Below are 230,686 nucleotides of genomic sequence, written 5' to 3' on the forward strand. Positions count from 1 at the left end.
GTTATCTTGATGCTTCGCAACGGTAACAACTGGTCCTACATTCTGGACCAAGTTATGAATTTGGGCATCTTGCAAACCGTTGTTTCCGCCATCGGCATTGTTTTGGCGGTTCCGGTGACGAGCTTGCTGACGGCTTTGATTTTGCGTGAAAGAGGGGGTGTTGAGCAATGAACAGCATCTTACTTTTGATTTTAATTCTGCTAGCACTGATGCTCTGGATTGGTGGTAAACAGGGTTGGAAGTCCTTTATTGGGCTGATGATTAACTTTGCCTTGATTTTCATTCTCGTCATTTTGATTAACTGGCAGTTTAACCTCTACCTGGTGACGGCTGTTATCAGTACCATGATTTTGGCAGTCGCGATTTACCTATCATCGGACCGAACGGCAGTCATGAACACGGCCTTTAAGACCTCGCTCATTGTCATGGCCGGTCTCTTTATTCTGTCGCTCATCATCCAGCACTTTGCTCAGCTCGGTGGTTTCACCACGGAAAATTCGGATGAATTGGAAGGGCTGTCCCTTAACATCGGCCTATCCTTTGGAAACTTAGCCCTGGTCGTGATGATTGTTTCGGCCCTAGGGGCTGTCTCGGAGGCAGCTATGGCCGTAACGGCTGACCTTTATGAAGTGATTGAGCGTAACCCGGACTTGCCATTGAGTAATCTAGTTAAACAGCGACAAATTATTTCGAGTCAGATCATTTCGACGGCCATCAATACCTTGTTTTTTGGGATGTTGGGTTCTAATTTGCCCTTGTTAATTTGGTACATGCGGCTGCATTATTCACCCGCGATTTTGATTAATGCTAAGTTGCTGGTGATTGAGCTCGTGACGACTTTGCTGGGAATTCTCGGAATTTTAGGAGCAATTTGGCTGTCTTCACATTTTGTTATTCGTGATTATGAAAGGAAGGGTGCTGCAATTGTCGATGAACCAGACCTTTGATTTAATTGAAGAAATTACTCGTAACGACGGTAGTATTTACTACGAATTAGGGAATATTACCGAAAACAGCCGCGCTGAATACGCGGCCGACCATGGTTTTATTAAAATGGTCCGGATTTTGAAGATGAAGGTGCCACGTTCCAAGCACCTCCTCCGTGTTGAAAAATACATTAACGATCACTACGACCAACTGCCGATTGAGGCTGACCACTGGGACGAATGGAAGAAGCCCGAAGAAATTCAGGCCGAAATGGATGCCATTTTGTTGGATAACCGACTCGGATAAGCGTTGTGACCGTTGTAATTTGGTTAACTTTTCTTTATAATTAATGAGGTTAACTTGGTGGTATAGCCAAGCGGTAAGGCATGGGTCTGCAACACCCTGATCACCGGTTCGATTCCGGTTACCACCTCTAATAAGTCTCCCGGGAGGGAGGCTTTTTTATTTTGGCTAGGACTATGTTAGGATAGACCAATCATACAAAAAAGGAGATTCTTGATGCGCTTTCACGTTGATAACTATGCTTCCCAATCTGAAAAAAATGAAGACCGAATCGAACGACTCCACTGGATTTCGCGCTTTGCTATCATAGCTTCCGTCCTGATGTACTTTTCTTACATCGCTGTTATTCAAGGAAACTTTACCGGTCATCCAAGTAGTCCAATTCCACCGATGATGGCCATGGTTAACGCTTCCCTCTGGACGGCGTATGGCTGGCAAAAAACGCACAAGGATTGGACTTTGATTATTGCCGATTTACCCAGTATTATTTTGGGCTTTGTCGCACTGATTACGATTTACGTTCACTAAAATTAAGTCGCTTTGGCGGCTTTTTATTTGGCAATAATGGTAGAATGAAGCCGTTAAGCAATTGAGGAGAATAACAGGCATGCATGTTGATAATTACACTTCTGAGGAAGAACGCGACGAAAGGCGGATTAAGCTCTTGCATGTCGTCAGTCGGGTGGCCATTTTTGCCTGTGCTCTAATGTATATTTCCTACATTTCAAATATTCGGGACAATTTGGCTGGCCACCCGGTCGATCCCATTCCCGCCATTATGGGCCTGGTGAATGGTGTGCTCTGGACAGCCTATGGCTGGCTAAAGACCCATAAGGACTGGCCCTTAATTATCGCCGACGTGCCCGGTGTCATCTTTTGCGGCTTGACCTTGATTACGATTTACATCCATTAGATTTTGACTTGTGTTATAATTTCTTTCAACTTCAAAGCTTGCCTTTGAAACGAAGGAGATGATTATTTTATGAAGTACCGCGTTGATAATCACGTTGATGAAAATGAACGTCGTGAAGTTAGTCCGGAGCGGATTAAGTTCCTAAAGACGATGAGTAAAGTTGCGACGATTTCCTGTATTTTGATGTACGTCTTTTACGTCTTTCAAATCCGTCAAAACCTTTCGGGTAATCCCGTTTCACCAACGCAACCGGCAATGGCCATGGTCAATGCAACGCTATGGACTATCTATGGTTGGACGAAGACCTACCGTGATTGGCCCATCGTGATTTCAAACGTGCCCGGTGTTTTGTTTGGGCTCGTTACCTTGGTTACCATTTATATTCACTAAGAGGACCGCTAGGGTCTTTTTTTGTTGAAAATGTTAGAATATAAAGTACTTTATGGAAAGGAGATAATTCAGTGACGGCTTTGCATGATTCAATTGAAACTTTGCCGGGCGTGGGCCCTAAGCGCCTGGAAGCCCTCCATGCCTTGGATCTCTTTACCTTAGAAGACCTACTGAATTATTTTCCTTTTCGCTACGAAGATTTGGGTGCTCGCCAACCCAGCACAACCCTGGATGGGGAAAAGGTGACCTTTAAAGGGATTGTTTCCACAGCGCCGGTAGTGCGTCGCTTTGGCAAGCGGTCCCAGACTTACTTTGGCTTGATGATTGACCATGACAATGTTCGGGTTAATTTTTTCAATCAGCCCTGGGTGGCTAAAAATATTGAAGCCGACCAAGAAGTGGCCGTCTATGGTACCTATAATGCCGCTAAAGCCAGCCTAGCAGGGATTAAACTTGTTTCGGCGACTCTAAATGAACTCGACCCCATATACCCTGCATCCAAGCAGATCACGGCCAAGACGATTCGGCATTTAATTGAGTTAGCCTGGGCGAAGTTGCGAGGCCAATTACCAGAGATGGTGCCCGATGACGTTCGAGCGAAGTACCGCTTGCTGGGACAAAATCAGATGGTCGAATGGATGCACTTTCCGCCAGACGGCCCCTCTGCCAAACAAGCGCGCCGTTCGGCAGCCTTTGAGGAGTTCTTCCTCTTTCAGATGCGTTTGCAGCTCTTAAAACAGGCCAACGCCAATTATGCCGGTGAGCCAGTTAAGTATGACAAGGGCCTAGTCAAGGCCTTCATTGATGGCTTACCCTATCAATTAACCGAAGCACAGCAGCGTGTTGTGCATGAAATTTTGCAAGATCAGGCTCTACCCAAGCACATGAACCGGCTTTTACAGGGAGACGTTGGCTCTGGAAAGACCGTTGTGGCAGCCATTGCCATGTATGCGGCCGTGACTGCTGGTTGTCAGGCGGCTTTGATGGCACCTACTGAAATTTTGGCTCAGCAACACGCCATTAATTTGGCGAAGCTCTTTGATGAGGCCGGCCTTGATTTGCGAGTGGAGTTGTTAACTTCTGGATTGAAGGCAGCCCAACGGCGGCAAATCCTTGCTGATTTAGAAGATGGGGACATTGATATTATCATCGGGACCCATGCCCTCTTGCAGCCCGATGTACTTTTCCATCACCTGGGCCTAGCCGTGATTGACGAACAACATCGCTTTGGAGTTAAGCAGCGGGCTCGTTTGCGTGAGGGTGGGGTTAACCCCGATATTTTGGCCATGACGGCCACGCCTATTCCGCGAACTTTGTCGCTAACGGCCTACGGGGAAATGGATGTTTCCATCATCGACCAGTTACCAGCTGGTCGAAAACCCATCCAAACCAAGTGGTACCGCCATCAACAATTTGATCAGGCCTTGGAATTCATGAAGGGGCAGCTGGCCCAAGGAGCACAGGCCTACGTTGTCACGCCTTTGATTGAAGAATCCGAAGCTTTGGATGTTCAGAACGCTCAGGCCATCTGGGAAGAGCTTTCTCAGGAGCTGCCCAATTACCAAATCGGACTTTTACACGGCCGCTTGTCCAAGGAAGAAAAGCAGAACTTGATGGCCGATTTTAAGGCTAACCAGATTCAGGTCTTAGTGGCGACGACGGTTGTGGAAGTTGGGGTGGATGTGCCCAATGCCAGTTTAATGTTAATTTTGGATGCTGACCGTTTTGGCCTGGCCCAATTGCATCAACTGCGGGGTCGTGTCGGCCGTGGGCAGCGGCAGTCCTATACCATCTTGATTGCTGACCCTAAAACGGCCTATGGTAAGGAACGTTTGCTAGCCATGGAGGCAACTAATGACGGCTTCGCGTTAGCCCAAAAAGATTTGGAGCTTCGTGGTGCTGGGGATGTCTTAGGAACGAAACAGTCCGGTTTGCCGGCCTTTATTGTTGCTGATCCAGTGAAGGACTTGACCATGCTGTCGATTGCGCAGCAAGAAGCGATTGCGACTTTGGCCGAACCTGGCTGGGACAGCTTGACCAGTAACAAAGGTCTGGTAGACTATTTATCGAGAACGATGGCGCGATATCGCCATTTCGATTAATTTTGAAAAGAGGAAAATCATGATTAAAATTGCGGTTGATGCAATGGGCGGTGATTACGCACCCGCCGAAATCGTAAAGGGTGTAGAAGAAGCGCGGGACCGTTATCCCGAACTTACTTTCTTGCTTTTTGGAATTGAAGATCAAGTAGTACCTTTGATTCAAAATCAAGAACGAATTAATTTTGTGGCGACGACTGAAGTGATTGCCATGGGGGATGAACCCGTTAAGGCCATGCGTGATAAGCAGGATTCATCAATGGTCCGTGCCGCTCAAGCCGTTAAGGACGGCGAGGCCGACGCTCTCTTCTCCGCTGGAAATACTGGCGCCTTGTTGTCATCAGCTATCTTTATCGTTGGCCGGATTAAGGGCGTTGATCGTCCTGCCTTGGCCACGGCTATTCCTGCAGTTGATGCTAAGAACGGTCATAACCAATTTATTTTCATGGACTTGGGCGCTAATGCCGAAAGCAAGCCAGCCCACTTGTACCAATACGGTATCTTGGGTTCTTTCTATGCGTCCCACATGTTGGGCTATGACAACCCAACGGTTCGTTTGTTGAACAACGGTGCCGAAGAAGATAAGGGTGACGAAGTCCACAAGGAAGCTCACCAATTGATGAAGCAGAGTAGCGACTTTAACTTCCTCGGTAACGTTGAAGCGCGTGAATTACTTGAAGGGACGGCCGATGTTGTCGTAGCCGATGGTTTCTCTGGAAATGCTGCTTTGAAGTCCATGGAAGGAACGGCCTTGGTCATTCTGGGACAATTGAAGAAGGCCATCATGAACGGTGGTTTGCGTGGTAAGTTGGGTGCCCTCATGCTTAAGCCAGCCTTGAAAAAGTTGAAGGGCCAGCTTGATTTCAACAACCAAGGTGGAGCCGTGGTTTTGGGTGTTAACGCACCGGTTGTGAAGACCCACGGATCGGCAAAGGCAACGGCGGTTGCTAACACCATGGGCCAAATTAAGATGATGGTTGAACAGAATTTGGTTCCCGATACGGCGGCCTTCATTGCCGAAAATAAGGATAAGTTAAAGGTTAAAAAATCTGCTAATTAAGGGCTGTCCTTCCTCTGTGAATGTGTTATCATTAGTACCGTTCAAATGGACAGAGGAGAATACCCATGCGATTGTCGAAAGAAGAGATTTACAATCAATTAGTGCCGGAGATTTCAAAGCGTTTTGAAATTCCGCGGGATCAAATCCAACCATCATTAGACTTCGTCAAAGACGTCGAGGTTGATTCAATTGATTTTGTTGAGTTGGTCTTGGAAGTGGAAGATATGTTTAATATCGAAATCCCGGACGACGACGTCGAACAACTCGACACCCTGCAAAAGACGGTTGATTACATCTACGACCATCAGGGTAAGTAAGATAGCACCATGAGCCCTCCGGGGCTTTTTTCTTTTCAGTGAGGAGAAAGCGATGGACAACCAAACATTACAAAAACGGGTGGAAGCCATTTCTCTTGAAAGCTTTGGGCGGCCCTTTCGACACCAAGCCACCTTCAATAGTCGCTTACGTACGACTGGCGGACGCTATCGCTTAGCCGACCATAATTTGGACTTTAATCCCAGAATGGCGGAGCTACCAGAATTTGACCAAATCATTAAACACGAACTCGTGCACTATCATTTACATTTGACCCACCGAGGCTATCAGCACCGCGATGCTGATTTTAAAGCCCTTTTAAAAGCGGTGGGTGGGAGCCGCTATGCACCGCGTCTGGAAGGCAATCGCCGATCCATTAAACGCTGGCGTTATGAATGCAGCTCCGGTCATATCATTGAACGACAGCGCCGTTTTGACACCCGTCGTTATCGCTGTGGCCGTTGTGGTGGCCGCTTAACTTTGTTGAATCCTCAGGAGAATTAATATGTTTACACTTTTGAAGGTTGTGACTTCCATTGTCGTCCTTATCCTGACTGTCCTACTTTTTTGCTTTCTAGCTGTAACAAGCTGGTCCTTGCTGGCAAAAATTGCCTTAGCGGTTATTTGGTTTATTCTGATCAATTTGCTTTTTATTGCCTTAGCTTACTGGCAATTCAAAAGCCGACAAAACGGCGACGAAAAGTAATTTTGTAAGATTTTATGAAAATATTGTAAGCGTTTGCACACCCTTGAAAATTCCCTTATAATTTAAAGCGAGATTAGTTTATTAACTAGGAGATTTGACGCTTTGATTAAAAAGCAGAATGCAACGATATACGATGTCGCCAACAAGGTTGGCGTTTCTTTGGCGACGGTTTCCCGCGTGGTCAACGGCAACACCAATGTCCGGGCTTCGACCAAAGAAAAGGTCTTGGCTGCCATTGATGAATTAGGCTACCAGCCCAACGCCGTCGCAAGGGGACTCGCTTCTAAAAAAACGACCACCATCGGGGTCGTCATGCCGGATGTGACCAATTTATACTACTCGGAATTGACACGAGGAATTGACGACGTGGCCAACATGTATCATTACGATGTTTTGGTTACCAATACGGATGATGATCCCGTCCGAGAAGTCATGGCGATTAATAACCTGGCCACCAAGCAGGTTGACGGCATTATCTTCATGGGCAATGAGCTTGATCAGCGCGTTTTAAAAGCCATTGAAAGTGTTGGTGTGCCAGTTGTTTTGGCCGGTTCAGTCGATCCAGCAGGGCAGCTGCCCTCCGTTAACATTGACTATGTGGCCGCCATGCACCAAATTACCAGTCAGCTTCTGGATAACGGTCACGAACACGTGGCCGTTGTTTTGGGCGACTTCGAACATGCCATCAACCAAGAATACCGTTTTGCCGGCTACAAGCGAGCTTTGGAAGAGCACGGTCACGAAGTTAATCGCGATTATCTCTTTACCAAAGCCCACAATTATCAAACTGCGCTTGATGTTGCACCCGACGTGATGAAGTCCGGTGCAACCGGCATCGTGGTTTATGATGACGAAGTGGCCATTGGTATCTTAAATTACTTGCAGGATCACGGGGCTAAAATCCCTGCTGATTTTGAAATTGTGACTTCAAATGATACCAATTACAGTATTGTTTCCCGACCACAGTTGTCTTCAATCGGCCAACCAAAGTATGATATTGGGGCCGTGGCCATGCGAATGTTGACCAAGCTAATGGACAACATTGCCTTGACGGAACTCGCTGTTACCTTGCCACACACCTTTATTGAACGGCAAACGACTCGTAAGCGACAAGATTGATGCGTTTACCATAGTCGAAGGAGAAAGTCCTATTACTACGCAATATACCCGCAGAGCGCAAATTCACTCTGCTGAACCTAAAAAAGTCCGTCATAATCGCTACATTACTGGCTTAGACGGTCTACGTGCCTTAGCGGTTGTTGGGGTTATTTTATTCCACTTAATGCCTTCTACGGTGCCTGGCGGTTGGCTGGGCGTGCCGCTTTTTTTTGTGCTGTCTGGTTATTTAATTACCGACCTTTTGATTAAAGAATACGATGATACTGGGCACATCCGGGTTGGTTCATTTTGGCTGCGTCGAATTCGACGACTTTATCCCGCGCTTGTTACCATGCTGGTTTTGACCTCCTTAGTCATTATCTTTTGGGCGCCAAGTTTGCTTTATAATTTGCGCTACAATGTCCTGTCAAATCTAGCTTATGTCTATAACTACTGGGCCATGGCTCACGGGCAGTCCTACTTTGATCAGTTTGGCGGTGCTTCACCCTTCACCCATTTGTGGTCGCTATCAATTGAAGGGCAGTTCTACCTATTTTGGCCTTTTATCGTCTTGTTACTTTTAAAAACGCGTTTGCGTCGTGGCTTTGTGACGCTCTTGCTGACGCTGGCCGCTGGGGGTTCAGCGCTCTTGATGGCCCTACTTTACCAGCCTGAAAACATCAACCGGGCCTACTACGGTACGGATACTCGGATGTTTGCCTTGCTTTTGGGCGCTGCCTTAGCCTTTTGCTGGCCTGCCAGCCATTTATCCAATCGATTGAATCTCGAAATGCGGTCCTACCTCAATATTATTGGGTTCATCGCTATTTTGGACACCTTACTTGGTTTCATGGTCATGGGTGGTCAAAAGATTTTCACCTATCAAGTCGGTATGTTCGCCATGACCTTGATTATGACGGTCTTGGTCGCCGTTGTGGCTCATCCGTCTTCCTGGTTCTCCCACGGTTTGAATAAAAAGATTCTAAATTACGTTGGACAGCGTTCTTATAGTATTTATCTCTATCAGCTACCGGTTTTTGTTTTTTACGAGAAGTTCTTGCCACACTACCATTTCACTTGGCTAAATGCCTTGGTTGAAGTGATTCTGGTCTTTGTGCTTTCAGAAATTTCATACCGCTATGTTGAAGCGCTATTCCGTAAGCCGGCTCGCCTAAAAGCAGCTTTGATTAAGCTTTGGGGACAACCCGTTCGCGCCTTTGTTCTTTTGGGCCTTTTGATGATTTTGCTTTTCACCTTGGTCATTAATTTGGCCCGTCCTCAAGCGGGGATGGCAGCCCCTAAGACCCATTTGCAAAAGCAATTGGAGAGTAACGAGGCTAAAATTGCCGCCAACAATAAGAAGGCTAAGTCAAAGCAGTCAGCTGTTCAAGCTAACCAGCCTTTGACGAGCCAGCAGAAAGCCTTGATTGCTTCGTATGGCATTACTGAAGCCCAGTATCGGGCCTTTAGCCAGATGGATATCACGGCCATTGGTGATTCGGTTATGCTGGACGCCGCGCCTTCTTTGCAGGAACTTAATAGCAAGGTTGTCGTCAACGCCCAAGTGGGTCGTCAGGCAACCGACGCCATTAATGATTTGATTAGTCAAATCAACAGCCAGGGCATTTCATCCCGTCTTGTGATTGGCTTGGGTACCAATGGGGATATCAAGGAAAGTGACATCGAGCGCCTGATGGCCGCCTTGCCAAAGAATGAAAAGGTCTACTGGGCTAACAACTATGTGGTAAGTAAGCCTTGGATGACCACCAACAACCAGCTGCTTGAAAAAGAAGCCAAAAAGTACAGCAATTTCTATGTCGTTGACTGGGCTGATCTGGTTGCTGGGCACGGCGATTGGCTGGCTTCCGATGGGGTTCATCCCGGACCAACAGGAAACTTAAATTACACCCGCGCCATTGTCGCAAAAATGACTGAGTAACATCGCAGATGTTGCTTTTTTATTTGAAGTAACTTAGAATGATTATAAATACTAGGAGGGAAATAATGATTAAAGGTATTCGGCAAATGACGCCGTTTTCGATTGTTCTCTTGGCCATTTCTTTTGTAATGTCCATTAGCCAATCGATGATGACGACGGCCTATCCAATTTTGATGCGTTCTTTTTCAGTGAATGCCGCAGCGGTTCAGTGGTTGACGACTGGTTTCATGGTTATGATGACCTTAGTAATGCCGCTGTCACCCTGGCTTTTGGATAATATTAGCCTGCGTAAACTCTTAAATATTATCGTTGGTATTTTCTTAACGGGAACCTTGCTTGCCATGGTAACGCCGAACTTTGGCGGTATCATTGTCGGTCGTTTGCTCGAAGGCTTGGCGGTTGGAATTAACTTCCCGATTTTCCAGTCCGTTATCTTGGAAAACACACCCGATCAAAAGCGTGGGGTGACGATGGGTGTTGTTGGTTTGGTCATGGGTTCTGCCTTGGCCGTCGGACCCATTCTTTCAGGAATTATCTTGCAGTGGGGAACTTGGCGCCTGCTCTTTGCCTTCTTCTTCATTGTGCTTCTCGCTCTGATTTTAATTTTGCAAACCAAGATTGATAACTTGCACACCTTGAATCCTTCGAAGTTTGATTTCTGGTCCGCCATTATGTTGGTTGGTTTTGGTGGCGTTTTGTACGCCATTTCCATCATTCCTTCGGTGGGAAAGACTTGGAACTGGGGTGAATGGATTTTGCTTCTGCTTGTCTCTTTGGCAGTCTTGGCCTTCTTCGTTTACCGGCAGCTTAAGCTGCAAGAACCATTCTTGGATCTCTCTGTCTTTGGTTATCATGGCTACTTGCCCGCCATGCTTTTGACTGGGATTTCCTATTCAGGTTTGATTACCGCTACGGTTTTGATGCCCTTGTTCTACCAGCGAATCTTTGGCTTGGCACCTTTGTGGTCAGGCTTGTTGATGGTACCTGCTGCCGTCTTCCTTTCCCTTTTGAACCCCCGTGCCGGAGCTTTGTTAAATAAGATTGGCTTGAAAAACTTGGTCTACATCGGAACGACGATGATGATCTTGGGTTATATCTTGCTTTCAACATTGGGAACGCACAGCATTTGGATTGGCTTGCTTGCAGCCATGTCATTGGAGGGTGGAAACGCCTTTATCATGATGCCTGCTGTAACGGCGGCCAACAACGTTTTGCCAGACAAATTGGTTCCTCATGGAACGGCTATCATCACGACCATGCGTCAAGTCATTGGCTCGGCAAGTATCGTGGTGGCAACCATCTTGATTACCGACTTCAATAAGACGCTTTCTTACGGTGCTGCCTTGTCATCAACAACGACTTGGTTTATCTTAATTCCTTTGTTAGGACTACTTTTGGCCACTCGAATTAAGGCAAAGAAGTAAGACAGATGTTTTATGTATGTGCCATAGTGTGCTATCATATTTGTTAAAAGAAAGGGGATTCATTATGACTACTGAACGTGATGGATTAAAAGAAAACCGCGAATCATTCGAACAAGCAAAGGCTAAGCAAGCTAGCGAAAAGGCTGCTGAAAAGCACGAACACAAGAATGTTGCGGCTGAACATGCTGAACATAAGGATGCGCGTTACGACAACGAAGCATTCGAAGCTGAAAAGAAAGATTTTGAGGGCTAAGCACTATGGAAAAGAAGCACGAATTTGAAGCAGCAGATGCTCGTGAAGTGGAAGATGCAAAGCGCGAAAGCGAACGCAACGAAAAGCAATCACAATTCGTTGAATCTTCCCATGAAGCTCGCGAAAAGGATGCTGAAAACAAGTAATTAAAAGCCGACTAGATTCTTAGTCGCTTTTTTTATGCGCAAATGGGCATTATTTTATGGCAATTTAATCTCCAATTGCGTAAAATAGACAGGATGAATTCAACAGCTACCAACGAAGAGGCGGCTTCGTCTCAGGAGGAAATCGTGGCAAAAAAACCTTTATTAATCGGTATTACCGGAGGTTCCGGATCGGGTAAGACAACAGTCAGCCGGGCATTGATGACGCGCTTGGCCGATCATAAGACGGTCTTGTTGCAGCAAGATTCTTACTACCGAGACCAATCGGACAAGCCTTGGTCGGAACGTGTGAAAACCAACTATGACCATCCAGATTCTTTGGAAACCGATCTTTTCGTTTCAGACTTGAAGAAGTTGATTCGCTACGAAGCTATTGACGTACCTGTCTATGATTACGAACGTCACACCCGCTCTGCTGAAACGGTTCATGTTGAACCAGCAGATGTTATTATTGTTGATGGGGTTTTGCTCTTTAACGATTCAGAAGTTCGCAAGCTTTTGGATTTGAAGGTTTACGTGGATACCGATGATGATATTCGCTTCATTCGCCGTCTCCAACGTGATACGACGGAACGTGGCCGTACTGTTGATGGCGTGATTGAGCAATACTTAGCTACGGTTAAGCCCATGCACAACCAGTTTGTGGAACCAACCAAGCGCTACGCTGACATCATCGTGCCAGAAGGGGGCGAAAACTTCGTCGCTATCGACATGTTGATGAACCAGGCTTTGGCCATCGTTAATGAAAATACATAAAAAACCGACCCGTTAGGGTCGGCTTTTTTATTGGGTACGCGTTTCTTCGATTACGTTACGAAGGGTATCGACTACGCCTTGCGTCTGCTTAGGCATTTGCGAACCAATCATCGTAAAGAGGGTATCGATGATGGTGATCTGAGCAATCAGCGAAGACATTGACTCACTGCGGAAATTAACTTCTTCAGCTAAGGACAGCAGTACGATGTCGGCTAACTTGGCCAGGGGCGCATCGGCAAAGGAAGTGATGGCGATCAGCGGAACTCCATTTTTCTTTAGTTGCTGGGCAATTAAAAGGGTATCCTCGTTGCGACCCGAATGGGAAATCACGACGGCAGCATCACGGGGCTTCAACTTGACGGCCTGCATGAGCTGAATGTCATAGTCCGGATGGGAAATCACATCCAGCGGGGTACGCAAGAATTTGTGGTAGGCATTAAAGGCAACAATTGAGGAACCACCAATCCCGAAAAAGCCAATTCGCTGAGCACCCATTAAAATCTGGGCAGCTTGGTCAAGTAACTCGGCTGAGCAGTGGTTTAGGGTTGCGTCCAAGGCATTTTTGGCCCCTGAGAAAACTTTGCGGGCAATGGCTTGAGTATTGTCGCTATCGGCAATTTCACCAAAGAGGTCCACTGGGGGATTGGAATTGGCGAAGGAGGCTAGGGCGACGGAGAAGTCACGGTAGGAATCGTAGCCAATTTTTTTGACGAAGCGCGAAATCGAGGCGGTTGACACCTTACTGGCCTCGGCTAGCTCCTGAATGGTGAGTTCACCGGCTTGGCGGGGGTGCTTTAATATGTAGGTGATTAACTTATCTTCGGTTGAATTTGCCCGCTTTTGTTGGTTTTGCAGGGCAGAAATGATGCTATAGGCCATGAGAAACTCGCTTTTATAGAGAATAAAATAACTATACGAGATTAGAAAATAATTTTCAAATAAATAACTTGCACCCTGTAAATTTTTTTCATATAATAATGGTTGTAACGAAGTAAAAATTATAAAAGAGGTAATATTTCCATGAAGTTTGCAATGATTGGCCTTGGAAAGATGGGTCTTAACTTGGTTAAGAACGCCGTTGACAATGGTCACGAAGTAGTAGCTTTCGATTTGAACCCTGAATTCGTAACTGAAGCTGCAGATTACTCTGACAAGGTTGAAGGTGCATCAAGCATCGACGACATGTTGTCAAAGTTGCCTACTCCTAAGGTTGTTTGGGTTATGGTTCCAGCCGGTGCCCCAACTAACTCAACCATCGACACTTTGATCGAAAAGATGTCAGCTGGTGACATGATTATCGATGGTGGTAACTCAAACTACAAGGACAACTTGGAACAAAACAAGCGCACTACTGCTGCTGGAATTAAGTTCTTCGATGCCGGTACTTCTGGTGGAATGAACGGTGCCCGTAACGGTGGTAACTTCATGATCGGTGGCGATGATGTTGAAGCTTGGAAGCACATCGAACCATTGTTTAAGTCAATCGCAGAACCTGATGGTTACCTATACACTGGTCGCCTTGGTTCAGGTCACTACTTGAAGATGGTCCACAACGGTATCGAATACGGTATGATGCAAGCCATCGCCGAAGGTTTCGAAGTTTTGGAAGCCTCACAATTCGACTACGACTACGAAGCTGTTGCTAAGTTGTGGAACCACGGTTCAGTTATCCGTTCATGGTTGATGGAATTGGCCGAAGAACAATTTGCTAAGGATCCTAAGTTGTCAAAGATTTCAGGCGTTATGCACTCATCTGGTGAAGGTAAGTGGACTGTCGAAGAATCACTTGATTTGGAAGTTCCAGCCCCTGTTATCTACCTTTCATTGGCAATGCGTTACCGTTCACTTCAAGAAGATACCTTTACTGGTAAGGTTGTTTCAGCCTTGCGTAACGGTTTCGGTGGCCACGCAATGGACGCTGCTAAGAAGTAAAAGCTTACTTCATTTTGAAAATTGCTCCCGGTCGGGGGCTTTTTCTGTGTTAATGAAATCAATCGCACTTGTATTTCGAAAATGGAGAAAACAAAATGGATTACATGATTGGTGTCGATCTCGGCACTACGTCAACCAAGGCGGTATTGTTCGACGACCAGAACAAGGTTGTCGCTCAAGCTAACTATGGCTACCCCTTGTACCGTGATGAGCCCGACATGGCGGAAGAAGATTTGGATGAAATCTTCACTGCCTTTTCGAACGCTTTAGCAGCGGTTATTCGTAAGGCCAATTTGTCAGCAGGTAACAAGATTGCAGCGGTATCATTTTCATCTGCCATGCATTCTTTGATTGCCTTTGATAAGGATTGGAAACCATTGACCCGAGTGATTACTTGGGCCGATACCCGTGCCGTCGACTTTGCTGATCAGCTTAAGTCTTCTGGTTTGGGACAAGAAATTTATTCAAAAACTGGAACGCCTATTCACCCTATGGCTCCTTTGTCAAAGTTGCTTTGGTTGAAGGCTGAATATCCTGAAATCTTCCAGAATGCGGCCCACTACTTGGGTATCAAGGAATATCTCTTCCACCGTCTTTTCGGTAGCAACAAGATGGATATTTCAATGGCTTCAGGAACTGGTTTGTTTAACATCTTTGAACTGGATTGGGACAAGCAAGCCTTGAAGTTGACTGGCGTTCGCAAGGAACAATTGCCGGAAACGGTTGAACCATACGCCTATGAAAACACCATGGCGCCTGAATTTGCTGCCGTTTTGGGAATTCCAACCGACGTGCCATTCGTTTATGGTGCTGGTGATGGACCTTTGTCAAACCTTGGTGTTGACGCGGTTAAGCCTGGTGTGGCTGCCATCACAATCGGTACTTCTGGTGCCATTCGTGTTGTTTCCGACAAGCCCGTTATTGATCCAAAGGGCCGTACCTTTACTTACGCCTTGGATAAGGATCACTGGGTTGTTGGTGGCCCGGTTAACAACGGTGGGGATGTCTTCCGTTGGGCCCGCGATAACCTCTTTGATGCCGAAAAGTCAACGGCGGCCTTGCTTGGCCGCGATGCCTATGACTTGATGACTGAAATTGCTTCTCGCATTCCAGCCGGGTCAGATGGCTTGATTTTCCATCCCTATCTTGGTGGGGAACGTGCGCCAATCTGGGACGCCAATGCCCGTGGTTCCTTCTTTGGTTTGAACCACAGTCACACGCGTGCCAACATGCTGCGTGCCGTCCTTGAAGGAATTACTTTTAACGTTTACATGGTTTCACTTGCACTTGAAGAAGTTGTTGGAACCTTGAACTCAATTCAAGCAACGGGTGGCTTTGCCCGCTCACCATTGTGGCGTCAAATGTTCGCCGACATTTTCGAGCAACCCGTTACTGTTCCAGAAGCCTTCGAATCTGGTGCCTTGGCTGCCGTTATTGTGGCTCAAAAGGCCTTGGGTAAGATTGATGATTTGTATGAAATCTCAAAGTACATTGGGGATTCAAACACTTACCAACCTGATCCAAAGAATTTCGAAGCATATCGTGAGTTAGCCCCAATCTTTATCCGGCTTTCTCGTCAATTGCAGACTGAATATGACAACATTGCCAACTACCAACGTAAGCATAATCAGTAAAACCGCTACAGGAGGAGAAGTTATCTAACTTCGCACGCACATTATGTCCTTTATCATGTTGTTGCTATCCATCTTGCTCTTGCTGTTGTTAATCACCAAGTTCAAGTTGAATACATTTGTTTCCCTAGTCATTACCGCTTTTGTTTTGGCGATTTTGCTAGGAATGTCACCGGATAAGATTCCAAGCGCCGTCCTCGGAAACGAAGGAATGGGAAATATCTTGGGATCAAATGCCGTCATCTTCATCTTTGGAGGAATGATTGGTCGTTTGGTGGCCGATGCTGGTGGATCTTACCGCATTGCTAAAACTTTGATCGACTGGTTCGGTTTGAAGCGTTTGCAGTGGGCCGTTCTCTTGGCATCATTTATCATTGGTATTTCAATGATTTTCGGGGTTGGAATGGTTTTGTTGATTCCAATCGTCTTTGCGGTTGCCATTGAAGCTGGGGTTCCTTTGCTCTACCTGGGTGTTTCCATGACCGCGGCCTTGTCATCTGCACAAGGTTTCTTGCCACCACAACCAGCGCCAACTGCCGTTGCCTCACAATTAGGTGCCAACGTTGGTATGATGTTGATTTTCGGTTTGTTCGTATCGATTATCACGGCGGTTGTAGCCGGTCCTGTCTTCACGAAGTTGGCCCAAAAGTATGCACCGGGTGCCTTTAAGTTTACCGACCACATTGAAGCGGTTGGTGAAGTGAAGGAATACGACTTGGATGAAGCACCATCATTCTTCTTGTCCGTTTTGACTTCCGTCTTCCCCTTGATCTTCATGATCATTGCGACGGTTTATAAGTTGGTTTTGACTGGTGGAAAAGCGCCAGCTCATCCTGACATGACTTACAAGATTATCGACTTCTTGGCTAACCCTGCGGTGGCCATGACGATTTCTTTGGTCTTTGCTATCTTTGCCATGGGTATTTTCCAGGGCAAGACGATGAAGACGGTCGGTACTTCCCTAAACGAAGGTATGGCCGCCGTTTCAGGTATCCTACTTATCGTTGGTGGTGGAGGAGCTTTGCGTGGTGTTTTGGTTACCTCAGGTTTGTCAAAGCAAATCGCTGACCTATTCTCATCCCACGGATCAATGAGCCCAATCATGATTGTTATCTTTGCCTGGGCCGTTGCTTCCTTGCTCCGTATCGCCGTCGGTTCTGCCACGGTTGCCGGTATTACGGCTGTTGGTGTGGTTAATGGTATTTTGGCCAACAACCCTGGTAATGAAATGCTTTTGGTCTTCGTGGCCTTGGCAATTGGTGCCGGATCATTGATTGCTTCTCACGTTAACGATGCTGGATTCTGGATTTTCAAGGAATTCTTCGACTTGACGGTTAAGCAGACCTTCCAAATTTGGACGGTTCTAGAATGTGTCATCTCAATTACTGGATTAGCCGTAATCCTAGCATTGACAGCAATCTTTGCTTAAATAATAGCCATCCTTTGGGATGGCTATTTGCATTTTCTAGAACTTACTTGTAAAATAGTGACCATCACTTAAGTAATTTGAGTGGTCACTTTTTGTTGAGATAAAATATAACATTCGGAAAGGTTATTATGAAAGAGCATAAAGTCGGCCTAGTTCAACTTGTACTGCTAGGTCTTGGAGCCTTAATCGGTTCAGGATGGCTTTTTGGTTCATGGGAAGCAACGAAGGTTGCTGGACCGGCCGCTATCTTGTCCTGGATTATTGGGGCAGTTGTTATTTGTACAATTGCGTATAACTACGTTGAATTGGGAACGATGTTCCCTGAATCTGGTGGAATGAGTAATTTCGCCAACTATACTCACGGTTCTTTGCTTGGTTTCATCGCCTCATGGGCCAACTGGGTTTCCTTGGTTACTTTGATTCCAATCGAAGCGGTTGCGGCCGTTCAGTACATGTCAACCTGGCCATGGTCATGGGCGAACTGGACCAAGCACTTCTTGAATCACGGAACGATTACCACTCCTGGTTTGATGGTGGTCTTTGGTTTCATCACTGTCTTTACTTTGTTGAACTACTGGTCAGTGACGCTTTTGACGCGCTTTACGACCTTTATTTCCTTCTTCAAGCTGGGTGTGCCCTTTATCACCATCGTCATGTTGACTTTGTCTGGCTTCCATCCTGGAAACTACGGCTCATCATTGCATGAATTTATGCCTTACGGTACTGCGCCAATCTTTGCCGCAACGACTGTTTCAGGTATTATCTTCTCCTTCAACGCCTTCCAGACCATTATTAACATGGGAAGCGAAGTGAAGAACCCTAAGCGTGATATCGCCTTGGGTGTTGCTATTTCAATGGGAATTGCAGCGCTCTTGTACATTGTTATCCAGTCAACTTACATTACTTCCGTAAGTCCATCAATGCTTCATGCAGCTGGTGGTTGGCATGGCATTAATTTCGAATCACCATTTGCCGATTTGGCCATTATGCTGGGGATTCATTGGTTGGCTGTGCTGCTTTATACGGATGCCTTCATTTCACCATTCGGTACTGGCGTTTCCTTTGCTGCCTCAACTGGTCGTGCTCTTGCAGCTATGGCCGGCAGCAAGCACATCCCAGCTTACCTTGGTAAGATTAACAAGAAGTACGGTATTCCTCGTTTGGCCATGGTGACCAACGCCGTACTGTCAATGTTGATGGTTTCTGTCTTCCGTTCATGGGGAACTTTGGCAGCCGTGATCTCAACGGCAACTTTGATTGCTTACTTGACTGGTCCGGTTTCCGTTGCCTCAATGCGTAAGATGGCGCCAAACTTTACCCGTCCATTTAAAACTAAGGCCATGAAGTTCATGGCACCACTTGCCTTTGTTTTGGCTTCACTTGCCACTTACTGGGCAATGTGGCCTACGACGATTGAAGTTATCCTGATTATCGTGCTTGGTTTGCCATTCTACTTCTTCTACGAATGGCGTCTCGGGTGGGATAAGAACCGTGCCAAGAAGCAGGCGACTGGTTCGTTCTGGATGATTTCATACTTGGTTGTCCTTTCCTTGATGTCTTACATCGGTTCAAAGGAATTCAACGGTGTTGGACTCGTTCCTTACCCATTGGACTTCGTGATGATTATCGTTGTTGCCCTTGGTTTCTACTACTGGGGTACTGATAGTCGCGTTTTGACGAAGCACTTCAAGCGTGCTAAGCGCATTAACGACACAGTGGAAGATGATTCTGCTGAAGAGAATTAAAATCATTCTAAAAAGGCCTTGTTAGGCCTTTTTTCTTAGAAATTGATTTGAATAATAATGAGAAAAATGCTAGTATTATTAAATCGAATATTAATAAAGTGCTTTCGGAGGAAAGAATATGTCGATTAAAAAATGGTTCGCTGGCTGGTTTCACCGCGCTTCACCAGCTAGTTTCGAACAGAGTGATTCACATCTAAAGAAGACCCTTGGGGTTAAGGAAATGTTGGCCCTTGGATTGGGAACGATTGTTTCAACGGCCATCTTCACTTTGCCAGGTATCGTTGCCGCTAATCATGCTGGTCCAGCCGTTGTTTTGTGTTTCTTGGTCGCTGCTGTTGTTTCCGGTTTGACCGCCTTTGCTTACGCTGAATTTGCCTCCGTATTGCCATTTGCCGGTTCCGTTTATTCTTGGGCCAGTGTTGTCTTTGGTGAGTTCTGGGGCTGGATTGCTGGTTGGGCCCTCTTAGCAGAATATTTCATCGCCGTGGCCTTTGTGGCTTCAGGTTGGTCAGCTAACTTCAAGCTCTTCCTTTCTTCTTACCACTTGGCTTTGCCAAAGGCCCTGTCAGGATCTTTCGCTGCTGGTAACGGCGGCGTAATTGATCTTTTCTCACTGATTGCAGTGTTGATCGTGGCAGTTTTGCTTTGGGGTGGAACTAGCACGACTGCAAAGGTGGAAAATTTCTTGGTTGTCGGGAAATTGTTGGTTGTTTTGATTTTCATTGGTGTTGGAATGACTGCCATTCACCCAAGTAACTATACGCCCTTTATCCCAGCTCACGTAGCCGGCACTAAGTTTGGTGGCTTCCCTGGTATTATGGCGGGTGCTGCACAAATCTTCATCGCCTACATTGGTTTTGATTCGATTGCGGCTAACTCTGCCGAGGCTAAAAATCCTGAAAAGACAATGCCTCGTGGAATTATTGGTTCACTTGTAATCGCTACTTTGCTCTTCTCAGCGGTTGCCTTGGTTCTTGTTGGTATGTTCCATTATACCAAGTACGCTAACAATGCCGCTCCTGCAGCTTGGGCATTGCTGAACTCCGGACACCCATGGGTATCGAACTTGCTTTCAGTCGTTGCCCTTGCTGGAATGTTTACTGCCATTATCGGAATGATGATGGCTGGTTCACGATTGATTTATGCCTTTGGCCGTGATGGCCTTTTGCCAAACTTCCTTGGTACGGTTAATAAGAAGGGCTTGCCTAACAATGCGCTCCTTGTTTTGACTGTGATTGCGGTTTTGATTGGATCAATCTTCTCCTTCACTCAGCTTGCTGGGCTGATTTCAGCGGGTACCTTGATTGCCTTTACTATGGTTTCACTTGGAATTTATGCGCTTCGTCCTCGTGAAGGAAAAGACTTGCCTTTGCCTGGTTACAAGATGCCCCTCTATCCTGTTTTGCCTCTTTTGGGAGCTGCAGGTGCTGTTTGGGTATTCATGGAGCTGGATTCTGACGCCCAATGGGCAGCCTTAATCTGGTTTATCATTGGTGTGATTGTCTATGCTGCTTATGGTTCATGGAACAGCAAATTGAAATAAACTTTCCTAAAAGCCTTCAACCGAAGGCTTTTTTATTGTATTATTATTAAATAAAAATGATAGAGGTGACTGCTATTTCTAATAATAAAGAAATTTTACAACGCGAGGCGCAGACTTTAGCGCCGGCGAGTCGAATGGAGTATTTCGACATCGCAATTGATCACGGTAAGGGTGCCACCATTACGGATGCGGATGGTAAGACTTACTTGGATTTGTTGTCCTCCGCTTCTGCAACGAACACGGGGCACAGTCACCCTAAGGTCGTTCAAGCCATTACGGAGCAAGCCCAAAAGTTGATTCAGTACACACCGGCCTATTTTGCTAATACGACAACGGCCAAATTGGTCGATCGTTTAACAGAGGTCATACCAGGTGAATTTGACAAGGGTGTTATTTTTGGTAATTCCGGTTCAGATGCCAACGATGCCATGATTAAATTCGCCCGGGCCTATACGGGGCGTTCTTACATCGTTTCCTTCACTGGGGCCTACCATGGTTCAACCTATGGGTCGATTACCGTTTCCGGGGTTTCCTTGAACATGACGCGTAAGATTGGGCCCTTGTTGCCCAACGTGGTTAAGGTCCCTTATCCGGATCATCTACAGCGCAAGGCGGGGGAGAACGATCACGATTTCTCTTTGCGCATGTTCGAACAGTTTAAGTTGCCTTTTGAAACCTATCTGCCTGCTGACGAGACTGCCATGGTCCTCATCGAACCAATTCAAGGGGATGGCGGCATTGTGAAAGCACCGCAGGAATACATGGACTTGGTTTATGATTTCACCCGTAAAAATGGCATCGTCTTTGCCGTTGATGAAGTTAACCAGGGATTGGGCCGAACCGGCAAGTGGTGGTCCATTGATAATTTTGGCATTGAACCGGATTTGATGGCAATTGGAAAGTCGATTGCTTCCGGTTTGCCTTTGTCGGCTGTGGTGGGTCGCAAAGAAATTATGGATGCTTTGCAGGCGCCAGCCAACACCTATACGACGGCGGGAAACCCAGTCACGGCAGCGGCTGCCTTGGCTACCCTCGACGTTATTAAAGAGGAAAAGTTGGTGGAGCGCTCTGCTCATTTGGGTGCCAAGGCCAAGGCTTTCTTCGAAGGCTTGCAGGCCAAGTACGATTTCATCGGCAATGTCCGCATGTACGGCTTTGATGGAGGCATCGACATTGTTGGACCAGACGGAAAAGGCGATGTCGCCATCACCAACCGCTTGATTTATCGAATCTTCGAGTTGGGGGCCATTATGATTTCCTTGCGTGGAAGCACTTTGCGTTTCCAGCCACCTTTGGTCATGACCGATCAAGAGCTTGAGCAAGCCTTTGCGATGATTGAACAGGCCTGTGCGGAAGAAGCAGCCGGTAAGCTCGGTGAACCGAAGAAATCCGGCCATATCGGTTGGTGATTATGCTATAATGACTTTAAAAGTTGGATATGCAAGCTTGAGATTTGCTCTTCAGAAAGGTGCTGTTTGCTGCGAAGTACCGGGCGCTTAACGTTTGTGCTCCCAACCGTCTGTAACGAAAGTTACCGCTACTCAGCGTTATGAGAATTAAGGTAAAGATCAATGATCATTACAAATTGCGGTGGTACCACGGTAGCGCGTCCGCATTTGTGATGGTCTTTTTATTTTGTACCAAGGAGAAAATACGATGAAATCAATGTCATCCGCAGAAATTCGCCAAATGTTCCTCGACTTTTTCGAGTCAAAGGATCACTTGGTGGTGCCCTCAAAAAGTTTGATTCCCGAAGATGATCCCACTTTGTTGTGGATTAACTCAGGGGTTGCCACTTTGAAGAAGTACTTCGATGGTTCGGTTGTGCCACCTAAGCACCGCATTACCAATGCCCAAAAGGCTATTCGTACTAACGATATCGAAAACGTAGGAAAGACGGCCCGTCACCACACTTTGTTTGAAATGATGGGAAACTTCTCAATTGGCGATTACTTCAAGGCCGAAGTTATTCCTTGGGCCTGGGAACTTTTGACCAGTCCCGAATGGTACGGCTTGGACAAGGAAAAGCTCTATGTAACGGTTTATCCAAAGGACCGGGAAACTAAGGAATTGTGGCAAAACAAGACCGATTTGCCCGATGGTCACATCTACGAAGTCGAAGATAACTTCTGGGATATCGGGGAAGGACCTTCCGGTCCCGATTCAGAAATCTTCTATGACCGTGGTGAAGACTTCATGGACATTCCAGCTGATGATCCAGAAATGTATCCTGGTGGCGAAAACGAACGTTACCTTGAAATCTGGAACATTGTTTTCTCACAGTTTAACCACTTGCCTGGTTTGACCGATAACTCACAGTACCCAGAACTCCCTCATAAAAATATTGATACGGGAATGGGCCTCGAACGTGTTGTTTCGGTTTTCCAAAACGGACGAACGAACTTTGACACGGATCTTTTCTTGCCCATCATTGCTGCTACAGAGAAGTTGGCCGATGGCTACCACTACAGTCAGAAGGAAGATACGGAAGAAAACGTCAGCTTTAAGGTCATTGCTGATCATATTCGTGCCGTTTCCTTTGCCATTTCAGATGGTGCTTTGCCTTCCAATGAAGGCCGTGGTTACGTCATTCGCCGCTTGTTGCGCCGCGCGGTTTTGCACGGTCAAAAGCTGGGTATCAAGGGTAACTTCTTGTCATCTTTGGTTCCGGTCGTTGCTGAAATCATGGAATCTTACTATCCAGAGTTGAAGGCCAACACCGCTCGAATCCAAAAGACGGTTGACGCCGAAGAAAAGCGCTTTAACAAGACTTTGAAGGCCGGTTTGGCCATGTTGAACGACGTGATTAAGGCTGCCAAGGATGCTGATGAAAAGCAGATTTCTGGTGCCGATGCCTTCAAGCTTTCCGATACCTATGGTTTCCCACTTGAATTGACGCAAGAACAGGCCGCAGATGCTGGCTTGACCGTTGATACAGAAGGTTACCAGGTTGCCCTTGAAGAGCAGCGTCAGCGCGCTCGTAATGCGCGTGGAACCGATAACGGAATGGGCGTCCAAAATGCTGTCTTGACCGACTTGAAGGTCGATTCTGACTATGTTGGTTGGAATCAAACTGACGTACAGGGCGCCAAAGTCGTGGCAATCATCAGCGAGGACGACGAGGGTATCGATAGCTTGGTTGAAGAAGCTCAAGCTGACGATACGGTACAAGTGGTCTTTGATAAGACGCCATTCTACGCCGAAATGGGTGGTCAAGTTGCCGATCAAGGTGAAATTCGTGATGAAAAGGGTCAATTGCTTGGTAAAGTAACGGATGTCCAAAATGGTCCTAACGGCCAACACATTCACACGGTCCTTGTGACTGAAAACTTCCGCCTTGAAGATGTAGTTGATTTGCAAGTTGATTTGGAACGCCACACGAATGTTTCCCGTAACCACACGGCTACGCACATGTTGGACCAAGCTTTGCGTAACGTCATCGGTGGTGACATCCACCAGGCCGGTTCTCTTGTTGAACCCGATTACCTGCGTTTTGACTTTACGCACGAAGGTCCTGTCTCAAAGGGCGTTTTGAAGCAAGTTGAAACCATGATTAACGGTGAAATTGCTAAGAACTTGCCGGTTACCTGGGAAGAAATGCCGATTGAGCAAGCCAAGGAATTAGGCGCTGTCGCTGTTTTCGACAACAAGTATGGCGATACAGTGCGTGTTGTTTCAATCGGAGACTTTAACCGTGAATTAGACGGTGGAACCCACGTGGCTCGCACCAGTGAACTTGGGGTCTTCAAGATTACCAACGAATCTGGAATTGGAGCTGGTGTTCGCCGTATCGAAGCCTTGACTTCTTTGCCAGCCTTGGCGGCCTTTGAAGATGAAGGGGAAAGCTTGCAAGCTGCCGCTGATTTGCTTAAGGTGCCAAAGCCTTTGGACCTGCCCAAGCGAGTGGAAGAACTCTTGGCAGAAGCTAAGCAACGCCAAGCTGAGTTGGACTCTTTGCAAGCTCAGTTAGCGAACTTGTCTGCCGCAAAGATTTTTGATCAGGTGGAAACCTTGAATGGCCATACTGCTGTGTTGGCTCAAATTAAGGTTGCCAATGCTAACGGTTTGCGCCAAATGGCTGATACTTGGAAGCAAGAAAAGCCTTCCGACTTGCTTGTTTTGGCAGCCGTGATTAACGATAAGGTGAACTTGTTGGTTGCGGCCAATAAGGCAGCCAACGAAGCCGGTATTAAGGCCGGTGACTTGATTAAGACCATTGCCCCAGCAATTGGTGGTGGCGGTGGTGGCCGTCCTGATATGGCCCAAGCCGGTGGTAAGAACCCGGCTGGAATTGATCAAGCCTTGGAAGATGCCAAGAGCTACATCAAGGGAAAATAAGAAGATAATTAGAAGAATTATTCAAAACTTGTTATAATGTTCATTAACAACAAGAATGCGAAAGAAAGGAGCGTGTACGATGAGTGTAGGGGATGAGACAGCGATATTTGATTTTGGTAACCAGTTTCCAAAGGACATTCATGAAACAATGGTGATTGTTTATGATGCCTTGGAAGAAAAGGGTTACAATCCAATCAACCAGATTGTGGGCTACTTAATGTCCGGGGACCCGGCCTATATTCCGCGTTTACATGATGCCCGTAATTTAATTAAGCGTCATGAACGCGACGAGATTATCGAAGAACTCGTGCACAGCTATTTGAAAAAGTAATGCGACTATTAGGCTTAGACGTCGGGAGTAAGACCGTTGGGGTTTCCGTAAGTGATCCCATGGGTTGGACGGCCCAAGGCGTAGAAATTATTCGAATTGATGAAGAGGCCAAGGAGTTTGGTTTAGACCGCTTGGGTGAAATCATCAAAGAAAAGCAAGCTAAGGGTGTTGTCCTCGGTTTGCCAAAGAATATGAATAATACCGAAGGTCCGCGTGTCGATGCTTCTCGTGCCTATGGTAAGATGGTTGAAGAACGTTTTGGTTTGCCAATTGACTTCCAAGACGAGCGTTTGACCACTGTTCAAGCCGAGCGGATGTTGGTGGAAGAAGCCGATGTATCACGCAAGAAGCGTAAAAAAGTAATTGATAAACTTGCTGCGGAATTGATTTTGCAGAATTACTTAGACGCCCACGGTAAGCTCACACAGGGTTTACTGGGCAAATAACTAAATAGTCAAAAAGGAGCCTTATGCGTAAGAAGGATGGTCACACTCACACGATCTACTCCCATCATGGCAGTCAGGAGCAGCTATCTGCTTATCTTGACCGCGCCATTGAACTGGGATTTGATGAGTATGTTGTCACTGAACATGCGCCCTTACCGGCTCCTTTTTTGCTGTCCTTTAATCAGCCGGAAAAGGCCCGTTATGATTCCGCTCTTTATGATCGTGAATTAAAGGACTATCAAAGTTTGGTTGAAGAAGCACAAGCAAAATACGGTCAGCAAATTAAAATCAAGCGCGGTTTCGAGGTCGATTATTTTGCCGACTACGAAGACGAAATCCAAGTCTTTTTGGAAAAGGAAAAGGGCTGGTGGGACGAAATTGTTCTGTCCGTTCACTTTCTCCCGGACAAAAAGGGTGATTTAGCCGCGATTGATTATGATGCGGAGACTTTTGAGCAATACTTTGGGCCTGATTTGGACCAGCCACAGCAGCTTTTTGCTCGTTATTTTCAAGCAATTGAGGACAGTATTCGTTTTGCCGACCGCTTGGGGATTAAAGTTCGAGTTGGGCATTTGACCTTGATTCGAATTTATCAGAAGCGCTTTGATTTGCCGGATTTCTCACCTGAAGTGCAGGCCCAAATTGACCGAATTCTGGCCTTAATCAAGGCAGGCGGTCACGAAATTGACTACAATGCGGCTGGTTTTCGTAAAAAAGATAATGGTGAAAGTTATCCTACGGCGGCAATCGTACAGCGGGCTAAAAGGCTTGGCATCCCACTTGTTTACGGTTCTGATGCCCATCAAGTTGCTGATCTTGGTTTGCATTACGAAGAAATTTCTGAAAATATTATGAAAAACTCTTGACATAAATGAGAGTCTTATTATAATTAAGTCATAAATTAAACATGATTGCTGAAATTGGAAGAGTAAACAAATCCTTCTTGTACAGAAAGTGCCTAAGCTAACGCATTGAGATGGGCGCCAAGAACTTTGTTGAAACACACCAGTGAGCAGGGCAATGCAAATTTGTCCCGGGTAAGCTCCGTTACCATCTTCGCCTGTGCTAGCAGGTGGTTGAGCTTCTTTACGCAAGTGGAGAAGGAATCAAGGTGGGAACACGTGGAAACGTCCTTGTTAACTATTAATTTAGTTAACAAGGGCGTTTTTTTATTTTCAGCAATTTCGGGAGGGAAAATGGGAAAACTATTAGCAGCCAGTTCGCGGGATGAATATGGCAGTGCACTGAGGGAAAAGCAAAGAATCATTTTTAAAATTAGTGACTATTTGAATCAGGCAGGCTTTACGCCAATCAAGACCCCCTTGATTGAACGGCAAAGTACCTTTGAGAGCTATCCAGCCAAAAATATGTTCCAACTTTATGATCAGCAGGGCGACAACTTGGTTTTACGGCCTGACATGACACTGCCGGTTGCGCGCTTCATTGAGAGCCACTGTCGCGAGGAGGTGCCCAAGCAGCTTTACTATATTGATGACGTGGTGCGTAAGACCCCTTACCTGTCCGGCCAGTACAACCAAATTAGCCAAGCCGGAATTGAAATTATCGGTGATGAAAATTTATCGGCTGAGGAAAAGGGCCTCGCAATCATGTTGGCCATTGCCCAAAAATTTGACTTAAATGACCTACAGATTGTTTTGGGCGATGCCAGTTTAATCAAAGCCGTCCTAGCAAATTTTCCAGACTTAACCGCTCGACAACAAGAAGCCATTCAAGCAGCAATTGAGGAAAAAAACATTTCCAAGTTTAAGCGTTTAACCGCTCACTTGCAGGGCTTGCCCACTATTTTGCAAGATTGGCCTTTGGCCTTTGGTAAGACGGCGGATGAAGTTGCTGAAGCTTTAGCAGCTTTTCCAAATTTGAAAGGGATAACCGCTAAGTGGCAAAAGCTAACCGCCTTTGTTCAGACCAACTATCCGGACATTAAGGTCATGGTTGATTTGGCGGTCCAGGCACCACAGCCCTATTACACCGGACCAATCATCCAAGGATTTCTTCCAATTCTTGGGGAAAACCTCTTCAGCGGCGGCCGTTATGACCAACTTCTGAAAAATTATCAGGAAGAATTCTATCCTGCCGTGGGCTTGGGGATGAACCTGGAACGCTTGCTAGTCGCTCGAAAAAAAGTGGCAACGCAGCCTGATCCAGTCGTTGTAGTTTTGGCGAAGGGAAGGGTGGAAGAAGATGTCCGCGGCCTCTTAAAAGCAGCCGGTGTGGATACCAGTCCACTTGAAAATCCGGGCCGGAAGTTAATTTTTGAAAGTTCTGATAAGCGCTTCCACTTCATTTTGGTAAAGCCCAGCGACGTTTTGAAGTACTTGGATCGGGGCATCGGCGATATCGGAGTGGTTGGTTCCGATACGATTGCCGAACAAGAACAAAATCACTACGATGTCTTGGATTTGCAACGTGGCAAAGCTGAATTTGTCCTGGCTGCTCCGGCTGGCTTCCAGCTGGACGGCAACCAACGGCACCGCATTGCAACGAAATATCCTAAGACGGCTAGCCAGTACTTTAACCGCCGGGGACAGGATGTCGAACTGATTAAGTTAGAAGGGTCTGTAGAATTAGGACCTCTAACCGGCTTAGCCGACGCCATCGTTGATATTTCCCAAACTGGCGATACCTTACGGGCCAACAAACTAAAAGTCTACGAGGAACTGGTACCGGTTTCGACCCATCTTCTAGTAAGGCGGGGCGCTTTGTTTCAGCACCAAACTGAATTGACCAAGCTAATCGAGAATTTAATGAAAGAGCTGAAAGAAGGATAGCAGGATGAAGATTATTGAAAACGAAGACCTCAGCAGCATTAAAAAGCGGATTCGCCAAGCAACCGAACAAACTGTTGATCCGGTCATCAAGCAGCGAGTGGACGACATTATTGAACAAGTTCGCCAACGAGGCGATGCGGCCCTCAAGGACTATAGCCAACGCTTTGATGGTATCGAACTGACTGACTTAGCGGTATCAAAAGCAGAAATTGACCAAGCCTATAATCGGTTGGATGAAAAGGTACGAACTGCCTTAGAAAAGGCCGCTCAAAACATCCAATCCTTCCACCAATTGGAAGTCGCACAATCCTTCGAAGATGATAGTGTCCCTGGTGTGATTCGCGGTACCAAGGTTACGCCCTTAGCCCGCGTGGGAATTTACGTTCCCGGTGGGACGGCAGCCTATCCTTCTTCTGTTTTGATGAATGCCATCCCGGCTAAGGTGGCGGGGGTCAAGGAGGTCATCATGGTGACCCCGCCCCAAAAGGAAGGGCTCAACCAAGCCGTTTTGGCAGCCGCTAAAATTGCTGGTATCGACAAGATTTATCAAATTGGCGGTGCCCAAGCCATTGCGGCCTTGGCATACGGAACGGAAAGCATTCCGCAGGTTGACAAGATTACTGGTCCGGGAAACGCCTACGTTGCAGCGGCTAAACAGGCCGTTTACGGCCAAGTGGCCATTGATATGATTGCTGGTCCATCCGAAATTGGTATTCTAGCTGATGATTCCGCAAATCCTAAAAACTTGGCCGCCGACTTGCTTTCACAAGCCGAACACGATGTCCGCGCACGAGCGATTTTGATTACGAATTCTTTGAACTTGGCCCAAGCAGTTTCAGACGAAGTGGAAGCCGAGCTCAAAACTTTGCCTCGTGAGGAAATTGCCCGCCAAGCAATTGAACAGCAGGGCTTTATCTACTTGACGGATTCCATTGACGATATGTTGGCCTTGATGAACGAAGTCGCACCGGAGCACTTGGAGGTGCAGCTGGAAAATCCTAAGCAATATTTGGCTCAAATTCAAAACGCAGGTTCAGTCTTCTTAGGACCAAACACGAGTGAACCGCTGGGTGACTACTATGCAGGTCCTAACCACATTTTGCCAACGGGTGGCACGGCACGCTTTAGTTCTGCCCTAGGTGTTTGGGACTTCCAAAAGCGCATTCAGTACCTATCTTATTCAGAAAATGCTCTGCAACGGGATGCCAGCAATGTTATCGCTTTGGCAGAAACGGAAGGACTAGACGGCCACGCCCGTGCCATTGAAATTCGAGGTGAGCAAAATGACTAAACGACAAGCAAGTATTCAACGCGATACCTTTGAAACGCAAATTGAACTAGCCCTCGATCTAGACGAACAGTCGGGCATTGAAATTGACACTGGGATTGGCTATCTCAACCACATGCTGACCCTCTTCGCCAAGCACGGTCGCTTTGGTTTGAAGGTTAAGGCTAGGGGTGATTTAGATGTTGATGCCCACCACACCACTGAAGATGTGGGCATTGTCCTCGGATCAGCCTTTCGCGAAGCCTTAGGGGACAAAATGGGGGTTGAGCGCTATGGCGCGCAGTACGTGCCGATGGATGAATGTCTCAGTCGCGTGGTGGTTGATTTGTCGGGCCGTTCTTATTTAGTTTTCCAAGCCGACTTTGATGCACCCAAACTAGGTAGCCTGGAAACCGAAGTGGTTGAGGACTTCTGGCAGGGCTTCGCCGACGCCGTCGGGGCTAACATCCACATTAGCAATTTATACGGCCGCAATACCCACCACAAGATTGAAAGTATTTTCAAGGCCGCCGGACGCGCCATGCGTCAGGCCGTCACGGTTAATCCAGAAATTAAAGGGCTTAACTCGACCAAGGGAATGCTTTAAGAAGGAGGCAGCATGGAAGAAGTTACGATTGTTGATTACGGAGCGGGCAACATCGCCAACGTCATGAAGGCCTTGAAAGCTGTCGGCCTTTCGGGCCGCCTGTCGGATCAAGCTGATGAAATTGCCCAGGCTAAGGCCCTCATTATTCCGGGAGTGGGTGCCTTTAACAAGGCGATGCAGGCCTTAAACAGTAAGAATTTGGTCCAACCGATTCGAGACTTTGCGGATAGTGGCCGTCCCGTGCTGGGAATCTGCCTGGGGATGCAACTACTCTTCGATGAATCAAGCGAATTCGGCCATACGCAAGGGTTGGGTTTGGTACCAGGTAAGGTGATTGAATTACCGGCTCAACCAGGTTACCGAGTTCCTCAGATGGGTTGGAATGACAACCAGGTGCAGCAGGAAAATCCCTTAACACAGGACCTCAAGGATGAAGCAACCTACTTTGTCCACTCCTATTACGCCCGGACTCAGCCGGAAAATCTAGCTGCCTCTGTTCAATTTGGCCAAGTGGAAGTGCCCAGCGTGGTGGTCAATAAAAACGTCTTCGGGACCCAATTTCACCCTGAAAAATCCGGTTCCATTGGCCTCCAACTACTCAAGAATTTCAAGAAAATGGTAAATGCTTATGATCCTTCCAGCAATTGATTTAAAAAGTGGTCGCTCCGTCCGCCTCTACCAAGGGGACTACGACAAAGAAATGGTCATTAATCCCGATCCTTTGATTCAGGTTCGAGAAATCGAAGCCGCCGGACTCGACCACCTGCACCTCGTCGATTTGGACGGTGCCAAGGCCGGTCAAGCGGTTAATCTAGAAACCATTCAAAAAATCCGCAAGCAAAGCAAGCTTTTTATTGAATTGGGTGGTGGCATTCGTACCATGGAGCAAATTGATTCCTATCTGTCATTGGGCATTAACCGGGTTATCCTGGGCTCGGTCGCTTTGAAAAATCCAGCTTTAGTCAAGCAAGCGCTTGAAAAGTATGGCCCTGACAAAATCGTTGTGGGCGTCGATGGACGAGACGGCAAAGTTGCCACGGAAGGCTGGTTGACTGGTTCCGAACAAACCTTTGATGAAATCATCGCAGCCATGTCAGCATATGGTGTGCGCAACTTTATCGTGACCGATATTAGCCGCGACGGCACTTTAGCTGGGCCGAACATTGACTTCTTGTTGACCCTGCAGAAGAAATTTCCTACAAGTAAAATCATCGCCAGTGGTGGCATTGCCAGCCTAGCCGATGTTAAAGCACTTCAGGCGGTTGGTTTGGACGACATTATTGTGGGCCGCGCTCTATACGACGGCCAGTTAACCCTCGCCGGTTTGAAGGAGGCAGAAGATGACGCTAAATAAACGAATTATTCCTGCCTTGGACATCAAAAACGGACGGGTCGTCAAAGGCATTCAATTCCAAAATGTGCAAGCGGTTGGGGACCCCGTTGCCATTGCCAAGGAATACCAGGATTTGGGCGCTGACGAGCTGGTTTTACTCGATATTTCTGCCAGCCAAGAAGACCGCAAAACCGCCCAAGAAGTGGTCGACGATGTTTCTAGCCAGGTCTTCATCCCGCTAACCGTGGGCGGGGGAATTAGTTCATTAGCCGACATGAAAAAAATTATCCAGGCCGGGGCCGATAAGATTTTCCTTAATTCCGCTGCGGTGAAACAGGTTGATTTGGTCACGCAAGGCGCCGAAGTGTTCGGTTCCCAAGCCATGGTTGTGGCCATTGATGTTAAGTGGGATGTTGCTGAAAAAAGCTACCGCGTTTACATTAAGGGTGGTCAAGAAGCCACGGATTGGGAAGTCGGTGCTTGGGCCCAGGCCGTCGTCAAGGCCGGAGCAGGGGAGCTACTCGTGACCAGCATGGATGCTGACGGTACCAAGCAGGGCTACGATATTGCACTTTATCAGTACCTCTGCCAACAGGTTGATGTTCCCATCATCGCTTCCGGTGGGGCCGGTAAAATCGAAGATTTCGAAGAATTATTTTTGAAAACGGACGTCGATGGTGCTCTAGCCGCCTCTGTCTTTCACTACAAACAGATTGCCATTGCTGATTTAAAGGCGGCTCTGCAAGCAAAGGGGGTGCCCGTGCGATGCTAAAACCTGATTTTGAAAAAAACGGCCAGGACGGCTTAATTCCTGCAGTTGTCACTGATGTCGACAGCAAGGAAGTCCTGATGCTGGCTTATATGAATGCTGAGAGCTATCAAAAAACTCTGGCTACCGGTGAAACTTGGTTCTGGTCGCGCTCCCGCCAGGAATTTTGGCACAAGGGAGCCACTTCGGGTAACACCCAGCGAGTTGAAAGTATCACGCTTGACTGTGATGCTGACACCCTTTTAATTGCTGTCAAACCCGCCGGACCGGCCTGTCACACTGGCGCAAGAACTTGTTTTTTTAACACTGTTTTGGATAAAACAAAGGAGAAGTAAAATGGCTGAACAATCAATGGAAGAACTATACGAATACGTCTTGAACCGCAAGGAGAATCCAAAAGAGGGGTCTTACACGGACTATCTATTCCAAAAGGGCCTCGATAAGATTTTGAAAAAGGTTGGTGAGGAAAGCACCGAAGTGATCGTTGCGGCCAAAAACAATCAAGAAGAATTGCGCTACGAAACGGCTGATTTGTTCTTTCACTTGATGGTCCTTTTGGTTGAACAGGGTTTGTCCTTTGACGATATTAAGGAAGAACTGGGTTCTCGCGTGGGAACCAAGTCCCGTCTGCACGAACGTAAGGATTGGCGGGGGACGCAAGCATGAAAGCATTTGTGAAAAAATTGAAGGCCTACAAGGCCGAAGTGACCGTCGAGGAAATTAAGAAAAAGTACGGCTTGAGCAAGTTAGTGCGCTTGTCATCGAACGAGTCCGTTTACGGACCTTCACCCAAGGCTATCGAAGCCATTAAAGGAATTGATCTTAGCCAGCTAAACTACTACCCGGACGGTCAAGCAGGTCCTTTGCGCCGGGCTGTGGCGCAACAAGAAGGGGTTGCCGAAGATTCCCTAGTCTTCGGTGATGGTGGCGATGAAATCATTGAACTCTTAACCCGCACGATTCTGACGCCGGGTTCAGAGATGATTGTGCCGGATCCGACCTTTGGCGAATACGTCATTCACGCCGAAATTGAAGGGGCGAAAACGGTTGCCGTGCCCATTAAAGCTGCGACTGGACAAATTGACTTTGCGGGGATGTTAAAGCGGGTTAATAATCAGACGGCCCTGATTTTCCTAGCCAACCCGAACAATCCGACCGGTGTCCAAGAAAAGGTTGCTGACATTGAGGCCTTCTTAAAGGACTTGCCGAATAACGTGATTTTGGTGGTCGATGAAGCTTACTATGAATTTTCTGGAAATGCCCAAGCTTCCTGCGTTTCCCTAGTGGCTAAGTATCCTAACTTGGTGGTGCTGCGAACCGTTTCCAAGGCTTATGGCCTGGCAAACTTGCGGGTCGGTTATGCCATCTTACCTGAAAAACTAGCAGGCATTTTGCAGGCAGTGCGCCTGCCCTATAACCTGTCAAACTTCCAAATTACGGGAGCAGCGGCGGCCATTCAGGACCAGGACTTTTTGGCTCAAGTCGTTAGCAAAGTGGCGAAAGAACGCGAGATTTTCCAAGCCTTCTTAAAGGAAGTCAGCATTAAGTTTTATCCCTCAACCGCCAACTTTATTTGGTTTGAAATGAAAGATTCGGCCCGTTTGGCAGAACGCCTCTTGCAATCGGGTTACCAAGTTAAGAGCAGCTTAGATCCAAACCACATTCGTTTAACTCTAGGTAAGCCGGAAGACAATCAAGCCATTCGCACCATTATTAAGGACTACGTCCAATCGGCACCTGCGGAATAAATTTTTGTTGGTCTTTGACGCTGGCTAAGTTATAATGAGGGTACTAATTTGAGGTGGTAAAAGCATGACAGATAAGAACCCACAAATCGATAAGATTACCTTGGTTGATGAGAGCGGTGACGAAGCCCTTTACGAAGTACTCTTCACTTTCCATTCTGAAGAATACGACAAGGATTACATCTTGCTCGTTCCCGATGGTGTTGAAGAAGATGAACAGGTTGATGTCCAAGCTTACATTTTCCATCCGAACGAAGATGGGGAAGCCAAAGAAGAAGACTTGCTTCCTATTGAAGATGATCGTGAATGGGACATGGTCGAAGAAGTGTTGAACACCTTCCTCGATGACGATTCGAATTTTAATTAAAGTAAAAGTAACTGCTTAGGCGGTGCTTTTTTATTTGTGAAAAACACTTTTCAGATGCTTTATCAAGTGATAAAATAGATTTGTTGAATTGTTTCACAAAACGGAACATTCTGGAACTATCTGGAGGAAAAGTTATGAATACTTTAGTAGGAATCGTGGATCTAGCACGTTTCCAGTTTGCCATGACAACGATTTTCCACTTCTTCTTCGTGCCGATGTCAATCGGTATGGCGGTCGTGGTGTCAGTCATGGAAACGCTATACGTGATCAAGAAAGATCCCATCTATAAGAAGATGACCCAATTCTGGGGCAAGATTTTCTTGCTATCCTTTGCGGTCGGGGTCGTAACCGGTTTGATTCAGGAATTCCAGTTCGGTATGAACTGGTCTGAATACTCTCGTTACGTCGGTGATATCTTCGGGGCACCTTTGGCGGTCGAAGCCTTGGTTGCCTTCTTCGCCGAATCAACCTTTATTGGTTTGTGGTCCTTTACTTGGGATCGCTTCAAGCCATGGTTGCATGCGGTCTTCATTTGGATTGTTGCCTTCTCTTCAATGATTTCATCATTGTGGATTTTGGCTGCGAACTCCTTTATGCAAAACCCAGTTGGTTACGCCATCGACAACAACAAGGGTCGTGCCGTTTTGACCAACTTCGCCGAATTGCTAACGAATAAGCAGTTGTGGATTGAGTTCCCCCACGTTGTTGTGGGAACTTTGGTTACGGCCGGCTTCATCGTTGCCGGTATGTCAGCCTTCAAGCTTTTGAAGCTTAGGAAGGGCGACAGCCAAATTTTGTTCTTCCGTAAGTCAATCAACGTTTCCTTAGTGGTTGCTTTGATTGGTTTGGGTGGTTCATTTATCACTGGTGACCAACACGCCTTTGAATTGCAGAGTATGCAACCAATGAAGTACGCCGCGATGGAAGGGGTCGACGAGACCATCGATTCATCAAAGCGTAAGGATAAGGCTCAGCCTTGGGCAGCTATTTCCGTTACAAATCCTAAGACACACAAGTCAATCGCTAAGGTTGAAGTGCCTTACGTCCTTTCTATCTTGGGTCACCACTCCTTGACTGGTGGTACCACCAAGGGTACAACCGAAATTGAAAAGGAATTCGAAGCCAAGTACGGTAAGCCAAAGGGCGATGTCAAGAACTACTACGTTCCTGAAAACACGCTCTTCTACTCATTCCGTGTCATGGCCGTTGGTGCCGGTTTGCTTGCCTTGGTTGCTGTAGTGGCCTTGTGGTTTAACCGCAAGAAGTCAACTTTGATTTTGTCACAGCGCTGGTTCCTTTGGGTAATGGGGGTTATGACCTTCTTCCCATTCTGTGTCAACACGGCCGGCTGGCTCGTGACTGAATTGGGTCGTTATCCATGGGTTGTTTACGGCTTGATGACCATCGCGGATGCGGTTTCACCAAACGTTTCAGCTGCATCACTTTTGTTCTCAAACATTGTTTACTTCTTGACCTTCTCAGCCCTCGGTGGTGTTATGATTTGGCTTTCACGCCGTACCTTGCACCAGGGTCCTGATTACGAAGAAGAGGAAACCACGACTGATCGTGATCCTTACGATGATTTAACTGAAAGTGAGGCCAAAGCATAATGTCTGAATTACAGTTCTTATGGTTTATCTTAATTGCGGTTTTGTGGGCCGGCTTCCTCTTCTTGGAAGGTTATGACTTCGGAGTTGGAATGCAATTTACAACTTTGGCTCGTGACGAACACGAACGTGAAGCCCTCTACGAAACGATCGGTCCTACTTGGGACGGAAACGAAGTTTGGTTGGTTACGGCTGGTGGTGCTACTTTTGCCGCCTTCCCATACTGGTATGCTTCTTTGTTCTCAGGTTTCTACTTGATTTTATTGGGCGTCTTGCTCGCCTTGATTTACCGTGGTGTTTCTTTCGAATTTCGTGAGTACATGCCATCGCTTGTTTCTCGCTTGCTCTGGGAACGCTTGATTTCAGTAGCTTCCTTCTTCGTGCCATTCTTCTTGGGTGTCCTCTTTACCGCTATGGTATCCGGTACCCCAATGGATGCACAGGGAAACGTTTCCGCTAGCTTCTTTGACTACTTCACGCCATTTACGGTTGTAGGTGGTATTGCAGTGGTTGCGATGTCCTACGTTCACGGTTTGAACTTCACGCGTTTGCGTATTGATGGTGATATGCGTGGCCGTGCGGCAGAACAATTGAAGTTTGCTTATCCAACGCTTTTGGCTGGTGAAGCAATCTTCGCCGTTTTGCTCTTCTTCTATACGGACTTCTTCCAAGACAAGTTGATTGCAACCTTGGCCATCTTGGTCGTGATTGTTTTGACGACGCTCTTGGGTTGGTACCTAACGGTCATTCGTAAGGCTGAAGGTTGGCCATTTATCTTGTCAGGTTTGACGCTGGTCGAAGTGGTTGTCTTGCTCTTTGTTGGACTCTTCCCACGTGTCATGGTTGCCGATAACCCAGCCCACAGCTTGACGATTGCTGGATCATCATCAAGTCCTTATACCTTGAAGGTGATGACCATCATCGCCGGAACCATTTTGCCAATCGTCTTGGCTTACCAGATTTGGTCATTCTGGGTCTTCCGTAAGCGGATTGTTGCTAAAAAAGTGGTAGAATAATATTCATAGAAAAACGTTTGCAATGTAAATTGTGAGCGTTTTTGTACATATAACAGACAAAATGAGGTGCCCATGTTCGATAAGCGTTTATTGGAATTGCCTAAAATCAAGCGAACGATTTTGGCATTATTAGTTTTAATTGTGCTCCAAGCTCTTGCCATTGTCGGGCAGGGTGTCTTTTTAGCGCAAATTATCGTGGCCTTGTGGTCTAAGAAGACCCTGGCATCCGTGATGACTTCAGTGCTGGCCTTCGCAGTTTCATTCTTGCTGCGTCAGCTTCTAGTGGTTTTGAAAAACGAGTTGATGTCTCATTTTGCCGGTAAGGTCGTTGAGGGTTACCGTGTGCGTTTGTTGGCCAAGTACGCTGAAATGGGAGCACCCTTAATTGCCAAGTTTGGGACCGGTCACGCCGTGACTTCTTTGGTTGCCGGCCTGGATAACGTTAAAAATTACTTCCAGCTGCTTTTGATTAAGATGCTCGATTTGTCGGTCATTCCTTGGATTGTTTTGCTGGCCATTTTGTACTTCAAGTGGGAGCAGGGTCTTTTCCTCTTGGTCATTTTCCCTGTGGTGATTATCTTCTTTATTATCCTGGGTTTGGCGGCGCAGAAGAAGGCGGATGCCGAATTTACGAACTTTAAAAACTTGAACAATCGCTTCGTGGACGGCTTGCGCGGTTTGCCAACATTGAAGCAGTTGGGTTTGGCCCGACCTTATGGCCGTGAGATTTATAACATTTCAGAAGATTATCGTAAGACGACCATGCGAACTTTGGTGATTGCCATTACTTCGACCTTCGCCCTCGATTTTTTCACAACTTTGTCGATTGCCGTTGTGGCGGTCTTCTTGGGGCTGGACTTGTTGAACGGTCACATGACCCTTTTGCCAGCCTTGTCGATTTTGATTTTGGCGCCGGAATATTTCCTGCCTCTACGAAACTTCGCCGATGACTACCACGCCACTTTGGACGGTAAGAATGCTTTGACTGAAGTCTTGGAAGTTCTGCATAAGCCTTTGCCTGCTGATCGTGATGCCTTGAAATTGGCTTCTTGGCAGGAAGATGACGAGTTGGCTGTCCAAAATTTGGACTTCGCTTATGATGAGCAGACGACCTTGTCCGATTTGAATTTCAAGGTCAAGGGCTTTGAAAAGGTCGCCATTGTTGGTGAGTCAGGATCAGGGAAAACGACTTTGCTTAATCTTCTGGGTGGTTTCTTGCAACCGGAAGAGGGGACAGCCTTTGCCATCGATGGACAAAGCTTGCCCCACTTGGCCCAAGAGGACTGGCAAAAGCAGTTTTTCTACATGCCGCAGCAACCTTATCTTTTCCACGCCACTTTGCTGGATAACTTGCGTTTTTACACGCCAGCTGCAAGCGAAGCAGAAGTGCAAAAAGCGGTTGAACAAGCTGGCTTAAGCGAGCTTTTGGCTGACTTGCCCGAGGGTCTGCAAACCATTATCGGTGAAGGGGGCCGACAGTTGTCCGGTGGTCAGGCGCAGCGTGTGGCTTTGGCCCGCATGTTCCTGGACCCCAGCCGGCACGTTTTGCTCTTTGATGAACCGACGGCGCACTTGGACGTGCAGACTGAGTTTGATTTGAAGCAGACCATGGCACCGATTTTTAACAAGCATTTGGTCTTCTTTGCCACGCACCGCTTACACTGGTTGAAGCAGATGGACTACGTCCTAGTCATGCGCGATGGCCACTTGGTTGAGCAGGGGCAGCCGGAAGAACTTTTGGCTCAGGCCGATAGTCAGCTCAATCAGTTACGCCATGCCATGCAGTCAGGAGGGGAACAGCTATGAAAAAATTCCGAGAATTAATCAGAACAGATCGCTGGATTTTTCCTTTCTTAAAGGCACAAAAATGGGGTGTGCTCTGGTCAATCGTACTTTCCTTCATGACGATTTTTGCCGCAGCGGCCCTGATGTTTGTTTCCGGCTTTCTGATTTCTCGTGCGGCGCAAAGACCAAGTAATATTTTGTTGATTTATGTACCGATTGTTTTGACCCGTGGCTTTGGAATTGCCCGTCCGGTTTTCCGCTATGTTGAGCGGCTGGTTTCGCACAACTGGGTTTTGCGGATTGTCTCGAAGTCTCGCCGCCGTCTCTACCAAAGTGCTGCTAGTACTGCGGCCTCAATTCGCTCTAAGTTGCAAACGGGAAAGGTTTTGTCCTTGCTGGCTGATGATTTGGACCAGTTGCAAAACTTGTACTTGCGGACGATTTTTCCAGTTGGAGCCGGCATCATGCTTTATTTGGGCTCTTCGCTGGCGTTAGGCTTTTTGAATGTCTACTTTGCTCTCTTCTGGTTCTTCATGCTCGGCATTATTATGGTTGTTTTGCCCTGGCTATCCTTTGCCTTGAATCGCCACCGGGTGATTCAGCAAAAGGCCCTGCAAAACGAACTCTATACCGACGCCACCGACGCCATTATGGGTATGCAGGACTGGGTTTTGTCCGGTCGCCAGAAGGACTTGGTCACGACTCAGGGCCGGGTAATGAAGACCCTGTCACGGGTGAAGTATCAATCGATGCGCTTTGGTTGGTGGCGTGATTTTACGGTCCAGGCCTTGGCTTTGATTGTTTTGCTTGCCTTGCTGGCCTGGTCAGACTGGCAGTATGCTGGGAATTACATGGCCCGTAACTACATTGCCGCCTTCTCACTAGCATTGATTCCCTTGGTCGATACCTTTCTATCCGTCAACCAGGGAGTGGCTGAATCCTCATTTTACGAGGATAGTATCAAGCGCTTGAATGAGTTGCCTGAACCAAGCGAATTGCCAGCTCGTCAGGAGCGCAAGTTGCCGGCAAATTTCGATATTTCTTTCCAAGATGTTTCCTTTGCCTATGACAAAAAAGAAATCATCAGGGATATGGATTTGACCATTCATTCCGGTGAAAAGGTGGCCCTCTTAGGCCGGTCTGGTGCTGGTAAAACCACGATGCTCAAGCTTTTGGCAGGTGATATTAAACCCGATGACGGCACTGTTCGTCTGGGGGATTACAACCCGGCTGATTTTGATGATTTGTCAGCGCTGGTTGCCGTTTTGGATCAGCAAGCCTATCTCTTTGATACCACCATCTTGAACAACGTCCGCATGGGAAATTTGCGTGTTAGTGATCAAGAGGTGGAAGCAGCCATACGTGACGCCGGCTTGGCACCTTTGATTGCTTCTTTGCCGGATGGGGTCCACACTCAGATGCTTGAGGCCGGCCAGCGCTTCTCCGGTGGAGAACGTCAGCGTTTTGCCTTGGCCCGTGTTCTTTTGCAACAGGCACCCATCGTCATTTTGGATGAACCAACGGTTAGTTTGGATCCTAAGACCGAACACGAAGTTTTGGATCAGATTTTCACGGCCTTGGCCGACCGAACGATTATTTGGGTAACCCACCATTTGACGGGGATTGACGAGGTCAACCAAGTTTACTTCCTCGAAAATGGCGAATTTACCATGCAGGGTAGTCCAAAGGACTTGGCCCAGAATTCGGACCACTTCAAGGCCCTGTTGGCCATGGACCAGTTTTAATGGCCACCAAAAAAAGGCGCCCAGGACGGCGCCGCTCGAAGCAGAAAATTAATTATTTGGCTGTCTTTTGCTTAGCCTTTTTGTGCTTATTGGCCTTCATTGTTCCAAGTCAGTTTCAAGAGAAAAACGATGTGGACAAGGAAAAGCGGGCCTTTATCACCCAGCTAGCGCCCTATGCCCGCCAGGCGCAAAGACAGTACCGGGTTTTGGCTTCGATTTCTCTGGCGCAGGCCATTTTGGAATCGGACTGGAACCGGAGCGAACTTTCCAAAAATTACCATAATTTATACGGGATTAAGGCGTCCGGCAATCAGGCCGGGGTCCAGTTGGCCACGGATGAATATGTGGATGGCCAGTGGATTAAGGTGAGTGGCCGTTTTGCCGTTTATGACAGTTGGCAGGACAGCATTGACGCGCATGCCCGCCTTTTGGCGCAAGGGACTTCTTGGAATCCCAGCCAGTATCAGCATGTTCTGGCGGCCAATAACTACCAGGAAGCAGCCACAGCCTTGGTCAAGGACGGTTACGCTACTGATCCGGACTATGCTTCTAAAATTATTTCCCTCATCAAAACTTGGCAACTCGCCCAGTATGATTTGGTCCAGTAAAAAAGCAGACGATTAATCGTCTGCTTTTTGTTTTTCTTTTAAAATCTGGCTGAGTAACTGGTTGGTTCGCTTTTGTTCGGTCTTGATGTGCTGCATTTCATCAAGGTAGTAGTCGTAGCCAAATTTTTCTTGTGGCTTGGAAGCGATTAAACCATTGATGAATTGAATAATGAAAAAGAGGGCGACGGCCATTAGCATTAAGGTAAAGAAGGACTGGCTAAAGGAACTCCAAGGAATTAAGCTGGCATCCAATTTGTGTTCGGGTGCTAGCGCTAGGCGGGTAAAGTCAACTAAGCCATAGAAGAAGGCAATGAACTCTTTAATAAAACTAGAAAAACTAGCACCAATCACAACCCCGATGGCCGTTGAGAGGAAATTTCCGCCCAGTAAAAACTGTCGAAAGGACTTGTAAGTCCCGACGGTTCTTTGGGTAATGCCGCCAATCATCAGGCCGGCTTCGTTTCTTGGACTACGCATGCAAAACCTCCTTAATTCGTACTTAAAATGATAGCAGCTGAGCAGGAAATGGGTCAAATTTTGCCAGTTAAGCAAACTTTTGTTCCCCTCGATTTATGCTAAAATGGGACTAGCAGAATTTACATTTAGGATGGTTTTATGACAGTCGAAACACTAACAGCAGGAATGAATGATAAGCAAGCCAAAGCCGTCCAGATTACCGAAGGGCCGCTCTTGATTATGGCCGGCGCGGGTTCTGGAAAGACCCGCGTTTTGACGCACCGCATTGCCCACTTGATTGAAGATTTGGACGTTGCGCCCTGGCGAATTTTGGCCATTACTTTTACTAATAAGGCCGCCAAGGAAATGCGGGAACGAATTGGTCAGCTGGTCGACCCTGAACTAGCTGGTTCGATTTGGGTCTCAACTTTTCACGCCCTTGCGGTCCGGATTTTGCGCCGGGATGGCGAAGTGGTTGGCCTCAGTCGTAACTTTACGATTTTGGATACTTCTGCTCAGCGTACCCTGATTAAGCGCGTGATTAACGACTTGGACCTGGATACGAATCAGTACGATCCCCGTTCCGTTTTGGGTAAGATTTCAAATGCCAAGAATGAAATTTTGACGCCTAAAGATTTTGCCCAGCAGGCGGCGAATTACTACGATGAAACCATTGCTGAAATTTACAAGAACTATCAGCAAGCTTTGAAGCAGGCGCAGTCCGTCGACTTCGATGACCTCATCATGCTAACGATTGAGCTTTTTAAGGCTGCTCCTGACGTTTTGAAGCGTTATCAGGACCAGTTCCGCTACATCCACGTCGATGAGTACCAGGACACCAACGACGCCCAGTATCAAATCGTCCATATGTTAGCTGATGGTTGGAAAAACCTCGCCGTGGTCGGGGATGCTGACCAGTCAATTTACGGTTGGCGTGGCGCTAACATGAACAACATCCTGAACTTCGAAAAGGATTATCCAAACGCTAAGACGGTTATGTTGGAACAGAACTACCGTTCAACACAAAATATTTTGGATGCCGCTAACGAAGTCATTAACAATAACAACGAACGCGTACCAAAGAAGTTGTGGACGGAACAGGGGAACGGTGACAAGATTACTTATTACCGTGCGCAAACCGAACGCGATGAAGCCAACTTCGTTTTGGCTCAAATTCAAAAGCTGCGTAAGGCCGGTGGTTCCTATTCCGATTTTGCCGTGCTTTACCGTACCAACGCCCAGTCGCGTGGAATGGAAGAAGCGCTGGTTAAGTCCAACATTCCTTATACCATGGTCGGGGGCCACAAGTTCTACGAGCGTAAGGAAATCTTGGATATCATGGCTTACATGAGCCTGATTGCCAACCCCGATGATAACGCTGCCTTCGAACGCATCGTTAACGTGCCCAAGCGCAGTATCGGTGGTACGACGGTCGATCACCTTCATGCCTTTGCTAACCGTCTTGGCGTTTCCTACTTAAAGGCGATTGATTCGATTGAATTAGCGCCGGAAATTCGGACTGCCGCCGCAAGCAAGCTCTTGTCCTTTGCTGAAATGATTCATAATTTGCATCAGCAAGCCCAGTTCCTTTCCGTAACCGAATTAGCTGATTTGGTCATGGATCAATCCGGCTATCGCAAGTCCTTGTCGGGCAAAACCGATCCAGAGTCCCAATCTCGTTTGGAAAACTTGGACGAATTTCTGTCCGTTACCAAGGAATTTGATGATAAATACGATGCTGATGATCCGGATGCTGTCGACCCCTTGACGGACTTCTTGGGCTCTACGGCCTTGATGTCTGATCTTGATAACTTAGAAGATGACGATGGAGCGGTTACACTGATGACCCTTCACGCCGCTAAGGGCTTGGAATTCCCTGTTGTTTTCTTGATTGGCATGGAAGAAGGAATTTTCCCACTTGGTCGTGCAAGCCAAGATGATGATCAATTAGAGGAAGAACGTCGTTTGGCCTACGTCGGAATCACCCGTGCCATGAAGAAGCTCTTCTTGACCAACGCTTATTCCCGTTTGCTTTATGGTCGCACGCAGGCCAACCAGCCTTCGCGTTTTATTGAAGAAATCTCACCCGAACACATCCAAACCGAATATTCAGCTGCTTCGGGCAGTCAGGCTGGCCCCGTTGCCTCTCGCTTGCAGCGAGCGACGGCCACGACTTACAAGGCTTCTGCTGTGGTTAAGAACACTCAAGCCACAACGGGCGCCGAGTCCGTTGCTTGGCAGGCGGGTGATAAGGTTTCTCACAAGAAGTGGGGGATTGGAACGGTTGTTTCGGTATCCGGAAAGGCTGATGACCAGGAAGTTAAAGTTGCCTTCCCTGAAGTAGGAATTAAGCAGCTACTCGCCGCCTTTGCACCGATTACCAAGGTCGAATAAGTAGTTTGAAAGGAGTACCGCATGGCAGATTTGAAGCCAGTTGACCAATTGACAACGAGCGAGGCCCAGCAGGAAACCGCAGCTTTGCAAAAGCGCTTAACTGAGTACGGCGTGGCCTACTATGAAAAGGACGCCCCCCTCGTTGAAGACCATGTCTATGACGAAGAGTACGCCCGTTTGGTAGCACTTGAAGCTCGTTTCCCACAGTTTGTAAATCCGGATTCGCCTACCCAAAACGTTGGTGGTGCCGAAACGAAGTCTGGTTTGCCTAAGGTTACCCACCCAGTACCCATGCTTTCGCTCGGGGACGTTTTTTCTCTGGATGAACTGCAGGAATGGGAAGACCGCACGGTTAAAAGCCTCGGTCAGCAACCCAAGTACAATTTGGAATTAAAAATCGATGGATTGGCGATTGCCTTGCGCTACGAAAACGGCCGCTTAATTCAGGCTTCGACCCGTGGAAACGGTGTGATTGGGGAAGACGTCACGGCGAATGTCAAGACGATTAAGGCCGTGCCACAAGAGTTAAAGGAAAAGGTCAACATCGAAGTTCGTGGTGAGGTTTACATGCCAAAAGAAAGCTTCGTGCAGCTCAATGAAGCCCGCGAAGCCGATGGGCAAGAACCTTTTGCCAACCCTCGTAATGCCGCTGCCGGTTCTTTACGTCAGCTCGACGCCAAGGTTACTCGTGCACGTAAGTTATCAGCCTTTATTTACTACACGGCCGAACCCGAAGTACTGGGAGCGACGAACCAGAGCCAGGTGCTCGAGCGCTTTGCTGATTTAGGTTTGCCGACTGAAACCCATAACCGCGTCATCAATAAAATGGATGAGGTGGGCGACTACATCGACTGGTGTACCGCTCAACGTGATGAATTGCCCTTTGGTATCGATGGAGTCGTCGTTAAGGTTAATAACTTCGATCTTGAATACGATTTGGGGAACACGGTGAAGGTGCCCCGCTGGGCCATCGCTTACAAGTTCCCACCGGAAGAAGCTAACACGGTTGTTCGTGAAATCGAGTGGACGGTAGGCCGGACTGGAGCCGTTACGCCGACAGCCGTCATGGACCCCGTTCTATTAGCAGGGACGACGGTTCAACGGGCCTCCCTCCACAATCCTGATTATTTGGAAGCCAAGGATGTCCGCCTCGGTGACACCGTTACTTTGCACAAGGCCGGGGATATCATTCCCGAAATCGGTCAGGTTGTGCTAAGCAAGCGGCCCGCCGACAGCAAGCCCTACGAAATTCCAACGGTTTGCCCGGTCTGTGGCGCTAAGCTCGTGCACGTCGAAGGGGAAGTGGTCCTACGTTGTATTAATCCACTCTGTCCGGCGCAAATTCAAGAAGGCTTGACCCACTTTGCCTCCCGAAACGCCATGAACATCGATGGCCTGGGTCCCAAGATTGTGGCGCAACTCTTGGCAGCAGGTTTCGTTAAGGATGTGGCTTCCATTTATTCTTTGACTGAGGAACAGTTACTGTCTTTGGATAAGTTTAAGGCGAAGTCCGCGCAGAACCTGCTAAATGCCATTCAGGGCTCTAAGGAAAACTCGATGGAGCGCTTGCTCTTTGGTTTGGGCATTCGCTTAGTGGGGGCCAAAGCCGCTTTGACTATTTCGGAGCACTTCCGTTCAATCGAAAAGCTTTCGGCCGCCAGTCAGGAAGACATTGCCGAAATTAACGGAATTGGGGATGCCATTGCGGATTCCATTACCCTCTATTTCCAAAAAGAACAGTCCCAGCAGCTGCTGGCTGAATTGGCGAAAGCGGGTGTTAATCAGAACTTTATTTCGAGCGGTGTTGAAGTTGACGAAAATTCCTTTTTCTATGGTAAAAAGGTTGTCTTAACTGGTAAACTAGAAGTTAACAGCCGCCCTGAGGTTAGCAAGTGGCTAACCAATCATGGCGCTCAGGTTGTCGGTTCGGTTTCTAGCAAAACGGACTTAGTGATTGCCGGTGAAGATGCTGGTTCTAAGTTAGCTAAGGCTGAAAAGTTGAACGTGCCTGTTTGGAACGAACGCGACTTTATCAATGCTCAACGTGAAGAAGAGTAAGTAAACGAGGAAGATTCATGTTTAAACGAATTGGTATGCGGGGATATATCATTGGTGGTGTGGTGGCCGTTGTCATCCTAATCGCCATGTTTTTCTTTTTCCGCGTCGCCCAAGTGGCGCCAAGCAATCAGAAATCCAAGGGCGTTCAGTTAACTTCGAACTCACCCGGACAGTACCAAACGGTCATTAAGGATGGTCGTTACCTGGTTTCAGCAGCTCGTGGTATTACCGCTACTTCCGAACCGAATACGCTGGATGTTAAGCACTTTGAATCTTCCCTTTTGGACTTGTCTAAGACCCACTTTAAGACGGGCCGTTTCATCTTCCAAGAAGGTCAGTATCTGTCAGCTGACACGGTTTCGGATTTGCTGGCTCGTAAAGGCAAGAACAACATTGGTTTGAACCCCAAGGATAACGGTAAGACGGATTCTTCCCGTGAACCGATTTACGTTCAGACTTTGACGGAACAAGACTTTATGACCAAGGACGGTAGCAACTTGAAGCTCGCCGGTATGGTTGTCGGGGTGGCGATGAACTCCCAGGATGCTTACCAGAAGGAACAATACGGGACGACTTATTATCAGGATATTTCCGATGATGCCCGTATCGCTTATGGTAAGAAGATTGCTCCCGAATTGATTAAGCAAATTCGTGCTCAAAAGGGCGTTGGCAAGAACGTGCCAATCGTCTTGGCCATGTACAAGAACGCTCCTGGTGATTCTTTGGCCCCCGGTAACTTCTATGCTCAGGCAACGAGTCGAAGTGGCAACCACTTGTCTTCTTGGTCATCAATCAACGAAAAGTCGATTGTTTTGCCAAAGGAAGCTAGTTCTTCAAGTTCACTTGGTGATGATGAAAATAACAGCTTCACCAACTTTAAGAACGACGTGGCCAACTTCTTCCCAAACATCGCTGGTGCGACAGCCGTTGCCAACTACAAGAGCAACAAGCTTTCCAGCATGAACGTTACGGTTACCACGCAGTTCTACAGTCAAACGGAAATTAATTCCTTTGCCGAATACGTGGCTAGCTCGGCCTTGAAGTTCCTTCCTACGTCCGTCCCAATTCGCATTGTTATTCAAACTTCAAATGAAATGCAAGCGATCCTGGTTAAGGACAGTGATGCCAAGAGCTTCACGACCACCATTCTTTAAGCCAAATAAAAAACGCCGAAAGGCGTTTTTTTAGTAGAGTAAAATTGTTGCCAAGCAGAGGCAAATGATTGAAAGCAAGGGTTCCCAGCGGATAAAGTTGGGCTTGTTGAATTGCAATAAAAAGGGTGGCAGCGAAAGCAAAATGGCCAAGAAGACATTCAAGTGGAAGCCAAAGGTAAGCAGACTAGCAATCCAGAAGGCTAGGATTGTCACAAGTGAAAGTAGACGCCCTTTAGCATTTGGGATAAAAATCGGCGTGAAGAAGAAAATAAAGCCATACAGCATTGGCCAGGAACGGTTGATGAAAATCTGGGTAATGTAGTTATTGGCTAGAAATGAAATCGAAACGGGCACGGCATAAGCGGCCAGAACTGAAAAGGCTAGCAAGCCCAAGGTGTTTTTCAAATGAAGAATGTCCTGTGGTACTAAGGCCAAGAAGATGGCAAAGAGAATCAGAAGGGCAAAAATTTCGAAACGATTGCGAATTTGGGAGTTAAATGCTACCAGCATCGATAAGAGTAGGAATAGGTAGGAAGCGCTGTGCGTAAAGCGGTTACGAATTAGGAAGGCGATTGATGCCGAGCAGGAAAAAGAGTAGCCGAGAAGGGGCCATATTTGCCACTGCTGCGCCTTAGCCAGCACATCACCGTGGAAGATGGGTTCTTGCCACCAGATGATGTTTAAGGCTAAGGTAATGCCGATAATCGTGATCCAACGCATCTGCTTTCGGCTCAATTGAGCGAGGAAAGGTGGGCGCGGAGATCTTTTGTTGCTTTGGGTTGGCTTCGAATTGCTTGCTTGCATTGCTGTCTTTCTACCTTTTTTACTTTGCTTTTTATCATTTTATCATGTAGAATGATGTAAATGAAATTGAATAGCTATCAAGAGCAGGCGAGTGATACAGCACGATGACCCTGCACCAACCGGCTTTGCACGGTGGTACTTCTGTAAGATAGACAACTTTTAGGCGTAGTCAGCGAGTTGTTGATTGCGCCTTTTTAATAGCTATTTTTTACCATATGGAAATGAGGAAAGTTTGATGAAAAAGTATTTCACGTCAGAATCAGTAGCAAATGGTCACCCCGATAAGGTTGCCGACCAAATCGCCGATGCCATCTTGGATGCCGTTTTGCGCCAAGACCCCAAGGCCCGTGCCGCCATTGAAGTGACGACTTCGACTGGTGATGTTTCGGTCTTTGGTGAATTGAGCACTTCGGCATACGTTAATATCCGCCAAATCGTTATGGATACGGTCCGTGAAATCGGCTATGACCGTCCCGAACTTGGTTTCTCTGCTGATTCAATTAATGTTTCAAATCGGATTGTTGAGCAATCGCCCGATATTGCCCAAGCCGTTGACGAAGCCGAGGATGATCCCGACCAACTGGGAGCCGGTGATCAAGGTATGGTCTTTGGCTATGCCACGAATGAAACGCCGAACATGATTCCTTTGGCCCTCGACCTTTCCCACCAATTGATGCGCCGCATTCGCGATGTCCGTCAAGCTGGTGAAATTGATTACCTCCGTCCCGATGCAAAGGGTGAAGTGACGGTGGAATTAAACGAAAAGAACCAGCCAGTCCGGATTGCTTCAGTGGTTTTGTCAACTCAGCACAATCCTGAAGTCACTTTGGAACAGCTCCGTATGGATATTCGCCACTCAGTGATTGACCCAGTTTTGCCAGCTGACTTGGTTGATGAGGAAACGGTTTACTACATCAATCCATCTGGACGCTTTGTTTTGGGTGGACCGCAGGCCGATTCTGGTTTGACTGGTCGCAAGATTATTGTCGACACCTATGGTGGCGCTGCCCATCATGGTGGAGGAGCCTTCTCTGGAAAGGATGCCACCAAGGTGGACCGCTCGGCGGCTTACTACGCTCGTTATGCTGCTAAAAACATTGTTTCAGCAGGGCTCGCAGACCGGCTTGAATTGCAAGTAGCCTATGCGATTGGCGTTGCCAAGCCCGTTTCTTTGAACTTTGAAACCTTTGGTACTGAAAAGGTTGAACTGGACTTGATCCAGCAGGTTTTGGAAGATTACTTTGACTTTCGTCCCTTGTCAATCATTCATGAATTGAAGTTGCAGCGACCAATTTACCAGCAGACGGCGGCCTATGGTCACTTTGGCCGGACCGATATCGACCTTCCTTGGGAAAAGCTCAATAAGATGGAAATGATTCAAAAGGGTCTTTCCTAAAATAAAAAAACGACCTGTTGGTCGTTTTTTTATTGCCACAAGGGATATTCTTCTTGTTCGATGTGGAAGGAGTAGGCCCCGCGGCCTAGCTTGTATGCATCGATTTCAGCCGGAACAATGTCGCCAATGTGTAGATGGCAGCCCTTTTGGATGGTGAAATCTTGATAACCAAGATCTTCACGGGGATGGAGATGCAGGATGGAAAGAAAGAGTTTGTAAGAACCCAAAGATTCCAGCAAACGAATTTCAATCCCGTTCTGTTTAGGATTATTTTCGGCGCGAATACCAGCTACCTTGGGGAAGGAGCGGTATTGCTTGTTCCAGTGAACCGTAACTGGGAAGGAATCTTCGCGATCCTGATGGAAGAGCGCGAGAAAGGCCTGCTGTAAACGAGAAAGGTGAGGATGCTTAATCTTAGGTTGAACCGTGTGGAAGGGGCGAATGTCACTACCGAAGGCTAAATCTTGGTAGAAGTAGGCCGCACCTTCTTGAGGGATATCACCCTTGATTTTACCAATCCAAGCCATTTGCGCTTCTTGCCTTCCCAAAATGTTGCCGATGGCTTCCAGTAGTTCATCCGTCGCATGCAAATTTGTCGTGTTTTTTAGCACTGGGGCAAAGGGAATTGCAAATTGGCGTTCATGGGAAAGCAAACCATTCAAACCACGGTTCAAAAAAGCAGCTGAACCAATGAAGAGGGCCACGTCTTTTTGCGCATTTGCTTGGTCCGGAAGTGTTCGTGCTAATTTCTTAGCAGAATAGTAGGCGGCCGCTGAATCAGCCAGTAGCTCTAGTTGGTACTCTTGATTATGCTCTTTGAGGGCATCTTCCACTTGCTTAAGCAGGGTGTCCATTACCTTTTTATTAGAAGATTGTTGAAAGTAACAATGAAAATGTGTCATTTTTGGTCATTCTCCAGTAAGAGCCATTATACCAGATATGAGGGGTTATAGAAAAAGCGGAATCTTTTGTAAATAAATCGTTAATTTGTCATCGTTTAGTAACAAAAAAAGCACACCTTCCGGCGTGCTTTTTCAATCTTAAATCATAATTAACATTGGTAAAATCATTGGCTTGCGAGCCGTTTCCTGATTTAGGAACTTAGACAAGTCGTCGATGATGGCCTGACGAATTTCGGATTCCGTTGGATTCTTCGTGTTCATCACGCGGCGAATTGTTTGGAAGATGACGCGACGGCCATCGTTAATCAATTCACCGGATTCACGCATGTAAACGAATCCACGAGAAAGAATATCAGGACCGGACAAAATGTCCTTGTGCTTCAAATCAATCGTTGCCGTGACAATGACCAAACCATCTTGGGATAGCTTTTGGCGATCATGCAAAACCACAGAGCCAATGTCACCAATTCCAGAACCGTCGATGTAAGTATCTTCGGCAGGGAAGTGACCAGCAACACGGGCACTTTCACCATCCAGCGCCAAAACATCACCGTTTTCGAGGATGAAAGTGTGATCCTTTGGCACTTCAAGTTCTTGAGCCAAGCCAGCGTGGACCTTCAACATCCGGTATTCACCGTGGACGGGCATGAAGTACTTAGGCCGCATAAGCGAAATCATAAGCTTTTGTTCTTCTTGACCACCGTGTCCGGAAGTGTGAATGTTGTTAAGCTTACCGTGGATAACGTTGGCGCCACCCTCTTCCAACTTGTTAATCACAGCGTTAACGGACGCTGTATTACCAGGAATTGGAGAAGATGAAAAGATAACGTTATCCTTAGGCTTCAACTTGATTTGCTTGTGAGTGCCTTCGGCGATACGAGCCAAGGCAGCCATTGATTCACCCTGTGAACCAGTCGACAAAATCAAAAGTTCATCATCGGGGATGTTTTTGATTTGTGATTGTTCAACTAGGGAATCTTCTGGAATATTCAAGTAACCAAGTGCACGACCATTGGCCACGGCTGATTCCATTGAACGTCCAAAAACAGCAATCTTACGGCCGTGGGCAATGGCAGCTTCGCTGGCCATCTTGACACGGTTCATGTTTGAGGCGAAAGTGGCGAAGATAATTCGGCCGTGCTTCAAACGATCAAAGATACGGTTAACAGACTTTTCAACCCAAGCTTCTGACTTAGTCCATTCAGGACGTTCGGCGTTGGTGGAATCCGACATCAAAAGTAAGACGCCGTTTTCGCCCAAGCGAGCCATTGACCAAAGGTTAGGGTACTGCTTAGTCGTCGGGGTTAAGTCAAACTTGAAATCACCCGTTTCAATGATGGTACCGACTGGCGTGTGCACGGCGACGGCAAAGACGTCGGGGATTGAGTGAGTAGTTCGAACGAATTCGACGGAAACTTTATCGAAATCAATGACGGAACCGTCAGTAATTTCGTGTAGTTCTGCTCGGTTGAGCATTTGTTTTTCTTCTAGCTTGCTGCGAATCAGGGCCATAGCCAATGGACCTGCGTAAACAGGAACATTCACAGCCTGCAAGAAGTAGGCGATTGCACCGATGTGGTCTTCGTGTCCGTGAGTAATCATCAGTGCTTTCACCCGGTCGATGTTATCAACTAGGTAGGTATAGTCAGGAATAACGTAGTCAATTCCTAACAATTCGTCTTCGGGAAACTTGATACCGGCATCAACCACGATGATTTCATCCTGGTATTCGATGGCATAAGTATTCTTCCCGATTTCGCCCAAACCACCTAGTGCGTAAACACCGACTTCATTAGGCTTAATATCAACAGAATATGTCATATATTAAAAAGTAGTGAGCTTGTAGTTCGGCTCTGATTCTTCGTAAAGAAGAGACTTTTCTGACAATGCTTCAATTTCTTCAACATTGTAGTTGGTGTTCTTTTGGACGATTGCCCGTGCTTGGGGCAAATCCTCTGCTTCGATGTAAAGTACCTGCGTATCCTCACGGATAGGATTGCGATCAGGATCTTCTTGGTAATAGACTTTAAAAACCATAATTTCCTCCAATTGAGTTAGTTATTGTCACGAACGAAAACCTTATTAATTAGTGTAACATATTTCACTCATAGTCGCGGAAATCTTTATGGTAGGAAAAGGCTTGATTTGAGTCCGCTTTTACGATTTATTAAATCGACAAAAAAGAGCTGAAAACATGAATTATTCTTTATTTAAGCTCGATTTCTGTTATACTAAAATATAATTATTTAATATAAAAGAGGAATGTGACTCATGGCAATTGGCATGAATGATTTGAAAACCGGTTTGACGATTGAATATAACAATTCAATCTGGCGTGTCTTGGAATTCCAACACGTTAAGCCTGGTAAGGGAGCTGCCTTCGTGCGCTCAAAGTTGAAGAACTTGCGTACTGGCGCAGTGAACGAAGTGACTTTCCGTCCTGGTGATAAGTTTGAACAGGCTGAGATTACTACTCGCCCAATGTCATACTTGTACGCTGAAAACGGTGGTCGTGTCTTCATGGACACTGAAACCTACGAACAAATCAACATTCCTGACGACAACCTTCAAGATGCATTGAAGTTCATGTTGGAAGGTATGGAAGTAAAGATTACAATGTACGGTGGCGAAGTCCTTGGAGCTGAATTGCCATCGACTGTTCAAATCAAGGTAACTGAAACGCAACCTGGAATTAAGGGCGCAACTGCCACTGGTTCAGGTAAGCCAGCTACTTTGGAAACCGGCGCCGTTATTACGGTTCCCGATTTCGTTAAAGAAGGGGAAACAATCATCGTTAATACCGACGATGGTTCTTATAAGGGACGTGCTTAAGATCTCTTAAGCCCCATGTAAGGGTAGTTTTGTGAGGATTTAATTGTGAAAACAACCAAACATAATACACTTCAACCAAAGAATTTCGTTTTGCCAAATCAAGATGATTTAGCCGGGCTGACTTACATTACGCCAGCCGTTATCGAAGTCATCGCGCAAAAGGCAACGGAAGACGTTGATGGGGTTTACTCCATGCGCGGCAAGCTTTCTGACAGCTTTGCACCCGTCTTCGGGCCATCAGCCCGCGGTCGAGGAGTCGCTTTGAAGCGCGGCGAAGATGGCTTGGAAATCACACTTTACGTTTTCTTGCGTTATGGTGTGACGGTTCCGCAAGTGGCCATGGCCATTCAGCAAGCTGTGATTTCACAGATTGCTTCAATGACCGGAATGATGATTGATCATGTTAATGTTTCCATCTCAGGAATTGTTCCTGAAAAGGACGGACATGCCATTGATCCTAAGCATATGTTTGATAAAGACCTAGAAGGGGCCGATAAGTAATGGAAAAGATGGGCCGTCATGAGCAGCGTCAAGCTGCCTTGCAAATTCTTTTTGCCGTCACGGGTAAGATACCGGACGATTCTCAGTTGGATATGGCCTATGATATGGTTTTGGACGGGCGCGAATACGATAGTTTCTTGCCCCAATTAATCAACGGTGTCATCGCTGCTCGACCTGAGCTCGATAAGTTGATTGACGAGCACCTGGCCAATGGTTGGCAAGTTAAGCGCATTACCCGTGTTGACTTGGTTATCCTTGAATTAGCCCTCTACGAAATTACTTATTTGCCGGAACAACCTTACCGGGTTGCCGTCGATGAGGCAATTGAACTAGCCAAAGAATACGCTGGTTCGGAAGATGCAAAATTCATTAATGGTGTTTTGAAAAACTTTGCACCCAATACCCTTGATTAAACCGCGTTAAGCGGTTTTTTTCATGTCATTTTGCTGTGATACAATAAGAAAGAATTTATAATTTGGAGGCCAAGCATGGCAATTTATGATCCAACGCAAAAGTTGGAACCGTCTTACGACGCCCATACTCATTTGAATGATGATAAGCTTTTTCGCGATGTGCCCGCCTATTTGGGCCGTGCGCATGAATTTGAAGTCCGTGAAATGAACGTCGTTGGCTATGACCGTGTCGGCAATCAACGTGCCCTAGAAATTGCTCAAAACAATGATGGTGTTTATGCGGTTTTGGGTTATCAACCCGAAGATACGGCGGAATTTGACGAAGCAGCCCGGGCCGAATTAGCCGAGCAAGTTAAAGAAGATAAGGTCGTTGGTATTGGGGAAACCGGTTTGGATTACCACTGGGATATCCCTAAGGAACAGCAGACCCAAGCCTTTCTTAAGCATATTGAATTGGCAAAGGAAACGGGCCTGCCACTTGTCATCCATAACCGTGAAGCGTTTGATGATGTTTACGCCATCTTGAAGGACTCTGGTCTTAAGAAGGTAATTATTCACTCCTTCTCTGGAACGCCCGAACAGGCCCGAGCTTGGGTTGAACTGGGTTACTACGTTTCCTTTTCAGGGGTGGTAACCTTCAAAAAAGCCCAAGAAGTTCGCGATGCTGCCCACGTTGTCCCCGTCGATAAGATTTTGGTAGAAACGGATGCGCCTTACTTGGCACCTGTACCGGTGCGTGGAAAAACCAACGAACCAGCTTTCGTTAAATTTGTGATTGATGACTTGGCTAAGACCTTGGATATGCCTGTTCAACATTTGGCAGAAATCACGCGTACGAATGCACGCCGTGTATTTTTAAACCATGACTGAGCAGCGTAAAATTCAAGAATTTTTAGTCGTTGAAGGACGGTCCGACACTGAAAATCTGCAACGTTTCTTTGAAGTTGACACGATTGAAACAGGTGGTAGCGCGCTAAACGAAGCCTGTCTTGAACGAATTCGTTTAGCAGTGGCTGGCCGCGGGGCAATTGTCCTAACGGATCCGGATTTTAATGGCCAGCGTTTGCGTCAAAAAATTGCACAGGCTGTTCCTGGCATTAAGTCGGCTTTTATCAACCAGGATCAAGGACGGGCGGCTCATGATAATCCCCATAAATCGCTTGGGGTCGAGCATGCTAGCCAAGCAGCCTTGCTGGCTGCTTTGGATAAGGTGGTGACACCAAAGGAAGTGGCCCAAAGTGATCTTGACTTGATTTTTATGAATGATTTAGGCCTTGTTGGACGGCCTGATTCAAAGCAACGCCGGCTGCTCCTAGGCGAAAAGCTCCACATTGGCTATGGAAACGGCAAACAGTTTTTAAAGCGGCTCCAAGCCTTTGGTTTTGATCGAGCAGCAGTAGAAGAAGCAATCGAGGAAATAAAATGGTAGATTCAATTGATATTGCCAATCCGGTCCGGACTCAGGCAATTTTGAACCAGTATGGTTTGCATGCCAAAAAGAAATTTGGCCAGAATTTTTTGACGGATAGTCGTATTCTGGATGAAATCGTGGCCGCTGCTGAAGTGGGACCGGACGATGTGGTTATCGAAATTGGCCCTGGCATTGGGGCTTTGACGGAACAGTTAGCCAAGCGGGCCAAGCAGGTTTTAGCCTTTGAAATTGACCCAGAAATGGTGAAAGTTCTCTCGGAAACGCTGGCACCCTACGATAATATCGAAGTCCTCGAAAAAGATATCTTGGAAGTTGATTTAAAAGCCATCCTAGCTGAGAAATTTGGTGCGGGCCAGGCCGTTAAAATTGTTGCGAATTTGCCGTACTACATCACCACGCCGATTCTGACAAAGTTACTTGAAGCCGGCCTGGATTGGGAAAACATCGTGGTCATGATGCAAAAAGAAGTGGCGGAACGTTTGGCCGCGCAACCCGGCAGCAAGCAGTACGGCGTTTTGACCATCATGGTCGACTACTTTGCCAAGGCTGAATTGGCCATTAAGGTACCATCGTCATCTTTTAATCCTTCACCCAAGGTTGATAGTGCCGTCGTCAAGTTGACGCCGACAAAGCCGGAAATTCCAGTGGAAGACCCTAATCAGCTTTTTAAGTTGGTGAAGGGCTGCTTTGCCCATCGCCGTAAGAGCCTATGGAACAACCTGAAACAAATTTGTGTCCGCAATGATGCCGATAAGGAAAAGGTCGAGCAGGTCTTGGCCGAACTGGCTATTAATCCTGGAATTCGTGCCGAGCGCTTGTCACTAAAGGAAATGACGGAACTATATCAAGCTTTGGCAAAAGCCAGTTTGCTTTAATTTTGAATCTTGCCCACTCTTTGACGAAATTTGAAAAAATGTCATATATGTGCTATAATCGAGTTTGTCTTACTCGAAAGGTGGTTTATTATGACAACGTTAGAGGACATTAAGTCGCATTTGGATGCGCATCTCGGGCAAGAAGTTACTGTAATTTCTCAAGCGGGACGTAAGAAAGTGACGGAACGTTCAGGTATCCTGCGCTCAACCTTCCCTTCATTGTTCGTCGTTGAATTGGACGACGGCACTCGTTTTGACCGTGCATCATATAGTTATACTGACGTCTTGACTAATAACGTCGATATTACCTTTGCTGATTAATTCAGTATTTATTAAAAAGCCCGCAAGGGCTTTTTATTATGGTATTTTTAATAGGTAAAAGTATGAGAAAGGCGATAGACATGCCAGTCATTCAAGCAAAGAATCTAGGTCTCCACTATGGAGAGCAGAAGTTATTTGAACACGCTAATTTTGAAATTAATGCCGGTGATTTTTATGCCATTTTAGGCGAAAACGGTACCGGTAAAACCAGTTTAATCCGGGCAATTTTGGGCCAGAATCATCAATATTCTGGTGGACTTCAGGTCGCCAGTGAAAAGGTTGGTTACGTTCCCCAATTTCGTTCGATTTCTCGGGATTATCCTTTGTCCGTGCGCGAATTCGCTGCACTAGGATTTAACCACGGTTGGCGCTGGTGGCTAAAGGGGAGTGAAAAAGCTGCTATCCAACAGGCTCTGGAAGAATTGGATTTGGCCGACTTGGCTAATCATCGTTTGGGCTTATCCTCAGGTGGACAAAAGCAGCGGGCCTTTGTTGCTCAAGCACTCGCCCAGCAACCGGACTTACTAATTTTAGATGAATCAACGGCGAGTTTGGATTTTCAACACAGTGATGAAATGTTACGTCGAGTCAAGGAACTCTCCCTTGCTCGTAAAATGACGGTCCTTTGGATTACTCATGATACGAGTCACTTAAAGGATTACGCCAATCATTATCTCTGGTTGCATAACCAAAAAGTTGAAGCTGGCTTGATTGACGCTTTGCCAGCTCAAGCGGCTAGTCATGCCATTGAAGGGGAGGTTCACCATGTTTGAGTATGCCTTTATGCAAAACGCCTTTTTGGCAGGAACCGTTATTGCCATTGTGGCCGGAATGGTCGGGACCTTCGCGGTGGCACGAAACTATGCCTTCTTGGTGCACTCGCTGAGTGAAATTTCCTTTGCTGGTGCGGCATTGAGTTTTTGGTTAGGTTGGCCGGCAGTGGTCGGGATGTTGTTTTTGACCTTACTGGCATCCCTTTCGATTGGATCACTCGAATCATCTTACACCAAGCAGGATAATGTGACGGCCGCGATATCCGCGCTGGCCATTGGTTTAGGAATCCTTTTCCTTGCTTTGGGTCACACGGCGACTTCTTCGGCAACTGGAATTTTGTTTGGTTCGGTCTTGGGGATTTCACACGGTAACTTGATGACGCTTTTGGCTCTGGCAATTGTCGTGATTGTTATTTTGTTGCTGAACTACCGTTCTTTACGCCAACTATCCTTTGATGAAGCTGGTTTTTCTCCAGTAACTTTAGCGGCCAAGGTCGCCCCTTATCTCTTTCTTGTCATCATTGCTTTGACGGTTAGTGTGTCCTCGCAGTTGGTGGGATCACTTTTGGTTTTTGTCCTCGTGACGCTGCCAGCGGCTAGTGCCAAGTATTTCGTCAACACCGTGCCGAAGCTAATGGGGATGGCGATTGCCTTTGCCCTCTTTGGTACTTGGACCGGATTGTTCCTGGCTTACCTCACAAATTTGCCGACGTCGTTCTTTATCGCTGTGATTGAAGTTCTCATTTATCTTTGGTCACTTTGGCAGTTCCGCAGTTCGAAATAAGCTTTTCTTAAGGAATGTCCGAACGTTCGTTATTTACTGGAAAAATGATACAATAGTAAAGTATTTTTTAAACAGGAGGAATGCTAGAACTTACTAGCATGATAAAACGCATGAAAACACGACGTTCCGACCGTTTGGTCGACATGGCTCGCTTCTTACTCGAGCACCCACGCCAGTTAATTTCCTTGTCTCATTTTGCCGAACGATACGAATCTGCCAAATCTTCGATTTCAGAAGACTTGGCAATTATCAAAAGAACCTTTGCTGACCGTGGCACTGGTCGCTTGGAAACGGTTCCCGGTGCTGCCGGGGGTGCACGTTTTGTGCCAACGATGTCCAAAGAAGAAGCCGCAGAATTTGTGGAAGACATTCGGGCTATGGTTTCCGATGAAACTCGTGTCCTACCAGGTGGCTACGTGTACTTGTCCGACTTGCTTGGTCGCCCTGATATTTTACGCCAGGCCGGTCGTTTGATTACGACACAGTACGTCAATGAAGAAATTGATGCTGTAATGACAGCCGCAACCAAGGGAATTCCTTTGGCTCAAGCCGTTGCCGAACAGCTCAACGTGCCCTTTGTCATTGTTCGTGATGATGCTAAGGTGACTGAAGGACCAATGGTTTCGGTGAACTATTTGACTGGCTCATCAAAGCGCGTTGAAAAAATGGCCTTGTCACGCCGTTCTTTGAAGCCTGGTGCACGGGTTTTGATTGTCGATGACTTTATGAAGGCCGGTGGCACCATTCAAGGAATGCAGACTTTGGTGCGTGAATTTGATGGTGAAGTCGTTGGTACGGCGGTCTTTGCCGAGGGACGTTCCACTGTTCGCCTTTTGGAAAAGTTTACCTCATTACTTCATGTTGAAACGAATTTGTCATCTGGACAGCCTATCGCCGTTCAAGCTGGCAATTATGAAGAAGAAATTTTTAATTAAGGAGCAAGCGCAATGAATGATATTAATGTTGTCGTTTTGGCAGCCGGAAACGGGTCCCGAATGAAGTCAACGCTTCCCAAGGTTTTGCACAATGTAGCCGGGAAAGCGATGATTGATTGGGTTTTAGATGCCGTTTTGCCCCTTAAGCCTGACCGTTTGATTACAGTAACCGGTGTTGGAAGCCAAGCCGTCCGCAACCACGTGGGCGACAAGAGCCGCTTTGTGACCCAAGAAGTCCAGCAGGGAACCGGGCACGCCGTTCAGCAAGCCTACCCTGAATTAAAGGACAGCCAAGGCATTACCTTGATTATGTCAGGGGATACGCCCATGTTTCGTTCTGAAAGCTTGGCGGACTTTGTCGAAGAACATCGTCGTTCTAATAACACGGTGACGGTTTTAACGGCCCACGCTGAAAATCCGACTGGTTACGGTCGAATTGTTCGTGCCGATGATGGGACGATTTTGAAGATTGTTGAAGAAAAAGACGCTTCGGTAACGGAACGTCGCATTCAAGAAATCAACACGGGCGTTTATGTCTTTGATAACCAGTTGCTTTTCGAAGCCCTTTCACGGGTCAACAATGACAACGTGCAGAGTGAATACTACTTGCCTGATACCCTGGATATTTTGCGTACGATGGGCTATCAGATTGGTGCTTACCAAATTCAAGATTTCACGGAATCGCTTGGCGTAAACGACCGGGTTGCCTTGTCAGTCGCTAACAAAATTATGCGCCAGCGCATTAACCGCCAGCACATGTTAAACGGCGTCGAATTCTTGGATCCCGATAACACTTACATCGATGCCCAGGTTCAAATTGGGCAGGATACCTTGATTGAAGGTAACGTAACCTTGCAGGGGGAGACGGTTATTGGTACCGGTAACCACCTAACGGCGGGGACGCGGATTGTTGATTCTCGTTTGGGCAATGACAATGTGATTACTTCATCGCAGATTGAAGAATCTGAGATTGGTAATTTGGTTACGGTAGGGCCTTTTGCTCACCTACGTCCTAAGGCCGTTTTGGCTAACCAGGTTCACGTCGGTAACTTTGTTGAAGTCAAGGGTGCTGAAATCGGGGAAGCTTCCAAAGTCGGCCATTTGACTTATGTTGGCAACGCCACGATTGGTAAGGACGTTAACATCGGTGCGGGAACCATTTTCGTGAACTATGATGGTGTTCACAAATTTCATACCAATGTTGGCGACCGTGCTTTCATCGGTTCCAACAGCAAGATTATTGCGCCCGTTGAAATTGCGGATGAAGCAATTACGGCCGCTGGATCAACCATTACAGATGATATTGAAAAGCATGCCATGGGGATTGCCCGTAGTCGTCAGACCAATAAAGCTGACTTCTGGAAGCGCATGCCCCACAAAAAGGACAACTAATTGTTGTTCTTTTTTATTATGTTTGTGATAAAATACGAAGTATACCAATTAGAAACAAGGAGAAGATTATGTCGAAGAAAGTTCTGTTTTCAGTGATTGCAGCGGTGCTAGTAGTGGCCGCAGGTGCTTGGTACTTTACAAGCCAATCTCACAAAAATGATTCAAGTTCTAAGATGTCTTCCTCCATGTCGATGTCATCTTCCATGAAAATGTCATCCGGAATGAAGATGAAGACAAACGGTACTTTGCCAACTGGTTTGGCACAGGCTCAAGACCCTAAGTACAAGGTGGGTCAAGATATCACCTTGGAAGCGACCCACATGGCTGGCATGAAGGGTGCTAAGGGAACCGTCGCTGCCGTTTACGATGCTAAGCTTTATGAGGTTGACTTTAAGTCAACGGATGGCATGGAAGTTAAGAACCATAAGTGGTTGACCAAGGTTGATTTCAAGGACGGTATGGATCACAAGGCTGGGGACAAGGTTACGATTGAAAGTGACCACATGTCCGGTATGAAGGGTGCTAAGGGTACGGTCGTTAAGGTTGTTGACGGACCTGCCTACGCCGTTAACTTCCAGCCAACCAACGGTGGCAAGGAAGTGACGAACCACCTCTACTTGGCTGAAGACGAAATCGAAGCACGCTAATAGAATTTTGTTTAAAGGAGTTCAATCATGAAGATGTCAAATGATATGAATATGTCAAACGATAAGGACATGAAGATGGGCGGAATGGATATGTCATCCGACAAGAACATGTCTGGAATGGATATGAACATGGGCGGTATGAAAATGAACATTCATGGCACCTTACCTAGTGGTTTGCCAGATGCTCAGAACTCAAAGTATAAGGTTGGCCAGGAAATTATTTCGCAAGCCACCCACATGCCCGGCATGAAGGGCGCTAAGGCCAAGATTGTGGCCGTCTACGATGCTACCCTTTACGCTGTTGATTTTAAGTCAACGGATGGCATGGAAATGAAGGACCACAAGTGGTTGACCCGTGTTGACTTTACTGACGGTAAGGACCACAAGGTCGGAGATGACATTACGATTGCTAGTGCCCACATGTCTGGCATGAAGGGTGCCCAAGGGAAGGTTGTCGAAGTAAAGGCTGGACCAGCCTATGCCATTAACTACCAACCAACCGACGGTAGTGAGGAAGTGACTAACCACCTCTACTTGGCTGAAGACGAAATTCAACCCCGCTAATAAAAGGAGTTACGATGGATTTTGATGTATTATACTTAGGATCAGGACAGGCGACCTGGAACGGCGCCGTACCATTGGCCAAGACCGGTGTGAAAATCGCCGTGGTCGAAGAAAGCCAGTACGGTGGTGTTTGTTCAAACAAGGGCTGCAATGCCAAAATTATTTTGGATAAGCCCATTGAATTGGTCGAAAAGATTAAGGCCTTGCAGGGTCGTGGAATTGATGGCGTTCCCAGTTTGAACTGGAAGGACTTGATGGCCCACAAGCACGAATTGATTGTGCCCCAGGATGAACACGGTCAAAGCCGCTTGACCAATGCTGGTATCACAACGATTTCCGGCCATGCCGAATTCGTGGATGCCCATACGGTTAAGGTGAATGGCAAAAACTACACGGCCGACAAGATTGTCATCGCAACGGGGATGCGTCCACATCGCTTGGACATCCCTGGTAAGGAGCTTTTCCATGACAGCACGGACTTCTTGTCTTTGCCTGACATGCCAAAACACATGACGATTTTGGGTGGTGGCTTTGTCGCCATCGAATTTGCCACAATTGCCAATGCCGTTGGTGCGCAAGTCGACGTGATTACCCGCTCGAACCGCTTGCTTCGCCAATTCCCGGCACAGTACGTCGCTGAAGTTCAGGCTGAATTGAAGGACCGCGGTGTCCGCTTTATTCCGGACATGGAAATCAAGTCCGCTGAAAAGCAGGCAGATGATAGCCTGAAGCTGGTTGGCCCACACGAATTTACCTTGGAAACCGACTATGTTTTGGATGCCACTGGTCGTATTCCAAATCATGATCAGTTAAATCTTGAAGCAGCTGGTGTAAAAGCCAACGCTCGTGGCATTATTGTTAATGATAATCTGCAAACGAATGTGGCTAACATTTATGCTGCTGGGGATGCCCTCGACAAAACAACGCCCAAGTTGACGCCGACGGCTGCATTTGAATCCCGTTACCTTGCCGCCAAGTTTATGGGTAAGAATAAGGGACCAATTAAGTATCCGGTTATTTCTGAAATCGTCTTTACTTCGCCTCGAATTGCCCAAGTAGGGGTTAAGTTGGACGAAGCTTTGGCTGATAACGAACGTTATGAAGTTGAACAGGTTTCCTATGATGGTGACTGGTTCCGTCAGGTTGAAAACGAAAACGGTGCTAAGCTAGCTTTGATTTTTGATAAGCAGGCGGGTAAGCGTTTGGTTGGTGCTGCGGAACTATCACACGAAGCCGATAACACGATTAATGCCATTTTGCCTTACATCCAAATGAAGATGACTCGGGAACAACTTAACGATTTGGTTTATCTCTTCCCATCAATCGAATACACTTTGCAACGTCGTTTGCCTTTGGTTTAATGATTTTGTTTTGAAACAGTATAGCGAGATGCTATACTGTTTTTTAGATTAAAGGAGTCAGCGATGCAAGTATTAGGCGAAAAAATTTTAGCGCAAATTGCGGATGAAAGTTATGACAAGGAAGAAATGAGCTCAGCCGATGGCCAGGCTATCGATTTGAATGCCTTGTTTGACAAGCTTGCCAGCCGTGCGCGAAATCAGGAGCAGTTATTCTCGCTTGCCCTCGAGATTAACGGTGGCATTGCCGAAGGTGGGACGACGCTTTCTTTGGAAAGTAACGCCATTAACCTTCCTTTGCGCTATCAGAACCAACTTAAAAAGCTCTTGTATCCTGACCAAGATTACGAAATTAATCTTTATATGATTGCTGAAAACAATGATGTCAGTCAATCGAAAATGAAGATTGCCAAGGTATCTTCATTGCAGGCTTACTTGGACGATCCTGATTCAATTCAGGCTAAGATTTCAACCTGGTTTGACCAAGAACTGAAACAGATCGTGGAGGCCCAACAGGCTGCTGCGGCTGAAGAAAAAGAAGAAGCAAAATAAAAAAGCCCCCAAAAGGGGGCTTTTTTATTCGGCATCCACTTCGGCAGAGAGGAGAAGGGGGCCATCGCTGCTATGAATGCGGGCTTTGATTTTACTCGTATTGGTGTGGTTGGTAATCGACTCCAATTGGCCCAAGTCGTAAGCCTCGATGATGGCGTTGACGATGACTTTCTTGGAAGTATCACTGGGCAAGGTCAAAAAGAGGCTATCATAATCTTTCGTAACAGCTGGCCCTTTACGGCTCATTGATTTCGTTGAAATAGCGTGAATGTTTAACATGGGCCTTATTATACGGTTTGTTCTGGATAGGGGCAATCTTTACTTGCTTGCTAAAATTTGCTACAATACAGGTATGCGATGAGTCGAAGCACATTATGTGCAAGCATACGGCCTACTGGATTAGATTCCAAGTCTCGGATTTGACGTAGGTGTTTGGTATATTGTGGAATTTATCAATCTCACCATGACTATTAGCCCTTGGGCTAAGGTGACGTGACTTATGTCTAGCATTTTGCTAGTCCGTCCGTCAGAACGATATCTGGCATGCCAAACTAGCAGCTAACTTCGGTTAGCTGTTTTTTATTGTCATTAAACAGAAATATGAAAGTATTCTCATTGTGATATAATGAATTAATCATTTAACAATCTGAGGGGTAATACGATGAATGAATTTCCACAAGCCATGACAATTGCAGGTTCTGACAGTGACGGCAGTGCCGGAATGCAGGCCGACTTGCATACTTTCTTTGTCCAGGGGGTATACGGTACCTCTGTTTTGACAGCCTGTGTCGCTGGAAATTCATACGGGATTCACGATCAGGTTTTGCTGCCAAAGCGCTTTATTGATCAAGAATTCAAGGATTTGGCAGAAGATTTCCAGATTAGGGCCGCTAAAACGGGGATGCTGGCTAATTCCGAAATCATTGAAGCGGTAATCGAAAACTATCAGAAGTATGATTTTGGGCCACTCGTCGTTGATCCAGTAATCATCACCAAGCACGGTGATTTTTTGCTGGACCAGGAAGCCTTTGCGACCATCAAAGAAAAGTTGATTCCACTGGCAACGGTGCTCACCCCCAACTTCTTTGAAGCTGAAAAATTAGCGGACATGAAGATTGAAAGTAGCGCGGACCAAATTCAAGCTGCCAAGATTCTACAGGACATGGGCGCTGACACGGTCATCGTGAAGGGAAAGCATCATGATGACCAGCAGAGCGAAGTTTCTGACTTGGTTCTTTATGCTTCGGGTAAGCAGGAATGGTTGAGCGGCCCTTATTACGCAACGGACCGTAAGAACGGCAGTGGTGATTCCTTGTCGGCCTGTATTACGGCCGAACTAGCCAAGGGTAAGGACCAGGAAGCGGCCATTCATACCGGTTACCACTATGTCCAAGCCGCTATTAAAAACGAATTAGCAGTGGGCCATAAGTTTGGTCCGGTTAACCAATTTGCTAACCTTAACTAAGATAATTTTGGAAATGATTACTTCGTAATGATTTCCTTTTTTATTGGCTAAATCCGGGCGAGAAAGTCAGTTTTTTATAATATAATGAAAGGTAGATTATTATTTCGAGGAGCACTATGCTGGCCAAGGCAAAATACTTATCGGTAGGGGCGTTGAGCGCCTACCTCAAGCGAAAATTTGATGCGGATCCCCACCTGGAAAAGGTTTATTTAACCGGTGAAATTTCCAACCTCGGCAATCGCCGTGGACGGCACTTATACTTTTCCATCAAGGATCCGGACGGAAAGGCTGTGATTAAGGCCGCCATGTTTTCCTATGCCAACCGTTTGAAATTCAACCCAGAAGAAGGGATGAAGATTTTTGCGATTGGCCGCGTACAAATCTACGAGCCATCCGGCACTTATTCCATTATCTTGGAAGAGATGACGCCTGACGGGGTTGGCGAACTGTATTTAGCCTATGAAGAGCTCAAAAAGAAGCTCTACGCAGAAGGACTCTTTTCCCAAGAAAAGCGGGCTTTGCCACTTTTTCCAAAGAAGATTGCCGTGATTACTTCGCCCACCGGTGCCGTGATTGAAGATATTGCCAAAACGGCCCAACGGCGTTTTCCATCCGCCCAAGTCGTCCTTTATCCAGCGGTTGTTCAGGGAGACGGCGCTGTTCCCTCGATTTTAAAGCAGTTAGAACGGGTGGCGGCAGCCGACTATGACGTCTTGATTATTGGTCGTGGTGGTGGTTCCATTGAAGATCTTTGGGCCTTCAACGATGAAAAGTTGGTCCGGGCCGTCGCTGCTATGCCTTTACCCGTGATTTCATCGGTTGGCCACGAAACGGACAATACCTTGACGGACTTGGTGGCAGACCGCCGTGCTGCCACACCGACTGCCGCTGCAGAATTAGCGACGCCGGTTACCCTCCAACAGTTAACCGACCGTTTGGCCGAGATTAATTTGCGTTTGGAAGGGGCCATGCGCCGGATGATTAGGGTAAAAAAAGAGGCCCTGCAGTCCTGGCTAGCTCGCCCTATTATGCGACAACCTGACCGTCTTTATACAGCTTACCAGGAAGAAGTGGACCGACAATATGAACGGATGGTGCGTTCGTTTAAACACCAGGTGGATAATCGACAGCAAGGAATCCGTAACTTAATTCAACGCCAGCAAAGAATCGGCAGTAACCTTTTGCAGCCCTATCAGGAACGCTTTAGTCGTTTGACCGATAAGCTGAATTTGGTGTCACCACTGACGATTTTAAGTCACGGCTATGCCATTGTTGAAAAAGAAGATCGGACCGTGATCCAAAAGAGTAAGGACCTGAAGGCCGGGGATGCCATCGCTTTGAAGTTTGCGGATGGTGAAGCGACGGCCGAAGTTAAAGGAGTAAAGAATGACTGAAAAAGCAAGTTTTGAAGATAAGCTCGGGCAGCTTGAAAAAATCGTAACCCAACTGGAAAGTGGCAACCAACCATTGGAATCCGCCCTGACTGAATTTCAGAAGGGTGTGGGTTTGACCAAGGATTTGCAGGGTATTTTGAAGCAGGCTGAAGATACTTTGGCGAAGGTCATTGACGATGACGGCCAGTTAACTGATTTGGAATTGACCAACAATGACTAAGTTCGAAGAATTTGCACAAGAATGGCGGCCACAGATTGACGCCACGATTCATTCAGAACTTGAACGGGTTATGCCTGCGCAAGAAAATGCCGACCTCAACGAAATGATGGCCTACGGTCTCTTTTCCGGTGGTAAGCGGGTACGTCCTCTGCTGACTTTGGCGGTTTGGGCTTCCTTTGGCCTTGAAATCCAAAAAGAGTGGCTCAAGCTGGCCTCAGCCATTGAGTGGGTTCACGCCTATTCTCTGGTGCATGACGACCTGCCGGCAATGGACAATGATCTGCTTCGCCGCGGCAAGCCCAGTTTGCATGCCAAGTTTGGTTATGCCAATGCGATTTTGACGGGCGATGCCCTTTTGACCGGCGCCTTTGAAGTGATTTCTTCGGTCAAGGCTGTGCCGGCTGAAACGCTGTTAGAAGTGACCCGGGATTTGAGCCAGGCTGCCGGTGCAGCCGGTATGGTGGGTGGTCAATACCATGATATGGAAAACCACGAAGATCTTGATATTGACCAAAGCTGGCTTTTCCAGGCCATTTACGAGCCAAAGACAGCGGCCTTAATTACCTATTCCCTAACGGCTGCTGGTCGTCTGTTGAACATGAATCGGACTGACTTTCAGCTCTTGAAGCAGTGGGGAGAGAACTTTGGTTTGGCCTTCCAGGTTGCCGATGATATCGATGACTACGCCCAGGATGAGGAAGAGAACGTTAAGTCCTTGCCACAACTAGTCGGGATGGATAAGGCCGTTGAAGTTCGGGATGAACTCTTTTCCCGGGTTAAGGAAAGCTTGCAAGCTTTGGCAGAACGCAATCAGGATTTTAATCCGGAATACTTAGCCGGTTTTTTGGCAAAATTGGAGCAGTAAAATGAGTGTTGAAAAAGAACGGGTTGATCAACTTTTGGTCCAGCAGGGACTCTTTACCTCCCGCGAACAGGCTAAGCGAGCCGTTATGGCGGGTCAGATTTTGGGCCTTAACGAAGAACGTTTGGACAAGCCAGGACAAAAAATCCCAGTTACAACCGAATTGCATTTTAAGGGCGAACCTTTGCCTTACGTTTCCCGGGGTGGCTTGAAGTTGGCCAAGGCTATTGAAGCCTACCATCTGGATTTGAAGGGTAAGAATGTGTTGGACATTGGCTCTTCGACCGGTGGTTTTACCGATGTTTCCCTACAAAACGGTGCTAGTCACGTTTATGCCCTGGATGTCGGGACTAATCAGTTGGCCTGGAAGCTGCGGATTGATGACCGCGTGACCGTCATGGAAAATACCAACTTTCGTTACACAAAGCTGGCCGACTTTACGGATGGGCGGCCTTCCTTTGCGACAATTGATGTTTCCTTTATTTCTTTGGCTTTGATTTTGCCACCCTTAGCCGAAATATTAGCTGAGGGAGATCAAGTGGTTTCCTTGATTAAACCGCAGTTTGAAGCTGGCCGAGAAAAGGTTGGTAAGCACGGCTTGATTAAGGATCCGGCAGTTCACCAAGAAGTTCTGGAAAAGACGGTAGCGATGATGCTGGCGGACGGTTTTTCTGTTGAACACCTTACCTTTTCACCGATTAAGGGTGGCCAGGGAAACATTGAATTTCTGGCAGTTTTGAAGCGGGAGCAAGAGCCAAAGTTAGATCCTGCCATTAAAATTGATGGTCTGGTAGCTGCGGCTCACGGCCAGTTGGATCAAAAAGCGGGATCGAATTCGTAATATATAACGGGGATGCCCAGAAAGGCATGTACATGTTAGAAAATCTGATTATTGAAAACTTTGCCATTATTGACCAAGTCGATTTGACCTTTGAAGAAGGCATGTCGGTTTTGACTGGTGAAACGGGTGCTGGAAAGTCGATTATTATCGATGCTTTAGCCATGTTAGCTGGTGCCCGTGCCAATTCCACCATGATTCGTCGTGGTGCTGAAAAGGCGACTTTGCAGGCGGTTTTTTCTTATCAAGCGGATGGAGAATTGGCGCATTTTCTAGCCGAGGAAGACTTGCTGGGTGATGATCATGAAGTCATCATTTACCGTGAATTTAATCAAAAGGGCCGCAACAACATTCGTGTCAACGGTACTTTAGTGAATTTAAAAACCTTGTCTACGCTGGGAACTTATCTAGTTGATATTCAGGGCCAGCACGATACCCAGTTGCTTTTAAATGATCAAAAGCATTTACCCCTTCTGGATTCCTTTGCCGGGCAAGCGCTGACAAAGGTTAAGCAGGCTTATCAAGGGCTCTACCAGGACTTTCGGAAAGTGACGCAGCAGATTAAGTCCTTGGAAAGCAACCAGGCTGAAATTTCCCAGCGCTTGGATCTCTTGAAATTTCAGCAGGAAGAGTTGGCGACGGCGAATTTGCAAGCCGGCGAAGAAGATGAACTCTTAGCCCAACGGAACCGTCTGCAAAACTTTAAGAAAATTTCAGACAGCTTGGAAAGTGCTGACCGAGCTTTGAATGGTGAAGTCGGCGATGGTGTCTTGGACCGTTTGGCAGAAATTCGCCAAAATCTTCAGGAAGCGGCCAGTTACGACGAAGCTTATCAGAATTTGAGTCAGACCATCAGTGATGCCTACTATTCCGCTCAAGAGGCGAGTCGCGACCTAGATGAACGCTTGAGTAGCCTCTCCTTTGATGAACAGGAGTTGATTAAGATTGATGATCGTTTGCAAGAGATTCACCGCTTAGAGCGTAAGTATGGTGCTACAGTTGATGATGTCTTGGCCTTTCAGGCAAAGGTTGAGAAAGATCTTTCCAGCATGGGCGCTGATGATTTGGATTTGACCCAGCTGGAAGCTAAGCGGCAAACCTTGCGAGCTGAAATTGCTAAACAAGCGGACGCTTTGCATGCGGTCCGTGCGAAGGCTGCTGAGGCTCTGGAAAAAGATGTTAATCAGCAGCTGGCAGACTTGCTCATGCCCGAAGCTCGCTTTGAAGTTCGTTTTGAACGGATTGAAGGTTATTTGCCGACTGGTAATGACCGGATTGCTTTTTACGTTCAAACCAACCGTGGGGAGGGCATGGCACCCTTGGTTAAGATTCCTTCTGGTGGGGAAGCCGCTCGTTTGATGCTTGCTCTCAAGACGGTCTTTATCCACCAGCAAGAAGTTGCTACGGTGGTCTTTGATGAAATTGATACTGGGGTTTCTGGCCGTGTGGCCCGAGCGATTGCCTTGAAGATGAAGGCGATTGCCCAAAAGGTTCAGGTTTTGGCCATTACGCACTTGCCCCAGGTTGCGGCTGCCGCTGATCACCACTACTTCATCGAAAAAAGCATTCATGATGACCGGACCGTTACATCGGTTCAAGCCCTGGACGAGGCTGGTCGCCTGGATGCTCTGGCACGGATGCTTTCCGGTAACGAGATTACCGAAGCGGCTCTGGCCAACGCGCGTGAATTACGAAAAAATCAATAATAAAAAAGGTTGGCAAACTGCCAACCTTTTTTTAATGGGTGATGGTGAAGAGATAAAGAATGAAGATTAGTGCCAAAGCATACATGATTGGATGAACCTTCTTGGCCCGTCCTGTAGTAATCATGGTGATGGGGTAGACGATGAATCCCAGAGCAATACCGTCGGAAATCGAGTAAGTTAGTGGCATGCCAATCACAATCAGGAAGGATGGCGCCGCAATGGCCAAGTCCTGCCAATTGATTTTCCGTAAGTTGTTGGCCATCAAGATGCCGACCACTACAAGAGCAGGGGCCGTAACTTGCGAGGTAACCACTGTTAGGAGTGGTGAAAAGAGTAGGGAAATCAGGAAGAAGAAGCCAGTGATGACTGAAGCAAAACCAGTTCTTCCTCCCACAGCGATTCCGGATGAAGATTCAACGAAGGCTGAAGTTGGTGAAGTTCCAATTACCGCACCAACGGTCATACCCACGGCATCGGCCATCAAAGCACTCCCAGCACGGGGCATCTTGTTATCTTTCATGAAGCCGGCTTGTTCAGCTAAGCCAATCAAGGTTCCGGCGGTATCAAAGAAAGTTACAATGAGGAAAGTCAGGATGACCATGATCATTTGGAAAGAATTGATTTGGCCCAATGCAGCGAAGCTCTTACCCATGGTTGGCGCAAGTGATGGTGCATTTGAAATCAAAGTGTGGGGAAGTTGAATTTGCTTCGTTAGAATGCCGACCACGCTGGTCAAAATCATCCCAACAAAGATGGCGGCAGGAACCTTACGCGCCATCAAAACCAAGGTCACGACAATTCCAAAGATAGCCAGCAAGGTGCTAGCGCTTGTGAGGTGGCCCAGGCTAACCATGGTATCCTTGTTGGCAATGATGATACCGGCGTTATGCAAACCGATGAAGGCGATAAAAAGCCCGATTCCCGCAGCAATCGCCAACTTGAGGTCTTGTGGAATACTATCGATGATTTTTTCACGGATTTTAAATAGTGTAATCAGCAAGAAGATGACGGCGGCAACTAAAATACCGGCCATGGCAGTTTGCCAAGGAACCCCCATTCCGACAACGACGGAATAGGCGAAGAAGGCGTTGACACCCAGGCCGGGGGCAATGGCAATCGGGTAGCGGGCCACAATGCCCATAAAGAGGGTGGCAATGGCTGACGTAATGGCAGTCGCCGTGAAGACGGCGCCACTGTCCATACCCGCTGCACTCAACACTGTCGGATTCAAGAACAGAATGTAGGCCATGGCGAAGAAGGTCGTCGTTCCGGCAATGATTTCAGTTCGGTAGGAAGTTTTTTCTTCCTGGAAGTGGAAATACTTGGCAATAAAAGACATGATTTTCTCCCAATAATTCGGTCAAATAACAACAAATCCATTCTAGCAGGAAATTACGACTTTTATGATAAAAAATCAGGAAAAATTGATACAAAATCCGAATATTATTGCTTAAATAAAGTAAATTAAATAAATAAACGAACGATATTAAAATAATGTTCGGATTTAACTACTGGAGCAATCAGTCGAGGAATTTTTGTCAATCACTTTCTTTCTAAGCTATAATAAAGTGACTAATAGAAGGGGACGAAAAGGCATGGATAACGAAACTTGGCAGAGCATTGTAAAGTATACGGAATTGCAAGGGACATCTGGTCAAGAAGACCGGGTGGCTGAAGCTTTTAGAGCGGATTTGACGCCCTTGGTTGACCAAGTTTATCGCAATGGTCTTGGTGGCGTTTTCGGTGTAAAAGAAGGTCATAGTGCGGGTCCGCGCGTGATGTTTGCTGCTCATCTGGATGAAGTTGGTTTCATGGTTTCTGAGATTTTGCCAACTGGTAATTTTAAAGTTGTTACCCTGGGTGGTTGGAATCCGATGACGGTTTCTTCCCAACGCTATACCTTGTTTACGCGAAAAGGTCAGTATCCAGTTGTTTCGGGTGCCGTTTCACCCCATCTTTTGCGCCAGGGCGGTGCCGCTAACCAAGTCAAGATTGCCGATATGATTTTTGATGCGGGCTTTGTTGACCGCGCTGAAGCGCAGGCTTTCGGCGTGCAACCCGGTGATTTTATCGTTCCAGAAACGAAAACCGTTATGACGGCCAACAAGAAGCGCGTTATGTCGAAGTCTTGGGATGACCGCTTTGGGGTGGTAACCGTCTTGGAAGCCTTGACTGCCTTGCAGGGCGTGCAGACACCAAACACCTTGATTATGGGTGCCAACACTCAAGAAGAAGTTGGTTTGCGTGGTGCTCCGGCAGCCGTTAACCAGCTCAAACCGGACATTTTCTTTGCCATTGACACTTCAGCCGCAGATGATAATGCTGTCCTGGAAGGCCATCAAGGCCACTTAAACGAGGGAGCGCTTCTGCGCGTTTACGATCCTACAGTGGTTACGCCACACCGTTTGAAGGACTTTATCCAAACAACGGCGGAGGACAATCACATTCCTTACCAGTTCTTCCTTTCAAAGGGAGGCACGGATGCGGCCGCTGCGCAAAGTCAGTTAGCCGGAGTGCCTTCGGTTGCCGTTGGAATGGCCTCGCGCTATTTGCACACACACGAAACGGTCTGGGCCATCGATGACTTTGAAGCCGCCAAGGAACTTGTTGTTGCGCTTGCTAAGAACCTAGACCAGTCTGTTTACCAAACAATCATGGGTGCCTGATGTTAAAGAAGTTACAGAAATTAGATTATTGGATTGCCGTGCCCTATGCCGCTCTATCTGCTCTGGGAGTCGTCATGGTTTTTTCGGCGAGTCAAAATGCTTACACTAGCCCTGTGGCTTCCTTTTTAAAGCAGTTACTCTTTGTTGTTGTGGGTTGGCTGACGGCCTTTTTCTTCTTTCATATCTCTGTCAAAGCCCTTAAAAATCCACGTAATCTGCAAAAATTCATGTGGATTACAGCCGGCCTACTCCTAATTGCCCGCTTTATGCCGGCCGTTAATGGGGCTCACGGCTGGATTCGCTTGGGTTCCTTTATGACCTTTCAGCCGGTTGAGATGGCCAAGCTGGTTTTAATTTTGTACTTTGCCGATTTACTAACCCGTTACCCCTGGTATTCGGAGCTGCCCTTTAGCCGGCAGATTCGCAATTGGCGTAACCGCTGGACCTTGTTGTTTATTCCCGCCGTCATCCTAGCCCTTTACCTAGCCATGCCCGATTTGGGAAACCTTTTCATCACATTGGTGATTTTGATTGTGCTCTGGATGGCCTCGGGTGTCTCCAGTCGCTGGACCTTCTTCTGGGTGATTTTGGGTGCCTTGGCTTTGATGTTCCTGCCGGAATTAATTCGGATGTTGCACCTCGGTGAATCTTCATCCTATGCCATCCGTCGTTTGACCAACTTTGTTAATCCATGGCAAAACATGGATCAGAGTCGGCAGTTGTTATATTCTTACTATGCCATTGCCCGTGGAGGATTCTTCGGTGCAGGGCTTGGAAACTCGATTATTAAGCCTTTCCTACCCGAATCAAATACCGACTTTATCATGGCCGTAGCGACGGAAGAACTAGGGGCCTTGGTGGTTTCCATGGTGTTGATTTCACTTTTGATTTTGATTGGCCGTTTGCTTTACCTTGGCATCAAAGAAAAGTCTCAGTATTACCGCCTTTTGCTCTTTGGCATTGCCGCTTTGCTCTTGATGCAGGCCTTTGTTAACTTGGGCGGTGTTGTCGGTTTGCTACCGATTACGGGCGTTGTTTTCCCCTTTATTTCCGGTGGAGGGTCCTCCTTCATCGTCTTTTCAGTGGCGATTGGCCTAGCTCTTAATATTTCCGCTAAAAGTCGTAAGCAGGTTGTGATTAACCCTGGCGACACCTTAGCAAGAAAGGATTTGCGATGACTTTTGAAGTGCAGCCCCGTCGGGCCATTTACGTATACATGCGCTCGTTAAAATATCTGGGCCAGCTAAAAAAGCATGGTCAAGTTGGCTATGTTTCCAAGCGCATGAACATTGTGGAACTCTATACGGATGAAGAAAAGGTCGCTGACTTGGCCCACAAGCTGGAACAGTATCGTTTCGTCAAACACGTGAAGCTGTCACCTCGTCCCGATATTGATCCTGATTTGGAAAATAAGCACGATGATGTTTTCTTCGAGGAATACGATAAGCAAGTTGAAAGCGAGAATGAGGAATAAGTTATGCGCGTAATCGCTGGGCAATATGGCGGTCTGCGTTTGGAGGCCGTCAAGGGCGACCAAACTCGGCCAACTACTGATAAAATTAAAGAGGCCATGTTTAGCATGTTGATGCCCTACTTGAAGGGTGGCAGCGTGCTTGATTTATATGCGGGAACGGGCGGTTTGGCCATTGAGGCTGTTTCGCGGGGAATGGACCAGGCCGTTTTAGTTGATCGCCAGTATCAGGCTGTTAAGGTGATTCAAGACAACCTCAACCGAGTCGGGGATTTGGATAAGTTCGACTTGATTAAGGCCAATGCGCAACAGGCCTTGGAACGCTTGGCGCAAGAGGGGCGTAGCTTTGACCTCGTTTTGCTAGATCCGCCCTATGCTAAGGAACGGATTCAAAAAGACTTCGCGCAGATGGCGGAATTAAGCCTACTTAACGATGGCGCGATTTTGCTGGTTGAAAGTGACCAGGCCGCGGATTTGCCAGAGGATTCCGACCAGTTCGCCCTTATCAAGCAAAAGCACTATGGCATCACCGTCGTGACGCTCTATCAGTACCAAAAAGAAGGTAATCGCTCATGAAAAAAGCAGTATTCCCGGGGTCTTTTGACCCCTTAACTAACGGACACATGGACATTATCGCCCGTGCTAGCCAACTTTTCGACCAGGTGATTGTGGCCGTCGGGATTAATACCAATAAAAAGGGACTTTTTAGCGTGGAGCAAAAAGTGGCTTTGGCTAAAGAAGCCGTTTCGGATTTGCCTAATGTTGAAGTTGGTGTCATTGACGGCTTGACCGTTGATTTCATGAAGGAACAGGGAGCCAGGTACATCATCCGCGGTTTGCGAAACTGCAAGGATTTCGAGTACGAACGCGATATTGCCGGGATGAATTCCGTGCTGGCCGATGTTGAAACAGTTTTGCTTTTGGCGAAGCCAGAAAATCAAAATATTTCCTCTTCCATGGTCAAAGAAATTGGCAAGATGGGCGCCGACAACATGGACAAGTTCGTGCCACCGGTTGTCGTTGAAGCACTAAAAAAACAGTTCAATTCTTAAAGCTTCTTAGAAGCTTTTTTTATTTGTCCTCGTACTATCTTTTAGGAGGGCATCATGCGGATTGAATATCAGGATTTACTGGATTTTATAAAGAAGTATAAGTTATATGTCGCGGCGGGCGGGGTAGTCCTCTTACTATTGGGATTTTTTACTTGGCGGACTTTATCGGCTAGCCAAAGTAAAGCAGTGGTGACGGATACGGCCCTTTCATCGAGTTCGGCCAGCTCTTCTTCGGTCAAGTCTTCCAGCAAGAGTCTGGCTGTGGACTTGAAGGGAGCAGTTAATAAGCCCGGCCTTTATCATTGTCAGGAGGGTGAGCGGGTTTCGGATTTGGTTAAACAAGCGGGTGGTTTCACGGTCGAAGTTGACGAACGTGCGGTGAATTTAGCCCAAAAATTGGTTGATGGCCAGGTTATTGTGGTTCCTAAGCAGGGGGAAGCGACGTCGGCTAATACTGGCATTAATGCTTCATCGTCGGTGGAGAAGAAGGTGGTTAACATCAATACGGCCAGTTTGGAAGAACTGCAGGCTTTGGACGGTGTGGGTGCCAAAAAGGCAGAGAAGATTATCGCTTACCGGCAAAGTAAGAACGGTTTTAAAAAGATTGATGACATTAAAGCGGTCGAAGGAATTGGCGATAAGCGTTTTGAAAAGCTAAAGGAACAGATTACGGTATGACCGCCGAACGCTTTACTTTGCTGTGGGGCCTTTTTGCAGCGGCCTGTGCTTCTTATCTGCTGGCGCCCCATTGGATTAGTCTTGCCGCCTTACTGTTGATTAGTTGCTTGATCCTAAAACAGTGTCGGCAGGCCTTAACTTACTTGTTGATTCCACTGTGTCTGCTTTCGGGTCTTTATTTTGACCATGTTCAGTCTGGACTTCGCCTAATTGAAAGGCAGCCTGAAAGAGAGCTGACTTTTGGAGGACAGTTAATGCCGGATCAATTTAAGATTGATGGGCAAGCATTTTCGGCCATCCTTAAGTTAAAAGATGGTCGCAAGGTTCGTTTGTACTGGCGAATCCCAAGCCAGGCGATTCAGAAGCGCTTACTAAAAGAAAGCAGCGTTTTAAAGGTAGAAGGCAGTGGAAAAATCGGGCCGATTGCTGGTCCGACTAATTTTGCTCAGTTTGATGCTAAGGCCTACTACCGCAGTCAGGGTATTGTTCAACAAATTCAGGCGGAACAACTAGATTTTCAAGAAGATTCGGTTCGTTTTGGCCAAATTGAAAAGACTCTGAGGCAGTGGCACGCTGAATTGATTCATGCTGCACAAAAATTACCCAAGCCGCTATCATATTACAGTCAGGCCTTGATTTTGGGTGATAATGCGGAGGAGCTTTATGATGATAACCCCGGAATTCAGGTCTTAGGATTGATTCACCTTTTTTCTGTTTCGGGTTTTCAGGTCAATTTGTTGACTGCTATCGTCTTGGCCTTGACCAAGAGACTAGGTTTTTTGCGTGAAGTCTCATTACTTATTTTGATTTTGCTCTTGCCACTATATTTCCTTTTTTCAGCCAGTCCGCCAATCTTGATGCGGGCAATCATCGCCGGTGAATTGGGCCTGTTTAAAAAATTGAGGCGCAAACGATGGTCACCGGTTACAATTTGGAGCATTGCCTTACTAGTTTCCCTGTTCTACTGTCCTGGTATTTTGCTGACTTTAGGGGGACAGTTGTCCTTCATTTTGACCTTTGCCTTGTTGTTTAGCCGACAGCTTTCATCCTGGCAGCGGAATTTATCGCTGGGGATGATTTCCTTGCCATTAATTGTTAGCCAGCAGTACCAGTGGCATCTTTTACAAACCCTGGCCAACTTTGTTGCTATCCCACTTTTCGAAGGTTGGATTGCCCCTTTAGTCTTACTCGGTTTTATAGGGCAAAAGATTGCTGGCATAGCGGACTGCAGTAATTTCTTGCTTAATATTTTTGCGAGAAGTATCGATTTAACGGCCAATCTGCCTGGTAACTTTGTGATTGGCCGACTTAGTCCCACTGTCTTGCTGATCTTGCTTGCTTTAGCTTTTGTAACCATGTCCAAGAAGAGAATCAGACGACGGATAGCCGGCCTTGTTTTTCTGCTTGTCATCATCGGCAGCTACTACTTTAATCACCATCCCGGAAAGGGCGAGTACACGACCTTTGATATTGGCCAAGGGGATGCGGCCTTGCTGTGCCCTGCGAATCGTAAGGGCATTACCCTAATTGATACGGGTGGCGAAGTCACCTTTCAACAGGCGGCTTGGCAGGTGCGTCATCAGCAAAAATCGCGAGCAGAAACTGTGATTGTACCTTATTTATATAGCCGGGGCATTGATCATCTTGATTTCCTGGTCTTGACCCATCAGGATCAAGACCATCTGGGGAATGCTGGAAAAGTTTTGGGAAAAATCCCTGTAAAATACGTTTTGATTCCAGCTGGGATGAAGAGTCGGCCGGCCTTTAAACAGAAGATTCAACCTTATTTGCGCAAGGCGGAAGTCGTTGAAGTTACTGACAAGGTTAAGTTACGAGATTTTCCGGGGCAAATTTTGCATCCCTTCCAGGCGGGTAAGGGTGAAAGTGAAGATTCGATCGCTATCTCAGCGGCAATTGGACCCCACAAATTATTTACCGCTGGTGACTTGGATCGCTCAGGGGAGCGAGCCATTCTGGCAGCTTACCCTAATCTTCGAGCCGACATCTTAAAAGCTGGCCATCATGGTTCAAAAACCGCGACGGATCCGGAACTTCTTAAACAGTTGAAGGTGCGGGAAGCTTTGATTTCTGCCGGTCGTAATAACCGCTATCATCATCCTCATGAGGAAACCATCGCGAATTTACAAGCAGCTGGCGTGAAGATAATTTCGACGCAAAATCATGGTATGCTAAGATATATTTATTCAGGACGACAGTCCGATTTTGAGGTAAAGATTCTCGATGAAGCTTCGACAGTTAAGTGAACAAATAAAGCAGGATGCCCTAGCGAACTTCTACTTGGTCCAGGGGGAAGAAGCAGCGCTTTTGAACCAAGTACAAGAGGAATTTCAGGGGATCTTGCAAGGTGACGAAGCTGAAATGAACTACAGTCAGTTCAACTTGGCCGAAGATGACTTCGCCGATTTTTGGGCGGACGCCACCGCCTTACCTTTTTTCGCTGAGCACCGAGTCGTTTTGGTACAGAATCCGCTTTTTTTAACTGCCGGACATAAGCTGATTGATACTGAAGAAAAACAGCTGCTAAGCCTTTTAGAACAACCCGTTCCTGGCAATGTTGTGGTCTTCATGGCCCGTGACCTTAAAATTGATCAACGTAAAAAGGTCAGTAAGCAGCTAAAAAAAGTTGCTGAAGAACTAGATTTACCCAGTTTAAATGAGCAGGAAAGTCGGCAATTGATTCAGCAGCGATTGAATGATTTGGACTATCAAATCGATGGGGATGCCTTGACGGAACTTGTTAAACGCACGGCGGCCTCATATTCGATGATGCTTAATCAACTGCCGAAGTTAAGAGCCTATGCTTTGGATAGCCATCGAATTGATTTAGCAGCCGTTCAAGGTTTGGTGCCCCAAACCCTGCATGCTTCGACCTTTGACCTGGCGGATGCCATCATGTCGGGTCGCGAAGAAGTGGCCCTTCATCTATATCGGGAATTGCTCTTTACCGGTGAGGCGCCGCTGCGGATTAATGCCTTGATTTTGGGTCAGTTGCGTTTGCTTTTGCAGGTTGTGGCCACTCCCGGTGCCCCGGCCGCTGTTGCTAACCGTCTCAAGGTTCATCCATACCGCGTTAAGTTGGCGCAAGCCGCTTTAAGAAAGTACAATCCACGTCGCTTACGGAAAGGTTTTCTGGCCTTGGTGGATGTGGAAATTGCTTTGAAGACCTCTCGTTCAGACCCAGATTTCTTGTTTGAACAGTTTATTTTGACCTTTTAAGACCAAAGAAAAAAGCCTCCCATCGGGAGGCTTTTTAACTTATCTTATTGAAATTCGCCATCAGCGATTTTGGCTAGGGTATCACGAGATGGAATGAAGAAGAGCTGTCCGGTCAAGATTGTTGAGAAAGTCAACAAGAAATCAGATTGATCAACCATGTTTTGCAGCATTCCCTTGGTAATGTGCCAGTAGCGGGAATAACCCATGAAGTAAGTTCCAGTGATACCACGGGCGGGGTCAGAATAAGGAACGTTCATCCGGATGATTTTCTTTTCATCGCCATCTTCTTCGTACTGCGAAGCCTTGTTATGGGCGTTCTTGTACTTGTCCTCGTCTTCCAATTCCAAATCGGAGAATTTTTCACGACCAACGGCCTTTTCCTGGGCTTCGGTCTTCATGTGGTTCCAGACGTCCATCTTGTGTTGCCATTTTTGGGCAAAGGCGTATGAACCGTTTTCAAAATCAGGATCTTCGTCACCGATAATGGCATAGGGCGCAGCGTCTTCTTCAGCGGGTGCTTCAGTGCCATCAATAAAGCCGATAATGGCCCGGCCTTCAAAGTAGCGAAAGCCCTTGGTGGAATCCAAAACTTCGGTGTAGTCCTTCAAGAACTTCATGAATTGAGTTTGGCATTCGTAAACCGTCGCTTCGTTGTCGTCACGAATGTGGAAAAAGAGATCGCCACCGGTCGCGGGCATAGAATACTTAGGCCCCTTAACGCCGGTGAAAGTTTCCAATTCTTTTGGCTTGGGTGAATTTGGGAAAAGCAAATCCCAGGCATGGTTGGAAAAGCCGAAGGCGACCTTGAGGCCGGAGGCAGCCGTCAACTGTGAATCGCGAATGCGCAGCGAACGGATAATAGCCTGTGAGCGGTCCGCAAAGGCAATGATGGCTTCCTGTAATTCTTTAGGGTCAATTCCGTCTTTAAACTTTAGCACTGTGAATTGAACGCTGTGGCCGATGTCCTTCCAGACATCTTGAGCTTTACTAGGGTTGAGTGGCATGGATTTTTCTCCTCGAATCAATAATCATTTAAAACTTCAGTTACCAGAATAACTGTTCGAGCGATAAAAAGCTATAGAATAGAATAATTCTAATTTAAAATTAACAATTCTAATCATTTTTCGTACAATAGGGGGTATGAAAAAAATCACACGAATCGCCACTCAAAAGCGAGCAGGGCGCTACAATATTGAACTTGATGGTCGTTTTGCCTTTGGCCTTTCGGAAAGTGTTTTGGTTAAATTTGGACTGGCCAAGGGGCGTGAGCTCGACGATGAGTTGATTGCTCGTATTCAACACGAAGACGACATTGCCCAGGCCCTAAAACTAGCCCTGAACTATTTAGGACCATCGCTGCGGACGGTTCAACAGATACAAAAGCGCTTACTCGATAAGGAGGTTCAGCCAGCAATTGCCGACCAAGTTATCGAACAGCTTAAAGAGCAGGGCTACCTTGATGACGCCTCCTATGCTAAGCACTATCTGGTCAATAAGAAGGTTTTCCAGCCTAAGGGGCCGCTCTTAATCAGCCGTGATTTGAAACAGGCAGGGGTAAGTGACGAGATCATTGAAGCCACCATGCCGGATTATACTTGGGATGAACAAATTGAGATCGCAAGTAAAATTGCCAGTAAGGTCGCTCGTTCTCACCGCCGCGAACCGCAACGTTCCCAGGTGCAGCGCATTAATCAGTCGCTTGTCCAAAAGGGTTTTTCCTTTGATGTTGCCCAGCGGGTTATCGAATTGCTCGAGCCTGAACCAGATCCTGATTTAGCCGGAGAATTTCTGCAAAGGCAGGCTGAAAAGTTGACGAGGCGCTATTCGCGGAAGATGTCCGGATCGTCCTTGCGCTACAAAGTCAAGAGCATGCTCTACCAAAAAGGCTTTGATGGGGATGCCATTGATCGCGTCTTAGATCAGGTACTTGAGCAAGAGTGAGCTAGTTTTTCCTGCTTAAAAATGGTATAATCGAAAAGGAATTTTATTTCGGAAAAGTGGGAAAATAGCATGATTGTTGATAAACCAAATCGCGGTCCACGCGAAGGGGATGTCATCACGATCAAAAGCTATAAGCATGACGGCTCCTTGCATCGCACTTGGCGCGACACCATGGTGTTAAAGACGAGTGAAAATGTATTGATTGGCCTCAATGATCATACTTTAGTGACGGAAGATAACGGTCGCCGCTGGGTAACGCGGGAACCAGCTATTGTATACTTTCACAAGAAGTACTGGTTTAACATTATTGCGATGATTCGTGATAACGGGGTTTCATATTACTGTAATTTGGCCTCTCCTTACGTTTTGGATAAGGAAGCGTTGAAGTACATTGACTATGATTTGGACGTGAAGGTTTTCCCTGATGGGGAGAAGCATTTGCTGGACGCCGACGAATATGCCGCGCACAGTAAGAAATGGCACTATCCTGTCGAAATCGACCGGATTTTAAAAGCCCACGTCAAGATTTTGGTTGACTGGATTAACCAGGGTAAAGGTCCATTTTCACAAGGCTATGTTGATGTCTGGTATTCCCGGTATCAATATTTGATGCAGCAGCGGTTAAACGATCGTCGTTGACAAGAAAGCACGCCCAGGCGTGCTTTTTATTTTCGATAGGATTAAGGAGAAGCGATGTCAGTTGAAATTTTGATGGGGACTGCCCGGGCGGACTTTCGCCAAGAAATGTTAAGCCGGATTGCTGAACAAAGTAAGGCTAATCCGAATTTGACGGTTTTTTACGTTGTGCCCAACCACATTAAATTTGATAGCGAAGTCGAAGTCTTGGAAGCATACCGTCAACTGGCGGGTTTGCCCGCTGACGCCCTTTACGCGCAGAGCCGTCTGCAGGCCTTTTCTCTGAGTCGTCTGGCCTGGTACCTCTTGAAAAATTCACCCCGGCGCCAAGCTCAAATCTTGGATCCGACTGGACTTTTTATGATTTTGAGTCGCATTTTACGTGAAGAGGCGACCCGTCTACCAGTATTCGCTCGCATGCAGGCCAAGCGTGGCTTTGTTCAAAGCCTGCTTGCTCAGTTATTGGAACTGCGAGCCAGTCAAATCACACCAGAAGAACTGCTGCAAAGTCTGGACGAGCAGTTTGACCAAAATAGTCAGCATGCCGCTTTGGAAAACAATTTGAGCCAAAAGTTACGCGACTTGGCCATAGTCGCCGACGCCTTTGATAGGGCGCTGGGCGACCGCTGGATTACTGCTCAGGAATCTTTGCCCTATTTGGCCAGCCAATTGGCCGATATGGAGCTCCAGGACGTCGCTTTTTATTTCGAAGGCTTCAACGGTTTTACTTCCGCCGAATGGTCAGTTTTGACCCAGTTGGTGCAGAAATACCCAGTAACGATTAGCCTATTGGGCGAACAAGATAGCCTCGGCCAAACGGTTGAAGGGGACCTCTTTTACAAACCGATGGAAACGGCGCGGCGCCTGCAGCACCTAACTCAGGGACAAAATCTTGACTTTAAGCTGAGCTCAACTAGTAAAGTTCGTGCAATTAATCCCGACATGGCGGATCTCCTTGCCTCCTGGGAAAAGTTGGGCCAGTACGGTCGCTTACCCGAGGCCGAACCGCTGGAACAGTTGGATTTTTTCTTAGCCGATAATGCGGTGACGGAGTTGCAGGAAGTTGCCCGGCGGATTCACCGAGACTTGGTCGCAGATTCATCTTTGCACCTGCGGGATTGTTTGATTTTGGCCCGCGATTTGGGGCCCTATAAGAATCACATTCCAGTGGTGATGGAGCAGAACCAACTGGCCTACTTTTTGGATGATGACGTTAAAATGGCGAACCATCCCATCGTTGAGCTGGTGACCAATCTCTTAAAACCTAAAGAAAATCTTTTTTACTATCAAAATATTTTAGTTATCGTTAAGTCGGGCTTTTTGCGGCCTCAGAGCGGGGAAGTTGATTGGGCGGATGACCAAGTATTCTTCGATACTTTGGCCTATTTAGATAATTATTTAACCGCTAATCAACCCTCCTACCGCTACTGGCACGATGTCAAACGGCCTTTTGATCTTTTTCAGCTTGATATTGAAGATGATGAAGCGCAGATGGCGACAGTTGCCGGTCAAATTAATCAGCGACTAGAAGGGCTTCGCCACTTCATTGTCCGTGCCTTGGACGATTTTGTGGCCGCTATTGCGGAATCGAAAACGATGCGCCAGGCCGCCGAAAGTTTGATGACCTGGTTGCAAAAGTATCAGCTCGACCAAACGATTCTAAAGGAACGCAATCGCTTGGCTGCGGCCGGTGATTTGACCCGGGCCCAGCAAATTGATGAAGTTTGGCAAATGTTCATTGGTACACTGGATCAATTGGTTTTGGTGGCTGGTGAAGAAGCCTATGACCAACAGCTCTTTTTGGAAACGCTGTTGGCTGGTTTTTCCGGGGCCTCCTTTTCAGGGATTCCCAACCAGCTTGATCAGTTGACGATTTCCGAAGCGGGAATTGTCCAGAGTCAGCACTACCGTAAGCTTTATTTTATCGGGGCGAGTCGGCAAAACTTGCCGGCTAATATCAAAAACAAAGCCATTATCAATGATGCTGAGCGAACGATTCTTCAGCCTGCTTTGGCGCAGGGTGAACAGGCCAAATATTTACAAGACACTGCCCAGCAACAAATGGCCAGTGAAAACCTGCTCTTCTACGGCGCTTTGGCCGCTTCGTCCGAATCGGTTACCTTATCCTACCCGCTTTTGGATAGCAAGGGCCAGGTTAACGAAATGTCGGCTTACCTTCAGCGTTTGGTCGCCCATTACCAGGCACCGGTCGAGAGAATTGCTGGACATCCCGAAGATAGCCAGCAACTGGTCGAAAAATACCTGAGTGCACCGGCAGCCACACTGGCACAGTTGGCCAAGTTGCCAAACGGCAACCGGCAGGGCCAAGCCTTTGAAAGCTTAGCGAATTTGCTGAAAGAAAGCGGCTGGACCAGGGCCTTAAACCGTATTTTGGCCGCCGGCCACTACCGCAATCGTGTTGAAAAGCTCGAAGCAAATTTGGCTGCTCAACTCTTTACTCAACCGCTGAACGTCTCGATTTCCCAGTTGGAAGCCTATTACCGTAATCCCTATGAGTATTTTTTGCGCTACGGCTTACGCTTGCAAGAACGTCTGACCCACGAGCTCAATTCTGCTCAACTAGGGACGCTTTACCATGGCATTATGGAAGCCGTCATTGGTCAATCAATCCAGACTAATACCGACTTGCGCCAATTAGACCAGTCCCAGCTTGAAAAAATGGTGGAGGATGCGCTGGCCTTACAAGCCGCTAGCCCAGAGTTCGCCAATCTCTTGGACAGTGCCCAGGGGCAGGCCACTTTGGCCTATGTTGACAACGTTGCATTGCGCTTACTGGGACAGATGCAGCGTTCCAGTCAGACGAACCAAAGCCAACCGAGCCAGGTTGAAAAAACCTTTGGTTTTCCAAATCAGTCTTTGCCGGCTCTGAAATATCCCTTTAAGCAGAGTTACATTGCCTTACGAGGAAAGTTGGACTGTTTTGATTTCCAGGATCCCAACCATCAGTTTGGTACGATTTTGGATTATAAGTCCAATGGCAAGAAATTTGACTGGGGTCAGGCCTACGATGGTTTGCAGATGCAGCTCTTGACCTACTGGCAGGCGGCCCAAACTAATGCCGGCCAGCTAGGTATTAATCAAGTTGGCGGCGCGCTCTTTGCCAAAATCGCTCCTAGTCCAATCGCCCTCAGCGATTACAAGGGTGATCTAAATGACCTTTTGGCTGGCAAAGTTACGAGCCCGGAATTCAAGTACCATGGCCTACTCTTGGCTGAAAACGACTATCTGGATAACTTGGAACGGGTTGCACCGGGTGAAAACGCCAGTTATTATCCTTTCGCTGTGAAAAAAGATGGCGACCTAACCAGTCGCTCGGAAACTTTGACGCCTGATGAACTCGATTTGTTACTGGCCCGTAACCAGGACAATGTCGAACGGGCTGCCCAAGGCATCACTGCTGGCGACTTTCCAATTCATCCGGTTGAAAGTAGTTTGCAATATTCACCATACCGGGATGTTATGCGTTTTGACCGGGCACTGGGTGATCAATATCAGGGCGTCACGCCCAACCAAAAACAGGTTATTATCGACCGCTTAGCCGAGCAGAAGGGAGGACAAGATGGCTAGAAATTTCACACCTGAACAAGACCGCGCCATTCACGCCAGTGGGCACAACATCCTCGTTGCCGCCTCAGCCGGTTCTGGTAAAACCACGGTGCTAATTGAACGCTTAATCCAAAAGATTTTGGCCGGCGATAGCATCGACCAATTTTTGATTGTGACCTTTACCAACGCCGCGGCAGCAGAAATGAAGGAGCGTTTGGAAAAGGCTTTGCAGGCCCAAATTGCGGACGCGCAACCTGAACAGCGCCAGCACCTATACCAACAACTCAGCCTTTTACCAGTTGCCCAAATTTCAACCATTGATGCCTTCGCGCTGAACTTGATTGAGCAGTACTACTACAAAATCGGTTTGGATCCGGCCTTTCGTTTGCTTTCGGACACGGCTGAACGTGAAATGCTTCGCCAAGACGTTTTAAACGAACTGATGGGGGAGTATTACGCAACCGACCATCCTGATCATGACGCCTTTATGGCGCTCTTGGCTAACTTTGCTGACCCCAATCATGATGATGGCTTGAAGGACAAAATTCTCCGCTTAGCTGATTTTGCTTCGGCCCGACCCAACGGCGAAACCTGGCTTAAAAATCTGGCTGCTGAACAGGTGACTTCCGGTGATTTAACCGGGACGCCCCTGTTTAAAAAGGAAATCTGGCCTGATTTTCGCGCTGAAATTGCTCGGGTTTTGAACGAAATTGACGCGCTTTTACCGGCTGTTGCTGATGTTGAAGAATTACCCAAGGCCGCTGAGGCTTTGGCAGAAATGCAGACTTATCTCTGGGACTTGCAAGCGGCTAGCGACCAATCCTGGGACGAACTGCAGGCGCTTTTCTTAAAGTGGCCCAAGCTCAGCATTGATAGAAATACGAAAAAGATTAAGGAAAATCCGGACCTGGTCCTTTTGCTAGACGAAGTCCGCCGGATTAAGCAGACCTATTTTGATAGCAAGGCCGACTTAAAGAATATGGCGGACCAGTACTTTAGCTTGAACCAGGAACAGTGGGCCTTGGTCAACAAGGCCAGCCAATCCCTAGTCAAAAGCTTGACGGATTTGACCGTTGCTTTCCAAGAAGCATTTACGGCGCGTAAGCGTCAGGACAACTTGCTCGACTTTCCCGATTTGGAAGTCTTGAGCCGGGAAATTCTGGCCGATGAAGAAACGCGTAAAATCATTGTTCAGCAGTTCAAGGAAGTCCTGATTGATGAATATCAGGATATTAACCTTTTGCAAGAAAGCCTCCTCAACGAACTTTCCAACGGGCACAACCTCTACATGGTGGGTGATGTGAAGCAGTCCATCTATGGTTTCCGTCAGGCTGACCCATCGCTTTTCTCTGGTAAATACCACCGTTATGGGCAGGCAGACAACGACGATGAACTAATTGAACTGGCCGATAACTTTCGTTCCCAGGCCAATGTCGCCAAGCTAACCAACTTGATTTTCACCCAGATTATGGATGAAAAGCTAGGCGACGTGGCTTACCAGGATCAAGCCCGCCTAGTTGCTCGAGCCGCCTATCCGGACAGCTTGCCCGCCGTCTTCAAACTCGATTTGCTCGAAAGTAAAAAATCTAGCGCGGAAGATGACGAGGGTATTGATTGGGAAAAGCGTGATGCCCAGTATACCCGCTTAGTTCAACGAATTCGCAAGTTGCGGGCCGAGGGACAAGTTGATGCAGGTGCCGAGGGAATGCGACCCGTGCGCTACAGTGATATCGCCATTTTGACCCGCTCCAAGGGTGGCTACATCGACATGGTTCGTCTCTTCCACGATGCCGACATTCCCGTCCAGGTCGATGGTGTCGGGGATTATTTCCAGACCATGGAAATTTACTTGATGATGGACTTATTGAAAATCATCGATAATCCGCATCAAGACATTCCCTTAGCAGCGGTTTTGCGTTCGCCGATGTTTGGCTATGGCGAAAATGAATTGGCTAAGATTCGCCTTGCCGATAAGGACCAGGATTTTTGGACCGCCTTGCAGGCCTATGCCAAGGGCGATGAAAAGACCCAGGATTTTTTAGCAAACTATGCCAAGTGGGCCGTCCTGGCCCGGCAAAATGACCTCGTTGCTCTGATTCGCGCCATCTATGCTGACACGGCCTGGGTGGATTACACCGCTTCGCTAGCTGGTGGAGCCCAGCGCAGTGCAAACTTGGAAGCCTTGTATCAATACGCGGCCTCCTACCAGGAAAACGTCCATGCTGGTCTTTACCGCTTTATTCGCTACGTCGAAGAGTTGCAAAAGTCCGGCGGTGAAATTGGGGAAGTCAGTCAGGAAAGTGAAGAAGAAGCGGTCCGCATCATGACCATTCACGCCTCCAAGGGACTCGAATTTCCCATTGTTTTCCTGCCTGAATTTGAAAAGAGTTTTAACACTTCGGATACCAGTGGCGCCTTGCTTTTGCAAAAGGATGCCGGGATTGGAATCGATTATTTGGAGCCTAAGAGTCAGGTCCGCTTGCCTTCGCTGGCAAAATTAGTAGTCAAAGCCGCCATTAAAAAGCAGAGCTGGTCGGAAGAAATGCGCTTGCTCTATGTTGCCTTGACCCGTGCCAAACAGCAGCTCTATGTTTTGGCAACGGTGAAGGTCAACGATGACGGTCTGGATAGCCACCTTGAAGAGCTCTGGCGTTCCGCGCGCCAGACGTCTGAACAATTTTTCTCAAGTAATTTACGGCTCAAAGCTCGTTCCTACTTGGATTGGTTGATTATGTCGCTGGCCCGCACCAATAACCAGGAACTAATCGCCTGGTTTGGTGAGGTTGAACAGCCCCGTTTGCTAGGAGCACAGAGCCCCCAGGATGCTGAGGTCGAATTTTTTGACATCGCCGAATCGGATATTCAACCAATTGTTGCCCGGATTAATGCGGATCAAAGCTCCTCGGCAAGTGCCGAACAAGGCAAGACGATTAATTGGCTCGATGTTGAAAAATCTCTGACTTACACCTATCCTAATCAAGTCGCAACTCAGACACCGGCTTACCAGTCGGTTTCGGAAATCAAACGGCTTTTTGAAGATCCCGACCGAGCCCAAATGCCGAGTCTTGAAATCGGCGAAGATGGTCGCATGAAGAGTGAAGAAATTTTGCCGCTTGAAAAAATGGCTCTACCTGAATTTCTCACGGATGGCAGCCACAAGCCATCGCAGTCGGCTGTAGGAACGGCAACCCACTTGATTTTGCAGTTGGTGGACTTTGCCCACTTCTATACCTTGCGTGAATTAGAAGAACTGCGGGATGAATTGGTCGCCCAGGAAAGAATTATTCCTGCGGTGGCGCAGTTGATTAATTTGGATGATATTTTGAATTTCTTGAATTCCGACTTTGGTCAAGAACTGGCTCGTCATCAAAATTCACTGCAACGAGAAGCAACTTTTGCCATGCTCATTCCTGCTAACCAAATTTATGCTAAGCTAGACGACAAGCAACCCGTCTTGATTCACGGAATCATTGACGGCTATTTCCTCGATCCAAGCAAAAAAGAGCTGACGCTCTTTGATTACAAGACGGACTACATTCGCCGTAATCACCTTAGTGAGGACTTAAAGAAGTTGAAGCATCGCTATCAGGGCCAGATTGCCCTCTACAAACAAGCATTGAGCCAGGAATATCCGGACTATCACTTCAAGGCCGTTCGTTTGGTTGCCTTGAGTGTCGGTCAGCTGGTTAACATGGATTAGGAGCCTTACCTTGGAAAAGAAAAACAAGATCGCCCCCGTCACCACCATCCTGGTGATTTTAATTAGTTTGATTTACCTTGCTGAATTTTATATGACGCAAAACCATACGACCGATGGCTTACTCTTAATTGATTTCGGCGCCAAATACGGGCCGCTCGTTATCCAACACGGTGAATATTGGCGCCTAGTGACGGCCATCTTCTTGCACGTTTCCTGGATGCACGTCATCACCAACATGGTGACCCTGTGGTTTATTGGCGCTCTGGCTGAGAGCTACTTTGGGACTTGGCGCTACCTCTTGCTCTTCTTTATTGGTGGCATCGGGGGAAACGTCGCCTCTTGTCTATTTGCCCCCGACGTTGTAGCGGTTGGCTCGTCAACGGCCATTTTTGCCATCTTCGGAGGTCTCTTGGTGTACACGATGGCCTTTTCAAATCAGCAGGGCGTGATGGCCCAAGGGCAGATTCTGGCCGCCTTCGTTATTTTGAACCTGGTGGTTTCCTTCACGTCACAAGATGTTGACTTGTGGGGGCACCTGGGCGGCCTTTTGACCGGAACCTTGTTGGCCATCGTCATCGGTTTCAAGGGAAAACAGGGCCGGATTGACTGGCCCATGCGCATTATTGCCGGTAGCTTGATTCTCTTGGCTCTCCTAATTTCAGTTTGGAAGTTGATGGGGTAAAAAATGAAGAATTTCTATGATGTTTTACAGTACTTAAAAAAGTACCAGGTATACATTCATGTTGGTAAGCGCCTTTGGGACATTGAAATGGCAGCTCTAGAAGTTGATAATCTCCGCAAAGCCGATGTCTTGAGCAAGGATGACTACGAGAATATCAAGCTGATTTTAGCCCGTGAGCACAAGCTTGAAGAACAGCACCCGACGGACTAAAAGAAATCAATTCCTTTTGTGTAAACGCTTGCAAAGAAAGCTCGGAATCTGTTAAAATAGCCGGGTACTAATAAAATCTAGGAGGATGCGGACCGGGGCCACAGGCGCCGACGCTATATAAAACAATGGCAAAAGATAAATTGATTGGTGTTGACCTTGGTGGTACCACCATTAAGTTTGCAATTTTAACTGACCAGGGTGAAGTTCAGCAAAAGTGGTCAATTCAAACCAATGTTTTGGATGGTGGTAAGTACATCGTTCCTGATATTATTGAATCGATTAATCACCACTTGGACCTTTACCAATTGGATCGCGAACGCGTGATTGGAATTGGTATGGGAACTCCCGGAACTGTTAACCGTGAAGCTGGAACGGTTAAGGGTGCCTACAACTTGAATTGGGCTGACGAACAAGACGTGAAGGCGCCTATTCAAGCTGGAACTGGTTTTGACTTGAAGATTGATAACGATGCCAACGTGGCGGCCCTCGGGGAAGCCTGGAAGGGTGCTGGTAACAACGACGATAACGTTTCCTTCATTACTTTGGGAACTGGTGTCGGTGGTGGTTTGGTTACCAACGGTGAGTTGGTCCACGGAATCGCTGGTGCCGGTGGTGAAGTTGGCCACATCATTGTTGAACCAAACGGTTACTTGTGTACTTGTGGTAACCGCGGTTGTTTGGAACAGTACGCTTCGGCAACTGGTGTGGTTCACTTGGCCCAAGACTTCGCCGAACAATATGCTGGTCAATCACGTTTGAACCAGATGATTGATAACGGTGACGAAGTCACTTCAAAGATCGTCTTTGATTTGGCCAAGCAGGGCGACTTCTTGGCAAACGAAACGGTTGACAAGGTTGCTTACTACCTTGGCTACGCCACTGCTGCTATTTCAAACATTTTGAACCCATCCGCCGTTGTTATTGGTGGTGGGGTGGCAGCTGCCGGTGAATTCTTGCGCGAACGCGTTGAGAAGAACTGGTCACCATTTGCCTTCCCAACTGTCCGTTCATCAACGCGCGTTAAGTTGGCCGAATTGGGTAACGACGCCGGTGTTATCGGAGCCGCATCATTGGCCCGTACCACGCCGAACAAGATGGAAATTTAATTTTTAAACAAAAAACAGCCATTTGGCTGTTTTTTTCTGACCTCAAAACGCGGCCCTTGAGATATGGTAAAATAATTACTAATGTTGTTTTCTTTTTGTAAACAGTAGGAGGTAACGGTATGGATTGGGACAAATTCTTTCTCCCATATACCCAGGCAGTGTCCGAATTACAAGTTAAATTATCATACATCAAAGAACAGTATGAAGTTGCTGGCCAAACGTCGCCAGTAGAATCCGTTACGAGTCGAGTCAAGTCACAAGCTTCAATCGAAGAAAAGATTGTGCGCCGTCACTTGCAAGAAGATCGTTTAGCCTTGGATTTGCAAGATATTGCTGGTTTACGCATTATGACCAAGTATATCGAGGATATTTATACGGTGGTGGAGTTACTGCGCAAGCGGACGGACTTCCAGATTTTGGAAGAGCGCGATTACGTCATGAACGCTAAGCCTTCGGGCTACCGCTCTTACCACATCGTGATTGAGTATCCGATTCAGTCTTTGAATGGTGAGCAAAAGATTTTGGCTGAGATTCAGGTTCGTACCATGGCCATGAATTTCTGGGCAACAATCGAGCACGACTTGCGCTACAAGCATGGTGAATTGCCGGCAGAGTTGGCGAGCCAATTAACGGATATTTCAGAACAGGCCTTTTCTTTGGAACAAGAATTAAGTGAAATCAAGGCCGAACAGTAGACGAGGTTGAGACATGAAGGTAGCCATTTACCATAACGAAACCGATTTAACCAAGCAGATTGTTAGCGAGCTGCAGGCGGAATTGAAGAAAAATAATATCCAACAAGATGACGAAAATCCTGAAGTTGTCATTTCGGTTGGTGGTGATGGCACGCTTTTGGGCGCCTTTCACCACTATATTGAATATGATGACGTCCGCTTTGTTGGTCTGCACACGGGCCATCTTGGTTTCTACACGGACTGGTTGCGTAACGAGGTACCTGAGCTGGTGGCCGGTCTATTAAAGGATGATGGTCAGCGCGTTGCTTATCCCCTTCTTAAAATGACCATGGTTAAGTCCAACGGCGATAAGGAAGAATACTTGGCCTTGAACGAAGCCACCATTAAGCAATTTGCTGGCACCTTGGTTGCGGATATTTATCTTGGTGATCGCCTCTTTGAAGGTTTCCGAGGGGATGGGGTTTCCGTAGCGACGCCAACTGGTTCAACGGCCTACAGCAAGGCCAATGGTGGGGCAGTGGTGCATCCAAGCATTCCTTCCATTCAGATGTCTGAAATTGCCTCAATCAATAATCGGGTTTTCCGTACTTTAGGCTCGCCTTTGATTGTGCCGGCTGGTCAAGTCATCACGGTTAAGCCCCGCGAAAACGAGTTCTTGGTAACCTGCGACCAAATGGTTTTGCACGCCAAGGACGTTCAGAAAGTTCATTTCCAAGTGGCGGCTAAGAAGGTTTATTTTGCCTCATACCGCCACGTTGACTTCTGGAAGCGCGTTCAAAACGCCTTTATTAGTGACGAAGACTAAGGTCTTTTTTGTCTTAAAGCGAGTAAAAATACATGCGATTTAATTGGAAATACCAGGGAGCAGAAGACCGAAAGGTTCGCTCCTTTTTACAAAGCCACGGCGTTTCACACCGGATGTTTAGCCAAATTAAGCATAACGGCGGCGCCATTTTGGTTAATGAAAAGCCCGTTTACACTTCTGACTATCTTAAAGATGGCGACGAAGTGGCCATTATCATGCCAGTCGAGCAGGGCAACGACTTGGTTGTGCCGGACTATCATGACTTAAAGATCATCTTTGAAAATCAGGATTGGTTGGCCGTGGATAAGCCCTACGGGGTCACGACCGTACCGGGACATGCCGACCGACTCCACACCCTGGTTAATCAGGTTAAGGGCCACTTGATTGAATCAGGGGCCGAAGACTTGGTTCCCCACGTGGTCACTCGGCTTGACCGGGATACTTCCGGGATTGTCTTGCTAGCAAAACACCGTTTTGCTCACGCCGTTTTAGATCAGCAGTTGCAAGATCACACGGTTGAGAAGTTCTACGTGGCCTATGTTTCTGGGATTTTACCCGAAGATCATGGCGTCATTGATGAACCCATTGGCCGCTTGGACGGCGATTTTATCAAGCGGGTGGTGCGTCCCGACGGGAAGGCTTCCAAGACGGAATACTGGGTTGAACGTCGTTATGACGAAGATCCAGAGCATTTGATGACCCGGGTTCGTGTGCAATTGCACACCGGTCGGACACATCAGATTCGCGTGCACTTCAGCCACATGGGTTACCCGCTGGTCGGGGATGACTTATACGGCGGACCACTTTGGTTTGGTTTGCAGCGACAGGCTTTGCACGCCTACCAAATGAAATTTTACGACCCCTTTGTTGAAGAGGACCGCTTCTTGAAGACCGATCTTCCCGAAGATTTGCAACGACTAAAAGATTTATAATTTCTTTTGATTGAAAGGAATATTGAACCATGGATATGGATACCGAACCGAATTTAGACGAAACTGTGCATTCGCTGACCGACTTGCTTGAGTCCGGTCAGGACGAAGAATTTATGACGGCCTTTTCAAACTTACACGAATTTGAAAAGGGGCAAGCTTATGCTGCTATGCCGGAAGGGCCTCGTGAAGTGGCCTGGCGGGTCATGGATGATGAAACTTTGGCCAGTGTCTTCGATAATTTGGAGCTAGAACCACAACAAGAAGTTGAGTTGTTAGAAGAAATGCCACCACAAAAGGGGGCCAAAATTCTGCAGCTCATGTATGCCGATAACGAAGCCGATTTGCTGCAAGCCATGTCGGCTCGCCAGGTGGCCACTTACTTGAGTTTGATGCCCCGTCAAGAGGCCGCTGAAATGCGTCGTTTGATCAATTATGAGGACCAAACGGCCGGGGCTTTGATGGCCACTGAATATTTGGCCGTCCAAACGGGCCAAACCGTTGACGAAGTCCTCAAACAGGTTAAACAGCAGGCTTCGGATGCCGAATCGATTATTTACGTTTACGTTGTCGATGCCCAGCATCACTTGGTCGGGGTTACTTCGCTACGTGATCTTCTGACACATCCGGATGAAATGAACATTGATGAAATCACCAATACCCGTGTTGTTTCAGTTAAAGCGGGCGATGATCAACATGATGTGGCTCAAATCGTGGCCGACTACAACTTTTTCTCGATTCCGGTGACTGACGATGACAATCGCTTGTTGGGTATCGTGACGGTCGATGATATCGTTGATGTGATTGATGAAGAAGCTGTCGGTGAATATTCCGGTTTGGCTGCCGTTGATGTTAGTCAAACTGATGATAGCCCTTGGCATTCCGCCTTGAAACGAGCACCTTGGTTACTAGGCTTAATGCTGTTAGGTCTCTTGACCGCTGCCGTGATTGGCCTCTTTGAAAAGGATATTTACCGGGCACCCGTCTTGGCCGTCTTCTTGACCCTCATTACTGGTACAGCGGGTAACGCGGGAACACAGTCTTTGGCTTTGGCCATCCGTGGTTTGTCCGATGGCTCTGAGAAAAACCGTTGGCGTGCTTTATTATCCGAACTTTGTGCTTCTTTGATGATTGCGGCCTTGGCCGGGCTTGTGATTGGCCTCATCATGGGTCTTTGGTTTGGCAGCGACATGATGGGACTCGCCCTTGGTTTGGCCATGGCTTTAGCAATCCTAGCCTCGAGCCTTTTGGGTTACTTTATCCCGGTTTGCTTGTCGAAGTTTGGCTTGGATCCCGCTTTTGCTAACGGACCCTTGCTGACCACTTTGTCAGATTTGTCGGCGGTCTTTATCTATTTCTGGTTGGTTCAAGAATTCTTGACCTACTTCATCGGCCGCTAATTATGCACAAAATTTGAACGTTTATGACAGATGACTCGCCGCCTTTTTTTGCATCCTGTAACATGAGGGAATGTTGAGAAGGGAGGAGCAAAATGTCAGGTTCAAATCAATCTTTTACCCAATTACTCTGCCTATTAATGGCGCATGATCTTTATTTCGATTTGGAAGATGTCCTTTCGCTTAGTCCGCAAACTTAAAATTAAGGATGACTATTTGCAAAAAAGCGAGTAGAATAACATGTATCCGTGTCAATCGGAATATATCGATACCTTAGTATCCAGAAAGGAAAGATATGAAAAAAGTTATTACAGGACTCGTAGCTGCTGCATTGATTGGTGTTGGTGGAACTGCTGGTTACACTTACCTTAACTCAAGCTCTGTGCACGATGATCAAACAAGTCACAAGAGCAGCAAGAGCGCTTCATCAAGCTCAGTTGCAAAGTCCCAAGTTTCAACAAATAGTCAAGACAGTAACGAAATTAAGCAACCCACGACTGGTTCAAACTCCCAAGCAAGTGATTCTTATGATCCAAATAAGACCTGGTCTGGTACTGAAATTTCAATGTCAATGATTGACCAAACCCGTACAGCACTTAGTCAAGCTGGTTTGCCTGCCGACAACTACGGTAACGCTGATATTAAGCGTATGATTGCCGAAGCTTCTCAGCAGAACACTTCAGTAGTTGACTATGCCAAAAGCAATTATCATTCATGAGGTATAAGCAATGAAGATTAAAACGATTCTCTTAACTTGTGCGTCAGTCGTAGCCCTTGGTGGGGTTGCTGCTGCGCAAAACACAACCACGGCTTCAGCCGATGGTATTCCAGTTGTTGTAGCTGGAACGCCTGGCTTGCCTAATATGGATGTGGTTGACATTTCATCGTACAACGGTGTTTTGTCAGTTTCTGATTTCCAAAAGATGCGTCAAGCCGGTGTTACTGGTATCGTCATCAAAATCACGGAATACACCACTTACAAGAACCCATATGCAGAACAGCAAATTCAAAACGCTCAAGCAGCCGGTATGAAGGTTGGCGTATACCACTATTCTTGGTATACCACGCCTGCTGAAGCCCGCGCCGAAGCTGATTACTTTGCTAACTATGCCGCTCAACTTGGTTTGCCAGCATCAACTTTGATGGTTGATGATTTGGAAGACGCAACCACTAAGACTGCTAACGTTTCTCAAAACGCGGCTGCCTTTAACGACGAATTGAAGGCCGATGGCTTCTACAACACTGGTTTGTACACGTATACTTCATACGTTAACCAAACTGGTTTGGACATGAGCTACATCGGTAACGACCGTGTTTGGATGGCTCAGTTCCCTTACGAACCAAGTTCATCAAACTTGAAGAACACGCAGTTCGCAATGTGGCAGTGGTCAAGCCGTGCTACTTTCCCTGGCGTTTCCGGTGAATTCGATGTTTCAACGGATTACAACGCTTTGGCTGGTACGCACGCATCTAGCCGTATCAACAGTGATGGAACTTCTAACGCTGTGAATACGACAACAACGGCTAACCCAAATGCTAACGCATCACAGATGGTTAACACTGACCTCTTTAGCCAAATTTTGAACAGTAAGTAATTTTTTTTGAAAGACTAGCGCAAGCTAGTCTTTTTCTTTTGTCATTATTTTGTCATGAAGATTTAAGGGAGCTGATTGGAAAAGAAAGGGAGTGAATATGTTAAAATAATAAGTACTGTGGCTCTTTTCGGTCACATGATCAATTTTTAGGATCTATCATGACAAAGCAAACGCAAACTGATGACTTGATGGTGCGCGCTGAAAGCATTACGAAGAACTTTCAGCTCTATGCCAACCAATCTGAAAAATTAAAATCAACCTTCATGGGGAACCAGTCGGAGACCAATTTTTGGGCACTGCGTGGATTGACTTTCGATGTCAATGTTGGGGATGTGGTCGGCATTGTTGGAACCAACGGTTCTGGAAAGTCGACCCTTTTGAACATCCTTTCTGGCGTGATTCCACAAACTTCGGGTAGTTTGGAATTGAACGGTTCCATTGGTGTTGTGGCGATTAACGAAGGCTTGAACTGGGAATTAACTGGCCGGGAAAACATCCGGATTAAGCAGTTGATGATGGGGAAGAGCAATAAAGAAATCACGGCTGCCATGCCCGATATCATTGAATTTTCCGAATTAGGGGAATTTATTGATCAACCCGTTAAGGATTATTCCAATGGAATGCGTGCCAAGCTTGGTTTCTCCATCGTGACCCACAACAACCCGGACATTCTCATCATCGATGAAGCCTTGTCGGTTGGGGATAGTAACTTTTCTCAAAAGGCCTTGGGTAAGATCAAGGAGTTTATTAAGGAAGGCAAGACCATCTTCTTTGTTTCCCACGACCTTAACCAGGTCCGTGAATTCACCAACAAGGTGATGTGGATCCAGTACGGCGAAATGCGTGACTTCGGTCCGACCAAAAAGGTCGCCGATGAATACGAAAAGTTCGTCCAAGACCTCGATCATATGAGCGAAGAAAAGCGCGATCACTACGTTGAGGACCAAAAGCACTTGCAGCGGATTTTCACCTTGGAACAGTTACAGGACCGCTTAGTTCGCGCTGGCTTGCCCCTTGACCGTGCCCGTGCCATTGTGACTGTCCGCTCGTTTGAAGGTTTCTCGGCCTTTGCGCTTTATACGGCCTTGGCCATCATCCTTGGTTTGATGGCCATCGTGATTTACTTCTACTTGGCAAAGGAGCAGCGACTATGATTACCATTGTCAAATCAATTTTTCAGCTGCTGATGGAACAGTTCCGGCACATGGGCATGGCAGTCCGCTTGGCGATTTACGACACGCGTGCCAACAACGCTCACAAGTATTTGGGAAACCTCTGGGAAATTCTAGATCCACTTTTCCAAGTGCTGACTTATGCCGTTATCTTCGGTGGTGGCTTCCGTGCTTCTGCACCGGTGGACAACATTCCTTATTTCGTATGGATGGCCGTCGGCTTTTCGGCTTGGTACCTGGTTAACCAGGGCTTTTCTGATAGTATTCGTGCCATTCAAACTCAGATTGAATTGGTCCGTAACGTTAAGTTTCCGGTTTCCATTCTGCCAACCATCCGAATTATTCAAGTCTTTCCCGCTGTAATTTCGGTTACAGCTGTCGCGGCCATTAGTATGGCCTTGCAGGGCTTGTTCCATCCTAATTTGTATTGGCTACAAATTTTTTATTACCTACCTGCTGCCTTGATTATGTTACTTTTCTTGGGCATCTTCTCGGCAACGATTAACATTTTGATTCCTGATTATGATTTGGCGATTCGCCAAGTTCTGCGTTTACTCTTCTTTGTTTCTGGGATTTTGTTCCAGCCAGAAAAAGGGGGTAACGTCTTCAGTACTTTGATTTTTTACATTACTCGGATTAATCCCTTCTACTACATTGTCAATGGTTGGCGTGAAACCTTCCTCTACAACAAGTGGTTCTGGGATTCACCTTTGATCATGGCGATGTTTTGGCTTGAAGTGGCCTTGTTTGCCTTGATCGGTACGCATTTGTACTTGAAGTTTAAGGATCAATTAATCGACTTTATTTGATTGTATTTTAGAAAGAGAGAAAAATGGCGAAGACTGTTGCAGCCGCGATTGTAACTTATAACCGCTTGGACTTATTGAAGGAGTGTTTGGCCAACGTATTGAACCAGGGCGAGTACCTAGGTCACGTAATTGTTGTTGATAACTTGTCAAACGACGGAACCAAGGAATACTTGGACTCGTTGGATGACGACCGGCTGGTGATCTACCATTCGCCAAGTAACCTTGGCGGTGCCGGTGGTTTTAACATGGCCGTTAAGCTTTTTGCTGAAAAATTGGATGACGACTATGTTTGGTTGATGGACGATGACACCATGGTTCAGGAAAATGCCTTGAAGTACTTGGTCGAATTCATGGATGAACATCCACAGACTTCTTTTGTGAACTCACAAGTGCGCTGGGGAAGTATTGATGGGAATCCATCCTGGATGAACGTCAATTCACCCCGTGCCTTTACTTGGCCTCGTTTCTTGCAAGAAGACAATCAGGCAATCGAAGTGGTGAATTCCACTTTCGTTTCGGTCATGTTCTCGCGCGACATGGTGGCCATGGTTGGTTTGCCACAAAAGGAATACTTCATTTGGGGCGATGACATTGAGTACACTAACCGGATGGCCAATGCCTATCGTGGCTACATGGTGGTTAAATCCTTGGCGGTTCACAAGTCCAAGGAAAATACTTTGCCAGGTGACATCGTTCGTGAAAGCGATGCTAAGCGTTTGTGGCGTTACCGCTATGAATTCCGAAACCGTGTTTTGACAGCGCGCCGGATCTCCAAGAAGGAACTCTTCTTTGTTCTAGCTAAGATTTACTGTCGTGATCTGGTCAAGCTTATGATCACGCCGCGTGTCGCTTACCGCTTTAAGAAAATCGGCATGGTTGGTTGGGGTGGTATTCGCGGACTCTTCTTCAATCCCAAGATTGAATACGCTGATATCCCACGCAAACCGGTTCGCTCCATCAACAAGCTCATCAAGGAAGCTCAAGCTAAGCAGCCTGGCCAAGCCTTGACCATGGCACAGGAATTAGAAATTATTGAAGACGGTCAGAAGTAATCACTTTTGCCCGTCTTAAGTGAAAGGAGGGCAGTAAATGAGGCAGCCTCGAATCTATCCCATTATCAAACGAAGCATCGATATTGTTGTGGCCTTGCTGGCGCTCATTTGCTTGTCACCGATTTACCTTGTGATTGCGATTTTGATTCAGTTGGAACGCAGTACATCGCGAATCATCTACGCTCAGAAGCGAGTTGGTTTGCACGGTAAAGTTTTCAAGATTTATAAATTTCAAACGATGCTCGATGATGCCGAAACTCGGTTAAAGGCCGACCCGGAGTTGTACGCTCTTTTCGTTGCCAACGGTTACAAGTTGCCGACGAATGAAGATCCTCGGATTACCCGTTTAGGACGGATTTTACGCAAGACTTCCTTGGACGAATTACCTCAGTTCTGGAATGTCTTGAACGGCACAATGTCCTTGATTGGACCACGGCCAGTCGTAAAGGACGAATTAAAGGAGTACGGCGACCAAGTTGACGAATTTCTTTCAGTTACGCCAGGTGTTTTTGGCCTCTGGCAGGCTTCTGGCCGTTCCAATATTCACTATCCGGAGCGAGCGCAGATTGAATTGGAATACGTTAAAAAGCAATCCTTTACCTTTGACTGCTATGTTTTCTTGATGAACATCATCAAGGTCTTTGAACAAGAGGGGGCCTTTTGATGAATAAGATTAAAATCTACGTGGCCAGTCACAAGGACTACGCCATGCCCAATGATCCGCTTTATCAGCCGATTTTGGTTGGTGCGGCCCTTCGTGACGAAGTTCCACAAGGCTTTCAAGCTGATGACCAAGGTGAGAATATCTCGGCCAAAAATCCGAATTACAACGAATTAACGGCTTTATACTGGATTTGGAAAAATGATCAGGATTCAGATGTCATCGGCTTAGACCACTACCGCCGTTATCTAGGGGCTAGGCGGGGCCATTCGCTCAACCAGCGTTTGATGGCACCTGATATCGAACGACTCTTCCAGCAAGCTGACATTATCCTTCCCAAGGCTCGTAACTACTGGATTGAAAAGCAGGGCGACCACTATCTACACGCGCACGCCGCCCAACCCTACCAGGTTTTGGAGCGGGTCTTGCAGGAAGATTTTCCGGATTATTATCCAGCCTTTGCGGAAATGGCAGCCTCAACCAAGGCCCATCTCTTTAACATGTTCATCATGCCGCGCAAGCATTTTGAAGATTACGCGGCTTTCGTCTTCGACGTGCTTTCCGCCGTTGAAAAAGAGGTCGACCTTGAACAGCTCGAAGGTCAGGAAAAGCGAGTTTTCGGTTTTCTAAGCGAACTCTTGATGGACACCTGGTTTAAAACGCGGGACCTAACGGCAGTCGAAGTGCCAGTTGTCTCCTTGGAACGGACCAATTGGCTGGACAAGGGTTATCAGTTTTTGAAGCGTAAGTTTTTACCCAATGCGAAGAAAAAGGTACATTTTTAATATGACGAAGCAATTTAACACAAAAAATTATGATTATTTGATTGTTGGGGCCGGTCCCTTTGGGATGACCTTTGCCTATGAAGCAGCCAAGCGTGGTAAGCGTTCTTTGATCGTTGAAAAGCGTAGCTTCATTGGTGGAAACACGCACACGCACACCGAAGAAGGGATTACGGTCCACGATTTTGGTGCCCATATTTTCCACACGGACAATAAGGAAGTTTGGGACTACGTCCGTCAGTTTGCAGACTTTAACGGTTTCCAAAACCAAGTTATCGCCAACTACGAGGGTACGCTGTACAACTTGCCCTTTAACATGAACACCTTCTACCAGATGTGGGGCACGAAGACCCCTGCAGAGGCGAAGGCCAAGATTGAAGAGCAAAAGGAAGCCGCACTAAAGGATTTGGGCGACCGTCAACCGCGCAACTTGGAAGAACAGGCCATTTCCCTGATTGGAACGGATATCTACCAAAAGTTGATTAAGGGTTACACGGAAAAGCAGTGGGGTCGTAAGGCCACTGAATTGCCAGCCTTTATCATTAAGCGCTTGCCCGTTCGTTTTATCTACGATAACAACTACTTTAACCACCGTTACCAGGGTATTCCTGTCGGTGGTTACACCCAGATCTTTGAAAACATGATTGACCGCTCTAATGGTTTGATTGACGTTTTGACGGATACGGACTTCTTCGACCACAAGGATACCTTCTTGGAAGAGTTCCCTCGCGTACTATACACCGGTATGATTGACCAATTCTTTGACTATAAGTTTGGTGAATTGGAATACCGTTCACTGCGTTTTGAAAGTGAAACCTTGGATACGGACAACTATCAAGGTAACGCCGTCATTAACTATACGGATGCCAAGACGCCTTACACCCGTGTCATGGAATGGCGCCACTTTGATGGCTTGGGTGATAAGGATAAGACCATTATTACCCGCGAGTATCCACAGGACTGGGATCGTAGCAAGGAAGCCTACTACCCCGTTAACAACGAAAAGAACACGGAATTGTACAAGCAATACGTGCAAGAAGCTCGTCAGAATGCACCGGAAGTCATGTTCGGTGGTCGTTTGGGTAAGTACCGCTACTTCGACATGGACCAAGTCTTTAACGACGCCTTTAACACCGTTCGCCAAGAATTCGGTGTGGCCCAGGACTTTAATTTTGCCCACGACAAAGCCTAAGAGGATCGCCTCTTTGGGCGTACATATTCATTTTTGTAAAATATAGTGCTTTGAGAGAGCTAAGCGATGGAGAGAAAAATGAAAAATTTAGCGGTTTTAATCCCAGCCTATAACGAAGAAATGACGATTGCCAAAGTGGTCAAGGATGTGCAGGGTGCGATTGCCGACATCGATGGTGCCGCAGTCTACGTCTACGATAATAATTCGGCTGATAAGACGGCTGCCTTGGCCAAAGAGGCTGGCGCCATTGTTCGCCACGAATACGCCCAGGGGAAGGGCGCCGTTATTCGCCGAATGTTTCGTGAAATCGATGCCCGGGCCTATATTATGCTGGACGCTGATGACACTTATCCAGTTGAAGCGATTCCGGAGATGTATGCTAAGGTGATGGATCGCCAAGCCGACATGGTGGTCGGCGATCGTTTGTCTTCCACTTATTTTGAGCAAAACAAGCGGCCTTTCCACAATGTTGGTAACAGCATGGTGCGGGCCATGATTAACCACCTTTTTAAGACCGATATTCGTGATATTTTGACCGGCTACCGGGCCTTTTCCTATCGTTTCGTCAAGACTTTCCCCGTTCTCTCACGAGGCTTTGAAATCGAAACTGAAATGTCGATTCATGCCACGGAAAAAAATCTCTTGGTCGACACGGTGGTCGTGAATTACCGTGACCGTCCCGATGGATCGGTTTCCAAGCTCAATACCTTTGGGGACGGCCTGAAGGTCGTGAAGACAGTGATTAATTTATACCGGGGTTACCATCCCTTTGCCTTCTACGGTAGTTTCTCGCTCCTAGCCCTTCTGGCAGCGACGATTCTATTTGTTCTGCGCGTGGGGATTCCTTATGCCCAAACCCACTTGGTTGATAACATGCCGAGTCTGGTTGTGGCGATGATTCTCTTTGTTGGCGCATTGATTGCCTTTTTCTCAGGATCGATTTTGAATGCGATTCAGACCAACGACAAGCGTAGCTTTGAGCTGGCCTTGATTCGTGCAGCAGATCGACAAAAGGATTTGGAAAATGCTGAATAATATACGTTCCTTAACGGTCTGGCAAAAGCTGGCAGTCACATTGATTGCCGTTCTGTTGGGCTTTTTTAACAGTTTTGGTCGCGCCTATCACGACATAAATGGCAGTATTTTTACAGCGGGGCAGGGGCGTTATTTCGTCTTCTGGTTCGGCTGGACGGTACTTTTCGCTTTGGCAATGCTGGTTCTTTTGGCTTATTTCAACCAACCAGTAGAGCATTTGGAACATGCGGCCCCAACACGGCTGGAAGAAATTTTGCAGCCCTTGCAGTCTCAGCGTTTTATCGCCAAGTTACTGCTGGTGGTTTGGGGCATTGCGCTTTTGCCATTTTTCCCGGTGATTTCGGGTTGGGATTTTGTTGCCCAGGTCCGCGAAATGACGACGGTCCGCACGACCTTGCCGGTTGAAAATATTTACAATATTTACCCAATTGCCCATTACTTGACCGAGCAAACGACGGGCATGTGGTCGAATCAGCACGGGGCAATTTTGACCGCGCTCTATGGCCTACCCATGAAGTATTCCTGGTTGGCTTTTCACAGCTATTTGCCAGCCTTTATACTGCTTGGCGGTCTTCACTTTGCCTTTGCTATTGCGGTTTATTCTTACAGTTTGGCCTATTTCAACCGCCAAATTTCCCAGTCCTGGATTAAAATTGCCAGTCTGCTCCTGGTTCTTTTGAATCCAGCGATCTTTATTTTTTCAACGATTTCTTTGAGTAAGAATCCACTCTTTTCGTCTTCGTCGGTCCTGGTTTTGACACTGCTTTTCCAGCTCTACCAGCAAAAAGGGCGGGTGGATGCCAAGTGGAAGTACTTGCTCTTTATTGGGGTTTTGATTGGTTGCATCGCCGTTAAATGGGCTTTGCCACTCTATGGTGTCATGGCGCTTGTTCTATTAGTTTTGTACTTTCGCGAAGCGGCTGGGTCGATTCTATTCGCTATGCTCCTTCCCGTTGTGATTTTGAAGGTGACCACCATGGCCTTGATTGGCCAGGGGATTTTGATTGCGGATGATCCTATTGAAGCCAAGGGAATTCAAACTCAGCAAATTGCTCGTTTTGTAAAATATGACCGGCAGGCTTTGACGTCGGTGCAAAGTCAGCAGTTAGATCAACTCTTTGACCTGGATAACTTGGCGCATCTATATGATCCCAATATTACTGATCCAGTGAAGTCATCCGGTTATGCCAAATTTTCCGACCCGACGGCGCTGGGATACCGCTACCAAACGGTTAACAAGAGTGACTGGCAGCCCTTCAATGGGATTTGGCTCTCACTCCTGCAAAAACGGCCGGATATATATCTGGATGCCTTTTTATCAAAACTGACCGGTTACTTTGATTTGCGCAGCATTTCGGCAAATGACATGTTCGCCACGATGGTGCCGGATGTGATTGGCAACGGCTATGGTTCCTTGCAAGCTGGTAGTTCGACCCTATACAACAACCCAGTTCGGGCCCACAGCATCAAGGCCTATAATGCCGTTTTTGATCGTCCAATTATAGGGTTCTTCCTCCATGGCAACTTCTGGATCGTGCTTTTCTTATTGGTCTTGCCCGTCTTTTTGGCAACTTGGCGACGCTTGGCTTTGGCCTTGCCCGTTCTGCTCGAGATAGCGATTGCAGCACTTTCGCCCGTCAATAATTCGGAGCGGTACGCCTTAGGCATTATCGTCATCATGCCCTTTATTCTCCTAATGGCTGCTAAATTACGGCCCAAGGAAGAATAGTCCTGCTTAATGAAAGGTTTTTATGGCTTCAAATCCTAAAAAAAGTTATTTCCGCATGAATTGGGCTAGCTTGCTAGTTGCGGCCTTTTTGGCCTCAGTAACCGTGCTTGCTTCCTTAAATCAGCAGGCTGGTTTTGCCTTTAACTGGCCTAAAAATTGGGCTGGCTTTGCCTTGAGTTTGCTCTACTTTATGATTCTGGCCTTTATTTTTTATCAGTTCATCAAATTACTGGCCTACTTCGTGGAAGGTAGGGGACATGGGGCTCACTTTGCCGCTCAGGCTAGTTTATCGAGCAAGTATCGCTACTTAATTCCAGTTGGTTTAGCCTTAGCCTGGTTACCTTACCTCTTATTGACCTGGCCCGGAGTTCTAACCTGGGATGGTGCGGATCAGTTAAATTCTTTTTTTCAAGTGGCAATGCCCGCACAAAACATCCATTTTTACGGGATTGATTATAACCAGCTTAACCAGCAGTTTTATCTGTCCAATCACCATCCTTATTTGACTTCCTTGATCTTGGGCAATCTTTTTGACTTTGGTAAGTTACTGGCGGGCACCAATGGTGGAACCGCAGCCATTGTTGGCTTTGATTATCTATTGTTGGTGACGACTTTATCACTGCTGGTATGGAAAATTGGTCGTTTTTCTCGCGGAACGGCTTGGATTACCTGGGCTTTCTTTGCCTTTTTTCCGGCATTTCCAATTATGGTAGTTAGCGTCAATAAAACGGCCTTAGCTTTGGCTGCCTTGGCCCTTTTCATCGTTGCCGCCTTGTCTTATTTCCAGCATGCAAAGGGTGTTGTTGGCTTTACTTTCTTCACATTGGCAGCAATTTTCTTGCTACTGGTGCGTAATGATTCCTTGCTGCTTCTGATTTTTTATCTACTGGCCTTACTTTGTCTGCGAATTTCAGGTTGGAAAAAGCAGTTTGCTGGCTTGATCTTAGCCCTGGCCTGCTGGGCCGCCTGGTCGAAGTTACTATTGCCTGCCGCCAGTGTCTTACCCACAGAATCAGTGGAAGTAATGGCTTTGCCTAGTCAGCAAATGGCTCGGGTTTTGAAGGAAAATCCGAGTGGAGTTTCGTATACTGAGCGGCAGGAACTAGCTAAATTCGCCGACACGAAGCTAATGAGGAATAGTTACAATCCGCTTTTTTATGATCCGGTCAAGCACAGTATTTACTATTACCCCAAGAATTTCTGGCAAAAGGGCAAGGATTACCAAAGCAATATGGACCTTGTTAAGGGAAATTACTTCAACCAGCACAAGGCGGACTACCTTAAACTCTGGTGGCAAATCGGACAAAAGAATCTCGGCCTGTATTTTGCTGCGGGCTTCAACGATGCCTACCAGTACTTCACTCCCGTCCATAATCCGGTCCAGTCTGATCTTGCGCTGGTAGGAGGCTTAGTTCCTTACGAAAACACGACCCTCTTCAAGGGTTACTCGGCCCGACACAGCAAGCAGGCACAGGGCTATCAGGATAAACTCAATCGACTTTATCAGCGTACGGGTTGGAACTGGCTCTTTAAATCCGGCCTGTGGGGGCTGCTGATGCTGCTTTTGCTCGGCACTGCCATTCAGGCCCGCGCTAAATTAGCCATTCTTTTGGCCAGCCTTGGTTTAGCAGTTTTGGCCATCGCCACCATTTCACCAGTTAACGGTCTAAACCGCTACATTTATCCGCTCTACCTCCTAATTCCAGTGGTTTGGGCTGCTTTGATTGATAATCGTTTTAAAAACTCGGACGAATAAGCAATATTTAACCGTCGTATAATGTTGAGCGCCTATGCTAACGGTATTGGTTATTGCTACATATAGGATGAAATCGCATGACAGTACAAACGCAAAGCCAAGCTAAAGAACGCAAAGTTGCCGCGGTAGTAGTTACCTACAACCGCCTGGCTTTACTCAAAGAATGTATTGCGCATTTGCAGCAAGAAGATTTACCGCTCAGCCACCTGATTGTGGTGGATAATGCCTCGGATGCTGATACGCAAGATTATTTGGAAAGCCTCGGTGACCAAATCGTCTACTTACGCCTACCCGAAAACATCGGCGGGGCAGGGGGCTTCAATCGTGGGGTTCGTTACTTTATCGAAGAAACTCAGGATGATTTCGTCTGGTTGATGGACGACGACACCATGGTTCAACGAGATAGCCTAACGGAACTAATCAATTTTGCCCAGCAAAAACCGGACTTCGGTTTCTTGGCAAGTGATGTTCGTTGGACGGATGGCCATCGGGCTAAGATGAATGCGCCCGCACCAATGAATCGTTTGCAAAAGGTTCCCGAAGAGGGAGCTCAGCCGGTCCAGCTGCAATCGGCTACCTTTGTGGCCATCCTCTTTCGCCGCACGGTTGTCGAAAAAATCGGCCTGCCCATCACGGACTTCTTTATTTGGGGTGACGACATTGAGTACAGCGAACGCGCCGGTCGGATTGCGCCCGGCTACTTCGTTCCTGCGGCCCGCGTCCTGCACAAAATGAAGGCCAATACTGGTTCTAGCATTTTAAAGGATGGACCCGACCGCATTCAGCGCTACTTTTACGCTTATCGGAACAAGATGTACTATCTAAAAAAGCGCGATTGGTACCGTCGTTACCGAGCGCGCTTACGGATTAGCTTGGAGTACTGGCAACTTTTCTTTTCTAAGGCGGACCACCGCGCTGAAAAGCTGGCCACCATGCGCAAGGCCATTCGTGCCGGCCGTCATTTTCATCCTAAAATCGAGTACGCCAATCATTACAATTCGAAGGACGGAAAATAAAAACAATGCAAATGCTCAAACAAAATTGGGATAAGTACCGCGAAAGTATCCTCTATCTTTTCTTTGGTGGCGCGACTTTTGTCGTTTCCATGCTAACTTATGCGCTCTTTGCGGCTGTTTGGCACTGGGGACCGACTTGGTCCTACCTGGCTTCTTGGTTTTTGGCCGTTCTTTTTGCCTACCTAACCAATCGAATCTGGGTTTTCCAGTCCCAAACCAAGCACTGGCAGGGGATTGTCATCGAAGCGGGTCAGTTTTACGCCGCTCGTATCGTCACGGGCGTCATCGGTTGGTTAATCCTGGCCTTAGGTGTTTATCTATTGCACCAAAACGATATTCTTTGGAACGGCATTCAAAATATCTTCGTCATTATTTCAAACTATGTCCTCTCGAAGCTCTTTATCTTCAAGGAGAAATAAAAGGGGACAACAAAAAAGCACTCGCAAATTGCGAGTGCTTTTTGAATTGAACTTACTTGTTCAAGTACTTAGCCAAACGTGACTTTTGACGTGAAGCCTTGTTCTTCTTGATCAAGCCCTTTGAGTAGGCGTGATCAATAGCTGAAGAAGCTTCCTTGTAAAGGTCGGCCAAGTCGGCTGAACCATTGGCTGCTGCCTTTTCGAAACGCTTAACAGTTGAACGATAAGCGCTACGAAGTGGTTCGTTGCGATCGTGTTGCTTGAGACTCAAGCGTGCACGTTGAATTGAAGATTCAATAATTGGCATATGTCTTTCTCCTTAAATTTGATACGAGGTTATTAAGTTAATCGAAAGATTAACGACGCAAACCTAAGCGCTTGATCAACTCACGGTAACGTTGGATGTCGTCGTTACGTAGGTAACGCAACAAGTTACGACGACGACCAATCTTCTTCATCAAACCACGTTGTGAGTGGAAATCATGCTTGTGAGATGCCATGTGCTTGTTCAATTCGTTGATGTCAGCAGTCAAAACTGCAACTTGAACTTCAACTGAACCAGTATCGCCTTCTTGGCGGGCATATTCCTTAATGATTTCGTTCTTACGTTCTTTTGTAAGGGCCATAATCATATCCACCTTTCTAAAATGTCTCCCTGAGCTGAGTCAGACGACGGTGAGACGTCAAACTAAGACCAGGGACGGTTGTTGTAACAACAAATAAAATTATACTATCTTTTGCCCCAAAAGCCAAGGGGAGTCTAAAAGCAAATTATGGTAAAATTAACGAGTGTAAAAATTTTGAAAGGATAGCAGTTTGAGTGGCTTTTAACCGCTTAAACGAGGTGAATTTAAGATGGCTCAAAAAATTTCCAAAAGCGAAGTTGCTCACGTAGCCAGTCTAGCCAAACTAGAACTAAGTGAGGACGAACTTAACCGTTTCACGGATCAACTCGGACAGATTCTTGATCTCTGTGACACGATGGCCGAGGTGGACACCAATAATGTGGAACCAACCTTCTCAGTCACGCCCAATGTCAACCATTTGCGTGCTGATAAAGCCGAAAACTGGGATCAAAGTAAGGCCTTGTTGGCCAATGCGCCACAAGAAGCTGCTGACCTGATTAAGGTGCCAGCCATCTTGAAGGGAGAAGAGTAAAACATGACATTTAACTATTTCGACCATGATTTGAGCTCTTTGCATGAGCAGTTAAAGGGTGGCCAAATTAGCGCTGAAGAGTTGACCAAGGCTAGCTTGGACAACATCAAGCAAACTGATGGCGACTTGCAAGCCTTTCTCCGCACGACGGATGATCAAGCTTTGCAAGCCGCCAAGTCGATTGACCAAGCCGGTGATTTCAACGATGTGCTTGCCGGAATCCCAATGGGCTTGAAGGACAACATTTCGACGGAAGGCCAGGAAACTACTGGTGCTTCACATATTTTGGAAGGCTTTAAGCCGGTCTATAACGCTACGGTGGTTAAGAAGCTGCAGGATGCCAAGGCCATTTCGCTGGGAAAGCTGAACATGGATGAATTTGCCATGGGTGGTTCAACCGAAACTTCTTACTACAAGAAAACCACGAACGCTTGGGACCACAACAAGGTGCCTGGTGGTTCATCAGGTGGATCAGGGGCAGCGGTTGCTGCCGGACAAGTGCCTTACGCTCTGGGTTCTGATACGGGTGGCTCCATTCGCCAACCGGCAGCCTTTAACGGAATTGTTGGTTTGAAGCCGACCTATGGCCGCGTTTCACGTTTTGGCCTCTTTGCCATGGCCTCTTCTTTGGATCAAATTGGTCCTTTGACCCGTTCCGTTAAGGATAACGCCTTGGTTTTGAACGCCATTGCCGGTTTTGATAAGTGGGATTCAACTTCTGTTGACACGGAAGTACCGGATTACACCAAGAACTTGGGTAAGGGTGTTAAGGGAATGAAGATTGCCGTGCCAAAGGAATACTTTGGTGAAGGAATTGACCCTGAAGTTGCCGCTAAGGTTAGGGCGGGCATCGCCCAGCTGGAAGCCTTGGGTGCCACGGTTGATGAAGTATCCTTGCCCCACACTCGCTACGGAGTGGCAGCTTACTACATCACCATGTCTTCAGAGGCATCTTCAAACTTGCAGCGTTATGACGGAATCCGCTATGGTTTCCGTGCACCTGATGCCAAGAATTTGGAAGAAGTTTATACCAAGAGCCGTTCAGAAGGCTTTGGAAACGAAGTTAAGCGCCGTATCATGTTGGGAACCTTCGCTTTGTCAGCAGGGGCCTACGATGACTTCTTTAAGAAGGCCGCTCAAATTCGAACTTTGATTATTGACGACTTTAACAAGGTCTTTGATCAGTACGACTTGATTGTCGGACCAACTACGCCAACACCTGCCTATGGTTTGGGTGAAGAAATTGGGGATCCTAAGGCCATGTACATGGGCGATGTTTTGACCATCCCCGTTAACTTGGCCGGTTTGCCCGGTTTGTCCATTAACGCTGGCTTCTCTAAGGACGGTATGCCAATCGGTTTGCAGATGATTGGAAAGGCCTTTGACGAAGCAACAATTTACCAAGCTGCACAAGCCTTTGAAGAGGCCAGTGATTTGTTGAAGCAACGTCCCGCAATTGCGGCAGCTTATCAAGGAGGTGACAAGTAATGGGAAACGGAAACTTTGAAACGACCATCGGACTTGAAGTCCACGTTGAAATGCAAACGAATTCCAAGTTGCTTTCACCTTCACCCGTCCACTACGGGGATACGCCAAACGCCAACACGAACGTGATTGACTGGGCTTATCCAGGTGTTTTGCCCGTTGCCAACAAGGGTGCCATCGAATATGGTATGCGCGTGGCCTTGGCCTTGAACGCAGAAATCTCACCTTTGATTCGCTGGGATCGTAAGAACTATTTCTATCCTGATAACCCTAAGGCTTATCAGACGACCATGTTCCACACACCACTGGGCCGCCACGGTTACTTGGACGTTAAGTTGCCAAACGGTGAAACTAAGCGTGTTGGAATCGAAGAATTGCACGTGGAAGAAGATGCCGGTAAGAACACCCACGGGGAAGACGGCTATTCTTACGTCGATTTGAACCGTCAGGGAACCCCTTTGGTCGAAATCGTCTCAAAGCCTGACTTGCATTCACCCGATGAAGCCTATGCTTATTTGGAACAGCTTCGCCAAGTAGTCCTCTTTACCGGGGTATCTGAAGCCAAGATGCAAGAAGGACAGATGCGTGCCGATGTCAACATTTCAATTCGTCCGCACGGGGCCAGCGAATACGGTACTCGTGTCGAAATGAAGAACGTTTCATCCTTCAACTATGTTCGTAACGCCTTGATTTATGAAGAAAAGCGTCAGGCGAACATCTTGCGTTCTGGTGGCACCATCCGCCAGGAAACTCGTCGTTACGACGAACCAAGCAACACCACCATGTTGATGCGTGTTAAGGAAGGGGCGGATGATTACCGTTACTTCCCTGAACCCGATTTGGCACCGATTGCCATTGACCAAAAGTGGATTGACGAAGTGGCTGCTGTTTTGCCTAAGTCAGCCGCACAACGTCAACAGAGCTATGTTGAAGAACTTGGTTTGGAACCATATGATGCCGAAGTTTTGACGCAGACGCTTGCCATGGCCGATTTCTTTGATAAGACCGTTGCAGCAGGCGGTGAAGCCAAGCGTGCCGCTAACTATTTGATTGGTGACGTGAATGCTTACATGAACAAGCACCAGGTTGAATTGCAGGAAACGCAGTTAACGCCAGAACACTTGGCCGGTATGATTAAGTTGATTGAAGATGGCACCATCTCAACCAAGCAAGCCAAGAAGGTCTTTGAAGCTATTATGGACGGTCAAGAACCAGCCGAATTTGCTAAGAAGAACGGTTTGGTTCAGATTTCTGATCCTGAAGTTTTGAAGCCTTGGATTATCGAAGTTTTGGATGCTAACCCACAGTCAATTGAAGACTTTAAGGGTGGTAAGGACCGTGCCGTTGGTTTCTTGATTGGACAACTAATGAAGAAGTCTAAGGGACAAGCCAACCCAACGGTTTTGAACCAACTTTTGATGGCAGAATTAAAGCAACGCTAAGTTGCAGTGGACCCGGAAGGGTTCGCGTACATATTTTTGAAAGGGATGCGTGCAAACGCATTAGGTGATAAAGCACTATGGCAAGGAAAAGAGCTCGTATTATCTATAATCCAAGCTCCGGTCGTGAAGCGGTTAAACGTGAAATGCTCGATATTTTAGCGGTTTATGAGCAGGCGGGTTACGAAACTTCGGCTTTTGCCACGACACCAGAACCACTGAGTGCTGCCCATGAAGCCACTCGTGCGGCCAAGGATGGCTTTGATTTGATTGTCGCTGCGGGAGGTGATGGCACCATTAACGAAGTGGTTAACGGCATTGCTGGTTTACCAAAGCGCCCTATGATGGCTATTATCCCGGCCGGTACGACCAATGATTACGCTCGCGCTTTGAAGGTTCCGCGTGACGAGCCTTTGGAAGCCGCTAAGGTCATCCTAAAAGACGAAACCATCAAGATGGACATCGGGAAGGTTATTCACGGCGATAGTACGAAGTACTTCATGAACATTGCTGCTCTAGGAACCATCTCGGAAGTTACCTATGGCGTCCCTTCAGCGATGAAATCCCTTTACGGCTACTTGGCCTACTTAGTTAAGGGTGCTGAACTCCTAACCCGGGTTAAAAATGTGCAAGCCAAAGTGGTTTATGATGGTGGCGAGTACTCCGGGGACATCTCGATGATTTTCTTGGCCTTAACCAACTCAGTTGGGGGTTTCGAATCCATCGTCCCCGATGCCAAATTAGATGACGGGCAGTTCACCCTTTTGATTGTGAAATCATCAAATATTTTCCAGGTCTTGCAACTGGTAGCGCAAATGCTAAACGGCGGCAAGCACGTGGACAATGAACGTCTAATTTATAAGAAAACCGACCATGTTGAAATCACACCTTTGAGCGATGAACGCCTGAAGGTCAACTTGGATGGTGAATACGGTGGGGATGCACCGATGACCTTTGACAATTTGAAGCAACACATCCGCTTTGTTGCTAATCGTTCCGCCATGACTCCGGGATCAACCGATGAAGCCAAGCGTGAATTTGTTAAGCAGGTCGAAGAATTAGAAGCAAAAGTAGAAGAGCAAAAGGATTAGCATTAATGGCTAAAATTAACCGCCAGCCGGCCAGCAAGGCCCCCATTTCAAAAAACGAAACCATCACGACCACGATTGTGGACCTTTCCTATCAAGGCATGGGTGTTGCTAAGTTGGACCATTTTCCAATCTTTGTGGCCAATGCCTTACCAGGTGAAGAAGTCGAATTGCAGGCGACTAAGGTTTTGAAGAACTACGCCTTTGGCCGGGTGGTCAAGCGTTTAAGCGACTCACCAGACCGTGTTGAAGTGCCCGATAAAGTGGCTTTAGCGGCCGGCATTGCCCCCTTAGCTAACTTGGCTTATCCTGCTCAACTTAAGTTTAAGCAAGAGCAGGTGGAAAACGTTTTCCAGAAGTTGCACCTAGATGTTGCGGTAGCTGAAACCATCGGCATGGAAGATCCAACCCACTACCGTAACAAGGCTCAAGTCCCTGTTCAAATGGTTAAGGGCCACTTGGCGACTGGTTTTTACCGCCGTGGTTCACATACTTTGATTCCAACAGACCATTTTTACATTCAAAATCCGGAAGTTGACCAAGCGGTTGCCGCAACACGGGAGGTCTTGGATGGCTTAGGCCTACAAGCGTACGATGAAAAGACCAAGAAGGGCTTGGTCCGCCACATTATGGCTCGCTACGGTGAACAAAGTGGCGAATTGATGGTGGTTATCGTAACCAACCATGCCAAGCTGCCCGGTAAAGAATTAATCATCGAACGCCTGCGAGCAAAGTTGCCGGCTTTGAAGTCCTTGATTCAAAACATTAACAATGTCCACACCAACGTCATCATGGGTGGCGAAAACGTGACACTTTGGGGCGCCGACAAGATTGAGGATACCTTGCTTGGTAAGACCTACCAAATTGGGCCAAACTCTTTCTATCAGGTTAACCCTAAGACAACGGCGAAGTTATACCAGTTGGCCGCGCAGAAGGCTGATTTGAAGCCCGATGATGTCGTGGTTGATGCCTACTGTGGTATCGGGACAATTGCCTTGTCCGTTGCCGACCAAGTTAAGCAGGTCTACGGAGTTGAAGTGGTCCCCGATGCGATTGCTGACGCGCGTGAAAATGCTCGTTTGAATGGTGTGGACAATGCAAGCTTTATCACAGCCGATGCGCCTGAACAAATGCAAAAGTGGCAGGCTGAAGGATTGAAACCCAGCGTTGTTTTCTTCGATCCACCCCGCAAGGGTTTGACGCCCGAAGTGATTGAAGCAACGGTCGCCATGGAACCGGAGCGAATTGTTTACGTTTCATGTAATCCGGCGACCTTAGCCCGTGATGCCGCTCAGTTAATTGAGACTGGCTATCACTTTGATGGACCGGTTCAGCCGGTTGATCAGTTCCCACAAACCGTCCATGTTGAAGCGGTTGTGGCTTTTAAACGATAAGTTCAATTAGGGAGAGGAGTTGGCATGCCAAAACCTGAAGAAACGCCAATGATGGTGCAATATCACCAAATTAAAGCCCAGTATCCGGATGCATTTTTGTTTTACCGGCTGGGCGATTTTTACGAGCTCTTTGAAGAAGATGCCATCAAGGGTGCTAAATTATTGGAATTGACCCTGACTGCTCGTAATAAGAATTCCAAACATCCCGTGCCCATGGCCGGCATTCCGCACCATGCGGCTCAAAATTATATCGATATTTTGGTCGACCAGGGCTACAAGGTAGCCATTGTGGAACAGATGGAAGATCCTGCTGTGGCCAAGGGAATGGTCAAGCGCGAAGTTATCCAGCTGATTACGCCGGGAACCAAATGGCAAGATGCTCCTGGCGATGGCAAGGAGAACAATTTCTTGGCGGCCTTGACCTACCAGGATAAAAGTTTTGGGCTGGCCTATATTGATCTTTCCACCGGTGAATTGAAGGCTACCCACATGGATAGCGCTGCCGATGCTTTGGATGAATTGCGTTCACTCGAAGTCAAAGAGGTGGTTTTGCCAACTAGTGCAGGCTTGCCCGCCGATTTTCAAGCCCAGTTAGCGGAAACCGGCTGGGTTTTGTCCTATCAAAGCCAACCGGCTGAAGAATCGTTAATTTCTTATCTAACCAACGGTTTGCTATTTGAAAATGAAAAGCAGACGACGGCGCTTTTGCTGGCCTACTTGTTTGACACACAAAAACGTAGTTTGGACCACATTATGCCGGCCCAGAGCTACGAGCGCTTGTCCTTTTTGAAGTTTAACCAGGCGACCCGTGTCAACTTGGACCTGGTGGAAAATGCCCGCACGAAGAAGAAGGCCGATTCGCTGTTAGCCTTGATGGACCGCACCAAGACGGCCATGGGTGGCCGCCTTTTGAAACAGTGGCTTTTACGTCCTTTACGCTCATTGGGTGAAATTCAAAACCGTTTGGACTTAGTCGATGCCTTTTTGAATGAATTCTTTGTCCGGGGTGCCATCCAGGACCAATTAAAGTCCGTTTACGACCTGGAACGCTTGGCCGCTCGTGCTGCCATGGGAACCATGAATGCCAAGGAATTGGTTCAGTTGAAGCGCTCTTTGTCGGCCGTGCCGGCCATGCAAAAGGACTTGCTGGATGGTCCGGAAAAGCTCAAAGCTTTGGGCGAAAAGTTGGATCCATTAAGCGATTTAACGACCTTGATTGACCAAGCGTTAGTTGATGATCCACCGGTTTCTGTCCGTGATGGTGATCTGATTGCCGAAGGCTACAACGACCGTTTGGACGAATACCGTCAGGTTTTGACGGAAAACCAAACCTGGTTAACGACTTTTGAACAGGAAGAGCGCCAAGCAACGGGGATCAGTAATTTAAAGGTCGGCTACAACAAGAATTTCGGCTATTTCATTGAAGTATCGAAGGCCAATATTCCTAAGCTCGATCCCGACCGTTATACTCGCCGGCAAACCTTGACGAATGCCGAACGTTTCGTCACTCCTGAATTAAAGGAGCACGAGCGGCTGATCATTGAGGCCCGTAGCCAGGCCACGAACCTCGAATACGAACTCTTTGTCGAAATTCGTGATCAGGTAAAGAGCCAGATTAAGCGGATTCAGGCCCTAGCGGCGCTTGTAGCGCAATTGGACGTCCTGGCATCCTTAGCTGAAGTCGCAGAAAATCAGAATTTCGTGCGGCCCAATTTTGATGCACAAAGTGCTGCCGTTTCGATTAAGCAGGGACGTCACCCCGTCATTGAATCGATTTTGCCAGCGGGGGAATTTGTTGCCAACGACATTGAAATCGGCCAGGACACGACCATCCAGCTGATTACCGGGCCCAACATGGCTGGAAAATCAACTTACATGCGCGAAATGGCCTTGATTGTCATCTTGGCCCAAATTGGGTCCTTTGTACCGGCTACCGCTGTGACTTTGCCAATTTTTGACCAGGTTTTCACGCGAATTGGGGCGAACGATGATTTGGCGCGTGGTCAGTCAACCTTCATGGTTGAAATGGCCGAGGCCAACCAAGCGCTGCAGGGAGCGACGAGTCACTCCTTGATTCTCTTTGATGAACTGGGTCGTGGAACGGCAACCTATGATGGAATGGCTTTAGCCCAAGCCATCATCGAGTATTTGGAGAAAAATATTCACGCCAAGACGCTCTTTTCGACGCATTATCACGAATTGACGGCCTTAGCGGAGCAATATCCCGATATCGAAAACGTTCACGTCGGTGCCCAGGTCGATGCCGACGGGCAAATTCACTTCCAACACCAAGTCCAAGCAGGTCCCGCCGATCGTTCATACGGAATTCACGTGGCCGCTTTGGCCGGTTTGCCCGAGCCTTTGATTAAAAATGCCAACCACATTTTGCAAGACTTAGAAGCCGGGCGCGACCTGGCCAGTGACAAGCCTTTGCCAGTGGCACCGGAAGCAAGACCAGTTCCTGACCAACTGAGCCAGGAGGTACCGCTCTTTGATTTATCGGCCCCCGATGAAGCTTCAGAGAAGGTCTTGACGGAATTGGACCAGGTGGATATTTCGAACTTAACGCCCCTTGAAGCCCTCAATACCTTAGCCAAGCTACAAAAAATGAGGTCAGACCATGCCCAAGATTCATGAGTTATCGAATTTACTAGCCAACCAAATTGCTGCCGGTGAAGTCATTGAACGCCCCGCCAGCGTGGTCAAGGAGCTGGCTGAAAATGCCATCGATGCCCAGGCGACCCAAGTTCAAATCGTTTTGGAAAATGCTGGTCAGGACCTAATTCGAGTAATCGATAACGGGCAGGGGATTAATCGCGACGATATTCCGCTAGCCTTTGTTCGCCATGCGACTTCTAAAATTCAGAATCGACAGGACCTCTTTAAGGTGATGTCGCTGGGCTTTCGTGGTGAAGCCTTGCCTTCGATTGCCGCGGTGTCCGATACGACTCTAACCAGTCAGGAAAAAGGCAGTGCCAATGGTCGCCAGTATGAAATTAAGGGTGGCGAGGTCGTTGAAGATCAGCCTTCCACCGGCCGAATTGGAACGGTTGTTTCCGTCCGTTCGCTCTTTTACAACACACCGGCTCGGTTAAAATACTTGAAGCGCCCGCAAACCGAAATGGCCAAGGTCACCGATGTGGTTAACCGTTTAGCTCTAGGATATCCTGAGATTTCCTTCCAGCTTGATCAAGATGGCCGAACCGTTTTTAAGACGGCGGGAAACGGCAACTTACAGCAGGTTCTTGCCAATATTTATGGGCGCCAGGCCGCTCAAAAGATGGTTCCGGTTGCCGGTGAAAGCGAACACTTCAAGATTTCAGGTTTCCTTTCCTTACCGGAGCTGACCCGTTCTTCTCGTGATTACTTGACGGTTCTGGTCAATCACCGCTTCGTCAAAAACTTCTCGGTTTCCAATGCCATTGTTCAGGGTTATGGTTCCAAGTTGATGGTGGGGCGTTTTCCGATGGGAGCCTTGAACATTGAATTGGATCCACTTTTGGTTGATGTTAACGTGCACCCGCAAAAGTCCGAGATTCGCTTGAGCTCGGAAGGGGAATTGACGGCCTTAATCGAAAAGGTAGTCCGCGCCCGCTTGGCTCAGGAAAACTTAATTCCTGATGCCTTGGAAAATCTCTACGGGAACCGCACGAAGCCAGCTGAGCCCGAAAGGCCAGCGAAACCGGTTCCGAATCCAGAGCCAAAAGTTGTCGCTCAAGAAGCTTTGGCCAGCCAGCAAATCGTTAAATCCCTTGCCCAGAGTGTGGACCATCCCGATCAAGTTATTCAGATTGAAAAAGAAAGTGACTTGCTAAAGCCGGCCGTTAAGGAATTTCAGAGTCGCTATTTGCACCAGGCCCACAAGCCAATTTTTGGTCAAGAAAGCGACCAACTTCAAGAGCAACAAGCCCCTTACCAAGTGGAAGCGAAAGCCGACCAGCTCGACCTTGATTTTTCGGCAGCTTCGAACGAAAAGAAAGAACGCTTTCCCCATTTGGACTACATTGGCCAGATGCACGGCACCTTTCTCTTTGCCCAAAGTGCTGACCAGCTCTTCTTGATTGACCAGCATGCCGCTCAGGAGCGAATTAACTACGAATACTATCGCCAAAAGTTGGGTGAGGTGAGTGCTGATCAGCAGCAGTTACTCGTGCCAATTCAGCTAACGTATTCAGCCTCGGATATCTTCAAAATTCATGACCATCAGGATGAATTGAAGGCGCTCGGTTTGGACCTCGCTGATTTTGGGCCCAACACTTTAATCTTGCGCCAGTATCCTTCCTGGATTAAGGCCAATAGTGTTGAGGACACGGTCCGCGAGATGATTGACTGGCTCTTAAAGGACGGCAAACTAACGGTCGCCGCCTTTCGTGAAAAGACAGCGATTATGATGTCGTGCAAGCGGGCCATTAAGGCCAACATGCACCTTAGCCGTCCAGAGGCCATCGATCTTTTGAAAAACTTGGCCCAGTGTGAGAATCCCTTTAACTGTCCCCATGGCCGGCCGGTTTTGGTTTCCTTTACCGTAACGGAGATGGAAAAGATGTTTAAGCGCATTCAAGATTCCCACGAATCCTGGCAAAGTTATGATACCCATCCCTTCTAATTGAAAGGTTTTACATGAACAACAATGATATTTTAATCCGGTTGCGCTACGCCCTGAGCCTTTCGGACAACCAAATGCTACGCATTTTTGAATTGGGTGATTTAAAGATTGGTCAAAAAGATTTGGACTTAATTTTGACCAAGCAAGAAGATGATCAAAGCTATGACGATTACTTGTCAACTAAGGCGCTAGAAGCCTTCTTGAACGGTTTTGTGATTTTTAAACGAGGGCATAAGCGTGATAAAGAGGGCAAGATTTTGCTCATGTCCTTTGACATCGCCGATCAAAGCGAAATCAACAATGTCGCCATTAAGAAAATTAAGATTGCCATGGCCTACACCAGTGAAGAAATTCAGGCCCTGATGAAAAAGGCCGGCGCGCCAATTTCAAAGGGGGAACTGTCCGCCATTCTTCGCCGGCCTGGCCATCGAAATTATCGCCCAGCCGGCGACCGTTATCTCCGCAAGCTCTTGCAGGGGATGACCATGCAGTATCGCTCTTAAAAAGCAGTCCCAAGCGGGACTGCTTTTTTGTGCCAAGGATTCTTGTAAAATTTGATATGATAGAAGGGAATGAATTTAAAGGAAGCTAGTCATGCAAGTAAACGGAATTGAAATCTTAGAAAAGCAGCCGATTGCCCCCTATGCCTACACTCAGGCCGGCGGGGAAGCCGATTATTTGGCGATTCCAAAAAACTTGGCTGAATTAAAGGAACTCCTGGCTTGGGCTAAGGACAAGCAACTTGATTTACACGTCTTTGGCCGTCTTTCCAACCTTGTCGTCCGTGACGGGGGGCTGCGCGGCTTGGTTTTGATCTTGTCTGAATTAAAGGAAGTTCAAAAAGTCGATGAGCAAACCATCCGCGCCCAGGCCGGTGCCGATTTGATTTGGGTGGCTAACCAGGCACTTAAATACGAATTAAGCGGTTTGGAATGGGGTGCAGGGATTCCCGGAACCGTTGGCGGAGCCGTCTTTATGAATGCCGGGGCCTATGGTGGCCAAACGGATATGGTGGTTTCGGCTGTCGAGGCCTTGACCAAGGACGGACAGTTGCGCCATTTTGACCGAGATGAACTTGGTTTTGGCTACCGCCAGTCCGTTTTTCAGGAGAATGGAACGGTGATTGTATCGGCCGACTTTACTTTGCAAGCTAGTAATCATCAAGCTATTCAAGAATTAATGGACGAAAACAATTACCGCCGGGCTAGCAAGCAGCCTTTGAACTATCCTTCCAATGGTTCGGTTTTCAAGCGACCTGTCGGGCATTTTGCCGGTAAATTGATTATGGATGCGGACTTGCAGGGGCATCGTGAAGGGGGCGTGGAAGTCTCCCGCAAGCACGCCGGCTTCATGGTGAATATCGATCATGGAACGGGAAACGATTACGAAGACTTGATTCACGACGTCCAGAAGCGTGTAAAGGAGCTTAACGATATTGATTTAGAAACTGAAGTGCGCATCATAGGAGAACGTTAAGTATGGGGATTGTTGAATTAATTATCGTATTGGTGATTGGCGTTTCAATTTCCAATATTATTTCGCACTTTATTCCTGCTATTCCAATTTCACTTTTCCAAATCTTGATTGGTTTGATTCTTGCTTTGGTGGGTGGAATCTACATAAACGTTGACAGTCACTGGTTCATGCTCCTTTTCGTAGCACCCTTGCTGTTTAACGATGCCTGGCGCTTTCCGAAGCGGGAACTTTGGGAATTGCGCGGCCCCATCTTGGGAAACGCCATTCTCCTTGTCCTGGTGACCACTTTGCTAGGTGGTTACTTAATCCACCTCTTTATTCCGCAGCTACCCTTAGGCGTGGCACTGGCTTTGGCGGCCGTGATTTCGCCTACCGATCCGGTTGCCGTTTCAGCGATTGCCAAACGAGTAAAGCTGCCTGAAAACGTGATGCACGTCGTGACTGGCGAAAGTTTAGTTAACGATGCCACGGGTTTGGTTTCCTTTAACACCGCTATTCGTGCAACCGTTGCCGGTTCTTTCTTGGTGGGGGATGCCATTCTGAACTTTGCTTGGATGACCTTTGCCGGCATTCTCGTAGGGGCTGCCTTGGGAGCGGCTATTATTTGGTTGCGTGATTCGATTGCACGTTTTGGCCTCAACGACGTGGTTTTTCACACGGTGGTGACGCTCTTAATTCCCTTTATTATTTACTGGGTTGCTGAAGTTCCACTCCATGCCTCCGGCTTGATTGCCGTGGTGGCCGGTGGAATTGTAGCTAAGTTACTCAATGACCGCCAGGCTGGTTTCCAGCCGCCAGAAGCGCGTATCATGTCTGTGCATACCTGGGAAGTTGCGGTCTATGTGCTAAACGGTTTGATCTTTGTTCTGCTTGGCATTACTTTGCCTTCAGCGCTACACAATATTTTCCGTTCAAATCAAATTTCAAACTGGGCCGCCCTGTACTATGGATTCGTTGTTTGGGCAATTATTTTTGTTATTCGAGTGCTGTGGGCCTATGGCGTTCAGTGGGGCCACCGCTGGCGCCATCGTGGCGGCCAGCCATCATTTCGTACGGCCATTATTTCAGGTTTGACGGGCGTGCGTGGTGCCGTCACCATGGCCGCGGTGCTGACCATTCCATACTATACGAATAAGCACTTAGCCTTTCCGGGGCGTGACCTCGATATTTACTTGGCGGCCATGGTCGTCATCATTTCACTTTTGGTGGCTTCCATCATGCTGCCAATTGTTACGAAAGAAAAGACCCGCCACGATTTTACCCAGCCGGAAATGGATGGGGAAGTCGAGGAAGACAATACTAAAAAGGCTGATTTGTCCGAGCTGCAGGCCCGCATTTGGATTACCCGCGTCGGAATTCAAAAGCTGCGTGATAGCCAGCGCGATGACAACCGCCGAATCGTTTACGAGTTAATTGCCCGTCGTCAAAAAACGATTCGCCAACTAAAGCGCAAACTGCCTAATCAAGATGATCAGCAAGATATGATTTCGGATAAGGAACAGGAGCTGCGTGAGATGGCCTTGCAGGCCGAACGTGATTGCTTGCAGCAATTGCTGGTAAACGAGAAAATTTCACCAACGACTTATACCATTCAAGCCCGCCATCTTGATCAAGTTATGGACAGCCTGGAAAGTCACCAGCGCTACAATAGCCAGAAGGGGATTGCCTACTGGATTCGTAAGTTGCGCTCCATGATTTGGGTCTGGTTATCCGATCAGTCAAGTGATAAGGTAAGTCAGGAAAGTGATTACGCCATGCGGGAAATGTCAAAAGCCGCAATTAAGGCCCTGTCTGAATTTGTCAGTAAGCAAGTTGGCGATACCGTCACTCAGCGTGTTCTGCGCCAGTCGGCCTATAATCTGATTGTGGTATATCGCCAACAGATTGATTTAGCCAAGCACCAAGATTCCTTTGACCAACGGGAGCTTGACGACCGCCAGCGTTTGGAACTGGAATTGAAGGCTTTGAATTCAGAACGTGATATGACCCAGCAACTTTACGATCAAGGGCGAATCAGCCGTCAAACGACGGTTAACCTGCGTCAATTTATTAATTATGCTGAAACTTCGGCCTTAGTAGGTCGAAACGAGGAGTAAAAAATGGATATTTTATCTTACATGACGGGTGCTAACCTGATTCATGCTTTGGATATTGCAATCATTTGGTTCCTAATCTATAAGGTGATTACCTTTGTCGAAGGGACCCGTGCTCTCCAAATCTTGTTTGGAGTTGGTGCCATTATTTTAATTAAGGTGATTGCTTGGTCAATTGGTTTGACCATTGTTTCTTGGCTGATGGATCAGCTGATTACCTGGGCACCAATTGCCTTGGTGGTCATTTTCCAGCAAGAAATCCGCCGTGGTTTGGAAGGCATGGGCCGTCGTTTGACGGTGCGTCGCCGTTATCTTAACGATAACCAGACGGCTGACTTTATTAAGGCCCTCGACATGGCCTTGCAGTACATGTCAAAGCGGCGTATCGGCGCTTTGATTACGATTAACGGTAAGGATTCTCTTTCGGAATACATCAAAACGGGAATTCCTTTGGATGCTGATGTAACCGGGCAGCTTTTGATTAACATCTTCATCCCGAACACGCCTTTGCACGATGGGGCCGTTATCATCGATAACGATCGCATTGCGGTTGCGGCGGCCTATCTGCCGCTGTCAGAAAGTACTCGGATTCCTAAAGAATTGGGAACCCGTCACCGTGCCGCCGTTGGAATTTCTGAAGCAACGGACGCGGTTACGGTAGTCGTTTCTGAGGAAACTGGCGAAATCACCATTACCAAAAATGGTGAAATGCTACGTAATATGACCAAGGAAACCTACACGAATTTCTTTGAAAAGCAGTTTGTCAGTGAAGATGGTCAAAAGCGGACACCTTGGTATCGCAAGCTACAGCGGGGGTCAAAGAAATGAAAAGCAACGACAAGAAAAACTGGATGAATTCGAAGTTCTTAAATCTTGGCCTGTCATTCTTGCTCGCCATTTTGCTGTCGGCTTACGTACTGTCCACCCAGTCAGGTGGGCGTTCTGGCAATAACCAGTTCACCTCGATTTTGCCTGAAAAGAAGGTGAATTTAACGGTGCCATTGCAAGTTCAATATGATGACAGTCAATATGTTGTAGTCGGTGCTCCTGCCAATGTCAACCTATCTGTTCACGGTGCTGCCGCCTTAGTAACGGCGACTCAGAGTCATAATGACATTCAAGCGGTGGCCGATTTGCGCGATCTAGGCGTTGGCCAGCACAATGTTAAGTTGGCCGTTAAGGGGGTTAACGCTGCCTTGACCTCAACCGTGACGCCGCAGTCCATTAATGTCACCATTGTTAAAAAGACGACTGAAAAGCGTAACATTAAAGTGACCTATGACAATAGTAAGTTAGCCAGTGGTTACTCCGTGACGGATACCTCCTTCTCACCAAAGTCGGTTACCATTTCGGGACCAAAGTCGAACGTGGACTCGGTGGCATACGTCGCGGCCGAAGTCGACTTGGATCCGGGTACAAAGTCGGATGTGACTAAGGATGCTAAGTTAGTTGCACTTGACCGTTCTGGTAATCCAGTCCAGGTTGAAATTAGCGCTAAGAGTCTGCAAGTTTCGTTGAAGGTCTCGAGTTCACCGAGTAAAAAAGTCCAATTAACAGCGGATACTGAAAATGGTGATGCCAGTGATTACGATATTTCTTTTAATCCGGGCTCTGTGACCCTTTATGGTTCGTCCGACCAACTGGCTAACTACGATTCCTTGTCGGTCCCAGTTGACTTGAGTCAGGCTAAGTCAAAGACGACGATTGAAGTGGATGTAACCAAGCCTAACGGCGTTGATCGTATCAGCGATAATCAAGTGCAAGTAACGATTTCACCAAAGTAAGATTTTATTTTAAGAGAATAGTGGGGAATTATTTTCATGTCAGATGTGAAACTTAAATATTTTGGGACGGATGGCGTTCGTGGCGTTGCCAACCAAAGCCTGACGCCCGAATTGGCCTTTAAATTGGGTCGTTGCGGCGGGGCTATTTTAACGGCTCACAGTCAGGAAAGCGGCAAGAAGCCCGTGGTTATTCTGGGTCGTGATACTCGTATTTCTGGGGCAATGTTGCAAGAAGCCATTGTTGCCGGTTTGCTTTCAGTCGGAGTGGATGTTTTGACTCTTGGGGTCATTACGACGCCTGCTGTGGCTTACCTGGTTGAAGCTCTGGAAGCCGATGCAGGCATTCAAATTACGGCTTCGCACAATCCGGCACAGGACAACGGCATTAAGTTCTTCGGAAACGATGGTTTCAAGCTTTCTGATGAACTCGAATATGAAATTGAACAGCTTTTGGACGCTAAAGAAGATAATTTGCCTCGTCCTAGTGCCGAAGGTTTGGGTAAGGTTTCAGCTTATCCCGAAGGTGTTCAAAAGTACTTGGCCTTCTTACAAAAGACGATTCCAGCCGAGCTAGGTGGTTTGTCGGTTGCCTTAGACGGTGCCAATGGAGCCACTTCCTTGCTCTTACCACGTCTCTTTGCCGACTTAGACTTGGATTTTGAAACGATGGGTACCGAACCCGACGGCTTGAACATTAACAAAAACGTGGGGTCAACCCATCCCGAAGCTTTGGCCAAGATGGTTGCCGACGGTGATTTCAATGCCGGTTTGGCCTTTGATGGCGATGGCGATCGCTTGATTGCTGTCGATGAAAACGGTCAGATTGTCGATGGTGATAAGATTATGTTCATCACGGCGAAGTTCCTCAACGAGCAGGGCCGCTTGAAGTACAACACCGTAGTTTCAACGGTCATGAGTAACATCGGTTTCTACAAGGCTTTGGAAGCCAACGGCATGAAAAGCGTTAAGACCAAGGTCGGTGACCGCTACGTTATGGAAAAGATGCTCGAAGACGACTTCAACCTGGGTGGTGAACAGTCCGGTCACATTATCTTCCGGGATTGGGCCAAGACTGGCGATGGCCTCTTGACGGCCTTGCAGCTTCTCTTCGTCATGAAGGAAACGGGCAAGCCACTGTCAGAATTAGCCGATGAAGTCGTTTTGTACCCCCAAAAGTTGGTTAACGTGCAGGTTAAGGACAAGCAGTCCATTTTGAAAAACGATGAGGTTTTGTCAAAGATTACCGAAGTTGAAGAAAAGATGGGCGGCGACGGCCGTGTCCTCGTCCGTCCTTCGGGAACGGAAGCTTTGCTACGCGTGATGGCCGAAGCACCAAGCACTGAATTGGTTGATGCTTACGTTGATGAAATCGTCGAAGTCGTTAAGAAACACGCCAATGATTAAGTTAAAAGGACTGGTTAATTCAGTCCTTTTTTGCTGGGCCTAAAGTCCCGGCCGAAGGGATATTTTGGTATAATAGAAGCAGTTTAATTTCGAAAGGAAAAGATCTTGTCACAAGTAAATTTTGAAGAATTTTTACGCGATCGCTTTCAGATTCAATTCAAGAATCAAGACCTCTTAACTGAGGCGCTCACGCAACGTAATTACTTAAATGAACATCCAGAAGAAAAGGGGCGCGACTATCAGCGCCTTGAATTTTTGGGTGATGCGGTGATGCAAGAATCCGTTACGGAATACCTCTTTAAGCGCTATCCTAACTGGCACGAAGGTCAGCTAACTGAAATGCGAATTGCCATGGTGCAGACGCGTTCCTTTGCTCACTTTGCCCGGGTTATCCACTTGGATGGTGCAATCCGTCTTGGAAAGGGCGAAGAAATGAACGGTGCCCGTCAGCGCGACTCTCTTTTGGAAGATATCTGGGAAGCCTTTATTGGGGCTCTCTATCTGGATCAGGGCGCTGATGTTGTCCGTAAGCTTTTGAACGAAACTTTGTTTAAGGCAATCGACGAACACTTCTTTGACCAGTTCATCGACTTTAAGAGTCGTCTGCAAGAACGTTTGCAAGCCAAGGGAACGGTCGACATCGAATATACAACCGATGCTGAAGAGGAGTTGCCCGACCACACACAGCGTTTCACTGCCTCAGTTTCCGTTAATGGAAAGCACATCGGGCAGGGGCAAGGTAAGTCAATTAAGGATGCTGAAAAGGCTGCGGCTCGTGAAGCCATGCAGAACCTTGACGATAAGTAATTTATGAAATTAAAGACACTCGAAATTTCCGGCTTCAAGTCTTTTGCCGACAAAACGATCATTGATTTCATGCCCGGTATGACTGGGATTGTGGGACCCAATGGTTCGGGAAAATCGAATATTATTGAGGCGATTCGCTGGGTAATGGGTGAACAGTCTGCCAAAAATTTGCGTGGTTCAAAAATGAGCGACGTTATTTTTGGTGGAACGAAAAACCGTAAGGCGCTTAACCGGGCGGAAGTGTCAATTACTTTTGACAACAGTGACCATTACGTCAAATCCGATTTCTCTGAAATCCGGATTACCCGCCGCCTATATCGTTCCGGCGAAAGTCTTTACCAAATTAATGGCGCTGACTGCCGTTTGCGTGATATTCATGAACTTTTCATGGATACAGGTTTGGGGCGGGAAGGCTTTTCCATTATTTCCCAGGGCCAGGTGGAAAGCATTTTTTCATCAAAGCCCGAGGAACGACGCGGCATTATCGAAGAAGTTGCTGGCGTCTACAAGTACAAGCAAAACAAGGACAAGGCCGAAAAGGAATTACTGCAAACCAGTGATAACCTCAGCCGCGTTTCGGATATTTTGCACGAAGTGACCAACCGACTTGAACCACTGAGCGAACAGGCCAAGCAAGCCAAGCTCTATTTGGGCAAGCGTGAAAGCTTTGAAAAGCTCGATCAAGAGCGCTTGACCTATATGGTTGCTGACTACCGCCAAAAGCGTCGAGCAGGCCAAGCGACTTTGCAAACTAAGCAAGCCGCTTTACAATCGGCTCAAAACGACTTGGATCAATTACAGGCAGAACTTGGTCAAAAGCGCCAGGAACAAGTTAACTTGCAAAAGGCACGTGAAGACTTGCAGGCCCAGATTTTAAAGAATACCCAGGCTAAGGAAGCCCTACTGGGTGACCAAAAATTAGCCCAGCAGGAATCGGCGACATTGGAACGTGATTACGATGCCTTAAAGCAAGCTGATGAGCAGCAAAAGCATGATTTGGAAGCCAAGCAGGCGGAACTGCAATCCTTGGACCAGCAAATTAAAGCTTGGCAAGAAGAAGCCGACAGCTTAACGGCAAGCATCCGCCAAATCGAAAAAGAACACGGTCAAAGTAAGCTCGAGGCCCTGCAGCGCGAACTGGACGCTGGCCGCGACACTTACATCGAAACGATGCAGGCTTTGGCAACGATACATAACAAGCAGACCTTTCAAGCCAAAAGCAAGAATCAACTAAGCGCTCGAAAAGAGCATCTTCAAAGGCAGTTAAACGAGAGTCAGGCTGACGAAAAGAAGTTGCAAGACAAGCTAGCTGCTTATCAGGAGCAACATCCAACTGGTCCGACTGTCGACAGCCAAAAGCAAGTCGAAAAGGTCCACGATTTAGAAAAACTCTTGGCCGACAAGCAGGCGGCATATCGCGCTGCGGATGATGACTGGCGACAAGCCAACCACCGTTTGGAGCAGCAAAAGAGTCAGTACGAGGCCCTATCATCTTTGGATGACTATGCTGGTTTCTACCAAGGAGTTCGTAATTTGATGGTGCCGCAGGTGCGCCAGCAATTTCCTGGAATTTTGGGCTTGGTAGGGCAGCGTTTACAGGTGCCAGCACAGTACACCAAGGCGATCGAAACGGCTTTGGGCGGCGCTTTGCAGCAGGTAATTGTCGATTCGACCCAGTCAGCCAAGCAGATTGTGTCCTATTTGACTAAGAACCGCCGCGGTCGTGTTACCATTTTGCCGGTCGATACGATTAAGGGCCGTTTTATTAACCACCCAGAGCAGTTACAAAATCAACCCGGCTTAATCGGCATCGCTGCTGATTTGGTCAAGATTCCAAGTCAGATGACGGCCATTAAGCAGCATCTATTAGGGACGACTTTAGTCGCTGAAAATTTGGATGCTGCGACAAAAATCAGTAAAAAGTTGGGCCAGCGCTACCGGATTGTGACCCTCGATGGCCAATTGATTAATGCCGGTGGTTCCATCACCGGTGGGGCTAACCAGCGCCAAGGTTCAACCTTATTGAGCCGTAAGGCCGAAGTCCAAAAGCTCGCTGAACAAATCGAAGCTTTTGAAAAAGAAGTCCAGGCCATCGTTGAAAAACGAGACCAAATCCAGCAGGCAGGGCGCCAAATCCAAAGTGATTTAGAGGCTGCCCAGCAAGCCAAGCGCGAAGAGGAAGCTGCTTCCCAACAAAAGGATTACGAACTGGTTCGCCAGCAGGACGAACTTCGTCAAGCCCAGCGTTTGGTAAAGTCAGTGCAAGTTGAATTGGCTGATATTGCTCAGCAACTCAATGAAATTGAACAAGAAGAGCAGCACAATGCTGATCAGTTGGCTGAAGCACAAGCCAAGCAGGCGCGACAAGAGGCCCATACCAAAAGCCTCCAAGAAGACTTGGCCCAAATTCAGACTGAATTGGCCCAGTTTAACGAGGAAAAGAGTGGTCTGCAAAGTAATTTGGTCGCCACTCAAACGCGTTTGGAAGGGGCCCGGGTACAGCGCAATAGTTTGAGCGAAGCAGTTGCTAATTTGCAGCGCACACTGGAAGCTAACCAAGCTGCTTTTTCCGATTACCAAAAGCGTTTGGAGCAACTGGCTAATCCAACCCTCCTCGGTCAACAAGCCCAAGAACTTAGCACGGCCCTTCAGAACGACCAAGCCCAAGTCGAAGAAATGGCTACAGAGCTCGCACAACTTGGCAGTAGCTTAGAGGATTTCGAGCAAAAGAATCAGAACCAGCAAGGCCGTTTGAACGAAGCGATGCTTGCCCTAAGTCGTTTTGAACAAGAATTTAAGCAGCTTGAAGAGCGTTTGACTAAGTTCGAATCCGAATTGCTAGCCAAGTATGGACAAGAACTTGCTGAAGATCAGGTTATCGATGAAAGCCTTGATTTGGCTCGACTCAAAGAAGAGCTCGATCAATTAAAATCAGCCATGAATCAGCTGGGACCCGTTAACTTGGGTGCCATTGAGGAATATGAAGAGTTACAGAAACGCTATGACTTTCTGTCAAGCCAACGAGCTGATTTGGAAGCCGCGCAACAGACTTTGGAAGAAACCATTGCCGATATGGATCAAGAAGTTCAGACCCGTTTCAAGCAAACTTTCGACCAGGTTGCCGGGCATTTCGAAAAGACCTTTACCAAAATGTTTGGTGGAGGTCAGGCCCGCTTGACCTTGACCGATCCGGAGCACTTGTTAACGACTGGAATCGATATTACGGCCCAGCCACCTGGCAAGAAGTTCCAGCAGATGTCCTTGCTATCCGGTGGGGAAAAGGCCTTGACGGCCATTTCTCTGCTCTTTGCCATTTTGCAGGTTCGCCCAGTACCTTTTGCTGTGCTGGATGAAGCCGAAGCTGCCTTGGATGAAGCCAACGTTGACCGCTTTGCCCATTACTTGAAGAACTTCGAGGGGCAAACGCAATTTATTACCATCACACACCGTAAAGGCACCATGACCCAGGCAAATATTTTGTATGGTGTTACAATGCAAGAAGCCGGTGTCTCAAAGATGGTTGCTGTGAACTTGGACCAAGCAAGTAAAAGTTTAGAAAAATGAGGTAAGTCCGCATGGGATTGTTTGATATTTTTCGAAAAAAAGAAAAGCCAGCCGATTCAACCAGTAGCAGCACGTCTGCTAGTGGATCCACCCTTAGTTCCGAGAGCCTTGCCAATTCAACGCAAAGCAAGAGTGAATCAAGCAGCTTGAAGCCCCAACCTGATGGGAGCTTAACTTTAAAGCGACCATTGACCGAAAAGACGGGCTTGGTTAACGAAAGTGAAGCTGACGTCTGGCAACAAGCCTTACAAAAGTCAGAGGTTGAACCTGAGCAGGATCAGCATTCTGAAAGTCAGAGCCGTAGTCAATCTGAATCAAGCTCACGCCGTCAGTCTGAGACGGTGTTGTCCGAATCCGCATCGACATCAAGTAGCCAGTCTGAATCTGAAAGCCAGAATCAGGCAGACGCTAGTCAAGAAGAGGATAGCGACCAGGCGGCCTACGACCAAGGCTTGGAAAAGAGTCGGTCAGGCTTTGCCGACCGTTTGAACCGCTTCCTAGCCAACTTCCGTACTGTTGACGAAGAATTCTTCGAAAATTTGGAAGATACGCTGATTTCATCAGATGTGGGCTTTGATTTGGCCCTGCGAATTTCCAATGAATTACGCGAAGAAGTTCGTTTGAAGAATGCGAAGAAGCCGTCTGACATTCGTCAGGTTATCATCGAAAAGATGGTTGATCTCTACGAAGCTGACGGTGTGGATGAAGATATTTCCATGCATTGGGCGCCGGAAGGACAGCCCACCGTCTTCCTCTTTGTTGGGGTGAACGGGGTTGGAAAAACAACCACGATTGGAAAGATGGCTGAACGCTACCGCAAGGAGGGCAAGAAGGTCCTTTTGGCTGCGGCCGATACCTTCCGTGCCGGTGCCACCCAGCAGTTGCAGGAGTGGGGCAGTCGTACCCAAGTACCCGTTGTTGCTGGTCCTGAAAAAGCTGATCCAGCATCAGTGGTCTACGAAGCCGTTGAAAAGGCCAAGAATGAAAATTACGACCTTTTGATGGTCGACACGGCTGGTCGTTTGCAAAACAACGTCAACTTGATGCAGGAATTGGCCAAGATGAAGCGCGTTATCCAACGCGTTTTGCCGGAAGCACCCCAAGAAGTGCTCTTGGTTTTGGATGCGACGACTGGTCAAAATGCCTTGCAGCAAGCTAAACTCTTCAAGGATTCCACTGACGTAACGGGGATTGTGTTGACGAAGATGGATGGTACGGCTAAGGGTGGTATCATCTTTGCCATCCGTTCAGCCATGCACTTGCCGGTCAAATGGATTGGCCTCGGTGAAAAGGCCTCCGACTTACGGGTCTTTAAACCAGAAGAGTTCGTTTACGGCCTCTTCAAGGACTTGGTGGACTGATGGACTTAGACCAAAAGAATCGGGTCAACGCCTTGCTCGGCTTTTACGGGCCGCTTTTGACGACTAAACAGCAGGACTATTTGGCCTACTACTGTGCGGACGACTACTCCATCATCGAAATCGCCCAGGAGGAATCTTGTTCTCGCCAAGCCGTTTCGGAGAACATTAAGCGTGGGGTCGAACAGCTGGAACGTTATGAGAACTTGCTACACATTTACCGGGACTTTCTCAAGCGTCAAGAGCTCGAAAAAGAAGTGATTGCCTATTTAGACGAGCATCATCAAGACGACCAAAATTTAAAGAAAATGCTAGAAGGCTTACTCAGCCAAGAAATTGATTAGAAAGGGATGCTAGCTTTGCGCTAGCAAGGATTGTTATGGCTTTTGAAAATCTAACAGAACGACTCTCCAAAGCAATGAAAAACCTGACCGGCCGCGGCCGCATCAGTGACGAAGACCTCCAGGAGACGCTTCGTGAAATTCGTTTAGCTCTTTTGGAAGCCGATGTTAACTATGCCACGGTTAAGAAGTTCGTGGCCAACGTCCGCGAAAAGGCCAAGGGTGCCGATATCATGAACGGCTTGAATGCCGCCCAGCAAATCGTCAAGATTGTTAACGATGAGTTGACCGAGACGATGGGGGAAGAAGCCGTTCCGCTGAACAAGTCGGATAAGATTCCAACGGTTATCATGATGGCTGGTTTGCAGGGTGCTGGTAAAACCACGACGGTTGCCAAGTTAGCCTACAAGCTTAAGCAGGAAGCTAACGCGCGTCCCTTGCTGATTGCTGCCGATGTTTACCGTCCGGCTGCCATCGAACAGTTGGAGATTTTGGGGCGCGACCTCGACATGCCCGTTTTCTCAATGGGAACGGATGTTGATCCACGTGAAATCGTTAAAAAGGGTTTGGCCCAAGCCAAGGAAAACAAGAACGACTACGTCTTTATTGATACGGCTGGTCGTTTGCAAATCGATGCCGACATGATGCAAGAGCTCAAGGACATCGAAAAGATTGCCCAACCAGATGAAATCCTTTTGACGGTCGATGCCATGACTGGACAAAACGCCACGGCGACTGCTGAAGGCTTCGCCGATGCCTTGGATATTACCGGTGTTGTTTTGACGAAGTTAGACGGTGACACCCGTGGTGGTGCGGCCTTGTCAATCCGTGACGTAACCGGAAAGCCAATTAAGTTTGTCGGACAGGGTGAAAAGCCAACCGACTTAGATGTTTTCTATCCTGACCGAATGGCCTCACGTATCTTGGGCATGGGTGACATGCTGACCTTGATCGAAAAGGCCCAAAAGGAAGTCGACGAAGAGCAGCAAGCTAAGCAGCTCCAGAAGATGCGTGAAAACACCTTCGATTTCAACGACTTCGTTGACCAGTTGAAGCAAGTCCAAAAGATGGGACCATTGGAAGACTTGATGAAGATGATTCCGGGGATGGCAAACAACCCCGCTTTGGCAAACGTCAACATCGATGAAAAGCAGTTTAAGCACATGGAAGCCATCGTTTCTTCCATGACGCCGGCTGAACGAGAAGACCCTGAACTCATTAATCCGTCCCGTCGCCGTCGTTTGGCCGCCGGTGCTGGCCGTCCCATCGTCGAAGTTAACCGCATGATTAAGCAATTTGATCAGATGCGTAAGATGATGAACCAAGCAACTAAGGGAAACTTTGGTGGTATGGAACAGATGATGGGTGGTGCCGGTGTTGATATGGGCGCCATGATGGGTGGTGGCATGCCATCTGGTAATTTCGGTTCAAAGATGCAAAACTTTGCCGTTAAGCAAGCAGCCCGTCGCATGAAGAAGTTGAAGAAAAAGCGCGGTCGCCGTTAAGCACTGAATGATTCCTGTTTGAACAAGGGGGAAGGCTATGTCAGTTAAATTAATTGCCACAGATTTGGATGCCACCTTTTTACACGATGACAAGTCCTTTAACGCGCCGCTTTTAGCTCGAGTTCTGCCCAAGCTGAAGGAAAAGGGCATCCATTTTGTGATTGCCACGGGAAACCATCCCGATCGGGTCCAAGATTTTTTCAAGGACTTTGCCGGCCAGTACGCTTTGATTGCTAACAACGGGGCCGAGATTTTTGCTGGTGGTCAATTGCTCGAAGTTCGCGGCATTAACCCGCAATCCTTTGCCAAAATTAATGAAATTGCCCAAACATTTGCCAGTCAAATGCGTCTGGGGCTGATTTTTACAGGTTCTAAAAAAGCTTATCTGCTCGATAATCAGGAGCAGCTTGCCGAATCAATTTTGACCGCCAAGGCCTACTTTAATCAGGTGCAAGTCATTCACAGTTTGGCTGAAATTCAGGAACCAATTTTAAAAATCACGACCAATATTGCCGGTAACTCGGAGCAGTTTATTGACCAAATTCAAGCGGCCTTAGGCGACTTAGTTCATGTAACCACCTCTGGTTATGGTTCCGTTGATATCGTTAACCCCCAGGTCAACAAGGCCGAGGGTTTGGCTCACTTGGGTCAGCACTGGCAAATTGAAGCGAGTGAAATGATGGCTTTTGGCGATGGCTGTAACGATATAGAAATGTTAGACTATGTAGGAAAGCCGTTCATGATGCCAAATAGCGATGAACGCCTCTTCGACCGGGGCTACTCTGCAGCTCTGGCGAATAACAATCGAGACGGGGTTCTCAAAACTATTTGCGACTACCTCGACTTGCATTAAAATCGTAAAAGAAGGATTAATACAATGAAGCTTTTCAAAAAGTGGTGGTTCTGGCTTATAGCAACTGTAGTATTTGCAACGATTGGTGCTGTTTATGTCTATAATGGTTTGCCAGCCAACAGCCCAGTTAAGAACGCTGGCCGTAAAGTCGCCCAGTCACTACCCGTTAAGCAGTACTCGAATAAGCAACGTGATGAGATTAAAGACAAGGTCATGAAAAATGATGCTAAGAAGTTAAATCTCACCAAGCAGGGGTGGGTTGCATTTCCTGATTTTGACATTTTCATGCCAATCTACGACAATGCATACTCCGCTGCGGCCTTGAATGCTGGTGCTAACACCTCGCAAAAGGGCAGCACTCCTGTCCCAACCATGGGCGAAGGAAACTACACCCTTGCCGCCCATAACTGGGACGATGGACAAACTGGTTTCTCAGCCTTACAGCAATACAAGGGCCAGAATTCACCTTACCTTGTCCAGGGGCAAACGGGTGGATCTGACTGGTTGAACGGCAAGAAGATTTACATGGCCAATGCCAAGGGAATCTATACCTACACGCTTAAGACTCAGACCACGGTTGATGAAAATGATGTTGCTCCTTTGGATGTCAATGCCCGTATCAACGGTAAGCCTAAGCTAACGATTATTTCATGTCTCTTCCCCAATATTGACTACCGTATCATTACTAATGCTCAATACACGGATTTTGTCAGTTGGAAGAAGGCACCGGATAAGTTGATTGCCCAGTTCGATTCAAGCAAGCATCGTGATAATACTTTGCCTGAGGGAACGACTGCGAGTGGTAATTCGTCATCCTCATCGTCTTCAAAGAAGAATTAAGTTAAAGGCAGCCTTGTGTTGCCTTTTTCAGTAAAAAAGAAAGATTGCTATGTACGAATACATCAAAGGTTTAATCACGGCTATTACGCCTGCCTATCTTGTTTTGGAAAGCCAAGCTGGTGTGGCCTACCGCCTTTATACTGCTAATCCTTACCGTTTTGATGAAGGGCAAAATGCCCAGGTCTACGTTGAACAAATCGTTCGGGAAAACGAAATGACTTTGTATGGTTTTGCTTCAGCCAATGAAAAAGCGGTCTTTGAAAAATTGCTGGCGGTTTCCGGCATTGGCCCTAAGTCAGCTTTGGCCATTTTAGCGGGGGATGATTTGTCTGGAGTTGTTGCTGCCATTGAAGCCGGCGACGTCAACTTCCTCGTCCAGTTCCCCGGTGTGGGGAAAAAAACGGCCCAGCAGATTGTCTTGGACTTGCAGGGTAAGCTTGATGAACTGAAACTGGAATTGGGGACTGCCTCAGCACAAGCAGTTTCACCTCAGCAACAATCCTTGGCCAACTGGGAAGATGCGGCTGAAGCCTTGTTGGCATTGGGATACAAGAAAAAAGATATCCAAAAAATCGCCAGTCAGTTGGAAGGCAAAGCCGACACGACCGAGGACTATATTTCCCAGGCCCTCAGGCTTTTGGTGCACTAGTTCTGGCTTGCTAGTCGGTCATTTTTTCGGTATGCTTAATTGACGAAACAACAGTTGGAGGATTGTATGGTGATCATTACTGCAGGGATGATTGGGGTTGGTAAAACAACTCTTACGGGACTTATTGCAAAGCACTTTGAAACGCAGGCTTTCTACGAGCCAGTGGGGGACAATCCTGTTTTGCCTCTATATTATTCAGACCCTGAACAGTATGGCTTCCTCCTTCAAATTTTCTTTTTGAACCGCCGCTTTGAAATGATTAAGAAGGCCCTGGCCGACGACAATAACGTCTTGGACCGTTCGATTTATGAAGATGAGCTCTTCACGGAAGAAAACCACAAGGACGGTAACATTTCAGATATGGAAATGGCCGTCTACCACGACCTCATGGCCCACATGATGGGGGAGCTGGAAGAAATGCCGAAGAAGGCCCCGGACCTCTTGGTTTATGCTGAAACGGATTTTGATACCATCTTGCACCGCATCAAAAAGCGCGGTCGTGACTACGAGCAGTTCGATGATAACCAGGAATTGCGCGATTACTACTACAAGATTTGGAAGGCCTACCACGCTTGGTACGAGAACTACGACGTTTCACCTAAGATTAAGGTGGACTTGCAAACTTATGATTTGGAAGAAGAAAAGAATCAAGCGATTGTCTTAAAGCAGATTGAAGATGCTTTGGCTAAGATTCGCTAATAAAAAAACGTCCCAGTGAAGGGACGTTTTTTTATTTTGCTTTTTTACTTTGTTCTTCCAACAAGTCTTTGATTTGCTGAAGGAGGACCACCTGAGGGTCGGGTTTTGCGGCCTTGCGATGGGGCTTGATGAAAAAGTGGTTGATGAATTTCACGAGCAAGAAAACAATGAAGGCGGTAATCAAGAAGTTGATTAAGTCATTCAAGAATTCACCATAAGTGAAGACCAAGTTCTTTGTCACAACCAACTTCAAATTCGTTAGGTTCGACTCGCGGCCGGTGAAGAAACCGACCAAGGGGTTAATCAAGTTGGTCGTGGTTGACTTAACCAAGCCAGTGAAGGCACCACCAATGATGACACCAATGGCCATGTCCATCACGTTACCATGATCAAGGAAGGAACGAAAATCTTTCAATAAGTGCTTCATATTCAGTTAAAACCTTTCTTATTTTTTATTGAGGCGCATTTTTTCAACGTCTTCAAATTTAGGAGTGACATAGAGGGTCTGTTGCCCTTCGAAAATAACGTAACCGGGTTTGGAACCGTTCGGTTTGCGTAACTTGCCGGCTGGTAGGTAATCGACCGGAACGTTAGCAGAATCGCGGGACTTGGAGAAGTAAGCGGCGAGTTCGGCGGCTTCCGTCAGGGTTTCAGGACTCGGATGGTCAGAGTGAATAATGACGTGGGAACCCGGAATCTTTTGCACGTGGAGCCAAATATTGGAGCGGTTGCTCTTTTTGAGGGAGAGCCGTTCGTTTTGTAAGTTGTTCTTACCAACTTCAATGAGGGTACCGTCCGAACTTTCAAAGCGGTCGGGCTGTGAAACCTTGGGCTTGAGCTTGTTCTTCTTTTGCACGCGGAGGTAACCTTCTTGCTGCAGTTCTAGCTTAATGTCGGCCACGTCCTTAGGCGAAGCTACTTCGAGCTGGGCAGCAATTTGATTGAAGTAATCAATTTCAGCCTGCGTTTTCTCGAGCTGTTCGTCGACGAAGTCCTTCGCCGTTCGCAGCTTGCGATACTTGTGGAAGTACTTTTCAGCGTTCTTCAAACCATCCAAACGAGGATCAACCGCAATCTTGATTAGCTTATTATTATCGTAGTAGTTCTCAATCTCAACGGACTGCATTCCCTTATGAACCAAGTGAGGGTAGGTGATGAGCAGGTCACCCTTAACCTTGTACTGGTCGGCGTGGGCACTTTCTTCCAGTGTCTCTTCCAACTTCTTTTTCTTGCTGCGGTTCTTCTTTTGTTCGTTTTTAACCAAACGAATGAGGGAGCCGGCTTGCTGGTTAACGCGTTCCCGTTCTGCCTTACCGACGTAGTAGGCGTCCAGCAGTTCGCCCAGAGTATCAAAATAACGGCGGCTAACTTCGACCGGGCTAGGCCAATCAAAGGGGGCAAAGCTGGTCTTGCCCTTGCTATCAGTTAGCAGAGTTGGCTTCAAGTCGTTGAAACCATTCAGCCAGTTTTTAGCATTGGCCAGTGAATCCCCGTCTGCTTTCAAAGCCAGGGCCAAGGACTGGGCAGCCTGACTGGAGAAGCCTTGATAAGTACTTTGAATGGCACTCGGCCAATCTTCATAAGGCTGATCCAAGCAAATCTTGGCTAGTGGCTTTAAATCCGACTCAAAGGGATTAATTAAGTCCTGAGCTGGTGGCAAGCGGTAAGTTGCTCCTGGAATCAAGGAACGAACACGGTTCTGGTCCGGCGAAACGTGTTTAATCAAATCGAGAATGCGTTGGTCCTTTTGTCGAATCAAGAAGAGGTTGGAATGCCGACCCATCATTTCTAATGTAAGCGAAAGGGTCTGCCGGTCGCCGAGTTCATCATGGGTTTGTACGTAAAGATTGATGATGCGGTCATTATCGACCTGTTCAATCTTATCTAAACGAGCCCCTTCGAGGTTGCGGCGCAAGAACATGGCAAAACCCGGTGCCACCTGTGGATTTTCGTAAGGAATCCGGGTAATTTGGGCGCGGGCATAGGAAGGGTGGGCGCTCAAAAGCAAGGGATAGTTGGTCCCGTTTTGGCGGACGACCAGCACAATTTCGTTAGGATAGGGCTGGTGCACCTTGGTAATGCGGCCACCCGTGACGTATTGATTCAATTCATTGACCATGGCATGGGTGAAAAGTCCATCGAGTGGCATAGCAATTCCTTTCTACAGTACAAAAACGTTTAATTCTTCCTATATATTATAACGGCAATGTTGCCTTAGAACTAGTCCAATAATAAAAAAGCCTAGCATCATACTAGGCTTTTCCAATTTAAAATTCTGCTTGTACTTCAATTTCGACTAGTGCTCCAGCGGGTAGCGCTGCCACTTGGACAGTCGAACGAGCTGGTAAGGTCTTCACCTCGGCGAAAAAATCGGCATAGACCAAATTCACCAGAGCAAAGTCTGCTACGTTGGTCATGAAAATGGTTGTTTTAACGACGTTGTCCGGAGTGAGGCCGGCGGACTTTAGCACGGCCCCAACGTTCTTTAGCGCCTGTTGGGCTTGTTGACCTAGCGTAGGAGCCAGGGACTTCGTTTTGGGATCTAAACCAATCTGACCGGAGCAATAGAGGGTTTGCCCTGATTGGACGGCTTGGCTATATGGTCCTAAGGCTTCGGGGGCGGCATCAGTTTGATAGGCTTTCTTCATGATAATTCCTTTCTTTATTAGACGAGCATTTCGTATAGGGAGTGGTTTTCTTCGAGATTAATGTAGTGGGGGTCAAATTCGGCTAGGTTCTGGAGTAATGGGGCTTTGTTTTCCAAGCAACCTAATTGAACGCCGATTAACACCGGCCCCTTAGCGCGATTCATTTTCTTGGTATATTCGAAACGGTTGATGTCGTCGCCATCCTGCAAAACTTGGTTAACCACATACTTCAAAGCACCGGCGCGTTGGGGGAAGTTGACCAGGAAGTAAAGCTGGTAACCTTCATAAATTAGGGAACGCTCCTTGATTTCCTGCATACGGTCGATATCGTTGTTACCGCCGCTGACGACGCAGACGACCGTCTTGCCCTGTAGCTCATCTTTGAGCCCTTCTAGAGCAGCAACACTGAGTGCCCCAGCGGGTTCAGCAACGATGGCGCATTTACTATACAGCTCCAAGATGCTCGAACAGACTTGGCCCTCGGGCACAGCGACCAACTGGTCGACCGTTTGCTTCGCATTTTGATAGGTGAGCTGACCCACTGTTTTGACAGCCGCGCCATCAACAAATTTATCGACGCTTTCTAAGGTAGTGGGGTGGCTTTCTTTAAAGGCCAAATCCATCGAAGCGGCCCCGGCCGGCTCGACCCCAATTAACTTGGTTTGCGGACTAACACTTTTCGTATAAGCACCGACACCGGAAATCAAGCCACCGCCACCAACGGCAGTTAAGAGGTAATCGACGTCCAAGTCCTCGTCTTTCGCATCGTTAAAAATTTCAACCGCCAGGCTACCTTGACCGGCCATGGTGCGTAAGTCGTCAAATGGTGGGATAAAGGTTAAATGGTGTTCATCACAGTATTCAAACGCCGCGGCTTGAGCAGCATCGAAAGTGTCACCCACGAGTTGAATCTTGGCGTTTTCTTGCCCGAAAAATTTAACCTGGTCAACCTTTTGCTTGGGTGTCGTAGTGGGCATGAAAATGACGGAAGGAATGTTTAATTGATGACTAGTCCAAGCAACGCCCTGGGCGTGGTTACCGGCACTTGCGCAAACCACACCTTTTTGCCGCTGGTCTGCTGGCGTTTCCATAATGGCGTAGTAGGCCCCGCGAATCTTAAAGGAACGAACTTCCTGTAAGTCCTCACGCTTTAAGTAAACCCGGCAATCGTATTTTTGCGACAGGTAGGGGTTGTATTCGAGTGGGGTGTGTTTGACAACTTTTTTAAGGACCTGATAAGCCGCCAAGACTGCTTGGGGGCTCAACAAGCCAGCGGGCTGTGAGTCAGTCATATTAAAATTCCTTCCTATTATATGTACAAAGGGGATAATCCCCTTATGAAAATCTTAGTCGCTGTACTTGTCAGCGGCGTCAACGAATGGCATCATGGCACGTAGTTCAGCACCAACTTCTGACAACTTTGACTGTTCCATCTTTTCGCGTTCTGCGTAAAGCTTCTTGAAGCCATTACGGTAGTCGTCCATGTATTCCTTAGCGAAGGTTCCATCTTGGATTTCCTTCAAGCTTTGTTGCATGGCCTTCTTTGATTCAGCATTGATGACGCGTGGGCCAGTAACGTATGAACCAAATTCAGAAGTGTTGGAACAATCGCGGTACATCTTTGAGAAACCACCTTCGTAGATCAAATCTGCGATTAACTTCATTTCGTGTTGTACTTCGAAGTAGGCCAATTCTGGTGAGTAACCAGCTTCAGTCAAGACTTCAAAACCAGTTTCGATAAGGGCAGTCAAGCCACCCATCAAAACGTTTTGTTCTCCGAAGAGATCTTCGTCAGTTTCTTCCTTAAAGGTGGTCTTCATCAAACCGGCACGTGCGGCACCATTACCCTTGGCAAATTCCTTAGCAGAATCTTCGGCATGACCTGAGAAGTCCTGGTAAGTGGCGTACAATGCGGGAACACCAAAACCTTCCTTGTAAGTACGGCGGCAAAGGTTTCCTGGACCCTTAGGGGCCATCATAACCACGTCAACGTTCTTTGGCGCAACGATTTCCTTGTAATTGATGTTGAAACCGTGGGAGAAGCCCAAAGTGTTGCCTTCTTCCAAATTATCAGCGATTTCTTCTGTATAGATGTCAGGTTGATTTTCATCAGGGGCCAAAACTTGAATCCAGTCTGCCTTCTTTGCTGCTTCGGCAACGGAGTACACTTCAAAGCCATCCTTCTTGGCGGCGTCAAAGGACTTACCGGGACGAACACCGATGATGACATGGTAACCGGAGTCGCGCAAGTTGTTCGCCTGGGCATGACCCTGGGCACCATAGCCGATGAAGGCGATGGTCTTACCATCAAGGTAGTTCGTAGTAACATCTTTTTCATAAAGCATTTCAACAGACATAATATTTCTCCTAGTTGTGTGTAGTCGATCATTTTGATCGGGTGTGTTTGATATGGCTACCTTATTGGTAGTTAATCATGTTCTGGTTGGGTTGGCCTGGTAAGACCATTGGATGAACTTCTTCACTTGCTGGAATTGGAACTTCCACTAAGCAAGTGTCATCCTGATTAAAAATTCTAGTTAGGTCTTCCTGCCAGTTAGCAGGCTTTAGACTTTGACTAGCTAAGCCATAGGCATTGGCTAGTTGGGTAAAATTAGGATTATCATCAAAGACAGTTTGGGAGTGTCGTTCATCGTATAGCGTATCTTGCCACTGATGAACCATTCCTAAGACTGAATTATTCAGTAGAATTATTTTTAGATTTAACTTATACTGTTTGATGATTGCAAGGTCGTGCGATGACATTTGAAAGCCACCATCACCGATAAAGAGGACGACCTCTTTATCAGGATGGGCTAGCTTGGCACCGATTGCCGCTGGCAAGCCAAAGCCCATTGTGCCCAAGCCGCCACTCGTGATGAATTGTCGTGGGTGTTGGTAGGGGTAGAATTGGGCGGCCCACATTTGATGCTGGCCGACATCTGTCACGATAATTGCTTGATTCTTTGTTAAGCGTGCGATTTCTTCAATCACAGCCTGGGGTTTGATTACTTTCTCATCATTGTGGTAGTGGTAAGGAAAGTTTTCATCCCAGGTTTTTATTTGCTTTTGCCAAGTTTGCCAGTCAGGTAAGCTTGGCTTTTTTTCGTTCAATTCTTTTAATACACATTTGGCATCAGCAACCTGGCTTAAGTCCACCGGCACGATTTTGTTTAATTCGTGGGGATCAATGTCGAAGTGAGCTTTCCAGGCTTCGGGTGCAAAGTCCTCGGGACTAGTCACTAAGCGGTCGTCGAAACGAGAACCTAAGTTTAGTAGAAAGTCACATTGGCTTAAGGCCATGTTGGCTGCGTATTTGCCGTGCATACCAGCCATACCGATGAAATAGGGATCATCACTGGGCAAGCTGCCAAGTCCCAAGAGGGAAGAAACGACGGGGATGCGGTATTTTTGAACGAAGGTCTGGACTTGCTGACTGGCATGAGCAGCAATGATGCCACCGCCGACTAACAAGAGGGGCTTTTTGGCCTTTTGTAACTGCATCAGGACTTCATTCAGACTTTCTTTGGTCAATCCTGCACAGGCTTTAGCTGGCTTAGCAGCTTCCGTTCTTCCCTGGGTCTGGGCCGCCAAGATATCCTTGGGGAATTCCAAGACAACTGGACCTGGTCGACCAGCTTGGGCTAATGCGAAGGCATCGCGCATGCTTTGAACCAATTGGTCAATATGTCTTACCCGCAAGCTTGCTTTAGTAACCGGTTTAGTCATAGAAACGATGTCCGTTTCTTGGAAGGCATTCGTGCCAATGGCATCATTAGCAACCTGGCCGCACAAGACAACGAGGGGCACTGAATCAGCTGCCGCATCGGTAATACCGGTAATGGCATTGGTTGCGCCTGGTCCCGAAGTCACCAGAGCGACGCCGACTTGACCACTGCTTTTGGCAAAACCCTCAGCGGCGTGGACGGCACCTTGTTCGTGGCGAACGAGGATGTGCAAGTCGCTTTTATGATACAAAGCATCGTAGATGGGTAAGATTGCACCACCGGGATAGCCAAAGAGGTACTGCACACCTGCTTTTTCAAGCTCTTGGACGATGACGGTTGCACCGTTTTGATCCGTATTTTTTTGTTTTAACTGTTCGGTTGGCTGTGACACATTTATACCTCCTTTACTGGTTATGAGTCATCGAGTCTGGGGCCTCACCTCCTTTAGGCAAAGAAAAAACGTCCATCGAGTGATGGACGTTGGGTACAATCCACCGGTGCTCGGTATTGGGAGCAGGCGGATTACTGTTGAAAGACATCTCAAAATATCTTCGTCATGTAATCAAACGCCCGCAGCGTAATGACCAACAAAATGACCAAGATAATAATGACGGCAGCTGAATTGTTAAGCATTCGGTCTTTCATGATTCTTTCCTCAGATAATTGATTAGCACAAGGACTTGCTTGCGCTTTGATAAATTAGGAATTGGTTAGAACTCCATGTCACAAATCTTATCAAGGCTTTGTGAGGCTGTCAACGATTTATTTTAGAAAAATTCTAAATTAAAAACCATTCTAAATAAACATGTGAAAAATAGAGCTAATGGTTACAAAAGAAAAGCCCGTAATTGGGCTTTTCTTGTTTTTGGTCTATTTGTAAAAGCTAGAAAAATATTCTTTGATTTCTAAATAACTTTTTTCTGAGTTAGTAGATTCCCAGCTGCATCTTGATTTCTGGGGATAGGTTATCGCGGCTCCAAGCCGGCTCCCAGACTAAGTTAACCTTGACTTCGACAATCTCATCGAAGACGACGAGGGCAGCTCGAATTTGTTCGTAAAGGAAGTTTGAAAGGGGACAACCCATAATGGTCAGGGTCATATCGACGGTGCAAAGCTTATCCTCATCAATTTGAATGTTATAGATGAAACCAAGACTGACGACATCAAAACGGAGTTCCGGATCAATAACAGTGCGCAAGGCGTCGAGGTATTTGCTTTCTGGGGGTTGCGGCATAGCAGTTCTCCTTTTGATTTCTTCTTTTGGGATTTGGCTAATCATAGGCGCAAATGGGCTTGCCTGTCAATTATTGAAGAGAAGCCAGCTTGAAAAGAAAATTTAAAAATAATTTTTCTTCCAATAAGGGCCACTGATTTTGGGTATTAATTAGTGCCTATGCTGTTTGACAGGGATAAAGATTAATATATTATGTGATTTATCTTATTTTGTGATTAGAATATTTCCAAATAAGGCCAGTTCAAGGTGATGTTAACCATCACCATTACCGAAACGGAGGAGAGTAATGAGCGATAACACCCTGAATTTTTCTATCGACGGGGAGCACAAGACCCGTAGTGACATGATCAAAAGCGGGGTTGATCAAGCCCCAGCCCGAAGCCTGCTGTATGCAACCGGGCAAGTTAAAAGCGATGAAGATATGAAAAAGCCCTTCATCGCCATCTGTAATTCCTATGTTGAAATCGTTCCCGGCCACGTTCACTTGCGTAAGTTAGCCGAAGTTGCCAAGGAAGCTATTCGTGAAGCCGGTGGTATACCATTTGAATTTAACACCATTGGTGTTGATGATGGAATCGCCATGGGGCACATTGGAATGCGTTATTCCTTGCCTAGTCGTGAAATCATTGCCGATGCTGCCGAAACCATGATTAACGCCCACTGGTTTGACGGCGTGCTCTTCATGCCCAACTGTGACAAAATCACGCCGGGAATGTTGATGGCAGCTGCCCGTACCAATGTTCCTTCGGTCTTTGTTTCAGGAGGGCCGATGGAGGCTGGTGTTAATCCGATGACCGGCGAAACGGCCACCTTGTCAACGATGTTTGAAGCCGTTGGTGCCTACAAAAGTGGAAAAATGAGTCAAAAGGAATTGGTTGATTTTGAACGAGTGGTTTGTCCTTCTTGTGGTTCCTGTGCCGGTATGTTTACCGCTAATTCCATGAACTGTTTGATGGAAGCGATGGGAATGGCCCTTCCTTATAACGGAACTGCCTTAGCCACTTCCGAAGAACGAAAGGAATTGGTTCGCAAGGCGGCTCGTCAGGTTTTGGAAAACGTGAAAAACAACGTCCGTCCGCGCGACATCATGACCAAGGAAGCCTTTGATGACTGCTACGCCTTGGACATGGCTATGGGTGGCTCAACCAACACGGTTTTGCACGGATTGGCCGTTGCCCACGAAGCTGGAATCCCTTATTCTGAAAACGATATCAACCAAATTGCTGAAAAGACGCCTTACTTGGCCAAAATCGCCCCATCATCCATCTACACCATGACGGACGTCCACCGCGCTGGTGGTGTTCCGGCCATCATGAATGAATTGGTTAAGAAGGGCAATATCTTGCACCATGATCGTTTGACGGTCACGGGAAAGACAATCCAGGAAAACGTTGCCGGTGCCGAAATCAAGGACGATAAAATTATCCACCATTTGGATAATCCTTATTCCGAGACCGGTGGTTTGTCCATCCTTTACGGCAACATTGCCCGCAAGGGTTCCGTTATCAAGGTTGGAGGTGTTGACCCCGACATCAAGTCCTTTACGGGAAAAGCAATCTGTTTTGACTCCCATGGGGATGCCGTTGCGGCAATTGATGATGGTACTGTCCAGGCAGGCCACGTCGTGGTTATCCGTTATGAAGGACCGAAGGGTGGCCCTGGAATGCCCGAAATGTTGGCGCCCACATCTAACATCATTGGTCGTGGATTGGGTCGAACAGTCGGTTTGATTACGGACGGTCGTTTCTCCGGTGCAACTCATGGAATCTGTGTTGGGCACATTGCTCCTGAGGCCGCTGCCGGTGGTGAAATTGCCTTGATTCGCGATGGTGATCCCATCACCATCGATTTGGAAAAGCGCACGATGAACGTCGATATTCCGGATGAGGAGCTCGAGGAACGTCGTCAGCACTTCCCAGAATTTGTGCCGAAGGTTAAGACCGGCTACCTAGCTCGTTACCAAGCCCTCGTTTCGACTGCGGATAAGGGCGCAATCTTGAAGACCTATGAAGAAATCATTGGTCAGGAAAAAGGGTGATTACCATGTTAAAATCAATTAGTTCCTGGGTAAGCCGTTGGTTTACCGCTTTAATCATTTTGTGGGCGGCCTTTAATTACTTTGCCCCAGGCTTTTCTTTGTCCTTTGCCAGTAATGTTTCCTATATCTTGAGTTTGATTCTCTTTGGGATGGGTTTGACGCTGTCACCAGCTGACTTTAAGCGGATTTTCAAGCGTCCCATCCCCGTTATTTTAGGTACGGTGGCTCACTACGTCATCATGCCCTTGATTGCCTTTACTTTGTGCCTCGTTTTTCACCTGGAAGGCGACATTGCCGCCGGCGTTATTTTGGTTGGTTCTTGTCCAAGTGGAACGGCTTCCAGCGTTATGGCCTTCTTGGCAAAGGGGGATGTGGCCTTGGATGTTTCCATTGAGGCGCTGTCCACCTTGCTGGCACCGATTATGTTGCCGCTCTTGCTCAAGCTCTATGCTGGCCAGTACGTTGCCGTTTCCAGTTCAACCCTTTTCTGGAAAACGTTGGAAATCGTTGTGGCACCGATTATTCTCGGTGTCATTGTCAACACCTTCTTTAGTAAGCAAATCGAGCCAATTAAGCATGTGATGCCTTTGATCTCTCAAATTGCTATTTTGTCTATCATTGGGGTTGTCTTTGCGGTTAACCGCGCACATCTTTTCTCAGCGGCAACGATGATTATTATTCCAATCGTTATGCTCCACAATCTCTTGGGTTACGCCCTTGGCTATGGCTTTGCCCGCTTAATTAAGTTGGACTTGCCTCAGCAAAAGGCCTTTACCTTCGAAGTCGGCATGCAGGATTCTTCCTTGGGTGCAACTTTGGCCATGAAGTATTTGGTGCCTGTGGCTGCCGTGCCATCAACATTCTTTTCAATTTGGCACAATATTTCGGGATCCATTCTTTCATCTTGGTGGGCCCGTCGCCAATAAGTGCACAAAAAAAGAACTCGCTCTTAAGCGAGTTCTTTTTTAATTGGTTGAATACAATTCGTTTTTCAACATTTCATCTGTATCTTGAGCGTACTTATAAACCTTGGTATTCCCATCAGCGGTATCGATTCGAACAAGGGAAGTTCCGGAATCAACACGCCAAACATAAACCATGGAACCTTCGCCACCAGACTTGGCAATGTACTTTTGTGGATCAGCCTTTAAATCAGTCTGTGAAAGAGTCCCGAAGGTTTCAGCATTTTGCTTGAGAGTCTTTTTGGGATCCTTGTTTACATCAGCCTGAGTAGGGGTCGTCTCTTGGACCTGAGCTTTTTGACCTTGGAAGGCCTTATAACCAAAGACGGCGCCAACGACGAGCAGGATGACGAGCACCACCATCCAAAACCAAGGTTGCTTGTAGAAGGGGTTGGTTAAAGCGCGCATTGACTTAGACTTTTTTTGTTTTTTCGTAGCCATGGGCTAGGTCTCCTCAAAAATCGTATAAATTAAAAATAAAAACCTACCCCCGAATTCGAGAATAGGTTTTGAAATTACTTGTCTTCAGTAACTTTCTTACCGTTGTAGACACCAGAAGGTGACACGCGGTGGGATACGCGATATTCACCGGTTGCCTTGTCCAAAACAATGTTAGGGACGTTCAAACCGATGTGTCCGCGGCGGTTACGCTTGTGAGACTTTGAATTCTTGTTTGATGGGGTAGCCATGTATTGGCACCTCCTTTCGATTCAGATTATCAACTGTTTAAGTTTAACGAAATAAGAAGTCTTTGTCAACTTGAAAAAAGGGAATCGTCAAGCAAAAAGCCTTGACATGATTTTATCAATAAGGGACAAGCTTTGCTAAAATAGTAGATAAACATTTTTCAAGGAGAAAAAGATGGCAGAGTTAGAAGCCCGTCAGCTAAATGTGACTGACATTTTGACGGATATTAATTTTAAACTGACTTCCGGCCAGCACTGGACTTTAACCGGTCCGTCTGGTGGAGGGAAGTCAACCTTTTTGAAAGCCCTGGCGAGCTTGCAGCCTAATACTTCTGGGCAGCTCTTATTGGATGGCAAGGCCGTATCAGATTATCCGATTAACGAATACCGCGAGGCAGTTTCTTATGCGGTCCAGAGTGCATTGTTATTTGGCAAGACTGTGCGCGATAACTTGGACTTGCCCTTTGAATTGCGTCAGCAAAAGGCCGATGAGCAGGTTCAAACGGAGTTCTTGGAAAAGGTTAACCTACCGGCCGACTACTTGGATCGTTCGATTCAAGATTTGTCCGGCGGTCAGCGCCAGCGTGTTGCCGTTTTGCGTAATTTGATTTTTCCGCCAGAGTTTCTTCTATTAGATGAAATTACCACTGGTTTGGATGAAGAGAGCAAGAAGACGGTCTGGTCCTGCGTTTTAAATGAACAAAAGGAGCATAACTTCGGGATTATTTCGATTACCCACGACCCGGACGAAATTAAGGGCGCAAAGCACGTGATTGAGATTCAAGGAGGACGGCTAAATGTTAAATAAGACCGTTGAAGTTTCAAATTGGTCCCTGGTTTTGGCCTTTGTCATGGTGATTATTTCCCTGGTCATCTCTTATAAGGAAAAACTGGGCTTGGAAAAGGATACGATTATTTCCGTTTTCCGGGCGATTGTCCAGCTGATTATCGTGGCCTATGTCTTGCGCTTTATTTTCTCGGTCAACAACATGGTTTTGACCCTGACCATGATGCTAGTCATTCTCTGGAATGCGGCACGGAACGGTCAAAAACGTGCGCCTGGTTTGGATGGGGCCCTTTGGATTACACTGGTGGCCTTGCTGCTTGGTGGGGGTGTAACCTTGCTCTTGCTGGTTTTGACCGGCGTGATTAAGGTTGAACCTTGGCAGCTTGTGCCTGTGACGGGGATGGTCATGAACAACGCCATGATTGCCGTTGGCCTGGTTTACCGCAGTCTGGACCAAATGTATCAAGATCGGCAGGAACAGGTCTTTGAACGACTAGCGCTGGGGGCCAATCCTAAACAGGCTTCTGGCTCAATCGTCAAGGACGCCATTAAATTCGGTATGCAACCCACCATTGATTCAATTAAGACCATGGGTTTGGTTTCCTTGCCAGGCATGATGTCCGGCTTGATCATGGCGGGCGTTGAACCGGTTTTGGCGATTAAGTACCAAATCATGGTCGTCTTCATGCTGCTTTCCTCAACCGGCCTAGCTTCGGTTTACGCCTCCTATGCGGCCTATCGTAAATACTTCAATGCGAACTGGCTCTTGCATTTGCCTGGAAGCAAATAGGTGGTAAAATGGCCTATGTGACGGATTTAATAATTCACTAGGAGTACGCGATGCGTTCGAATACAAAAAACATTTTGGTCATTCATCTTATCGTCCTTTTATTCATATTATTTGTTTACTTTACGCCGACCCACTTTACTTTTTTGATGTGGAATGTTTTCCTGGCGCTTTTGCCTTTGGATTTCGCGCTTTTGGCCGCAAAGTTCCAGAATAAGTTCATGGTTTTGCTCTTTGCCTTGTTCTGGTTGTTGTTCTTCCCGAACACCATGTATATGATTACGGACTTCATCCACCTACAATACATTTCCACGGCTTTGGATGTGCGCTACCAGTACTTTAACTACTCCGTGCTATCCGCCGGTATTTTTATCGGGGTTACCTTGGGAGTCTTGAGTATGGAAATCATGCTGCGCCGTTTCTTCAAGCACGATGGGGATGTCTTGAAGTGGGTTTGCATGTTCGCCTTGTCGATGCTGTCAGCCTTTGGAATTTACCTCGGGCGCTTCTTACGCTTGAATTCCTGGGATGTTTTCACCATGCCTAAGCTCGTCTGGCAAACCGTCCAAGCCTCAATGACTGACCATATGCTAACCTTTGTCACGCTCTTTGCTGGCGTGCAATTTGCAATCTTAGTGATCTATCACTATGGTGGCCGTCTTTTGACCAATTTAACGCTTGACAAATTAGAATAAAATCCGTAGTATATATCTTGTTGAACAAGTAGGAGCGCCCGCTTCTCGCCCAGTGATTGCAAGATATTGCTCGGCAGATACAAGTTGTACGAGGATTCGTACGCCAATGTGGAGTGGGTAGAACTATGTTTTATCCGCTTTTTTCTTTGTTCACAAATGAAATTCGGAGGTATTCGACCATAGCACGTCAACCAAGACAAGTTGATTTAGTCAACGAAAATATTCGTGCATCGCACGTTTTGCTGATTAATAACGGCAAAAAAGAAGAAATGTCAACTCGTGACGCCCAAAAGATTGCTGATGAGCAGGGCCAAGACTTAGTTCTTGTTCAAGCCAATGGTAATCCGCCCGTTGCTAAGATTATGGATTGGGGTAAGGCAAAGTTCGAGGCGCAAAAGCGTCAAAAGGAACAGCGCAAGAACCAAAAAGTTGTTCAGGTTAAAGAAGTTCGTATGTCACCTGTTATTGATTCAGGCGACTTCGAAACGCGTAAGAAGGCTGCCATCAAGTTCCTTGAAAAGGGAAACAAGGTGAAGTTGAACTTGCGTTTCCGTGGCCGAATGATTACGCACCAAGATATTGGTCGTGAAGTTTTGGAACGGATGGCAGAAGAGTTGGACGACATTGCCAAGGTTGAACAACGTGCCAAGATGGATGGTCGCCAAATGTTTTTGGTTTTGGCCCCACGTAAGGCTAAGTAATACTGACAGTAAGCACTATACGATAGGAGATTGGTTAACATGCCCAAGATGAAGACACACCGCGCTTCTGCAAAGCGCTTCAAGAAGACTGCTAATGGTGGCTTTAAGTCAGCCTCAGCTTATACTTCACACCGTTTCCACGGTAAGACTAAGAAGCAACGTCGTCAATTGCGTGGTACCCGTATGATGAACAAGACTACGGTTAAGACCTACGCTAAGTTGCTAAGTACCCTTTAATTAACAGGGTCATCATTAAGATTTGAATTTTCTAGGAGGAAATACCCATGCGAGTTAAGGGTGGTACAGTTTCACGTGCACGTCGTAAGAAGTTTGTTAAGTTAGCCAAGGGTTACCGTGGTCAACGTCGCATCAACTACAAGGTTGCTAAGCAACAGGTATACAAGTCATACCTTTACGCATACCGCGATCGTAAGAACCGCAAGCGTAACTTCCGTAAGTTGTGGATTGCTCGTATTAACGCAGCAGCCCGTATGAACGGTTTGTCATACTCAAAGTTGATGCACGGCTTGACTTTAGCTGGTGTTGAATTGAACCGTAAGATGTTGGCTGATTTGGCTGTTTCTGATTTTGATACTTTCAGCAAGATTGCTGAACAAGCAAAGTCAGCTTTGTCAAAGGACAACGCTATCGTACCTGCACGTAATGCAGCAACTACTGCAAAGACTGTTAAGGTTGATCGTTAATTTAACTTTTAAAGGACTCAGAATGCTGAGTCCTTTTTTGTTGTCTAAAAATAGAGCTGGGCAAAGAGAGCTTTAGTTATGGTAAAATAAAAGTACTTATGTATCGAGACAATCATCTTATTTACGCTAGGATGAATCGAAATTTTATTTTCTATTATTAAAGGACGGTTTATGACTGATTTAAGCATTATTCCCTTCGGGGGCGTTCGTGAAAACGGTAAGAGCATGTATGCTGTTACAGTCCACGACGACATTTTTCTATTGGACGCAGGTTTGAAGTACCCGGCAACTGACCAACTCGGTGTTGACGTAGTTATTCCGGATTTTGAATACCTTGTTAAGAACCAAGACCGCATTGCGGGCGTTTTCCTTTCACATGGTCACGCAGATGCCATCGGGGCGCTACCTTACCTTTTGCAAGAAGTTAATGTGCCTATTTTTGGTTCTGAAATGACGATTGCTTTGGCCAAGTTGATTATTTCAGAAACACCAGAACTAAAAGATTATGACGATTACCACGTCGTAAACGAAAAGACTGAAATTGATTTTGGTGACGTTAAGATTTCATTCTTTAACACCACGCACTCGATTCCAGAATCCTTGGGAATTGTAGTGGGCACTACCTACGGTCAAATCGTTTACACCGGCGATTTCAAGTTCGACCAAACGGCCGAAAGCTACTACCAAACTGATTATCAACGCCTTGTTGAAATCGGGACGAAGCCGGTTTTGGCTTTGCTAGGTGATGCTGCCGGGACCGAAACGACCGGTGTACCAGCCGCAACGGAACGTCAAATCCACGAATATATTCACGATACTTTTGTGGAAAACAAGGGTAAGCGCATCATTGTTGCCGCCGTTGCTTCTAACATTCAACGTATCCAACAAGTAATTGATGCTACGGCAGACACGAAGCGAAAGTTGATTTTGTCCGGTAACGACATTGAAAACATTGTTCGTACGGCCCTGAAGTTGAAGAAGTTGCACTTGCCGCTGCCTAAGGATGAGCTATTTGCCAGCCTTAAGGATATCGATTCATTGCCCGCTGAAGAAACGGTTATTTTGGAAACGGGTAAGATGGGTGAACCTATCAAGCACTTGAACCGAATGGCAGCTGGCGAAGATCGCCATGTCAACATCGGAGAAGGGGACTTGGTCTTCATTACGACGACGCCAGCCTTTGCAATGGAATCTTACGTTGCCCACACGCGCAACATGCTCTTTAAACAGGGGGCAGACGTTAAGCAGATTTCAGCTGACCTACGTTCTAGTGGCCATGCTTCTGCCAACGATTTGCAGTTAATGATTAACTTTGTTAAGCCAAAGTACTTCATGCCTGTTCAAGGTGAGTACCGGGTCATGGTAACTGCTCGCGATGCTGCCGAAGAGGTTAACATTCCAGAAGACCACATCTTGATGGCCAAGAATGGTGACCAGTATCAGTGGCAGGACGGCAAGTTTGAGCTTGAGGGATCCTTTACCGTTGGTGAAACGATGATTGATGGCTCTGGTACCAATGACATTGGAAACGTTGTGCTACGTGACCGCCGGATTTTGTCAGAAGACGGCGTCTTCGTTTCTGTTGTGACAATTGACCGTAAGAAGCGCAAGGTGGTTTCAAAGCCAAAGTTGACTTCTCGTGGTTTTGTTTACGTTAAGGCTAACCGTGATTTGATGAAAGAAGCTTCGCGTATCACGGTCGAAAAGATTGAGGACTATCTTAATAACTCCAAGAGCTTTGACTGGAACGAATTAAAGAATGGCGTGCGCGAAGCATTGTCCCGCTATCTCTTTAACGAAACTCGCCGCCGTCCCATGGTGATGCCGGTGGTTATGGAAGTTAACCAAAACCGCCGCCCTCGTCATGGCAAGAACAATGCCAAGGGTCAAGCAAAGAATAATAATCAAGCTGAAAAGGGCAATAAGCCTCAGCATAAGAAGAATAAGAACCATAAAAATAAGCAAAAGAGCGAAAAGCAAACGGATCAAAAGAAAGAAGCATAAGCTGGGAGGACAAGACTTTGGCAGAGCATTTGAATGATGAACAAAGTCAGTTACTCCAAGAAGCCCAGCAAGCCTTAGACCAAAAGAATTGGCCTCAGGCAGTTGCCTCACTAGAAGAGCTTTACCAGTCCGTTTCCACCTTAGCGATTAATTATCGCTTGGTGACTGCTCTTTTTTTTGACGAACAATATCAGTTGGCGGCTGACTTTCTAGACGATTATCTCAGCGATTATGTCACGGAACCGACATACTTCAAGCTAGCCCTGGAAATCCTGTTGAAGAACCAGCACTTTGTCGAAGCCCAGGAATTGTTGAATTTGGCCCATCCGTCTGAATATGAGGATTACCTTCAAACGATTCGCCAAGCCGAAAAAGAAGCCGCCGAACAAATGGCGGTAACATTTGAAACGGTCGCCCGCCAGTTTTATCATTTGAGCGATTATGATTTAGCCAAGCAAGAAGAACGTTATCTGGCGGCAAGAAATCTGCCGGTCGATACCTTCGTCCAGGGGGCAAAGTATCTCTTGATTGATCCCTTCACATCACCAGTTATGCGGGTTACCTTGATGGAAGACCTTCATAAGTTGGCCTGGTCCCAGACGATTAGCTACCGCTGGCTTGATGATGAAACTTATGAAAATAATTTTGCGCAAAGTCCCATGCCGATTGAAAGTTCAGCATATCAGGGCCTAGACAAAATTTATCAAGATCAAGTTGCCCACCAAGATCCCTTGGCCTGGCAGTATTTACAGGATCAAAATCGTTTGGAAATTTCGCTTTTGTACCCACGGCAAGATGAGCTGCTGACTGATTTGCCTCGCTGGGCAAAACGTAATCAGGACCGTTACTATCAGCGTCCGGTTGTTAAATCCAAGGACGCGCAAGATCAACTGCAAGACCTAGTCTGGCAAAAGATTAATGCCTTTCTACCCGGGATTTGATTTTGAAGAAAAAGTTATTTACAAGCCCAAAAGGACTTAGTATAATAGTCCCTGGCTTAACTGCCAGAAAAATGCATGCAGGGTTGTGTTTATGCGCCCTGCGTTGTAAAATATAAACATACGATTTTTTCAGTTTTTCGCTGGAAAATAAAATTTGGAGGAAACTACATTGGCTAAGGAAACTTACGTTCGCAATAAGCCCCACGTTAACATTGGTACGATCGGCCACGTCGATCACGGAAAGACTACTTTGACTGCCGCTATCTCAAAGGTATTGGCTGAAAAGGATGGTGGTACTGCCACTGATTTCGCTGAAATCGATAACGCTCCTGAAGAAAAGGAACGCGGAATCACGATCAACACTTCTCACATCGAATACGAAACTGACAAGCGTCACTACGCCCACATCGATGCCCCAGGTCACGCGGATTACGTTAAGAACATGATCACTGGTGCCGCTCAAATGGATGGTGCCATCTTGGTTGTTGCCGCAACTGATGGTCCTATGCCACAGACTCGTGAGCACATCTTGCTTGCCCGCCAGGTTGGTGTTGAACATTTGGTTGTCTTCTTGAACAAGACTGACCTTGTTGACGATGAAGAATTGGTTGACTTGGTTGAAATGGAAGTTCGTGAATTGCTTTCAGAATATGGTTTCCCAGGGGACGATATTCCTGTAATCAAGGGTTCAGCTTTGAAGGCTTTGGAAGGTGATCCAGAGCAAGAAAAGGTTATCATGGAATTGATGGATGCTGTTGATGAATACATCCCAACTCCAGCTCGTGAAGATGACAAGCCATTCTTGATGCCTGTTGAAGATGTCTTCACTATCACTGGTCGTGGTACTGTTGCATCTGGTCGTGTTGACCGTGGTGTTTTGACTACTGGTACTGAAGTCGAAATCGTTGGTTTGAAGGATGAAATCCAAAAGACCACTGTTACTGGAATCGAAATGTTCCGTAAGACTTTGGAAGAAGCACAAGCTGGTGATAACATCGGTGCATTGCTTCGTGGTATCGATCGTGACCAGATCGAACGTGGTCAAGTTTTGGCTGCTCCTGGCTCAATCAAGACTCACAAGAAGTTCAAGGCCGAAGTTTATGTCTTGACTAAGGAAGAAGGTGGACGTCACACTCCATTCTTCACTAACTATCGTCCACAGTTCTACTTCCACACGACTGATGTTACTGGTGTCGTAGAATTGCCTGAAGGCGTTGAAATGGTTATGCCTGGTGACCAAGTAACTTTCGAAGTTGAATTGATCGCACCAGTTGCCATTGAAAAGGGATTGAAGTTTACTGTTCGTGAAGGTGGCCACACTGTTGGTGCCGGAACTGTTACTGAAATCGAAGACTAATCTCTTCACTAAGTCCAACCTCGGTTGGGCTTTTTTCTTTGCTCCAAAGCACAATAAAAAAGGCCTGTTCGTTTGAACAGGTCTTTTGTTTACTTGTTTGATTCTTTGCCAAGCGCCGCTTTGCGAGCTGCCTTGTCGGCTTCGCTTTCCTCTTTGGGAAGAGCAATTAAATCATCAAGAGGAGAGTTTGTACGTTCTTCTTTATTAACAATTTTAGCCATGTCATCCTCCTTTAGGATTTACAATAATTTCATTATAACATTAGCAGCGCCCAAGTAAGTAGGTGTGTATGCCGTTGCTGAGATAGTAGGCATGTTGATAGTCTTCTTCGAATAGGGTGTCAAAGAATTGATTAAGCTCAGGTTCTGCTTGGTTACTTTTCATAATCAAGAGACCTTGCTTCTTGAGGTGATTCATAACAATTTGGCAGTCCTGTAAAAGGGGACTGGTTGCATCGTCATTAAAACCACCGTCGCGCGAGTAGTCAATCATGGCTAAAGCTAGTTGATGATGGCCCAACTCTAAAGCAAAGTTTTGATCAATTTGCTTACCAAAGATCTCGACCCGATCATTTAAACCACTTAGCAGTAGGGAAGCAGCAATTTCATTAGCAATGTCAGCATCTGCGTGAAATGATAAAACTTTTCCTTCATCGCCGACACGTGCCGCCAGTAAACGACTGTTACGTCCGCTTTTGGGCGTTAAATCCAGCACATAATCGCCGGCGCTTACATTTTGATCAACCAATTCTTGGCTAAAGGCCTGGCTATTGGGTACCATGACTTCACCTCTTCTTTTTAATCTATCCCTGATTATAGCGAAAAATTTGGCATTTATGTTATAATAAAAGCACTTTTTGACATTAGTAAGTGCGGCGCGGTTACAGAAAATAAGCGGGGCTGCGAGCTTATCGAACAAAGCACTGAACTCGGTCAATGGCTTTACTGGTGAAGGATTTTAGTAGTCGGTACGTGTAACACTGCGTTAAAGGTTTAAAGGCGTAGGCAACTACGTGAACTTAGGTGGTACCGCGAAAATTTCGCCCTATGTCATATTTTACTGTGACATGGGGCTTTTCTTTTTCGCTAAACAAGGAGGATTCAGCGTAATGGGTTACGATCATCATTCGATTGAAAAGAAGTGGCAAGATTTCTGGGCCGAACATAAGACTTTTAAGGCACCGGATCAATCTGATAAGCCAAAGTACTATGTCTTAGACATGTTCCCTTATCCTTCAGGACAAGGTCTTCACGTCGGTCATCCGGAAGGTTATACGGCCACGGATATTGTTAGCCGTTATAAGCGCGCGCAAGGCTTTAACGTCTTGCACCCAATGGGTTGGGATGCCTTTGGTTTGCCCGCCGAACAATACGCCATTAAGACTGGAAATAACCCCGCAACTTTCACTGACAAGAACATTGCGGTCTTTAAGAAGCAAATTCAATCGCTCGGATTCTCATACGATTGGGACCGTGAAATTAAGACCACGGATCCAAAGTATTACAAGTGGACGCAGTGGATTTTTGAAAAGCTCTACGAAAAGGGCTTGGCTTACGAAGATAAAATCATGGTTAACTGGGCCCCTGATTTTCCTGGTGGGGGAATCGTGGTGGCCAACGAAGAAGTTATCGATGGTAAGACGGAACGTGGTGGCTACCCAGTCTACCGCGTGCCAATGCGTCAGTGGGTCTTGAAGATTACGGCCTACGCCGATCGTTTGATTGATGATTTGGACGACTTGGACTGGCCTGAAGCCATCAAGGAACAGCAACGTAATTGGATCGGCCGTTCAATCGGAGCCTCCGTCGTCTTTGATATTGAAAAGCACACGGGTTCTCAGGTTGAAGTATTCTCAACACGTCCCGATACTTTGTTCGGGGCTTCTTACATTGTTTTGGCACCGGAACATGACTTGGTTGCTGAAATTGTGACGCCTGAACAAAAGGAAGCCGTGGAGAAGTACCAAGCATCAATCGCTGCAAAGTCTGATCTTGAGCGAACGGATTTGAACAAGAATAAGACTGGTGTCTTCACTGGAGCTTACGCAACAAACCCAGTTAACGGTAAGCAAATTCCAATTTGGATTGCTGACTATGTTTTGGCCTCATATGGAACTGGTGCCGTTATGGGTGTGCCAGCTCACGATCAACGTGACTGGGACTTTGCCAAGAAATTCGATTTGGACATTACACCTGTTATTGAAGGTGGTAATGTCGAAGAAGAAGCCTATGCCGGTGATGGTCAGCACATTAACTCTGACTTTTTGAACGGTAAGGGCAAGCAAGAAGCCATTGATAGCATTATTGATTGGTTGACAGAGCATAAGGCGGGAGCTAAGAAGGTAAACTACCGCTTGCGTGACTGGATTTTCTCACGTCAGCGTTACTGGGGTGAACCAATTCCAGTTATTCACTGGGAAGATGGTACCCAATCCTTGGTTCCTGAAGAAGAATTACCATTGCGTTTGCCTAAGATGAACCAAGACCAAATGAAGCCATCTGGTACTGGTGAGTCACCATTGGCGAACGCAACGGACTGGTTGGAAGTAACTCGCGAAGATGGCGTTAAGGGCCGTCGCGAAACCAACACTATGCCACAGTGGGCCGGCTCATCATGGTACTTCCTACGCTATGTTGATCCTAAGAATGGTGAAATGTTGGCTGACCCAGAAAAGTTGAAGTACTGGATGAACGTTGACCTTTATGTTGGTGGAGCCGAACACGCCGTTTTGCACTTGCTCTATGCTCGTTTCTGGAACAAGTTCCTTTACGATTTGGGTGTTGTGCCAAACAAGGAACCATTCCACAAGTTGGTTAACCAAGGTATGATTCTTGGTGGCAACCACGAAAAGATGTCCAAGTCGAAGGGAAACGTGGTTAACCCGGATGAAATCGTTAATGATTATGGTGCTGATACGCTTCGTGTTTACGAAATGTTCATGGGTCCTTTGACTCAGAGCAAGCCGTGGTCTGAAGAGGGGGTTTCTGGATCTCGTCGCTGGTTGGACCGTGTTTGGCGCTTGCTGATTGATGACGAAGGTAAGTTGCGTGATCACGTGACCAACTTCAACCCTGGTGACCTTGATAAGAGCTACAACGTCACGGTTAAAAAGGTTACCGAAGACCTCGAAAACTTGCGCTTTAACACCGCAATTTCACAGTTGATGGTTTTCGTAAACGACGCCTACAAGTCCGAAGCATTGCCATTGCCATACATGGAAGGCTTTGTCCAAATGCTCGCGCCATTCGCACCACATTTGGCCGAGGAACTTTGGTCTCGTTTGGGCCATGAAGGCGAATCGATTGCCTACGTCAAGTGGCCAAGTTACGATGAGAGCGCCTTGGTCGACTCTTCCGTTGAAATTATTTTTCAAGTTAACGGTAAGGTTCGTAGCAAGCAAGTCATGAGTAAGGATGCTAGTCAAGAAGAAATGATTGAAGCTGCGAAGGCTGATAAGCGCATCCAGAAGTACATTGATGGGGCCACTATCCGTAAAGTTATTGCAATTCCTGGCAAGTTTGTTAACATTGTTGCCAACTGATTTAATCCCGCTTCGGCGGGAGTACATAGATTTATTTAAGTAAGGAAATCAAAATGTCGCAAGATAAGCAGCCCGGAGCACAGCATGCAAACGATGATATTCAAGTTGATCGCACGGAAGTTGATGGCCAGTATTTAACAGCCGATGAACTGCTGTCAAAGTTGGATTTAAACGTTAGTCCTAGTGAAGGCCAGCAGCACTACAAAAAACGGGCCAGCCGTCGGCCTAGCCGAAAACATGTTGAAACACCTGCGCCCACGACCGTTGACTCCAGTCCGGAACTGTTAGATAAAGCTTTGGACCAAAATCTCGCCACGCCGACGGATGCCGCAACCATTAACCAAAGTGACTCAGACAGTCGTGCTTTGGTACGAGGATCAGCCTGGTTATCTGCTGGAAATATTATTTCGCGTTTGCTGGGTGCCGTCTTTATTCTCCCTTGGCTCTTGATGCTGGGGGAGTATGCCAATAAATCGAACTCACTTTTCTCGCAGGGTTACAACATTTATGGCATTATGCTGGCCATTGCGACCTTTGGTTTTCCATCGGCAATTGCCAAGGTCGTTGGGAAATTGATTGCCCAACATAAAAATGACGACATTCGTTCCTTGACGAAACAGTCTCTCATGGTGGGAGTGGTATTGGGTGTTGTTTTCGCGGCGATTCTATACATTGGTGCGCCGGCTCTTTCGAATCAAAATGATAACGTGGTGCCAGTTTTGCACTCCTTGGCCTGGGCGGTCTTAGTCTTTCCCTTGATGTCCATGCTGCGTGGGATTTTCCAGGGGCATCAACTGATGCACATTTCGGCGATTTCTGACATTGTTGAACAAATTGCGCGCATCATTTATCTTTTGCTAGCCACGCTGGTTGTTTTGAAATTAGACCCAACGAACTGGGTTGGGGCGGTGGTTCAAGCAACCTTTGCCGCCTTCATTGGTGCACTCTTCTCGATGGGAATTTTGGCCTGGGGCTGGATCAAGTACAAAGACCAAATTATGCCACCCGCAACGCCAAGGGGCGAACCCAATAAGGCCATGGAGCTCGTGGTTCATATTTTGAAAGAGTCTTGGCCCTTTGTCATCATTGGCTCAGCAACCAATCTCTTCCTCTTTGTCGATCAGTACAGTTTCTTTAACATCATGCGCCACTTCTTTGATATCTCAAAGGATGATTTGCAGGTTCAATTTGCGCTTTTTTCGGCCAACCCGAACAAACTCGTGATGATCGTGATTTCATTTGCCACGAGTATTGCGGCTTCGGCTTTGCCAATTTTGGCGGGAGCACGAGGGAAGGGCGACATGGAGGCAGTTAACAAGCAGCTAAAACAAGTTCTTTCCTTAACCATGCTGGTCCTTTTGCCGGCTGCACTGGGGATGTTTGCGATTTCAACACCGTTGTACAAGATGTTTTATCCAATCGATTCAACGACCCAGGAAGGAATTTACCTGCTTCAGTTCTCAACGATGCTGACAATTGTCTTTTCGCTCTTTATGCTCTTGGCGATGATTTTGCAGTCCCTGTCGGATACTAAAATCGTACTGAAGTCCTTTACTTACGGCCTCCTGATTAAAATCGTTCTGCAGTTGCCGCTGGTATACACCCTTCAAGGAATGGGGGCTTTGTTGGCCTCTGCCATTGGAATGGGCTACTCCGTTTACTACATGTTGAAGTACTCGGAGGAACACTATCAGGTTGGCCTAACGACGGTTGCTTCTGATGTTGGTGGCGCCTTCTTCGCTTCAGCCATTATGGCCATTGTTGTCTACCTTTTCTTGGCGGTCCTAAACGTCTTGCTACCGGGTAGTGGTAAGGTGGCCAACACCGTCGAAACTATTTTGGCTGTGGGTGTAGGTGGCATTGTTTTGCTACCACTCTATTCTTACTTTGGCCTAGCCGATAAAATCCTGGGATCTTATCTGCAACGCCTACCAAAATTTTTACGACCTGAACACAAATAAGTTCACAAAACCCCGTTCAGTCTGTGTTACCATGGGACTAATGTCCTTGGGACTAGACATTCTTGAAAACGGGGTTTTAACATGGGAAAGAAATCTTCACTACGTAAAATTGGTCTAACCGTGCTATTCTTCTTTGTCAGTGTGACATTGCAAGTAGTTGGACTGAATTTTTTCCTGATTCCAAATGATATTTTCTCAGTCGGGATTAACGGGGTTGCCCAGTTACTTTCGATTTTTGGCGTGCGCTTTTTGCATACAAGCATTGATACCGGTGTATTCATTCTGGTTCTTAACATTCCAATCGGAATTATCGGTTGGCGCTTGATCGGGGGTAAGTTTACGCTTTTGTCCTTCCTGAACTCTGTGGCCGTTTCAGTAGCCTTAATCGTTGTGCCCGTTGGACCTTTTACCACTCAGCCTTTGCTAGCTTCGCTCTTTGGTAGTGTGTTGGTGGGAACTTCAGTTGGACTAGCTCTCCGTTATGGTTTTTCAACGGGTGGCCTGGACATCATTGCCATGGTAGTCCAAAAGCGAACTGGGAAGTCTATCGGGGTCTTCATGAACGCCGTTAACTTTGTCATCGTCTTAATCGCTGGTTCCTTCATCGGCTGGCAAAATGCGCTTTACACCTTGATTGGAATTTACGCCAACGGCCGGGTGGTGGATACAATCTATACTGGTTACCAGAAGGTAACGGCCTTAATTGTTACCACCAAAGGCCAAGAGGTCGTCGATGCCCTACATCGCGACTTTATCCGTGGGATTACGATTTTGCCATCTCAGGGGGCCTATACGAAGCGTGACTCGCAAACTTTGATGATGGTCATTTCCCGTTACGAATTGTTTGAAATGCAAGAAACCGTTCGTCATATCGATCCGAAGGCCTTTATTAACTTTGTTAGCACGGTTTCGGTTGCCGGGGAATTCCTTGATGCTGACCGCCAACTCCAGATGCGTAAATCGATGTCGCCTAAGCCTGCGACAATTGATGCTCAAGTCGAAGCTGAAAAGCAATTGGAAGATCAATTGCAGCAAATTCAAGAGCAACAGGACAACCAATCAAATCAATAATTTTTGATAGAAATTTAGCTTTTTTAAAAAGGGAGCAAGAGGGGTTAAAGTCGCCATTTCGGGCGATTTTCTCAGCTTGCTTTTTCTCATAAAAGGCAGTAAAGTAGTAGTCAATAACTGAAAATATTTGCAGATATATCGCTGGAAAATGGCCAGCAGTTTCTACCACGCACCCAACGTCGTGACTATCCGTGAATGCTGTAAGACTTTTTGACGTACAAGCATTTGTGGATCTGTTTTTTCCTGCAAGTGCTTTTTTGTTTAAAAATGGGCCAAGCGATATCAGTAAAAAAGGAGACATAATGGCAAAGTTTAGCAAGAAGAATAAATTTGTTCCGATGGGTTTGACCTTTGAAGATATGAAGATTGAAGGGCACGATCAGGCCATCGCACTTGATCAAGTTAGCGTTGCCACCCAGTTGACGCCAACTTTGAAGCTTAATATTCCCTTGCTATCAGCAGCCATGGATACTGTTACGGAATCTGATTTCGCGATTGCTTTGGCACAATTTGGTGGTTTAGGCGTTGTGCACAAGAACATGACGATTGCTGATCAGGCAAATGAAATCGCGCGAGTAAAGGAATACCACTTCGATGAAAAGGCCTATCCCAAGGCTGCTATTGATGCCGAAGGTCGTTTACTTGTTGCGGGTGCTGTTGGAGTAACCAATGATACCTTGAAGCGTGTTCAGGCCCTTGCCGACGCCGGTGCCGATGCCATTGTTTTGGATTCAGCTCACGGACATTCAGAAGGGGTTTTGCGAAAGGTATCCGAAGTTCGTCAGGCCTTTCCAAAGCTCAATATTATTGCGGGTAACATCGCAACTGAATCAGGTGCCGCAGCGCTCTACGACGCTGGTGCCGACGTGGTAAAGATTGGAATCGGTCCTGGTTCAATCTGTACCACTCGTGTGGTTGCTGGAATCGGTGTCCCACAACTCTCTGCCATTCGCGATGCTGCTGTGGAAGCGAAGAAGCGCGATAAGAGCATCATTGCTGATGGTGGTGCTAAGACCGCCGAAGACATTTTGAAGGCCTTGGCTATGGGTGGCAACGCCGTTATGCTGGGTTCTATGTTCTCTGGAACTGCTGAAACGCCTGGTGATGTCTTCGAAGAAAATGGTAAGAAGTTTAAGTTCTACCGTGGTATGGGTTCAATCGCGGCGATGGAAAACGGTTCTAAGGACCGTTACTTCCAAGGTGAAGTGAAGGAAGCCAACAAGATGGTGCCGGAAGGAATTGAAGCCCGCGTTGTCTATAAGGGTACCTTGGAAGAAGTTTTGGAACCGGTTATGGAATACTTGACTGGCACGATGGCGGAGCTTGGTGCCAAGAACATTGAAACTTTGATTAGCCAAAATGATTTGCGTTTGAACACAAAGGTGCACGACTACCAAGCATCACTTTAATTTGCAGCTGATATTAGGGAGAAATTATGACGAATCAAGCAAGTAAGCAGGGGCTAGGTTACGATCAAACTTTGTTGGTCCCCGCAGCCTCAAGCGTCCTACCACATACTGTTTCACTTAGCAGTCATTTAGGGACTTTCAAGTTGAAAGAACCATTGGTGGCCAACGCCATGGGTTCTGAATCAAATGATTACGCTATTCCAATGGCGCTAGCCGGTGGTTTGGGTGTTATCGCTGCTGAAAAGGACTTGGATGACCAAGTTGCTGAAATCAAGAAGGTCAAGAACCACGCGGTTAACATCGAAGAAAGTGAAAAAGCACTTCTCGATGACGCTGGTCAATTAAAGGTTGGTACTGAAGTTTGGTTGACCGATGGAGTTGCCGAACGAATGAACACATTGGTTGATGCGGGAGCGGATGCCATCTTCGTTTACCTCAACAAGGCTTTGGACGATGCTGCTGTTAAGCAACTATCCGAATTAAAGCATAAGTTCGAAAAGACGCTCTTGGTTGTCGGTTTGATTGACGACCCCAAGGAAGCTAAGCAACTTTATGAAGCAGGTATTGATACCATTATTGCCGGTCCAAGCCAAAATTCAGCCTGGCCTGCTGACCATCACTATCCATTCTTAACGGTGACGATGGATATTGCGGAAGTTGCTGCTGATTATGATAAGGCGGTCATTGCAGGTGGTGGCATACATTACTCCGGTGATGTCGTGAAGGCCATTGCTGCCGGCGCCGATGCGGTCATGATTTCTGATTACCTTTCTGGTGATGAAAGTCCTAAGGACGCTATTTTCCAGATTGATGGTGGTTTACGTGCCGGGATGGGCTACACTGGGTCTGCTGATATCGCAACCTTGCAAGCACAAGCTCAGTTCGTTCAGATTACGGATAATGGTTTGCGTGAATCGCATCCACACGATGTTCAGATTACGAAGCAAGCTCCTAACTACGTAGAACAAGAAAAGGATTAATGATGACGAAGAACGATTCCCTCGATAAGGTCTTAGTTCTGGACTATGGTAGCCAGTATAATCAATTGATTACTCGTCGCATTCGCGAAATGGGTGTCTTTTCTGAGCTCCGTTCAAACAAGATGACTTTAGACGAAATTAAGGCCTATAACCCCAAGGCCATCATTTTATCTGGTGGACCAAAGTCAGTTTATGATGACGATGCCTTTACCATTGACCCCGAAATTTTCAAAATGGGGATTCCTGTTTTGGGTGTCTGCTACGGGATGCAGTTGATGGCCCAGGACTTGGGCGGTAAGGTTGAAGCTAACCCTGGAAACGGGGAATTTGGCCAAACGGTTATCAAGAAAAGTGGCAATGGCAGCAAGCTTTTGGCCGATACGCCAGACGAGCAAGTTGTCTTGATGTCCCACTCCGATAACGTGACCAAGTTGCCTGAAGGCTTTGAAGTTGCCGCTGGTTCCGAAAAGACACCCATCGCTGTGATCGCCAATGATCAGGCTGGTTTGTACGGGGTGCAGTTCCACTCTGAAACAACTTTGTCAGAACACGGTAAGCAAATCTTGAAGAACTTTGTCATCAATATTGCCGGCGCCAAGGCCAACTGGACCATGGATGGTTTCATTGATGAACAAATCGAAAAGATTCGTCAGGAAGTCGGCGACCGCAAGGTTTTGCTCGGGCTTTCCGGTGGTGTTGACTCTTCTGTGGTCGGCGTTTTGCTGCAAAAAGCAATTGGTAACCAATTGACTTGTATCTTTGTTGATCATGGCTTGCTCCGTAAGGATGAAGCCCAGCAAGTAATGGACATGTTGGGTGGCAAGTTTGGTCTGAACATCATTAAAGTTGACGCCCAGAATCGTTTCCTTTCAAAGTTGGCCGATGTGACTGACCCTGAAAAGAAGCGTAAGATTATCGGAAACGAATTTATTGAAGTTTTCAATGATGAAGCGATTAAGTTGAAGGATGTTGATTTCTTAGCTCAGGGTACTTTGTACACCGATGTGATTGAATCAGGTACCGAAACGGCTCAGACAATCAAGTCCCACCACAACGTGGGTGGTTTGCCTGAAGAAATGCACTTCACTTTGATTGAACCTTTGAACACGCTCTTCAAGGATGAAGTTCGTGAACTAGGTAAGAAGTTGGGCATGCCGCACGAAATGGTTTGGCGTCAACCCTTCCCCGGTCCTGGTTTGGGAATTCGAATCATGGGAGCCATTACGGAAGACAAGCTTGAGATCGTTCGTGAATCGGATTGGATTTTGCGTGATGAAATCGCTAAGGCCGGTCTTGAAGGTGATGTTTGGCAGTACTTCACGGTCTTGACGAACAATAAGTCCGTCGGCGTAATGGGGGACTACCGTACGTATGAGTATACGGTTGCTGTTCGTGCCATTACTTCTGTTGACGGCATGACGGCCGACTTTGCTCGTTTGCCATGGGAAGTCTTGCAAAAGGTTTCCTCACGAATTGTAAACGAAGTGGATCATGTGAACCGCATCGTCTACGACATTACGGCTAAGCCACCTGCAACGGTTGAATGGGAATAATCAAATTACTCAGCTGATGCTGAGTTTTTTTGTTACTTAACCCAGAAAAGCGACTAGTTATGCAGAGGTAGCGGTGAAATTGGCAGATGTATGGTAGAATATTCTTAACACAATTTTTAGAATTACTTGGAGTAACCGATGGTTAATTATCCAAAGGGGGTCCATCATCGCAGCCAAGCAGCGAATACCTTATCTTCTGGAAAGAAGAGTTTAAAAGGCTTAACGTTTGGTCGTCGAGGCATGGGCCTAGAAGGCGAAATTAATCAAGCTAATGAATTTTACTTAGCGAATCATTTAGCTGTTGTCCATAAAAAGCCAACGCCGGTCACCATTGTCGGTGTGGATTATCCTGCACGATCAGCCGCAAAGATTACGGAAGCTTATTTTCAACAGCCTTCCACGACTGATTACAACGGGGTTTACCAGGGACGTTACATTGATTTCGATGCCAAAGAAACCAAAAACAAAACATCCTTTCCCATGAAGAACTTTCATGCCCATCAGGTAAAGCACCTTGCTGATGTTTTATCGCAAGGTGGGATTGGTTTTGTTATCGTGAAGTTTACTGTGTTAGATGAAAGTTACCTTTATCCTGCCTCAAAGCTAATTCGGACATGGCAAGCACACGATGGTCATGGTTCGATAAAGTATCAGGATTTAGTAGCGAACTCATATGCAATACCGGATAGCCTTAGTCCTAGTCTCGACTATTTAAAGGCCTTAGATTTATTATTAGCTGATATCCATTAAGCTAGTAGGAGATATTGATGTCTAATCAAGATAAGATGAGTGAAACTTCTCAAAAGCGTTCAGGACGCGGGAAGAACTCAGGTTTTCATAACTTATTCAAGCAATTGCCTAAGGGCTTTTTCGGCCGTTCTTTGCGCTGGATTGGTCTCTTTGCTTTGGCGCTTTTCTTGTGCCTTTCAGCCATGCTGACTTATTACATCGCCACGGCACCAAAGATTACAGGTTCTAATCTTTCCGCTGAAAACGCCACCCGTATTTACGACAAGAATGGCGATATTATTTGGTCAATGGCGACTCATAACCGTGAGTATGCTAAAGCGGATGATATTCCAGATAGTTTGAAGCAAGCGGTCGTATCAATCGAAGATCGTCGTTTCTACAAGCACCATGGTGTTGACCCAATCCGTATCGGTGGTGCTTTGGTAAGTAACTTAACCGGTTCATCTTTGGGGATGCAGGGTGGTTCGACTCTGACTCAGCAGCTGGTTAAGCTGTCAGTCTTCTCGACTTCATCGGCGGATCAGACTTTGAAGCGTAAGACCCAAGAAATGTGGTTGGCAACCCAGGTTGAAAAGAACTATTCCAAAGATCAAATCTTGGAGTTCTACATCAACAAGGTTTACATGGGCCACGGAATTTACGGGATGAAAACGGCGTCCGAATACTACTTCAATAAGCCTTTGAAGGATTTGACCTTAGCGCAGCAAGCGCTTCTGGCTGGAATCCCACAATCGCCAACGAATTATGATCCATACGCCAAGGACACGGAAAGTGCCACGAACCGTCGTAACCTAGTTTTGCAGGCCATGGTTCGTTACGGGGCCATTAGCCAACAGGATGCCGATGATGCTGAAAAGCAGGCGGTTGATGCCGGTTTGCAAGACATCGATTCGAAGGCTGAAGAAACCAACGAAAAGCGACTCATGGTTGATGGCTACGTTACTTCTGTTTTGTCCCAAGCTAAGAGTATGGGCTATGACACGAGCCGTGGTGGTTTGCAAATTTATACCAACATGGACTATAAGTTGCAAAAGAAGCTATACGATGAGGCCAATAATTCATCGAACGTTTCCTTCCCAAGCAAGGATGTCCAAATTGGTGCTACGATGACAAATCCAAATACTGGTGCTGTCGTTGCCCAATTGGGTGGTCGTAATTTGAAGTCAACTTTTGGTATTAACCGTGCCACGCAGACGATGCGTTCTGGTGGATCTTCCGTTAAGCCACTGGTTGATTACGGTCCGGCAATCGAGTACTTGAATTGGCCTACTTTCCGTACTGTTCAAGATAAGAAGTATAAGTATCCTGGTACTGATATCTCGGTTAACGATTGGGATAAGGACTTCATGGGAAACATCACGATGCGTTCGGCGATCGTTTTGTCTCGAAACATTCCGGCCATTAAGGCATTGGATGCTGTCGGACCTAAGAAGGCCGGTCAGTTCTTGAAGAATCTGGGCATTACGACGACGACTAGTCCAGAAGGCGCTTCAGCCTTGGGTATTCCAATTTCTTCAGAGCAAGAAGCTGCTGCCTTTGGTGCTTTGTCAAACGGTGGAACTTACTATGAACCTAACTACGTCAATAAGATTGTGACGGGTGATGGAACGTCTCACTACAACAAGAACAATGGTAAGCGTGCCATGAAGGAGAGCACTGCCTTCATGTTGACTGACATGCTTAAGGGTGTTGTTGGTTATGCTGGAACGGCTGCCGATGCTGCTATCGATGGTATTCATCAGGCTGGTAAATCTGGTTTGGTTGCCTACGATGAGCGTGCTGGTATGCCCGATCAAGCCATTTCTGATGCTTGGTTTACCGGTTATACCCGTTCTTATGTTTTGTCCGTTTGGACTGGTTATGATCAGCCTAACCAACCGAACCACTATATTTCATGGGAAGACCAGGACTTGCCAGCTAAGTATTACAAGCAGGTGATGTCTTATGCCATGAAGTACCGCAAGAACAGCGACTGGGAAAAGCCAGATTCTGTTTCATCAACCACTCGCAATAAGATTATTGAATACAAGGTCAAAGATGCGGATTGGAGCAATGGTGGTTTGCCAAGCGTTTACTCGATTCCTGGTTCTGGTGAACAAGAAGGTGGCAGTGATGTTTCGGCTTATTCAAACGATTCATCCTCAACTTCATCGGAAGTGACGACTTCATCAAGTCGTCGCGATGAAGAGCAATCTTCATCATCTTCTTCATCCGTTGATGGGGCTGGAAATGCTGGTGGCGGAAACGGCAACGGTAACAACGGCAATAATAACAACAACAATAGTAATTCAGGTATTAACAACGGCAATAATAGTAACGGCCATAGTAACCTGAATCCAAAGACGGTTAATGATTTGTTTAACTAATTTGGAAGGATCGAAAAATCTTGTTATCTTTGATGACAGGATTTTTTTACTAGTGGGGGATTTATGTCACGATTGTGGTTAACGGGTTACCGTTCTTATGAAATGGGAATCTTTAAGGATAATGATCCTAAATTGACTGTCATTAAATACGCGCTGAAATTATCCATCACTCAGGCGATTGAAGAGGGAGTGGACTGGGTTTTAACCGGTGGTCAACTCGGAACCGAACAATGGGCCATTGAAGTGGTGAATGAATTAAAGGAAGACTATGATCAACTGCGGCTGGGAGTGATTTTGCCCTTCCAAAAATTTGGGAGCCAATGGAAAGAGGACAAGCAAATAAAGCTTGCTTCCCTAATTGCCAGTGCTGATTTTCATGACCAAATTTATCACCAAGAGTATCAAGGCCCCTACCAATTGAGGGCCTACCAAGACTTTATGCTGGAACACTCCGACCGAGCCTTCCTGCTTTACGATCCGGATTTCCCCGGTAAAGTCGATTATGATTACCAAAAAATTTTGAAGTGGCAAGAAGAACGGCCTTACCCCTTAACAAACCTCACCATGGACGACTTGCAAGAGATTGCGACGGACTATGAGGAGAATCAAAAATTATAAGTTGCCTTTATTTCTTTCAACTGTTAAGATAAATCTAGTTAACTTTAAGGAGTTTTGATCTTGGTTCAAGTAAAGTACACACAAAAAGATATTTATGAACGCGTTTTTAAGCAAAAGCGTATGGGTGTCGGATACGACCCTCAGGATGTTGATGATTTTTTGGATGGTGTTATTAGTGATTACGGCGTTTTCAACGACCGTATCGAACAACTCCAGAAGGAAGTTGCTAAGTTGCAGTCAGCTTTGAAGGCAGCTCAGGATGAACTAGCAGCTGGTGGCGAAGGCCAACAGCACGCCACTCAGATTCCTGTTACGCCTGCTCGCGAAACAGCAAAGCCTAGCCATGATGGTCCGGTTTCAGTTGTTGATGATTCAGAAACTGCGCCTGCAGCATCTGCTGAGAGCAACAACGTGACGAACTTGGATTTGATCAAGCGCGTTGCCAACCTTGAACGTGCCGTTTTCGGTCACGAACGTGGTTAATTCAATTTAATTAATATTTGTAGGTGCTGAGTAATTGCGCATAATATTTCTTATGTGAGGAAGGTCCATGCTCACACATCCTGCGATGGATGTAGTGTTTGTGCTGGGATAAAAAATAAACCCAGGAACGGTGTTTCGGCATCGTTACGGCGGCTGAAAGTGCTAAGGCTCTGCTATGCATGAATAGGTCTGAAAGTGCCATAGAAACGTATGTGCTGGTGAAAGCCAGTACCTGAGACGAGGTAAACCCCACAAGTGGGCAACCCAAACTTTGGTAGGGGCGGCTGACCTAGTGAATTTGAAACGATGGTCGGTATGGTTCGCTTAGCGAACTTAGATAGATGATTACTGAAGGTGTAGACTCCTGATTTACACTGGAACAAAACATGGCCTACAGGCACCTACAACAGGAATCCGCGCAAGCGGATTTTTTTATTGGGTAAGTATAACCTAATGACAGGGCCTAAAAATCACGTTATAATGAGATGTTAACTTTAATTAAGGAATTCAGCATGCAGAAAATATCGAAGTTTAATAAATCCGTGGTTTTGCTCTTAACGAGTCTTTTGATTTTCCCGCTCTTAATGGGACTTTCGACAAGCGTGTCGGCGGCTGATAAGACAGATCCGGTTTTGTCCCGCATCCAAAAGAAGGGCAAGCTAGTGGTGGGCTTATCTGCCGACTATGCTCCTTATGAATTCCACGCCAAGGTTGATGGCAAAGACAAGATTGTTGGTTTCGATGTTTCATTGGCCCAGGCAATTGCGGATAAGTTGGGCGTTAAGTTAGAAGTTCAAGACATGGGCTTTGATGCCTTACTGGGTGCTTTGAAGACCGGCAAGGTCGATATGATTGCCTCTGGTATGACGGCCAATGCTGAACGAGAAAAAGAAGTTGATTTCTCCAAGGTCTACATGCGTTCACCCCAAGTCATGCTGATTCTAAAAAAGAACCAGGATAAGTACGGCAAGTCACTTTCTGACTATTCTGGCAAGAAAATCGGGGCCCAGACGCAGACTATTCAGGAAGATGTGGCCAAGACGATTCCGAATACGGACGTGGTCGCCCTACAAAAGTATCCGAACTTGATTTCGCAACTTAGCCAGGGTGTTATTGCTGGTGTTGTCGCCGAAAAGACAATTGCAGATGCCTACGCTGAACAAAATAAGAATTTCAAGGTCGTTGAACCGGCCTACACGACCGATGCAACGGGTGCTTCAGCCGTGGCTCTCCCCAAAAATGCGCCCGCCTTTAAGGCTGAAATTAACCAGGTGATTACTAAAGTTACCAGTAACGGTGATTTCGACTCTTGGAAAAAGCAGGCTAACAAGACGATGTTTGCGGACCAGAACCAGAACTTCTGGCAAAAGTATGGCCACTACTTTATTGCCGGTACAGGCATTACCTTGGCACTAGCCGTCATTGGAGTTGCCATCGGAGTCAGCCTCGGAACGATTCTGGCGCTGATGAAGTTGTCATCGACCTGGGTCATCAAGGCTTTGGGTAACATCTATGTTGAATATGTTCGTGGAACGCCTTTGTTGGTGCAAGCATTCATGGTCTTCTTTGGAACCCAAGCACTTGGTTTGAGCTTCTCGGCCTTCGCTTCCGGAGCCCTAGCCATGGGCTTGAATTCGGCGGCCTATGTGGCGGAAATTATTCGTTCAGGGATTGATTCGGTCGATAAAGGTCAGATGGAAGCCGCGCGTTCTCTTGGCTTTACCCGGGCTAAGTCCATGCGCCTGGTTATCTTGCCTCAGGCTGTTCGCACAATTCTACCGGCTCTTGGAAACGAATTTGTTTCGGTTATCAAGGAAGGGTCCGTTGTCTCAGTCATCGGTGTCGGTGAGTTGATGTACGAAACCGGTGTCGTACAAGGTGCATCCTTTGAACCATTTATGCCCTTGGTCATCACCTCATTAATTTACTTTGTTTTGACTTTCTCAATTTCACGTTTCTTGGGCTTTGTCGAACATCGCTCAGCACGCTAAAATGCAAAATAAAAAAGCCCTCGTTAGAGGGCTTTTTCTTATGCTTAATTTTCAAAGGCAACACGAACGCCTTCAGGCAATTCAAAATCCTTTTGCACCAAAGTTAGTTCGCCGCTGTCGGCATCACGCGAATAAACGGAAACGTTGTTGGTCTTTTGGTTTGCAACCACCAAGAACTTTTCGTTTGGATCCAAATTCATGTCGCGAGGGAAGGAACCTTCGGTTGAAATAATTTGCTTCAATTCGATTTCAGCGCCCATGTTTGAGGTTTCGAAAACGGAAACTGAATCATGACCACGGTTGGAAGTATAAATGAAACGACCATCCTTAGTAATTCGAATAGCGGCAGCACCGTTATGTTCTTCCCAGTCAGCAGGGATGGTAGAAGCAGTCATAACGTGTTCAAATGATCCGCTTTCGCCGTCATACTTCAAAACAGAAAGTAGACTCGATAATTCACCAAGTAGGTAAGCATATTCGCCATTTGGTGAAAAACGGATGTGACGAGGGCCAAAGCCAGCATCAGCTTGGTAGCGGCTAACTTCAGTCAACTTACCGGCATCGCTAATATCAAAAGTGATGGCTTGATCAGCACCCAAATCAACGGCGACAAGGCGCTTATCCGGCGTTAAGTTACAGTAGTGAATGTGGGCTGAATCCTGTTCTGGACGGGGTCCAGAACCATGGTTTTCCCAACGGTCAGTTAGTTCAAGGTTGCCGTCTGAGGAAATCTTGTAAACTTCAACCGTTCCACGGTGATAGTAACCGGCAAAGACCATTTGACGCTCTTCGTCGATACCAATGTAGGCTGGGGCAGTTCCTTCAGAGAGGGCTGCACCGATTTCGACCATGGGGCGCTTGCTGTTGTCGAGGGTAACGACACCAGCTTGACCGTGACGATTTTCCACGGCGTAGACCTTGTTAGCCTTTGAAATGGCTAAGTAAGTAGGGTTGGTGAGGGGATAAACGAGCTCGAGATTTTCAAGCTTGCCTTGATCGGCATCTAACTCAGCTTCGTAGATTCCCTTTGAACTTTGCTTTGTGTAGGTACCAAAAAGTAATTTATGAATAGTCATAATTGATTTTAGAACTCCTTTTACAAATGTAATGACACCCCATTATACCATAGAGGCCAAGCAGCCCAGATAGTCGACATATGTTAAAATGGATTCACATTCTATTCGTAACTTTCGGAGGAAAGAATTTTGAAAAAAACAAATGATAGCTGGTATGCACGCTGGTTCTCTGGTTCTAACAGTATCAAAACTTTGGTAACGATTCTTTTGGTGCTTTTAATTATCTTTTTGTTCTGGCAAGTTCGTTTCATTTTTGGCCCGGTTAATGCTTTATTTGGCGCTGTGGGGGCACCAATTATCGTGGCAGGAGTTTTTTACTACCTCTTGAGTCCGGTAGTCGCCTGGCTTGAAAAGCACACAAAATTAAAGCGTAATTTGGCAGCGGGCTTGGTGCTAGCCATGCTTTTGGTCATTGTGGTTGCCGTGGCTTTGGTCCTCGTCAACTTGATTCGCACGCAAGTCACTTCCATGATTCACAACTGGCCAACCTACTGGTCACGAACGCAGTCCTTTATCAATAATTCTTTTTCAGCGAAGGACTACGACAATATTCGCCAGTTGCTTAGTTCAACGAACGATTCTTTGAACCAATCCGTTTTGGAGTGGGGGAAGAAGAATATTTCAACCGGTGTATCTGGCATTTCTAGCCTTGCCTCAACCGTGACTGGCTTGGGTGTGACTTTGATTTCATCCTTCTTTATGCTGTATTACATGCTTTTGGATGGTCACAAGTTACCTAACTTTATTGCGGATAAAATGCCAACTCAGTCACAAAAGTCGACTCGCCAACTCCTTAGCGATATGAGTCAGCAAATCGCTAAGTACATTCGCGGTCAATTGGGTGTTGCTTTAGCCGTTGTGATTATGTTCTCGATTGGCTATACCATCATTGGCTTGCCTTACGGCATTTTGCTCGCTATTTTGGCGGGGGTCTTGAATTTGATTCCTTATATCGGGTCGATTTTGGCTCAAGTACCGGTCTTTGCGGTTGCGCTTTTGACTGGTGGTCCTAAGCTTTTGGTGCTGGTTATCATTGTGCTCTGTGTCGAACAGCCGCTGGAAGGCCACGTCATTACGCCTAAGATTCTGGGGGATGCCTTGTCCATCCACCCTGTGACGGTCATTGTCGTTTTGCTGTCTGCCGGACACATTTTCGGTGTTGCTGGCATTATTTTGGCGGTACCGGGTTATGCGGTTCTCAAGGTTTTGGTCACGCGCCTTTATCAGTGGTGGCGCCAGAACTCGGACTTGTTTGAAAAAGAAGAGAAAGTTGCACAAAAAAATGACTAATCACATCGTATTGTTTGAACCCGTTATGCCAGCTAATACTGGAAATATTGCGCGTACTACGGCTGGTACGGACGCTGTTTTACATTTGATTGAACCACTTGGTTTTCAAATTGATGACAAACACGTTAAGCGGGCCGGTCTCGATTACTGGGAGCACGTTAACTTGGTCATGCATAAATCCTTGCCAGATTTTTTGGCAACGTTAGGAGACAAGGATCATCTTTACTTGGTTTCCAAATTCGCTAACCAAGACTATTCGCAACCGGACTACCAGGCCGAAGGGGACCACTATTTCCTTTTTGGTAAGGAAACCACCGGATTGCCGGAAGTCTTCATGCGCCAAAATCCTGAAAAAGCCATTCGGATTCCGCAAGATGACAGCCATATTCGTTCCTTAAACCTTTCCAACACCGTCGCAATTGTTCTTTTTGAAGCGTTGCGTCAGCAGAATTTTGCTGGTTTGGAAAGAATCCACACTTACGAGCAGGATAAGCTAAAATAATGATTGACAGGCCTCTTAGCCCTTGATAGAATATTATTTGTTGTTTGAGTCACAGACCGAGCAACATTCGACCAATGGCCCGTTGGTCAAGTGGCTAAGACGCTGCCCTTTCACGGCGGAATCGAGAGTTCGATTCTCTCACGGGCTACTAATTAAGCGACAACGTTAGTTGTGGCTTTTTTTGTTGCAAAGATTATCGATTGAACACCTTTATGCTAAGATTAAATAAGTATTTCAGGTGATAAAAGGGGATAAAACCATGGCAGGACGGCCAAGAAAAAAGCCGGCGCCTAAGCGGCGTTCGGCTAAGCATAATAATACAAGTTCGAGTCTCACCTTGCTGGCACTCATTGTTGCCGGTATTTTTGCGGTTTTCAAGCTCGGCATCGTTGGCATTTATCTTGCTGATATCGTGCGTTTCTTCATTGGCGATTTGTATCAAGTGATTTTGATTCCGTTGATTTTGTACGGCACCTTTTACTTGATTATGCGCAAAAAGTTGAATCTTCCGACTCATGTTAAAGTCGGTCTTGGCTTGATTCTTTTTGCAGCCTTCTTAACCTCGTCACTCTTTTTCTTTACACAAAATAATTTTCAAGAACCGGGTTACAGTAACCAGGTTATTCGTATTATTAAACAGGACTTTGTCAATCAAGCCGCAAGTACCACGGTGGGTGGTGGAATCATTGGGGCGCTGCTCTATCAGGCGGGGAACACCTTGCTTTCCAACATTGGCGTGGTCATTATCATTATCTTGACTTCCGTTTCAGGCGTTATTGCCCTTTTCCGCATTCCTGCTCGCGATATTGCTAAGCAGGGCGTTGTTAAGGCACAAAACGACTTGACCCAGTTCCGCGAAGAACAAAAAGTACGGCGTGAAGAACGTGCCCGGGCCAAAAAGTCGGTGATGGACTACGGTGACGATCCGATGGGCCTCCATACTGAAGAAAAGAAGGAACCAGATGTTTCGGATTCGCCATTAACCAATGAAGCGGATCAACCCGTTCCTATGGAAGTTAGCCAACCGGCTGAACCCATTGAACCAGAAATTAAGTGGAACCAACCAGAACCAGCTGCGCCGGTTGCTAAGGCAGCCGCCACACCAGTTAAGGATAAGTCTTCTGACTTTGAATTTCAGGATAGTAAGGGAGAGGACAATCAAGATGATTATCAACTTCCTAGCACCGACTTGCTGACTAAGACAAAGCCGACCGACCAGCGCGCCGAATATAAGAGTTTGTCTGCTAAGTCTCGTTTGGTACATGATACTTTGGCTTCCTTTGGTGTCGAGGCCGAAGTGACCTCTGTTTCCTTGGGACCAACCGTTACTCAGTATGAGTTAAAGCCAGGGCAGGGGGTTAAAGTTAACCGGATTGCCAACTTGGCGGATGATTTGGCTTTGGCCTTAGCGGCTAAGTCGATTCGTATTGAAGCGCCAATTCCTGGAAAACCTTTTGTCGGTATTGAAGTGCCTAACGACACGCAAGCTGTTGTTGGTTTCCGTGACATGATGGAGCAGGCGCCTAAGGATCATGACCATCTTTTGAAGGTTCCCCTTGGTCGTGATGTTACTGGTAATATTGTCATGGCGGATTTGGCTAGCATGCCCCACCTTTTGATTGCTGGATCGACTGGATCTGGTAAGTCAGTTGGTTTGAACGGAATTATTATTTCGCTTTTGTTGAAGGCTAAGCCCAACGAAGTTAAATTGATGATGGTTGACCCAAAGGTGGTCGAGCTTTCAATCTATAATGGAATTCCACATCTGCTCTCACCAGTTGTTTCCGACCCTCGTAAGGCCGCTAAGTCCTTGCAAAAGTTGGTTGATGAAATGGAAGACCGCTATAAGCTCCTAGCACAGTTTGGTAAGCGAAACATCAACGAATATAATCAGGCAGTGGATGAACAAAATGCCCATGCCAAAGAAACTGGGCAGCCGATTATGCACAAAATGCCTTACATTGTGGCCATCGTGGATGAATTTGCTGACTTGATGAGCACGGTTGGTAGTGAAATCGAGGTTTCGATTGCCCGTTTGGGAGCGAAGGCACGTGCTGCTGGAATTCATATGATTTTGGCCACGCAGCGTCCTGACGTGAAGGTTATCAATGGAACGATTAAGAGTAACATTCCTGGTCGGATTGCCTTCCGTACGGCATCTGGAATCGATTCTCGAACAATTTTGGACACCAATGGTGCTGAAAAATTGCTCGGCCGGGGTGATATGATTTTTGCGCCACCGGGAAAGCCGATGCAGCGTTTACAGGGGGCCTTTATTTCAAATCAGGACGTTACAAACGTGGTGAACTTCGTCAAGAACGAGCAGGAGGCTGAATACTCCGATAGTATGACGGTTACCGACGCGGATATCCAAGAAGACGAAAGTGGGGCTTCGAACGGTCAAAGCGATGATGAACTTTTTGATGAAGCTTTAGCTTTCGTCGTAGGGGAACAAAAAGCCTCCACTTCCTTGCTCCAGCGTCGCTTCCGCATTGGTTATAACCGTGCTGCCCGTTTGATTGATGACCTAGAAGCAGCCGGTTATATTGGCCCAGCCGACGGAGCGCGTCCACGTCATGTTAATTTAACGACGCTTAATCACGACGAGTAAAAATTACAGTATGTTACTAAATTGTTGCAAAAATGTGACAAATGACTCTTTTTAAGATAGAATAAATGTATAAACATTTTGTAAAAGGAGGAGTGAAGCTATGTGGCGTAATATCATGAATTGGTATAATGATGGCGCAGGCTTGGCCTAAGACATCGTTTTACCCTTACGAATGTTTAGGAAGATTAACCGGATTATTCTGGTTAATCTTTTTTTATAGCAAAATAAAAAACCGTCATGACGGTCTCTTTTTATTGCTTAAAAATGGGTTGCACTTGGGCAGCAAAATCGCCATCCGGATCGTTAACGAAGGGAAGGTAGGCTTGCCAGTATTGGTCCGATAAAATGACCGGTTCGGCAATTTCGTCAGGGATATAGTGGCGTGGAACGCCGCCCTTCGAATCTCGAGGACCATCATAGTCTTTGATAAAGTCCTGCAGCTTTTTTTCGATGACGAGGGCTTGGGGGCCAAACCAGTTATAGGGCTCTCGGTGGATAGCGCTACTATCAACTTCAAACACTTGACCATTCGCTTCGTCGTTATTAAGGGCAAAGGGATGGACCAAGGAAACCAGGGTACTTCCAGCTTCACTTATATAGGCAATTGCCATGGCCATTTGGCTGGGCAGGTGTTTACCCTGGTTCTTGTCGGCGACCAGTAGGTAGGTACCGTCGGCCAGACCAGTGATGTTTGGATTTTTTCCTAGCAATAAAGTAAGAATTTTTTCGGGTGCGATTTTAACAGCTTGCATAGTTAGTCCTGGATTGTAATGAATTTAAATTGGTCAAAGTCGAAGAGACCTTGATCGGTGATTTTAAGGCTGGGGATGACCGGTAGCGCCATGAAGGAAAGCGTTAAGAAAGGATCAAAGTCAATCTTAGAAACCTGTTTGAAGGCTTTCAACAAGTGTTGGTGCTGCTCAATAACTTCTTCGTAGGGCGCTTCGGCCATTAAACCAGCGACAGCGAGCGGCAAAGCCGAAACCTGACCATCCTTAACAAAAACTTGACCACCGCCGAGTTTGCGGATGGTTTCAACGGCAAGGTACATATCGTGGTCATTTTGCCCAGCCACGACAATGTTATGCGAGTCATGGGCGACACTGGACGCGATGGCACCTTTTTGGATATTCAAACCCTTGATGATGCCTAAACCATGGCCCAAATCTCGGTAACGTTCGATTACGGCGATTTTAGCATAGTTGTCGTTGGGCTGAAAGCGGCCCTCCACAACTGGAACTTTTTCAATGCGATGTTCCGTCGTGATGTGATGGGGCATAACTTCGATGATATGAGCAGGTTTGTCAGCATCTAAGGGTAAGTCTAAATCTTTTTGTTCAAAAGTGAAGTTCATTTGGCCATCATCAAAGGGCAGGGAGCGGTAGCTCTGTCCTTCAATAAATTCACCGGCAACCATTACCTGGTTGATTTTAACGGACTCTGGTTCGTCTAAAATGACGAGGTCGGCTGCATAACCTTCTGCAATAGCCCCGACATTTTTAAGGCCGTGGGCCTGGGCACCATTATAGGAAGCAAGCGTATAGGCCATGGCTGGCTGCATACCATTTTGGATGGCCAGCTTGATGTTGTAATCAATTGAACCTTCCCGTTCGATGTCATCAGCGGTTTTGTCGTCGGTCGCAAAGGCGAAGTGGCTCGAATTGCTTGCTGTGATAGCGGGTAGAAGGTTAACTTCATCGCGTTCCACGGTTCCCTCGCGCACAAAGACCGTCATGCCCATGCTGATTCGATCAAGAGCTTCTTGCTTTGTGGTGGCTTCGTGGTCGGTGTCGATGCCGTATTGACGGTAAATGGCCAAGTCCTCACGGCTTAAACCCGCGCCGTGCCCATCTGCGTGTTTGCCAGCAGTCTGAACATCTTTAATTTTTTGAATGAGGTCAGCATCACCCTTGGCAACAGCTGGAAAATCCATGACCTCTGCTAGGCCCATTACCTGGTCGTTCTTATAGTATTCTTTCAAATCGGGTGCCTTTAAGACGGCTCCCGCATGTTCAAAGGGCGTCGCTGGTACCGAAGAGGGCAACATGTAGTAAATATTTAAAGGGGTTAACTTAGCAGCTTCCAGCATGTAGTTAATCCCTTTTTTGCCATCGACCGAAGCAATTTCGTGTGGATCAGCAAAAACCGAAGTGACGCCCTTTGTTAAACTAAGCCGGCCAAATTCACTGGGCGTTAGTAGGGAACTCTCGATGTGCAGGTGGGCGTCAATGAAGCCGGGGACGACCGTCTTGCCTTGTAAGTCAATCGATTGTTCAGCCTCGAATTCTTTTTGTGGACCAACGTATGAAATCTTACCGTTTTTAACGTAGAAATCTTTCTTTTCAAACTCCTGAGTGAAAACGTTCAGAATCTGACCGTTTCGAAAGTGAATCGCTTGCATAATGGCCCCTTTTTGGATTTTTTTTAGTTTATCATATCCAGTATTTCTGGGGAGGGATTTCGTCGGTTTAGATGACGTCTGGATGTCTATACCAATTCACTTTTTACTGGTTGACCCTTGCTAGTAAATCCTTTAGAATTGCTATGTTAAACAAGTTAAGTTGGCAGACCAATTTAACCAGAAAGTGAGAAAGATTAACTATGTGTGGAATTGTCGGTGTAACTGGCGTCAATAATGTATTGCCATACCTATTAAAAGGTCTTGAAAAGTTAGAATATCGTGGTTACGACTCTGCTGGTGTATATGTATCCAGCGACAAGGGTGGGGACTATCTTGTAAAGGAAAAGGGTCGTGTTTCTGCCTTGGAAGCAAAGGCAAAGAAGGAAACATTGATTGGAACTGCTGGAATCGCTCATACACGTTGGGCAACCCACGGGAACGTTTCAGTGGCTAATGCCCACCCTCAGATGTCCGCCGATGGCCGTTTTTACTTGGTCCACAACGGGGTCATTGAAAACTACCTCGAATTGAAGAAGCAGTATCTTGAAGGGGTTCATTTTGAATCTGAAACGGATACTGAAGTTGCCGTTCAATTGGTTGCTAAGTTTGCTAAGGATGATAACCTTTCGGGTATCGATGCCTTCCGTAAGATGATTTCACTTTTGGATGGGAACTCAGCCTATGGCTTCTTGATGATGGATCGTCGTGAACCTGACGTTTTGTTGACGGCTAAGAAGAAGAGTCCGCTCTTGATTGGTGTTTCTGATCATGGTAATGCCGTGACGTCTGATGCTGCCGCCATGCTTGATTTGACCCAAGACTTCATTGAGTTGGTCGATGGGGATGTTGCTTTGGTTAAGCCGCATGAAGTCGAAATCTTTGACGAAAGTGGTCAAAAGGTTGAACGTAAGCCATTCCATCTCGACATTGATCCTGCCGATACGGATAAAGGAACTTACCCATACTACATGCTCAAGGAAGTCGACGAACAGGCAGTTGTTGCCCGCAATCTTTCGGCGCATTACTTTGATGAAGAGGGGAATGTCCAAGGCATTGGTTGTGGCATTACTGATTCCATTAAAGAAGCTGACCGTCTCTACATTGTAGCGGCTGGAACCTCCTACCATGCTGGTTTGGTTGGTAAGCGCTACTTCGAACAGTGGGCCGGTATTCCAACCGAAGTCCACATTGCTTCTGAATTTGCCTACGACCAGCCGATGTTGAGTAAGAAGCCTTTCTTTATCTTCTTGTCTCAGTCTGGTGAAACGGCTGATTCTCGTGAAGTATTGGATAACATCAAGCGCCAAGGCTTCCCAGCATTGACCATTGCCAACGTGATGAACTCAACTTTGACTCGTGAAGCTGATTTTGCTTTGCCAGTCCTAGCTGGTCCTGAAATTGCGGTTGCCTCAACCAAGGCCTATACTGCTCAAATTATCGTTCAGGCCATTTTGGCTTATGCCCTTGGCGACGTTGATTTGGACTTGAAGGCTGAATTAGCTAAGGTTGCTGTTGAAATTTCTGCTATTACGGATGACAAGGATTGCTTCAAGAAGATTGCTGATGAAGACTTGAAGGGCCAAAAGTCAGCCTTCTATATCGGTCGTGGTTTGGATGCTGCAGTTGCCCTCGAAGCTGCTTTGAAGCTCAAGGAAATTTCTTACATTCAAACCGAAGGTTTCGCTGCCGGAGAATTGAAGCATGGTACCATTTCCTTGATTGAAGATGGTACACCGGTCTTTGCTTTGTTGACTCAAGCTAAGACGGCTGGATTGCTTCGCGGTGAAGTTGCTCAGGTTGCTGCTCGCGGTGCCAACACGATTGTTATTTCCTCAAAGTCCTTGGCAAAGGAAGGCGATGCATACGTATTGCCTGAAGTTAACGAACTTTTGATGCCATTGCTTGCCGTAATTCCAGCACAGTTAATTGCTTATTACGCAACCTTGGCCCGAGGTTTGGATGTTGATCGTCCTCGTAATCTTGCCAAGAGTGTTACTGTTCAATAAAGACTAGTCTAATGCAGATCCGAAAGGGTCTGCTTTTTTTGTATCAAGGGTTAGCATCTGGTAAAATGGCAGGGTATGGACTTATAAAAATTGGAGGAACGTGTCTTGTCGTTCTTTAGAAAGAAAAGAGAGCAAAGCACACTTGCCTCACTTAAAATACCAAAGCATTTGGCCATCATTATGGATGGCAACGGCCGCTGGGCACAAAAGCAAATGATGCCCCGTGTCGCGGGTCATAAGCGGGGGATGAACACCGTCAAAGAGGTTACGAAGTTGGCGAGTGACGCTGGCGTTCAAGTCTTGTCACTCTATGCCTTCTCGACTGAAAACTGGCGTCGACCGGCTGATGAAGTTTCATTTTTGATGAAGTTGCCCGTTACTTTCTTTGATAATTTTGTGCCGGACTTAATGGCCAATAATGTTCGCGTGACAACAATGGGCGATATTGAAAGTTTGCCGGCTAACACAGTTGAGGCTGTCCACAAGGCTGTCGAAGAGACCGCTGCTAACACCGGCATGATACTGAACTTTGCTTTGAATTACGGTGGTCAGGCCGAGATTATTTCTGCTGCTCAAGCTTTGGCTGCTCAAGTTGCTGACGGAACACTTTCACCGCAAGAAATCGATAAAAGCAACTTTGAGGCGAACTTAGCAACAGGCTTTTTGGGTGAATTGGCCCAACCGGATTTAATGATTCGAACTTCCGGTGAAGAACGCCTCAGTAATTTTTTGACCTATCAGTCCGCCTATAGTGAATTATATTTTACCGATGTATTGTGGCCAGATTTCGGGGCTGCCGATTTTCAGGCCGCTCTTGAAGCTTATACCAAACGAGACCGCCGTTTTGGTGGTTTAAATCCAAAAGAAAAGTGAGTTAAGTGATGAAAACTCGTATTATTACTGCAGTGATTGCTTTAGCAATCTTTATTCCTTTGCTAATCATTGGAAAAGTACCTTTGTTGATTTTGACGATTTTCCTTGGAATCGTTGCCATGGCTGAAATCTTGAAGATGACTCATAGTTTTTTGATTTCTTTTGAGGCCATTATTTCCTTTGTTGGAGTCTTGGCAATTATCGTGCCGAATGGCTACTGGACTCATTTGCCATTAACCATGTCCGCTCAAACGGTCATGTACACGATTGCCTTCTTGCTTTTGCTCCGAACGGTCTTTAGTCGTAATCACTTCAATTATGACGATGCCGGCGTGCTTTTCCTTTCGATGGTTTATATCGGCACTGGTTTCCACTACTTCTTCCAAGCTGATACGAAGGGCTTGGCAGCTGTTTTGTTTGGAATGGTTATTGTTTGGATTACTGATTCGGGTGCCTATTTATTTGGTCGGAAGTTTGGAAAGAACAAGTTGGCCCCCAATATTAGCCCGAACAAGACTTGGGAAGGTTCAATCGGCGGTTCCTTGACAGCAGTTGTCGTTGTTCCAACGGTCTATGCTTTGAACGGCTGGTTAGCTTATTCCTTCTGGGAAATGGTTTGCTTCGCCTTAGTTCTTTCAATTGCCGGACAAATCGGTGACTTGATTGAATCGGCTTTGAAGCGTTACTTCAAGGTTAAGGATTCGGGTAACATTTTGCCGGGTCACGGTGGTATCTTGGATCGTTTTGATTCAACGCTAGTCGTGATGCCTTTGATGTCGATTTTGGGAATGCTCTTCTAATATTCTCTCTGGGAGTTTGACAATGTTTACAACAATTTTTATTTACATCTTTATGTTTGGTTTACTTGTCGAATTCCACGAATTGGGGCATTACCGTTCGGCTAAGCGCAATGGCGTTTTGGTGCGAGAGTTTTCGATTGGTTATGGACCAAAGCTTTTGTCTTGGTACAAGCACGGTACAGCCTACGCGGTGCGCCTGCTTCCAATTGGAGGCTTTGTTCGTTTAGCGAGTGCAAACGATGAATCGCCTATCCAAGCGGGTCAAATCTTGCGCCTTGTTTTGAATGACAAGGGTGAGGTAACTGTTCTGGATACTCGTGTGGATCAGCTAGGGGAGGGACTCGCCTTTCAAGTTGATCAATATGACTTAACCGATGATTTGAAAATCTCAGGTTATCGCTTGGCTGATAATCAGTATTTGACTTTACACGTTCTTCACAGTGCATACGTCATTCAAAAGGATGGGCAACGCTTTCAGATTGCTCCCCGCGATACTTGGCGCCAATCAGTTGGTTTTTGGCGCCGTTTTCGAATTAACATTGCGGGTCCTATGATGAACCTGCTCTTTGCCTTGTTGGCTTTTACTGTGCTTAGTTTGACAAATCCAAATGGAATATCTTCCAACAGGCCAATTATATCCAGTGTTGACAATGGGCAACCGGCGCAAAAGGCCGGCTTAAAAGTTGGTGATACTATTAAATCAATTGACGGTGATAAAGTATCTTCAACTAACGAAGTGACAGCAGCCTTGAACAAGCACAGTTATGGCTCGACAACGATTGTGGTTGAACGTAACAAAAAAAATTATTCGTTTACCCTGCTTCCTACCACTGAAAAAGTCGGCAATATCAATAAGCGACAGATTGGAGCCAATGTGGGTTTCAAAACAAATTTTAGTGACCGTTTAACTGGTGGTATTCGAATTACTGTTCATAATACAGTCGCAAGTATTGTAGTTGTGTACGAACTCCTGACACATTGGACATTTGGTTTAAACCAAGTCGGTGGGACAATTTCAATTGCGAATGCGACTTCAGATGTCGCTACAAACTTGTCAGTCTTTAAGCTTGCTCAAATATTTGGCAACATCTCTATAACCATTGCTATTCTCAGTTTAGTCCCACTTCCACCTCTGGATGGTGGTAAAATACTACTTGACTTGTGGTCCAAAATTTTTCGTCGTTCATTGCCACAGGTCACTGAAAATATCATTAATATTCTTGGTGCGGGCGTGATTTTGACCGTCCTAATTGCCGTCACCACAAATGATTTGTTAAGATAACAAGTAGTAATAAAACAATTTTTCAAATATAGTATTTAAACGTTAAAAAGGGGATTTTATGAAACAGTCACAGTTATTTATGCCGACTTTAAGGGAGCTGCCCTCTGATGCCGAGGTTAAGAGTCACCAGTTACTCTTAAAGGCTGGTTACATTCGCCCAATGGCTGCCGGTATGTTCGCCTATTTGCCCTTGGCACAACGTGTGTTGAACAAGATTGAAGGCATCATTCGCGAAGAAATGTTGGCGGTTAATGCCAACGAGATGTCAGTGCCAGAAATTTTGCCCGCAGAATTGTGGAAGCGTTCTGGTCGTTACGAAGCTTACGGCCCAGAACTCTACAAGTTCCAAAATCGTCAAAAGCGTGATTTCATCTTGGGCCCAACTCACGAAGAAACTTTTACGGAATTGATGGGTAGCGAAATCAAGTCTTACAAGAAGCTGCCACTTTTGGTTTACCAAATCCAAACGAAGTTCCGTGATGAAAACCGTCCTCGTTTTGGCCTGTTGCGTACCCGTGAATTCATTATGAAAGATGCCTATTCTTTCAGTGCGGATCAAGAAGGTTTGGACAAGGCTTTCCGGAACATGGAAGCAGCCTACGTCAAGATTTTTGCCCGGATTGGTTTGGACTACCGGATTATCGTTGGAGACGCCGGTGCTATGGGCGGTTCCGATTCGAAGGAATTCTCTGCGCCAGCCGCAGCTGGAGAAGACACCATTGTCTACTCTGATGCGACGGACTACGCCGCTAACCTTGAAATGGCTAAGGATTTCTACGAAAGCAAGCCATTTGAAGGTGAAGAAGAACCACTTGAGAAGTTTGCCACTCCGAATGAAAAAACGATTGATGAATTGGCTGAAAAGCTTGACGTCCCCGCAAGCTCATTAGCAAAGACCGTTGTGGCTACTAACGAAGCCGGTCAACTGGTTGCCATCGTGACAACGGGTGACTTTGAAGTCAACTTAGTTAAGGTTCAAAACTTTTTGAACATCGGTGATTTGGAGCTTGCCGATGAGGGAGCTGTTAAGGCTGCCTTGGGCGCTGGTTTTGGTTCACTTGGACCCGTTGGTTTGCCGGATGATGTTACGCTTTTGGTTGATCAGCGTGCTGCTGACCTCGGTAACTTTGTTGCCGGTGCTAACGAAGATGGCCAACACTACCGCAACATCAACTGGAAGCGTGATGTTGACTTGCAAGATGACCAAGTTGGTGACTTCCGCTTGGCCCGGGAAGGGGACTTGGCTGTTGATGGTAAGGGTAAGTTGAACTTCACCCGCGGAATTGAAATTGCCCACATCTTCAAATTGGGAACTCGTTATTCAAAGGTACTTGGTGCCACCGTTTTGGATCAAAACGGTCGCAGTGTCGACATGGTGATGGGTTCTTATGGAATCGGTATTTCCCGTTTGCTTTCTGCTATTGCGGAACAAAAGGGAGACGATGAAGGACTTGTCTGGCCTGCCGCTGTGGCGCCCTTTGACGTTCACATCGTGCCAATTAACTTGAAGGATGCCGACCAGGCTAAGATGACGGACACATTGGAAGCCAGCTTGAAGTCCCAAGGTTTGGATGTTTTGGTTGACGATCGTAAGGAACGTGCCGGTGTCAAGTTTGCTGATGCTGATTTGATTGGAATTCCGGTTCGAATCACGGTTGGTAAGAAGGCAGCCGAAGGGGTTGTTGAAGTTAAGGTTCGTGCCAACCACACCAACTTTGAAATGCGCGTAAGTGAAATTGAAGACTCAATCTCCGTTTTGCTGCGTGGTGAAGAAAATTAATGAATTAAGTTTAAAAAAGCCGATTTTATCGGTTTTTTTACTGGATAAGGGAGCAAAATGACACTCAGTTCAAAAGAACAACTCGAACAGTTACTCAAACACGTCAAATTGGCGGATGAGATGTTGCCTTATTTTCAGGAAGGGCAACTGCTCAAAGTTGCCGTTGATCCACAGGTTAAATCCTGGCATTTTTATTTAAATCTGAAGAGCATTTTACCCCTCGATGTTTACCTGCACTTTCGTAAAAATTTGACCGCTGCCTTTACCAATATCGCTAAAATCGAACTGTCGATTCAAGCGGCCGATAATGCTGGCAACGATGAGCTTTTAAATCAATACTGGCCCCTGGCAGTGAAACTTTCATCGCTAAGCCATGGCTTTGGCCAGCAACTGGTGGGTGGTAGCAGTTTAAAGCAAGCCGAAAATCGGACCATTCTGATTGCCACGGCAGCGCAGGCCCTTTACGATGGCGTCAGTGACAGTGTCTTAACCGAATTCACCGACCTTTTCCAAGCATTTGGTTTTAACGCCTTTATTTTTAAGGTTGCTTTGGATGAAACTTTCATGGCCGAAGTGGCAGAAAACGTGGCCCAGCACCAGGCTCAAGTCCAGGAAAGTATTCAAAAAGCCATTGCTGCCAACGAAAGTACAGCAAGTAAAAAATTAGCCGGCGGTAAAGAACTGCGCTTAGGCCGTAAGATTGCCAAAGACGCTGAAATCACACGATTGGAAGACGTTAATAACGAAGAAAATCGGATTGTGATTGAGGGTTATATTTTTGCGCACGAAATTCGTGAACTTCGCTCAGGTCGTCAGCTTTTGACCGTGAAGGTTACGGATTATTCCTCATCGATTTCCGCCAAGAAATTCTCGAATAACGAGGGCGATGAAGCTGTTTTTGAGAACATTGAAGACGGCATGTGGGTTCGCATGTCTGGAAATGTTCAAGAAGATCAATATGCCCGTGAATTGGCGATGAACATTTATGACTTGCAGGTCATTGATCATGAGAATCGTAAAGAAGAATACGAGGGCGAAAAGCAGCGTATTGAACTACAGGCCCACACCAACATGTCGGCGATGGATGCTGTCACCGATTTTGATGCCTTAGCAAAATTAGCTTCTCAATGGGGCCAAACTGCCTTAGCGGTCGCGGATAATGGCAATGTTCAGGGATATCCTGCTGCTATCGCTGCTGGTCAAAAGCACCACCTGAAAATGTTGTACGGGATGGAAGCCAATTTCGTTGAAGATGGAGAGCCGATTGCCTTTAATCTTGCCGATGTGAATTTGCTGGATAAAGATGTGACTTACGTCGCCTTCGATTTGGAAACCACGGGACTGTCCGCTGTTTCAGACCGTATTATCGAACTTTCGGCCGTTAAAATGGAAATGGGTAATGTGGTTGATAAATTCGAGGAACTTATCAATCCAGGTTTCCCATTGTCAGAATTTACGACCAATTTGACTTCAATTACCGATGCCATGGTGGCCAATGCCAAACCGGAAAAGCAGGTTATTAATGAATTTAGGGAGTGGTCCAAGGGGACCGTACTGATTGGGCATAACGTTACTTTCGATGCGGATTTCTTAAACGCAACCTATGACCGTTACGGTGAAGGACCAATTGAAAATCCTATCATCGATACCTTGCCCTTCACTCGCTGGCTCTATCCGGACTTTAAGTCCTATCGTTTGGGAACGCTGGCAAAGCGCTTTAACATCAATTTGGAGCATGCTCACCGCGCCATTTTCGATTCGGAAACAACCGGCCATATTGGCTGGAAGTTGATTAAAGAGGCTTCGGAACGCTATGGAACTGATTTGCATTCCCAGCTCAATGACCATATGACGGACGGAAAGGCCTGGCGTCACGGCCGTCCTACCCATGCAACAATTTTGGTTAAGAACCAGGTTGGCTTGAAAAACCTGTACAAGTTGGTTTCTCGTTCGAACATCGATTTCTTTGCCAAGGTACCGCGTTTACCACGTTCCATCATGAACCAGTACCGTGAAGGGCTGATCGTTGGCTCTGGCGATACGAGCGGTGAAGTGATTATTACCTTGATTGAAAAGGGAAAGGCAGCTGCCAAGAAGAAGGCAGCCTATTACGATTACCTTGAAATTCAACCACTCGACAACTACGCGCCTATGTTGGAATCCGCTTTGATCGCGGATAAAGCGAAATTAAAGTCGATTTTGAAGGAGATGGTCGAGATTGGCCAGGAGCTTGATATTCCTGTTGCCGTGACCGGTGATGTTAAGTTCACTAATCCGGAAGATAAGATTTACCGCGATATTTTGATTGGTTCTCAGCCGGGAAATCCTTTGAACCGCAATGTTTTGCCCAATGTTTATTTCAAAACGACGCAGGAACTCTTGGACCAGTTCGAATTTTTGGGCGAAGATTTGGCCAAGCAAGTTGTCATCGACAATACGCATTTGATTGCCGACCAACTCGAAGAATTGGTGCCCTTGAAGAGCGGTTCCTTTCCGCCTTCCATTGAGGGTGCCGAGGAGCAATTGCGTGATAAAACCATTTCTGCCGCTAAAAAGGCTTACGGCGATCCTTTGCCGGAGCTTATCCAAGAACGGATTGATAAGGAATTAAATTCCATCATCGGAAACGGTTTCGCGCCGCACTACATGATTTCACAAAAACTAGTGGCCAAGTCCAATAAGGACGGTTATCTGGTTGGTTCCCGAGGTTCGGTCGGTTCTTCATTTGTGGCCACAATGTCGGGAATTACTGAAGTGAATCCTTTGCCACCGCACTATCGTTCGGCGCATGGGGACTACTTTGAATTGGCCGATCCAAAGAAATATGGTTCTGGTTATGATTTGCCAGATAAAGAAGATCCTAACCATCCCGGCGAAATGCTCATCGGTGATGGCCACAACATTCCCTTTGAAACCTTCATGGGCTTCACTGGAAACAAAGTTCCCGATATCGATTTGAACTTCTCGGGGGATTACCAAGCGGTTGCCCACGATTATATGAAGGTCTTGTTCGGGGTTGATAAGGTTTACCGTGCCGGAACGATTGCCACAGTCGCTGAAAAGACGGCCTTTGGCTACGTAAAGGCTTTTGAACGTGACCACGAAGAACATTTCCGTAACGCGGAAGTCGAGCGTTTAGCGCAGGGGGTGACCGGCGTCAAAAGAACGACTGGTCAGCACCCGGGTGGTATCTTGATTGTGCCGCACGAATATGAAATCTATGACTTTACGCCAATCCAGTATCCAGCCGATGATCAAACCTCACTTTGGCAAACGACCCACATGGATTACCATTCCATTCACGATAACCTTTTGAAGATGGATATCCTGGGGCATGATGACCCTACTATGGTTCGTACCTTGAAGGATATGTCGGGGATTGATCCACAGACCATTCCGGCCAATGATCCGGGCGTCATGTCACTTTTCACCTCAACGGAAGCCTTGGGAGTCACACCGGAGCAAATCTATTCTGATACGGGAACCCTGGGCTTGCCCGAATTCGGAACGGGCTTTGTCCGAAACATGTTGGAAGACACGCAGCCCCACACTTATTCGGAATTGCTTCAGATTTCTGGACTTTCCCACGGAACTGACGTTTGGCTGGGTAATGCTCACGACTTGATTGAAGATGGTACCGCCACGATTTCAGAAGTGATTGGAACCCGTGATAAAATCATGACCGATTTGATTGGCTGGGGCCTGCCGGACGCTGATGCCTTTAACATCATGGAAAAGGTCCGAAAAGGAAAGGGCATCACTGACGAATACCAGGCTTTGATGCGCGAACACAATGTGCCGGAATGGTACATCGAATCTTGTTTGAAGATTAAGTACATGTTCCCTCGTGCCCACGCGGCTGCCTATGTTTTGATGGCGTTACGAATTGCTTACTTTAAGGTCTACTTCCCAACGGTTTATTACGCCACTTACTTCTCGGTGCGTGCCGATAACTTTGATATCGTCGCCATGAGCCGTGGAAAAGAAGCTACGAAGGCTGCTATGCGCAAGATTCGCGACCTGGGTAATGATGCCACGGTCGGCGATAAGAACCTGCTTACAGTTTTGGAGCTGGCCAACGAAGCTTTGGAGCGTGGCATCGTCTTTGCCATGGTTGATTTGCAGAAGTCGGAAGCAACGGAGTGGGTAATTGAAGATCAAACTTTGATTCCGCCATTTTCAACGATTCCAGGGCTTGGTGATAACGTTGCCAAGCAAATTGTTGCGGCCCGGGCTGAAAAGGACTTTATCTCCAAGGAAGACTTGAAAAAGCGTGGAAAGGTGTCTCAGACCATCATCGATTTCTTGTCTTTGCATTCGGTTTTGGATGGTCTGCCAGACGAAAATCAGCTATCTCTTTTTGACTTTTAATTGAACAAATACGAAGGAGTCTGGCCCTGGGCCAGTTAACATGGAAAATTTCTTTAAATTAAAACAAAACAAAACGACGGTTCGCCGCGAAGTGATTGGTGGCCTAACGACCTTTGTTTCAATGGCTTACATTTTCTTCTTGAACCCCCAAATTTTGGGACAAGCCGGTGTACCGACGGGGGCTGTTTTCTTAGCTGCCATCATCGTGGCGGTCTTTGGCACGCTTTTGATGGGCTTGTACGCCAACGTGCCCTTTGCACTTGCACCTGGAATCGGGATGCAGGCCTACTTCACTTACACGATTGTCTTTGGTTTTGGCTTTTCCTGGCAGGAAGCGCTAGCCGTCGTCTTCCTGGTGGGCTTGGTTGATATCGTCATTACCATGACCCACGGCCGTCAAGCCATTGTTCGTGGCATTCCGGCAGAACTTAAGGCCGCTATTGGTGGTGGAATCGGGCTTTTCGTGACCTATATTGGCTTGAAAAATGCAGGTTTTATCAACTATTTAGTCGATGCCAAAAATGTTTTGAGCGTTAATGATTCTGCCTATCATGGCTCCTTTCCTAGCAAAGTTTCATCAATCTTGGCTGGTGGTGGCGTGACACCGGAACTGGCTAAGTTCAATTCTGCTTCAGTTTTGCTAGCTTTAATCGGCTTGGTTATCTTGGTTGTTTTGATGATGCGCAAGGTTCCCGCAGCGTTTTTGATTACGCTGATCTTGACTACCCTGATTGGAATTCCGATGGGCGTTACGGCAACACATCTCAGTCCCGCAACCTCATTGTCAGCATCCTTCACTTCCTTGCAAGACGTCTTTGGTCAAGCTTGGGGAGCAAAGGGGATGGGGTCGCTCTTTTCCAATTGGCACCATGCCTCCTTGGCTTTGATTACCATCTTTGCCATGGGCTTGACCGGCCTATTTGACGCCATCGGTACCTTGATTGGTATCGGAAATCAAACTGGTATTTTCTCAAAGGAAGATCAACAGGCCTTTGAGCACGACCATGGTTTCAATTCAAAAATGGACCGTGCGCTGGTCGTCGACACCTTCACGACCACTTTGGCCGGAGTTGCTGGAACATCCAATACAACGACCTTTATCGAATCAGCGACTGGAGTAGGGGCAGGTGCCCGCACTGGCCTGGCCAATGTGGTGACGGCAATTGGTTTTGCTGCCATGGTTGTTTTGGCGCCTTTGGTGTCAGTTGTGCCAACTGCTGCAACGGCACCTTTGTTGATCTTGGTTGGGATTTCAATGATGGGTGAATTTAAAAAGATTGCCTGGGACAAACTGGAAGTGGCTTTGCCGGCCTTCTTTACCTCGGTCTTCATGGCCTTTGCCTATTCCATTTCTTACGGGATTGCCGCCGGATTCATCTTCTATATCATCGTTAAATACGCGCTAGGTAAGTTCAAAGACGTTTCGCCGGTTTTGCTGATTGTATCAGCCTTTTTCCTGGCAAACTTCGTCATTTTAGCCTTCATGTAAAAAAGCCTTGGTTCCTTGTGAACCGGGCTTTTTTTATGGGTAAGGGCAGTTAAAATAAGTGAATTTTGGTATACTTAAACTATGAAAACAGGAACAGTAAAAATTTGGCAAAAAGAGCGTGGTTACGGTTATATCACGCCAGACAACGGTGGCGAGGATGTATACGTCCACTTCAACGGCATTGCGGGTTCAGGCTTTAAGTCTTTGACGCCTGGGGAAAAGGTGCAGTACGTCCTTGTACAAGGACCTCAAGCAATGCAGGCTGCACAAGTCGCACCCCTCGAGGAAAAGTAATGGCAGATCGCGAAGAGCTTGTTTCAAGCAAAGAAGTCTACCGCGGCCCAATTTTTTCCGTCGAACAGGAAGAAGTTCGTTTAGCGGATGGTTCCCTCGCACAGCGTGATATTGTGCGTCACGTTCCAGCAGTTGCGATTTTGCCTTTGCTAGATAATGATCACATTATTTTGGAACGGCAATGGCGTGAACCCATCCATGATTTTATTCTCGAAATTCCAGCCGGGAAGCTCGATGAACGTGACTCGGCCGAACCTTTGCACGCTGCCAAGCGCGAATTGAATGAAGAACTGCGCATGACCGCATCCCACTGGGCTTTGGCCTTGACCTTCTATGAAACAGTTGGCTTTTCAGATGCCAAGATGCTGCTCTATGTGGCTTCAGGCCTTAAAAAAGTGCCAGCTGATAAAGAGTTGAGTCGCGATTACGGTGAAAGTTTGGATTTGATAACCGTTTCCTTTGGTGAAATGCAGGCATGGTTGCAGTCCGGCCGTTTACAGGATCAAAAAACCATTACCGCCTTCTTATATTGGGCGTCAATGAGGCAAAGCAATGGCAAAGATTAATTTTTTTCAACGCAGTAAAGATCGAATTGAACGTCAGGAACGCATCAAGCAGCGTCAACGGGTTGAGCGTGATTATGCCAAAAGCCACCCGGAAAAGGTGACGGTTATTCAACCGGAAACCCGATCTGAACGTCGTTTGACTCACAAGGGGCGTTTTGAATTGGGCTCAGATGGACAGCTAACCGAAAAAGGAAAGACTGATCGTCTGGCCTATCGGTACAATGTCGCCATCGTGACGATGATTATCGCGATTGTTATCATCTATCTATTCTTCTTTTTCGTGAACTAAGAAAGGTAAAACCATGCGAGTTGGGATTATTACCCCCATGGCTGAAGAAAAGGGAACGCTCGCTGCGGCCCTGACGAATAGCCAAACAGAAAAAATTGCTGATATTGAAGTCATTACGGGTTCATATAACGAGCATCAAGTCTTTTTGCTGGAATCCGGTATTGGCAAGGTAGCGGCGGCCACGGCCACAACCGTTTTGATTCAAAAGTACCAACCAGACCTCGTGATTAACACGGGCTCGGCGGGAGCTTTGGATGCTGGTTTGGCAATTGGGGACATCGTCATCGGTAGTCAACTGGCCTATAGCGACGTTGATGTTCAGGTTTTTGGCTACGATTACGGTCAGTTACCTAGTCAGCCAACCTACTTTGAGGCTGATCCGCGCTTGGTCAAAATTTTTTCAGACTTAACTAAAGGTTCGGCGGGCTTGATTGTCTCCGGCGACCAGTTCGTCCAGCAGGACGGCAAGGCAAAGATTCGCGAGCACTTCCCACAGGCTCTTCTAGCCGAAATGGAAGGGGCGGCAGTGGCCCAGGTTGCTCACCGTTTTGCCACACCATTTATTGTTTTACGCGGGGTTTCTGACCTTGCGAATGGGCAGTCTGATCAGGACTTTGATGACTTCGTTGTTGAAGCCGGTCGGGTATCTGCACATCTACTCTTGAACTTTTTAGATCATAATCAGAGCTTTTAAGAAAGGAAAATCATGATTGCAATTTATAACCAAGTTGGCCTTGGTGATGTATTGATGTTGGTTTTGGGACCTAATCCTGAACGCGAAGACATTCAAAAGAAAGGCGATGTTGTCCGCATTGCCGACCGTGAAAGTGGCGAACTATCCGGTTTTAACCTCTTTAACGTCGAAGATAAGCTGGGCCTAGCTGATGAAAGGGGTCAAGTGAACTTGTCAGCTGACCAAGTTGCCAAGATTAACGAAATGATTAAGGCAGCTGGTTTTAATGACACGCTTGAAGTGCCCAAGCCTAAGTTGACCATCGGCTATGTCGAAGAAGTTAGCGAACATCCTGACTCCGACCATTTGCACGTTACTAAGACCCGTGTTGATGCTGATCACACCTTGCAAATCGTTTCGGGTTCACCAAATATGCGCGAGGGCATTAAAGTCGTTGTTGCTCAGCCCGGTGCAATGATGCCTTCTGGCGAAATCATTTGGGACGGCGAATTGCGTGGGGTGCCTTCTGCAGGAATGATTGTTTCTGGACGCGAATTGCATTTGCCAGGAGCACCCGATCGTCCAGGTGCCTTGGTTTTGCCAGATGATTTCGGTGAAGTTGGGGATGCCTTTGACTTTGAGAAGGCCCAGAATTTGTATCGTGACGGTTTGATTGATACTAATTATTAAAACGAGGTAGATAGTAGGATGGCAGAGAAATATTATTTCATTGGAATTAAGGGGACCGGAATGGGTCCTTTGGCACAGATTTTACACGATCAGGGCAACGAGGTATTAGGATCGGACATCACGTCCTTTACTTATACTCAAGCGCCTTTGGAAGCAGCTGGTATTAAGATTTTGCCCTTTGATGCCAAAAACGTGGATGCCAACCAAGATGCCATCTTCATCCGCGGAAACGCCTTTGATGATGACCAGGTCGAAGTTGCTCGTGCGCTGGAACTCGGCGTTAAGATGATTACTTATCCCGAAGCCGTTGAGGCTCAAATCGAACAAACGACGTCAATTTCAGTTGCTGGTGCCCACGGTAAAACTTCCACGACTGGTCTTCTAGCCCATGTTTTGAAAAATACGGCTCCGACTTCTTACTTGATTGGGGATGGAACCGGACACGGGGTTCCCAATTCTGAATTCTTCGTCGTTGAATCGGACGAGTACCGGCGTCACTTCCAGGACTATACGCCTGACTATGCTATCCTAACCAACATTGATTTCGACCACCCTGACTATTTTCACGATATTGACGACGTTCGCTCAGCCTTTCAAGACTTTGCTAACCACGTTAAAAAGGCCATCTTTGCTTGGGGAGACGATCCTCAGCTGCGTAAGTTGACGGCCAAGGCCGATATTTACTACTACGGAACTAATCCTGACCGTGACGATTTCGTGGCTGAAAATATCCATAAATCAACGGCAGGTTCACATTTTGATGTATCCTTCCGCGGTAAGAAGCTGGGCGAGTTCTCCGTTCCGCTCTATGGTCAGCACAACATTTTGAACGCTTTGACCGTGATTGCCGTTTGTTACACGGAAAAGATTAACTTGGATTACATCCGAGAACATTTGATGTCCTACCAAGGTGTTAAGCGCCGTTTCAGTGAGAAGAACATTGCTGATATCACCATCATCGATGATTATGCTCACCATCCGACTGAAATTTCCGCTACTTTGGACGCTGCCCGTCAAAAGTATCCCAATAAGGAAATTGTGGCGATTTTCCAGCCCCACACCTTTACCCGTGTGATTGCCTACAAGGAAGACTTTGCCAAGAGTTTGGAAGCTGCGGACCAAGTCTACTTGGCTAACATTTTTGGTTCCGCCCGGGAAAAGAAGGGGGATATCACTTCCGCCGATTTGGGCGCCTTGATTCCAAAGTTCCGCGGCATCGTCACGGAAGATGACGTGTCAGCACTTTTGCCTTATGAAAACGCTGTGATGGTCTTCATGGGTGCCGGTGACATTCAAAAGTATGAATTCGCCTACGAAAAGTTGCTTGCCCAGTCTCGCCCAAACTTAATTTAATGTCTGTTTAAACTAATTTCGCTATAATACCAGGAATTAGTTAAGAACCCTTCGAGGGAGGTTTGTATGGATAATAATTTTGAAAACCGTCGTCGTGATGTGACGACCAATGACGCAGGAATGCGTAATTTCTTTACTAAAATTTATGGATATATGGCCATTGCTTTAGGAGTAACCGCCTTAACTGGCTTGATTGTTCAGAACTTGTTTGGTTCTATAATGGCTTACTTGACCGGAAGCATTGTTGGAATTTTGATTCTTTTCGGAATTCAATTTGCTTTGATTTCTGGAATAGGTTCGGCAATGCGCTCAAATCCATCACGAGCCTTTGTCTATTTGATGGCCTTCGCGGTTGTTGAAGGGATTATGTTCTCGATGATTTTTGCCATTTTTACGGCGGCTTCAGTACTTAGTGTATTCTTGACTTCCGCATCGATTTTTGCTGCTATGGCTGCTTACGGATTGTTGGTTAAAAAGTCATTGGCAGGCTGGGGTTCTGTCCTAGTTGGCGGTGTGATTGGAATTTTCGTTGCTTCCATGATTAATATGTTCTTTGCCTCAGCTGCTTTGACCTTTGCTGTATCAATTGTGGGTGTCTTCATTTTTACTGGACTTGCTGCTTATGATACGAATCGTTTAAAGCAGGTCTATGTTGAAATGGATACGAATGGTAATAGCTCAACGCAGGTTACTGGTGTTGCCATCTATGGCGCCTTGACGCTTTACCTTGATTTCATCAACCTATTCTTCTACTTGCTCCGCCTCACTGGCGATACGCGCAACTAAGAAAAAGCTCGCTGCTAGCGGGCTTTTTTTCATGTTAAACTAAAAGTAGATAAAAAAGGGCGGTAATATGACGAAGAAACTTTTATTAATTGATGGTAATTCCTTGGCCTTTCGTGCCTTTTATGCCATGTATAATCAGCTCAGTCGCATGGTCACCCACGACGGCTTGCACACTAACGCCTTGGTGGCCTTTAACAACTTTTTGGAGAGCATTGTTGATCCAATGCAGCCAGATGCGGCCTGCGTGGTTTGGGATGCAACCTCGGGTACGGAGACATTTCGTGGTGATATCTACCCTGAATATAAGGCGGGGCGTGACAAAACGCCGGCAGAATTTAAGGAACAGTTCCCATACCTACGCGAATTAGTCGAATATCACGGTTTACATAATTATGAGCAAAAGGGCTTGGAAGCCGATGACATCATTGGGGTTTTGTCTCGTGAAGCGCAAAAGGCTGGTTACGACGTTGAAATTTTCACTGGTGATCAAGATTTGACCCAGCTTTCAACGGATCACGTGACGGTTCAACTGACCCGTAAGGGTGTTACGGACATTGATTCCTATACGCCGGAATTTATTCGCGAAAAGTTCGACATCACGCCGGCCCAAATCATTGATAAAAAAGCATTGACCGGCGATACTTCCGACAATTATCCCGGGGTCACGAAGATTGGTGAAAAGACAGCTTTGAAGCTACTTTGGAAGTATCACGACTTGGATAACCTGTATGCCAAGGTCGATGAAATGAAGCCTTCCAAGATGAAGGAAAACTTGATTAATGACAAGGATTCCGCCTTTCGTGCCCGCAAGCTAGCTACCATTATCACGGATGCTAAGCTATCAATTGGTTTGCAGGATTTGACCTATAGTGGCGTTGATTTAGATAAAATCATTCCTTTCTACGAGAAGCTTGATTTCCGTCAGGCCTTGGCTAAAATTCATGCCATGCAGGCATCTGGACAAATCGAAGTTAAGGGCGAGACCCCCAAAGAAAAGCAAGTTGTGCATATTCTGACGGACAACAACATGGCTGAGCTAAAGGCCATTAAGGACGAAGTTGCCCTTCACATTGATTTTGAAGGTGAGAACTATCATACCGCCAACATGATTGGTTTTGTTCTGGGTAATCCGGAAGTGGGTTACTACGGTTCGCAGAATCTGGATCTGCTGAAAAGCGATGTGATTCAGGCCATCTTGACCAGTGAAGACGTTGCCAAAGACGTCTTTAACGTGAAAGCTGATTGGATTTTGCTTAAGCGCCTTGGTTTAGAGTTGAAGAACGTTAAATTTGATTTCTTGCTTGTGTCTTACTTGCTGGATACGGTTGGAAACGATAACGTGCTTTCGACACTGGCGCAGCGTTTTAACATCTACATGACTTCCGACGAGGAATTCTACGGTAAAGGGGCTAAATTCACGGTTCCTGAAGATGAGCAGGCCTTGGTTGATCACCTGGGTCAGCAGGTCGATGCCATTTGGCAGCTGCAAGAGCCTAGCATGGCCGATTTGAAGAAGCGCGAACAGGAACACCTCTACCACGATATTGAGCTGCCACTGGCCTTTGTTTTGGCTAAGATGGAGTACCAAGGCTTCAAGGTCGAACCGGAAAAGTTAAAGGAAATGGGAGTCGATTTAGACCAACGTATTCAAACTTTGGTCGATAAGATTTACCAGATTGCCGGCGAAGAATTCAACTTGAATTCACCTAAACAGCTTGGGGTTCTACTCTTTGAAAAAATGAACCTTCCAGTCATCAAGAAAACAAAGACAGGGTATTCAACGGCCGTCGACGTTTTGGAGCAGTTGGCGCCACAAGCACCAATTGTTGAGTATATTTTGCTCTATCGCCAGTTGAACAAGATCAAGTCGACCTATATTGACGGTTTGCTTTCAGTGATTAATCCCAAGGATAGCAAGATTCATACCCGTTTCTTGCAGACCTTGACCCAGACCGGTCGTTTGTCCTCTGTTGATCCAAACTTGCAAAACATTCCGATGCGTACGGAAGAGGGGCGTAAAATTCGCCAAGCTTTTGTCGCTAGTCAACCCGGTTGGAATATTTACGGAGCTGATTATTCACAGATTGAATTGCGTGTCTTGGCACACGTGACGGGTGATGAAAACTTACAAAAGGCCTTTTTGAACGGGGAAGACATTCACGCCGAAACAGCTCGCGCTGTCTTTGGTTTGAAGCCTGATGAAGAAGTTGATCCCAACATGCGGCGTACTGCCAAAGCCGTGAATTTCGGAATTGTTTACGGAATTTCGGACTATGGCTTGTCGAAAAACTTGGGCATAAGCCGCAAGGATGCCAAGGCCTTTATTGATACGTACTTCCAGGAGTTCCCAAAGGTTCACGAATGGATGGAAGCCATCAAAAAGAAGGCCCACGAAGATGGCTATGTCGAAACGATTGCTAATCGCCGACGCTACTTGCCGGACATCAACTCAAAGAACTTTAACCTGCGTTCCTTTGCTGAACGAACGGCGATGAATTCACCAATTCAGGGTTCTGCGGCTGATATTATTAAGCTGGCTATGATCCACGTTAAGGCGGCTTTGGAAGAGAACCACTTGGATGCGCACTTGCTTTTGCAGGTCCACGATGAATTGGTTTTTGAAGCGCCGAAGGAAGAAATGGAAAAGTTGGACAAGGTCGTTTCCAATGTCATGGACTCTGCCGTTAAGCTTTCCATTCCGCTAAAAGTGGAGAGTCATGAGGGGCCAACTTGGTACGATGCCAAGTAAATGTTAGTTAAGTTAACAAAATATTCACCATCTCGTTAATTATGAGTACAATCTAATTAAGCTTGAAGGGGACAATGTATGGCAGGACGTGAATTACGAAGAAATTTAGCGGTATTACCGATTGGCACTGTTCGTGAACTGACCATGCTGTCTGACCGGCAAATCCGATATTACGAGGACCACGATTTGGTTTCGCCCAAACGTGGCGGTGGGGGTCAGCGTCGTTATTCATTGAACGACGTCGACCGCCTCTTGGATATTCGTGATTACTTGGACATGGGTCATTCGACGCAAGATATCAAGGAAATGTTTGCCAAGCAGGAAGCCAAGCGTAAGAGCGCCAAAGCTTCCGAGGCCGCCTTACGTCGTTCACTTCAAGATGAGTTTGCTCAGATTGCCCGATTTAAATAAAGCAGCGCTTAGCGCAAGGAGAATGAGATGGCAAAAGAATACACCAAAGATGATATCCGGACGATGATTGCGGAAGAAAACGTGGAATTTCTGCGTTTAACTTTTACAGATGTTCTTGGTGCAATTAAGAACGTTGAAGTACCCGTATCACAGTTGGAAGAAGTTTTGAACAATGACTTGATGTTCGATGGTTCATCAATTGAAGGTTTTGTTCGGATTAACGAATCGGATATGTATTTGTATCCAGACCTATCAACTTTCTTGATTTTCCCATGGGCAACGGATTCCGAAGGTCATCAGGTCGCTCGTATCATCTGTGATGTTTACACGAAGGATCGCGAACCTTTTGCCGGTGATCCTCGTCATGCCTTGCGTGTCGCTTTGGATGAAGCTCATAAGGCTGGCTTTACCAAGTTTAACGTTGGAACGGAACCTGAATTCTTCCTCTTCAAGTTGGATGAAAAGGGTAACCCAACCATGGAACTAAACGACAGGGGTGGTTACTTCGATTTGGCACCTTTGGACATGGGTGAAAATGTTCGTCGTGAAATCGTTTTGACCTTGGAAGAAATGGGCTTTGAAGTTGAAGCTGCTCACCACGAAGTTGCAGATGGTCAACACGAAATCGACTGGAAGTATGCGGACGCCTTGGACACGGCCGATAAGATTCAAACCTTTAAGTTGGCCGTTAAAACCATTGCCCGTAAGCACGGCTACTACGCAACCTTTATGCCTAAGCCAGTGGCTGGTATCAACGGTTCTGGAATGCACGTTAACATGTCACTCTTTAACAAGGACGGCAACGTCTTTGCGGACGCAAGTGACGAATACGGTTTGTCAGAAACGGCTTACCATTTCTTGGGTGGCCTTTTGAGTCACGCACCTGCTATTACCGCTTTGGCCGATCCAACGGTTAACTCATACAAGCGTTTGACGCCAGGATTTGAAGCACCAGTTTACATCGCTTGGTCAGCTTCAAACCGTTCGCCAATGGTCCGCGTGCCCGTTGCGGAAGGTAATGGTACCCGTTTGGAATTGCGTTCTGTTGATCCAACGGCTAACCCATACACGGCTTTGGCTGCCATGCTTACTGCCGGCTTGAACGGTATCAAGGAAAAGTTGGAACCTAGTGCTTCAGTCGATAAGAACATCTACTTGATGGATGAAGAAGAACGCCGTCGTGCTGGTATCAAGGATTTGCCTGATACTTTGCTGGATGCGCTGGAAGCTTTGGCCAACGATTCCGTTGTGGTTGAATCAATCGGACACCACATCGCTGGCAAGTTTATTGAGGCTAAGAAGATTGAATATTCTTCATACCGCCAGTTCGTTTCACAGTGGGAAATTGATAACTACTTTGATCTTTACTAATAAAAAGCCTGCATCTGCAGGCTTTTTTGTTTGCTCAGAATTCGGGAATTACGTATAATTAAGAGCGAACATCTGTTCTAACGGAGACTATTATGCTGAAATTCATCCATGCCGGGGATGTCCACCTCGGGAATCCCTTTACTGGCCTTGACCAAGATTTACCCCAACAGTATCAAGGCGAAGTGGCGCGAGCAACTTTTACTGCTTTTGAAAATTTGATTGATTACGCCCTTGAGCAAGAGGTTGATTTCGTCCTCTTTCCTGGGGATTTTTTGCATTCTAAGGGAGCGGGCTTGGCCATTCAATTGGAAGCTCAGTACCAGTTAGAACGCTTAAATCAAGCCGGTATTCCCGTCTATCTTTCCTTTGGGAACCACGATTTTCGGGTGGATCAAAATTTGCAAATTGACTGGCCGGCCAATGTCCATCTATTTGCTGAAGCGGTGCAAACTTATACGTTGACGACTCGAGCGGGGCAGCGGATTGCTTTGACCGGCTTTTCTTATCAAGACTTTCAACAGAAGCATTCCTTGGTGAACGATTTTCCGTATCGCGATGCTTCCTTTGACTACCAAATTGGCCTTTATCACGGCAAAATAGGAGCAGAAGGGGATGCCTATGCGCCCTTTCACTTAGACGATTTATTGAATAAGAACTATGATTACTGGGCATTGGGACACATTCATCAGCGTCAGATCTTACATCAAAAGCCTTATATTGCTTATTCTGGAAATTTGCAGGGCCTCAATCGTAAAGAGATAGGTCCTAAGGGAGCTTATCTGGTCCAAGAAGAGGACGATGTGCTGGTGTCCCATTTTAAGTCATTAGCTCCTGTTCTGTGGGAAGAATATGCCTGGCAGGATGTGAATAGTACCTTGGACTTGAACCAAAAGCTCAGCCAGCTTCAACCACAAAAACTCACGCTAGTTTCTATTGACCTTAGCGGAATTGATGACGTTAACTTTCTAAATGGCATTCAAAACGGTCTTGTCCTTGAGCAAATTAGGGCCCATGCCTTGCCAATGCTTTGGCCAGTCCACTTGACTGGCCAGGGAAAGCAACAGCAAGCGACTAATCTTAAAATTAATGCGGACGAAAAGGCTTTGTGGCAGCAGAGTTTGACAGAAGTATTGACTAGTGAAAAAATCGAAGCTTTTCTTTCAGATGAGGTACCAATCGAAGTGAAGAACTACCTTCATTCCCAGGAAGGGAAGGCCGATTTAGCAGCCGCCATGTGGCAGTTGCTTGGAGAGGATGACGGTCATGAAAATTAAAAAGATAATCATCTCCGGCTTTGGAAAATGGTCCAATGTTACTTTTGATTCCTTGTCTGATTTTCAAATTTTTGCGGGTCCTAATGAAGCTGGAAAATCAACGATGCAGGCCTTTATACTAGGCATCTTCTTTGGTTTTCCTAATCGCGGGAAGTTCAAAAACACTTACGAACCCCGCAATGGCAGTCGTTATGGGGGTGCCCTTACGGTCCAAGTTGACCAACAGGATTACCGCATCGAACGTTATAATCGCTTACACAGTGAGCTAGTAGTCACCAATCTGCAAAATGGCAAAAGCATCGAAAAGGCTCAAGATTGGTTGACCCAATTATTTGGTCCGCTTGACCAGGATAATTATCAGGAATTGTTCAGTTTTAATAGTGACCAGCTCAATCAGTTACGTAAGTTAAACCAAAATGATTTGAATGAACTTTTCTTGCATCTCGGGGATCCAATCCGTCAAAAATGGTGGGCCTATGCCAATCAATTAGACGAAGCGGGGGATGCTGTTTTTGCTAAGGCTAAAACGGCCAAGCGTCCTTTGAATATGGCCTTAAAGAACTACCAGCATTTGCGATTAAATCAACAGAATCAACAAGGTGAACGCGCGCTTTACCAAAGAAATCAGCAGGAAATCGAATCGCTGAAGGTACGTCAAAAGCACTTGCGCGAGCAAAAAGCAGCGTTAGCTAGCCAATTGGAGCAAGCCCGAATAAGCCAACGCGATCAAAGTTTACGCGAGGAAATGATGGCTTTAAAAGCTGAATTAGATCAAGCGCCTGTCAAGCAAATTGCTGTAACTGATTTACAAAAAGCCCAGCAATTGAACGCCAAAATCAGTAATCTGTCCCTACAAATTGAAGAAGTTGCTAAGACTGATGAAGACAATGTATCCCAGCCGGAAAGGGCAAGTTGGGAGCTTTTCTTACTGGAATCGGATGGCTACCTGAAAGGCTTGCTAGCTGGTTCAGCATTGTTACTCCTATTGGCCCTACTCAATCATTGGTCTGGAATAGGCTTAGTAATGTTCTTCGTCTTGGCGATTCTTGCCGGGGTAGGTCTCTGGCACAATCGACAAAATCGGCAAACTGTGACGGAAGTCAGTCAGCCAAAAGACTTTCTTGAAAACCTTCAGAAGAATAAGAATCAGTTAGGTCAAGAATTACAGGACATCCTCTGGCATTACCAGGTCGATGATTTTCCGGCTTTTATCCGTTCTTATCAGCAGCAAGTAAGCCGCGAACAAAAACTCCAACGCTATCGCGATCTGCAGCGGCAAGTCTCAACAGCATCAGTTGCTGGAGATTTGAATGAGTTACAAACTCGAGCTGCTGCAGTCGAGGAAGAGTTGGAAGAAAAACAAAGTCGAATAGCGAACCTCTTGGCTGAGCAAAAGCAACTTGCGCGAACGGATAGTGCTTTATTTGAGCAGCAGGATTTAGCAAACCATCTCTTTGGCATCCAAAACGGCACCTTTGATTATTTGGTTAATAAGCTTTCTGCCAGTTGGATTCAGCAGACCTTGGCCGGTGAACTTGAACAAGGCTGGGCTAGAATGATTCAGCAAGCCCAAATTTACTTGGCTCGTTTGACACAAAATTCTTACCGTCAAATTTTCCTTGAAAAAGGGCAGCTTTTGGTCCGCAATGATGCTCAATTAACTTTCGAGCCCTTTGAACTTTCGCGGGGAACAAGGGAGCAGCTCTATCTGGCAATCCGTTTAGCCATGATTAAAACGATTAATTTGCCTGAGAGTTTCCCGCTCCTGATTGATGATGCCTTTGTTAATTTCGACCCAGTTCGACGGCAGGAAGTGCTATCATTATTACAAGAAATTTCGCAAGAAGAGCAGATTTTACTCTGGCTTTTGCCTAGCAGTAAAGTGCCGGTTGGCGCAATTAATTTGGAGGAAAAGTAGATGACAAAATTACTGACGCAGTACCAGGAAAATGACCATTTGGATCTTTTTGCTCTGATTAAAAGTGCTGATGTTCGCTTGACTAAGACCGGCAAGCAATACATCAGCTTGGTATTCTCCGACCGGTCTGGCGACTTGCCCGGTAATCTTTGGGATGCCAAGTCTGACCAAATCCAAGAGTTTGTGACCGGTAAAATCGTAAAACTGCAGGGTGTTCGGGGATCTTTCAAGGACCAGCCACAAGTTCAAATTACCTCTTTGCGTTTGGCCGAAGCAGGGGAACCCGATAACCCAGCAGAATTTATGGCCCATGCACCGGTTAAAAAATCGGATATGGAAGAGCAGTTAAACGACTATCTGCTTCAGATTTCACAGCCAACCTGGAATCGCATTATCCGTAAGCTCTTTAATAAGTTCCATGATGATTTCCTAAATTACCCAGCAGCGAAAAAGAATCACCATGCCTTTTCTGGAGGATTGGCCTTTCATTCACTGTCGATTGCGCATTTAGCTGAATCAGTCGCTGACCAATATCCGCAGTTGAATCGTGATTTGCTCTTATCAGGAGCCTTGCTACATGACCTGGGGAAGGTGATTGAACTTTCTGGCCCAGTCGCCACCGAATATACTTTGGCTGGCGATTTAATCGGGCACATCTCCATTATCGATGAGCAATTAGTTTTGGCAGCAAACGAGTTGAACTTTGATTTGAATAGCGAGGAACTTTTAATTCTTCGCCACGTTGTACTATCGCATCACGGTTTGTTAGAGTACGGTTCGCCTGTGCGTCCTGAATTGATGGAAGCTGAAATACTGCACCAGTTGGATAATCTCGATGCCTCCATGCAAATGATGACGGGTGCACTTGATAAGACGGCTAACGGTGAATTTTCTAAGCGTATTTTTGGCCTCGATAATCGTCGCTTTTACAAGCCTAGTGAATTTGACCAATAAAAAAAGCCTCAGCAATTTGCTGAAGCTTTTTTATTTTACTTAGAAACACCGGCAGTCATGTAACCAGAAAGGGCATTCTTCAAATCAGAATCCTTCACGTTTACATCGGCCTTACGAAGAATTTTACCGATAATCTTGTTAATGCTTGATTGATTCTTTGAGTTACCAATGAAGTCATTAGTAAGCTTATCCTTCAACTTAGTTTCAATCTGCTTTTCAGAAGGCTTCTTTGCCATCTTGTCTAATTTGATGACGTAGTAAGCACCGTTTGCACCCTTAACAGGGGAATCGGAAGTATTGCCAACATTCATATTAAAGGCTGCCTTACGGACGGCTTCTTCAGGTGTGCTGCTAGTTGAATCAAAAGTAGGAAGCTGACCAGTAGCTGAAGCGGCATTGTTCTTGGTTGAGTACTTCTTGTAAACGGAAGCCCAGCTTGAACCATTTGACAAGGCATCAATGGCTGCTTGAGCCTTATCTTCACTACTTGTGGTAATCAATGAGATAGTGGTGTCGGGAACATAGCTCTTGTAAGCCTTGTCCAAGTCTGACTGACTAATCTTGTGATTGTCCTTAATTGCAGCAGTTTGCAACATATTCAAGCGGATGTTGTTCTTAACCTGTTGGTCTGTGTATCCGTTTGAAGCCAAGTAGGCTTTATAGTTTGCATCTGAACCAAACTGAGCTCTCTGAGTTTCATAGGCTTGGTCAGTTTGCTTCTTAGTAACGTCCTTACCGTAATAATGTTCGAGAACTTTACGGACAGACATTTGAGCAAATTCTTGTTGACCGGCCTGTGAAGCCTTTACATCATCATAATATTCCTTCTGAGTAATCTTTCCGGCAGATGATGACATGACCGTTTTGGATGAATTGAAGTAGAGATAGACCAAACCGCCAATAAAGACAACGGCTAGCAATCCCCATACGAGTTTGCGACGCATAATAAATCCCTTCTAAATTAATAGTAATATAAAGTACAGTTTACCATATTTGGCTTAATGGTGGTATTTTGCTAATTCAGCCTGCATGTCTTTTTGGGCTTCTTGAATGCGGTCCAAATGGGGCTTGTTCTTGAAGTTCATCTTGTTGACTTCAGTTTGAACGTCTTGGACAAGTTCTTGACTGGAAGCTACTTGTGCCTGCAAAAGCTTAACTTGCGCGGAGAGCTTCTTAGCGTTTTGGCTGAAGTCCTTAACGTCAGAAAAGAGGCCCTTGATGTTATCGATAAATTTCATTACATCTTCTCCATTTCTTTGGCGATTTGGTTCGCAATGTTCTGATAGCGTTCTGCTGAAAAATCAGCTGAGTGATCGATGGTAGGAGCCAGCTGGGCATTCAAGTTATCATCGTCATATCGTGGAATCAGATGCCAGTGTGAATGCAAAACCGTTTGACCGGCAGAAACACCGTTGTTGGACTGAATGTTAATGCCGGTAATCTTGTCGTCGCTAGCCTTAATGGCGCGCGCCAAAATTGGCAACTTCAAAAGAACCTTGCGTGCAATATCATCAGTGTAATCAAAAATATTATCAACGTGTTGCTTAGGAACGAGAAGGGTATGTCCAGGTGTAACCTGGGAAATATCCAAGAAGGCTAACACATCGTCGTCTTCATAAACTTTGTAGCAGGGAATTTCACCCTTAATAATCTGGTCAAAGATATCAGCCATCATTTTCTCCTTTAAATGTAGAACTATTTTTATTATAGCAAAAGTATCTTGATGTTATAATGTTCTTTATGGGACTTATCATTAACAATTTATCCGGTGGCTACGCTGGTAACAACGTACTTCGAAACATTTCTTTTGAAGTTCCAGCAGGCAAAATTGTTGCCTTAATTGGCTTAAATGGGGCTGGAAAGTCAACGACCATTAAACATATCATTGGCGAACGTTTGCCCTACACCGGTTCAATTACCTTGGATGGCGTGGATATCACCAAAGATCCGACTGATTTTAAAAACCAGCTGGCCTACATACCCGAACAACCCATTCTTTACGATGAATTGACCTTGGAAGAACATCTCCACTTAATGCTGGCGAGTCATCACTTGGATAACGCGGCGCACTGGAAGCGAGCCATGGAACTGTTAGGTTTCTTCCACTTGGAAGATAAATTGCACTGGTTACCAGTTAACCTTTCCAAGGGCATGCGTCAAAAAATTATGATTGTGGCCGCCTTCATGTTGGACCGCGACTTAATTATTATCGACGAGCCTTTTATTGGTTTAGATTCACCATCGCAACGTGACTTAATCCATTTGATTAAGGAACAAAAAGAGGCGGGACGCTCCGTACTCGTGACGACGCACTTGCTTTCAGCGGCCAAGCACTTCGTTGACGATTTCGTCGTCTTACAGGATGGTAAAATCGAATTTATCGGCAGTCCCGTTGAAATGGCTGAAAGCCACGGTTTGACGATGGATACCTTGGATAACTTCTTTGACATTGCAAGAGGGGACCGAGACGACTTATGAATTTTCGAAAAATATACTGGCAGCGTTTGAGGCAAGCGCAGGCCGTTAACGTTAAATATTTACGTTTCCTTTTCAACGATAATTTTGTTATGTTTTTAATTATTTTCTTCGGCTTGGTATTGATTGCCTTTCGAATTCTGCTTTCGCATCCTAACTCGAGTCCCTTTTGGCAAACGGGTTGGTGGCAGTATGGTAGCTTTGTTTGGCTCATAATCGGCCTGCAGTTTGGTGACTTGGTGACTTTAATCAAGCCGGCTGATCGTCTTTTTTTCCTTGGAAATGATCGGGATATGGTACGCCATTATTTACCGGAAGCTTTGCGTTTTTCCTACGTTCTCGCGGTCGTTTGGCAATTAGGCTTTGTGCTGGCGATTTCACCAATCCTGGTGCGAATTGGAATTGATAATCCGATTATTGTTTCGGCCATGATTGCCTTTCTATGTTCTTATAAGCTCGTTTTGTTAATGCAGGTTCGCGAAAAACTCTTTTTGCGCCCTCGCAGCGACTTCACCGTCGTTATTTTTGAACGTGGCACTTTACCAGAAGCCATGCTTTATCACTTCCTTTATCCGGCCGTTGGTTTGGGTTTGGTCATGTTCATGCCGACTACCATTAGCGTGATTTTCACGGCCTGCTGGTTAGCACTGTTAGGTCTCATCTGGCTATGGCACCATCGTACTTCCCGATTGAAGTGGGATTCCTACGCGATGAACTGGGAAGCAACCATTCAGCATGCCAATCGACATAATCGGCGTTTGGAACGCTTTTATGCCTTGTTTGCCGAAACGCCAAGGCAAGAGCGATTGGTTCGTAGGCGCGCCTACCTTGATCCACTTTTGCACTGGTTTGTCGACGGTCGACCTGTTAATTACCGTCTTTTCATTACGCGCTTTTTCCGTTCCGATACCATCTTGCCAATTGTTTTTCGACTATGCCTACTCGCTGATTTGATACTCATCAATCTTTCAAAGAGTTCAATCATCATATCGGCTACAGTTGCTGCCGTTGTGGTCTTTCTGGTTGATTTTCAGATTTTGCCACTTTTTGCGGATACTCGGCAGAATCTCTGGACACGGATTTTACCAATCGGTATTAACCGCCAGCGCAGTGATTTCACGCAGATTATGTTGAACATTAATTTGACCGTGACTTTGGTGATGCTCTTGGCCAATATTTTTATGCCGGTTCACCTAATTGCAACGGCGATTGGTGGTCTTCTCATGATTGCCTTTATGCGTCTCTTCTATATTCCCCGTTATCTTAATAAAATTCAGTAAAGCGAGAAAGTAAATGCACTTACGATCAAAACCATGGGCCAAGCCTTGGCTTGAAGCCCACCAAGATCTTGTTATTCCTCAGGATGCTGCCACCGAATTACGTGGTAGTTGGCAGGGCCAGTTTGCCAAGCAACAACCGATTCACGTTGAAATTGGATCCGGCAAAGGGCAGTTTATTATGAACATGGCCTTGGCCCATCCCGACATCAACTACATTGGAATGGAAATCCAGGAGACGGCTGTAGCAATTGCGGCCCGGAAAAGTTTTGACAGCGTGGGTATCTTACCCAATCTTCGTTATATTTATGGAAACGGGAATGGTGTTGAAACCTATTTTGAAAAGGGTGAAATTGATAAGATTTACCTGAATTTCTCTGATCCCTGGCCTAAGACCCGTCACGAAGCACGCCGCCTAACTTATAAGAGCTTTTTGAAGTCTTATGAAGCGGTCTTGCCGGAACATGGGGAAGTGGAATTTAAGACTGATAACCGTCATCTCTTTGAATATTCCTTAGTTTCCTTTATGAAGTACGGCATGCGCTGGGAAGCCGACGATTACAGCATGGACTTGCATGCTGATCCTGATAAGGTTGAAGGCAATATTAAGACGGAATACGAAGAAAAGTTCCTTGCCAAGGGACAGCCAATCTATAAGATCACAGCACACTTCTAAAACAAAAAGCTCGAAGCATTATGCTTCGAGCTTTTTATTATTGTTGATTAGCGAGATGGTAGAGCCTTGATTCCGCCTTAAGTTGGCGGTTAAGTTGATCAATAATCTTTTCGCGACTCGCTGAGGAGTGGTTTAAAGGACTCGTACTCTTAATGATGACGACTTGGAAATCCTTATCAAGCAGGGAGGCAATGCTACTGTCAATGCGGTAATTACCCTTATTAGCATTTTCTGCAAGACTAACAATTCCCTGATTGCCGTAGAGTGCTTCCTTTAACTTGGCTTGATCATGGACTCCAAGTTGCTTGGCGTTGCTCTGCCAAATTTGATCGGCATCAGATTTGATAGCCGCAAGCTTTTGCTTTGGAGAATGATTAAAGCCTTCAAAATCAGTTAACATGGCGTCGACTTGTTTGCGACTTTTGGTCACGTGATGATACTCATTTTGTGACAGGCTGACACCGGCAAAACGCGGGCGTTGATTTAAAAAGAGGAGGGCCACAACAAGGGACACAATGATTAGAATTGAAGCAAGAAAGGCTTTTTTCATAGCATTCTCCTTTTCAGAACAGATTACTGGTCATCGTGGTGATCTTGATTGACTTCAGTAAATTCACCTTCCAAAATGTCATCTTCAGGATCGCTAGCTTGGCTGCGAGCATTGAAGTAGTTTAAAAGGCGGTAGAGCAACCAGATGATTAAACCGATGATTACGATATATTTGAAGGCCCCAATAAATAGGATAAAGAATAGGATAAAGAAGCCCAATCCCAAGCCGACATAGCGACCACGGCCGGTTAATGCTTGGCCCAAAATCAACAAGAGGGCAATGATAATTAGAAAAGTCATAAGACCTCCTTACGATTCAATAAAACTTCGGTTATTGCGGAAACCAGGGATGGCAAGCTTAGCGGCCAATTGGTCAGGGAAGCGTTGTACGTGCACGTTAACAACATCAGAATTTGCGAAAAGTTCAATGCGTTGAACTAAGTAGTGGGGGCTGTGAACATCCGAGCCCATTGAGATGACATCACCGGCGTGTGGTGCTTGCGGTAGTTTAACGTCCGTTTCGACCCGTGCCGATGAAATAATAAAGTTGTATTGTGCCATGGTTCCTCCAGCTGTTTAAAGGTTTTGATGCCTCTATTTTAACACGATTTGGGTGCCATCGTTTCGTACCCAAGAACTGCATCTAAGTTTTGGAAAGGGAACAAAAAAAGCCAACCATTTATGGTTGGCGAAAATTAGTGCGCTGAGGGGGAGTCGAACCCTCGACCTGCCGGGTAGAAACCGGCTGCTCTATCCAGCTGAGCTACCAGCGCGTCTTGAAAACACTCTCTAGATTAGCAGAAGATTGACCAAAGGTCTATCTCGAATTAAAACGATAAGTCAAGCGTGATTAATGAACATTTGTTCGTTATACTAGAATGCGTTACAAAAAGAAGGGAAAGTATTATAAATGATCGAAGATACACAAAATCCATATTCATGGCCAGCCATTCGCCACAACATTCGTCAGGTATTCACTTGGCAATATTATAAGGAAGGTTTTTCTGGTTGGGACACGCACACCTACGTTTGGTGGTTGATTGGTCTAGTCATTATTGTTGCGACTGGATTAATGCATGGCATCAATTCTTTGACGATGATGTCCATGCTTGGGGGCGCCATTGGTTTCACTTGTACTTTAGCCATTACGAGTAATAAGAAGATTAATGGTTTACTTGGTTTTGTTTCAGCCATCTTTATTTCAATTGTGGCCTTAAATGCGAAGAACTATGCCGAAATCGTGATGCAGATGACCTATCTGATTACCCTGGATTTGAACTTCATGCTCTTTGGGGATGCTTGGCAAAACCGCAAGATTCGGGCCATGGACAAGCGTGGTTGGTTCTTGATGGGCATCGCCTTTGTCATTGCTTTTACAGCGATGTACATCATGGATAACATGATTTTCATTTCCCCACGTCATATTTTGGACCCATTAACAGCAACGATTGGCATTACTGGAGCCGTTTTGACCGTTGCTAAGTACAAGTCCCAGTACTGGATGTGGACCTTGAGCGGCTTGATTTCAGTTTTCCTTTGGGGTAAAACTGCTTTGGCAGGGGACACTAACTGGGTCTTGTTTGCCACTTATATTCTTTATCTAGGTAACGATGTGATTGGACTATTTTTCTCCCCATGGGCTCGTGAAGTAAAAAAGCAAAAGCAAAATTTCTGAGACTTTCACTCGAAAAAAATCTTCAAATAACTGTCCGTTATGTTACAAAATCCGTCATTTATGCCAGATAGTGACCATTTATGCTATATTTGTTTACTAATAACGCTGTTTTGTTATACTTGTCAATACGTGAGAGCGAGACATAACAGGGGGATGTTATGACGAGAAATGAAAATGATGCTCGGGTCGTACGAACCAAGCAGATGTTACGTAAAGCGGGGATGGAGCTAATTACTCAAAAGAGTGATTTCTCGATTGCCAACTTATTAGAGAAAGTTCAAATTACTCGTGGTACCTTTTACCGGCACTATCACAACAAGGCTGACTTAATTCGCGATATTAATCAGACCTTGATCCACGAAATTCTCGATTGCAGCCCGGAACAGTTTAATGTTGCGGCTGTAATCGGTGTGATTTCGGAACAGGCAGTCTTCTACAACGTCGTCTTAAATGAAGCTGTCGACCAAGATTTTACCAAGGAATTAATGCAGGAGCTGCGCGGCCGTTTGAACAAGGAGCTCAGCCAGTTAACGGATAGTCAGTTGAAGCGTCATCTTGCTTACCAGTGGGAAGTGATTATGGCCGGCTTCTGGGCCGGGATGGCTAAGTGGCTAAGTGATGGCATGGACATGAGCCAGGACGAGTTATTATCCGAATTCTCTGAAATTTGGCGTGTTAACATGTCGGCTAGTGGTCAGACAGGGTTGAATCTCTTTGATTTCACGGCACCAGCTTGAATAAATCCCAAATAACTGATAAAATACAAGAGTTGTTAGCGTAGCTACAACCACTCAGAACAGGTAAAAGAGTGTTGGACACAGTGTTCGGCCGCCTGGGATGGTGAGTCTAAGTATAAGGAGAAACCAGTAATGGCATACGCAATTATTGTAACCGGTGGCAAGCAATACAAGGTCACTGAAGGCGACGTAATCTTCGTTGAGAAGTTGGACGCAGCCGAAGGCGCAAAGGTAACTTTTGACAAGGTTGTTTTGACTGATTCAAAGATCGGAACCCCTTTCGTTGAAGGTGCTAAGGTAGAAGGAACTGTTGAAAAGCAGGGAAAGCAAAAGAAGGTTGTTACTTTTAAGTACCGTCCTAAGAAGCATTCTCACACTAAGCAGGGACATCGCCAGCCATATACACGCGTGAAGATTGATTCCATCGCGTAATCATTACTTGTAAAGGAGAAATAGACTTATGTTGATGAATCAAGATAACTTGCAAATGTTCGCGCACCACAAGGGTGGTGGTTCTTCTGCCAACGGTCGTGACTCAGCCGGTCGTCGTTTGGGAACTAAGGTTGCTGATGGTCAGTCATTGACTGCCGGATCAATCATTTACCGCCAACGTGGAACGCACATCTACCCAGGTGTTAACGTTAAGAAGGGTAACGATGATACTCTTTTTGCTATCACTGATGGTGTTGTAAAGTTCGAACGTAAGGGCCGTGACAAGCGTCAGGTTTCCGTTTATACACGTGAAGAATACAAGAAGATGGCTGCAAACGCCTAATTCTTTAGAAACAGCTTCGGCTGTTTTTTTTTGCGCATTGTTCGATTTTAACGAATTATTAGTAAAAATCTAATTTTAATGTTTGTCTTTTGCTCGAATAATCATGCTATACTATTAAGCAACTGAGGAAAGGAAAAGAATAATGGGAAAGATTAAATCGCTGCGCTTACTCTTAGCGACGGCAGCCCTTGGTCTTGTTGGTCTTACCGGCTCTGCATTTGCGGACGAAGGAACCACAAGCCAACCAACGGTTGCAGTCGTTAACGGGGAGGATCAATACGGAAAGCCAAGTGAGGAACCTGACTTTAAGCAGGTTCCAGTGGCTTACCAGAATGATATTCCGGTTCAAATCCTAGGGATTAACGATTTGCACGGTGGTTTATCAACTCAGGATGCTGTGACGGTGGGGACTAAGACTTACCAGAACGCTGGTACAGTTGCTCGTTTGGCAACTTACTTGGATCAAGCTCAGGATCAGTTTAAGCAAACGACTGGTTCGGATAACACGATTCGAGTAGAGGCTGGCGATGCTGTTGGTGCTTCACCAGCGAACTCATCACTTTTGGCACATGAATCAACGATGCATGCCCTACAGGCGATGGGCTTTGATGTGGCAACTTTGGGAAATCATGAATTTGATCGTGGTTTGCCAGAGTTTAACCGTATCTTGACTGGTGGCAAGCCGGATGATTCAGCTGATGACTTGGTCAAGAATTATCCGCACGAAAACAGTGACTTGGACATGGTTGTGGCCAACGTTGTGCGTGCTGATAACGGTGAAATTCCTTACGGATACAAGCCTTACACAATCCGCACGGTTAGCCAAAATGGTCGCGAAACGAAGATTGGTTTCATCGGTTTGGAAACTTCAACTCTGCCAACCTTGACGGTTTATAACAACTACAAGGATTACAAGGTTTTGGATGAAGCTGAAACGATTGCCAAGTATGACAAGATCTTGCGTGATCAGGGTGTTAACGCCATCGTTGTAGTTGCCCACACCGGGGTTAAGACTGATCCAGCCACAACCACGACGGGTCCAACGGTTGATATCTTGCAAAAGCTCTATCAAATCGATCCTGACAACAAGGTTGGCCTTTACGTCGCTGCTCATTCTCACCAATACGCTAATGCATTGGTCGGACATACTCGTGTTGTTCAAGCCGTTTATACCGGTAAGGCATACGATGATACTTGGGCTTACGTAAACCCTGACACTGGCGAATTCGACCAAGTCGATAGCCATGTTTATCCAACCTTGTCAGAACAAGACGATCCCGAAACCAAGCCAAGTGCTAAGTTGCAGGCCATCGTTGATGATGCGGATAAGCGCATCGCACCAAAGGCCAATGCCATTATTGGTTATGCGGCCAACAAGGAAACCATCACCGGCCGTTTGCACAATACCTCAACAATGGAAAACCAAGTTGGGGAACTAGTTGCGGACGGACAGTTGTACGAAACCAAGAAGCAGGGCATTGACGTCGACTTCGCCATGACCAACACTGGTAGCCTCCGTTCTGATTTGGAAGTTAACCCAACTGATGGTTCCATCACTTGGGCAGCAGCTTCAGCTGTACAGCCATTTGGGAACGTCTTGAAGGTCGTAAACATGACTGGAAAGCAAATTCGCGCAGCTTTGAACGAACAGTATTTGCATGACCAAAAGTATCCATTGCAAATTGCTGGTTTGAAGTATACTTACACCAAGCAAGACAATGCTGACCAACCTTACGTTGTAAAGGATATTACCGCTGACAACGGCCAAGCTGTTGAAGACGATAAGACTTATCACGTCGTGGCCAACGAATTCTTGCAGGGTGGAGGTGACTACTTCGATGCCTTTAAGGGAACCGAAGTTGTTGCTTCTGCTGGTGCTGATACGGATGCCTTCGTGAACTATCTTAAGGACTTGTCTGCGGATGGTAAGAAGGTCGAAGTACCTGCGCAAGATCGTAAAGTGCTCGTATAAGAATCAAGAAAATTCAGCTTCGGCTGGATTTTTTTTCGTACATAATAGTGTGTTACAATTGGTCTAAATAGGAAGGCTTAAGGTGTTTTATGGCATATTATGAAAAAAGAATTAAAAGATTGCAGGCCTTGTTGGCTAAGTTAGACTTGGACGGCCTCTTGGTCGCGGATGGCTATAACATGCGCTATTTGACTGGTTTCACTGGTGGAACTGGCGATGGCTTGGTCATTGTAACCAAGGATGGGGCGGCCTTAATTACCGATGACCGTTACCGTGGCATCTATCAAAACAACTTGCCGGATGGGGTCGCTTTTGAAGTAACCCGCGATTACTTTGGTCAGGCTGTGCAAAGCTTGATTAAGGCCGGTGTTCACAAACTTGGCTTTGAGGCTAGCATGGCCTATCGTGACTTTGAGTTATTGGATGAAATTTTACCAGCTGATATTGACTTTGATGCAGTTCCTGACGCGATTGAAACTTTGCGTGAAGTCAAGGATGAAGTCGAAATGGACGCTTTGCGCCGTGCAGCACATGCCTCAGTACAAGCCTTTAATGATCTGTTGAACTTTATTAAGGTTGGTCAAACGGAATTAGAAGTTGCCAACGAACTGGACCGTTTGCAAAAGAAGTATGGTGCTGAAAAGCCATCTTTTGACACCATTGTTGCCTCTGGTTACCGCTCCGCCTTGCCACACGGCGCTGCGACGGATAAAGTGATTGAAAAGGGTGACTTGGTCACCATTGACTTTGGTTACTACGTGGACGGTTACACTTCCGACGTTACGCGTACAATTGCCATGGGTGATATCGATCCAAAGCTTGAGGAGATTTATCAAATTGTTTTGCAGGCTAATAAGGATGCCATTGCCATGGTAAAGCCTGGTGTTTCAACTGATGAAATCGATCGTGTTGCTCGTGATTACATCAGTGAGCATGGCTATGGTGAGTACTACAACCATGCTACGGGACACGGAGCAGGTCTTTACATTCATGAAGGGCCGGTACTCCGGACAAACGATGGCGAAGAAGTTTTGGCAGGTAACTTGCTAACGATCGAACCTGGAATTTACTTGCCTGACCTCGGTGGTGTCCGTATTGAAGATGACGTTCTGGTCACACCAGAAGGGCATGAGAACCTGACGGCTGGCATCGATAAGAACTTGATTAAGATTGAAGCCTAAATAAAATCCGACTCCGGTCGGACTTTTTGTTTTTGAAGAGGGGGTTACCGTGGAAAAAATCACATTTTTGCATACAAATGACATTCATTCGCATTTGGAAGTCTGGCCCCGCATTCTGCGCTTTTTCCAAGAGGAACGCCGTCAGGATGAACACTTATTTGCTTTTGACATTGGGGATGCCATCGACCGCCACCACCCCTTGACAGATGTGACGCGCGGGCGCGCCAATATTGAAATTATGGACGAAGCCCACTATGATGGTGCGACGATTGGTAATAATGAGGGCTTGGTTTTACCCCATGCTGATTTGAACCGTTTGTATGATCATGCTAATTTCCCGATTTTACTGGCTAATTTGTTAGAATTACCCGCAGAAAAAGTGCCTGACTGGGCGCAACCTTATCAGATCTATACCAGTGAAGGGGGCCATAAAATCGCCGTGATTGGTTTAACGGCCCCTTACCACATTACTTATGAAGCCGTCGGTTGGAAGCCGCTTGAAATTGATGCGGTTCTTGATCAGTATTTACCGCTTTTACATGAAAGGGCCGATGTGGTGGTCCTTTTGTCCCACCTTGGTTTACCAACGGATAAGCGTTTAGCTGAAAAATATGATCTCGACTTGATTATTGGGGCTCATACGCACCATGTTTTACCGGATGGGGAACTGACTAATGGCACTATGTTGGCAGCTGCTGGCCGTTATGGTGATCATGTGGGTAAGGTGGAATTAAGCTTGAACGATGCTGGGAAAGTCGAAAAGGCTTGGGCTCACGCCTATCCAACGAAGCAAATGGCGGTTGAACCTGGTGATAACGAACGGATTGAAGGTTGGCTAAAAGAAGGTCAGCGCCGACTGGCGCAGGAACATATCGCTAATTTGGCAGTTGATCGCACGGTTGAAGATCAAGCCCAAGACGCCTTGCAGGCTTTGACCGACTATTGCGATGTTCCGGCAGCAATGGTTTCTACGGGAATGTTTTTGACACCTTTGTCAGCTGGACCACTTAACGCCGCGGATTTAATTGCTGACATGCCTCACGCGGTTAACCCCATGTTGGTGACCTTGTCGGGCAGGGAGTTGAAGGAGCTTGTGCATGAGGTGCAAGACAGCGCTAAGGAGCTTTTGAATTTGTCCCTAAAGGGATCTGGTTTTCGTGGGAAGGAATTTGGCCGAATTGTCTTTCGGGGAATTGACCAAACGGCGGATGGCCAGATTTTGTATAATGGAGAAGCAGTTCAAGATGATCAGGACTACCGCCTGGCAACCTTGGACCACTATCGCTGGATTAAGTACTTCCCGGTGCTAGATGACGCAAAAGCCGAATTTCACTTAGGCACTTTGTTGCGGGAGTTGATGGCTGATTATTACCGTAAAAAAGATTAGATTTTAAGGATTACTATGGATCACGAATCGTTAAAAGAACGGACAATTGCACAGCAAGAAGAACGCCAGAAGGACTATTTGGTTGGTTACTTGGGCGATAAGGTCTCGATTGACAATCTGGACCTTGTTTTGAAGACCAATTTTAAAGAGGCCTTTGATCCTGCCAAACTGGCGATTCGTTATACGCCTTTGCTGTCTTATTATGACTATATTGTTGGTGACATCTCCGCCGACCAATTACGTCTAAAGGGCTTTTACAAAGATGATCGCCAGGCGGTTGCGACGGATAGTAAGATTTTTACCTTTGAGGATTATCTCTATGAATACGTGAACTTCGGGGCTCCTTACTTCATTTTGGAGAATCTGACGCCGCGTGAACGGCCGGTTCATAAGAACCGTCACCATCGCCGCCGGCGTCCCGCAAGCAATCATCCGGGCAAAGACAAGGAGCAGACCGCCAGCAAGGCGCACGAACAGCATAAGCCTGCCAGTCCTGCTAATAAAAATCGTCATCGCCGATCGAATCATAAGAAGACGACGAATAATAACAGTAATCGTCACCAATTCACCATTAAGGAAAAGTCGTAAAAGCACGCCGAGCGGTGTGCTTTTTATTTTTATTGTTTTAAGTAACCTTTTATATTGAATTTGGTTTACTAATAATTTATAGTAAAAGGGTAAAGAAACAATGGAGAAGAAATGATGAAAAATACGAAGTTACAAGATTTGACGGTTTCTGCCGTTTTCCTGGCCCTTTTGATTGTCTTGGCGGTCATTCCTGGAATTCCTTTGGGCCCAATACCAGTGCCGATTGTGGTTCAGAACTTAGGTATTATGTTGGTTGCCATTTTGTTGGGGGCTAAAAGGGGAACGCTGGTAATCGCGACTTTGCTCGTGATGGTTTTGCTGGGCTTGCCCGTTCTTGCCGGCGGTCGTGGTGGTTTTGCCGTCTTAATCGGTCCATCGGCTGGTTATCTACTGGGTTATCTTTTAATGCCAGCGGGCTACGTCCTCTTACAAAATTTCTTGCGACCTTTGCTGGGACATTGGTCTTTCTTGCTGAACTTTTTTTCAATTTGGCTGGCCAACATGATTTTGTGTTATGGTTTTGGGGTGCTTTGGTTACATCTGACGGTCAAGACACCATTTATGACTGCCCTTTGGACAAACTTAGTGATGTTTACCCCCGGAGACTTGGTCAAGGCCTTTGTCGCCGTTGTCCTTGCTGCAGCAATTTCACGCCTATCTTGGTGGCAAAAAAATTAAGGAGTCAATATGACGCAAACGACAAAGGATGCCGTTTTAACTGAATTTTTGAATAATCCTGGGCGCTATATTTCTGGTGACTTTATTGCTGGTGAGCTGGGTTTGAGTCGGGAAAGCATTTGGAAGGCCATTCAGCAGTTGCGCCGTGAAGGCCACGAGATTGTTAGTAAGAAAAAGAGTGGCTATTGCTATTTGAGAACAGCGAAGCTTAACGCAGCGGTTATCGAAAAATATTTGCCCGAGCAGGATGTCTGTCGGACAATTGTTTTTGATCAGATTGATTCAACCCAGATCTACGCTAAGGATTACATTAGCCAGCACAAAATTGAAGAACCGCTTGCGGTCGTCACAGCCAGTCAAACGGCGGGTTATGGGCGTCGTGGCCGGCACTTCTATTCCCCGGAAGGCAATGGTCTGTATATTTCTCTGATTTTACCGGTTCAGGAAAGTCGGATTGAGGCGGGTTTGTTGACCACGAGTGCGGCTGCCGCAATCGTTGGTGTTTTGGAGAGCTTTTTCCCAGATAAAGAATTTCAGTTGAAATGGGTTAATGATTTCTTGCTTAAACAGCATAAAATTGGAGGCATCATCACCGAAGCCGTGATGGATTTGGAAAGTCAGACCTACTCGGCACTGATACTTGGTTTTGCTTTGAATATTCAGCCTAGCAACTTTCCGGAGGAAATTAGCCAAAAGGCGGGGACAATCCTTGATGAACGCGATGAAAGTTTGGACTATAACTTGCTGACCGCCTACTTACTAGATGCTTTAATCGAGATGTACGAGCACTACCAAGATGGTCGCTACATGGCCTTTTACCGTCAGCACTCGGCCTTGATTGGACAGCAAGTAACCGTTCAAATTGGAACCGAGCTTGTCGAAGGAACTGTCACAGGCATCGACGACCAGGGGGCCTTGCTCTTGAAAACGACTGCTGGGGATGATCGAACCGTTTATTCTGGTGAAGTGACGAAAGTGAAATTAATGTCGAATTTGAACCTTTAAAGCAGATTTTTATCTGCTTTTTTTCGTATAATAAGCAAACGAGGTAAGATTATGCGTTTAATATTAGCATCCAATAATCGTCACAAAACCGAAGAATTGGCTAAGTTGGCTCAACACCTAGGCTTTGACATTGTCAATTATCAAGATGTTTTGGGTGAGTGCTTGGACTTTCCGGCCGAGAGTCGTGATTCTCAGGACCAAAATGCGCTGACCAAGGCCCGTTTTATTCACCAGTATTTGCCTGAAGAAGCGGTGATTGCTGATGATAGTGGCTTGTACTTGGCGGCTTTCCCTGACCGTTTTGGGGTGACGACCAGTCGTGATTTAAAGGCGGCAGGGGCTAAGGGGCAACCCGCAGAAAATGAATACTTGCTCTCGATTCTAAAGGGCAAGGAGCGTGCAGCCTATTTGTTGACGAGTTTGGCCTATCTAGGTCCTGACGGACAAGAAGGCCTATTCCACGGCCGTGGTGGGGTCCGAATCAGCGAAAATATTCGTGGTGGTGATTTTCTAGGTGGCATGGATGACATTGTCGAAGCGGAAAATGGTAAAACTTTGTCTGAAATGTCGCCAGATGAAGTGGTTGCCTATCATCAGCGCTCGCGGGCACTGAGCGAGCTCAAGGACTTTTTGAGTAAAGACTGATTTAGTGCTAAAATACTCTGGTTACATTTCGTGTTTGTAAAGGAGAACGGATATGGTTCAAGCGCAAAGTCAATATTGGCGTGATGTTTTGGCAAAGGTTGCCAATAATTCGTCCCAAAAGCGACCTTTCTTTTCGATGGCGCCGATGGAAGCCGTTACTGATACGGTTTTTCGCCGGGTTGTCGCTAAGGCGGGTGGACCCGATGTTTACTACACGGAATTCACGAATGCAGCTTCCATGGTTCATCCGAAGGCCAAATTTTCCGTCCAAGGTCGGCTGGCGGTTGCACCTGGCGAACAGCAGCCAATTGCCCAGCTTTGGGGTTCCAAGCCTGAAGAACTTGAAGGGGCTGCTAAATTACTGCCTGACATGGGTTATCAAGCCGTTGATTTAAATATGGGTTGTCCTGATGGCACCGTCGTGAAGAATTCGGCTGGATCGGATTTGATTCGCCATCCAGACACAGCTGTTGCTTTAATTCGGGCAACTAAGAAGGCTGGCTTGCCCGTTTCCGTTAAAACCCGACTGGGTTTTTATAAACCAGAAGAATTCCGTGACTGGCTACCTATTATTTTTAAAGAACAGGTCGAGGTCTTAACCATTCACTTGCGTTCTCGTAAGGAAATGTCAAAGGTTCCAGCCCACTACGAATACATTGACGAAATCATTGCCATGCGCGATGAGCTAGCACCGAATACGCTTTTGCAGCTGAATGGCGACATCAAGAATTTTGAGCATGGCATGGAACTCTACCATGAACATCCGGGAGTTGACGGCATTATGATTGGTCGCGGCGTTCTGGAAGACCCCTACGCCTTTAACCAAACGGAAAGTACGCACAGCTTGCAGGATTCAATCCAACTATTGAAGCTGCAGTTGGATCTTTTTGACGAGGTTAATACCGCCAAACTACCAAAGCACTTCGAAGCCTTGAAGCGTTATTTCAAGATTTATTTGCGTGGCTTTCCACATGCAGCCCAGTTGCGACAGGCGCTGATGGATACGCATTCGACGGCGGAAGTTCGCGAGCTGCTTGCTCAACATGCTGAAGCCCTTGAACTGGCATAATTTGCTATAATAAAAGTATGAAACTAACAGTTGCAAAAATTAATCAATTACTTGAAGAAGCAGGACTCCTCGTTGCTCAACCAGACTTGGAACCTTCTGCTTCTTTTGACTTTCTACACTACGACACGCGCCAGGTTAAAGCCAACACGCTTTTCGTGATTAAGGGTGCTTTTAAGCCGGAATACTTGAAGAATGCACCAGGCATCGCCGCTCTTGTCACTGCTGAAAAAATGCCGGTCGACTTGCCCCAATGGTTGGTTAAAAACAGTCAGAAGGCCTTAGCGGTTTTGTCGATGGCCTTTTTCGATTACCCACAAAAGCAACTTTGGATTGGGGCCATTACTGGAACCAAGGGGAAGACGACGGCGGCCTACTTTGCCTATCAAATTTTAAAGTCTGCCACGGACAACCACACGGCGCTCTTTTCAACGGCGGATCGGATTACTGGTCCCAAGCCTGAAGACCGCCATAAGTCTGATTTGACCACGCCGGAATCCTACGAACTTTACAAAGACATGCGCAAGGCTGTTGATAACGGAATGACCCATTTGATGATGGAAGTTTCTTCCCAGGCTTACTTGCTTAACCGTGTTTATGGCTTGCATTTCCAGGTGGGGGCCTTCCTGAACATTTCACCTGATCACATTGGGCCCAACGAACACCCAACCTTTGAAGATTACCTGGCTCATAAGTTGATGCTCTTTGATAATTCGGAAAAAGTGGTGGTCAACGCTGAAAGTGACCACCTTACTGAAATCATGGCGCATGCCCGCGCGCACCACGACAAGGTTTATACCTATGGTAAGGGTGGAGACTTTACCTACGAATCTGAAGAATCCGCCGTTCACGAAAGTCGCTTCCGCGTTAATGACTGTGAATTGCCTGAAATGGTCGGGGATTACCGTTTGAACGTACCCGGTGATTTTAATGAGTCCAACGCCATGGCCGCCTTGATTATGACGGCTTTGGCCGGTGCTAAACACGCCGACATGGTCAAGGGCCTCGATCAGGTTGTGATTCCTGGTCGCATGCTCTCAATGCCAATTAAGCAGCACGGAGTGGCCTTTGTCGACTATGCCCACAACTACGCTTCTCTTAAAGCGCTGCTCACTTTTGCTCAGGGACAGTATCCGCAGGGCCGGGTCATCGTTGTTCTTGGTGCTCCTGGGAATAAGGGGGTTTCTCGCCGCGCTGACTTTGGTAAAGTTCTAGGTCAGTTGGCGGATGAAGTTTTCCTAACCTCGGATGATCCTCAATTTGAAGATCCGGCTGTCATCGCCAAGGAAATTGAAGCTCATATCCAAAACGATAAATTGCCTGTCCACTACGTGCAGGATCGGATTGAGGCCATTCATGAGGCGGTCAAAGCCGCAGGCCCCGAAGACATCGTGGTGGTTGCCGGAAAGGGTGAAGATCCCTACCAGAAGATTGACGGTCAGGACGTGCCTTATATTGGCGATTATGCCGTTGTGAAAGCTGTTAAAAAGCAATTCGATTAATTCGATTGCTTTTTTATTTTCTGAAAAATGATATTAACTTGATATCAAAATGACTCATAGTGTGCTATTATAAGTGCATGCAAGAAAATAATCAGTCACAAGAGAATAAGTCAGGGCACATCGCTTTACGCGTTAGTAGTGAATTGCACGCTGCTTTAGTGCAGCGTGCCAAGGATGAGGGCCGCTCGCTCAACAATTACCTTAATCATTTGTTAGGGGAAAGTATTGCTGAGAGCGGCTCCTTTGAAACGCGGCATTTTCTGGGGCGTGTGGTTTCGGGTCGTTATTTTGACTCGGGGAGCCATCTGGTTGAGCTTGCTGGAATTTTCTACCGCTATCAGTTAAAAGATGGCGACACAATTGACCCAGCTGGGCAATACGTGGTGATTGAAGTTGATGGAAACGTTTTGACCGTTTGTCCCTTACAGGAGGAGAAGAAAGCATGATAGTAGTTGGTGTGATTGCATTTGTAATCATTGTTTTGATTTTGTTAGGGGTTCGCATTATCCCGCAAAATAACGTTGGTTTGGTAGAAACTTTGGGAAAGTATAGTTCAACGCGTAACGCCGGTTTGAACTTCTGCTTGCCATTGGTTCAACACATTCGCCGTGTCTCTTTGGCCATGCGGCCATTGCGTTTACCTTCTTATTCGGTTATTACTGCCGATAACGCCGATATCAAGGCCACAGTGACCTTGAACTACCACGTGACGGATGCTGTTAAGTACTCCTATGAAAACACGGATTCAGTTGAATCCATGTCACAGTTGGTGCGTGGTCACTTGCGTGACATCATTGGTCGTATGGAATTGAACGAAGCTTTGGGTTCAACGACCAAGATCAACAAGGATTTGGCCCTTGCCATCGGTGATTTGACCAACACCTACGGGATCAATGTTGACCGAATTAACATTGATGAATTAAAGCCTTCACAAGCCATTCAGGAAGCCATGGATAAGCAGTTGACGGCTGACCGTGAACGTGTTGCCGTGATTGCCAAGGCGGAAGGTGAGGCTCGTTCAATCGAGTTGACGACCAAGGCAAACAACGATGCTTTGATTGCCACGGCGACGGCCCAGGCCACTGCCACCCAAACACGTGCGGATGCCGAACGTTACCGTATTGATAAGGTGCAGGCTGGTTTGGCTGAAGTTGACGACAAGTACTTCCAAAACTAATCAATTGATGCCTTTACTTCTTTGGCCAACTCCGACACCAATTTGGTGATTGTCGACGGTGATAAGATTAGCAACTTGGGCCAGCTTCCAGTTGCCGGTAAATTGCTTGAAAAGGGAATCAAGTGATATAATCACACCCATGAATAACTTTTATAAAAATAAAAAAGTTCTAGTCGCTGTCTCAGGTGGAATCGCCGCCTATAAGGCAGCGATTTTAGTACGGTCATTGATAAGAGCCGGTGCTCAGGTTCGAGTTGCTATGACGCATGCGGCTCAGGATTTTATCACGGTTAAAACGATGGCGGTTTTGTCTCAACATGAAGTTTTAACGGATGCAATCTTGGCGCAAGAGGGTCCTGAGGTCAGTCACATTGATTGGGCCCAGTGGCCGGATATTATTATGGTCGTGCCGGCCACAGCTAATTTGATGGCTAAGCTGGCTAATGGAATTGCTGATGAAGTGGTTTCAACAACTATTCTCGCAAGTCCAGCAGATATGGTCATTGCACCGGCCATGAATGATGCCATGTGGTTGAATCCTGCCACACAGCGCAATGTTGAGCGTTTGCAAGAAGATGGCCATCTGCTAATCGAACCAGCAACCGGTTTTTTAGCAGAAGGCTACCAAGCTAAAGGACGTTTGCCGGAGCCAGAAGAGATTTTGGAACAAGCGGCACAACGCTTGCAGGCTCGACAGCCCAGTCCTTGGCAAAAGAAAAAGGTCTTAATTACGGCGGGTGGAACTCGAGAAGCACTTGATCCAGTTCGCTACTTAACCAACCGTTCTTCCGGTAAAATGGGCTATGCCTTGGCACAGCAGGCCCTAGATCAGGGCGCTGAAGTTAGATTAATTACGGCCGTCGACCGCCCAGCACCATACGGTGTCGAAGTCATTTCTGTGGCTTCAACCCAAGAAATGTATGCCGCGGTCATGGCCAATTTGGACTGGGCCGATGTTTTCTTTGCTTCGGCGGCCGTTTCGGATTTTCGTCCAGCCGAAAATGCGAAACACAAGATTAAGAAAAAGGGGGATGCGCCCCTTGAACTAAAGCTGGTTCAAAACCCTGATATTTTAGCAACAGCCGGGGAGAAGCAAAGCGCCAATCAATTAATTATTGGTTTTGCCGCTGAAACGCAAAATTTGTTGGCAAATGCCCAGGCCAAACTAGAAAAGAAGCACCTGGCCATGGTTGTTGCCAACGATGTTAGCCAGGCCGACATTGGTTTTAATAGTAACGAAAACGCCGTGACGCTGATCAAAGCGGATGGTTCTAGGCAGGTTCTTGCCAAAGCAGATAAGTCGGAAATTGCCCAGCAGATTTTGGAAGCCGTAGCGGCTTTATTTCCGTCCTAGACCGGTTTTGTGTTAAAATAAAGCGTTAATTAAAGTATATGGAGGCCCTGTAATGAGTAAAGGTTCTGAAGAAAAGGCTTCAAAATATAACGTAGGGGATATTCTACTAGCTCCCCCTTATGGCAACTTGGATAAGCCCTTCACTGGCAAGGTGGAGAAGGTTTACGAGAACGCCCTTTTGGTTGAAATTACCGAGAATGATCCTGCTGATCAAGCAGCGGTCAATGAAATGAATCACCGCGGCGTTGTGCGCATGGACGACGTTGAGGTCATTCAGGCGGCACCTAAGCCAGAAAAGCCTGAAGAAACAGAAGAATAAGGAAGTCTTGAACGGTTAATGATCAGCAAGTTCACGTTGTTGGAAGGTGAGCCTTTAGCCCAAGATGGCGCGTATTCAATCTGCTATTTGAATAGATGAGTGGTCGTAAGACTATGAGAGTGGTACCACGGGCAAGGCTCGTCTCTTGGATTTAAGGGGCGGGACTTGCCTTTTTCTATCTTGAGCGGATGCAGTATAATAGTTACAAGATTTGATTTTAAAGGATGAAATAATGACGGATAAGCAAGCAGTGGTTGCTGCCTTGGCAGCGGTTTTACCTGATGTAAATCGTGATGAAATTGAAGAAAAGCTCGAAGCACCAAAGAGCACGGATTTGGGCGATATTGCCTTTCCAGCCTTTTTCCTCGCTAAGGCTTTGCACAAGGCTCCTCAAGCGATTGCCAGTGAAATTGTGGAAAACATTGACCAAGCCAACTTCGAAAAGGTTGTTGCTACTGGCCCATACGTGAACTTCTTCTTGGATAAAGTGGCTACTTCAAAGGCAACTTTGCACCAGATTTTGACAGAAGAATCTGACTTTGGGGCCAACGAAGACGGTCAAATGCGTAACGTGACGATTGATATGTCCTCACCTAACATTGCCAAGCCAATGTCGATGGGACACTTGCGTTCGACGGTAATTGGAAATTCATTGGCCAACATCACCGCTAAAAACGGTTATCACCCAGTTAAAATTAACCACTTGGGTGACTGGGGAACTCAGTTTGGTAAGTTGATTTACGCCTACAAGACCTGGGGTTCAGAAGACGAAGTTAAGGCCGACCCAATTGCCACTTTGTTGAAGTACTACGTCGAATTCCACGAAAAGGCGAAGGAAGACGAGAGTCTAAACGACGAAGGACGTGCTTGGTTTAAGAAGCTTGAAGACGGCGACCCTGAAGCCCATGAATTGTGGTCATGGTTCCGTAAGGAATCTTTGAAGGAATTCACGGAAATCTACGACCGTTTGGGCATTGATTTTGATTCCTTTAATGGTGAAGCCTTCTACAACGACAAGATGGATGGCGTGGTTGACCAATTAGCACAAAAGGGACTCTTGGTGAAGTCTCAGGGTGCTGAAATCGTTGACTTGTCATCGATTGATGAAAACTTAACGCCGGCCATGATTAAGCGTTCCGATGGTGCTACGCTTTACATGACCCGTGACTTGGCGGCTGCAATTTACCGTAAGGAAACCTACGACTTTGTTAAGTCGCTATACGTTGTTGGTGGCGAACAGCGCGAACACTTTGTTCAATTGAAGGCTGTTTTGTCCTTGATGGGCGAACCATGGGCCGATGACATCGAACACATTTCCTTTGGTTTGATTACCTTCAACGGTAAGAAGATGTCAACTCGTAAGGGTGATGTGGTCTTGCTTAAGGATGTTTTGGACGATGCCCACGAATTGGCTTTAGCTCAAATTAAGGAAAAGAATCCTGATTTGGCGAACAAGGAAGAAGTTGCCGAAGAAGTTGGTGCTGGTGCGGTAGTCTTCCACGATTTGATGAATGACCGGACAAACAACTTCGACTTCAACTTGGAAGAAGTGGTTCGCTTCGAAGGCGATACTGGTCCATACGTCCAGTACACGAATGCCCGTGCGCAATCAATTTTGCGTAAGGCGGGTAAGGGCGTCAATCTTGATGACTTAAACTTAGACGATGCCGCTACTTGGGAAATTATTTCAAACTTGAATAACTTCCCTGAAGTTGTCCGTCGTGCCTGGGCTAAGCGTGAACCATCCGTTATCGCAAAGTATGCTTTGAACTTGGCCCGTACTTTCAATAAGTACTACGCGAACTCAAAGATTTTGACTGAAGACGATCAACTAAATGCTCGTTTGGCTTTGGTTTCAGCGGTTTCTGTTGTTTTGACGGAATCATTGGCCCTTTTGGGTGTTAAGGCACCGGCCGAAATGTAATCTCGCACTGAATTGATTTGACGGAGCACTGCTCGTCGATGATGGAAGGATACGGGTATGACTCAAAATAATGCAAGACGTCAAGCCGGTCTTTGGCAAAGGATGAAACCTTTCTGGGACCGTTGGCAGTTGGGTCGTTTAGCGATTGTTGTTTTCTTGGCAATTTTCTTGTTAAGTTCGACATACTTGATTACGATTGCAAAAACGTCGCACGTGCATAAGCTTGAAGCAACCTTGTCCCAGACAACGGATATCTACGATAACCAGGATCAGTGGGCAGGGCAGCTTTATTCCCAAAAGGGGACCTACGTCAAATATAATGCGATTTCACAAAACATGCGGGATGCCGTTTTGTCGATTGAAGATCGTAATTTTTACCATGAACACGGTTTCTCCGTTCGTGGACTGGCCCGAGCAGCTTACCTCTTTGTCCGGAACAAATTGACGGGTTCTAACGTGATTTCCGGGGGTGGTTCGACCATCACCCAGCAGTTGGTTAAAAACGCCTACTTGACCCAGCAGCAGACCTTCTCGCGTAAGGCTAAGGAAATTTTTTTGGCCATGCAGGTCGAGCAGGATTATTCAAAAAATGATATTTTGACCATGTACCTGAACAATTCTTGGTTTGGTAATGGTGTTTGGGGGGTTGAAGATGCCTCGGAGAAGTACTTTGGCGTGCACGCTTCCGAGTTGACAACGGCTCAAGCGGCCACCCTGGCGGGAATGTTGACGAACCCATCCGGCTTTAATCCGATTGATCATCCGGAACGCTCGAAGAAGCGCCGTGATTTGGTTTTGGAAACCATGGCTCAAAACAAGAAGTTGACCAAGGACCAGATGCAACAGGCCCAAGCAACGCCAATTGTTTTGACCGATAACTACGTGGGTGGTGAAAACTACCGCTATCCATGGTTCTTTGATTCCGTGATTGCGGAAGCCGTTAACAAGTACGGTATTTCCGAAAAGGACATCATGAATCAGG

Annotated in this window: 218 protein-coding genes, 3 tRNA genes, 1 other RNA gene, 1 pseudogene, 2 riboswitches and 2 other annotated features (2 of these 227 cut by a window edge); of the genes and pseudogenes, 191 read left to right on the forward strand and 32 right to left on the reverse strand. The window is 46.7% G+C overall.

Annotation, left to right across the window (positions count from 1 at the left end):
- The 18 genes from ABSY64_RS00610 to udk form a co-directional block, all read left to right on the forward strand.
- Positions 1-171, forward strand: partial view of a YibE/F family protein gene (locus ABSY64_RS00610; protein WP_349641129.1) — the 3' portion only. Its footprint begins 918 nt before the window's first position; 171 of the gene's 1,089 nt are visible here — the last part of the coding sequence; the start codon falls outside the window, past its left edge; its stop codon occupies positions 169-171.
- Entirely contained in the window at positions 168-947 is a 780-nt protein-coding gene (locus tag ABSY64_RS00615; RefSeq protein WP_349641130.1) for a YibE/F family protein, read from the forward strand. The genes ABSY64_RS00610 and ABSY64_RS00615 overlap by 4 nt, the downstream gene beginning before the upstream one ends.
- The gene (locus ABSY64_RS00620) at positions 931-1,233 is read left to right on the forward strand and encodes a hypothetical protein (protein WP_349641826.1); all 303 of its coding nucleotides are present in this window, start codon (positions 931-933) and stop codon (positions 1,231-1,233) included. Before ABSY64_RS00615 ends, ABSY64_RS00620 begins: the two co-directional genes overlap by 17 nt.
- Positions 1,234-1,289: 56 nt before the next feature.
- Positions 1,290-1,360: transfer RNA gene (locus tag ABSY64_RS00625), tRNA-Cys, on the forward strand.
- Between the two features lie 86 nt (positions 1,361-1,446).
- Positions 1,447-1,758 (forward strand): SemiSWEET family transporter, encoded by a 312-nt coding sequence (locus ABSY64_RS00630; protein WP_349641131.1) that lies wholly within the window; start codon positions 1,447-1,449, stop codon positions 1,756-1,758.
- Between the two features lie 79 nt (positions 1,759-1,837).
- A complete protein-coding gene (locus ABSY64_RS00635; RefSeq protein ID WP_349641132.1) occupies positions 1,838-2,143 on the forward strand; it encodes a SemiSWEET family transporter in 306 nt (101 codons plus the stop codon).
- 69 nt (positions 2,144-2,212) lie between these two features.
- Entirely contained in the window at positions 2,213-2,533 is a 321-nt protein-coding gene (locus ABSY64_RS00640; protein ID WP_349641133.1) for a hypothetical protein, read from the forward strand.
- 71 nt (positions 2,534-2,604) lie between these two features.
- Positions 2,605-4,635 (forward strand): ATP-dependent DNA helicase RecG, encoded by a 2,031-nt coding sequence (gene recG, locus ABSY64_RS00645; RefSeq protein ID WP_349641134.1) that lies wholly within the window; start codon positions 2,605-2,607, stop codon positions 4,633-4,635.
- 22 nt (positions 4,636-4,657) lie between these two features.
- Positions 4,658-5,692: a phosphate acyltransferase PlsX gene (gene plsX, locus ABSY64_RS00650; protein WP_349641827.1), complete on the forward strand. Its 1,035-nt coding sequence runs from the start codon at positions 4,658-4,660 to the stop codon at positions 5,690-5,692.
- A gap of 65 nt (positions 5,693-5,757) precedes the next feature.
- Positions 5,758-6,009 (forward strand): acyl carrier protein, encoded by a 252-nt coding sequence (locus tag ABSY64_RS00655; protein WP_349641135.1) that lies wholly within the window; start codon positions 5,758-5,760, stop codon positions 6,007-6,009.
- 52 nt (positions 6,010-6,061) lie between these two features.
- Positions 6,062-6,511 (forward strand): SprT family protein, encoded by a 450-nt coding sequence (locus ABSY64_RS00660; protein WP_349641136.1) that lies wholly within the window; start codon positions 6,062-6,064, stop codon positions 6,509-6,511.
- A 1-nt stretch (position 6,512) separates the two neighbouring features.
- Entirely contained in the window at positions 6,513-6,713 is a 201-nt protein-coding gene (locus tag ABSY64_RS00665) for a hypothetical protein (RefSeq protein WP_349641137.1), read from the forward strand.
- A gap of 102 nt (positions 6,714-6,815) precedes the next feature.
- Positions 6,816-7,832 carry a substrate-binding domain-containing protein gene (locus tag ABSY64_RS00670; RefSeq protein WP_349641138.1) on the forward strand — a complete coding sequence of 339 codons (1,017 nt, stop codon included), beginning with the start codon at positions 6,816-6,818 and terminating at the stop codon, positions 7,830-7,832.
- The gene (locus ABSY64_RS00675) at positions 7,798-9,750 is read left to right on the forward strand and encodes an acyltransferase family protein (RefSeq protein WP_349641139.1); all 1,953 of its coding nucleotides are present in this window, start codon (positions 7,798-7,800) and stop codon (positions 9,748-9,750) included. Before ABSY64_RS00670 ends, ABSY64_RS00675 begins: the two co-directional genes overlap by 35 nt.
- 65 nt (positions 9,751-9,815) lie before the next feature.
- Entirely contained in the window at positions 9,816-11,174 is a 1,359-nt protein-coding gene (locus ABSY64_RS00680; RefSeq protein ID WP_349641140.1) for an MFS transporter, read from the forward strand.
- A 64-nt stretch (positions 11,175-11,238) separates the two neighbouring features.
- On the forward strand, positions 11,239-11,427 hold the full coding sequence (locus ABSY64_RS00685; RefSeq protein WP_349641141.1) for a hypothetical protein: 189 nt from the start codon (positions 11,239-11,241) through the stop codon (positions 11,425-11,427).
- Positions 11,428-11,432: 5 nt separating this feature from the next.
- Positions 11,433-11,573, forward strand: a complete 141-nt coding sequence (locus ABSY64_RS00690; protein ID WP_349641142.1) for a hypothetical protein — start codon at positions 11,433-11,435, stop codon at positions 11,571-11,573.
- Between the two features lie 144 nt (positions 11,574-11,717).
- Positions 11,718-12,347, forward strand: coding sequence for a uridine kinase (gene udk, locus ABSY64_RS00695; RefSeq protein WP_349641143.1), 630 nt, complete (start codon positions 11,718-11,720; stop codon positions 12,345-12,347).
- A 27-nt stretch (positions 12,348-12,374) separates the two neighbouring features.
- Here the strand turns inward: udk and ABSY64_RS00700 are convergent, their stop codons facing one another.
- The gene (locus tag ABSY64_RS00700) at positions 12,375-13,226 is read right to left on the reverse strand and encodes a MurR/RpiR family transcriptional regulator (protein WP_349641144.1); all 852 of its coding nucleotides are present in this window, start codon (positions 13,224-13,226) and stop codon (positions 12,375-12,377) included.
- 141 nt (positions 13,227-13,367) lie between these two features.
- Here ABSY64_RS00700 and gnd point away from each other — a divergent pair, with 141 nt between their 5' ends.
- The 25 genes from gnd (at position 13,368) to ABSY64_RS00825 (ending at position 41,380) form a co-directional block, all read left to right on the forward strand.
- Positions 13,368-14,279 carry a phosphogluconate dehydrogenase (NAD(+)-dependent, decarboxylating) gene (gene gnd / locus ABSY64_RS00705; RefSeq protein ID WP_349641145.1) on the forward strand — a complete coding sequence of 304 codons (912 nt, stop codon included), beginning with the start codon at positions 13,368-13,370 and terminating at the stop codon, positions 14,277-14,279.
- A 95-nt stretch (positions 14,280-14,374) separates the two neighbouring features.
- On the forward strand, positions 14,375-15,913 hold the full coding sequence (gene gntK, locus ABSY64_RS00710; protein WP_349641146.1) for a gluconokinase: 1,539 nt from the start codon (positions 14,375-14,377) through the stop codon (positions 15,911-15,913).
- Between the two features lie 43 nt (positions 15,914-15,956).
- Positions 15,957-17,339: a gluconate:H+ symporter gene (locus ABSY64_RS00715; RefSeq protein WP_349641147.1), complete on the forward strand. Its 1,383-nt coding sequence runs from the start codon at positions 15,957-15,959 to the stop codon at positions 17,337-17,339.
- 128 nt (positions 17,340-17,467) lie between these two features.
- Positions 17,468-19,084, forward strand: a complete 1,617-nt coding sequence (locus ABSY64_RS00720; protein WP_349641148.1) for an APC family permease — start codon at positions 17,468-17,470, stop codon at positions 19,082-19,084.
- Between the two features lie 118 nt (positions 19,085-19,202).
- Positions 19,203-20,627 (forward strand): APC family permease, encoded by a 1,425-nt coding sequence (locus tag ABSY64_RS00725; RefSeq protein ID WP_349641149.1) that lies wholly within the window; start codon positions 19,203-19,205, stop codon positions 20,625-20,627.
- 74 nt (positions 20,628-20,701) lie between these two features.
- Positions 20,702-22,036 carry an aspartate aminotransferase family protein gene (locus ABSY64_RS00730; protein WP_349641828.1) on the forward strand — a complete coding sequence of 445 codons (1,335 nt, stop codon included), beginning with the start codon at positions 20,702-20,704 and terminating at the stop codon, positions 22,034-22,036.
- Positions 22,037-22,283: 247 nt separating this feature from the next.
- Positions 22,284-24,965: an alanine--tRNA ligase gene (gene alaS, locus ABSY64_RS00735; RefSeq protein WP_349641150.1), complete on the forward strand. Its 2,682-nt coding sequence runs from the start codon at positions 22,284-22,286 to the stop codon at positions 24,963-24,965.
- 79 nt (positions 24,966-25,044) lie between these two features.
- Positions 25,045-25,296, forward strand: coding sequence for an IreB family regulatory phosphoprotein (locus ABSY64_RS00740; RefSeq protein WP_349641151.1), 252 nt, complete (start codon positions 25,045-25,047; stop codon positions 25,294-25,296).
- Positions 25,296-25,742, forward strand: coding sequence for a Holliday junction resolvase RuvX (gene ruvX, locus ABSY64_RS00745; protein ID WP_349641152.1), 447 nt, complete (start codon positions 25,296-25,298; stop codon positions 25,740-25,742). The genes ABSY64_RS00740 and ruvX overlap by 1 nt, the downstream gene beginning before the upstream one ends.
- A gap of 23 nt (positions 25,743-25,765) precedes the next feature.
- Positions 25,766-26,608: a histidinol-phosphatase HisJ gene (gene hisJ / locus ABSY64_RS00750; protein ID WP_349641153.1), complete on the forward strand. Its 843-nt coding sequence runs from the start codon at positions 25,766-25,768 to the stop codon at positions 26,606-26,608.
- A 330-nt stretch (positions 26,609-26,938) separates the two neighbouring features.
- The gene (gene hisG / locus ABSY64_RS00755) at positions 26,939-28,531 is read left to right on the forward strand and encodes an ATP phosphoribosyltransferase (protein WP_349641154.1); all 1,593 of its coding nucleotides are present in this window, start codon (positions 26,939-26,941) and stop codon (positions 28,529-28,531) included.
- Between the two features lie 4 nt (positions 28,532-28,535).
- Complete coding sequence (gene hisD / locus ABSY64_RS00760) at positions 28,536-29,822, forward strand: histidinol dehydrogenase (protein ID WP_349641155.1); 1,287 nt, start codon at positions 28,536-28,538, stop codon at positions 29,820-29,822.
- Positions 29,815-30,405, forward strand: coding sequence for an imidazoleglycerol-phosphate dehydratase HisB (gene hisB / locus ABSY64_RS00765; protein WP_349641156.1), 591 nt, complete (start codon positions 29,815-29,817; stop codon positions 30,403-30,405). Before hisD ends, hisB begins: the two co-directional genes overlap by 8 nt.
- Before the next feature lie 12 nt (positions 30,406-30,417).
- Entirely contained in the window at positions 30,418-31,053 is a 636-nt protein-coding gene (hisH, locus tag ABSY64_RS00770) for an imidazole glycerol phosphate synthase subunit HisH (RefSeq protein ID WP_349641157.1), read from the forward strand.
- Positions 31,034-31,759, forward strand: coding sequence for a 1-(5-phosphoribosyl)-5-[(5-phosphoribosylamino)methylideneamino]imidazole-4-carboxamide isomerase (gene hisA, locus ABSY64_RS00775; RefSeq protein WP_349641829.1), 726 nt, complete (start codon positions 31,034-31,036; stop codon positions 31,757-31,759). The genes hisH and hisA overlap by 20 nt, the downstream gene beginning before the upstream one ends.
- Complete coding sequence (hisF, locus tag ABSY64_RS00780; protein WP_349641158.1) at positions 31,746-32,510, forward strand: imidazole glycerol phosphate synthase subunit HisF; 765 nt, start codon at positions 31,746-31,748, stop codon at positions 32,508-32,510. The genes hisA and hisF overlap by 14 nt, the downstream gene beginning before the upstream one ends.
- Positions 32,504-32,842: a phosphoribosyl-AMP cyclohydrolase gene (gene hisI / locus ABSY64_RS00785; protein ID WP_349641159.1), complete on the forward strand. Its 339-nt coding sequence runs from the start codon at positions 32,504-32,506 to the stop codon at positions 32,840-32,842. The genes hisF and hisI overlap by 7 nt, the downstream gene beginning before the upstream one ends.
- A 1-nt stretch (position 32,843) precedes the next feature.
- On the forward strand, positions 32,844-33,173 hold the full coding sequence (hisE, locus tag ABSY64_RS00790; RefSeq protein WP_349641160.1) for a phosphoribosyl-ATP diphosphatase: 330 nt from the start codon (positions 32,844-32,846) through the stop codon (positions 33,171-33,173).
- Entirely contained in the window at positions 33,170-34,255 is a 1,086-nt protein-coding gene (hisC, locus tag ABSY64_RS00795; protein ID WP_349641161.1) for a histidinol-phosphate transaminase, read from the forward strand. Before hisE ends, hisC begins: the two co-directional genes overlap by 4 nt.
- Positions 34,256-34,319: 64 nt before the next feature.
- Positions 34,320-34,619 carry a DUF1292 domain-containing protein gene (locus ABSY64_RS00800; RefSeq protein WP_349641162.1) on the forward strand — a complete coding sequence of 100 codons (300 nt, stop codon included), beginning with the start codon at positions 34,320-34,322 and terminating at the stop codon, positions 34,617-34,619.
- A gap of 134 nt (positions 34,620-34,753) precedes the next feature.
- Positions 34,754-36,229: a cytochrome ubiquinol oxidase subunit I gene (locus tag ABSY64_RS00805; protein ID WP_349641163.1), complete on the forward strand. Its 1,476-nt coding sequence runs from the start codon at positions 34,754-34,756 to the stop codon at positions 36,227-36,229.
- Positions 36,229-37,242, forward strand: a complete 1,014-nt coding sequence (cydB, locus tag ABSY64_RS00810; RefSeq protein WP_349641164.1) for a cytochrome d ubiquinol oxidase subunit II — start codon at positions 36,229-36,231, stop codon at positions 37,240-37,242. Before ABSY64_RS00805 ends, cydB begins: the two co-directional genes overlap by 1 nt.
- Positions 37,243-37,314: 72 nt before the next feature.
- A complete protein-coding gene (gene cydD, locus ABSY64_RS00815; protein ID WP_349641165.1) occupies positions 37,315-39,048 on the forward strand; it encodes a thiol reductant ABC exporter subunit CydD in 1,734 nt (577 codons plus the stop codon).
- Positions 39,045-40,772, forward strand: a complete 1,728-nt coding sequence (gene cydC, locus ABSY64_RS00820) for a thiol reductant ABC exporter subunit CydC (protein WP_349641166.1) — start codon at positions 39,045-39,047, stop codon at positions 40,770-40,772. The genes cydD and cydC overlap by 4 nt, the downstream gene beginning before the upstream one ends.
- Positions 40,772-41,380 (forward strand): glycoside hydrolase family 73 protein, encoded by a 609-nt coding sequence (locus tag ABSY64_RS00825; protein ID WP_349641167.1) that lies wholly within the window; start codon positions 40,772-40,774, stop codon positions 41,378-41,380. Before cydC ends, ABSY64_RS00825 begins: the two co-directional genes overlap by 1 nt.
- A 12-nt stretch (positions 41,381-41,392) precedes the next feature.
- On the opposite strand, the gene ABSY64_RS00830 is transcribed toward ABSY64_RS00825, so the two are convergent.
- The gene (locus tag ABSY64_RS00830) at positions 41,393-41,857 is read right to left on the reverse strand and encodes an MscL family protein (RefSeq protein ID WP_349641168.1); all 465 of its coding nucleotides are present in this window, start codon (positions 41,855-41,857) and stop codon (positions 41,393-41,395) included.
- Between the two features lie 138 nt (positions 41,858-41,995).
- Here ABSY64_RS00830 and pcrA point away from each other — a divergent pair, with 138 nt between their 5' ends.
- The 3 genes from pcrA to ABSY64_RS00845 are packed head-to-tail and all read left to right on the forward strand — an operon-like array spanning position 41,996 to position 47,442.
- On the forward strand, positions 41,996-44,230 hold the full coding sequence (gene pcrA / locus ABSY64_RS00835; protein ID WP_349641169.1) for a DNA helicase PcrA: 2,235 nt from the start codon (positions 41,996-41,998) through the stop codon (positions 44,228-44,230).
- A 21-nt stretch (positions 44,231-44,251) separates the two neighbouring features.
- On the forward strand, positions 44,252-46,288 hold the full coding sequence (gene ligA, locus ABSY64_RS00840) for an NAD-dependent DNA ligase LigA (protein WP_349641170.1): 2,037 nt from the start codon (positions 44,252-44,254) through the stop codon (positions 46,286-46,288).
- Between the two features lie 17 nt (positions 46,289-46,305).
- On the forward strand, positions 46,306-47,442 hold the full coding sequence (locus ABSY64_RS00845; protein WP_349641171.1) for a CamS family sex pheromone protein: 1,137 nt from the start codon (positions 46,306-46,308) through the stop codon (positions 47,440-47,442).
- 30 nt (positions 47,443-47,472) lie between these two features.
- Here the strand turns inward: ABSY64_RS00845 and ABSY64_RS00850 are convergent, their stop codons facing one another.
- Positions 47,473-48,162 carry a hypothetical protein gene (locus ABSY64_RS00850; RefSeq protein ID WP_349641172.1) on the reverse strand — a complete coding sequence of 230 codons (690 nt, stop codon included), beginning with the start codon at positions 48,160-48,162 and terminating at the stop codon, positions 47,473-47,475.
- A gap of 155 nt (positions 48,163-48,317) precedes the next feature.
- Positions 48,318-48,401: riboswitch (SAM riboswitch) on the forward strand.
- Positions 48,402-48,481: 80 nt separating this feature from the next.
- Between ABSY64_RS00850 and metK the strand changes: the two genes are divergently transcribed.
- Positions 48,482-49,642, forward strand: coding sequence for a methionine adenosyltransferase (metK, locus tag ABSY64_RS00855; RefSeq protein WP_349641173.1), 1,161 nt, complete (start codon positions 48,482-48,484; stop codon positions 49,640-49,642).
- 29 nt (positions 49,643-49,671) lie between these two features.
- Here the strand turns inward: metK and ABSY64_RS00860 are convergent, their stop codons facing one another.
- The 3 genes from ABSY64_RS00860 to ABSY64_RS00870 form a co-directional block, all read right to left on the reverse strand.
- Positions 49,672-50,544: a hypothetical protein gene (locus ABSY64_RS00860; protein WP_349641174.1), complete on the reverse strand. Its 873-nt coding sequence runs from the start codon at positions 50,542-50,544 to the stop codon at positions 49,672-49,674.
- A gap of 138 nt (positions 50,545-50,682) precedes the next feature.
- Positions 50,683-52,365 (reverse strand): ribonuclease J1, encoded by a 1,683-nt coding sequence (gene rnjA, locus ABSY64_RS00865; RefSeq protein ID WP_349641175.1) that lies wholly within the window; start codon positions 52,363-52,365, stop codon positions 50,683-50,685.
- Positions 52,366-52,368: 3 nt separating this feature from the next.
- Positions 52,369-52,581 carry an RNA polymerase epsilon subunit gene (locus tag ABSY64_RS00870; RefSeq protein ID WP_349641176.1) on the reverse strand — a complete coding sequence of 71 codons (213 nt, stop codon included), beginning with the start codon at positions 52,579-52,581 and terminating at the stop codon, positions 52,369-52,371.
- A gap of 234 nt (positions 52,582-52,815) precedes the next feature.
- On the opposite strand from ABSY64_RS00870, the gene efp reads away from it, so the two are divergent.
- The 15 genes from efp (at position 52,816) to ABSY64_RS00945 (ending at position 63,923) form a co-directional block, all read left to right on the forward strand.
- Positions 52,816-53,376, forward strand: coding sequence for an elongation factor P (gene efp, locus ABSY64_RS00875; RefSeq protein WP_349641177.1), 561 nt, complete (start codon positions 52,816-52,818; stop codon positions 53,374-53,376).
- A gap of 45 nt (positions 53,377-53,421) precedes the next feature.
- On the forward strand, positions 53,422-53,877 hold the full coding sequence (locus ABSY64_RS00880) for an Asp23/Gls24 family envelope stress response protein (RefSeq protein WP_434063046.1): 456 nt from the start codon (positions 53,422-53,424) through the stop codon (positions 53,875-53,877).
- On the forward strand, positions 53,877-54,290 hold the full coding sequence (gene nusB / locus ABSY64_RS00885) for a transcription antitermination factor NusB (RefSeq protein WP_349641178.1): 414 nt from the start codon (positions 53,877-53,879) through the stop codon (positions 54,288-54,290). Before ABSY64_RS00880 ends, nusB begins: the two co-directional genes overlap by 1 nt.
- A gap of 75 nt (positions 54,291-54,365) precedes the next feature.
- Positions 54,366-55,160 (forward strand): TatD family hydrolase, encoded by a 795-nt coding sequence (locus tag ABSY64_RS00890; RefSeq protein ID WP_349641179.1) that lies wholly within the window; start codon positions 54,366-54,368, stop codon positions 55,158-55,160.
- Positions 55,153-55,719 (forward strand): ribonuclease M5, encoded by a 567-nt coding sequence (rnmV, locus tag ABSY64_RS00895; RefSeq protein WP_349641180.1) that lies wholly within the window; start codon positions 55,153-55,155, stop codon positions 55,717-55,719. Before ABSY64_RS00890 ends, rnmV begins: the two co-directional genes overlap by 8 nt.
- Positions 55,713-56,597 carry a 16S rRNA (adenine(1518)-N(6)/adenine(1519)-N(6))-dimethyltransferase RsmA gene (rsmA, locus tag ABSY64_RS00900; RefSeq protein WP_349641181.1) on the forward strand — a complete coding sequence of 295 codons (885 nt, stop codon included), beginning with the start codon at positions 55,713-55,715 and terminating at the stop codon, positions 56,595-56,597. Before rnmV ends, rsmA begins: the two co-directional genes overlap by 7 nt.
- A gap of 90 nt (positions 56,598-56,687) precedes the next feature.
- A complete protein-coding gene (locus tag ABSY64_RS00905) occupies positions 56,688-56,918 on the forward strand; it encodes a Veg family protein (RefSeq protein ID WP_434063047.1) in 231 nt (76 codons plus the stop codon).
- An 80-nt stretch (positions 56,919-56,998) separates the two neighbouring features.
- On the forward strand, positions 56,999-57,691 hold the full coding sequence (locus ABSY64_RS00910; protein WP_349641182.1) for a metal ABC transporter ATP-binding protein: 693 nt from the start codon (positions 56,999-57,001) through the stop codon (positions 57,689-57,691).
- The gene (locus tag ABSY64_RS00915; RefSeq protein WP_349641183.1) at positions 57,684-58,475 is read left to right on the forward strand and encodes a metal ABC transporter permease; all 792 of its coding nucleotides are present in this window, start codon (positions 57,684-57,686) and stop codon (positions 58,473-58,475) included. The genes ABSY64_RS00910 and ABSY64_RS00915 overlap by 8 nt, the downstream gene beginning before the upstream one ends.
- 110 nt (positions 58,476-58,585) lie before the next feature.
- Positions 58,586-59,410: a pur operon repressor gene (purR, locus tag ABSY64_RS00920; RefSeq protein ID WP_349641184.1), complete on the forward strand. Its 825-nt coding sequence runs from the start codon at positions 58,586-58,588 to the stop codon at positions 59,408-59,410.
- 12 nt (positions 59,411-59,422) lie between these two features.
- Positions 59,423-60,802, forward strand: a complete 1,380-nt coding sequence (gene glmU / locus ABSY64_RS00925; protein WP_349641185.1) for a bifunctional UDP-N-acetylglucosamine diphosphorylase/glucosamine-1-phosphate N-acetyltransferase GlmU — start codon at positions 59,423-59,425, stop codon at positions 60,800-60,802.
- Between the two features lie 68 nt (positions 60,803-60,870).
- Positions 60,871-61,449 (forward strand): YdhK family protein, encoded by a 579-nt coding sequence (locus ABSY64_RS00930; RefSeq protein WP_349641186.1) that lies wholly within the window; start codon positions 60,871-60,873, stop codon positions 61,447-61,449.
- 27 nt (positions 61,450-61,476) lie between these two features.
- Positions 61,477-62,013: a YdhK family protein gene (locus ABSY64_RS00935; RefSeq protein WP_349641187.1), complete on the forward strand. Its 537-nt coding sequence runs from the start codon at positions 61,477-61,479 to the stop codon at positions 62,011-62,013.
- Between the two features lie 14 nt (positions 62,014-62,027).
- On the forward strand, positions 62,028-63,374 hold the full coding sequence (locus ABSY64_RS00940; protein ID WP_349641188.1) for a dihydrolipoyl dehydrogenase family protein: 1,347 nt from the start codon (positions 62,028-62,030) through the stop codon (positions 63,372-63,374).
- Positions 63,375-63,437: 63 nt separating this feature from the next.
- Positions 63,438-63,923 carry a hypothetical protein gene (locus tag ABSY64_RS00945; RefSeq protein ID WP_349641189.1) on the forward strand — a complete coding sequence of 162 codons (486 nt, stop codon included), beginning with the start codon at positions 63,438-63,440 and terminating at the stop codon, positions 63,921-63,923.
- A 24-nt stretch (positions 63,924-63,947) separates the two neighbouring features.
- On the opposite strand, the gene ABSY64_RS00950 is transcribed toward ABSY64_RS00945, so the two are convergent.
- Entirely contained in the window at positions 63,948-64,202 is a 255-nt protein-coding gene (locus ABSY64_RS00950) for a hypothetical protein (protein ID WP_349641190.1), read from the reverse strand.
- A 382-nt stretch (positions 64,203-64,584) separates the two neighbouring features.
- Between ABSY64_RS00950 and thiD the strand changes: the two genes are divergently transcribed.
- The 6 genes from thiD (at position 64,585) to recN (ending at position 70,408) form a co-directional block, all read left to right on the forward strand.
- Entirely contained in the window at positions 64,585-65,388 is an 804-nt protein-coding gene (thiD, locus tag ABSY64_RS00955) for a bifunctional hydroxymethylpyrimidine kinase/phosphomethylpyrimidine kinase (protein ID WP_349641191.1), read from the forward strand.
- 116 nt (positions 65,389-65,504) lie between these two features.
- Entirely contained in the window at positions 65,505-66,782 is a 1,278-nt protein-coding gene (gene xseA / locus ABSY64_RS00960) for an exodeoxyribonuclease VII large subunit (RefSeq protein WP_349641192.1), read from the forward strand.
- On the forward strand, positions 66,775-67,002 hold the full coding sequence (locus ABSY64_RS00965) for an exodeoxyribonuclease VII small subunit (protein WP_349641193.1): 228 nt from the start codon (positions 66,775-66,777) through the stop codon (positions 67,000-67,002). Before xseA ends, ABSY64_RS00965 begins: the two co-directional genes overlap by 8 nt.
- Entirely contained in the window at positions 66,995-67,867 is an 873-nt protein-coding gene (locus ABSY64_RS00970; RefSeq protein ID WP_349641194.1) for a polyprenyl synthetase family protein, read from the forward strand. The genes ABSY64_RS00965 and ABSY64_RS00970 overlap by 8 nt, the downstream gene beginning before the upstream one ends.
- A 1-nt stretch (position 67,868) precedes the next feature.
- A complete protein-coding gene (locus ABSY64_RS00975) occupies positions 67,869-68,705 on the forward strand; it encodes a TlyA family RNA methyltransferase (RefSeq protein WP_349641195.1) in 837 nt (278 codons plus the stop codon).
- A gap of 32 nt (positions 68,706-68,737) precedes the next feature.
- On the forward strand, positions 68,738-70,408 hold the full coding sequence (gene recN / locus ABSY64_RS00980) for a DNA repair protein RecN (RefSeq protein WP_349641196.1): 1,671 nt from the start codon (positions 68,738-68,740) through the stop codon (positions 70,406-70,408).
- A 31-nt stretch (positions 70,409-70,439) separates the two neighbouring features.
- Here recN and ABSY64_RS00985 read toward each other — a convergent pair whose 3' ends face one another.
- Complete coding sequence (locus ABSY64_RS00985) at positions 70,440-71,747, reverse strand: NCS2 family permease (RefSeq protein WP_349641197.1); 1,308 nt, start codon at positions 71,745-71,747, stop codon at positions 70,440-70,442.
- A 256-nt stretch (positions 71,748-72,003) separates the two neighbouring features.
- Between ABSY64_RS00985 and pepA the strand changes: the two genes are divergently transcribed.
- The 8 genes from pepA to holA are packed head-to-tail and all read left to right on the forward strand — an operon-like array spanning position 72,004 to position 79,512.
- Positions 72,004-73,074 (forward strand): glutamyl aminopeptidase, encoded by a 1,071-nt coding sequence (gene pepA, locus ABSY64_RS00990; RefSeq protein WP_349641198.1) that lies wholly within the window; start codon positions 72,004-72,006, stop codon positions 73,072-73,074.
- On the forward strand, positions 73,074-74,252 hold the full coding sequence (locus ABSY64_RS00995) for an FtsW/RodA/SpoVE family cell cycle protein (protein ID WP_349641199.1): 1,179 nt from the start codon (positions 73,074-73,076) through the stop codon (positions 74,250-74,252). The genes pepA and ABSY64_RS00995 overlap by 1 nt, the downstream gene beginning before the upstream one ends.
- Complete coding sequence (locus ABSY64_RS01000; RefSeq protein WP_349641200.1) at positions 74,249-74,548, forward strand: YlbG family protein; 300 nt, start codon at positions 74,249-74,251, stop codon at positions 74,546-74,548. Before ABSY64_RS00995 ends, ABSY64_RS01000 begins: the two co-directional genes overlap by 4 nt.
- Before the next feature lie 3 nt (positions 74,549-74,551).
- A complete protein-coding gene (gene rsmD, locus ABSY64_RS01005; RefSeq protein WP_349641201.1) occupies positions 74,552-75,121 on the forward strand; it encodes a 16S rRNA (guanine(966)-N(2))-methyltransferase RsmD in 570 nt (189 codons plus the stop codon).
- Positions 75,118-75,597 carry a pantetheine-phosphate adenylyltransferase gene (gene coaD / locus ABSY64_RS01010; protein ID WP_349641202.1) on the forward strand — a complete coding sequence of 160 codons (480 nt, stop codon included), beginning with the start codon at positions 75,118-75,120 and terminating at the stop codon, positions 75,595-75,597. Before rsmD ends, coaD begins: the two co-directional genes overlap by 4 nt.
- A 54-nt stretch (positions 75,598-75,651) precedes the next feature.
- Positions 75,652-76,275, forward strand: a complete 624-nt coding sequence (locus ABSY64_RS01015; RefSeq protein WP_349641203.1) for a ComEA family DNA-binding protein — start codon at positions 75,652-75,654, stop codon at positions 76,273-76,275.
- A complete protein-coding gene (locus ABSY64_RS01020) occupies positions 76,272-78,539 on the forward strand; it encodes a DNA internalization-related competence protein ComEC/Rec2 (protein ID WP_349641204.1) in 2,268 nt (755 codons plus the stop codon). Before ABSY64_RS01015 ends, ABSY64_RS01020 begins: the two co-directional genes overlap by 4 nt.
- On the forward strand, positions 78,517-79,512 hold the full coding sequence (gene holA / locus ABSY64_RS01025) for a DNA polymerase III subunit delta (RefSeq protein WP_349641205.1): 996 nt from the start codon (positions 78,517-78,519) through the stop codon (positions 79,510-79,512). The genes ABSY64_RS01020 and holA overlap by 23 nt, the downstream gene beginning before the upstream one ends.
- Before the next feature lie 44 nt (positions 79,513-79,556).
- Here the strand turns inward: holA and ABSY64_RS01030 are convergent, their stop codons facing one another.
- Positions 79,557-80,516, reverse strand: coding sequence for a Dyp-type peroxidase (locus ABSY64_RS01030; RefSeq protein ID WP_349641206.1), 960 nt, complete (start codon positions 80,514-80,516; stop codon positions 79,557-79,559).
- 136 nt (positions 80,517-80,652) lie between these two features.
- Here ABSY64_RS01030 and recX point away from each other — a divergent pair, with 136 nt between their 5' ends.
- From recX to ABSY64_RS01150, 24 genes are all read left to right on the forward strand, one after another.
- On the forward strand, positions 80,653-81,453 hold the full coding sequence (gene recX, locus ABSY64_RS01035; RefSeq protein ID WP_349641207.1) for a recombination regulator RecX: 801 nt from the start codon (positions 80,653-80,655) through the stop codon (positions 81,451-81,453).
- 69 nt (positions 81,454-81,522) lie between these two features.
- Complete coding sequence (gene ntdP, locus ABSY64_RS01040; RefSeq protein ID WP_349641208.1) at positions 81,523-82,092, forward strand: nucleoside tri-diphosphate phosphatase; 570 nt, start codon at positions 81,523-81,525, stop codon at positions 82,090-82,092.
- A 54-nt stretch (positions 82,093-82,146) separates the two neighbouring features.
- Entirely contained in the window at positions 82,147-85,677 is a 3,531-nt protein-coding gene (locus ABSY64_RS01045; RefSeq protein WP_349641209.1) for a PD-(D/E)XK nuclease family protein, read from the forward strand.
- Positions 85,670-89,356 carry a helicase-exonuclease AddAB subunit AddA gene (gene addA, locus ABSY64_RS01050; protein ID WP_349641210.1) on the forward strand — a complete coding sequence of 1,229 codons (3,687 nt, stop codon included), beginning with the start codon at positions 85,670-85,672 and terminating at the stop codon, positions 89,354-89,356. The genes ABSY64_RS01045 and addA overlap by 8 nt, the downstream gene beginning before the upstream one ends.
- A gap of 10 nt (positions 89,357-89,366) precedes the next feature.
- On the forward strand, positions 89,367-90,038 hold the full coding sequence (locus ABSY64_RS01055) for a rhomboid family intramembrane serine protease (RefSeq protein WP_349641211.1): 672 nt from the start codon (positions 89,367-89,369) through the stop codon (positions 90,036-90,038).
- A gap of 3 nt (positions 90,039-90,041) precedes the next feature.
- On the forward strand, positions 90,042-90,248 hold the full coding sequence (locus tag ABSY64_RS01060) for a YqgQ family protein (RefSeq protein ID WP_349641212.1): 207 nt from the start codon (positions 90,042-90,044) through the stop codon (positions 90,246-90,248).
- 125 nt (positions 90,249-90,373) lie between these two features.
- Positions 90,374-91,354, forward strand: coding sequence for an ROK family glucokinase (locus ABSY64_RS01065; protein ID WP_349641213.1), 981 nt, complete (start codon positions 90,374-90,376; stop codon positions 91,352-91,354).
- Positions 91,355-91,473: 119 nt separating this feature from the next.
- On the forward strand, positions 91,474-92,049 hold the full coding sequence (locus tag ABSY64_RS01070; protein ID WP_349641214.1) for a GTP pyrophosphokinase: 576 nt from the start codon (positions 91,474-91,476) through the stop codon (positions 92,047-92,049).
- Positions 92,050-92,062: 13 nt separating this feature from the next.
- The gene (locus ABSY64_RS01075; protein ID WP_349641215.1) at positions 92,063-92,854 is read left to right on the forward strand and encodes an NAD kinase; all 792 of its coding nucleotides are present in this window, start codon (positions 92,063-92,065) and stop codon (positions 92,852-92,854) included.
- A 32-nt stretch (positions 92,855-92,886) separates the two neighbouring features.
- Positions 92,887-93,786, forward strand: a complete 900-nt coding sequence (locus tag ABSY64_RS01080) for an RluA family pseudouridine synthase (RefSeq protein WP_349641216.1) — start codon at positions 92,887-92,889, stop codon at positions 93,784-93,786.
- Between the two features lie 29 nt (positions 93,787-93,815).
- The gene (mgtE, locus tag ABSY64_RS01085; RefSeq protein WP_349641217.1) at positions 93,816-95,183 is read left to right on the forward strand and encodes a magnesium transporter; all 1,368 of its coding nucleotides are present in this window, start codon (positions 93,816-93,818) and stop codon (positions 95,181-95,183) included.
- A 292-nt stretch (positions 95,184-95,475) separates the two neighbouring features.
- The gene (locus tag ABSY64_RS01090) at positions 95,476-95,898 is read left to right on the forward strand and encodes a hypothetical protein (RefSeq protein ID WP_349641218.1); all 423 of its coding nucleotides are present in this window, start codon (positions 95,476-95,478) and stop codon (positions 95,896-95,898) included.
- A 10-nt stretch (positions 95,899-95,908) separates the two neighbouring features.
- The gene (locus ABSY64_RS01095; protein ID WP_349641219.1) at positions 95,909-96,775 is read left to right on the forward strand and encodes a GH25 family lysozyme; all 867 of its coding nucleotides are present in this window, start codon (positions 95,909-95,911) and stop codon (positions 96,773-96,775) included.
- Between the two features lie 158 nt (positions 96,776-96,933).
- Positions 96,934-97,929, forward strand: coding sequence for an ABC transporter ATP-binding protein (locus ABSY64_RS01100; protein ID WP_349641220.1), 996 nt, complete (start codon positions 96,934-96,936; stop codon positions 97,927-97,929).
- Positions 97,926-98,756, forward strand: coding sequence for an ABC transporter permease (locus tag ABSY64_RS01105; protein WP_349641221.1), 831 nt, complete (start codon positions 97,926-97,928; stop codon positions 98,754-98,756). The genes ABSY64_RS01100 and ABSY64_RS01105 overlap by 4 nt, the downstream gene beginning before the upstream one ends.
- Positions 98,757-98,779: 23 nt before the next feature.
- The gene (locus tag ABSY64_RS01110) at positions 98,780-99,808 is read left to right on the forward strand and encodes a glycosyltransferase family 2 protein (protein WP_349641222.1); all 1,029 of its coding nucleotides are present in this window, start codon (positions 98,780-98,782) and stop codon (positions 99,806-99,808) included.
- A gap of 37 nt (positions 99,809-99,845) precedes the next feature.
- Entirely contained in the window at positions 99,846-100,472 is a 627-nt protein-coding gene (locus ABSY64_RS01115) for a sugar transferase (protein WP_349641223.1), read from the forward strand.
- On the forward strand, positions 100,472-101,254 hold the full coding sequence (locus tag ABSY64_RS01120; RefSeq protein WP_349641224.1) for a DUF4422 domain-containing protein: 783 nt from the start codon (positions 100,472-100,474) through the stop codon (positions 101,252-101,254). Before ABSY64_RS01115 ends, ABSY64_RS01120 begins: the two co-directional genes overlap by 1 nt.
- 1 nt (position 101,255) lies before the next feature.
- Positions 101,256-102,443, forward strand: coding sequence for a UDP-galactopyranose mutase (gene glf, locus ABSY64_RS01125; protein WP_349641225.1), 1,188 nt, complete (start codon positions 101,256-101,258; stop codon positions 102,441-102,443).
- A 78-nt stretch (positions 102,444-102,521) separates the two neighbouring features.
- Positions 102,522-103,478, forward strand: a complete 957-nt coding sequence (locus ABSY64_RS01130; protein ID WP_349641226.1) for a glycosyltransferase family 2 protein — start codon at positions 102,522-102,524, stop codon at positions 103,476-103,478.
- Positions 103,468-105,207 carry a DUF6020 family protein gene (locus tag ABSY64_RS01135; RefSeq protein WP_349641227.1) on the forward strand — a complete coding sequence of 580 codons (1,740 nt, stop codon included), beginning with the start codon at positions 103,468-103,470 and terminating at the stop codon, positions 105,205-105,207. Before ABSY64_RS01130 ends, ABSY64_RS01135 begins: the two co-directional genes overlap by 11 nt.
- Positions 105,208-105,229: 22 nt before the next feature.
- Positions 105,230-106,963 (forward strand): DUF6020 family protein, encoded by a 1,734-nt coding sequence (locus ABSY64_RS01140; protein WP_349641228.1) that lies wholly within the window; start codon positions 105,230-105,232, stop codon positions 106,961-106,963.
- Between the two features lie 77 nt (positions 106,964-107,040).
- Positions 107,041-107,979: a glycosyltransferase family 2 protein gene (locus ABSY64_RS01145; protein ID WP_349641229.1), complete on the forward strand. Its 939-nt coding sequence runs from the start codon at positions 107,041-107,043 to the stop codon at positions 107,977-107,979.
- Between the two features lie 5 nt (positions 107,980-107,984).
- Positions 107,985-108,398 carry a GtrA family protein gene (locus ABSY64_RS01150; RefSeq protein WP_349641230.1) on the forward strand — a complete coding sequence of 138 codons (414 nt, stop codon included), beginning with the start codon at positions 107,985-107,987 and terminating at the stop codon, positions 108,396-108,398.
- A 52-nt stretch (positions 108,399-108,450) separates the two neighbouring features.
- On the opposite strand, the gene rpsT is transcribed toward ABSY64_RS01150, so the two are convergent.
- A complete protein-coding gene (gene rpsT, locus ABSY64_RS01155; protein WP_349641231.1) occupies positions 108,451-108,705 on the reverse strand; it encodes a 30S ribosomal protein S20 in 255 nt (84 codons plus the stop codon).
- A gap of 49 nt (positions 108,706-108,754) precedes the next feature.
- Positions 108,755-109,024: a 30S ribosomal protein S15 gene (gene rpsO, locus ABSY64_RS01160; RefSeq protein ID WP_349641232.1), complete on the reverse strand. Its 270-nt coding sequence runs from the start codon at positions 109,022-109,024 to the stop codon at positions 108,755-108,757.
- A 229-nt stretch (positions 109,025-109,253) separates the two neighbouring features.
- Between rpsO and gatC the strand changes: the two genes are divergently transcribed.
- From gatC to ABSY64_RS01270, 22 genes are all read left to right on the forward strand, one after another.
- Complete coding sequence (gene gatC / locus ABSY64_RS01165; RefSeq protein WP_349641233.1) at positions 109,254-109,556, forward strand: Asp-tRNA(Asn)/Glu-tRNA(Gln) amidotransferase subunit GatC; 303 nt, start codon at positions 109,254-109,256, stop codon at positions 109,554-109,556.
- 3 nt (positions 109,557-109,559) lie between these two features.
- Complete coding sequence (gene gatA / locus ABSY64_RS01170; protein ID WP_349641234.1) at positions 109,560-111,044, forward strand: Asp-tRNA(Asn)/Glu-tRNA(Gln) amidotransferase subunit GatA; 1,485 nt, start codon at positions 109,560-109,562, stop codon at positions 111,042-111,044.
- A complete protein-coding gene (gene gatB / locus ABSY64_RS01175) occupies positions 111,044-112,483 on the forward strand; it encodes an Asp-tRNA(Asn)/Glu-tRNA(Gln) amidotransferase subunit GatB (RefSeq protein WP_349641235.1) in 1,440 nt (479 codons plus the stop codon). Before gatA ends, gatB begins: the two co-directional genes overlap by 1 nt.
- Before the next feature lie 77 nt (positions 112,484-112,560).
- A complete protein-coding gene (locus ABSY64_RS01180; RefSeq protein ID WP_349641236.1) occupies positions 112,561-113,571 on the forward strand; it encodes a diacylglycerol kinase family lipid kinase in 1,011 nt (336 codons plus the stop codon).
- 5 nt (positions 113,572-113,576) lie between these two features.
- Complete coding sequence (gene rlmD, locus ABSY64_RS01185) at positions 113,577-114,962, forward strand: 23S rRNA (uracil(1939)-C(5))-methyltransferase RlmD (protein WP_349641237.1); 1,386 nt, start codon at positions 113,577-113,579, stop codon at positions 114,960-114,962.
- A 24-nt stretch (positions 114,963-114,986) separates the two neighbouring features.
- Entirely contained in the window at positions 114,987-117,599 is a 2,613-nt protein-coding gene (mutS, locus tag ABSY64_RS01190; protein WP_349641238.1) for a DNA mismatch repair protein MutS, read from the forward strand.
- Positions 117,583-119,568 (forward strand): DNA mismatch repair endonuclease MutL, encoded by a 1,986-nt coding sequence (mutL, locus tag ABSY64_RS01195; protein WP_349641239.1) that lies wholly within the window; start codon positions 117,583-117,585, stop codon positions 119,566-119,568. Before mutS ends, mutL begins: the two co-directional genes overlap by 17 nt.
- A 14-nt stretch (positions 119,569-119,582) precedes the next feature.
- A complete protein-coding gene (locus ABSY64_RS01200; protein WP_349641240.1) occupies positions 119,583-120,071 on the forward strand; it encodes a YehS family protein in 489 nt (162 codons plus the stop codon).
- A gap of 91 nt (positions 120,072-120,162) precedes the next feature.
- A complete protein-coding gene (gene murB, locus ABSY64_RS01205; RefSeq protein ID WP_349641241.1) occupies positions 120,163-121,044 on the forward strand; it encodes a UDP-N-acetylmuramate dehydrogenase in 882 nt (293 codons plus the stop codon).
- Between the two features lie 2 nt (positions 121,045-121,046).
- Positions 121,047-123,140, forward strand: a complete 2,094-nt coding sequence (locus ABSY64_RS01210; protein WP_349641242.1) for a Na+/H+ antiporter — start codon at positions 121,047-121,049, stop codon at positions 123,138-123,140.
- Between the two features lie 3 nt (positions 123,141-123,143).
- Positions 123,144-123,965, forward strand: coding sequence for a diadenylate cyclase CdaA (gene cdaA, locus ABSY64_RS01215; RefSeq protein WP_349641243.1), 822 nt, complete (start codon positions 123,144-123,146; stop codon positions 123,963-123,965).
- A complete protein-coding gene (locus ABSY64_RS01220; protein WP_349641244.1) occupies positions 123,962-124,921 on the forward strand; it encodes a CdaR family protein in 960 nt (319 codons plus the stop codon). Before cdaA ends, ABSY64_RS01220 begins: the two co-directional genes overlap by 4 nt.
- A gap of 36 nt (positions 124,922-124,957) precedes the next feature.
- Positions 124,958-126,325 carry a phosphoglucosamine mutase gene (glmM, locus tag ABSY64_RS01225; protein WP_349641245.1) on the forward strand — a complete coding sequence of 456 codons (1,368 nt, stop codon included), beginning with the start codon at positions 124,958-124,960 and terminating at the stop codon, positions 126,323-126,325.
- A 105-nt stretch (positions 126,326-126,430) separates the two neighbouring features.
- Positions 126,431-127,132, forward strand: a complete 702-nt coding sequence (rnc, locus tag ABSY64_RS01230) for a ribonuclease III (RefSeq protein ID WP_349641246.1) — start codon at positions 126,431-126,433, stop codon at positions 127,130-127,132.
- Positions 127,133-127,135: 3 nt separating this feature from the next.
- Positions 127,136-130,696, forward strand: a complete 3,561-nt coding sequence (gene smc / locus ABSY64_RS01235; protein WP_349641247.1) for a chromosome segregation protein SMC — start codon at positions 127,136-127,138, stop codon at positions 130,694-130,696.
- An 11-nt stretch (positions 130,697-130,707) separates the two neighbouring features.
- The gene (ftsY, locus tag ABSY64_RS01240; RefSeq protein ID WP_349641248.1) at positions 130,708-132,057 is read left to right on the forward strand and encodes a signal recognition particle-docking protein FtsY; all 1,350 of its coding nucleotides are present in this window, start codon (positions 130,708-130,710) and stop codon (positions 132,055-132,057) included.
- On the forward strand, positions 132,057-132,398 hold the full coding sequence (locus tag ABSY64_RS01245) for a DNA-binding protein (RefSeq protein WP_349641249.1): 342 nt from the start codon (positions 132,057-132,059) through the stop codon (positions 132,396-132,398). Before ftsY ends, ABSY64_RS01245 begins: the two co-directional genes overlap by 1 nt.
- Before the next feature lie 35 nt (positions 132,399-132,433).
- Positions 132,434-133,900 carry a signal recognition particle protein gene (ffh, locus tag ABSY64_RS01250; protein ID WP_349641250.1) on the forward strand — a complete coding sequence of 489 codons (1,467 nt, stop codon included), beginning with the start codon at positions 132,434-132,436 and terminating at the stop codon, positions 133,898-133,900.
- A gap of 37 nt (positions 133,901-133,937) precedes the next feature.
- Positions 133,938-134,753, forward strand: coding sequence for a Cof-type HAD-IIB family hydrolase (locus ABSY64_RS01255; RefSeq protein ID WP_349641251.1), 816 nt, complete (start codon positions 133,938-133,940; stop codon positions 134,751-134,753).
- Positions 134,754-134,777: 24 nt separating this feature from the next.
- Entirely contained in the window at positions 134,778-135,593 is an 816-nt protein-coding gene (locus ABSY64_RS01260) for a sortase domain-containing protein (protein WP_349641252.1), read from the forward strand.
- A 49-nt stretch (positions 135,594-135,642) separates the two neighbouring features.
- Positions 135,643-136,242, forward strand: a complete 600-nt coding sequence (ruvA, locus tag ABSY64_RS01265) for a Holliday junction branch migration protein RuvA (protein ID WP_349641253.1) — start codon at positions 135,643-135,645, stop codon at positions 136,240-136,242.
- A 66-nt stretch (positions 136,243-136,308) separates the two neighbouring features.
- Positions 136,309-136,941 carry a deoxynucleoside kinase gene (locus tag ABSY64_RS01270; protein WP_349641254.1) on the forward strand — a complete coding sequence of 211 codons (633 nt, stop codon included), beginning with the start codon at positions 136,309-136,311 and terminating at the stop codon, positions 136,939-136,941.
- A gap of 31 nt (positions 136,942-136,972) precedes the next feature.
- On the opposite strand, the gene mscL is transcribed toward ABSY64_RS01270, so the two are convergent.
- The 7 genes from mscL to ABSY64_RS01305 all read right to left on the reverse strand — a co-directional run bounded on the left by mscL (position 136,973) and on the right by ABSY64_RS01305 (position 144,548).
- Positions 136,973-137,368, reverse strand: a complete 396-nt coding sequence (gene mscL / locus ABSY64_RS01275) for a large conductance mechanosensitive channel protein MscL (RefSeq protein WP_349641255.1) — start codon at positions 137,366-137,368, stop codon at positions 136,973-136,975.
- Between the two features lie 18 nt (positions 137,369-137,386).
- Positions 137,387-139,090 carry an NFACT RNA binding domain-containing protein gene (locus ABSY64_RS01280; protein ID WP_349641256.1) on the reverse strand — a complete coding sequence of 568 codons (1,704 nt, stop codon included), beginning with the start codon at positions 139,088-139,090 and terminating at the stop codon, positions 137,387-137,389.
- A 118-nt stretch (positions 139,091-139,208) separates the two neighbouring features.
- Positions 139,209-139,589 carry a Rid family detoxifying hydrolase gene (locus tag ABSY64_RS01285; RefSeq protein WP_349641257.1) on the reverse strand — a complete coding sequence of 127 codons (381 nt, stop codon included), beginning with the start codon at positions 139,587-139,589 and terminating at the stop codon, positions 139,209-139,211.
- A gap of 17 nt (positions 139,590-139,606) precedes the next feature.
- Positions 139,607-140,881: a threonine ammonia-lyase IlvA gene (gene ilvA / locus ABSY64_RS01290; RefSeq protein ID WP_349641258.1), complete on the reverse strand. Its 1,275-nt coding sequence runs from the start codon at positions 140,879-140,881 to the stop codon at positions 139,607-139,609.
- Between the two features lie 54 nt (positions 140,882-140,935).
- A complete protein-coding gene (gene ilvC / locus ABSY64_RS01295; protein WP_349641832.1) occupies positions 140,936-142,000 on the reverse strand; it encodes a ketol-acid reductoisomerase in 1,065 nt (354 codons plus the stop codon).
- Positions 142,001-142,007: 7 nt separating this feature from the next.
- Positions 142,008-143,705, reverse strand: a complete 1,698-nt coding sequence (ilvB, locus tag ABSY64_RS01300) for a biosynthetic-type acetolactate synthase large subunit (protein WP_349641259.1) — start codon at positions 143,703-143,705, stop codon at positions 142,008-142,010.
- 534 nt (positions 143,706-144,239) lie between these two features.
- The gene (locus tag ABSY64_RS01305; RefSeq protein ID WP_349641260.1) at positions 144,240-144,548 is read right to left on the reverse strand and encodes a metal-sulfur cluster assembly factor; all 309 of its coding nucleotides are present in this window, start codon (positions 144,546-144,548) and stop codon (positions 144,240-144,242) included.
- Between the two features lie 286 nt (positions 144,549-144,834).
- On the opposite strand from ABSY64_RS01305, the gene ilvD reads away from it, so the two are divergent.
- Together ilvD and ABSY64_RS01315 are read left to right on the forward strand one after the other, a co-directional pair.
- Complete coding sequence (ilvD, locus tag ABSY64_RS01310) at positions 144,835-146,586, forward strand: dihydroxy-acid dehydratase (protein WP_349641261.1); 1,752 nt, start codon at positions 144,835-144,837, stop codon at positions 146,584-146,586.
- A complete protein-coding gene (locus ABSY64_RS01315; protein WP_434063054.1) occupies positions 146,586-147,512 on the forward strand; it encodes a bile acid:sodium symporter family protein in 927 nt (308 codons plus the stop codon). Before ilvD ends, ABSY64_RS01315 begins: the two co-directional genes overlap by 1 nt.
- A 39-nt stretch (positions 147,513-147,551) precedes the next feature.
- On the opposite strand, the gene ABSY64_RS01320 is transcribed toward ABSY64_RS01315, so the two are convergent.
- On the reverse strand, positions 147,552-147,989 hold the full coding sequence (locus tag ABSY64_RS01320; protein ID WP_349641263.1) for a hypothetical protein: 438 nt from the start codon (positions 147,987-147,989) through the stop codon (positions 147,552-147,554).
- 74 nt (positions 147,990-148,063) lie between these two features.
- Entirely contained in the window at positions 148,064-148,237 is a 174-nt protein-coding gene (gene rpmF / locus ABSY64_RS01325) for a 50S ribosomal protein L32 (RefSeq protein ID WP_349641264.1), read from the reverse strand.
- Between the two features lie 172 nt (positions 148,238-148,409).
- Between rpmF and ABSY64_RS01330 the strand changes: the two genes are divergently transcribed.
- From ABSY64_RS01330 to tuf, 9 genes are all read left to right on the forward strand, one after another.
- Entirely contained in the window at positions 148,410-149,042 is a 633-nt protein-coding gene (locus ABSY64_RS01330; RefSeq protein ID WP_349641265.1) for an ABC transporter ATP-binding protein, read from the forward strand.
- Positions 149,032-149,811, forward strand: a complete 780-nt coding sequence (locus ABSY64_RS01335; protein WP_349641266.1) for an ABC transporter permease — start codon at positions 149,032-149,034, stop codon at positions 149,809-149,811. The genes ABSY64_RS01330 and ABSY64_RS01335 overlap by 11 nt, the downstream gene beginning before the upstream one ends.
- A 50-nt stretch (positions 149,812-149,861) precedes the next feature.
- Positions 149,862-150,503, forward strand: a complete 642-nt coding sequence (locus ABSY64_RS01340) for a DUF1361 domain-containing protein (RefSeq protein ID WP_349641267.1) — start codon at positions 149,862-149,864, stop codon at positions 150,501-150,503.
- Positions 150,504-150,628: 125 nt separating this feature from the next.
- The gene (gene infC / locus ABSY64_RS01345) at positions 150,629-151,204 is read left to right on the forward strand and encodes a translation initiation factor IF-3 (RefSeq protein WP_349641268.1); all 576 of its coding nucleotides are present in this window, start codon (positions 150,629-150,631) and stop codon (positions 151,202-151,204) included.
- Positions 151,205-151,243: 39 nt separating this feature from the next.
- Complete coding sequence (gene rpmI / locus ABSY64_RS01350; RefSeq protein ID WP_248705551.1) at positions 151,244-151,441, forward strand: 50S ribosomal protein L35; 198 nt, start codon at positions 151,244-151,246, stop codon at positions 151,439-151,441.
- A 47-nt stretch (positions 151,442-151,488) separates the two neighbouring features.
- Positions 151,489-151,908, forward strand: coding sequence for a 50S ribosomal protein L20 (gene rplT / locus ABSY64_RS01355; RefSeq protein WP_349641269.1), 420 nt, complete (start codon positions 151,489-151,491; stop codon positions 151,906-151,908).
- Between the two features lie 171 nt (positions 151,909-152,079).
- Complete coding sequence (locus ABSY64_RS01360; protein WP_349641270.1) at positions 152,080-153,912, forward strand: ribonuclease J; 1,833 nt, start codon at positions 152,080-152,082, stop codon at positions 153,910-153,912.
- Between the two features lie 17 nt (positions 153,913-153,929).
- Positions 153,930-154,853, forward strand: coding sequence for a type I restriction endonuclease subunit R (locus ABSY64_RS01365; RefSeq protein WP_349641271.1), 924 nt, complete (start codon positions 153,930-153,932; stop codon positions 154,851-154,853).
- Between the two features lie 169 nt (positions 154,854-155,022).
- On the forward strand, positions 155,023-156,210 hold the full coding sequence (tuf, locus tag ABSY64_RS01370) for an elongation factor Tu (protein ID WP_349641272.1): 1,188 nt from the start codon (positions 155,023-155,025) through the stop codon (positions 156,208-156,210).
- An 89-nt stretch (positions 156,211-156,299) separates the two neighbouring features.
- Here tuf and ABSY64_RS01375 read toward each other — a convergent pair whose 3' ends face one another.
- Complete coding sequence (locus ABSY64_RS01375) at positions 156,300-156,431, reverse strand: hypothetical protein (protein WP_349641273.1); 132 nt, start codon at positions 156,429-156,431, stop codon at positions 156,300-156,302.
- A 40-nt stretch (positions 156,432-156,471) separates the two neighbouring features.
- Positions 156,472-156,990: an SAM-dependent methyltransferase gene (locus ABSY64_RS01380; RefSeq protein ID WP_349641274.1), complete on the reverse strand. Its 519-nt coding sequence runs from the start codon at positions 156,988-156,990 to the stop codon at positions 156,472-156,474.
- A gap of 63 nt (positions 156,991-157,053) precedes the next feature.
- Positions 157,054-157,260: a binding site (T-box leader), on the forward strand.
- A gap of 58 nt (positions 157,261-157,318) precedes the next feature.
- On the opposite strand from ABSY64_RS01380, the gene leuS reads away from it, so the two are divergent.
- The 12 genes from leuS to ABSY64_RS01440 all read left to right on the forward strand — a co-directional run bounded on the left by leuS (position 157,319) and on the right by ABSY64_RS01440 (position 172,933).
- Positions 157,319-159,751, forward strand: coding sequence for a leucine--tRNA ligase (leuS, locus tag ABSY64_RS01385; RefSeq protein WP_349641275.1), 2,433 nt, complete (start codon positions 157,319-157,321; stop codon positions 159,749-159,751).
- 53 nt (positions 159,752-159,804) lie between these two features.
- Entirely contained in the window at positions 159,805-161,712 is a 1,908-nt protein-coding gene (locus ABSY64_RS01390) for a putative polysaccharide biosynthesis protein (protein ID WP_349641276.1), read from the forward strand.
- Between the two features lie 81 nt (positions 161,713-161,793).
- Positions 161,794-162,783 (forward strand): YitT family protein, encoded by a 990-nt coding sequence (locus tag ABSY64_RS01395; protein ID WP_349641277.1) that lies wholly within the window; start codon positions 161,794-161,796, stop codon positions 162,781-162,783.
- 111 nt (positions 162,784-162,894) lie between these two features.
- A riboswitch (purine riboswitch) is annotated at positions 162,895-162,991 on the forward strand.
- A 94-nt stretch (positions 162,992-163,085) separates the two neighbouring features.
- A complete protein-coding gene (gene guaB, locus ABSY64_RS01400) occupies positions 163,086-164,192 on the forward strand; it encodes an IMP dehydrogenase (RefSeq protein WP_349641278.1) in 1,107 nt (368 codons plus the stop codon).
- A 26-nt stretch (positions 164,193-164,218) separates the two neighbouring features.
- On the forward strand, positions 164,219-165,172 hold the full coding sequence (locus ABSY64_RS01405) for an IMP dehydrogenase (protein ID WP_349641279.1): 954 nt from the start codon (positions 164,219-164,221) through the stop codon (positions 165,170-165,172).
- The gene (guaA, locus tag ABSY64_RS01410) at positions 165,172-166,725 is read left to right on the forward strand and encodes a glutamine-hydrolyzing GMP synthase (RefSeq protein ID WP_434063048.1); all 1,554 of its coding nucleotides are present in this window, start codon (positions 165,172-165,174) and stop codon (positions 166,723-166,725) included. The genes ABSY64_RS01405 and guaA overlap by 1 nt, the downstream gene beginning before the upstream one ends.
- 138 nt (positions 166,726-166,863) lie before the next feature.
- Positions 166,864-167,475, forward strand: coding sequence for a Holliday junction resolvase RecU (gene recU, locus ABSY64_RS01415; RefSeq protein WP_349641280.1), 612 nt, complete (start codon positions 166,864-166,866; stop codon positions 167,473-167,475).
- 17 nt (positions 167,476-167,492) lie between these two features.
- On the forward strand, positions 167,493-169,841 hold the full coding sequence (locus ABSY64_RS01420; protein WP_491536880.1) for a PBP1A family penicillin-binding protein: 2,349 nt from the start codon (positions 167,493-167,495) through the stop codon (positions 169,839-169,841).
- A 63-nt stretch (positions 169,842-169,904) separates the two neighbouring features.
- Positions 169,905-170,459, forward strand: a complete 555-nt coding sequence (locus ABSY64_RS01425; RefSeq protein ID WP_349641281.1) for an SLOG family protein — start codon at positions 169,905-169,907, stop codon at positions 170,457-170,459.
- Between the two features lie 60 nt (positions 170,460-170,519).
- A complete protein-coding gene (locus ABSY64_RS01430) occupies positions 170,520-170,942 on the forward strand; it encodes a DivIVA domain-containing protein (protein ID WP_349641282.1) in 423 nt (140 codons plus the stop codon).
- Between the two features lie 22 nt (positions 170,943-170,964).
- Positions 170,965-171,341: RNase P RNA component class B (gene rnpB / locus ABSY64_RS01435), an RNA gene on the forward strand.
- Positions 171,342-171,454: 113 nt separating this feature from the next.
- Positions 171,455-172,933, forward strand: coding sequence for an ABC transporter substrate-binding protein/permease (locus tag ABSY64_RS01440; protein ID WP_349641283.1), 1,479 nt, complete (start codon positions 171,455-171,457; stop codon positions 172,931-172,933).
- Between the two features lie 44 nt (positions 172,934-172,977).
- Here ABSY64_RS01440 and ABSY64_RS01445 read toward each other — a convergent pair whose 3' ends face one another.
- Positions 172,978-174,009 (reverse strand): lactonase family protein, encoded by a 1,032-nt coding sequence (locus ABSY64_RS01445; protein ID WP_349641284.1) that lies wholly within the window; start codon positions 174,007-174,009, stop codon positions 172,978-172,980.
- A 126-nt stretch (positions 174,010-174,135) separates the two neighbouring features.
- Here ABSY64_RS01445 and ABSY64_RS01450 point away from each other — a divergent pair, with 126 nt between their 5' ends.
- The 4 genes from ABSY64_RS01450 to ABSY64_RS01465 all read left to right on the forward strand — a co-directional run bounded on the left by ABSY64_RS01450 (position 174,136) and on the right by ABSY64_RS01465 (position 178,412).
- Complete coding sequence (locus tag ABSY64_RS01450; RefSeq protein WP_349641835.1) at positions 174,136-175,299, forward strand: AI-2E family transporter; 1,164 nt, start codon at positions 174,136-174,138, stop codon at positions 175,297-175,299.
- Positions 175,292-175,801: a tRNA (cytidine(34)-2'-O)-methyltransferase gene (locus tag ABSY64_RS01455; RefSeq protein WP_349641285.1), complete on the forward strand. Its 510-nt coding sequence runs from the start codon at positions 175,292-175,294 to the stop codon at positions 175,799-175,801. The genes ABSY64_RS01450 and ABSY64_RS01455 overlap by 8 nt, the downstream gene beginning before the upstream one ends.
- Before the next feature lie 76 nt (positions 175,802-175,877).
- A tRNA-Glu gene (locus ABSY64_RS01460) sits at positions 175,878-175,949 on the forward strand.
- A gap of 111 nt (positions 175,950-176,060) precedes the next feature.
- Positions 176,061-178,412, forward strand: coding sequence for an FtsK/SpoIIIE family DNA translocase (locus ABSY64_RS01465; protein WP_349641286.1), 2,352 nt, complete (start codon positions 176,061-176,063; stop codon positions 178,410-178,412).
- 251 nt (positions 178,413-178,663) lie between these two features.
- On the opposite strand, the gene ABSY64_RS01470 is transcribed toward ABSY64_RS01465, so the two are convergent.
- Together ABSY64_RS01470 and ade are read right to left on the reverse strand one after the other, a co-directional pair.
- Entirely contained in the window at positions 178,664-179,164 is a 501-nt protein-coding gene (locus ABSY64_RS01470) for a hypothetical protein (RefSeq protein ID WP_349641287.1), read from the reverse strand.
- Positions 179,165-179,166: 2 nt separating this feature from the next.
- Complete coding sequence (gene ade / locus ABSY64_RS01475; RefSeq protein ID WP_349641288.1) at positions 179,167-180,813, reverse strand: adenine deaminase; 1,647 nt, start codon at positions 180,811-180,813, stop codon at positions 179,167-179,169.
- A gap of 200 nt (positions 180,814-181,013) precedes the next feature.
- Here ade and glmS point away from each other — a divergent pair, with 200 nt between their 5' ends.
- The 20 genes from glmS (at position 181,014) to ABSY64_RS01575 (ending at position 206,742) form a co-directional block, all read left to right on the forward strand.
- On the forward strand, positions 181,014-182,819 hold the full coding sequence (gene glmS, locus ABSY64_RS01480) for a glutamine--fructose-6-phosphate transaminase (isomerizing) (protein WP_349641289.1): 1,806 nt from the start codon (positions 181,014-181,016) through the stop codon (positions 182,817-182,819).
- Between the two features lie 105 nt (positions 182,820-182,924).
- Complete coding sequence (gene uppS, locus ABSY64_RS01485; protein WP_349641290.1) at positions 182,925-183,692, forward strand: undecaprenyl pyrophosphate synthase; 768 nt, start codon at positions 182,925-182,927, stop codon at positions 183,690-183,692.
- An 8-nt stretch (positions 183,693-183,700) separates the two neighbouring features.
- On the forward strand, positions 183,701-184,492 hold the full coding sequence (locus ABSY64_RS01490) for a phosphatidate cytidylyltransferase (RefSeq protein ID WP_349641291.1): 792 nt from the start codon (positions 183,701-183,703) through the stop codon (positions 184,490-184,492).
- 22 nt (positions 184,493-184,514) lie between these two features.
- A complete protein-coding gene (locus tag ABSY64_RS01495; protein WP_349641292.1) occupies positions 184,515-185,774 on the forward strand; it encodes a M50 family metallopeptidase in 1,260 nt (419 codons plus the stop codon).
- Positions 185,775-185,832: 58 nt separating this feature from the next.
- Positions 185,833-187,554 carry a proline--tRNA ligase gene (locus tag ABSY64_RS01500; RefSeq protein WP_349641293.1) on the forward strand — a complete coding sequence of 574 codons (1,722 nt, stop codon included), beginning with the start codon at positions 185,833-185,835 and terminating at the stop codon, positions 187,552-187,554.
- Positions 187,555-187,611: 57 nt separating this feature from the next.
- A complete protein-coding gene (locus ABSY64_RS01505; protein WP_349641294.1) occupies positions 187,612-191,925 on the forward strand; it encodes a PolC-type DNA polymerase III in 4,314 nt (1,437 codons plus the stop codon).
- A gap of 40 nt (positions 191,926-191,965) precedes the next feature.
- Positions 191,966-193,414, forward strand: coding sequence for an NCS2 family permease (locus ABSY64_RS01510; RefSeq protein WP_349641295.1), 1,449 nt, complete (start codon positions 191,966-191,968; stop codon positions 193,412-193,414).
- Positions 193,415-193,495: 81 nt separating this feature from the next.
- A complete protein-coding gene (locus ABSY64_RS01515; RefSeq protein ID WP_349641296.1) occupies positions 193,496-193,708 on the forward strand; it encodes a cold-shock protein in 213 nt (70 codons plus the stop codon).
- The gene (locus ABSY64_RS01520) at positions 193,708-194,274 is read left to right on the forward strand and encodes an NUDIX domain-containing protein (RefSeq protein WP_349641297.1); all 567 of its coding nucleotides are present in this window, start codon (positions 193,708-193,710) and stop codon (positions 194,272-194,274) included. Before ABSY64_RS01515 ends, ABSY64_RS01520 begins: the two co-directional genes overlap by 1 nt.
- Entirely contained in the window at positions 194,261-194,563 is a 303-nt protein-coding gene (locus tag ABSY64_RS01525) for a hypothetical protein (protein ID WP_349641298.1), read from the forward strand. The genes ABSY64_RS01520 and ABSY64_RS01525 overlap by 14 nt, the downstream gene beginning before the upstream one ends.
- A gap of 13 nt (positions 194,564-194,576) precedes the next feature.
- Entirely contained in the window at positions 194,577-195,257 is a 681-nt protein-coding gene (locus ABSY64_RS01530; protein ID WP_349641299.1) for a 5'-methylthioadenosine/adenosylhomocysteine nucleosidase, read from the forward strand.
- Between the two features lie 12 nt (positions 195,258-195,269).
- A complete protein-coding gene (ytpR, locus tag ABSY64_RS01535) occupies positions 195,270-195,926 on the forward strand; it encodes a YtpR family tRNA-binding protein (RefSeq protein ID WP_349641300.1) in 657 nt (218 codons plus the stop codon).
- Positions 195,927-195,944: 18 nt separating this feature from the next.
- Positions 195,945-197,279, forward strand: a complete 1,335-nt coding sequence (gene murC, locus ABSY64_RS01540; protein WP_349641301.1) for a UDP-N-acetylmuramate--L-alanine ligase — start codon at positions 195,945-195,947, stop codon at positions 197,277-197,279.
- Positions 197,280-197,345: 66 nt separating this feature from the next.
- Positions 197,346-198,065 (forward strand): Bax inhibitor-1/YccA family protein, encoded by a 720-nt coding sequence (locus tag ABSY64_RS01545; RefSeq protein ID WP_349641302.1) that lies wholly within the window; start codon positions 197,346-197,348, stop codon positions 198,063-198,065.
- 67 nt (positions 198,066-198,132) lie between these two features.
- Positions 198,133-200,814 carry a DNA polymerase I gene (gene polA, locus ABSY64_RS01550; protein WP_349641303.1) on the forward strand — a complete coding sequence of 894 codons (2,682 nt, stop codon included), beginning with the start codon at positions 198,133-198,135 and terminating at the stop codon, positions 200,812-200,814.
- A 78-nt stretch (positions 200,815-200,892) separates the two neighbouring features.
- Positions 200,893-201,225, forward strand: a complete 333-nt coding sequence (locus tag ABSY64_RS01555; RefSeq protein WP_349641304.1) for a MerR family transcriptional regulator — start codon at positions 200,893-200,895, stop codon at positions 201,223-201,225.
- 27 nt (positions 201,226-201,252) lie between these two features.
- Entirely contained in the window at positions 201,253-202,596 is a 1,344-nt protein-coding gene (gene glnA / locus ABSY64_RS01560) for a type I glutamate--ammonia ligase (RefSeq protein WP_349641305.1), read from the forward strand.
- Positions 202,597-202,688: 92 nt separating this feature from the next.
- Positions 202,689-203,870, forward strand: a complete 1,182-nt coding sequence (locus tag ABSY64_RS01565) for a metallophosphoesterase family protein (protein WP_349641306.1) — start codon at positions 202,689-202,691, stop codon at positions 203,868-203,870.
- Positions 203,860-205,788 (forward strand): ATP-binding protein, encoded by a 1,929-nt coding sequence (locus tag ABSY64_RS01570; RefSeq protein ID WP_349641307.1) that lies wholly within the window; start codon positions 203,860-203,862, stop codon positions 205,786-205,788. The genes ABSY64_RS01565 and ABSY64_RS01570 overlap by 11 nt, the downstream gene beginning before the upstream one ends.
- Positions 205,789-206,742 carry a 3'-5' exoribonuclease YhaM family protein gene (locus ABSY64_RS01575; RefSeq protein WP_349641308.1) on the forward strand — a complete coding sequence of 318 codons (954 nt, stop codon included), beginning with the start codon at positions 205,789-205,791 and terminating at the stop codon, positions 206,740-206,742.
- 35 nt (positions 206,743-206,777) lie between these two features.
- On the opposite strand, the gene ABSY64_RS01580 is transcribed toward ABSY64_RS01575, so the two are convergent.
- Genes ABSY64_RS01580 through ABSY64_RS01590 form a run of 3 tightly spaced genes read right to left on the reverse strand, consistent with a single transcriptional unit; the run spans position 206,778 to position 208,414 of the window.
- Positions 206,778-207,686: a peptidyl-prolyl cis-trans isomerase gene (locus ABSY64_RS01580; RefSeq protein ID WP_349641309.1), complete on the reverse strand. Its 909-nt coding sequence runs from the start codon at positions 207,684-207,686 to the stop codon at positions 206,778-206,780.
- A gap of 54 nt (positions 207,687-207,740) precedes the next feature.
- Entirely contained in the window at positions 207,741-207,980 is a 240-nt protein-coding gene (locus tag ABSY64_RS01585) for a hypothetical protein (RefSeq protein ID WP_349641310.1), read from the reverse strand.
- Entirely contained in the window at positions 207,980-208,414 is a 435-nt protein-coding gene (locus ABSY64_RS01590; protein ID WP_349641311.1) for an HIT family protein, read from the reverse strand. Before ABSY64_RS01590 ends, ABSY64_RS01585 begins: the two co-directional genes overlap by 1 nt.
- A 68-nt stretch (positions 208,415-208,482) precedes the next feature.
- On the opposite strand from ABSY64_RS01590, the gene ABSY64_RS01595 reads away from it, so the two are divergent.
- The 3 genes from ABSY64_RS01595 to trmB are packed head-to-tail and all read left to right on the forward strand — an operon-like array spanning position 208,483 to position 211,170.
- Positions 208,483-209,220: an ABC transporter ATP-binding protein gene (locus tag ABSY64_RS01595; RefSeq protein WP_349641312.1), complete on the forward strand. Its 738-nt coding sequence runs from the start codon at positions 208,483-208,485 to the stop codon at positions 209,218-209,220.
- Positions 209,217-210,497, forward strand: coding sequence for an ABC transporter permease (locus ABSY64_RS01600; protein ID WP_349641313.1), 1,281 nt, complete (start codon positions 209,217-209,219; stop codon positions 210,495-210,497). The genes ABSY64_RS01595 and ABSY64_RS01600 overlap by 4 nt, the downstream gene beginning before the upstream one ends.
- Positions 210,498-210,510: 13 nt before the next feature.
- Complete coding sequence (trmB, locus tag ABSY64_RS01605; RefSeq protein ID WP_349641314.1) at positions 210,511-211,170, forward strand: tRNA (guanosine(46)-N7)-methyltransferase TrmB; 660 nt, start codon at positions 210,511-210,513, stop codon at positions 211,168-211,170.
- A gap of 37 nt (positions 211,171-211,207) precedes the next feature.
- On the opposite strand, the gene ABSY64_RS01610 is transcribed toward trmB, so the two are convergent.
- The 4 genes from ABSY64_RS01610 to ABSY64_RS01625 form a co-directional block, all read right to left on the reverse strand.
- On the reverse strand, positions 211,208-211,720 hold the full coding sequence (locus ABSY64_RS01610) for a hypothetical protein (protein ID WP_349641315.1): 513 nt from the start codon (positions 211,718-211,720) through the stop codon (positions 211,208-211,210).
- Positions 211,721-211,743: 23 nt separating this feature from the next.
- Entirely contained in the window at positions 211,744-212,019 is a 276-nt protein-coding gene (locus tag ABSY64_RS01615) for a hypothetical protein (RefSeq protein WP_349641316.1), read from the reverse strand.
- 9 nt (positions 212,020-212,028) lie between these two features.
- Positions 212,029-212,280 carry a hypothetical protein gene (locus ABSY64_RS01620; protein WP_349641317.1) on the reverse strand — a complete coding sequence of 84 codons (252 nt, stop codon included), beginning with the start codon at positions 212,278-212,280 and terminating at the stop codon, positions 212,029-212,031.
- A gap of 138 nt (positions 212,281-212,418) precedes the next feature.
- Positions 212,419-212,492, reverse strand: a tRNA-Arg gene (locus tag ABSY64_RS01625).
- Positions 212,493-212,629: 137 nt separating this feature from the next.
- Here ABSY64_RS01625 and pnuC point away from each other — a divergent pair.
- The 19 genes and pseudogenes from pnuC to ABSY64_RS01720 form a co-directional block, all read left to right on the forward strand.
- Positions 212,630-213,394: a nicotinamide riboside transporter PnuC gene (gene pnuC, locus ABSY64_RS01630; protein ID WP_349641318.1), complete on the forward strand. Its 765-nt coding sequence runs from the start codon at positions 212,630-212,632 to the stop codon at positions 213,392-213,394.
- A gap of 158 nt (positions 213,395-213,552) precedes the next feature.
- A complete protein-coding gene (locus tag ABSY64_RS01635) occupies positions 213,553-214,131 on the forward strand; it encodes a TetR/AcrR family transcriptional regulator (RefSeq protein ID WP_349641319.1) in 579 nt (192 codons plus the stop codon).
- Positions 214,132-214,169: 38 nt separating this feature from the next.
- Positions 214,170-214,252: a sequence feature (ribosomal protein L21 leader region), on the forward strand.
- 11 nt (positions 214,253-214,263) lie between these two features.
- On the forward strand, positions 214,264-214,563 hold the full coding sequence (gene rplU, locus ABSY64_RS01640) for a 50S ribosomal protein L21 (RefSeq protein ID WP_349641320.1): 300 nt from the start codon (positions 214,264-214,266) through the stop codon (positions 214,561-214,563).
- Positions 214,564-214,591: 28 nt separating this feature from the next.
- Positions 214,592-214,906 (forward strand): 50S ribosomal protein L27, encoded by a 315-nt coding sequence (rpmA, locus tag ABSY64_RS01645; protein WP_349641321.1) that lies wholly within the window; start codon positions 214,592-214,594, stop codon positions 214,904-214,906.
- Positions 214,907-215,048: 142 nt separating this feature from the next.
- Entirely contained in the window at positions 215,049-216,878 is a 1,830-nt protein-coding gene (locus tag ABSY64_RS01650; protein WP_349641322.1) for a bifunctional metallophosphatase/5'-nucleotidase, read from the forward strand.
- Positions 216,879-216,967: 89 nt separating this feature from the next.
- A complete protein-coding gene (locus tag ABSY64_RS01655; RefSeq protein ID WP_349641323.1) occupies positions 216,968-218,059 on the forward strand; it encodes an aminopeptidase P family protein in 1,092 nt (363 codons plus the stop codon).
- Between the two features lie 49 nt (positions 218,060-218,108).
- Complete coding sequence (locus ABSY64_RS01660) at positions 218,109-219,446, forward strand: bifunctional metallophosphatase/5'-nucleotidase (protein WP_349641324.1); 1,338 nt, start codon at positions 218,109-218,111, stop codon at positions 219,444-219,446.
- Positions 219,447-219,461: 15 nt separating this feature from the next.
- Positions 219,462-220,034, forward strand: coding sequence for a YutD family protein (locus tag ABSY64_RS01665; RefSeq protein WP_349641325.1), 573 nt, complete (start codon positions 219,462-219,464; stop codon positions 220,032-220,034).
- Between the two features lie 111 nt (positions 220,035-220,145).
- Entirely contained in the window at positions 220,146-220,712 is a 567-nt protein-coding gene (locus ABSY64_RS01670) for a biotin transporter BioY (RefSeq protein ID WP_349641326.1), read from the forward strand.
- A 9-nt stretch (positions 220,713-220,721) separates the two neighbouring features.
- Positions 220,722-221,717 carry a biotin--[acetyl-CoA-carboxylase] ligase gene (locus ABSY64_RS01675; protein ID WP_349641327.1) on the forward strand — a complete coding sequence of 332 codons (996 nt, stop codon included), beginning with the start codon at positions 220,722-220,724 and terminating at the stop codon, positions 221,715-221,717.
- A gap of 51 nt (positions 221,718-221,768) precedes the next feature.
- Positions 221,769-222,362: a non-canonical purine NTP pyrophosphatase gene (locus tag ABSY64_RS01680; RefSeq protein WP_349641328.1), complete on the forward strand. Its 594-nt coding sequence runs from the start codon at positions 221,769-221,771 to the stop codon at positions 222,360-222,362.
- 52 nt (positions 222,363-222,414) lie between these two features.
- Positions 222,415-223,431, forward strand: a complete 1,017-nt coding sequence (locus ABSY64_RS01685) for a tRNA dihydrouridine synthase (protein WP_349641329.1) — start codon at positions 222,415-222,417, stop codon at positions 223,429-223,431.
- Positions 223,432-223,448: 17 nt separating this feature from the next.
- Positions 223,449-224,930, forward strand: coding sequence for a UDP-N-acetylmuramyl-tripeptide synthetase (murE, locus tag ABSY64_RS01690; RefSeq protein WP_349641330.1), 1,482 nt, complete (start codon positions 223,449-223,451; stop codon positions 224,928-224,930).
- Positions 224,931-225,007: 77 nt separating this feature from the next.
- Positions 225,008-225,376 (forward strand): toxin-antitoxin system HicB family antitoxin, encoded by a 369-nt coding sequence (locus tag ABSY64_RS01695; RefSeq protein WP_349641331.1) that lies wholly within the window; start codon positions 225,008-225,010, stop codon positions 225,374-225,376.
- Positions 225,373-226,233: pseudogene (locus ABSY64_RS01700) on the forward strand (SPFH domain-containing protein). The gene ABSY64_RS01695 and the pseudogene ABSY64_RS01700 overlap by 4 nt, the downstream one beginning before the upstream one ends.
- Before the next feature lie 13 nt (positions 226,234-226,246).
- Positions 226,247-227,461 carry a bifunctional phosphopantothenoylcysteine decarboxylase/phosphopantothenate--cysteine ligase CoaBC gene (gene coaBC / locus ABSY64_RS01705; RefSeq protein ID WP_349641332.1) on the forward strand — a complete coding sequence of 405 codons (1,215 nt, stop codon included), beginning with the start codon at positions 226,247-226,249 and terminating at the stop codon, positions 227,459-227,461.
- A 52-nt stretch (positions 227,462-227,513) separates the two neighbouring features.
- A complete protein-coding gene (locus tag ABSY64_RS01710; protein ID WP_349641333.1) occupies positions 227,514-227,780 on the forward strand; it encodes a hypothetical protein in 267 nt (88 codons plus the stop codon).
- 232 nt (positions 227,781-228,012) lie between these two features.
- A complete protein-coding gene (gene argS, locus ABSY64_RS01715; protein WP_349641334.1) occupies positions 228,013-229,704 on the forward strand; it encodes an arginine--tRNA ligase in 1,692 nt (563 codons plus the stop codon).
- Positions 229,705-229,761: 57 nt separating this feature from the next.
- Positions 229,762-230,686 carry the 5' end (the start) of a PBP1A family penicillin-binding protein gene (locus ABSY64_RS01720; RefSeq protein WP_349641335.1) on the forward strand. Its footprint extends 1,154 nt past the window's final position, so the window shows 925 of its 2,079 coding nt (coding positions 1-925); the start codon lies at positions 229,762-229,764; its stop codon lies off the right edge, out of view.

This window comes from Eupransor demetentiae (assembly GCF_963930865.1).
GTDB classification, from domain to species: Bacteria; Bacillota; Bacilli; order Lactobacillales; family Lactobacillaceae; genus Eupransor; species Eupransor demetentiae.

What these genes read in the sequence shown, in the direction of transcription:
- ABSY64_RS00615 (WP_349641130.1), top strand. Translation starts at nt 168, where the DNA reads ATGAACAGCATCTTACTTTTGATTTTAATTCTGCTAGCACTGATGCTC.
- ABSY64_RS00620 (WP_349641826.1), top strand. Translation starts at nt 931, where the DNA reads ATGAACCAGACCTTTGATTTAATTGAAGAAATTACTCGTAACGACGGT.
- ABSY64_RS00630 (WP_349641131.1), top strand. Translation starts at nt 1,447, where the DNA reads ATGCGCTTTCACGTTGATAACTATGCTTCCCAATCTGAAAAAAATGAA.
- ABSY64_RS00635 (WP_349641132.1), top strand. Translation starts at nt 1,838, where the DNA reads ATGCATGTTGATAATTACACTTCTGAGGAAGAACGCGACGAAAGGCGG.
- ABSY64_RS00640 (WP_349641133.1), top strand. Translation starts at nt 2,213, where the DNA reads ATGAAGTACCGCGTTGATAATCACGTTGATGAAAATGAACGTCGTGAA.
- ABSY64_RS00655 (WP_349641135.1), top strand. Translation starts at nt 5,758, where the DNA reads ATGCGATTGTCGAAAGAAGAGATTTACAATCAATTAGTGCCGGAGATT.
- ABSY64_RS00660 (WP_349641136.1), top strand. Translation starts at nt 6,062, where the DNA reads ATGGACAACCAAACATTACAAAAACGGGTGGAAGCCATTTCTCTTGAA.
- ABSY64_RS00665 (WP_349641137.1), top strand. Translation starts at nt 6,513, where the DNA reads ATGTTTACACTTTTGAAGGTTGTGACTTCCATTGTCGTCCTTATCCTG.
- ABSY64_RS00680 (WP_349641140.1), top strand. Translation starts at nt 9,816, where the DNA reads ATGATTAAAGGTATTCGGCAAATGACGCCGTTTTCGATTGTTCTCTTG.
- ABSY64_RS00685 (WP_349641141.1), top strand. Translation starts at nt 11,239, where the DNA reads ATGACTACTGAACGTGATGGATTAAAAGAAAACCGCGAATCATTCGAA.
- ABSY64_RS00690 (WP_349641142.1), top strand. Translation starts at nt 11,433, where the DNA reads ATGGAAAAGAAGCACGAATTTGAAGCAGCAGATGCTCGTGAAGTGGAA.
- ABSY64_RS00700 (WP_349641144.1), bottom strand. Translation starts at nt 13,226, where the DNA reads ATGGCCTATAGCATCATTTCTGCCCTGCAAAACCAACAAAAGCGGGCA.
- gnd (WP_349641145.1), top strand. Translation starts at nt 13,368, where the DNA reads ATGAAGTTTGCAATGATTGGCCTTGGAAAGATGGGTCTTAACTTGGTT.
- gntK (WP_349641146.1), top strand. Translation starts at nt 14,375, where the DNA reads ATGGATTACATGATTGGTGTCGATCTCGGCACTACGTCAACCAAGGCG.
- ABSY64_RS00715 (WP_349641147.1), top strand. Translation starts at nt 15,957, where the DNA reads ATGTCCTTTATCATGTTGTTGCTATCCATCTTGCTCTTGCTGTTGTTA.
- ABSY64_RS00720 (WP_349641148.1), top strand. Translation starts at nt 17,468, where the DNA reads ATGAAAGAGCATAAAGTCGGCCTAGTTCAACTTGTACTGCTAGGTCTT.
- ABSY64_RS00725 (WP_349641149.1), top strand. Translation starts at nt 19,203, where the DNA reads ATGTCGATTAAAAAATGGTTCGCTGGCTGGTTTCACCGCGCTTCACCA.
- alaS (WP_349641150.1), top strand. Translation starts at nt 22,284, where the DNA reads ATGAAATCAATGTCATCCGCAGAAATTCGCCAAATGTTCCTCGACTTT.
- ABSY64_RS00740 (WP_349641151.1), top strand. Translation starts at nt 25,045, where the DNA reads ATGAGTGTAGGGGATGAGACAGCGATATTTGATTTTGGTAACCAGTTT.
- ruvX (WP_349641152.1), top strand. Translation starts at nt 25,296, where the DNA reads ATGCGACTATTAGGCTTAGACGTCGGGAGTAAGACCGTTGGGGTTTCC.
- hisJ (WP_349641153.1), top strand. Translation starts at nt 25,766, where the DNA reads ATGCGTAAGAAGGATGGTCACACTCACACGATCTACTCCCATCATGGC.
- hisG (WP_349641154.1), top strand. Translation starts at nt 26,939, where the DNA reads ATGGGAAAACTATTAGCAGCCAGTTCGCGGGATGAATATGGCAGTGCA.
- hisD (WP_349641155.1), top strand. Translation starts at nt 28,536, where the DNA reads ATGAAGATTATTGAAAACGAAGACCTCAGCAGCATTAAAAAGCGGATT.
- hisB (WP_349641156.1), top strand. Translation starts at nt 29,815, where the DNA reads ATGACTAAACGACAAGCAAGTATTCAACGCGATACCTTTGAAACGCAA.
- hisH (WP_349641157.1), top strand. Translation starts at nt 30,418, where the DNA reads ATGGAAGAAGTTACGATTGTTGATTACGGAGCGGGCAACATCGCCAAC.
- hisA (WP_349641829.1), top strand. Translation starts at nt 31,034, where the DNA reads ATGATCCTTCCAGCAATTGATTTAAAAAGTGGTCGCTCCGTCCGCCTC.
- hisF (WP_349641158.1), top strand. Translation starts at nt 31,746, where the DNA reads ATGACGCTAAATAAACGAATTATTCCTGCCTTGGACATCAAAAACGGA.
- hisI (WP_349641159.1), top strand. Translation starts at nt 32,504, where the DNA reads ATGCTAAAACCTGATTTTGAAAAAAACGGCCAGGACGGCTTAATTCCT.
- hisE (WP_349641160.1), top strand. Translation starts at nt 32,844, where the DNA reads ATGGCTGAACAATCAATGGAAGAACTATACGAATACGTCTTGAACCGC.
- hisC (WP_349641161.1), top strand. Translation starts at nt 33,170, where the DNA reads ATGAAAGCATTTGTGAAAAAATTGAAGGCCTACAAGGCCGAAGTGACC.
- ABSY64_RS00800 (WP_349641162.1), top strand. Translation starts at nt 34,320, where the DNA reads ATGACAGATAAGAACCCACAAATCGATAAGATTACCTTGGTTGATGAG.
- ABSY64_RS00805 (WP_349641163.1), top strand. Translation starts at nt 34,754, where the DNA reads ATGAATACTTTAGTAGGAATCGTGGATCTAGCACGTTTCCAGTTTGCC.
- cydB (WP_349641164.1), top strand. Translation starts at nt 36,229, where the DNA reads ATGTCTGAATTACAGTTCTTATGGTTTATCTTAATTGCGGTTTTGTGG.
- cydD (WP_349641165.1), top strand. Translation starts at nt 37,315, where the DNA reads ATGTTCGATAAGCGTTTATTGGAATTGCCTAAAATCAAGCGAACGATT.
- cydC (WP_349641166.1), top strand. Translation starts at nt 39,045, where the DNA reads ATGAAAAAATTCCGAGAATTAATCAGAACAGATCGCTGGATTTTTCCT.
- ABSY64_RS00825 (WP_349641167.1), top strand. Translation starts at nt 40,772, where the DNA reads ATGGCCACCAAAAAAAGGCGCCCAGGACGGCGCCGCTCGAAGCAGAAA.
- ABSY64_RS00830 (WP_349641168.1), bottom strand. Translation starts at nt 41,857, where the DNA reads ATGCGTAGTCCAAGAAACGAAGCCGGCCTGATGATTGGCGGCATTACC.
- pcrA (WP_349641169.1), top strand. Translation starts at nt 41,996, where the DNA reads ATGACAGTCGAAACACTAACAGCAGGAATGAATGATAAGCAAGCCAAA.
- ligA (WP_349641170.1), top strand. Translation starts at nt 44,252, where the DNA reads ATGGCAGATTTGAAGCCAGTTGACCAATTGACAACGAGCGAGGCCCAG.
- ABSY64_RS00845 (WP_349641171.1), top strand. Translation starts at nt 46,306, where the DNA reads ATGTTTAAACGAATTGGTATGCGGGGATATATCATTGGTGGTGTGGTG.
- ABSY64_RS00850 (WP_349641172.1), bottom strand. Translation starts at nt 48,162, where the DNA reads ATGCGTTGGATCACGATTATCGGCATTACCTTAGCCTTAAACATCATC.
- metK (WP_349641173.1), top strand. Translation starts at nt 48,482, where the DNA reads ATGAAAAAGTATTTCACGTCAGAATCAGTAGCAAATGGTCACCCCGAT.
- ABSY64_RS00860 (WP_349641174.1), bottom strand. Translation starts at nt 50,544, where the DNA reads ATGACACATTTTCATTGTTACTTTCAACAATCTTCTAATAAAAAGGTA.
- rnjA (WP_349641175.1), bottom strand. Translation starts at nt 52,365, where the DNA reads ATGACATATTCTGTTGATATTAAGCCTAATGAAGTCGGTGTTTACGCA.
- ABSY64_RS00870 (WP_349641176.1), bottom strand. Translation starts at nt 52,581, where the DNA reads ATGGTTTTTAAAGTCTATTACCAAGAAGATCCTGATCGCAATCCTATC.
- efp (WP_349641177.1), top strand. Translation starts at nt 52,816, where the DNA reads ATGGCAATTGGCATGAATGATTTGAAAACCGGTTTGACGATTGAATAT.
- nusB (WP_349641178.1), top strand. Translation starts at nt 53,877, where the DNA reads ATGGAAAAGATGGGCCGTCATGAGCAGCGTCAAGCTGCCTTGCAAATT.
- ABSY64_RS00890 (WP_349641179.1), top strand. Translation starts at nt 54,366, where the DNA reads ATGGCAATTTATGATCCAACGCAAAAGTTGGAACCGTCTTACGACGCC.
- rnmV (WP_349641180.1), top strand. Translation starts at nt 55,153, where the DNA reads ATGACTGAGCAGCGTAAAATTCAAGAATTTTTAGTCGTTGAAGGACGG.
- rsmA (WP_349641181.1), top strand. Translation starts at nt 55,713, where the DNA reads ATGGTAGATTCAATTGATATTGCCAATCCGGTCCGGACTCAGGCAATT.
- ABSY64_RS00905 (WP_434063047.1), top strand. Translation starts at nt 56,688, where the DNA reads ATGACAACGTTAGAGGACATTAAGTCGCATTTGGATGCGCATCTCGGG.
- ABSY64_RS00910 (WP_349641182.1), top strand. Translation starts at nt 56,999, where the DNA reads ATGCCAGTCATTCAAGCAAAGAATCTAGGTCTCCACTATGGAGAGCAG.
- ABSY64_RS00915 (WP_349641183.1), top strand. Translation starts at nt 57,684, where the DNA reads ATGTTTGAGTATGCCTTTATGCAAAACGCCTTTTTGGCAGGAACCGTT.
- purR (WP_349641184.1), top strand. Translation starts at nt 58,586, where the DNA reads ATGAAAACACGACGTTCCGACCGTTTGGTCGACATGGCTCGCTTCTTA.
- glmU (WP_349641185.1), top strand. Translation starts at nt 59,423, where the DNA reads ATGAATGATATTAATGTTGTCGTTTTGGCAGCCGGAAACGGGTCCCGA.
- ABSY64_RS00930 (WP_349641186.1), top strand. Translation starts at nt 60,871, where the DNA reads ATGTCGAAGAAAGTTCTGTTTTCAGTGATTGCAGCGGTGCTAGTAGTG.
- ABSY64_RS00935 (WP_349641187.1), top strand. Translation starts at nt 61,477, where the DNA reads ATGAAGATGTCAAATGATATGAATATGTCAAACGATAAGGACATGAAG.
- ABSY64_RS00940 (WP_349641188.1), top strand. Translation starts at nt 62,028, where the DNA reads ATGGATTTTGATGTATTATACTTAGGATCAGGACAGGCGACCTGGAAC.
- ABSY64_RS00945 (WP_349641189.1), top strand. Translation starts at nt 63,438, where the DNA reads ATGCAAGTATTAGGCGAAAAAATTTTAGCGCAAATTGCGGATGAAAGT.
- ABSY64_RS00950 (WP_349641190.1), bottom strand. Translation starts at nt 64,202, where the DNA reads ATGTTAAACATTCACGCTATTTCAACGAAATCAATGAGCCGTAAAGGG.
- thiD (WP_349641191.1), top strand. Translation starts at nt 64,585, where the DNA reads ATGAATGAATTTCCACAAGCCATGACAATTGCAGGTTCTGACAGTGAC.
- xseA (WP_349641192.1), top strand. Translation starts at nt 65,505, where the DNA reads ATGCTGGCCAAGGCAAAATACTTATCGGTAGGGGCGTTGAGCGCCTAC.
- ABSY64_RS00965 (WP_349641193.1), top strand. Translation starts at nt 66,775, where the DNA reads ATGACTGAAAAAGCAAGTTTTGAAGATAAGCTCGGGCAGCTTGAAAAA.
- ABSY64_RS00970 (WP_349641194.1), top strand. Translation starts at nt 66,995, where the DNA reads ATGACTAAGTTCGAAGAATTTGCACAAGAATGGCGGCCACAGATTGAC.
- ABSY64_RS00975 (WP_349641195.1), top strand. Translation starts at nt 67,869, where the DNA reads ATGAGTGTTGAAAAAGAACGGGTTGATCAACTTTTGGTCCAGCAGGGA.
- recN (WP_349641196.1), top strand. Translation starts at nt 68,738, where the DNA reads ATGTTAGAAAATCTGATTATTGAAAACTTTGCCATTATTGACCAAGTC.
- ABSY64_RS00985 (WP_349641197.1), bottom strand. Translation starts at nt 71,747, where the DNA reads ATGTCTTTTATTGCCAAGTATTTCCACTTCCAGGAAGAAAAAACTTCC.
- pepA (WP_349641198.1), top strand. Translation starts at nt 72,004, where the DNA reads ATGGATAACGAAACTTGGCAGAGCATTGTAAAGTATACGGAATTGCAA.
- ABSY64_RS00995 (WP_349641199.1), top strand. Translation starts at nt 73,074, where the DNA reads ATGTTAAAGAAGTTACAGAAATTAGATTATTGGATTGCCGTGCCCTAT.
- ABSY64_RS01000 (WP_349641200.1), top strand. Translation starts at nt 74,249, where the DNA reads ATGACTTTTGAAGTGCAGCCCCGTCGGGCCATTTACGTATACATGCGC.
- rsmD (WP_349641201.1), top strand. Translation starts at nt 74,552, where the DNA reads ATGCGCGTAATCGCTGGGCAATATGGCGGTCTGCGTTTGGAGGCCGTC.
- coaD (WP_349641202.1), top strand. Translation starts at nt 75,118, where the DNA reads ATGAAAAAAGCAGTATTCCCGGGGTCTTTTGACCCCTTAACTAACGGA.
- ABSY64_RS01015 (WP_349641203.1), top strand. Translation starts at nt 75,652, where the DNA reads ATGCGGATTGAATATCAGGATTTACTGGATTTTATAAAGAAGTATAAG.
- ABSY64_RS01020 (WP_349641204.1), top strand. Translation starts at nt 76,272, where the DNA reads ATGACCGCCGAACGCTTTACTTTGCTGTGGGGCCTTTTTGCAGCGGCC.
- holA (WP_349641205.1), top strand. Translation starts at nt 78,517, where the DNA reads ATGAAGCTTCGACAGTTAAGTGAACAAATAAAGCAGGATGCCCTAGCG.
- ABSY64_RS01030 (WP_349641206.1), bottom strand. Translation starts at nt 80,516, where the DNA reads ATGCCACTCAACCCTAGTAAAGCTCAAGATGTCTGGAAGGACATCGGC.
- recX (WP_349641207.1), top strand. Translation starts at nt 80,653, where the DNA reads ATGAAAAAAATCACACGAATCGCCACTCAAAAGCGAGCAGGGCGCTAC.
- ntdP (WP_349641208.1), top strand. Translation starts at nt 81,523, where the DNA reads ATGATTGTTGATAAACCAAATCGCGGTCCACGCGAAGGGGATGTCATC.
- ABSY64_RS01045 (WP_349641209.1), top strand. Translation starts at nt 82,147, where the DNA reads ATGTCAGTTGAAATTTTGATGGGGACTGCCCGGGCGGACTTTCGCCAA.
- addA (WP_349641210.1), top strand. Translation starts at nt 85,670, where the DNA reads ATGGCTAGAAATTTCACACCTGAACAAGACCGCGCCATTCACGCCAGT.
- ABSY64_RS01060 (WP_349641212.1), top strand. Translation starts at nt 90,042, where the DNA reads ATGAAGAATTTCTATGATGTTTTACAGTACTTAAAAAAGTACCAGGTA.
- ABSY64_RS01065 (WP_349641213.1), top strand. Translation starts at nt 90,374, where the DNA reads ATGGCAAAAGATAAATTGATTGGTGTTGACCTTGGTGGTACCACCATT.
- ABSY64_RS01070 (WP_349641214.1), top strand. Translation starts at nt 91,474, where the DNA reads ATGGATTGGGACAAATTCTTTCTCCCATATACCCAGGCAGTGTCCGAA.
- ABSY64_RS01075 (WP_349641215.1), top strand. Translation starts at nt 92,063, where the DNA reads ATGAAGGTAGCCATTTACCATAACGAAACCGATTTAACCAAGCAGATT.
- ABSY64_RS01080 (WP_349641216.1), top strand. Translation starts at nt 92,887, where the DNA reads ATGCGATTTAATTGGAAATACCAGGGAGCAGAAGACCGAAAGGTTCGC.
- mgtE (WP_349641217.1), top strand. Translation starts at nt 93,816, where the DNA reads ATGGATATGGATACCGAACCGAATTTAGACGAAACTGTGCATTCGCTG.
- ABSY64_RS01090 (WP_349641218.1), top strand. Translation starts at nt 95,476, where the DNA reads ATGAAAAAAGTTATTACAGGACTCGTAGCTGCTGCATTGATTGGTGTT.
- ABSY64_RS01095 (WP_349641219.1), top strand. Translation starts at nt 95,909, where the DNA reads ATGAAGATTAAAACGATTCTCTTAACTTGTGCGTCAGTCGTAGCCCTT.
- ABSY64_RS01100 (WP_349641220.1), top strand. Translation starts at nt 96,934, where the DNA reads ATGACAAAGCAAACGCAAACTGATGACTTGATGGTGCGCGCTGAAAGC.
- ABSY64_RS01105 (WP_349641221.1), top strand. Translation starts at nt 97,926, where the DNA reads ATGATTACCATTGTCAAATCAATTTTTCAGCTGCTGATGGAACAGTTC.
- ABSY64_RS01110 (WP_349641222.1), top strand. Translation starts at nt 98,780, where the DNA reads ATGGCGAAGACTGTTGCAGCCGCGATTGTAACTTATAACCGCTTGGAC.
- ABSY64_RS01115 (WP_349641223.1), top strand. Translation starts at nt 99,846, where the DNA reads ATGAGGCAGCCTCGAATCTATCCCATTATCAAACGAAGCATCGATATT.
- ABSY64_RS01120 (WP_349641224.1), top strand. Translation starts at nt 100,472, where the DNA reads ATGAATAAGATTAAAATCTACGTGGCCAGTCACAAGGACTACGCCATG.
- glf (WP_349641225.1), top strand. Translation starts at nt 101,256, where the DNA reads ATGACGAAGCAATTTAACACAAAAAATTATGATTATTTGATTGTTGGG.
- ABSY64_RS01130 (WP_349641226.1), top strand. Translation starts at nt 102,522, where the DNA reads ATGAAAAATTTAGCGGTTTTAATCCCAGCCTATAACGAAGAAATGACG.
- ABSY64_RS01135 (WP_349641227.1), top strand. Translation starts at nt 103,468, where the DNA reads ATGCTGAATAATATACGTTCCTTAACGGTCTGGCAAAAGCTGGCAGTC.
- ABSY64_RS01140 (WP_349641228.1), top strand. Translation starts at nt 105,230, where the DNA reads ATGGCTTCAAATCCTAAAAAAAGTTATTTCCGCATGAATTGGGCTAGC.
- ABSY64_RS01145 (WP_349641229.1), top strand. Translation starts at nt 107,041, where the DNA reads ATGACAGTACAAACGCAAAGCCAAGCTAAAGAACGCAAAGTTGCCGCG.
- ABSY64_RS01150 (WP_349641230.1), top strand. Translation starts at nt 107,985, where the DNA reads ATGCAAATGCTCAAACAAAATTGGGATAAGTACCGCGAAAGTATCCTC.
- rpsT (WP_349641231.1), bottom strand. Translation starts at nt 108,705, where the DNA reads ATGCCAATTATTGAATCTTCAATTCAACGTGCACGCTTGAGTCTCAAG.
- rpsO (WP_349641232.1), bottom strand. Translation starts at nt 109,024, where the DNA reads ATGGCCCTTACAAAAGAACGTAAGAACGAAATCATTAAGGAATATGCC.
- gatC (WP_349641233.1), top strand. Translation starts at nt 109,254, where the DNA reads ATGGCTCAAAAAATTTCCAAAAGCGAAGTTGCTCACGTAGCCAGTCTA.
- gatA (WP_349641234.1), top strand. Translation starts at nt 109,560, where the DNA reads ATGACATTTAACTATTTCGACCATGATTTGAGCTCTTTGCATGAGCAG.
- gatB (WP_349641235.1), top strand. Translation starts at nt 111,044, where the DNA reads ATGGGAAACGGAAACTTTGAAACGACCATCGGACTTGAAGTCCACGTT.
- ABSY64_RS01180 (WP_349641236.1), top strand. Translation starts at nt 112,561, where the DNA reads ATGGCAAGGAAAAGAGCTCGTATTATCTATAATCCAAGCTCCGGTCGT.
- rlmD (WP_349641237.1), top strand. Translation starts at nt 113,577, where the DNA reads ATGGCTAAAATTAACCGCCAGCCGGCCAGCAAGGCCCCCATTTCAAAA.
- mutS (WP_349641238.1), top strand. Translation starts at nt 114,987, where the DNA reads ATGCCAAAACCTGAAGAAACGCCAATGATGGTGCAATATCACCAAATT.
- mutL (WP_349641239.1), top strand. Translation starts at nt 117,583, where the DNA reads ATGCCCAAGATTCATGAGTTATCGAATTTACTAGCCAACCAAATTGCT.
- ABSY64_RS01200 (WP_349641240.1), top strand. Translation starts at nt 119,583, where the DNA reads ATGAACAACAATGATATTTTAATCCGGTTGCGCTACGCCCTGAGCCTT.
- murB (WP_349641241.1), top strand. Translation starts at nt 120,163, where the DNA reads ATGCAAGTAAACGGAATTGAAATCTTAGAAAAGCAGCCGATTGCCCCC.
- ABSY64_RS01210 (WP_349641242.1), top strand. Translation starts at nt 121,047, where the DNA reads ATGGGGATTGTTGAATTAATTATCGTATTGGTGATTGGCGTTTCAATT.
- cdaA (WP_349641243.1), top strand. Translation starts at nt 123,144, where the DNA reads ATGGATATTTTATCTTACATGACGGGTGCTAACCTGATTCATGCTTTG.
- ABSY64_RS01220 (WP_349641244.1), top strand. Translation starts at nt 123,962, where the DNA reads ATGAAAAGCAACGACAAGAAAAACTGGATGAATTCGAAGTTCTTAAAT.
- glmM (WP_349641245.1), top strand. Translation starts at nt 124,958, where the DNA reads ATGTCAGATGTGAAACTTAAATATTTTGGGACGGATGGCGTTCGTGGC.
- smc (WP_349641247.1), top strand. Translation starts at nt 127,136, where the DNA reads ATGAAATTAAAGACACTCGAAATTTCCGGCTTCAAGTCTTTTGCCGAC.
- ftsY (WP_349641248.1), top strand. Translation starts at nt 130,708, where the DNA reads ATGGGATTGTTTGATATTTTTCGAAAAAAAGAAAAGCCAGCCGATTCA.
- ABSY64_RS01245 (WP_349641249.1), top strand. Translation starts at nt 132,057, where the DNA reads ATGGACTTAGACCAAAAGAATCGGGTCAACGCCTTGCTCGGCTTTTAC.
- ffh (WP_349641250.1), top strand. Translation starts at nt 132,434, where the DNA reads ATGGCTTTTGAAAATCTAACAGAACGACTCTCCAAAGCAATGAAAAAC.
- ABSY64_RS01255 (WP_349641251.1), top strand. Translation starts at nt 133,938, where the DNA reads ATGTCAGTTAAATTAATTGCCACAGATTTGGATGCCACCTTTTTACAC.
- ABSY64_RS01260 (WP_349641252.1), top strand. Translation starts at nt 134,778, where the DNA reads ATGAAGCTTTTCAAAAAGTGGTGGTTCTGGCTTATAGCAACTGTAGTA.
- ruvA (WP_349641253.1), top strand. Translation starts at nt 135,643, where the DNA reads ATGTACGAATACATCAAAGGTTTAATCACGGCTATTACGCCTGCCTAT.
- ABSY64_RS01270 (WP_349641254.1), top strand. Translation starts at nt 136,309, where the DNA reads ATGGTGATCATTACTGCAGGGATGATTGGGGTTGGTAAAACAACTCTT.
- mscL (WP_349641255.1), bottom strand. Translation starts at nt 137,368, where the DNA reads ATGAAGCACTTATTGAAAGATTTTCGTTCCTTCCTTGATCATGGTAAC.
- ABSY64_RS01280 (WP_349641256.1), bottom strand. Translation starts at nt 139,090, where the DNA reads ATGCCACTCGATGGACTTTTCACCCATGCCATGGTCAATGAATTGAAT.
- ABSY64_RS01285 (WP_349641257.1), bottom strand. Translation starts at nt 139,589, where the DNA reads ATGAAGAAAGCCTATCAAACTGATGCCGCCCCCGAAGCCTTAGGACCA.
- ilvA (WP_349641258.1), bottom strand. Translation starts at nt 140,881, where the DNA reads ATGACTGACTCACAGCCCGCTGGCTTGTTGAGCCCCCAAGCAGTCTTG.
- ABSY64_RS01305 (WP_349641260.1), bottom strand. Translation starts at nt 144,548, where the DNA reads ATGCCGCAACCCCCAGAAAGCAAATACCTCGACGCCTTGCGCACTGTT.
- ilvD (WP_349641261.1), top strand. Translation starts at nt 144,835, where the DNA reads ATGAGCGATAACACCCTGAATTTTTCTATCGACGGGGAGCACAAGACC.
- ABSY64_RS01320 (WP_349641263.1), bottom strand. Translation starts at nt 147,989, where the DNA reads ATGGCTACGAAAAAACAAAAAAAGTCTAAGTCAATGCGCGCTTTAACC.
- rpmF (WP_349641264.1), bottom strand. Translation starts at nt 148,237, where the DNA reads ATGGCTACCCCATCAAACAAGAATTCAAAGTCTCACAAGCGTAACCGC.
- ABSY64_RS01330 (WP_349641265.1), top strand. Translation starts at nt 148,410, where the DNA reads ATGGCAGAGTTAGAAGCCCGTCAGCTAAATGTGACTGACATTTTGACG.
- ABSY64_RS01335 (WP_349641266.1), top strand. Translation starts at nt 149,032, where the DNA reads ATGTTAAATAAGACCGTTGAAGTTTCAAATTGGTCCCTGGTTTTGGCC.
- ABSY64_RS01340 (WP_349641267.1), top strand. Translation starts at nt 149,862, where the DNA reads ATGCGTTCGAATACAAAAAACATTTTGGTCATTCATCTTATCGTCCTT.
- infC (WP_349641268.1), top strand. Translation starts at nt 150,629, where the DNA reads ATGTTTTATCCGCTTTTTTCTTTGTTCACAAATGAAATTCGGAGGTAT.
- rpmI (WP_248705551.1), top strand. Translation starts at nt 151,244, where the DNA reads ATGCCCAAGATGAAGACACACCGCGCTTCTGCAAAGCGCTTCAAGAAG.
- rplT (WP_349641269.1), top strand. Translation starts at nt 151,489, where the DNA reads ATGCGAGTTAAGGGTGGTACAGTTTCACGTGCACGTCGTAAGAAGTTT.
- ABSY64_RS01360 (WP_349641270.1), top strand. Translation starts at nt 152,080, where the DNA reads ATGACTGATTTAAGCATTATTCCCTTCGGGGGCGTTCGTGAAAACGGT.
- ABSY64_RS01375 (WP_349641273.1), bottom strand. Translation starts at nt 156,431, where the DNA reads ATGGCTAAAATTGTTAATAAAGAAGAACGTACAAACTCTCCTCTTGAT.
- ABSY64_RS01380 (WP_349641274.1), bottom strand. Translation starts at nt 156,990, where the DNA reads ATGGTACCCAATAGCCAGGCCTTTAGCCAAGAATTGGTTGATCAAAAT.
- leuS (WP_349641275.1), top strand. Translation starts at nt 157,319, where the DNA reads ATGGGTTACGATCATCATTCGATTGAAAAGAAGTGGCAAGATTTCTGG.
- ABSY64_RS01390 (WP_349641276.1), top strand. Translation starts at nt 159,805, where the DNA reads ATGTCGCAAGATAAGCAGCCCGGAGCACAGCATGCAAACGATGATATT.
- ABSY64_RS01395 (WP_349641277.1), top strand. Translation starts at nt 161,794, where the DNA reads ATGGGAAAGAAATCTTCACTACGTAAAATTGGTCTAACCGTGCTATTC.
- guaB (WP_349641278.1), top strand. Translation starts at nt 163,086, where the DNA reads ATGGCAAAGTTTAGCAAGAAGAATAAATTTGTTCCGATGGGTTTGACC.
- ABSY64_RS01405 (WP_349641279.1), top strand. Translation starts at nt 164,219, where the DNA reads ATGACGAATCAAGCAAGTAAGCAGGGGCTAGGTTACGATCAAACTTTG.
- guaA (WP_434063048.1), top strand. Translation starts at nt 165,172, where the DNA reads ATGATGACGAAGAACGATTCCCTCGATAAGGTCTTAGTTCTGGACTAT.
- recU (WP_349641280.1), top strand. Translation starts at nt 166,864, where the DNA reads ATGGTTAATTATCCAAAGGGGGTCCATCATCGCAGCCAAGCAGCGAAT.
- ABSY64_RS01420 (WP_491536880.1), top strand. Translation starts at nt 167,493, where the DNA reads ATGTCTAATCAAGATAAGATGAGTGAAACTTCTCAAAAGCGTTCAGGA.
- ABSY64_RS01425 (WP_349641281.1), top strand. Translation starts at nt 169,905, where the DNA reads ATGTCACGATTGTGGTTAACGGGTTACCGTTCTTATGAAATGGGAATC.
- ABSY64_RS01440 (WP_349641283.1), top strand. Translation starts at nt 171,455, where the DNA reads ATGCAGAAAATATCGAAGTTTAATAAATCCGTGGTTTTGCTCTTAACG.
- ABSY64_RS01445 (WP_349641284.1), bottom strand. Translation starts at nt 174,009, where the DNA reads ATGACTATTCATAAATTACTTTTTGGTACCTACACAAAGCAAAGTTCA.
- ABSY64_RS01455 (WP_349641285.1), top strand. Translation starts at nt 175,292, where the DNA reads ATGACTAATCACATCGTATTGTTTGAACCCGTTATGCCAGCTAATACT.
- ABSY64_RS01465 (WP_349641286.1), top strand. Translation starts at nt 176,061, where the DNA reads ATGGCAGGACGGCCAAGAAAAAAGCCGGCGCCTAAGCGGCGTTCGGCT.
- ABSY64_RS01470 (WP_349641287.1), bottom strand. Translation starts at nt 179,164, where the DNA reads ATGCAAGCTGTTAAAATCGCACCCGAAAAAATTCTTACTTTATTGCTA.
- ade (WP_349641288.1), bottom strand. Translation starts at nt 180,813, where the DNA reads ATGCAAGCGATTCACTTTCGAAACGGTCAGATTCTGAACGTTTTCACT.
- glmS (WP_349641289.1), top strand. Translation starts at nt 181,014, where the DNA reads ATGTGTGGAATTGTCGGTGTAACTGGCGTCAATAATGTATTGCCATAC.
- ABSY64_RS01490 (WP_349641291.1), top strand. Translation starts at nt 183,701, where the DNA reads ATGAAAACTCGTATTATTACTGCAGTGATTGCTTTAGCAATCTTTATT.
- ABSY64_RS01495 (WP_349641292.1), top strand. Translation starts at nt 184,515, where the DNA reads ATGTTTACAACAATTTTTATTTACATCTTTATGTTTGGTTTACTTGTC.
- ABSY64_RS01500 (WP_349641293.1), top strand. Translation starts at nt 185,833, where the DNA reads ATGAAACAGTCACAGTTATTTATGCCGACTTTAAGGGAGCTGCCCTCT.
- ABSY64_RS01505 (WP_349641294.1), top strand. Translation starts at nt 187,612, where the DNA reads ATGACACTCAGTTCAAAAGAACAACTCGAACAGTTACTCAAACACGTC.
- ABSY64_RS01510 (WP_349641295.1), top strand. Translation starts at nt 191,966, where the DNA reads ATGGAAAATTTCTTTAAATTAAAACAAAACAAAACGACGGTTCGCCGC.
- ABSY64_RS01515 (WP_349641296.1), top strand. Translation starts at nt 193,496, where the DNA reads ATGAAAACAGGAACAGTAAAAATTTGGCAAAAAGAGCGTGGTTACGGT.
- ABSY64_RS01520 (WP_349641297.1), top strand. Translation starts at nt 193,708, where the DNA reads ATGGCAGATCGCGAAGAGCTTGTTTCAAGCAAAGAAGTCTACCGCGGC.
- ABSY64_RS01525 (WP_349641298.1), top strand. Translation starts at nt 194,261, where the DNA reads ATGGCAAAGATTAATTTTTTTCAACGCAGTAAAGATCGAATTGAACGT.
- ABSY64_RS01530 (WP_349641299.1), top strand. Translation starts at nt 194,577, where the DNA reads ATGCGAGTTGGGATTATTACCCCCATGGCTGAAGAAAAGGGAACGCTC.
- ytpR (WP_349641300.1), top strand. Translation starts at nt 195,270, where the DNA reads ATGATTGCAATTTATAACCAAGTTGGCCTTGGTGATGTATTGATGTTG.
- murC (WP_349641301.1), top strand. Translation starts at nt 195,945, where the DNA reads ATGGCAGAGAAATATTATTTCATTGGAATTAAGGGGACCGGAATGGGT.
- ABSY64_RS01545 (WP_349641302.1), top strand. Translation starts at nt 197,346, where the DNA reads ATGGATAATAATTTTGAAAACCGTCGTCGTGATGTGACGACCAATGAC.
- polA (WP_349641303.1), top strand. Translation starts at nt 198,133, where the DNA reads ATGACGAAGAAACTTTTATTAATTGATGGTAATTCCTTGGCCTTTCGT.
- ABSY64_RS01555 (WP_349641304.1), top strand. Translation starts at nt 200,893, where the DNA reads ATGGCAGGACGTGAATTACGAAGAAATTTAGCGGTATTACCGATTGGC.
- glnA (WP_349641305.1), top strand. Translation starts at nt 201,253, where the DNA reads ATGGCAAAAGAATACACCAAAGATGATATCCGGACGATGATTGCGGAA.
- ABSY64_RS01565 (WP_349641306.1), top strand. Translation starts at nt 202,689, where the DNA reads ATGCTGAAATTCATCCATGCCGGGGATGTCCACCTCGGGAATCCCTTT.
- ABSY64_RS01570 (WP_349641307.1), top strand. Translation starts at nt 203,860, where the DNA reads ATGAAAATTAAAAAGATAATCATCTCCGGCTTTGGAAAATGGTCCAAT.
- ABSY64_RS01575 (WP_349641308.1), top strand. Translation starts at nt 205,789, where the DNA reads ATGACAAAATTACTGACGCAGTACCAGGAAAATGACCATTTGGATCTT.
- ABSY64_RS01580 (WP_349641309.1), bottom strand. Translation starts at nt 207,686, where the DNA reads ATGCGTCGCAAACTCGTATGGGGATTGCTAGCCGTTGTCTTTATTGGC.
- ABSY64_RS01585 (WP_349641310.1), bottom strand. Translation starts at nt 207,980, where the DNA reads ATGAAATTTATCGATAACATCAAGGGCCTCTTTTCTGACGTTAAGGAC.
- ABSY64_RS01590 (WP_349641311.1), bottom strand. Translation starts at nt 208,414, where the DNA reads ATGGCTGATATCTTTGACCAGATTATTAAGGGTGAAATTCCCTGCTAC.
- ABSY64_RS01595 (WP_349641312.1), top strand. Translation starts at nt 208,483, where the DNA reads ATGGGACTTATCATTAACAATTTATCCGGTGGCTACGCTGGTAACAAC.
- ABSY64_RS01600 (WP_349641313.1), top strand. Translation starts at nt 209,217, where the DNA reads ATGAATTTTCGAAAAATATACTGGCAGCGTTTGAGGCAAGCGCAGGCC.
- trmB (WP_349641314.1), top strand. Translation starts at nt 210,511, where the DNA reads ATGCACTTACGATCAAAACCATGGGCCAAGCCTTGGCTTGAAGCCCAC.
- ABSY64_RS01610 (WP_349641315.1), bottom strand. Translation starts at nt 211,720, where the DNA reads ATGAAAAAAGCCTTTCTTGCTTCAATTCTAATCATTGTGTCCCTTGTT.
- ABSY64_RS01615 (WP_349641316.1), bottom strand. Translation starts at nt 212,019, where the DNA reads ATGACTTTTCTAATTATCATTGCCCTCTTGTTGATTTTGGGCCAAGCA.
- ABSY64_RS01620 (WP_349641317.1), bottom strand. Translation starts at nt 212,280, where the DNA reads ATGGCACAATACAACTTTATTATTTCATCGGCACGGGTCGAAACGGAC.
- pnuC (WP_349641318.1), top strand. Translation starts at nt 212,630, where the DNA reads ATGATCGAAGATACACAAAATCCATATTCATGGCCAGCCATTCGCCAC.
- ABSY64_RS01635 (WP_349641319.1), top strand. Translation starts at nt 213,553, where the DNA reads ATGACGAGAAATGAAAATGATGCTCGGGTCGTACGAACCAAGCAGATG.
- rplU (WP_349641320.1), top strand. Translation starts at nt 214,264, where the DNA reads ATGGCATACGCAATTATTGTAACCGGTGGCAAGCAATACAAGGTCACT.
- rpmA (WP_349641321.1), top strand. Translation starts at nt 214,592, where the DNA reads ATGTTGATGAATCAAGATAACTTGCAAATGTTCGCGCACCACAAGGGT.
- ABSY64_RS01650 (WP_349641322.1), top strand. Translation starts at nt 215,049, where the DNA reads ATGGGAAAGATTAAATCGCTGCGCTTACTCTTAGCGACGGCAGCCCTT.
- ABSY64_RS01655 (WP_349641323.1), top strand. Translation starts at nt 216,968, where the DNA reads ATGGCATATTATGAAAAAAGAATTAAAAGATTGCAGGCCTTGTTGGCT.
- ABSY64_RS01665 (WP_349641325.1), top strand. Translation starts at nt 219,462, where the DNA reads ATGGATCACGAATCGTTAAAAGAACGGACAATTGCACAGCAAGAAGAA.
- ABSY64_RS01670 (WP_349641326.1), top strand. Translation starts at nt 220,146, where the DNA reads ATGATGAAAAATACGAAGTTACAAGATTTGACGGTTTCTGCCGTTTTC.
- ABSY64_RS01675 (WP_349641327.1), top strand. Translation starts at nt 220,722, where the DNA reads ATGACGCAAACGACAAAGGATGCCGTTTTAACTGAATTTTTGAATAAT.
- ABSY64_RS01680 (WP_349641328.1), top strand. Translation starts at nt 221,769, where the DNA reads ATGCGTTTAATATTAGCATCCAATAATCGTCACAAAACCGAAGAATTG.
- ABSY64_RS01685 (WP_349641329.1), top strand. Translation starts at nt 222,415, where the DNA reads ATGGTTCAAGCGCAAAGTCAATATTGGCGTGATGTTTTGGCAAAGGTT.
- murE (WP_349641330.1), top strand. Translation starts at nt 223,449, where the DNA reads ATGAAACTAACAGTTGCAAAAATTAATCAATTACTTGAAGAAGCAGGA.
- ABSY64_RS01695 (WP_349641331.1), top strand. Translation starts at nt 225,008, where the DNA reads ATGCAAGAAAATAATCAGTCACAAGAGAATAAGTCAGGGCACATCGCT.
- coaBC (WP_349641332.1), top strand. Translation starts at nt 226,247, where the DNA reads ATGAATAACTTTTATAAAAATAAAAAAGTTCTAGTCGCTGTCTCAGGT.
- ABSY64_RS01710 (WP_349641333.1), top strand. Translation starts at nt 227,514, where the DNA reads ATGAGTAAAGGTTCTGAAGAAAAGGCTTCAAAATATAACGTAGGGGAT.
- argS (WP_349641334.1), top strand. Translation starts at nt 228,013, where the DNA reads ATGACGGATAAGCAAGCAGTGGTTGCTGCCTTGGCAGCGGTTTTACCT.